Origin of the sequence: Bordetella genomosp. 11 (genome assembly GCF_002261215.1) — a bacterium.
GTDB lineage: Bacteria > Pseudomonadota > Gammaproteobacteria > Burkholderiales > Burkholderiaceae_B > Bordetella_C.
The window spans coordinates 2568443-2795241 of record NZ_NEVS01000004.1 but is presented as its reverse complement, the minus strand read 5'-3'; the positions used below and the strand labels follow the sequence as shown (position 1 = coordinate 2795241).

General features: G+C 65.1%; 223 protein-coding genes, 3 tRNA genes, 1 other RNA gene and 1 pseudogene (1 of these 228 cut by a window edge). 129 read left to right on the top strand and 99 right to left on the bottom strand.

The features are described from left to right. Window positions 1-2883, top strand: the 3' portion of a protein-coding gene (locus CAL28_RS20310) for an NEL-type E3 ubiquitin ligase domain-containing protein (protein ID WP_094843039.1). It extends 1884 nt beyond the left edge of the window; the window shows 2883 of its 4767 coding nt (coding positions 1885-4767); the start codon falls outside the window, past its left edge; the stop codon is at window positions 2881-2883. Window positions 2884-2950: 67 nt separating this feature from the next. On the opposite strand, the gene tex is transcribed toward CAL28_RS20310, so the two are convergent. Then, window positions 2951-5353 (bottom strand): RNA-binding transcriptional accessory protein Tex, encoded by a 2403-nt coding sequence (tex, locus tag CAL28_RS20305; protein WP_094844742.1) that lies wholly within the window; start codon window positions 5351-5353, stop codon window positions 2951-2953. 162 nt (window positions 5354-5515) lie between these two features. Between tex and CAL28_RS20300 the strand changes: the two genes are divergently transcribed. After that, the gene (locus tag CAL28_RS20300) at window positions 5516-7678 is read left to right on the top strand and encodes an ATP-dependent DNA helicase (RefSeq protein ID WP_094843038.1); all 2163 of its coding nucleotides are present in this window, start codon (window positions 5516-5518) and stop codon (window positions 7676-7678) included. A 143-nt stretch (window positions 7679-7821) separates the two neighbouring features. On the opposite strand, the gene CAL28_RS20295 is transcribed toward CAL28_RS20300, so the two are convergent. Continuing rightward, window positions 7822-8679 (bottom strand): outer membrane protein assembly factor BamD, encoded by an 858-nt coding sequence (locus CAL28_RS20295; RefSeq protein WP_094844741.1) that lies wholly within the window; start codon window positions 8677-8679, stop codon window positions 7822-7824. Window positions 8680-8728: 49 nt separating this feature from the next. On the opposite strand from CAL28_RS20295, the gene CAL28_RS20290 reads away from it, so the two are divergent. The 11 genes from CAL28_RS20290 (at window position 8729) to CAL28_RS20240 (ending at window position 19725) form a co-directional block, all read left to right on the top strand. Next, window positions 8729-9688: an RluA family pseudouridine synthase gene (locus CAL28_RS20290; RefSeq protein ID WP_094843037.1), complete on the top strand. Its 960-nt coding sequence runs from the start codon at window positions 8729-8731 to the stop codon at window positions 9686-9688. 56 nt (window positions 9689-9744) lie between these two features. Next, window positions 9745-10485: a peptidoglycan editing factor PgeF gene (pgeF, locus tag CAL28_RS20285; RefSeq protein ID WP_254926307.1), complete on the top strand. Its 741-nt coding sequence runs from the start codon at window positions 9745-9747 to the stop codon at window positions 10483-10485. 125 nt (window positions 10486-10610) lie between these two features. After that, window positions 10611-12251, top strand: a complete 1641-nt coding sequence (gene phaC, locus CAL28_RS20280) for a class I poly(R)-hydroxyalkanoic acid synthase (protein ID WP_094843035.1) — start codon at window positions 10611-10613, stop codon at window positions 12249-12251. A 56-nt stretch (window positions 12252-12307) separates the two neighbouring features. Continuing rightward, on the top strand, window positions 12308-13045 hold the full coding sequence (gene phbB, locus CAL28_RS20275; protein ID WP_094843034.1) for an acetoacetyl-CoA reductase: 738 nt from the start codon (window positions 12308-12310) through the stop codon (window positions 13043-13045). Between the two features lie 151 nt (window positions 13046-13196). Beyond that, window positions 13197-13760 (top strand): polyhydroxyalkanoate synthesis repressor PhaR, encoded by a 564-nt coding sequence (gene phaR / locus CAL28_RS20270; RefSeq protein WP_094843033.1) that lies wholly within the window; start codon window positions 13197-13199, stop codon window positions 13758-13760. Window positions 13761-14219: 459 nt separating this feature from the next. Beyond that, the gene (locus tag CAL28_RS20265; RefSeq protein ID WP_094843032.1) at window positions 14220-14756 is read left to right on the top strand and encodes an iron transporter; all 537 of its coding nucleotides are present in this window, start codon (window positions 14220-14222) and stop codon (window positions 14754-14756) included. Further along, on the top strand, window positions 14756-15106 hold the full coding sequence (locus CAL28_RS20260; protein WP_094843031.1) for a cupredoxin domain-containing protein: 351 nt from the start codon (window positions 14756-14758) through the stop codon (window positions 15104-15106). Before CAL28_RS20265 ends, CAL28_RS20260 begins: the two co-directional genes overlap by 1 nt. A gap of 30 nt (window positions 15107-15136) precedes the next feature. Next, entirely contained in the window at window positions 15137-15994 is an 858-nt protein-coding gene (locus CAL28_RS20255; protein WP_094843030.1) for an FTR1 family iron permease, read from the top strand. A gap of 37 nt (window positions 15995-16031) precedes the next feature. Next, complete coding sequence (locus CAL28_RS20250) at window positions 16032-17417, top strand: 4Fe-4S binding protein (RefSeq protein ID WP_094843029.1); 1386 nt, start codon at window positions 16032-16034, stop codon at window positions 17415-17417. Window positions 17418-17479: 62 nt separating this feature from the next. Then, window positions 17480-18379 carry a PhzF family phenazine biosynthesis protein gene (locus tag CAL28_RS20245; RefSeq protein WP_094843028.1) on the top strand — a complete coding sequence of 300 codons (900 nt, stop codon included), beginning with the start codon at window positions 17480-17482 and terminating at the stop codon, window positions 18377-18379. A gap of 176 nt (window positions 18380-18555) precedes the next feature. Continuing rightward, window positions 18556-19725 (top strand): hypothetical protein, encoded by a 1170-nt coding sequence (locus CAL28_RS20240; RefSeq protein ID WP_094843027.1) that lies wholly within the window; start codon window positions 18556-18558, stop codon window positions 19723-19725. Window positions 19726-19799: 74 nt separating this feature from the next. Here CAL28_RS20240 and CAL28_RS20235 read toward each other — a convergent pair whose 3' ends face one another. The 4 genes from CAL28_RS20235 to cphA (CAL28_RS20220) all read right to left on the bottom strand — a co-directional run bounded on the left by CAL28_RS20235 (window position 19800) and on the right by cphA (CAL28_RS20220) (window position 25844). Further along, complete coding sequence (locus CAL28_RS20235) at window positions 19800-20144, bottom strand: BON domain-containing protein (protein ID WP_094843026.1); 345 nt, start codon at window positions 20142-20144, stop codon at window positions 19800-19802. 45 nt (window positions 20145-20189) lie between these two features. Further along, entirely contained in the window at window positions 20190-20351 is a 162-nt protein-coding gene (locus CAL28_RS20230; RefSeq protein WP_066353213.1) for a DUF1328 domain-containing protein, read from the bottom strand. A gap of 247 nt (window positions 20352-20598) precedes the next feature. Continuing rightward, window positions 20599-23181: a cyanophycin synthetase gene (gene cphA, locus CAL28_RS20225; RefSeq protein WP_094843025.1), complete on the bottom strand. Its 2583-nt coding sequence runs from the start codon at window positions 23179-23181 to the stop codon at window positions 20599-20601. Between the two features lie 47 nt (window positions 23182-23228). After that, on the bottom strand, window positions 23229-25844 hold the full coding sequence (gene cphA, locus CAL28_RS20220; protein ID WP_094843024.1) for a cyanophycin synthetase: 2616 nt from the start codon (window positions 25842-25844) through the stop codon (window positions 23229-23231). A 274-nt stretch (window positions 25845-26118) separates the two neighbouring features. Between cphA (CAL28_RS20220) and CAL28_RS20215 the strand changes: the two genes are divergently transcribed. Next, entirely contained in the window at window positions 26119-28422 is a 2304-nt protein-coding gene (locus CAL28_RS20215; protein WP_094844740.1) for a cyanophycin metabolism-associated ABC transporter, read from the top strand. Next, entirely contained in the window at window positions 28397-28879 is a 483-nt protein-coding gene (locus CAL28_RS20210) for a cyanophycin metabolism-associated DUF1854 family protein (RefSeq protein WP_094843023.1), read from the top strand. The genes CAL28_RS20215 and CAL28_RS20210 overlap by 26 nt, the downstream gene beginning before the upstream one ends. 10 nt (window positions 28880-28889) lie before the next feature. Here CAL28_RS20210 and CAL28_RS20205 read toward each other — a convergent pair whose 3' ends face one another. Next, a complete protein-coding gene (locus CAL28_RS20205) occupies window positions 28890-30356 on the bottom strand; it encodes a mannitol dehydrogenase family protein (RefSeq protein WP_094843022.1) in 1467 nt (488 codons plus the stop codon). 47 nt (window positions 30357-30403) lie between these two features. Here CAL28_RS20205 and manD point away from each other — a divergent pair, with 47 nt between their 5' ends. The 3 genes from manD (at window position 30404) to CAL28_RS20190 (ending at window position 33836) form a co-directional block, all read left to right on the top strand. Then, complete coding sequence (gene manD, locus CAL28_RS20200) at window positions 30404-31612, top strand: D-mannonate dehydratase ManD (RefSeq protein ID WP_094843021.1); 1209 nt, start codon at window positions 30404-30406, stop codon at window positions 31610-31612. A gap of 81 nt (window positions 31613-31693) precedes the next feature. Continuing rightward, on the top strand, window positions 31694-33043 hold the full coding sequence (locus CAL28_RS20195; RefSeq protein ID WP_254926181.1) for an MFS transporter: 1350 nt from the start codon (window positions 31694-31696) through the stop codon (window positions 33041-33043). Between the two features lie 70 nt (window positions 33044-33113). After that, window positions 33114-33836: a GntR family transcriptional regulator gene (locus CAL28_RS20190; protein WP_094843020.1), complete on the top strand. Its 723-nt coding sequence runs from the start codon at window positions 33114-33116 to the stop codon at window positions 33834-33836. Window position 33837: 1 nt separating this feature from the next. Here CAL28_RS20190 and CAL28_RS20185 read toward each other — a convergent pair whose 3' ends face one another. The 8 genes from CAL28_RS20185 to CAL28_RS20150 all read right to left on the bottom strand — a co-directional run bounded on the left by CAL28_RS20185 (window position 33838) and on the right by CAL28_RS20150 (window position 43713). Continuing rightward, window positions 33838-34854: a response regulator gene (locus CAL28_RS20185; RefSeq protein ID WP_254926180.1), complete on the bottom strand. Its 1017-nt coding sequence runs from the start codon at window positions 34852-34854 to the stop codon at window positions 33838-33840. A 17-nt stretch (window positions 34855-34871) separates the two neighbouring features. Continuing rightward, window positions 34872-35894 (bottom strand): chemotaxis response regulator protein-glutamate methylesterase, encoded by a 1023-nt coding sequence (locus tag CAL28_RS20180; protein ID WP_094843019.1) that lies wholly within the window; start codon window positions 35892-35894, stop codon window positions 34872-34874. Beyond that, window positions 35891-38227 carry a hybrid sensor histidine kinase/response regulator gene (locus CAL28_RS20175; RefSeq protein WP_094843018.1) on the bottom strand — a complete coding sequence of 779 codons (2337 nt, stop codon included), beginning with the start codon at window positions 38225-38227 and terminating at the stop codon, window positions 35891-35893. Before CAL28_RS20175 ends, CAL28_RS20180 begins: the two co-directional genes overlap by 4 nt. Then, window positions 38224-38955, bottom strand: coding sequence for a chemotaxis protein CheW (locus CAL28_RS20170; RefSeq protein ID WP_094843017.1), 732 nt, complete (start codon window positions 38953-38955; stop codon window positions 38224-38226). Before CAL28_RS20170 ends, CAL28_RS20175 begins: the two co-directional genes overlap by 4 nt. Then, window positions 38948-40279, bottom strand: coding sequence for a CheR family methyltransferase (locus tag CAL28_RS20165; protein WP_094843016.1), 1332 nt, complete (start codon window positions 40277-40279; stop codon window positions 38948-38950). The genes CAL28_RS20170 and CAL28_RS20165 overlap by 8 nt, the downstream gene beginning before the upstream one ends. Beyond that, on the bottom strand, window positions 40276-40815 hold the full coding sequence (locus CAL28_RS20160) for a chemotaxis protein CheW (RefSeq protein WP_094843015.1): 540 nt from the start codon (window positions 40813-40815) through the stop codon (window positions 40276-40278). The genes CAL28_RS20165 and CAL28_RS20160 overlap by 4 nt, the downstream gene beginning before the upstream one ends. Continuing rightward, on the bottom strand, window positions 40815-42446 hold the full coding sequence (locus CAL28_RS20155; protein ID WP_094843014.1) for a methyl-accepting chemotaxis protein: 1632 nt from the start codon (window positions 42444-42446) through the stop codon (window positions 40815-40817). The genes CAL28_RS20160 and CAL28_RS20155 overlap by 1 nt, the downstream gene beginning before the upstream one ends. A gap of 127 nt (window positions 42447-42573) precedes the next feature. Next, window positions 42574-43713, bottom strand: coding sequence for a GNAT family N-acetyltransferase (locus tag CAL28_RS20150; RefSeq protein ID WP_094844737.1), 1140 nt, complete (start codon window positions 43711-43713; stop codon window positions 42574-42576). A 74-nt stretch (window positions 43714-43787) separates the two neighbouring features. On the opposite strand from CAL28_RS20150, the gene CAL28_RS20145 reads away from it, so the two are divergent. Next, window positions 43788-44627, top strand: a complete 840-nt coding sequence (locus CAL28_RS20145) for a ferritin-like domain-containing protein (protein WP_094843013.1) — start codon at window positions 43788-43790, stop codon at window positions 44625-44627. A gap of 4 nt (window positions 44628-44631) precedes the next feature. On the opposite strand, the gene CAL28_RS20140 is transcribed toward CAL28_RS20145, so the two are convergent. The 8 genes from CAL28_RS20140 to CAL28_RS20105 form a co-directional block, all read right to left on the bottom strand. Then, the gene (locus tag CAL28_RS20140) at window positions 44632-45537 is read right to left on the bottom strand and encodes an NAD(P)-dependent oxidoreductase (protein WP_254926305.1); all 906 of its coding nucleotides are present in this window, start codon (window positions 45535-45537) and stop codon (window positions 44632-44634) included. Between the two features lie 10 nt (window positions 45538-45547). Next, window positions 45548-46555, bottom strand: a complete 1008-nt coding sequence (locus CAL28_RS20135) for an Ldh family oxidoreductase (protein ID WP_094843011.1) — start codon at window positions 46553-46555, stop codon at window positions 45548-45550. 55 nt (window positions 46556-46610) lie between these two features. Continuing rightward, complete coding sequence (locus CAL28_RS20130) at window positions 46611-47540, bottom strand: hydroxyacid dehydrogenase (RefSeq protein WP_094843010.1); 930 nt, start codon at window positions 47538-47540, stop codon at window positions 46611-46613. A 99-nt stretch (window positions 47541-47639) separates the two neighbouring features. Next, window positions 47640-48659, bottom strand: a complete 1020-nt coding sequence (locus tag CAL28_RS20125) for a Bug family tripartite tricarboxylate transporter substrate binding protein (protein WP_094843009.1) — start codon at window positions 48657-48659, stop codon at window positions 47640-47642. A gap of 130 nt (window positions 48660-48789) precedes the next feature. After that, the gene (locus CAL28_RS20120; protein WP_094843008.1) at window positions 48790-49965 is read right to left on the bottom strand and encodes a UxaA family hydrolase; all 1176 of its coding nucleotides are present in this window, start codon (window positions 49963-49965) and stop codon (window positions 48790-48792) included. A gap of 44 nt (window positions 49966-50009) precedes the next feature. Further along, the gene (locus CAL28_RS20115) at window positions 50010-50291 is read right to left on the bottom strand and encodes a UxaA family hydrolase (RefSeq protein ID WP_094843007.1); all 282 of its coding nucleotides are present in this window, start codon (window positions 50289-50291) and stop codon (window positions 50010-50012) included. A 392-nt stretch (window positions 50292-50683) separates the two neighbouring features. Beyond that, on the bottom strand, window positions 50684-51202 hold the full coding sequence (locus CAL28_RS20110) for a DinB family protein (RefSeq protein ID WP_094843006.1): 519 nt from the start codon (window positions 51200-51202) through the stop codon (window positions 50684-50686). Window positions 51203-51380: 178 nt separating this feature from the next. Continuing rightward, entirely contained in the window at window positions 51381-52508 is a 1128-nt protein-coding gene (locus CAL28_RS20105) for a 3-deoxy-7-phosphoheptulonate synthase (protein ID WP_094843005.1), read from the bottom strand. 448 nt (window positions 52509-52956) lie between these two features. On the opposite strand from CAL28_RS20105, the gene aqpZ reads away from it, so the two are divergent. The 3 genes from aqpZ to CAL28_RS20090 all read left to right on the top strand — a co-directional run bounded on the left by aqpZ (window position 52957) and on the right by CAL28_RS20090 (window position 57880). After that, the gene (aqpZ, locus tag CAL28_RS20100; RefSeq protein WP_217906591.1) at window positions 52957-53703 is read left to right on the top strand and encodes an aquaporin Z; all 747 of its coding nucleotides are present in this window, start codon (window positions 52957-52959) and stop codon (window positions 53701-53703) included. Window positions 53704-54151: 448 nt separating this feature from the next. Beyond that, on the top strand, window positions 54152-55843 hold the full coding sequence (gene aspT / locus CAL28_RS20095) for an aspartate-alanine antiporter (RefSeq protein WP_094843003.1): 1692 nt from the start codon (window positions 54152-54154) through the stop codon (window positions 55841-55843). A gap of 63 nt (window positions 55844-55906) precedes the next feature. Then, window positions 55907-57880, top strand: coding sequence for a bifunctional aspartate transaminase/aspartate 4-decarboxylase (locus tag CAL28_RS20090; protein ID WP_094843002.1), 1974 nt, complete (start codon window positions 55907-55909; stop codon window positions 57878-57880). A gap of 291 nt (window positions 57881-58171) precedes the next feature. Here CAL28_RS20090 and CAL28_RS20085 read toward each other — a convergent pair whose 3' ends face one another. Further along, window positions 58172-58744, bottom strand: coding sequence for a peroxiredoxin-like family protein (locus tag CAL28_RS20085; RefSeq protein ID WP_094843001.1), 573 nt, complete (start codon window positions 58742-58744; stop codon window positions 58172-58174). Window positions 58745-58813: 69 nt separating this feature from the next. Here CAL28_RS20085 and CAL28_RS20080 point away from each other — a divergent pair, with 69 nt between their 5' ends. Beyond that, on the top strand, window positions 58814-59434 hold the full coding sequence (locus CAL28_RS20080; RefSeq protein WP_094843000.1) for a TetR/AcrR family transcriptional regulator: 621 nt from the start codon (window positions 58814-58816) through the stop codon (window positions 59432-59434). 223 nt (window positions 59435-59657) lie between these two features. Here CAL28_RS20080 and CAL28_RS20075 read toward each other — a convergent pair whose 3' ends face one another. The 22 genes from CAL28_RS20075 to CAL28_RS19980 form a co-directional block, all read right to left on the bottom strand. Continuing rightward, window positions 59658-60848 carry an Arm DNA-binding domain-containing protein gene (locus CAL28_RS20075; protein ID WP_440588405.1) on the bottom strand — a complete coding sequence of 397 codons (1191 nt, stop codon included), beginning with the start codon at window positions 60846-60848 and terminating at the stop codon, window positions 59658-59660. Window positions 60849-60877: 29 nt separating this feature from the next. Then, the gene (locus CAL28_RS20070; RefSeq protein ID WP_176464046.1) at window positions 60878-61078 is read right to left on the bottom strand and encodes an excisionase; all 201 of its coding nucleotides are present in this window, start codon (window positions 61076-61078) and stop codon (window positions 60878-60880) included. Further along, entirely contained in the window at window positions 61075-61602 is a 528-nt protein-coding gene (locus CAL28_RS20065; RefSeq protein ID WP_254926179.1) for a hypothetical protein, read from the bottom strand. Before CAL28_RS20065 ends, CAL28_RS20070 begins: the two co-directional genes overlap by 4 nt. Next, complete coding sequence (locus CAL28_RS29570; protein WP_141218218.1) at window positions 61586-61843, bottom strand: hypothetical protein; 258 nt, start codon at window positions 61841-61843, stop codon at window positions 61586-61588. Before CAL28_RS29570 ends, CAL28_RS20065 begins: the two co-directional genes overlap by 17 nt. Next, window positions 61840-62304, bottom strand: a complete 465-nt coding sequence (locus CAL28_RS20060; RefSeq protein ID WP_094842997.1) for a hypothetical protein — start codon at window positions 62302-62304, stop codon at window positions 61840-61842. The genes CAL28_RS29570 and CAL28_RS20060 overlap by 4 nt, the downstream gene beginning before the upstream one ends. Beyond that, window positions 62304-62978, bottom strand: a complete 675-nt coding sequence (locus tag CAL28_RS20055) for a hypothetical protein (protein WP_094842996.1) — start codon at window positions 62976-62978, stop codon at window positions 62304-62306. Before CAL28_RS20055 ends, CAL28_RS20060 begins: the two co-directional genes overlap by 1 nt. Further along, window positions 62975-63277: a hypothetical protein gene (locus CAL28_RS20050; RefSeq protein ID WP_094842995.1), complete on the bottom strand. Its 303-nt coding sequence runs from the start codon at window positions 63275-63277 to the stop codon at window positions 62975-62977. The genes CAL28_RS20055 and CAL28_RS20050 overlap by 4 nt, the downstream gene beginning before the upstream one ends. After that, window positions 63270-63413 (bottom strand): hypothetical protein, encoded by a 144-nt coding sequence (locus tag CAL28_RS29815; RefSeq protein WP_176464045.1) that lies wholly within the window; start codon window positions 63411-63413, stop codon window positions 63270-63272. Before CAL28_RS29815 ends, CAL28_RS20050 begins: the two co-directional genes overlap by 8 nt. Next, window positions 63410-63655 carry a hypothetical protein gene (locus CAL28_RS20045; RefSeq protein WP_094842994.1) on the bottom strand — a complete coding sequence of 82 codons (246 nt, stop codon included), beginning with the start codon at window positions 63653-63655 and terminating at the stop codon, window positions 63410-63412. The genes CAL28_RS29815 and CAL28_RS20045 overlap by 4 nt, the downstream gene beginning before the upstream one ends. Then, window positions 63652-63798, bottom strand: coding sequence for a hypothetical protein (locus tag CAL28_RS29810; protein ID WP_176464044.1), 147 nt, complete (start codon window positions 63796-63798; stop codon window positions 63652-63654). Before CAL28_RS29810 ends, CAL28_RS20045 begins: the two co-directional genes overlap by 4 nt. A gap of 1 nt (window position 63799) precedes the next feature. Then, a complete protein-coding gene (locus CAL28_RS20040) occupies window positions 63800-64633 on the bottom strand; it encodes a hypothetical protein (RefSeq protein WP_094842993.1) in 834 nt (277 codons plus the stop codon). Then, window positions 64626-65303 (bottom strand): hypothetical protein, encoded by a 678-nt coding sequence (locus CAL28_RS20035; RefSeq protein WP_094842992.1) that lies wholly within the window; start codon window positions 65301-65303, stop codon window positions 64626-64628. Before CAL28_RS20035 ends, CAL28_RS20040 begins: the two co-directional genes overlap by 8 nt. Continuing rightward, on the bottom strand, window positions 65300-67201 hold the full coding sequence (locus CAL28_RS20030; protein WP_094842991.1) for a DNA cytosine methyltransferase: 1902 nt from the start codon (window positions 67199-67201) through the stop codon (window positions 65300-65302). The genes CAL28_RS20035 and CAL28_RS20030 overlap by 4 nt, the downstream gene beginning before the upstream one ends. 364 nt (window positions 67202-67565) lie before the next feature. Continuing rightward, entirely contained in the window at window positions 67566-68219 is a 654-nt protein-coding gene (locus tag CAL28_RS20020) for a hypothetical protein (RefSeq protein WP_094844736.1), read from the bottom strand. Beyond that, the gene (locus CAL28_RS20015; RefSeq protein WP_094842989.1) at window positions 68212-68646 is read right to left on the bottom strand and encodes a hypothetical protein; all 435 of its coding nucleotides are present in this window, start codon (window positions 68644-68646) and stop codon (window positions 68212-68214) included. The genes CAL28_RS20020 and CAL28_RS20015 overlap by 8 nt, the downstream gene beginning before the upstream one ends. After that, window positions 68643-69461 (bottom strand): ParB/RepB/Spo0J family partition protein, encoded by an 819-nt coding sequence (locus CAL28_RS20010; protein ID WP_094842988.1) that lies wholly within the window; start codon window positions 69459-69461, stop codon window positions 68643-68645. Before CAL28_RS20010 ends, CAL28_RS20015 begins: the two co-directional genes overlap by 4 nt. A gap of 8 nt (window positions 69462-69469) precedes the next feature. Beyond that, entirely contained in the window at window positions 69470-70114 is a 645-nt protein-coding gene (locus CAL28_RS20005) for a hypothetical protein (protein ID WP_094842987.1), read from the bottom strand. A 62-nt stretch (window positions 70115-70176) separates the two neighbouring features. After that, window positions 70177-70389 (bottom strand): hypothetical protein, encoded by a 213-nt coding sequence (locus CAL28_RS20000; protein ID WP_094842986.1) that lies wholly within the window; start codon window positions 70387-70389, stop codon window positions 70177-70179. A 2-nt stretch (window positions 70390-70391) separates the two neighbouring features. Then, window positions 70392-70574: a hypothetical protein gene (locus CAL28_RS19995; RefSeq protein ID WP_094842985.1), complete on the bottom strand. Its 183-nt coding sequence runs from the start codon at window positions 70572-70574 to the stop codon at window positions 70392-70394. A gap of 1 nt (window position 70575) precedes the next feature. Continuing rightward, the gene (locus CAL28_RS19990) at window positions 70576-70842 is read right to left on the bottom strand and encodes a hypothetical protein (RefSeq protein ID WP_094842984.1); all 267 of its coding nucleotides are present in this window, start codon (window positions 70840-70842) and stop codon (window positions 70576-70578) included. A 2-nt stretch (window positions 70843-70844) separates the two neighbouring features. Then, window positions 70845-71156 carry a hypothetical protein gene (locus CAL28_RS19985; protein WP_094842983.1) on the bottom strand — a complete coding sequence of 104 codons (312 nt, stop codon included), beginning with the start codon at window positions 71154-71156 and terminating at the stop codon, window positions 70845-70847. A 112-nt stretch (window positions 71157-71268) separates the two neighbouring features. After that, a complete protein-coding gene (locus CAL28_RS19980; protein WP_094842982.1) occupies window positions 71269-71850 on the bottom strand; it encodes a hypothetical protein in 582 nt (193 codons plus the stop codon). A 175-nt stretch (window positions 71851-72025) separates the two neighbouring features. On the opposite strand from CAL28_RS19980, the gene CAL28_RS19975 reads away from it, so the two are divergent. Next, the gene (locus CAL28_RS19975; RefSeq protein WP_094842981.1) at window positions 72026-72286 is read left to right on the top strand and encodes a hypothetical protein; all 261 of its coding nucleotides are present in this window, start codon (window positions 72026-72028) and stop codon (window positions 72284-72286) included. Here the strand turns inward: CAL28_RS19975 and CAL28_RS19970 are convergent. Further along, window positions 72269-72625 (bottom strand): hypothetical protein, encoded by a 357-nt coding sequence (locus CAL28_RS19970; RefSeq protein ID WP_094842980.1) that lies wholly within the window; start codon window positions 72623-72625, stop codon window positions 72269-72271. The two genes, CAL28_RS19975 and CAL28_RS19970, sit on opposite strands and share 18 nt — an antisense overlap. 65 nt (window positions 72626-72690) lie before the next feature. Between CAL28_RS19970 and CAL28_RS19965 the strand changes: the two genes are divergently transcribed. Beyond that, window positions 72691-73005, top strand: a complete 315-nt coding sequence (locus CAL28_RS19965) for an Arc family DNA-binding protein (RefSeq protein WP_094842979.1) — start codon at window positions 72691-72693, stop codon at window positions 73003-73005. 42 nt (window positions 73006-73047) lie between these two features. Here the strand turns inward: CAL28_RS19965 and CAL28_RS19960 are convergent, their stop codons facing one another. The 3 genes from CAL28_RS19960 to CAL28_RS19950 all read right to left on the bottom strand — a co-directional run bounded on the left by CAL28_RS19960 (window position 73048) and on the right by CAL28_RS19950 (window position 75225). Next, the gene (locus tag CAL28_RS19960; protein WP_094842978.1) at window positions 73048-73599 is read right to left on the bottom strand and encodes a type II toxin-antitoxin system VapC family toxin; all 552 of its coding nucleotides are present in this window, start codon (window positions 73597-73599) and stop codon (window positions 73048-73050) included. Continuing rightward, window positions 73586-74392, bottom strand: a complete 807-nt coding sequence (locus CAL28_RS19955) for a hypothetical protein (protein ID WP_094842977.1) — start codon at window positions 74390-74392, stop codon at window positions 73586-73588. Before CAL28_RS19955 ends, CAL28_RS19960 begins: the two co-directional genes overlap by 14 nt. Before the next feature lie 83 nt (window positions 74393-74475). Beyond that, the gene (locus CAL28_RS19950; protein WP_094842976.1) at window positions 74476-75225 is read right to left on the bottom strand and encodes an XRE family transcriptional regulator; all 750 of its coding nucleotides are present in this window, start codon (window positions 75223-75225) and stop codon (window positions 74476-74478) included. 83 nt (window positions 75226-75308) lie between these two features. On the opposite strand from CAL28_RS19950, the gene CAL28_RS19945 reads away from it, so the two are divergent. Next, on the top strand, window positions 75309-75530 hold the full coding sequence (locus tag CAL28_RS19945; protein WP_094842975.1) for a helix-turn-helix domain-containing protein: 222 nt from the start codon (window positions 75309-75311) through the stop codon (window positions 75528-75530). 71 nt (window positions 75531-75601) lie between these two features. Here the strand turns inward: CAL28_RS19945 and CAL28_RS19940 are convergent, their stop codons facing one another. Further along, window positions 75602-75913, bottom strand: coding sequence for a hypothetical protein (locus CAL28_RS19940; protein WP_094842974.1), 312 nt, complete (start codon window positions 75911-75913; stop codon window positions 75602-75604). A 57-nt stretch (window positions 75914-75970) separates the two neighbouring features. Between CAL28_RS19940 and CAL28_RS19935 the strand changes: the two genes are divergently transcribed. From CAL28_RS19935 to CAL28_RS29805, 29 genes are all read left to right on the top strand, one after another. Next, window positions 75971-76414 (top strand): phage regulatory CII family protein, encoded by a 444-nt coding sequence (locus CAL28_RS19935; RefSeq protein ID WP_094842973.1) that lies wholly within the window; start codon window positions 75971-75973, stop codon window positions 76412-76414. Window positions 76415-76836: 422 nt separating this feature from the next. Continuing rightward, window positions 76837-79206, top strand: a complete 2370-nt coding sequence (locus CAL28_RS19925) for a VapE domain-containing protein (RefSeq protein WP_094842971.1) — start codon at window positions 76837-76839, stop codon at window positions 79204-79206. Window positions 79207-79746: 540 nt separating this feature from the next. Beyond that, entirely contained in the window at window positions 79747-80151 is a 405-nt protein-coding gene (locus tag CAL28_RS19915) for a hypothetical protein (protein ID WP_094842969.1), read from the top strand. A gap of 370 nt (window positions 80152-80521) precedes the next feature. Further along, window positions 80522-80869 (top strand): HNH endonuclease signature motif containing protein, encoded by a 348-nt coding sequence (locus tag CAL28_RS19910; RefSeq protein ID WP_094842968.1) that lies wholly within the window; start codon window positions 80522-80524, stop codon window positions 80867-80869. A gap of 132 nt (window positions 80870-81001) precedes the next feature. Then, window positions 81002-81457, top strand: a complete 456-nt coding sequence (locus CAL28_RS19905) for a terminase small subunit (protein ID WP_094842967.1) — start codon at window positions 81002-81004, stop codon at window positions 81455-81457. A 1-nt stretch (window position 81458) separates the two neighbouring features. Beyond that, the gene (locus tag CAL28_RS19900; protein ID WP_094842966.1) at window positions 81459-83135 is read left to right on the top strand and encodes a terminase large subunit; all 1677 of its coding nucleotides are present in this window, start codon (window positions 81459-81461) and stop codon (window positions 83133-83135) included. 8 nt (window positions 83136-83143) lie between these two features. Then, the gene (locus tag CAL28_RS19895) at window positions 83144-84409 is read left to right on the top strand and encodes a phage portal protein (protein ID WP_094842965.1); all 1266 of its coding nucleotides are present in this window, start codon (window positions 83144-83146) and stop codon (window positions 84407-84409) included. Continuing rightward, window positions 84375-85241, top strand: coding sequence for a head maturation protease, ClpP-related (locus CAL28_RS19890; protein WP_094842964.1), 867 nt, complete (start codon window positions 84375-84377; stop codon window positions 85239-85241). Before CAL28_RS19895 ends, CAL28_RS19890 begins: the two co-directional genes overlap by 35 nt. Window positions 85242-85245: 4 nt before the next feature. Further along, window positions 85246-86523 carry a phage major capsid protein gene (locus CAL28_RS19885; protein ID WP_094842963.1) on the top strand — a complete coding sequence of 426 codons (1278 nt, stop codon included), beginning with the start codon at window positions 85246-85248 and terminating at the stop codon, window positions 86521-86523. Window positions 86524-86599: 76 nt separating this feature from the next. Continuing rightward, window positions 86600-86785: a hypothetical protein gene (locus CAL28_RS19880; RefSeq protein WP_094842962.1), complete on the top strand. Its 186-nt coding sequence runs from the start codon at window positions 86600-86602 to the stop codon at window positions 86783-86785. Between the two features lie 2 nt (window positions 86786-86787). Then, the gene (locus tag CAL28_RS19875; RefSeq protein ID WP_094842961.1) at window positions 86788-87267 is read left to right on the top strand and encodes a head-tail connector protein; all 480 of its coding nucleotides are present in this window, start codon (window positions 86788-86790) and stop codon (window positions 87265-87267) included. Next, a complete protein-coding gene (locus CAL28_RS19870; protein ID WP_094842960.1) occupies window positions 87264-87614 on the top strand; it encodes a phage head closure protein in 351 nt (116 codons plus the stop codon). The genes CAL28_RS19875 and CAL28_RS19870 overlap by 4 nt, the downstream gene beginning before the upstream one ends. Then, complete coding sequence (locus CAL28_RS19865) at window positions 87607-88095, top strand: HK97-gp10 family putative phage morphogenesis protein (protein WP_094842959.1); 489 nt, start codon at window positions 87607-87609, stop codon at window positions 88093-88095. Before CAL28_RS19870 ends, CAL28_RS19865 begins: the two co-directional genes overlap by 8 nt. Then, window positions 88085-88438, top strand: coding sequence for a DUF3168 domain-containing protein (locus CAL28_RS19860; protein ID WP_094842958.1), 354 nt, complete (start codon window positions 88085-88087; stop codon window positions 88436-88438). Before CAL28_RS19865 ends, CAL28_RS19860 begins: the two co-directional genes overlap by 11 nt. 57 nt (window positions 88439-88495) lie before the next feature. Beyond that, a complete protein-coding gene (locus CAL28_RS19855) occupies window positions 88496-89152 on the top strand; it encodes a phage tail protein (RefSeq protein WP_094842957.1) in 657 nt (218 codons plus the stop codon). Further along, window positions 89149-89460 (top strand): phage tail assembly chaperone, encoded by a 312-nt coding sequence (locus CAL28_RS19850; protein WP_094842956.1) that lies wholly within the window; start codon window positions 89149-89151, stop codon window positions 89458-89460. Before CAL28_RS19855 ends, CAL28_RS19850 begins: the two co-directional genes overlap by 4 nt. Window positions 89461-89522: 62 nt before the next feature. Further along, the gene (locus CAL28_RS19845) at window positions 89523-89765 is read left to right on the top strand and encodes a DUF1799 domain-containing protein (RefSeq protein WP_094842955.1); all 243 of its coding nucleotides are present in this window, start codon (window positions 89523-89525) and stop codon (window positions 89763-89765) included. Between the two features lies 1 nt (window position 89766). Further along, a complete protein-coding gene (locus CAL28_RS19840) occupies window positions 89767-92598 on the top strand; it encodes a phage tail tape measure protein (protein ID WP_094842954.1) in 2832 nt (943 codons plus the stop codon). 4 nt (window positions 92599-92602) lie between these two features. Continuing rightward, window positions 92603-92953, top strand: coding sequence for a hypothetical protein (locus CAL28_RS19835; protein WP_094842953.1), 351 nt, complete (start codon window positions 92603-92605; stop codon window positions 92951-92953). Next, a complete protein-coding gene (locus CAL28_RS19830; protein ID WP_094842952.1) occupies window positions 92950-93426 on the top strand; it encodes a DUF1833 family protein in 477 nt (158 codons plus the stop codon). The genes CAL28_RS19835 and CAL28_RS19830 overlap by 4 nt, the downstream gene beginning before the upstream one ends. A 26-nt stretch (window positions 93427-93452) precedes the next feature. Then, window positions 93453-93863 (top strand): hypothetical protein, encoded by a 411-nt coding sequence (locus tag CAL28_RS19825; RefSeq protein WP_094842951.1) that lies wholly within the window; start codon window positions 93453-93455, stop codon window positions 93861-93863. An 82-nt stretch (window positions 93864-93945) separates the two neighbouring features. Beyond that, complete coding sequence (locus tag CAL28_RS19820; protein ID WP_254926177.1) at window positions 93946-94305, top strand: hypothetical protein; 360 nt, start codon at window positions 93946-93948, stop codon at window positions 94303-94305. After that, window positions 94296-98198 carry a host specificity factor TipJ family phage tail protein gene (locus CAL28_RS19815; protein WP_254926176.1) on the top strand — a complete coding sequence of 1301 codons (3903 nt, stop codon included), beginning with the start codon at window positions 94296-94298 and terminating at the stop codon, window positions 98196-98198. The genes CAL28_RS19820 and CAL28_RS19815 overlap by 10 nt, the downstream gene beginning before the upstream one ends. A gap of 1 nt (window position 98199) precedes the next feature. Continuing rightward, the gene (locus CAL28_RS19810; RefSeq protein ID WP_094842949.1) at window positions 98200-99279 is read left to right on the top strand and encodes a hypothetical protein; all 1080 of its coding nucleotides are present in this window, start codon (window positions 98200-98202) and stop codon (window positions 99277-99279) included. Then, complete coding sequence (locus tag CAL28_RS19805; RefSeq protein ID WP_094842948.1) at window positions 99276-99686, top strand: hypothetical protein; 411 nt, start codon at window positions 99276-99278, stop codon at window positions 99684-99686. The genes CAL28_RS19810 and CAL28_RS19805 overlap by 4 nt, the downstream gene beginning before the upstream one ends. Window positions 99687-99751: 65 nt before the next feature. Then, window positions 99752-100018 carry a hypothetical protein gene (locus CAL28_RS19800; protein ID WP_094842947.1) on the top strand — a complete coding sequence of 89 codons (267 nt, stop codon included), beginning with the start codon at window positions 99752-99754 and terminating at the stop codon, window positions 100016-100018. After that, window positions 100006-100302 carry a hypothetical protein gene (locus tag CAL28_RS19795; protein WP_141218215.1) on the top strand — a complete coding sequence of 99 codons (297 nt, stop codon included), beginning with the start codon at window positions 100006-100008 and terminating at the stop codon, window positions 100300-100302. The genes CAL28_RS19800 and CAL28_RS19795 overlap by 13 nt, the downstream gene beginning before the upstream one ends. Beyond that, entirely contained in the window at window positions 100283-100783 is a 501-nt protein-coding gene (locus CAL28_RS19790; RefSeq protein WP_094842945.1) for a glycoside hydrolase family 24 protein, read from the top strand. The genes CAL28_RS19795 and CAL28_RS19790 overlap by 20 nt, the downstream gene beginning before the upstream one ends. Beyond that, window positions 100780-101163: a hypothetical protein gene (locus tag CAL28_RS29805; RefSeq protein WP_176464043.1), complete on the top strand. Its 384-nt coding sequence runs from the start codon at window positions 100780-100782 to the stop codon at window positions 101161-101163. Before CAL28_RS19790 ends, CAL28_RS29805 begins: the two co-directional genes overlap by 4 nt. Before the next feature lie 133 nt (window positions 101164-101296). Here CAL28_RS29805 and CAL28_RS19780 read toward each other — a convergent pair whose 3' ends face one another. The 7 genes from CAL28_RS19780 to ompA all read right to left on the bottom strand — a co-directional run bounded on the left by CAL28_RS19780 (window position 101297) and on the right by ompA (window position 105472). Then, window positions 101297-101572 carry a hypothetical protein gene (locus CAL28_RS19780; protein ID WP_141218214.1) on the bottom strand — a complete coding sequence of 92 codons (276 nt, stop codon included), beginning with the start codon at window positions 101570-101572 and terminating at the stop codon, window positions 101297-101299. 151 nt (window positions 101573-101723) lie between these two features. Next, a complete protein-coding gene (locus tag CAL28_RS19775) occupies window positions 101724-101939 on the bottom strand; it encodes a hypothetical protein (RefSeq protein WP_094842942.1) in 216 nt (71 codons plus the stop codon). 2 nt (window positions 101940-101941) lie between these two features. After that, on the bottom strand, window positions 101942-102643 hold the full coding sequence (locus CAL28_RS19770) for an SOS response-associated peptidase (protein WP_094842941.1): 702 nt from the start codon (window positions 102641-102643) through the stop codon (window positions 101942-101944). Window positions 102644-102766: 123 nt separating this feature from the next. Then, window positions 102767-103158, bottom strand: a transfer-messenger RNA (tmRNA) gene (ssrA, locus tag CAL28_RS19765). A 131-nt stretch (window positions 103159-103289) separates the two neighbouring features. Beyond that, window positions 103290-103973 (bottom strand): HAD-IA family hydrolase, encoded by a 684-nt coding sequence (locus CAL28_RS19760; RefSeq protein ID WP_094842940.1) that lies wholly within the window; start codon window positions 103971-103973, stop codon window positions 103290-103292. Further along, the gene (gene ubiG, locus CAL28_RS19755; RefSeq protein ID WP_094842939.1) at window positions 103970-104692 is read right to left on the bottom strand and encodes a bifunctional 2-polyprenyl-6-hydroxyphenol methylase/3-demethylubiquinol 3-O-methyltransferase UbiG; all 723 of its coding nucleotides are present in this window, start codon (window positions 104690-104692) and stop codon (window positions 103970-103972) included. Before ubiG ends, CAL28_RS19760 begins: the two co-directional genes overlap by 4 nt. Window positions 104693-104854: 162 nt before the next feature. Beyond that, the gene (gene ompA / locus CAL28_RS19750) at window positions 104855-105472 is read right to left on the bottom strand and encodes an outer membrane protein OmpA (RefSeq protein WP_094842938.1); all 618 of its coding nucleotides are present in this window, start codon (window positions 105470-105472) and stop codon (window positions 104855-104857) included. A gap of 488 nt (window positions 105473-105960) precedes the next feature. Here ompA and gyrA point away from each other — a divergent pair, with 488 nt between their 5' ends. The 15 genes and pseudogenes from gyrA to cysM all read left to right on the top strand — a co-directional run bounded on the left by gyrA (window position 105961) and on the right by cysM (window position 122662). Further along, window positions 105961-108618, top strand: a complete 2658-nt coding sequence (gene gyrA / locus CAL28_RS19745; protein ID WP_094842937.1) for a DNA gyrase subunit A — start codon at window positions 105961-105963, stop codon at window positions 108616-108618. Continuing rightward, window positions 108618-109748, top strand: coding sequence for a 3-phosphoserine/phosphohydroxythreonine transaminase (serC, locus tag CAL28_RS19740; protein WP_176464042.1), 1131 nt, complete (start codon window positions 108618-108620; stop codon window positions 109746-109748). The genes gyrA and serC overlap by 1 nt, the downstream gene beginning before the upstream one ends. Continuing rightward, complete coding sequence (pheA, locus tag CAL28_RS19735; RefSeq protein ID WP_094842935.1) at window positions 109741-110826, top strand: prephenate dehydratase; 1086 nt, start codon at window positions 109741-109743, stop codon at window positions 110824-110826. The genes serC and pheA overlap by 8 nt, the downstream gene beginning before the upstream one ends. Window positions 110827-110895: 69 nt before the next feature. Then, window positions 110896-112020, top strand: a complete 1125-nt coding sequence (gene hisC / locus CAL28_RS19730) for a histidinol-phosphate transaminase (RefSeq protein ID WP_094842934.1) — start codon at window positions 110896-110898, stop codon at window positions 112018-112020. Next, on the top strand, window positions 112017-112916 hold the full coding sequence (locus CAL28_RS19725) for a prephenate dehydrogenase (protein ID WP_094842933.1): 900 nt from the start codon (window positions 112017-112019) through the stop codon (window positions 112914-112916). Before hisC ends, CAL28_RS19725 begins: the two co-directional genes overlap by 4 nt. 50 nt (window positions 112917-112966) lie before the next feature. Next, the gene (aroA, locus tag CAL28_RS19720) at window positions 112967-114301 is read left to right on the top strand and encodes a 3-phosphoshikimate 1-carboxyvinyltransferase (protein ID WP_094842932.1); all 1335 of its coding nucleotides are present in this window, start codon (window positions 112967-112969) and stop codon (window positions 114299-114301) included. Beyond that, a pseudogene (gene cmk, locus CAL28_RS19715) lies at window positions 114298-114978 on the top strand ((d)CMP kinase); the annotation flags it as partial. The gene aroA and the pseudogene cmk, both read left to right, overlap by 4 nt. 183 nt (window positions 114979-115161) lie before the next feature. Continuing rightward, the gene (gene rpsA, locus CAL28_RS19710) at window positions 115162-116901 is read left to right on the top strand and encodes a 30S ribosomal protein S1 (protein ID WP_094842930.1); all 1740 of its coding nucleotides are present in this window, start codon (window positions 115162-115164) and stop codon (window positions 116899-116901) included. 6 nt (window positions 116902-116907) lie between these two features. Continuing rightward, complete coding sequence (locus tag CAL28_RS19705) at window positions 116908-117270, top strand: integration host factor subunit beta (RefSeq protein WP_094842929.1); 363 nt, start codon at window positions 116908-116910, stop codon at window positions 117268-117270. A 281-nt stretch (window positions 117271-117551) separates the two neighbouring features. Further along, a complete protein-coding gene (locus CAL28_RS19700; protein ID WP_094842928.1) occupies window positions 117552-117875 on the top strand; it encodes a LapA family protein in 324 nt (107 codons plus the stop codon). 63 nt (window positions 117876-117938) lie between these two features. Continuing rightward, window positions 117939-119159 (top strand): lipopolysaccharide assembly protein LapB, encoded by a 1221-nt coding sequence (gene lapB / locus CAL28_RS19695; protein ID WP_094842927.1) that lies wholly within the window; start codon window positions 117939-117941, stop codon window positions 119157-119159. Beyond that, the gene (gene rfaE1 / locus CAL28_RS19690) at window positions 119156-120094 is read left to right on the top strand and encodes a D-glycero-beta-D-manno-heptose-7-phosphate kinase (RefSeq protein ID WP_094842926.1); all 939 of its coding nucleotides are present in this window, start codon (window positions 119156-119158) and stop codon (window positions 120092-120094) included. Before lapB ends, rfaE1 begins: the two co-directional genes overlap by 4 nt. Continuing rightward, window positions 120091-121086 (top strand): ADP-glyceromanno-heptose 6-epimerase, encoded by a 996-nt coding sequence (rfaD, locus tag CAL28_RS19685; RefSeq protein ID WP_094842925.1) that lies wholly within the window; start codon window positions 120091-120093, stop codon window positions 121084-121086. Before rfaE1 ends, rfaD begins: the two co-directional genes overlap by 4 nt. 118 nt (window positions 121087-121204) lie before the next feature. Beyond that, window positions 121205-121678: a ComEA family DNA-binding protein gene (locus tag CAL28_RS19680; RefSeq protein ID WP_176464040.1), complete on the top strand. Its 474-nt coding sequence runs from the start codon at window positions 121205-121207 to the stop codon at window positions 121676-121678. A gap of 72 nt (window positions 121679-121750) precedes the next feature. Further along, window positions 121751-122662 carry a cysteine synthase CysM gene (cysM, locus tag CAL28_RS19675; RefSeq protein ID WP_094842924.1) on the top strand — a complete coding sequence of 304 codons (912 nt, stop codon included), beginning with the start codon at window positions 121751-121753 and terminating at the stop codon, window positions 122660-122662. On the opposite strand, the gene mltB is transcribed toward cysM, so the two are convergent. Further along, window positions 122635-123888 (bottom strand): lytic murein transglycosylase B, encoded by a 1254-nt coding sequence (gene mltB, locus CAL28_RS19670; RefSeq protein WP_094842923.1) that lies wholly within the window; start codon window positions 123886-123888, stop codon window positions 122635-122637. The genes cysM and mltB overlap by 28 nt on opposite strands. Before the next feature lie 9 nt (window positions 123889-123897). Here mltB and CAL28_RS19665 point away from each other — a divergent pair, with 9 nt between their 5' ends. The 16 genes from CAL28_RS19665 to CAL28_RS19595 all read left to right on the top strand — a co-directional run bounded on the left by CAL28_RS19665 (window position 123898) and on the right by CAL28_RS19595 (window position 139966). After that, window positions 123898-124821 carry a histone deacetylase family protein gene (locus CAL28_RS19665; protein WP_094842922.1) on the top strand — a complete coding sequence of 308 codons (924 nt, stop codon included), beginning with the start codon at window positions 123898-123900 and terminating at the stop codon, window positions 124819-124821. A gap of 86 nt (window positions 124822-124907) precedes the next feature. Then, entirely contained in the window at window positions 124908-125657 is a 750-nt protein-coding gene (locus tag CAL28_RS19660; RefSeq protein WP_094842921.1) for an electron transfer flavoprotein subunit beta/FixA family protein, read from the top strand. Window position 125658: 1 nt separating this feature from the next. Then, the gene (locus CAL28_RS19655) at window positions 125659-126588 is read left to right on the top strand and encodes an electron transfer flavoprotein subunit alpha/FixB family protein (RefSeq protein WP_094842920.1); all 930 of its coding nucleotides are present in this window, start codon (window positions 125659-125661) and stop codon (window positions 126586-126588) included. 182 nt (window positions 126589-126770) lie between these two features. Next, window positions 126771-128612: an acyl-CoA dehydrogenase gene (locus CAL28_RS19650; protein WP_094842919.1), complete on the top strand. Its 1842-nt coding sequence runs from the start codon at window positions 126771-126773 to the stop codon at window positions 128610-128612. 143 nt (window positions 128613-128755) lie between these two features. Continuing rightward, window positions 128756-129397 carry a peroxiredoxin gene (locus tag CAL28_RS19645; RefSeq protein WP_094842918.1) on the top strand — a complete coding sequence of 214 codons (642 nt, stop codon included), beginning with the start codon at window positions 128756-128758 and terminating at the stop codon, window positions 129395-129397. Window positions 129398-129652: 255 nt separating this feature from the next. Further along, entirely contained in the window at window positions 129653-130687 is a 1035-nt protein-coding gene (locus CAL28_RS19640; protein WP_094844733.1) for a sulfate ABC transporter substrate-binding protein, read from the top strand. 10 nt (window positions 130688-130697) lie between these two features. After that, the gene (gene cysT, locus CAL28_RS19635) at window positions 130698-131609 is read left to right on the top strand and encodes a sulfate ABC transporter permease subunit CysT (protein WP_094842917.1); all 912 of its coding nucleotides are present in this window, start codon (window positions 130698-130700) and stop codon (window positions 131607-131609) included. After that, entirely contained in the window at window positions 131606-132529 is a 924-nt protein-coding gene (gene cysW / locus CAL28_RS19630; protein ID WP_094842916.1) for a sulfate ABC transporter permease subunit CysW, read from the top strand. Before cysT ends, cysW begins: the two co-directional genes overlap by 4 nt. Window positions 132530-132556: 27 nt before the next feature. After that, on the top strand, window positions 132557-133618 hold the full coding sequence (locus CAL28_RS19625; RefSeq protein WP_094842915.1) for a sulfate/molybdate ABC transporter ATP-binding protein: 1062 nt from the start codon (window positions 132557-132559) through the stop codon (window positions 133616-133618). A gap of 37 nt (window positions 133619-133655) precedes the next feature. Further along, the gene (locus CAL28_RS30065; RefSeq protein WP_254926175.1) at window positions 133656-134411 is read left to right on the top strand and encodes a phosphoadenylyl-sulfate reductase; all 756 of its coding nucleotides are present in this window, start codon (window positions 133656-133658) and stop codon (window positions 134409-134411) included. Window positions 134412-134444: 33 nt separating this feature from the next. After that, entirely contained in the window at window positions 134445-135353 is a 909-nt protein-coding gene (gene cysD, locus CAL28_RS30060; protein WP_254926174.1) for a sulfate adenylyltransferase subunit CysD, read from the top strand. A gap of 22 nt (window positions 135354-135375) precedes the next feature. Next, entirely contained in the window at window positions 135376-136674 is a 1299-nt protein-coding gene (locus tag CAL28_RS19615) for a sulfate adenylyltransferase subunit 1 (RefSeq protein WP_094842914.1), read from the top strand. Between the two features lie 199 nt (window positions 136675-136873). After that, on the top strand, window positions 136874-138175 hold the full coding sequence (locus CAL28_RS19610) for a PA0069 family radical SAM protein (RefSeq protein ID WP_094844732.1): 1302 nt from the start codon (window positions 136874-136876) through the stop codon (window positions 138173-138175). A 24-nt stretch (window positions 138176-138199) separates the two neighbouring features. Further along, the gene (locus tag CAL28_RS19605) at window positions 138200-138553 is read left to right on the top strand and encodes a hypothetical protein (RefSeq protein WP_094842913.1); all 354 of its coding nucleotides are present in this window, start codon (window positions 138200-138202) and stop codon (window positions 138551-138553) included. 126 nt (window positions 138554-138679) lie between these two features. Continuing rightward, on the top strand, window positions 138680-139090 hold the full coding sequence (gene rplS / locus CAL28_RS19600) for a 50S ribosomal protein L19 (RefSeq protein WP_094842912.1): 411 nt from the start codon (window positions 138680-138682) through the stop codon (window positions 139088-139090). Window positions 139091-139222: 132 nt separating this feature from the next. Next, a complete protein-coding gene (locus tag CAL28_RS19595; RefSeq protein WP_094842911.1) occupies window positions 139223-139966 on the top strand; it encodes a CoA pyrophosphatase in 744 nt (247 codons plus the stop codon). Between the two features lie 33 nt (window positions 139967-139999). Here the strand turns inward: CAL28_RS19595 and rsgA are convergent, their stop codons facing one another. Beyond that, window positions 140000-140836, bottom strand: a complete 837-nt coding sequence (gene rsgA, locus CAL28_RS19590) for a ribosome small subunit-dependent GTPase A (RefSeq protein WP_254926302.1) — start codon at window positions 140834-140836, stop codon at window positions 140000-140002. 188 nt (window positions 140837-141024) lie between these two features. Continuing rightward, on the bottom strand, window positions 141025-142275 hold the full coding sequence (locus tag CAL28_RS19585) for a M48 family metallopeptidase (RefSeq protein WP_094842909.1): 1251 nt from the start codon (window positions 142273-142275) through the stop codon (window positions 141025-141027). Window positions 142276-142333: 58 nt separating this feature from the next. On the opposite strand from CAL28_RS19585, the gene orn reads away from it, so the two are divergent. Beyond that, window positions 142334-142879 (top strand): oligoribonuclease, encoded by a 546-nt coding sequence (orn, locus tag CAL28_RS19580; protein WP_094844731.1) that lies wholly within the window; start codon window positions 142334-142336, stop codon window positions 142877-142879. 48 nt (window positions 142880-142927) lie between these two features. On the opposite strand, the gene paaX is transcribed toward orn, so the two are convergent. Then, a complete protein-coding gene (gene paaX, locus CAL28_RS19575) occupies window positions 142928-143863 on the bottom strand; it encodes a phenylacetic acid degradation operon negative regulatory protein PaaX (RefSeq protein ID WP_094842908.1) in 936 nt (311 codons plus the stop codon). A 145-nt stretch (window positions 143864-144008) separates the two neighbouring features. Between paaX and paaA the strand changes: the two genes are divergently transcribed. The 9 genes from paaA (at window position 144009) to paaK (ending at window position 152105) form a co-directional block, all read left to right on the top strand. Then, window positions 144009-144992 carry a 1,2-phenylacetyl-CoA epoxidase subunit PaaA gene (gene paaA, locus CAL28_RS19570; RefSeq protein ID WP_094842907.1) on the top strand — a complete coding sequence of 328 codons (984 nt, stop codon included), beginning with the start codon at window positions 144009-144011 and terminating at the stop codon, window positions 144990-144992. A gap of 42 nt (window positions 144993-145034) precedes the next feature. Then, the gene (paaB, locus tag CAL28_RS19565; RefSeq protein WP_094842906.1) at window positions 145035-145322 is read left to right on the top strand and encodes a 1,2-phenylacetyl-CoA epoxidase subunit PaaB; all 288 of its coding nucleotides are present in this window, start codon (window positions 145035-145037) and stop codon (window positions 145320-145322) included. 10 nt (window positions 145323-145332) lie between these two features. Next, on the top strand, window positions 145333-146097 hold the full coding sequence (paaC, locus tag CAL28_RS19560; protein ID WP_094842905.1) for a 1,2-phenylacetyl-CoA epoxidase subunit PaaC: 765 nt from the start codon (window positions 145333-145335) through the stop codon (window positions 146095-146097). After that, window positions 146091-146633, top strand: coding sequence for a 1,2-phenylacetyl-CoA epoxidase subunit PaaD (paaD, locus tag CAL28_RS19555; protein WP_094842904.1), 543 nt, complete (start codon window positions 146091-146093; stop codon window positions 146631-146633). Before paaC ends, paaD begins: the two co-directional genes overlap by 7 nt. An 11-nt stretch (window positions 146634-146644) precedes the next feature. Beyond that, window positions 146645-147721, top strand: coding sequence for a 1,2-phenylacetyl-CoA epoxidase subunit PaaE (gene paaE / locus CAL28_RS19550; RefSeq protein WP_094842903.1), 1077 nt, complete (start codon window positions 146645-146647; stop codon window positions 147719-147721). A 31-nt stretch (window positions 147722-147752) separates the two neighbouring features. Continuing rightward, the gene (gene paaN, locus CAL28_RS19545) at window positions 147753-149417 is read left to right on the top strand and encodes a phenylacetic acid degradation protein PaaN (protein ID WP_094842902.1); all 1665 of its coding nucleotides are present in this window, start codon (window positions 147753-147755) and stop codon (window positions 149415-149417) included. A gap of 42 nt (window positions 149418-149459) precedes the next feature. After that, window positions 149460-150254 (top strand): 2-(1,2-epoxy-1,2-dihydrophenyl)acetyl-CoA isomerase PaaG, encoded by a 795-nt coding sequence (paaG, locus tag CAL28_RS19540; RefSeq protein WP_094842901.1) that lies wholly within the window; start codon window positions 149460-149462, stop codon window positions 150252-150254. 17 nt (window positions 150255-150271) lie between these two features. Next, complete coding sequence (gene paaI / locus CAL28_RS19535; protein ID WP_094844730.1) at window positions 150272-150724, top strand: hydroxyphenylacetyl-CoA thioesterase PaaI; 453 nt, start codon at window positions 150272-150274, stop codon at window positions 150722-150724. A 67-nt stretch (window positions 150725-150791) separates the two neighbouring features. Beyond that, a complete protein-coding gene (paaK, locus tag CAL28_RS19530) occupies window positions 150792-152105 on the top strand; it encodes a phenylacetate--CoA ligase PaaK (RefSeq protein ID WP_094844729.1) in 1314 nt (437 codons plus the stop codon). 19 nt (window positions 152106-152124) lie between these two features. On the opposite strand, the gene CAL28_RS19525 is transcribed toward paaK, so the two are convergent. The 4 genes from CAL28_RS19525 to radC all read right to left on the bottom strand — a co-directional run bounded on the left by CAL28_RS19525 (window position 152125) and on the right by radC (window position 156630). Further along, entirely contained in the window at window positions 152125-153525 is a 1401-nt protein-coding gene (locus CAL28_RS19525; protein WP_094842900.1) for an MATE family efflux transporter, read from the bottom strand. Continuing rightward, entirely contained in the window at window positions 153522-155258 is a 1737-nt protein-coding gene (locus CAL28_RS19520; protein ID WP_094842899.1) for an ArnT family glycosyltransferase, read from the bottom strand. Before CAL28_RS19520 ends, CAL28_RS19525 begins: the two co-directional genes overlap by 4 nt. A 151-nt stretch (window positions 155259-155409) precedes the next feature. Further along, window positions 155410-155676 carry a type B 50S ribosomal protein L31 gene (locus tag CAL28_RS19515; protein WP_094842898.1) on the bottom strand — a complete coding sequence of 89 codons (267 nt, stop codon included), beginning with the start codon at window positions 155674-155676 and terminating at the stop codon, window positions 155410-155412. Window positions 155677-155949: 273 nt separating this feature from the next. Next, complete coding sequence (gene radC / locus CAL28_RS19510) at window positions 155950-156630, bottom strand: RadC family protein (protein WP_094842897.1); 681 nt, start codon at window positions 156628-156630, stop codon at window positions 155950-155952. Window positions 156631-156737: 107 nt separating this feature from the next. On the opposite strand from radC, the gene CAL28_RS19505 reads away from it, so the two are divergent. From CAL28_RS19505 to maiA, 3 genes are read left to right on the top strand one after another with little or no spacing between them, the layout of a single operon-like run. Further along, on the top strand, window positions 156738-157202 hold the full coding sequence (locus CAL28_RS19505; RefSeq protein ID WP_176464038.1) for an FKBP-type peptidyl-prolyl cis-trans isomerase: 465 nt from the start codon (window positions 156738-156740) through the stop codon (window positions 157200-157202). Next, the gene (gene ispH, locus CAL28_RS19500) at window positions 157202-158191 is read left to right on the top strand and encodes a 4-hydroxy-3-methylbut-2-enyl diphosphate reductase (RefSeq protein ID WP_094842895.1); all 990 of its coding nucleotides are present in this window, start codon (window positions 157202-157204) and stop codon (window positions 158189-158191) included. Before CAL28_RS19505 ends, ispH begins: the two co-directional genes overlap by 1 nt. Before the next feature lie 24 nt (window positions 158192-158215). After that, window positions 158216-158860: a maleylacetoacetate isomerase gene (gene maiA, locus CAL28_RS19495; RefSeq protein WP_094842894.1), complete on the top strand. Its 645-nt coding sequence runs from the start codon at window positions 158216-158218 to the stop codon at window positions 158858-158860. Between the two features lie 21 nt (window positions 158861-158881). On the opposite strand, the gene garD is transcribed toward maiA, so the two are convergent. Beyond that, window positions 158882-160435, bottom strand: a complete 1554-nt coding sequence (gene garD / locus CAL28_RS19490; RefSeq protein WP_094844728.1) for a galactarate dehydratase — start codon at window positions 160433-160435, stop codon at window positions 158882-158884. Window positions 160436-160642: 207 nt separating this feature from the next. Between garD and kdgD the strand changes: the two genes are divergently transcribed. Beyond that, on the top strand, window positions 160643-161557 hold the full coding sequence (gene kdgD / locus CAL28_RS19485) for a 5-dehydro-4-deoxyglucarate dehydratase (protein WP_094842893.1): 915 nt from the start codon (window positions 160643-160645) through the stop codon (window positions 161555-161557). Between the two features lie 127 nt (window positions 161558-161684). Here the strand turns inward: kdgD and CAL28_RS19480 are convergent, their stop codons facing one another. From CAL28_RS19480 to CAL28_RS19470, 3 genes are all read right to left on the bottom strand, one after another. After that, window positions 161685-162560 (bottom strand): NAD(P)-dependent oxidoreductase, encoded by an 876-nt coding sequence (locus tag CAL28_RS19480; protein WP_094842892.1) that lies wholly within the window; start codon window positions 162558-162560, stop codon window positions 161685-161687. A 30-nt stretch (window positions 162561-162590) separates the two neighbouring features. After that, window positions 162591-163343, bottom strand: coding sequence for a GntR family transcriptional regulator (locus CAL28_RS19475; protein ID WP_094842891.1), 753 nt, complete (start codon window positions 163341-163343; stop codon window positions 162591-162593). A gap of 131 nt (window positions 163344-163474) precedes the next feature. Continuing rightward, window positions 163475-164077, bottom strand: coding sequence for a diguanylate cyclase (locus tag CAL28_RS19470; protein ID WP_217906588.1), 603 nt, complete (start codon window positions 164075-164077; stop codon window positions 163475-163477). Between the two features lie 223 nt (window positions 164078-164300). Between CAL28_RS19470 and CAL28_RS19465 the strand changes: the two genes are divergently transcribed. Next, window positions 164301-165509 carry a zinc-dependent alcohol dehydrogenase gene (locus CAL28_RS19465; protein ID WP_094844726.1) on the top strand — a complete coding sequence of 403 codons (1209 nt, stop codon included), beginning with the start codon at window positions 164301-164303 and terminating at the stop codon, window positions 165507-165509. 17 nt (window positions 165510-165526) lie between these two features. Continuing rightward, on the top strand, window positions 165527-165991 hold the full coding sequence (locus tag CAL28_RS19460; protein ID WP_094842890.1) for a hypothetical protein: 465 nt from the start codon (window positions 165527-165529) through the stop codon (window positions 165989-165991). Window positions 165992-166021: 30 nt separating this feature from the next. On the opposite strand, the gene CAL28_RS19455 is transcribed toward CAL28_RS19460, so the two are convergent. The 4 genes from CAL28_RS19455 to CAL28_RS19440 form a co-directional block, all read right to left on the bottom strand. Beyond that, complete coding sequence (locus tag CAL28_RS19455) at window positions 166022-166897, bottom strand: c-type cytochrome (protein WP_094842889.1); 876 nt, start codon at window positions 166895-166897, stop codon at window positions 166022-166024. Beyond that, window positions 166894-168666 carry a GMC family oxidoreductase gene (locus CAL28_RS19450; RefSeq protein ID WP_094842888.1) on the bottom strand — a complete coding sequence of 591 codons (1773 nt, stop codon included), beginning with the start codon at window positions 168664-168666 and terminating at the stop codon, window positions 166894-166896. Before CAL28_RS19450 ends, CAL28_RS19455 begins: the two co-directional genes overlap by 4 nt. Next, window positions 168663-169499: a gluconate 2-dehydrogenase subunit 3 family protein gene (locus CAL28_RS19445; protein ID WP_094842887.1), complete on the bottom strand. Its 837-nt coding sequence runs from the start codon at window positions 169497-169499 to the stop codon at window positions 168663-168665. Before CAL28_RS19445 ends, CAL28_RS19450 begins: the two co-directional genes overlap by 4 nt. A 213-nt stretch (window positions 169500-169712) precedes the next feature. Beyond that, window positions 169713-170216, bottom strand: a complete 504-nt coding sequence (locus CAL28_RS19440) for a CinA family protein (RefSeq protein WP_094842886.1) — start codon at window positions 170214-170216, stop codon at window positions 169713-169715. A gap of 132 nt (window positions 170217-170348) precedes the next feature. Between CAL28_RS19440 and CAL28_RS19435 the strand changes: the two genes are divergently transcribed. Continuing rightward, on the top strand, window positions 170349-170840 hold the full coding sequence (locus tag CAL28_RS19435; RefSeq protein WP_094842885.1) for a DUF421 domain-containing protein: 492 nt from the start codon (window positions 170349-170351) through the stop codon (window positions 170838-170840). Between the two features lie 79 nt (window positions 170841-170919). Here CAL28_RS19435 and CAL28_RS19430 read toward each other — a convergent pair. Next, a tRNA-Thr gene (locus CAL28_RS19430) sits at window positions 170920-170995 on the bottom strand. A 371-nt stretch (window positions 170996-171366) separates the two neighbouring features. Between CAL28_RS19430 and CAL28_RS19425 the strand changes: the two genes are divergently transcribed. The 5 genes from CAL28_RS19425 (at window position 171367) to CAL28_RS19405 (ending at window position 175689) form a co-directional block, all read left to right on the top strand. Beyond that, the gene (locus tag CAL28_RS19425) at window positions 171367-172071 is read left to right on the top strand and encodes a GntR family transcriptional regulator (RefSeq protein WP_094842884.1); all 705 of its coding nucleotides are present in this window, start codon (window positions 171367-171369) and stop codon (window positions 172069-172071) included. Between the two features lie 62 nt (window positions 172072-172133). After that, a complete protein-coding gene (locus CAL28_RS19420; RefSeq protein WP_094842883.1) occupies window positions 172134-172811 on the top strand; it encodes a DUF2848 domain-containing protein in 678 nt (225 codons plus the stop codon). A 28-nt stretch (window positions 172812-172839) separates the two neighbouring features. Then, the gene (locus CAL28_RS19415; RefSeq protein WP_094842882.1) at window positions 172840-174159 is read left to right on the top strand and encodes an amidase; all 1320 of its coding nucleotides are present in this window, start codon (window positions 172840-172842) and stop codon (window positions 174157-174159) included. Window positions 174160-174219: 60 nt separating this feature from the next. Beyond that, window positions 174220-175548 (top strand): MFS transporter, encoded by a 1329-nt coding sequence (locus tag CAL28_RS19410; protein ID WP_094842881.1) that lies wholly within the window; start codon window positions 174220-174222, stop codon window positions 175546-175548. A 65-nt stretch (window positions 175549-175613) separates the two neighbouring features. Beyond that, window positions 175614-175689 (top strand) — tRNA-Asn (locus CAL28_RS19405). A 991-nt stretch (window positions 175690-176680) separates the two neighbouring features. On the opposite strand, the gene CAL28_RS19400 is transcribed toward CAL28_RS19405, so the two are convergent. Further along, the gene (locus CAL28_RS19400) at window positions 176681-176863 is read right to left on the bottom strand and encodes a hypothetical protein (RefSeq protein ID WP_094842880.1); all 183 of its coding nucleotides are present in this window, start codon (window positions 176861-176863) and stop codon (window positions 176681-176683) included. Window positions 176864-177064: 201 nt separating this feature from the next. Here CAL28_RS19400 and CAL28_RS19395 point away from each other — a divergent pair, with 201 nt between their 5' ends. Continuing rightward, window positions 177065-178276 carry an MFS transporter gene (locus CAL28_RS19395; RefSeq protein WP_094842879.1) on the top strand — a complete coding sequence of 404 codons (1212 nt, stop codon included), beginning with the start codon at window positions 177065-177067 and terminating at the stop codon, window positions 178274-178276. Window positions 178277-178281: 5 nt separating this feature from the next. Here the strand turns inward: CAL28_RS19395 and CAL28_RS19390 are convergent, their stop codons facing one another. Further along, the gene (locus CAL28_RS19390; RefSeq protein WP_094842878.1) at window positions 178282-178533 is read right to left on the bottom strand and encodes a hypothetical protein; all 252 of its coding nucleotides are present in this window, start codon (window positions 178531-178533) and stop codon (window positions 178282-178284) included. 373 nt (window positions 178534-178906) lie between these two features. Between CAL28_RS19390 and CAL28_RS19385 the strand changes: the two genes are divergently transcribed. Then, window positions 178907-179821: a LysR family transcriptional regulator gene (locus CAL28_RS19385; RefSeq protein WP_094842877.1), complete on the top strand. Its 915-nt coding sequence runs from the start codon at window positions 178907-178909 to the stop codon at window positions 179819-179821. Here the strand turns inward: CAL28_RS19385 and CAL28_RS19380 are convergent. The 7 genes from CAL28_RS19380 to CAL28_RS19350 form a co-directional block, all read right to left on the bottom strand. Next, window positions 179812-180750, bottom strand: a complete 939-nt coding sequence (locus CAL28_RS19380; RefSeq protein ID WP_440588404.1) for an SMP-30/gluconolactonase/LRE family protein — start codon at window positions 180748-180750, stop codon at window positions 179812-179814. The genes CAL28_RS19385 and CAL28_RS19380 overlap by 10 nt on opposite strands. Beyond that, on the bottom strand, window positions 180747-181763 hold the full coding sequence (locus CAL28_RS19375; RefSeq protein WP_094844725.1) for an ABC transporter substrate-binding protein: 1017 nt from the start codon (window positions 181761-181763) through the stop codon (window positions 180747-180749). Before CAL28_RS19375 ends, CAL28_RS19380 begins: the two co-directional genes overlap by 4 nt. Before the next feature lie 62 nt (window positions 181764-181825). Continuing rightward, window positions 181826-182668 (bottom strand): fumarylacetoacetate hydrolase family protein, encoded by an 843-nt coding sequence (locus CAL28_RS19370; RefSeq protein WP_094844724.1) that lies wholly within the window; start codon window positions 182666-182668, stop codon window positions 181826-181828. An 80-nt stretch (window positions 182669-182748) separates the two neighbouring features. Further along, window positions 182749-183510, bottom strand: coding sequence for an SDR family NAD(P)-dependent oxidoreductase (locus CAL28_RS19365; RefSeq protein WP_094842875.1), 762 nt, complete (start codon window positions 183508-183510; stop codon window positions 182749-182751). Window positions 183511-183555: 45 nt separating this feature from the next. Continuing rightward, window positions 183556-184362 (bottom strand): ABC transporter permease, encoded by an 807-nt coding sequence (locus CAL28_RS19360; protein WP_094842874.1) that lies wholly within the window; start codon window positions 184360-184362, stop codon window positions 183556-183558. Further along, the gene (locus CAL28_RS19355; RefSeq protein ID WP_094842873.1) at window positions 184343-185203 is read right to left on the bottom strand and encodes an ABC transporter ATP-binding protein; all 861 of its coding nucleotides are present in this window, start codon (window positions 185201-185203) and stop codon (window positions 184343-184345) included. Before CAL28_RS19355 ends, CAL28_RS19360 begins: the two co-directional genes overlap by 20 nt. Before the next feature lie 8 nt (window positions 185204-185211). Next, on the bottom strand, window positions 185212-186234 hold the full coding sequence (locus CAL28_RS19350; RefSeq protein WP_094842872.1) for an ABC transporter substrate-binding protein: 1023 nt from the start codon (window positions 186232-186234) through the stop codon (window positions 185212-185214). Window positions 186235-186397: 163 nt separating this feature from the next. On the opposite strand from CAL28_RS19350, the gene CAL28_RS19345 reads away from it, so the two are divergent. Both CAL28_RS19345 and CAL28_RS19340 read left to right on the top strand, forming a co-directional pair. Beyond that, a complete protein-coding gene (locus CAL28_RS19345; protein WP_440588403.1) occupies window positions 186398-186814 on the top strand; it encodes a RidA family protein in 417 nt (138 codons plus the stop codon). Then, window positions 186814-187866: a CobW family GTP-binding protein gene (locus CAL28_RS19340; protein WP_094842871.1), complete on the top strand. Its 1053-nt coding sequence runs from the start codon at window positions 186814-186816 to the stop codon at window positions 187864-187866. Before CAL28_RS19345 ends, CAL28_RS19340 begins: the two co-directional genes overlap by 1 nt. A gap of 773 nt (window positions 187867-188639) precedes the next feature. On the opposite strand, the gene CAL28_RS19335 is transcribed toward CAL28_RS19340, so the two are convergent. Further along, window positions 188640-188716 (bottom strand) — tRNA-Met (locus CAL28_RS19335). A gap of 80 nt (window positions 188717-188796) precedes the next feature. Between CAL28_RS19335 and scpB the strand changes: the two genes are divergently transcribed. The 12 genes from scpB (at window position 188797) to CAL28_RS19275 (ending at window position 205895) form a co-directional block, all read left to right on the top strand. Continuing rightward, window positions 188797-190083, top strand: coding sequence for an SMC-Scp complex subunit ScpB (scpB, locus tag CAL28_RS19330; protein ID WP_254926172.1), 1287 nt, complete (start codon window positions 188797-188799; stop codon window positions 190081-190083). 593 nt (window positions 190084-190676) lie between these two features. Further along, complete coding sequence (locus CAL28_RS19325; RefSeq protein WP_094844721.1) at window positions 190677-192524, top strand: pseudouridine synthase; 1848 nt, start codon at window positions 190677-190679, stop codon at window positions 192522-192524. 488 nt (window positions 192525-193012) lie between these two features. Then, complete coding sequence (rimP, locus tag CAL28_RS19320) at window positions 193013-193501, top strand: ribosome maturation factor RimP (RefSeq protein WP_094842870.1); 489 nt, start codon at window positions 193013-193015, stop codon at window positions 193499-193501. After that, window positions 193498-194979 carry a transcription termination factor NusA gene (gene nusA, locus CAL28_RS19315; RefSeq protein WP_094842869.1) on the top strand — a complete coding sequence of 494 codons (1482 nt, stop codon included), beginning with the start codon at window positions 193498-193500 and terminating at the stop codon, window positions 194977-194979. The genes rimP and nusA overlap by 4 nt, the downstream gene beginning before the upstream one ends. Before the next feature lie 99 nt (window positions 194980-195078). Next, window positions 195079-198216 carry a translation initiation factor IF-2 gene (gene infB, locus CAL28_RS19310; protein WP_094842868.1) on the top strand — a complete coding sequence of 1046 codons (3138 nt, stop codon included), beginning with the start codon at window positions 195079-195081 and terminating at the stop codon, window positions 198214-198216. 18 nt (window positions 198217-198234) lie between these two features. Continuing rightward, complete coding sequence (rbfA, locus tag CAL28_RS19305) at window positions 198235-198636, top strand: 30S ribosome-binding factor RbfA (protein ID WP_094842867.1); 402 nt, start codon at window positions 198235-198237, stop codon at window positions 198634-198636. Window positions 198637-198672: 36 nt separating this feature from the next. Further along, window positions 198673-199410 (top strand): tRNA pseudouridine(55) synthase TruB, encoded by a 738-nt coding sequence (truB, locus tag CAL28_RS19300; protein ID WP_094842866.1) that lies wholly within the window; start codon window positions 198673-198675, stop codon window positions 199408-199410. A gap of 10 nt (window positions 199411-199420) precedes the next feature. Further along, complete coding sequence (gene typA / locus CAL28_RS19295; RefSeq protein WP_094842865.1) at window positions 199421-201247, top strand: translational GTPase TypA; 1827 nt, start codon at window positions 199421-199423, stop codon at window positions 201245-201247. A 140-nt stretch (window positions 201248-201387) separates the two neighbouring features. Beyond that, complete coding sequence (locus CAL28_RS19290) at window positions 201388-202602, top strand: FAD-dependent oxidoreductase (RefSeq protein ID WP_094842864.1); 1215 nt, start codon at window positions 201388-201390, stop codon at window positions 202600-202602. A 243-nt stretch (window positions 202603-202845) separates the two neighbouring features. After that, window positions 202846-203835, top strand: coding sequence for a tripartite tricarboxylate transporter substrate binding protein (locus tag CAL28_RS19285; RefSeq protein ID WP_094842863.1), 990 nt, complete (start codon window positions 202846-202848; stop codon window positions 203833-203835). Between the two features lie 56 nt (window positions 203836-203891). Continuing rightward, entirely contained in the window at window positions 203892-204854 is a 963-nt protein-coding gene (locus CAL28_RS19280; RefSeq protein ID WP_176464037.1) for a Bug family tripartite tricarboxylate transporter substrate binding protein, read from the top strand. 51 nt (window positions 204855-204905) lie between these two features. Further along, window positions 204906-205895, top strand: a complete 990-nt coding sequence (locus CAL28_RS19275) for a Bug family tripartite tricarboxylate transporter substrate binding protein (protein WP_094842861.1) — start codon at window positions 204906-204908, stop codon at window positions 205893-205895. Window positions 205896-205944: 49 nt separating this feature from the next. Here CAL28_RS19275 and CAL28_RS19270 read toward each other — a convergent pair whose 3' ends face one another. The 10 genes from CAL28_RS19270 to CAL28_RS19225 all read right to left on the bottom strand — a co-directional run bounded on the left by CAL28_RS19270 (window position 205945) and on the right by CAL28_RS19225 (window position 213999). Next, entirely contained in the window at window positions 205945-206544 is a 600-nt protein-coding gene (locus tag CAL28_RS19270; protein ID WP_094842860.1) for a nitroreductase family protein, read from the bottom strand. Window positions 206545-206749: 205 nt separating this feature from the next. Then, window positions 206750-207376 carry an urease accessory protein UreG gene (ureG, locus tag CAL28_RS19265; protein ID WP_094842859.1) on the bottom strand — a complete coding sequence of 209 codons (627 nt, stop codon included), beginning with the start codon at window positions 207374-207376 and terminating at the stop codon, window positions 206750-206752. A 141-nt stretch (window positions 207377-207517) separates the two neighbouring features. Beyond that, window positions 207518-208198 (bottom strand): urease accessory protein UreF, encoded by a 681-nt coding sequence (locus tag CAL28_RS19260; RefSeq protein WP_094842858.1) that lies wholly within the window; start codon window positions 208196-208198, stop codon window positions 207518-207520. Next, on the bottom strand, window positions 208182-209045 hold the full coding sequence (gene ureE / locus CAL28_RS19255) for an urease accessory protein UreE (protein WP_094842857.1): 864 nt from the start codon (window positions 209043-209045) through the stop codon (window positions 208182-208184). The genes CAL28_RS19260 and ureE overlap by 17 nt, the downstream gene beginning before the upstream one ends. Before the next feature lie 28 nt (window positions 209046-209073). Next, window positions 209074-210777 carry an urease subunit alpha gene (ureC, locus tag CAL28_RS19250; RefSeq protein ID WP_094842856.1) on the bottom strand — a complete coding sequence of 568 codons (1704 nt, stop codon included), beginning with the start codon at window positions 210775-210777 and terminating at the stop codon, window positions 209074-209076. A 64-nt stretch (window positions 210778-210841) separates the two neighbouring features. Beyond that, window positions 210842-211147: an urease subunit beta gene (locus CAL28_RS19245; RefSeq protein ID WP_094842855.1), complete on the bottom strand. Its 306-nt coding sequence runs from the start codon at window positions 211145-211147 to the stop codon at window positions 210842-210844. A gap of 14 nt (window positions 211148-211161) precedes the next feature. Then, complete coding sequence (locus CAL28_RS19240; protein WP_094842854.1) at window positions 211162-211761, bottom strand: HupE/UreJ family protein; 600 nt, start codon at window positions 211759-211761, stop codon at window positions 211162-211164. A 66-nt stretch (window positions 211762-211827) separates the two neighbouring features. Beyond that, window positions 211828-212130 (bottom strand): urease subunit gamma, encoded by a 303-nt coding sequence (ureA, locus tag CAL28_RS19235; RefSeq protein WP_094842853.1) that lies wholly within the window; start codon window positions 212128-212130, stop codon window positions 211828-211830. An 18-nt stretch (window positions 212131-212148) separates the two neighbouring features. Beyond that, on the bottom strand, window positions 212149-213021 hold the full coding sequence (locus tag CAL28_RS19230; protein ID WP_094842852.1) for an urease accessory protein UreD: 873 nt from the start codon (window positions 213019-213021) through the stop codon (window positions 212149-212151). 351 nt (window positions 213022-213372) lie between these two features. Further along, the gene (locus tag CAL28_RS19225; protein ID WP_094844720.1) at window positions 213373-213999 is read right to left on the bottom strand and encodes a TIGR00730 family Rossman fold protein; all 627 of its coding nucleotides are present in this window, start codon (window positions 213997-213999) and stop codon (window positions 213373-213375) included. A 55-nt stretch (window positions 214000-214054) separates the two neighbouring features. Here CAL28_RS19225 and polA point away from each other — a divergent pair, with 55 nt between their 5' ends. Continuing rightward, entirely contained in the window at window positions 214055-216772 is a 2718-nt protein-coding gene (gene polA / locus CAL28_RS19220; protein ID WP_094842851.1) for a DNA polymerase I, read from the top strand. A 132-nt stretch (window positions 216773-216904) separates the two neighbouring features. After that, window positions 216905-217696 (top strand): dienelactone hydrolase family protein, encoded by a 792-nt coding sequence (locus CAL28_RS19215; RefSeq protein ID WP_094842850.1) that lies wholly within the window; start codon window positions 216905-216907, stop codon window positions 217694-217696. A 3-nt stretch (window positions 217697-217699) separates the two neighbouring features. Here CAL28_RS19215 and CAL28_RS19210 read toward each other — a convergent pair whose 3' ends face one another. Continuing rightward, a complete protein-coding gene (locus tag CAL28_RS19210; protein WP_094842849.1) occupies window positions 217700-219361 on the bottom strand; it encodes a Na/Pi cotransporter family protein in 1662 nt (553 codons plus the stop codon). A gap of 219 nt (window positions 219362-219580) precedes the next feature. Here CAL28_RS19210 and CAL28_RS19205 point away from each other — a divergent pair, with 219 nt between their 5' ends. After that, window positions 219581-220972 carry an L-serine ammonia-lyase gene (locus CAL28_RS19205; protein WP_094844719.1) on the top strand — a complete coding sequence of 464 codons (1392 nt, stop codon included), beginning with the start codon at window positions 219581-219583 and terminating at the stop codon, window positions 220970-220972. Between the two features lie 72 nt (window positions 220973-221044). Here CAL28_RS19205 and htpX read toward each other — a convergent pair whose 3' ends face one another. Further along, on the bottom strand, window positions 221045-221923 hold the full coding sequence (htpX, locus tag CAL28_RS19200) for a protease HtpX (protein ID WP_094842848.1): 879 nt from the start codon (window positions 221921-221923) through the stop codon (window positions 221045-221047). 181 nt (window positions 221924-222104) lie between these two features. Here htpX and CAL28_RS19195 point away from each other — a divergent pair, with 181 nt between their 5' ends. Together CAL28_RS19195 and CAL28_RS19190 are read left to right on the top strand one after the other, a co-directional pair. Then, window positions 222105-222986 (top strand): DMT family transporter, encoded by an 882-nt coding sequence (locus CAL28_RS19195; RefSeq protein WP_094844718.1) that lies wholly within the window; start codon window positions 222105-222107, stop codon window positions 222984-222986. Beyond that, complete coding sequence (locus tag CAL28_RS19190; RefSeq protein ID WP_094842847.1) at window positions 222983-223834, top strand: sulfurtransferase; 852 nt, start codon at window positions 222983-222985, stop codon at window positions 223832-223834. The genes CAL28_RS19195 and CAL28_RS19190 overlap by 4 nt, the downstream gene beginning before the upstream one ends. A 121-nt stretch (window positions 223835-223955) precedes the next feature. Here CAL28_RS19190 and CAL28_RS19185 read toward each other — a convergent pair whose 3' ends face one another. Further along, window positions 223956-225113, bottom strand: a complete 1158-nt coding sequence (locus CAL28_RS19185; protein ID WP_094842846.1) for an aromatic ring-hydroxylating oxygenase subunit alpha — start codon at window positions 225111-225113, stop codon at window positions 223956-223958. Between the two features lie 574 nt (window positions 225114-225687). After that, a complete protein-coding gene (locus CAL28_RS19180; RefSeq protein WP_094842845.1) occupies window positions 225688-226653 on the bottom strand; it encodes a Bug family tripartite tricarboxylate transporter substrate binding protein in 966 nt (321 codons plus the stop codon). Between the last annotated feature and the right edge of the window lie 146 nt (window positions 226654-226799).

Below are 226799 nucleotides of genomic sequence, written 5' to 3'. Positions count from 1 at the left end.
GCGGTCCGTGCCGTTACCGCGCGCAACACGCGGGGCGGCACGCTGAACCTGCTTCCCTACGGCGAACGTAGCGGTGTCTACACGCAGGTCGACGCGGCGGGACTGCGGACGGGCGCGCTGCTGGTGGCCGACAGCGGCGGCTGGCTGCACCAAACCCTGCCCGTGTCCAGCCTGGAGCGCTATCGCGTCGCCACACCGGCCGATATTCGGATGCTGGAGCACGGGCGCGTCGAGCCGGACGGCACCGTCGGCTTGAATGGCAACCGCTATGCAAGGCTCGGGGCCGATTACGTGCAGGTGATCCCGGACGCCGCAGTGTCCACAGCGGCTCGGCCGATATGGCGCGTTGCCGCTCCGCCGGACGTGGCTCCCGACCTTATCGTGCATCGACTGTTCCACGACGCGCGGGATGGCTTGTGGCGCCGAGCGGACGTGCCCGGCCTGTCCGGCGGCGGCAATCAGTCGTCACGTTACGGCCTGCGCGGCCGCTGGCGGGGCGCCGTCTCGCCCGGGATGGACGTCCGGGTGAGTCCCGACTCCAAGCGGCTGGCGCGGCTACAGGATGCCATGGCGGCCAGCGCGCTGCGCGATGCCCTTCCCGACGAGGTCGATGTATTGCGCGCGCTGTTCGATCGGATCGCGCGCGATCGCCGGGGGCTGGCCATCATGCGTGCCATGACGGCGCACTACGAACTGACGGGGCAGGCACCGGAGATCGTCCTGCGCGCCGCGGGCGATGCGGCGGCGCGGCCGTCGCTGGACCATCCGACGCGTACCCATATCTGGCAGCTGGACCTGGATGCCATCGGGAACGTGGGTGAACAGGCGATCGACGAGTTCGCGGCGGTCTACAACAACATGACGGGGCTGCTGCAGAACGACGACCCCTTGGTGGCCCTGCGGGCCGAGGGCCTGCCCGCGCTGGACCCGCGATTGGAGCAGGCCTGGGACGAATGGCGCCGGCAAGGGGCCGAGGCGGCGCGGTCGGGCGGTCAAGGGTCGACCGCGATCGAGCCGCGGGAATTGGCCTTGCGCAGCCTGCGCCGGCAACTGGAGGAAAGCCGGTGCTATGGCGGCGTCGACAAAGCGACCTTCAAGGCGATCCTGAGGAATGAGCGTACAAGCCGCGGTATGAAGATCGATCTGTCCCACCACGACTTGGACAGCGTGCCGCCCCTGCCGGCCGACGTCAGGGTCCTGATCATGTCCCATAATCCCGTCCGCGACTGGAGCCACCTGCCGGAGAGGCTGAGCGTCCTGCGCGCGGAAGGTACGCGCATGACGCGATTGCCCTCCAACCTTCCCGCAGGCTTGCTGGAGCTCGATGTCTCCGGGAACCTGCTCAGAACGCCGGCGCTAGTGTTCCCGCCAGGGCTCCGCCGGCTGGATATCGGCCGCAATCGGCTGGGTTCGTTGCCGCTCCTGCCGGCATCGCTGCGCGAGCTTATCAGCGACGGCAACCACCTGCGCGATCTGTCGGGCCTTCCCTCTGAGCTGCGCCTGGTCGATGTGTCCGACAACCAGATCGCGCGACTGCCGGCGAACCTGCCGGCGGGCCTGAAAGTGTTGTATGCGAGCCGCAACCGCCTGGCGCAGTTGCCCGGCCGGCTACCCGCGACGCTCGAAGAACTCGACGTCTCTTCCAATCGCCTGCGTGAGCTGACACGATTGCCCGACACACTGCGCATCCTCGACGCGGACACCAATCTGCTGGAGGAATTGCCGGACAATCTGCCGCGCGGAATGCAAATACTCGCCGTTTCCAACAACCGGCTGCGGGGGCTGCCGAGGGACCTGCCGCCGGACCTGCGGATCCTGGCCCTGCAGCGCAATGACATCGTCGAACTCCCGCCTGGCATCGCGACATTGGAGTCGGCGCGGATACACCTGGACGGCAATCCTCTGTCACTGGAGGACATTCCGGTGATTTCCGCCGATCGCGCCGGACCGCGGATTTTCTTTTCGATGCTGAGGACGAGCGACCAGCGGGTGCAGCATGTGCGGACGTTGCTGCAGGCGGTGCAGCAGTGGTGGTCGAAGTCGGCCGGCGAAGACCGGGCGAGGTGGGAAACCGTCGCGCAGGCAATGGGCATGCATGACGGCGCCACGCAGTTTTCGCTGTTCCTGGATCTGCTGCGCACCAGCGTCAGCTACAGCGACGCGGCGTTCCGGGCCCAGGTCGAGGACTGGCTGGTGGAACTGGCGAAGCCGGAGCGCAGCGCGCTGCTGCAGGACACATTGGCGGTATGCGAGGGAGCCGCGGAAAGTTGCGAGGATCGCATCGTCTCGGTCTGGAACGATATGCAGAAGCTGCGGCTGAACGACGACATCCGGCAAGGGCTGTACGACAGCCGCATGGCGGATGTCGTGGCCATCGCACGCCAGATGTTTCGTATCGACGCGCTGACCGACATCGCCCGGCAAAAGGAGCGCACGCTGAGCGTATCCGACGAAGTGGAGGTGTATCTCTCTTACGTGGTGAAGCTGCGCGATTCGCTGGGCCTGACGACCGTGGCGCCCGGAATGCGGTTCTACGACCGCAGGGAGGTCACCGCCGAGGATCTGGAAGTGGCACTGGAACAGGTACGTGCACGCGAACGCGATGGGTTCGAAAAATTCCTCGTCCTGGATTACGAACCGTGGCAAACCTTGCTGAAGCGCCGGGATGCGAAGGCATACGCCGATGCCGAGCAACGGTCGCACGATATGCTGGAGGCCTTCGAACAGCGGTTGCAGCAGGAAATCGATAGGCTCGGCCTGGACCCGCAGGACCAGACCTTGGTGGCCGACGCGCGCAAGGATCTCGGGCCGGGCATCATGCGCCAGATCCGGTATGAAGCGATGGCGGAGCTGACGACCGGTTATCTTGGGGCAGAGGGCTAGCCCGGACGCAGGCGCGCGATGCGCCCGTATCCAGGCCCTACCGCCATGCGGCGGTTCCGCCGCGGTGCTAGCGCTTCAGCTTGGCCAGGGCCTGCGCCATCGCGTCGGCCATGGCGCCACCGGCAGCGGGCGCCGCGCCGCGATTATCCTGGCCGGCGCGCCGCGACCGGTCACCTCCTTGGCGGGATGCGGGGGCGGGGCGGTTATCGCCGCCGCCCGCGCGACGGGCCGGCGCGGCGCTGTCGTTCAAGCGCATGGTCAATGCCACGCGCTTGCGCGCCACGTCGACTTCCAGCACCTTGACCTGGACGGTTTGCCCCACGCGGACCACATCGCGCGGATCCTTGACGAATTTTTCGGACAGGGCCGAGATATGCACGAGGCCATCCTGGTGCACGCCGATATCGACGAAGGCGCCGAAGTTGGCGACGTTGGTGACCACGCCTTCCAGGATCATGCCTTCGTGCAGGTCGTTCAGCGTTTCCACGCCTTCCTTGAACTGCGCGGTCTTGAATTCCGGACGTGGATCGCGGCCCGGCTTTTCCAGTTCGGCGAAGATGTCGCGCACCGTGGGCAGGCCGAAACGTTCATCGGTGAACTCGGCCGGCGACACGCCCTTCAGGGCCTCGCGCTGCCCCATGACGGCGCGCACGTCGGCCTGGATGCGGGCGAGGATACGCTCGACCACGGGATAGGCTTCCGGATGCACCGAGGAGGCGTCCAGCGGGTTTTCACCTTCGCGGATGCGCAGGAAGCCTGCCGCCTGCTCGAACGCCTTGTCGCCGAAGCGCGGTACTTTGCGCAACGCGTCGCGCGAGGGAAAGGCGCCGTTTTCGTCACGCCAGGCGACGATATTCTTGGCGAGCAAGGAATTCAGGCCCGACACGCGCGACAGCAGCGGCGCCGAAGCGGTGTTGACGTCGACACCCACCGCATTCACGCAGTCTTCGATGACGGCATCCAGCGACCGGGCCAGCTCGCGCTGGTTGACGTCGTGCTGATATTGTCCGACGCCGATGGCCTTGGGTTCGATTTTGACGAGTTCCGCCAGCGGGTCCTGCAGGCGGCGGGCGATGGAGACGGCACCGCGCAGGCTGACATCCAGCTCCGGGAATTCCAGTGCAGCCAGTTCCGATGCCGAGTAGACCGAGGCGCCCGCCTCGGAGACGACCACGCGGGTCAGGCTCAGTTCAGGATGGCGTGCCATCAGGTCGCCGACCAGCTTCTCGGTTTCGCGGGAGGCCGTGCCGTTGCCGATGGCCACCAGTTCGATCTTGTGCCGGGCCGCGATGGCGGCCAGCGTCGCGATGGCGCCTTCACGGTCGCGGCGGGGTTCGAAGGGGTAGACGGTCGCCGTCTGCACCACTTTGCCCGTCTGGTCGATGGCCGCGACCTTGACGCCGGTGCGGATGCCGGGATCCAGTCCGAGGACGGCGCGCGGACCGGCCGGCGCGGCCAGCAGCAGATCCTTCATGTTGGCGGAGAAGACCCGGATGGCTTCGGCTTCGGCGCTTTCGCGCAGGCGGCCCACCAGTTCGCTTTCGAAGGCCGATAGCAGCTTGACGCGCCAGGTCCAGCGGCACACTTCGCCCAGCCAGCGGTCGCGCTGCGAGGCGTCGATATCGAACAGCCGCGTGCCCAGCTTGAGCAGGCTGGCGATGCGCGCCACGCAGGGGTGCGGCGTCAGCGCTTCCTGTTCCGCTTCCAGGCCCAGGCGCAGTTCCAGCACGCCCTGCTGGCGGCCACGCAGCAGCGCGAGCACGCGGTGCGAAGGCAGGGTACGCAAGGGCTCGTTGAAGTCGAACCAGTCGCGGAAGTTCGCTCCTTCCGCTTCCTTGCCTTCCGCCACCTTGGAATACAGCAGCCCGGTGGACCAAAGGTGTTCGCGCATGTCGGCCAGCAGGTCGGCGTTTTCCGCGTAGCGTTCGGCCAGGATGTCGCGCGCGCCGTCCAGGGCTGCCTTGGCATCGTTGATCGAAGCTTCGGGATTCAGGTACTGCTGGGCCAGTTGGGCCGGATCGCAGGCCGTATCGGCGAGGATGGCGTCGGCCAGGGGCTCCAGGCCGGCCTCGCGCGCAATCTGCGCACGCGTGCGGCGCTTGGGCTTGTACGGCGTGTAAAGATCTTCCAGGCGCTGCTTGGTATCCGCGGTTTCGATTTCCTTCCGCAATTCGGGCGTGAGCTTGCCTTGCTGGCCGATGGAGTCCAGGATCGCGGCGCGGCGTTCCTCGAGTTCGCGCAGGTAGCCCAGGCGGACTTCGAGATTGCGCAGCACGGTATCGTCCAGGCCGCCGGTTGCTTCCTTGCGGTAGCGTGCGATGAAGGGCACCGTGGCGCCGTCGTCCAGCAGTTCGACCGCGGCGGCGACCTGGTTGGGCCTCGCGCCGAGCTCGGCGGCGAGCTGGGCAACGATGCGGGCTTGGTCGACGGCGGGTGCCGCGGCGGACGTGGTAGCGGAGGTCTCAGGCATCTCTTGGGCGACAAAGAAGGAAAAACTACGAAAAACAAGCGCCGGATTTTGCCACAAGGGCGGACCGCGAAAAAATGCGCCCGGGATGATTTTGTCCCCCATTAGGGTCGGGCACCGCCGCGGACGGTATGATTCCAGCCTGTACCGCCACCTTGTCTTTCCATGTTGCATCTGCAGCTTGCCGAGTATTTCGCCGAAGACGGCCCGCTTGCGAAGGCGTCGCCCGGCTATCGCCTGCGCCAGTCCCAGGTAGAGCTGGCGCAGGCCATCGAACAGACCATTTCACGCCGCTCCACCCTGGTCGCCGAGGCGGGCACCGGCATCGGCAAGACCTGGGCCTATCTGGTGCCGGCCTTCCTGGGCGGCGGCAAGGTGCTGATTTCCACCGGCACCCGCACGCTGCAGGACCAGCTCTTCAATCGCGATCTGCCGCGCGTGCGGGCCGCGCTGGCCGTGCCGGTGACGGCCGCGCTGCTGAAGGGACGGGGCAATTATCTCTGCCATTACCACCTGGACCGCCTGTCCGGCGACGATCGCGCGCTGAAATCCCGCGCGGAAATCAGCCAGCTGCGGCATATCCAGCGCTTTGCCGCGCACACCACCACGGGCGACCGCGCCGACCTGGCCCAGGTGCCGGAAGACGCCGATATCTGGCAGCGCGCGACCTCCACCCGGGAAAACTGCCTGGGCCAGGAATGTCCGCGCATCCGCGATTGCTTTGTGGTGAAGGCCCGCCGGGAAGCGCAGGAGGCCGATGTGGTGGTCATCAATCACGCGCTGTTCATGGCGGACCTGGTGCTGCGCGAAGAGGGGATTACCGACCTCCTGCCGGAAGCCGACACGGTCATTTTCGACGAAGCGCACCAGTTGCCGGACACCGCCACGCGCTTTTTGGGTACCAGCCTGTCCACGCACCAGTTGCTGGACTTCGGCCGCGCTGCCGAAGCCGCCGGCCTGGCCTATGCCCGCGAAGCGATGAACTGGGGCGAAGCGTCGCGCAAGCTGGAGCACGCCGCGCGCGAATTGCGCCTTTCCTGCGGTGCGATCGAGCATATGCCCGGCCGCAAGGCCAACTTCGAGGCCGTACCGGACGCCGATGGTTTTCATGAAGCGCTGCATAACCTGAACGATGCGGTACACGCGGTCACGCGCGGCCTGACCCAGGTGGCGGAAAAGCATCCGGACCTTGCCGCGGCCGCGCGGCAGGGCGCGGACATCCTGCTGCGGCTCAAGCGCTGGGCGCCGCCCGCGCGGCCGGATGCCGCCGGGGCGCCCGGGCCGGAGGAAACCGACGACGCGGTTATCGCCGCCTGGTCGGCCGCGATGGCCGCGGGCGTGTCGGCGGCCATCGCACCGGACGCACCGAACACAGCGGCCGCGCGGCCCGATGCGGCACGCGCGCCGGCGCCTGACGGCACGCGCCCCAGCCACCAGGCGGTCGTGCCTCCACTGGCCGACTGGACCGGCCCTTCCGTGCGCTGGGTCGAACACGGCACGCATCATGTGCGTCTGCATGCGGCGCCCCTGTCCGTTGCGCAGGCTTTCTCCAAGTACCGCAAGCCGGGCCAGGCGTGGGTACTGACATCCGCGACGCTATCGGTGCATGGCGACTTCGGGCATTTCACCCGCCAGCTGGGCCTGGACGATGCCGTGACAGGGCATTGGGAATCCCCCTTCGATTACGGCTCGCAGGGACTGCTTTTCGTGCCCAAGGAGCTGCCGGAACCGCAGGCGCCGGCCTTCGCCGAACGCTTCGTCGCGACGCTGATGCCCCTGCTGCACGCCAGCCCCGGCGGTGCGCTCGTGCTGTGCACGACGCTGCGCGCGGTGGACCGCTTCGCGGGCCTGCTGGCCGACGCCTTCGATGCCGACGGGGTCGAATGGCCCTTGCTGCGGCAGGGCGAGGGAACACGGCGCGACCTGCTGGAACGCTTCCGCACGCTGACCCATCCGGTGCTGGTGGGCAGTGCCAGTTTTTGGGAAGGCATCGACCTGCCAGGCGATGTGCTGACACTCGTGGCGATCGACAAGCTCCCGTTCGCGCCGCCGGACGATCCTGTCATCGAGGCGCGTTTGCGGGAGTGCCGCGCGCGTGGCGGCAATCCCTTCGCCGAATACCAGCTGCCCGAAGCGGCCATCGCCCTGAAGCAGGGCGCCGGGCGGCTGATCCGCACCATGGGCGACTGGGGCGTGCTGATGGTCGGGGATGTCCGGCTGGTGGAAAAAAGCTACGGCAAGCGCCTCTGGCGCGGCCTGCCGCCCTTTGCCCGTACGCGCGAGCTGAACGAGGCCCTGGCGTTTCTGTCGCGCAAGGCGCAGGGTTAAGCCCACCCCCGAAGCGCTTCGCGCTTCCCCCTCAAGGGGGCGACGCTGGCGGACCGGCGGAGCCGGATCCGCTGCGTCCCTGATGGGGCCAGACTGTTTCAGGATACGGTGCGGTGGCGCGTAGCGTCACCGGGCTGGCCGGTTTACATCCAGCCCCAGGGATCCCACCAATTCTTATCCTTTTTGAAGCCCTGGGTGGGGTATGTGCTGTTGGGGAAGTTGGTGTTCAGCACCCGGCGGGCGTCGGCTTCCAGCTTCGGCATTTTCAGCTTTTCGTAGGATTTGTACAGGATGTACAGGGCCTCTTCCGATGCCGGCGCGCCCTGGAAATCCGTGATGACGGTCTGGGCGCGGTTGGCCGCCGCCACGTAGGCGCCGCGTTCGTAGTAGTAGCGTGCGACGTGGACTTCATTCATCGCGATGGCGTTCACCAACCACACCACGCGCAGGCGGGCGTCGGCGGCGTACTTGCTGTCCGGGTAGCGCTTGATCAGTTCGTTGAAGGCGTCATAGGACGCACGCAGCCCCTTCGGGTCCCGTTCGCTGGGATCCTGGCCGGTGATGTTGGTCATGAAGGCGCTGGCCGGCGTGAAATTGATCAGCCCCTTCAGGTACAGCACGTAGTCGGTGCCGGGATGATTCGGATACAACTGCTGGAAACGGTCGATGGCCGCCAGCGCCTGATCGTTTTCGCCGTCCTTCCAGTTGACGTAGGCCAGGTTGATCAGCGCCTGCTGGGCGTAGACACCGAAGGGATAGCGGCTTTCGACGGCCGTCAGACGCTCGCGGGCGTCTTTCCAGTTGCCGGCATCCATTTCCTGCTTGGCGTCGTTGTAGAGCTGTTCCGCGCTCCAGTTGGCGGTTTTGTCGTACTTGGCGCCGCTGGTGCCGCACGCTGCCAGGAGGGCGGTAAAGGCGAGCGCCAGACACAGGCGCGCGACCGACCCGAGGCGGAGGGCGGCAAACGGGGAGGCGGGAACGCGGGGAGTCACGACGGTCATTTCCTTGGTGTTAGCATGGCTGGCTGCGTCGATTATATGATTTGTCTCCATGTCCGAGTTAGCCGCCAGCGCGGATCTCCCTTCCGATGACGAACCGCAAATGCTGCGGGTCCCGGAAACCGTCCAGGCCGACCGGCTGGACAAGGTGTTGTCCGGGCTGCTGCCCGAGCATTCCCGCAGCCGCCTGCAAGGATGGATCGAGGCCGGCTACGTGCAGGTGAATGGCGCGCCCGCCAAGGTCCGCCAGGCGGTCGGCCCCGGCGATCTCATCGCCGTCTGGGAGCAGCCGGCGCCAGATGCAATGGCGTTCGAGCCGGAACCGGTGGATTTCCACGTCATCGCCGACAGCCCGACCTGGGTCGTCGTCGACAAGCCGGCCGGCCTGGTGACGCATCCCGGCGCCGGAAATTGGCGCGGCACGCTGCTCAACGGTTTATTGTTCCGCTACCCGGAGCTGCGCGGCGTGGCGCGCGCGGGCATCGTCCATCGCCTGGACAAGGACACCTCCGGATTGCTCGTCGTGGCGCGCACGGAACAGGCGCAGACCCATCTGGTGCGCCAGCTGCAAGCCCGCACCATGGGGCGCGAATACGTGGCGCTGGTGCATGGCCAGGTGACCGGGCCCGGCACGGTGGACCGGCCGGTGGGCCGCGACGCCCGCGTGCCGGTACGCATGAGCGTGGACCGTCCCATCGCCCCCAAGCATGCCGTGACGCATTACACGCCTGTAGCCCGCGGCCTGGCCGAAGGCGCGCGGGTTTCCCGTGTCGTGTGTCGCCTGGAAACCGGCCGCACACACCAGATCCGCGTCCACCTGGCCAGCCTGGGGCACCCTTTGCTCGGCGATACCCTGTATGGTGGCAAGGCGCTGGCGGGGGCGACGCGCCAGATGCTGCACGCGCGCGCCTTGCGCTTCGACGACCCGGCGGGCAGCGGCCCCCTGTCGTTCGAGGCGCCGGTGCCGGCGGACATGGCAACCGTCTGCCAGGCCATCGCCTGGGACATATGAGAGGGCTACCCGTGAACTTTCCCGCATCCGCATCTTTCGGGGCCGAGTCGGCCGTCCTGCCCGTGGTGACCGGCCCCAGGTGGGCCGGTGTGCGCTATTTCTGCACCACCCGGGCCGGTGGCGTGGGCACGGCGCCGCATGACACCTTGAACCTGGGCCTGCGCGCCGACGACCAGCCGGAAGCGGTGGCGGAAAACCGGCGCCGCGTGCGCGCCATGCTTCCGGCCGATCCCCTCTGGTTGCGGCAAGTGCATGGCACCCGGGTCGTCGATGCCGATGCCCCCCGGGAAGAAGAGCCGGCCGCGGACGCCGCGGTTACCGCGGCCGCGGACCGCCCGCTGGCCATCATGGTGGCCGACTGCCTGCCGGTGCTTATTGCCGATGCCGGCGGCCAGGTCCTGGGCGTGGCGCATGCCGGCTGGCGCGGGCTGGCAGGCGGTGTCCTCGAAAATACCTTGCAGGCCCTGCGGCGCAAGTGCCCTGAGGCCTCGGCATGGCGGGCGTGGATCGGGCCCGGTATCGGTCCGGATGCGTTCGAGGTCGGGGCCGACGTGCTGGACGCCTTCGCCGCCGACGGGCCGGACGCGGCCGCGCTGTTCGTCCCGCGTGCGGGCCTGGCCGGCAAGTGGCTGGCCGATCTGCCGGCGCTGGCCGCGCTGCGCCTGGCCCGCGCCGGTGTTGGCGTGGTGCACCGCAGCGGACTCTGCACGGCGTCGGATCGCGAGCGCTTCTTCTCGTATCGCCGCGATGGCCGCACGGGGCGGATGGCGATGCTGGCCTGGCTGTCACCGCAATGAGCGATCAGCCGGCAGGCCACGTCGTCCGGCACGCGGTGGCGCGCCCCCTTCGAATACCCGCATTGACACTCCATGCACCGCAATGCACCATCCTTTTTGAAAAGCGACCATAACAAGGTGTCGAGTTGACTGCCCATCCATCCGCAGCATGGCCCGTTCCAGTGGGTGTCGCGCCGGATATCCTGGCGCAGATACAGGCCGACTTTTCCCGCGACTGGCAGCGCCTGGCCGACGATGCCCGCGCCGGGCGCCTGGAGCCGCCCGCGGATAAGCGGTTCGCCGGCGAAGCCTGGCGGCGCAGCCCCCATCATCTGGCCATGGCACACGCCTATCTGTTGTCCGCCCGCGCCATGCAGCGCATGGTGGACGCTGCCAGCGTCAGCGAACCGCTGCGCGACCGGCTGCGGTTCTCCATCATGCAGTGGCTGGACGCCATGGCGCCGTCCAACTTCCTGGCCTTCAATCCCGATGCGCAGGAATCCATCTTTGCCTCGGCCGGCAAGGCCCTGAACGAAGGCATGGCCAATCTGCTGAACGACCTGCGCAAGGGCCGCATCACGCAGACCGACGAAAGCCAGTTCGAAATCGGCGTCAACGTTGCCGTGACCCCCGGGCAGGTGGTTTTCGAGAACCCGCTGTTCCAGTTGATCCAGTACTCGCCCTCGACGCCCAAGGTGCACGAGCGGCCCCTGGTTATCGTGCCGCCGAATATCAACAAGTTCTACATCCTGGACTTGCAGCCGGCGAATTCCTTCGTACGTCACGCGGTCGATGCGGGCTTCACTGTTTTCATGATGTCCTGGCGTAATCCCGTATCCGCCGACGGCGACGGGGTCGATCGGGCACAGTGGGACGATTACCTGCTGAACGCCGTCCTTCCCGCCTTGCGCGTGGCGCGCGAGATTGCCGGCGTGGAGCAGGTGAACGCGCTGGGTTTCTGCGTGGGCGGGACGCTGCTGGCGTCGGCGCTGGCCCTGGCGCACGCGCGCGGCGAAAGGCCGGTTGCCGCCTTGACGCTGCTGACCGCCTTGCTGGATTTCCGTGATACCGGTGTACTCGATGTGTTCGTGGACGAAACCCACGCCTTGCTGCGCGAACGCCAGCTGGGCGGCGGCGGCCTGATGTCCGGCCGCGAGCTGGCCACCACGTTTTCCTTCCTGCGTCCCAACGAACTGGTGTGGAATTACGTGGTGGACAACTATCTGAAGGGCCGCACGCCGCCGGCCTTCGACCTGTTGTTCTGGAATGCGGACAGCACCAATCTGCCGGGGCCGTTCTTCGCCTGGTATTTCCGCAATACTTATCTCGAGAACAATCTGAAGGTGCCCGGCCGCTGCGTCGTGGCCGACGTGCCGCTGGACCTGACCAGCCTGGACATGCCGGCCTATATCTTCGGTTCACGGGAAGATCACATCGTGCCGTGGACATCGGCTTATGCTTCCACGCAGTTGTTGCGCGGCACGCAGCGATTCGTGCTGGGAGCTTCCGGACATATCGCGGGCGTCATCAACCCGCCGGCGAAGAAACGGCGCAGCTACTGGACCACCGGCGCAACGGCCGGCGGATCGCCGGCCAAGCTGCCCGGCGATCCGGCGGCATGGCTGGCGAGCGCGCAGGAACATCCGGGCAGCTGGTGGCCCGACTGGACGGAGTGGTTGGCCGGCCAATCGGGCCGCCTGATCCCGGCGCCGGCGCGGGCGGGCAGCGCAGCGTACGCGCCCATCGAGCCCGCGCCAGGACGCTATGTAAAGGTAAGAGCCATGTAGTGGCACGCAGGACCGACAGCAGGACATTGAGTGCGCAAGCACACAGGAGAACATCAATGAGCGGAAAACTGGCATATGTGACGGGCGGCATGGGCGGCATAGGAACTTGTATCTGCCAGCGTCTCGCCAAGGACGGGTTCCGCGTGGTCGCGGGTTGCGGACCCAGCCGCAATTACCAGCAATGGCTGGACGAACAGGCGGCGCAGGGCTATACGTTTTACGCCTCGGTCGGTAACGTCGCCGATTGGGATTCCACCGTACAGGCATTCGAGAAAGTGCGTGCCGACTACGGCACGGTGGATGTGCTGGTGAACAACGCCGGCATTACGCGCGACGGCTTGTTCCGCAAGATGTCCCTGGACGATTGGCGCGCCGTGATCGACACCAATTTGAACGGCGTGTTCAATGTGACCAAGCAGGTGCTGGACCACATGGTCGACCGTCAATGGGGTCGGATCATCAACATCAGCTCGGTCAACGGACAGAAAGGCCAATTCGGCCAGACCAACTATTCCACCGCCAAGGCCGGCATCCATGGATTCACCATGGCTTTGGCCCAGGAAGTGGCGAGCAAGGGCGTCACGGTAAACACGGTATCGCCGGGCTATATCGGCACGGACATGGTGCGTGCCATCCGGCCGGACGTGCTGGAGAAAATCGTCGCGACCATTCCGGTGCGGCGCCTGGGCACGCCCGAGGAAATCGCGTCCATGGTCTCATGGCTCGCATCCGACCAATCGGGCTTTGCCACGGGCGCGGACTTCTCGTTGAACGGCGGCTTGCATATGCATTGAACCCGGCGCCCGCGCCGGGTCCGGGCGGATCCGGCGCTTTCCAGTAGCAAGCAGGACTAAGATATGGCCATCGCTCAGGCGCCGCGGGTGGCCGTATCAACCGGTATCACATCCATAAGTACAACACGATCGACCCGAGCAGGGGACAACCATGACGCAAGCCCAAGCAGGCGCCAGTACGCGCCTGATCAAGAAGTACCCGAACCGCCGTTTGTACGATACGCAGACCAGCACGTACATCACCCTGGCGGATGTCAAGCAACTGGTGCTGGCCAACGAGTCCTTCCAGGTCGTGGATGCCAAGAGCGGCGATGACCTGACGCGCAGTATCCTGCTGCAGATCATTCTGGAAGAAGAGGGCGGCGGCGTGCCGATGTTCTCTTCCAACATGCTGGCGCAGATCATCCGCTTCTACGGGCATGCCATGCAAGGCATCATGGGTTCCTACCTGGAAAAGAATATCCAGGCCTTCATGGAGATCCAGGAACGCATGGCTGAGCAGTCCAAAGGCCTGTATGGCAGCCAGTTCGGTCCGGAGGCCTGGACCCAGTTCATGAACGGCCAGGCCCCCATGATGCAGAACATGATGAACAGCTACATCGAGCAGAGCAAGAACCTGTTCGTGCAGATGCAGGACAAGATGCAGGACCAGACCCGGTCGATGTTTTCCACCTTCCCCTTTCCCGGCGCCACCCCCGGCAATCGCGGCAAATAGGAAGACGAAGCTGTAAACGGCGGCGATGCCCTCGGGGCATGGCCGGCGGGCGGGCTGCCGCGCCGCGGCCGTGCTTGCGCCGCGGCGGTTTACACGCGGCTTCAACGCCCCCGCGGCCGCCCGCGTCCCCCTTTCCCGATCGACTCTCGATGGCGACCCGCGGCATACCCGCGCGGGGTCGCGGCGGGCAACCCGCCTTGCCGGCGCGTCCGGCGCCCCGCCGTCAGGGCGGGTGTAGGCCTTCCCGAGGGAACCCGGCCCCGCAAACGGGGTCTACGGTGCTGGCCCGCGCCGGCGCCACGCCTTGGCAGCAGCCGGGCCGCCGGTAAGCGCGTCCAAAGGTGGGGGCGTTCAGCAGCTAGTATGAAAACAGTTCTTGTTTGCATTCATCCTTACTTTTCCCTATCCTTTTAACTTTACGGTCGCATGACGGCGCGCAGTCGCCGGAAGGAACACTCGATGATCAAACAGGCTCTTGCTCTGGCCGCCGGCCTCGCCCTTTGCGCTGCCGCCCAAGCCGCTGAATATCCCATTGGCAAGCCCGCGGAAAAGGGCGGCATGGAAATCGGCGCCGTCTATTTGCAGCCTATCGAGATGGATCCGCCGGGCGTCATGCGGCCGGCCAAGGATTCGGACATCCACCTGGAAGCCGATATCCATGCCACCGCCCAGAATCCCACGGGGTTTCCGGAAGGCGAATGGATGCCCTATCTGGTCGTCAAGTTCGAATTGCAGAAGGTGGGCAGCAACAATGTTCAGAAGGGCATGCTGATGCCCATGGTTGCGAACGATGGTCCCCACTACGGCGATAACGTCAAGCTGGAGGGGCCGGGCAAGTACAAGCTGAAGTTCCTCATTTCCCCTCCGACCGCGGACTCGCATAGCCACTTCGGCCGCCATATCGACAAGGAAACGGGCGTGGGGCCCTGGTTCGCTCCGTTCGAGCTCGACTATGAATTCGTCTATGCCGGCACCGGCAAGAAGGGTGGCTATTGATGAGGTACCTGGCCCGCGCAGGGTTGCCGGCGCTCGCGCTGGCGCTGATGTTGGCCGCGGGCCCGACCCGCGCCGACGAATTGCCGACGTTCCAGCTGACCTTCAAGGCGGACGGCACCTTCGAACCCGTGCGGCTGGAAGTACCGGCGGGACGCTTCAAGATCGAGCTGATCAACGAAAGCAAAGAGCCGGTGGAATTCGAAAGCATCCCGCTGCGCAAGGAAAAAGTACTGGGGCCCGGCGTGAAATCCTTCGTCGTGATCACCATTTCGCGGCCGGGCGAGTATCCCTTCTTTGACGATTTCCATCAGAACGTCAAAGGCACGCTGGTCGTTAAACCCAAGGATTGAACGGGGCGCGCAAGCGCCCCCGGCGGTGTCATGGAACAGGTCTCTTTTATCGTTTGGCGCGAATCCGTCGAAGCCTTGCTGGTCGTGGGCATCCTGTATTCCTGGCTGCGCGCGTCCCCGGAAGGCCGGCGCGGCCTGCCCTATCTGTGGGGCGGCGTGGCCGCCGGCCTGGGACTGGCTGTCGCGCTGGCGCTGGTATTGCTTGGCGTTTCGTCCTGGCTGTCCGATACCGGGCAGGAGTGGTTCCAGGCGGGTATGGCGCTGGTGGCCTGCGCGCTGGTCGTGCAGATGGTCTTCTGGATGAAGAAGCACGGCCGCACGCTGAAGGGCGAACTGGAAAGCGGCGCGCGCGATTCGGTGCGCGACGACAACTGGTGGGGCCTGCTGATTCTGGTGATGATCGCGGTCGCGCGCGAAGGCAGCGAAACGGTCGTATTCCTGTACGGCACGGTCTCGGCCGGCGCGGAAAACACCAGCAGCTGGATGCTGGGGCTGGCCGGATTGGCGGGCTTCGTGGTGGCGCTGTTGACATTCTGGCTGCTGCAACTGGGCGGCAAGCTGATCACCTGGCGCCGCTTCTTCCGCGTAACGGAAATCCTGCTGCTGCTGCTGGCGGGCTCCCTGCTGGTGGGTGGCCTGGACCACCTGATATCGCTGGGAGTGGTGCCGCCGCTGGTGGACCCGATCTGGGACAGCAGCTGGTTGCTCAACGACAGCAGCGGCATAGGTAAAATCCTGGCCGACTTCGCCGGCTATCGCGCGTATCCGGCGCTGATCACGGTGCTGGTCTGGATTGCCTATTGGATCGTGGTATGGGCGCTGTTGCGGCGTGTCGGTCCGGCGGCGCCGCGCGCGGCCGGTGCCACGGCATCGGCCAACGCGCGTTGAAGGCCGAAGGCGGAGTCTCTGTAAAGGTAATGAACCGATGGCTGTAGCAGTGGCGCGGGCAACCGTCCGCGTGGCCGATTTCCTCCGTGACCATGCCCCTTTGCTGCGCAAGCTGCAATGGGGCATTGTTGCTTTGTATGCATTCCTGCTGATCGTGCCGGCAGCCATGCCCCTGCCGGACAATACCGCGTCGGTGTTCAACAACCTGACGGTGGTCGCGCAGTTCGCCTTCTGGGGCATATGGTGGCCCTTCGTGCTGGTGTCCATGCCCATCATGGGCCGGGCGTGGTGCGGCCTGTTCTGCCCCGAAGGCATGCTGACCGAATGGGCCAGCGAACGCGGCAAGGGCCTGGCGATTCCCCGCTGGATGCGCTGGGGCGGCTGGCCCTTCGTGGCATTCGCCCTGACGACCATCTACGGCCAGCTGGTCAGTGTGTACCAGTATCCGCTGGCGGTCCTGGCGGTGCTGGGCGGCTCGACCGCGGCCGCGATGGTGGTGGGCTGGCGCTACGGCCGCAGCAAGCGCGTCTGGTGCAAATACCTGTGTCCGGTCAACGGCGTCTTCAATCTGCTGGCCAAGCTCGCGCCCTGGCATTTCAAGGTCGACGAACAGGCCTGGCGGCACCCTGTCATCCGGATCCAGGCGGTCAATTGCGCGCCCCTGGTGCCGCTGCGCCACATGAAGGGCGCGGCGGACTGCCATATGTGCGGACGCTGCAGCGGCTATCGCGGCGCCATCGCGCTGACGCCGCGCTCGCCCGAGGCCGAGATCGTCGACGTGGCCGGGGGCGACGCCTGGCAGACCGCGCTGGTGGTCTTCGGCATGATGGGCATCGCCATCGGTGCCTTCCTCTGGAGCGCCAGCCCCTGGTTCGTGACCGTGAAGCAGGCGGCAGCCACCTGGCTGATCGACAAAGACATCATGTGGCCGCTGCTGGACAACGCGCCCTGGTTCATCCTGACGCATTATCCGGACGTCAACGATACGTTCTCCTGGCTGGATGGCGCCTGCATCCTGTTTTTCATCGCCGCCACCACGGCGGTCGTGGGCGGTGCGCTCTACGCCGGGCTGTGGCTGGCCGATCGCGTGTTGCCGGCCGTACAGGGACGTACCGCCTGGGGCGGGGCTGGCCTGCACAAGCTGGCGCAGCCGCTGATACCGGCTGCCGGTATCGGCGTTTTCCTGGGCCTGTCCGCCACCACCATTACGCTGCTCAAGCACGAGGGCGTGCAGGCGCTCTGGGCCAACCCCGTGCGCTTTACGCTGTTGAGCCTGGCGGTGGCCTGGACGCTGCGGCTGGCGTGGCGCGTCATGGGGCAGCGCACGCAGTCCACCGGGCGCAAGCTGGCCGCGTGGCTGCTGTTCGCGGCCGGGCTGGTGCCGTTCTGCATCGCCTGGCTGCTGCTTTTCGTGGCCTGGTAACGTGCCTCGCCCGCGGCGCCGGGCCGGCGCGGCGGGCCTGGGGCCTGCTGTAACATGTACGGATGAGAACGTACCGCTATCGTTTACTGAATGTCTTCGCCGAAAGCACTTTCGGCGGCAATCCCCTGTGCGTATTCGAAGATGGCAGCGGCCTGAGCGATGCCGAAATGCAGGCGCTCGCGCTGCAATTCAACCTGTCCGAAACGACCTTCATCCTGCCTTCGACTTCGGCTACCACCCGCGTGCGGATTTTCACGCCGGACTTCGAAATGCCCTTTGCCGGCCATCCCACCCTGGGTACCTCGCAGGTGGTGCGCGCACTGACCGGCGCGGGCGACAGCCTGACGCTGGAAATGCGGGCGGGGCTCGTGCCGGTACAGGCGCGGGACAATACCTGGACCCTGACCGCGCCCGGCGGCGCCACGCCGGAAGTCCGCCGGCCTGCCTTGCCGGCCGCCGCCATCGCGGCCCAGCTCGGATTGGGCGAGCAGGACCTGCTGTCCGAACCATTGTGGGTGGATACCGGCGCGCACCAATTGATAGTGCCGCTGAAATCGGCCGATGCCGTGCGTCGCGCCAGGCCGGACGGGGCTCGGCTGGCTGAATGGGAGACCAACAAGGCGGGCCGTCGCGCCGCCTATGTGTTCGCGTTCGAGGGCAGCGCCAGCGATGCTGCTGGTGACGCGAACGGTGGGCAGGGTATCCAACGGGTGCTCGCCCGCTATTTTTTCGTCTCATCGACCGGTGGCGTGGTAGAAGACCCGGGCACCGGCTCGGCCTGCGCCAACCTGGGCGGGTGGTGCGCCGCGACCGGCCGTCCCTTGCCGGCGCGGATACGCGTCGCGCAAGGCGAGCAAGTGCGGCGGCCCTGCTTCCTGGGGCTGGAAGTCACCGCCGACAGGCAAGTCCAGGTATCCGGGCAGGTGCTGGAGCTGGGCAGCGGGACCATCGCGCTGCCTTGAGGCCCGGCGTCGGGGCATGGCCCCGCGCTTTCATTCATTTCAAAAGAAAAAGCGCACTTTCAAAGGCCTGTATCGAGCGCGCTTGCTATCTTCGCTGGACCGATATCGCTGGCGTGCCTCGCTGACTCGAATTAGGGCGCGCATTTCGATGTCCACCGAAGCCGCCGGAGGGCACGATGCAGGCCGACACGCGAAGACACGCCCATTTCGAAGAACTCGCGCGTATCGCGATTCCGGACGGCTTGTCCAACGGCGTGCTGCCCGCCTGCTTCCTGGACGGGATCGTGCCGTCGGTGAGTTCCAACTATGTTTCGGCCGCGCTGGTCGGGCAGGTCTGGGGGGCCGGCCTGGGGATCGCCGGGCTTGAAAATTCCGGCGGTTCGAAGAAATTCACGATAATCCAGGCGCCGCCGCTGTCTGAGAATCCATCGACATGGCCCTCCGGCCTGTCGGTGGACGCGGCCTGTGGCGTAAGCGGCGGGCGGGTGGCGTTCGCCACCCGCGACTCGAACGTGACCGTTTTGCTGGTGCACAACAGCCCCGCGGCGGCCAAGCCGGGCTGGGACCTGGACTGCACCATCGTATTCGAGGCTTATGTCGGGATAGTCCAGCAGATGCTGGAGCGCGACGGGGTGATCTACGGTTTCACCAAGGACCCGATCGGCGACCGGAATGCCTTCTTTGCCGTGGCGGCGAAAGATTCGGCGAACCCGGCCGTCTATTACTACGAAGGCATGCCGGCGGAAGTGTTTTTCTATAAAGGCATGGTGGACGGGGATGGGACGGATCCCATGATGCAGCGGCGAATCGGGTTTCATTACGAGAAGGTGTACGCCATCGAGCAAACCGGCGACCACGCCCTCTGCGCCTCTCTGCGTAGCGGTGCCGTAACGCGGGTACCCTTGAGCCCGCAGGGCCAGCCCAGCTGGAGCCTCGCGATCGACGAAACGCTGAACCGGGCTTATTGCGCCTATACGCCGGGCGACGATGGTACCTACGTCATGCCCTACGTCGTCGGCGACAGCGATATGCGGCCAGGCGGCGACCCGATCTATCCGGATTCGTCGACATGTTGCCCGGCGGTGGATGAAAACCTGGGGCTGCTATACCTGTTGGGCCCGGAGCGCTCGTCACCGCCTCGTCCTTCCCCGGTCCTGGCCATCGATGTGGCGACCAATACACCGCTCGCCGTCGACGGCACCCCGCCGCGCGGCAACGAGTTCGCCGCGCTGCCGTCGACATGGGCGGACCGGGTCAATAACCTCTATTACGTGTCCGGATTAAGGTCCACGCCGGGAAGCGGCAGCGCCCTTGCCATCGGCGTGTACCGCGTCTCCGTTGCCTGACCTGGCCCGTCCAGGAACCGGGCGCGATGAACGGGCTGCGGCGACCCCGTTCATCGCGCTCGCGCTCCCGGCATCTACTTCTTGGCCTTCGTCGGATCGACCTTCAGGTTGTTCTTCACCTGCTTGACGCCTTCGACGCCGCGGGCCGCATGCGTGGCCGCGTCGCTTTGCGCGGCGGACGCTACCGTGCCCGTCAGCGTGACGACGCCATTATTGGTTTCGACCGCGATGTCCAGCGCGCTCAGCGACTTGTCGGCGACGATGGCGGCCTTCACCTTGGTGGTGACCACGGTGTCCGAGGCGTATTCACCCACGGATTGCTTGGGCTTGCCGTCGGCGGTGTTGTCCGCGGCGTGGGCGGCGGGCAGGGCGGCGCTCAGGCCCAGGATGGCACCGATGATGAGCTGGCGGGTACGCATAGGCGTTTCTCCTTGTTCAGTTGGGGGGTAAGCCGTATGCCGGCGTTATCGTCGGAATACGCCGCCCAGGACGGACAGAAGCGCCAGGACGAGGAAGACGATGAAAAGGATTTTCGCGATGCCGGCGGCGCCGGCGGCGATGCCGCCAAAGCCCAGTACGGCGGCGATGATGGCGATGACGAAGAAAACAGCGGCGTAGTACAGCATGGTGTGCCTCCCGATTCGGAAAAGCGCCGGGCTCGCGGGGCGGCCCGGACGGTGGCCTCGATGCCGGGCCGGTGTGGCCGGGCGTTCGGGTTAGCACTACGCTACGTGTCCCGCGCAAGCGGGGTCAAACGGGGATGTGGGCAAATGTAAACAGGCTTGCGCTGTTTACGGTATCAGCCGCATGGCGGCACCGCTGTTACAACTGCGCAACCCTTGGCCGGGTTTTGACGGATGCGGGTAACAGCGGTCATGCGGTGGCGGCGGCCTCGGCCACGCGCCTGGCGATGTGCGCCAGCGCCTCTTCAACCTGGTCGACCAGGATCAGGCAGAGGTCGCCGGCCTGCAGGCGCGCCAGCGCCGCGTCGATGGCCACGAATTCACCGTTGATCTCGGTGGAATAGGTCGTCCGGCTGGCATTGCGCAGGCCCTCGCGCAGCAGGGCGATGACTTCGCCATCGGCGCGGCCCCGTTGGCACTGGTCCTCGTACAGCAGCACCTCGTCGAAGGCCTCGCCCAGGATCTCGGTCTGCCGGCGGATATCCTCGTCGCGGCGGTCGCCGGCCCCGCTGATGACCACGGACCGACGCACCGCCGGCATGGCTTCCACGGCCTGCACCAGCGCACTGATGGCGTCGGGATTGTGCCCATAGTCGGCGATGACGGTGGCGCCGCCGTAATCGAATACGTTGAAGCGGCCCGGGGCGGTCGCGGCATCGTTGATGAAGGTCTTCAGGCCGCTGCGAATGTTTGCCCACGGCGTATCCAGGGCCCAGGCCGCGCCGATGGCGGCCATGGCGTTCTCTATCTGGAACGCGATGCTGCCGCCGCGCGTCAGCGGGATATCGGCCAGCGCGATGCTTTCCTCTTGCGAGCCCTGCGCCGCCACCAGGCGGTCGCCGTTGCGGTAAACCACCCGGCCGCCCTGGGCCCGGTGCGTGGTCATGCGCGGATTCTGGTCGTCCAGCGCAAAGAAGACGATGCCGCCCGGACAACTGGCCGCCATCTCCGCGACGATGGGGTCGCCCGCGTTGAGGACGGCGTAGCCGGCGGGTTGCACATACTGCACGATGACCCGCTTGACGACGGCCAGGTCCTCGACGGTGCAGATATAACCCAATCCCAGGTGATCGCCCATGCCGATGTTGGTGACCACCGCGACGTTGCAGCGGTCGAACGCCAGGCCTTCGCGCAGGATGCCACCGCGGGCGGTTTCCAGCACGGCGGCGTCGACATCCGGGTGCGCCAGCACGCTGCGCGCGCTGCGCGGGCCGCTGCAGTCGCCCGTATCGATGCGCCGCGCACCGATGTACACGCCGTCCGAATTCGTCATGCCGACGCGTGTGCCGTCCTGGCCGATCAAGTGGGCGGTCAGGCGTACCGTGGTGGTCTTGCCGTTCGTTCCGGCCACGGCGACCACGGGGATGCGCCCATCGTCGCCGTCCGCGAACATATTGGCGATGATCGCTTCACCCACCGCGCGCCCTTTGCCGAAGGAGGGCGTCAGGTGCATGCGCAGGCCCGGGGCGGCATTGATTTCGACGATGGCGCCGCGCTGTTCCTCCAGCGGCAGGTGCATGGTTTCGGCGACGACGTCCACACCGCACAGATCCAGTCCGATCATCCGCGCGGCGGTCACGGCGCGCGCGGCCAGTTCGGGGTGGACTTCGTCGGTGACGTCGGTGGCCGATCCGCCGGTGCTCAGGTTGGCGTTATTGCGCAGCACCACGCGGGCGCCGGTCGGCGGTATGGCATCCACGTCGTAGCCCTGCTTGGCCAGCGTGGCGATGGCGATGTCATCGATGCGTATTTTGGTCAGCGACGTCGCATGGCCGTCGCCGCGCAGCGGATCCTGGTTGACCTGTTCGATGAGCTGGCGCACGGTATGCACGCCGTCGCCGGACACCTGCGGCGGATCGCGGCGGGCCGCGGCGACCAGGGTATCGCCGACGACAAGCAGGCGGAAATCATGGCCGGGGATATAGCGCTCGACGATGACGTCGCGGCTGATTTCCGCGGCGGCCGCATAGGCGGTCATGACGCGTTCGCGGGTTTCGATGTTGACCGCGACGCCGCGGCCCTGGCTACCGTCGCGCGGCTTGACGACCACCGGGCCGCCCAGTTCCTGCGCGGCGGCCCAGGCGTCTTCGGCGCTGGACACGGTGCGGCCGAACGGCACCGGCACCCCGGCGGCATCCAGCAGCATCTTGGTCAGGTCCTTGTCCTGCGCGATGGCCTCGGAAATGGCATTGGTCCGGTCGGTCTCGGCGGCCTGGATGCGGCGTTGCCGGGATCCCCAGCCGAACTGCACCATGCTGCCCTGCGTCAGGCGCCGGTACGGGATATTGCGTGCGACGGCCGCGTTGACGATGGAGCCGGTACTGGGCCCCAGGCGGATGTCCTCGTCCAGTTCGCGCAGGCGGTGCAGGGCGTCCGCGAGGTCGAAAGGGGTATCCTGGCGCGCGGCCAGGCACAGCTTTTCGGCAAGCTCCAGGGCGAGGCGGCCGACGGGCTCTTCGCTGTATTCGACGACGACCTGGAACACGCCCGGCTCGATGGTGGCGGCGGTACGGCTGAACGTGACGGGGCAGCCGGCATGCGCCTGCAGCAGCAGCGCGACGTGTTCCAGTACATGCGCCAACGCGACGGTGCCCTCGTGGCCTTCCGGGCGCAGCAGGCCCAGTTGCGGGAAGCGCGCGCGCAGGCGCGGTTCCAGCTCGGGCAACAGATCGATCGAGCATTCGACGTCGTCGCAAGCGACGATGGCCTCGATGGCGGTGTTGCGGCTCCACAGGTTGGGGCCGCGCAGGGCGCGTATGCGGGAGACTTCCATGCTGTGTTCCTGTCGGCCGGTACGCCGGGACGGCGGCGGCATAGTCCTCAGTTCTGCTCGATCCAGTGGCGCAGCAAATCGAGCGTGGGTTCGGCGCCGCCCTCGTTGCACTGCAGGATGACGAAATCGCCCGTACGCACGCTGTCCAGTACCGTGCGCACGGCCGTGGCATGGTCGGGCTGGTCCACGATGGCGGTCGCGCGGCCGCCTTGCTGGGCGCCGGCCCGCAACAGGCCGCGCGCCTGCCCGGCCGGACGCTGCGAGGGTACGGTGGTGTCGTCGTAAAGGACCAACTGGTCGAAGGCGTCGCCCAGCAGGGTGCCCTGGTCCAGCAGATCCTGGTCGCGGCGGTCCTTGCCCGCGCCATAGACGATGCGGCGCCGCCGTGCCGGGAAGCGTTCCGCGGCGGCGACCAGGGCCCGCAACGCCGACACGTTGTGCGCGCCGTCCACCACCACCGTCGCGCCCTTGTGTTCGATCGCCGTGAATTGCCAGGGGGCATCGGCGCGATCGACGTCGAAGGTTTCCACGCCGACGCGGATGATGTTGGCCGGCACACCCAGGGCCCACGCGGCACCGACCGCCGCCAGGACGTTCTCGATGTGGAAGGCGACGCGCCCGCCCGCGGTCAGCGGCAGGGCCGCTACCTCGCTGACGCGCTGTTCGCGGTTGCCCTCGGCCAGCACCACGTGGCCGTCGCGCACGAATACCGCGCGCTTGCCCAATGCCACATGCGATGCGATCGCCGGCAGGCGGGGGTCCAGTCCGAAGAACACCACGTCGCCGTCGCACAGGCCGGCCATCTGGACGACGCGCTCGTCGCGGGCATTCAGCACCGCGGTGCCGGTGGGCAGCACCACGTCGATCTGCGTGCGCAGGACGTTGTCCATGCCATCCAGGTCGCGGATATCGTGCTCGCCCAGATGGTCGCCTTCATCGATATTGGTCACGATGCCCACCTGGCAGCGGTCGTAGGCCAGGCCCTGGCGCAGGATGACCGTACTGCTGTTTTCGATGACCGCCGCATCGATGGAGCGGTTCATCAGTATGCGCCGGCCCGAGGCCCAGTCGCCGCGATCGCCGCGTTCGACCTGGCGCTGGTCGAAGTACAGGCCTTCGCTGCAGGCCAGGCCGACATGCCGGCCCCACAGCTGGAGCAGGCGTGCCGTCAGCCGTGCCACGACGGTCTTGCCGTTGGTGCCCGTGACGCCGACGACCGGTATGCGGCCGTCGTCGCCGTCGGGGAACAGGTGGTCGATGATGGCCTTGCCCACCGGCCGGGGCGGGCCGTCGGCGGGTTTCAGGTGCATGAGCAAGCCCGGCCCCGCATTGACTTCCACGATGGCGCCGCGCTGTTCTTCCAGGGGCCGCGAAATGTCCTGCGCCACCAGGTCCACGCCGGCCACGTCCAGGCCGACGATGCGGGCGGCCAGCGTAACCGCGTGGGCCACTTCGGGATGCACCTGGTCCGTGACGTCGAAGGCCACATTGCCGTTGCGCTGGATCAATACTTTTCGTCCCGCGGCGGGCACGCTGTCCGCGGCCAGGCCCTGGCGGGCGATTTCCAGGCGCGCGGCGGAATCCAGCCTGACCTTGTTCAGCGGGCAGTCCTCGCCGCTGCCGCGCCGGGGGTCCGTATTGATCTGCCGTTCGATCAGGTCTTCGACGGTATGCGCGCCGTCGCCGACGATCCAGGCCGGTTCGCCGCGCGCGGCGGCGACCATGCGGTCGCCCACGACCAGCAGGCGATGTTCGTTGCCGGTGACGAAGCGTTCCACCAGCACGCCGCTGCCTTCGTCCTGGGCCACGGCGTAGGCCGCCTTGACCTCTTCGTAGCTGTTCAGGTTGGTAAAGACCCCGCGGCCGTGATTGCCGTCATAGGGTTTGACGACCACGGGCAGGCCGATGTCCTGCGCGGCCTCCCAGGCTTCTTCCTGCGATTCGACCAGCCGTCCCTCGGGCACCGGCACGCCGCATTCGGCGAGCAGGCGCTTGGTCAGGTCCTTGTCGCGCGAGATGCCTTCGGCGATCGCGCTGGTGCGGTCGGTTTCGGCCGTCCAGATGCGGCGCTGGCGCGCGCCGTATCCCATTTGTACGAGATTGCCCTCGAACAGGCGGATATAAGGAATATCGCGGTCGTCCGCGGCGTCGACGATGCAGGCCGTGCTGGGGCCCAGGCAATGGCGGTCCACCATGTCGCGCAGCCGCTCGATCGTGGCCGGGACGTCGAAGGGGCGGTCTTCCATGGCGGCCATGACCAGGTCGCGCGCCTCGCTCAGCGCGGCGCGGGTGACGTCTTCCTGCCAGGCGCGCACGATAACCTTGTAGACCCCGCGCACGGCGGTTTCCCGGGCCTTGCCGAAACCGCCCGGCAGACCCGCCAGATTCTGCAGCTCCAGCGTGACGTGTTCCAGGATATGCGCCGGCCAGGTGCCTTCGCGCAAGCGTTGCAGGAAGCCCCCGCGCACCCCGGGGCTGCATCGGTGTTCGATCAGTGTCGGCAACCACGTCGACAGACGCTCGTAAAAGCCGGGAATCGTATTGGAGGGATAATCCTCCAGTTCGCCGATATCCACCCAGGCTTCCAATACGGGTCGATAGGTCCAGATGTTCGGGCCGCGCAAAGCCACGACATCGAGAAATTCAATGTCTTTCTTTTTCATGTTCTAATTTGCCGAAAATTCCGATGGCGAACGGAAGAAATTCCTGGGCTTTGGGCGGTTCGTGGGTTATCCCGTGTAGGTATACGGTGCGCGTTTCGTCGGTGCCAGGATGCTCTGTATATGCCGCCGATTATAGAAATATCGGTAAGAAGGCGGCGACGCCGATTCTATCCATGACGTCCGGTATGTTGCAAGGAAGGAACACGTTTTCAGCTTCGCGCCGAAATCGGGGTCCCGGTCTGCTGGTTTCGCCGCGGCTGTGAATACGTTTTCCATGAAGAAACCCGTTTTAGACTTCGTCCCGGATGGAGCCGCCCTGCCAGCCGACTGGCACGCCGATATGGTCGCCCAGCTGGGTGAGGGCGAGACTTTGCTTGCCTGGTTGCCGCTAGACCTGGACGCGGCGCTGAAGTTCCGCAACGGCCTCGTTTTCGTCACCGACCGCAACATCGTCGCGCGCGAGCCGGGCGAGGACCAATGGCGCCGCTGGCCTTACGAAGTGACGGACAGCGTAACGGTTTCAGATCATGCCGGCGTCGGCACGCTGGAGTTGCACGGTCCGGACGCACGCCTGGCCGTGTGGCGCTACACGCTGGGGCGGAATCCGGCCGCATTGCGGTTGCGCGACGCTTATGCGCGCCAACGGGATCGCCTGCGCGGCCTGCCGGGCCTGGCCGAATCCCGCGACCGGCTCTGCGCGACCTGCCTGGAGCCCCTTACCGCAGAGCAGGACGTCTGCCCCGTCTGCAATCCGCCGCCGCGGGAACCTCCCGCCACCTGGGCCCTGTTGCGCCTGTGGCGTTTCGCCGTGCCGTACCAGGTGCCGCTGACCATCGGCTTCATATTGACGCTGCTGGCCACGGCAGCCACCCTGGTGGCGCCGTATCTGACCATGCCGCTCATGGACGAGGTGCTGATTCCCTTCCAGAACGGTGCGCCCATCGACAACGAGCGGGTGGTGATGTACCTATCGGGCCTGTTCGCCTCCGCCTTGCTGGCCTGGGGGCTGGGCTGGGGCCGCACCTATATCCTGGCCTGGGTCAGCGAGCGCATCGGGGCGGACCTGCGCACCACCACCTACGAGCACATGCATCATTTGTCGCTGGCGTATTTCGGCGGCAAGCGCACCGGGGACCTGATCGCGCGCATCGGCAGCGAGACCGACCGCATCTGCATCTTCCTGTCCGTGCACCTGCTGGACTTCGCGACCGACGTGCTGATGATCCTGATGACGGCCGTCATCCTGATCACCATCAATCCCTGGCTGGCGCTGGTGACGCTGGTGCCGCTGCCCTTCATCGCCTGGATGATCCACGCCGTCCGCGACCGTCTGCGCCACGGTTTCGAGAAAGTGGACCGGGTGTGGTCGGAAATCACCAATGTGCTCGCCGACACGATCCCGGGCATACGGGTGGTCAAGGCTTTCGCCCAGGAAAAGCGCGAAGTGCGCCGCTTTCGCGAGGCCAACCAGCGCAACCTGGACGTCAACGACAGGGTCAATACGGTGTGGGCGCTTTTCTCGCCCACGGTGACGCTGCTGACGGAGATCGGCCTGCTGGTGGTGTGGATCTACGGTATCTGGCAGGTTTCCCGGCACGAGATCACGGTGGGCGTGCTGGCGGCGTTCCTGGCGTATATCGGCCGCTTCTATACCCGCCTGGATTCGATGAGCCGCATCGTCTCGGTGACGCAAAAGGCGGCGGCGGGGGCCAAGCGCATCTTCGATATCCTGGACCACGTGTCCAGCGTGCCGGAGCCGCGCAATCCGGTGCAGATCGGGCGGGTGAGCGGCCGCATCGAAATGCGCGACGTGGGTTTCCGTTATGGCAACCGGTCCGTCATGCATGGCCTGGACCTGACCATAGAACCCGGCACGATGGTAGGCCTGGTAGGGCATAGCGGTTCGGGCAAGAGCACCCTGATCAACCTGATCTGCCGCTTCTATGACGTGACCGAAGGCGCGATCCTGGTCGATGGCATCGACATCCGCACGATGGGTATCGCGCAGTACCGGCGCAACATCGGCCTGGTGCTGCAGGAGCCATTCCTGTTCTTCGGCACGATCGCCGAAAACATCGCCTACGGCAAGCCGGAGGCCACGCGCGAAGAGATCATCGCGGCGGCGCGCGCGGCGCACGCGCACGAATTCATCCTGCGGCTGCCGCACGGCTACGATTCGCTGGTCGGCGAGCGGGGCCAGGCCTTGTCGGGCGGCGAGCGCCAGCGCATTTCCATCGCCCGCGCGCTGCTGATCGACCCGCGCATCCTGATCCTTGACGAAGCCACATCATCCGTGGATACCGCGACGGAGAAGGAAATCCAGAAGGCCCTGGACAACCTGGTGCGGGGCCGCACGACCATCGCCATCGCGCACCGGCTCAGCACGCTGCGCAAGGCCGACAGGCTGGTGGTCCTGGACCGCGGCCGCATCGTCGAACAGGGCAATCACGAGCAACTGATGGCCGTCGGCGGCGCGTATCACGCGCTGTACCAGGCGCAGGCGCGGCAGGCGGAGGTGGACGCGGAAGTGCGGGGCGACGAGGAGGATGACGATGACGATCTCGTCGCCGAAGCCTGATTTCCGGCTCCAGCGCAATGCCCATGGCCGGCTGGTGTATGTGGGCGCCGATGGCACGACCATCGACGGTATCGTGCCGGTGCGGGCCTTTCCGATATCGGCGCCGGAAGGCGGCTGCTCCCTGGTGGATCCGGCTGGCCACGAGGTGGCCTGGATCGACCGCGTGGACGACCTGCCGCATGGCATGCGGGTGCTGGTGCAGGAGGCGTTGACCGCGCGGGAATTCATGCCGCGCATCCAGCGCATCGTGGCGGTGTCCGGCTACGCGACTCCCTGCACCTGGAACGTCCAGACCGACCGCGGCGCGACCTCGCTGGTGCTGCGTGGCGAGGAAGACATACGGCGGCTGGGCGGCCAGGCGCTGTTGATCGCCGACAGCCACGGAATCCATTACCTGGTCGGCGATATGCGCGCGCTGGACAAGCACAGCCGCAAACTGCTCGATCGCTTCCTGTAGCGCGGCGCCGCTACAGCGCCGCGTAGCGGCGCGCGGTCGCCAGCGCGCCGTGGCTGGCCAGTGCCTCGTAGGCACGCCGCACCGCCGCCGTAAACCGGACGTCCGCCGCCAGCGGAGCGGGGAATATTTCGCGCACGCCGAGCAGGGCGTCGACGCTGGCGCTTGCGCCCGGCATCGCCAGGGCGCGCAGGCGCGCCGCCATGGGGTCGTTCAGCTCCAGCGGCGCGCCGCTTTCGGACTGCCCCGACAGGAAGCGCATCCACGCGGCAATGCCCAGCGCAAGCCGGTCCACCGCATGGCCGTCGCGCAGGCGATCCGATAGGGTGCCCAGCAGCCGAGGCGGCAGTTTCTGGCTGCCGTCCATGGCGATCTGTATGCAGCGGTGCTTCAGCGCGGGGTTGGCGAAGCGCGCCAGCAGTTCGTCGCGATAGCGTGCGCGGTCGAAGCTGGCGGGTACCGTCAGGGTGGGCGCGATGTCGTCGGTCATGGTGCGGTACAGCAGCGCTCGCAGGTCCGGCTGGCCGACGGCCTGGTCCACGGTCTGCAGGCCCGCCAGCAGCGCCAGATAGGCCAGGGTCGAGTGGATCCCATTGAGCATGCGCAGCTTGGCCGTTTCATAGGGCGTGACGTCGTCCACCATGATCGCGCCGGCCCGTTCCCAGGCCGGCCGCCCGCCCGGGAACCGATCTTCGATGACCCATGTCCGGAAGCTTTCCGTCGGTACGGGCCAGGCATCCACGCAGCCCAGCACGCGGGCGGCGTCCTGGCGGTCGGCATCGGTGGTGGCCGGCACGATGCGGTCCACCATGGTCGAGGGGAAGGCCACGGTCCGGGCGATCCAGTCGGCCAGTTCGGGGTCCAGCGCGCGCGCGTAATCCGTTACCGCCCGGCGCAGGGCCGCGCCGTTATGCGCGAGGTTGTCGCAGGACAGCACGGTAAACGGATCGGCGCGGCGCGCGCGCAGGGCCGCCACCAGATAGCCAGGCACGCTTTGGGGGTGCGCCGGATCGTCCAGGTCGCGCGCGATGAGCGGGTGGCGCAGGTCCAGGCCGCCCGTGCCCGGATCGAGGCAATACCCTTTCTCTGTGACGGTCAGCGTCACGATCCGGACGTGCGGATCGCCCAGGGCAGCCAGCACGGCGTCCGGTTCTTCCGATGCCACCAGTATCCGCCGCAGCGAGCGCACCACGCGCACCCGTTCGGCGCGCGCGTCCCGCACCAGCACGCTGTACAGGCAGTCCTGCGGCGCCAGCGCGTCGCGCGTATCCGGGCGACGCAGCGACACGCCGCAGATGCCCCAGTCGCCACCGGCGGCCAGCATCGCGTCCTCGGTGTACATCGCCTGGTGCGCGCGATGGAAGTTGCCCAATCCCAGGTGCACGATGCCGATGCGGGGCTCGGTCCAGGGCGGGGCGGGCAGGTAGGCGCCCAGGCCGGGCAGGCGGTCGGGCGTGAGTCGGGGCAAAGGCGAGGTCATAACTGGTATGGTAGTATCCAAGACTAAGTTCAGCAAGTGGAGCCGCCATGAAAATTACCCATGCCGAGGTGATCGTCACCTGCCCCGGCCGCAACTTCGTCACCCTGAAACTGGTCACGGACCAAGGGGTGCACGGCGTGGGCGACGCCACGCTGAACGGACGCGAACTGGCCGTGGCCTCGTACCTGAAAGACCATGTGTGCCCGGTGCTGATCGGCCGCGATCCCCGCAGGATCGAAGACACCTGGCAGTATTTGTACAAGGGCGCGTACTGGCGCCGTGGGCCGGTAACGATGTCGGCCATCGCCGCGGTCGATATGGCGCTGTGGGACATCAAGGCCAAGATGGCCGGCATGCCGCTGTACCAGTTGCTGGGCGGTGCCTCGCGCGAACGCGTGATGGTGTATGGGCATGCGACCGGGCGCGACCTGCCGGAGGCGCTGGACAAGTACGCGGAGCACGTGGACCAGGGCTACCAGGCCATCCGCGTCCAATGCGGCGTGCCCGGCATGAAATCCGTTTACGGCGTGACCAAGCACGGCGGCGCCTACGAACCCGCCACCAAGGGCTGGCCGGAGGAACAATCCTGGTCCAGCGAAAAGTACCTGGACTTCATCCCCAGGCTATTCGAGGCGGTGCGCGAACGCTTCGGCTTCGACACCCATCTGCTGCATGACGTGCACCACCGCCTGACGCCGATCGAGGCCGCCCGGCTGGGCAAGTCGGTCGAACCCTATCGCTTGTTCTGGATGGAAGATCCCACGCCGGCGGAAAACCAGGAAGCCTTCCGCCTGATCCGGCGCCATACCGTGACGCCCGTCGCCGTCGGCGAAATCTTCAACAGCATCTGGGACTGCAAACAGCTGATCGAGGAACAACTGATCGATTACATCCGCGCCACGCTGACGCATGCGGGCGGTATCACCCACCTGCGCCGTATCGCCGATTTCGCCTCGCTGTACCAGGTGCGCACCGGCTGCCACGGTCCGTCCGACCTTTCGCCGGTGTGCATGGGCGCGGCCTTGCACTTCGATCTTTGGGTACCCAATTTCGGTGTGCAGGAATACATGGGCTACCCGCCGGAAGCCCTGGAGGTATTCCCCCATGCATGGGAATTCAGCAAGGGCACGATGCATCCCGGGGACGCTCCCGGGCTGGGCGTGGATATCGACGAGAAACTGGCCGCCAGGTATCCCTACGACCCGGCCTATTTGCCGGTGGCGCGCCTGGAGGACGGCACCTTGTGGAACTGGTAGGCCGGCCGCGCCGGGACAGCCCGGCGCGGACCCATGCGGCGCCGTTGCCGCGCATGAAAATCAGAAAGCAGTGGAGCAGACATGAGCACCATCACCAGTAGCGCCCATCCCGTCGGCGAGGGCACATCTTCGGCGGGCATGCTGCGGCGCGCCGCCGTTGCCTCGACCATCGGCACCGCCGCGGAATACTACGATTTCTTCGTCTATGCGACAGCGGCGGTGCTGTTTTTCGGCAAGCTGTTTTTTCCGGGTTCGGACCCCATGGCCGGCACCGTGGCGGCATTCGCCACCTATGCGGTGGGCTTCCTGGCACGGCCTATCGGCGGCATCGTGTTCGGCCATTTCGGCGACAAGCTGGGCCGCAAGAAGGCCCTGGTGGTGACCATCCTGATCGTCGGCCTGGGTACGTTCGTCATCGGGTTGATGCCGACCTACGATCGCATCGGCTTCTGGGCGCCGCTGGCCCTGGTGCTGATCCGCATCCTGCAAGGCTTCGGCGTGGGCGGCGAACAGGCCGGGGCGGTGTTGATGACCGCCGAATACGCGCCGCGCGCGCGGCGCGGCTTCTACGCCAGCTGGGTGCAATTGGGCGCGCCCGCGGGCTTCCTGATACCGGCGGGCCTGTTCGCGGTGCTGACGTCGACCCTGACCGAATCCCAGTTGCTGGACTGGGGCTGGCGTATTCCCTTCCTGTTGAGCCTGGTGCTGGTGATCATCGGCCTGTACGTGCGGCTGCGCATAGACGAATCGCCGGTCTTCGACGAAATCCGCAAGACCAAGGCGGTGGAGTCGCGGCCGGTGGCCGAGGTGCTGCGCGCCTATCCGGGCATCATCGCCAAGGGCGTATTCGCCAAACTGGTGGAGGCCTGCGCGTTCGCCATGTACAGCACCATCGTATTGGCCTATGGCAAGGCGAATCACCTGAACGACGCGTGGCTGCTGCAAAGCATCCTGCTGGCGGTCGGTGTGGAGCTGGTCACCATTCCCCTTGCCGGCCTGCTGTCCGACCGCTATGGCCGCCGGCCGGTCTACATGGCCGGCGCGCTCGTGCAGATCGTCATGGTGGTGCCGTTCTTCCTGATGCTGAACAGCGGCGATCGCCTCGTGACGCAGCTGGCCATGATACTGGTGCTGTCGATCGGCCATGCGCTCTGCTATGCGCCGCAGGCCTCCATGTTCCCCGAGCTGTTTCCCACGCGCGTGCGGTGCAGCGGCATCGCGCTTATCTGGCAGATCGGTTCGCTGATCGGCAGCGGCATACTGGGCCTCGTGGCGGTGAAGATCATCCAGGCCAGCGGCGGCCATTTCGGCGGGCTGGCGGCCTATATGCTGGTACTGGGCGTCGCGTCGCTGCTGGCCCTGCGACTGCTTCCCGAAACCGCGCCGGCGAAACGCGGCGACACCGACCTGCACGACTGGGGCCATCGCTAGCAACAGCGCGAAAGCGGCCGGTGCGGACGATATACTCGGGCCTTGCGGGAAGACGAACGAGGACACGCCCATGGGAGTGGCGCGCAACAAGGCGGGCAGTGGGCTGGCGGCGCTGCCGGCCGATACGCGGGGGCCGGTGAACCAGCGGATATACCGGATGCTGCGGGAGGCCATCGTCAAGGGCACGTTCCCGCCGGGGTCGCCGCTCTCGGAGAAAGACGTGTCCGAGCACTTCGGCGTATCGCGCCAGCCGGTGCGGGAGGCCTTCATCAAGCTGGGCGAGGCCGGCCTGGTGCGGGTGCTGCCCCAGCGCGGCACCTTCGTAATGAAAATCTCGCCCAAGCGTGTGGAGGACGGCCGCTTTATCCGCGAAGCCGTCGAAGTGGCCGTGGCCGGGCGCGCCGCGCAGCGTGTCACCGCCGCGCAACTGGCGGCCATGGCCGAGCTGCTCGATCGCCAGCGCCGCGCCGCGCGCGAGAACGATACCGCCGCCTTCCTGGACCTGGACGACGCCTTTCACCAGGCCATCGCCGGCGCCGCGGATTGTCCGGCGGTGTGGCAGACCATCGAGAACATCAAGGCCAATATGGATCGCGTCCGCTATCTCAGCCTGGCCGAAGTATCTCCGCTGGAAATGCTGATCGATCAGCACCAGGCCATTTTCCAGGCTTTGCGCGATGGCGATCCGCAGGCGGCACAGGCCGCCATGGGCCATCACCTTAGGGAATTGACCATGTCGTTCGAGCCCATACGGGCGCGCAATCCGGACTGGTTCGGCGCGGACGAGGATTGACTCACTCGTCCGTGCGCGCCATCACGCGATTGCGTCCTTGCCGCTTGGCGTTGTACAGGCCGCGGTCGGCGGCGTCGATGATCTGGGTGTAGCGGTCGGGCCGGTCCGGCACCAGCGTGGCGATGCCGATGCTGACGGTCAGCCACTCCGACGTGGCGGAGTCCCGGTGCGGGATGTGCAGGCCCTCGATGGAGCGGCGGATCTTCTCGGCCACCAGGCGGGCGCCGGACAGCGGGGTCCCGGGCAGCACCACGGTGAATTCCTCGCCGCCGAAACGCGCGGACAGGTCCGTGGAGCGCTCGCAACAGCTGGCGATGGTGTGCGCCACTTTCTTCAGTACCTCGTCGCCCGCCATGTGGCCGTAGGCATCGTTGTAGCTCTTGAAATGATCGACGTCGATCATCAGCATGCTGATCTCGGTCTGGTCGCGCGACGCGCGTTTCCATTCCGCGCTCAGGTAGCTGTCGAAATACCGCCGGTTGGACAACCCCGTCAGTCCGTCGGAATTGGTCAGGCGGCGCAGCTCCAGGTTGATCTCCATCAACTGCTGCTGGCTCTGTCGCAGGGCCTGGTAGGCTTCGTCGCGCTGTTGCATCGCCAGGTAGGAGCGCGAATGGTAGCGGATGCGCGCCACCAGTTCGATGGTGTCCGGCAGCTTGACAAGGTAATCGTTGGCGCCGGCGCTGAAGGCGGCGCTCTTGACCTCGGGGTCCTCTTTGGACGAGAGCACGATGATAGGGATATCGCGGGTCGCCGGATTGGCGCGATAGGCGCGTACCAGCGTCAGGCCGTCCACGCCGGGAAGCACCAGGTCCTGCAGGATAACGGTCGGCCGCGTCTGGGTGGCCACATTCAGCGCTTCCTGCGCGTCGGGGCAGAAGTGAAAGTCGATGTTGGGTTCGTCGGCCAGCGCGCGGCGCACCGCTTCCCCCACCATGATCTGATCGTCCACCAGCAGGACCATCGCGTTCTGCGGCTTGTTATCGAGGCCGGCCACGTAGTCGATGACAGGTTCCATTGTGATTTCCTTTGCTGTCAGGCCGGCTTGCGCGCGAAGCGCGCGGCGAGGCTTTCGGCGATATGCGGCAGTGGCGTGATTTCCATGGCGGCACCCAGTTCCGCGGCCGCCTTGGGCATGCCGTAGACGGCACTGGTGGCGCGGTCCTGCGCGATGGTCAGGAAGCCATGGTCGCGCATGGCTTTCAGGCCGAGCGCGCCGTCCCGCCCCATGCCGGTCAATAGTACGCCCGCGGCGGCGCCGCGCCAGTGGCGTGCCACGCTGTTGAAAAAGACGTCGATGGAAGGGCGGTACAGGCCCTCCACGGGGTGTTTCGTGTAGTTCAGGGTGCCGTCGCGCAGCAGTACCAGGTGGTCGTTGGTGCCGGCCAGCAGCACCGTGCCCGGCTGCGGCGTATCGCCCGGCAGCGCCAGGCGCACCGGCATGTCGATCTGGTCGTCCAGCCAGCGTGCCATGTCCTGCGCGAACGAAGCATCGACGTGCTGGACCAGGACGATGCCGGCGGGAAAATCCGCCGGCAGGGCCTTCAGCAGCAAGGCCAGCGAAGGCGGCCCGCCCGCGCTCGCGCCGATGGCGACCAGCTGGCCCCGGTCCGCCTGGGGCGCCGCGGCCGGTTCCTGCCTGGCGGGACGCCGGCGGTCGTAGGCGCCGATCAGCCACCCCGCGTTGCGGATCTTGCGCAGCAGCGGCGCCGCCGCGGCGCGCGGGTCGCCGTCCGCCAGATCGGGTATTTCCATGGCGTCCAGCGCGCCGTGCCCCATGGCGTCGAAGACGCGCGCCGTATGGCGGTCGACATCCGTGGCCACGATGATGATGGCGCACGGCGTATCGGCCATGATGCGCCGGGTGGCCTCGCTGCCGTCCATGACCGGCATCGCCAGCTCCATCAGCACGATGTCCGGCCGCACCGCGGCGCATCGCTGCACGGCTTCGGCGCCGTCGAAGGCGACCCACGCGACCTGCAGCTCCGGGTCCATGGCCAGCGCCTGCCTGAGCGTCTCCACGGCCGCGAGTTTGTCGTTGACGATGCCGATCCTCATGAGCGCGCCCGTCCGATGAGATCCTCGACGGCGTCCAGCAGGGCGTCGTCGTGGAAGCTGCTCTTGCCCAGATAATAGTCGGCGCCGGCGTCCAGCCCGCGCCGGCGGTCTTCCTCCCGGTCCTTGTACGACACCACCATCACATGCATCGATTGCAGGCGTGGATCCTTGCGGATCAGCGTAACCAGCTCGATACCGTCCATGCGCGGCATATCGACGTCGGTGACGACCAGGTCGAAGTGCTGCGCCCGGGCCATGTTCCAGCCATCCATGCCGTCGACCGCGACCGCGACGTCATACCCGCGGTTCGACAGCAGTTTGCGTTCCAGCTCGCGCACGGTCAGCGAATCGTCCACCACCAGGATACGCTTGCGGCGCTCCGGCACGCGGGTTGCCGCGTCCGCGTCCACGCGCTGCAGGGTGCCGCTGGCGGCCTGTTTTTCGATTGTCCGCAGCATGTCCTCCACATCGAGGATCAGTACGGGCGCGCCATCCTCCATGACCGCGCCGGCCTGGATGTCCTGCAGTTTGCCGAGGCGCGGATCCAGCGGCTGCACCACCAGGGTCTGTTCCGCGATGAAACGGTCCACCGCCACGCCGTAATGGCGGCCCTGCTGATCGGTCAGCAGGACTACCGACACGACCTCGCCGAGGGCAGGCTGGCGCGCGTATTGCAGGATTTGGCCGGCCCCCACCAGGCCGATCTGCAGGCCGTCGTGGCGAAAATGCTGGCGGCCCTCCAATTGCTCGACGGCATCGCGGGGCAGGCGCAGGGTGCGCGATACGTAGGCCAGCGGAAAGGCATAGCGTTCGCCGGCGATTTCGACGATCAGGCTGCGCACGACGGAAAGCGATAACGGCAACTCCAGGGTAAAGCGGGTGCCTTCGCCGGTGCGCTGGTGCACGCGGGCGGCGCCGCGCAGACGGCGCGCCATGTCGTGGACCACGTCCAGGCCGACGCCGCGCCCGGAGAATTCCGTCACCGAGGATCGGGTCGTGAAGCCTGGCAGGAAGAGGAATGCCAGCGTTTCGCTTTCGCTGAGCGCATCCGCGGTCTGCCGCGTCGCCAGGCCGCGGCGGACGATCTGCTCGCGCAGGGTGGGGACGTCGATCCCCGCACCGTCGTCGGCCACTTCCACCACCAGCATGCCGGCGCTGTGGCGCGCCTGCAGCGTGACGGTGCCTTCCTCGCGCTTGCCCGCCGCGCGGCGCCGCGCCGGCGTCTCGATGCCATGATCGACGGCGTTGCGCAGCAGGTGCGTCAGCGGCGCGTCCAGCCCCTCCAGGATGTCGCGATCCACGCGCGTCGCCACGCCGGCGATCTCCAGGCGCGCCTGTTTGCCCAGCGTGCGGGCCAGGTCGCGGACCATGCGCGGCAGGCCGGCGACGGCATCGCCGAAGGGGCGCATGCGGCACCGCAGCGCGGTGTCGTACAGGCGCTGGCCCAGGTCGCCGATGCGCCAGCCGAACTGGTCCGCCTGCGCCATGCGGTCGCCCAGCATTTGCTGGCAGGTGGCCGCTTGCTGGCGCGCCTGTTCGAGCGTGGCCAGGGCGCCTTCATCGATGTGCTTGCCGACCGCCTGGTGATGTAACGCGTCGAGCAGTTTCGCCAGTCCGTCCTGCATGCGCTTGAGCGGCAGCAGCGAGGCGGCGAACGGCGACAGCCGGTTGGCTTCGACCAGCGTTTCGCTGGACAGTCCCAGCAGTTCGTCCAGCGTGCGGGCGGTTACCCGCAGGGCGCGCTCGTCGGCGGCTTCGCCCGAGGGCGGAGCCGCATCGTTGGCGCCGGCCGCAGGCGCGCGAGCGTGCTGCTCCACGGATGGGGCGGCGGATCCGGCGGAGTCTCCGTGGGCTTCGGTCTGGGATGGGGGATTTTCCACGGCGCTTTCGACCGAAGAGGCGCCGGCGGCGGCCGGCGCCTCTTCGGCCTGGGCGGCCGCGGTCCGCGCGCTGTCCGGCATCGTCAGCGACGCCACGAATGCGCGCGCGGCGGCGATGTCGGCCTGCGTGTCCTCGCCTGGCATGTTGCGCAGCAGGTCGGTCCCGCGCAACAGCAGGTCGATCGCCGCGGCGTCCAGCGGCGCGTGGCCCTTCTGTGCGTCGACCAGTCGGTCTTCCATGGCGTGCGCCACCTGTACCGGGCCGTCCAGCCCGACGATGCGCGCCGCGCCCTTCAGGGAGTGGGCCGCGCGCATGCAGGCGGCCAGGTGTGTCGCTTCCCGCGGCTCGCGCTCCAGCGCCAGCAGACCGGCGTCCAGTACCTGCACCTGCGCGGCCGCTTCCATCTTGTACAGGTCCAGCAGCGAAGCGTCACGCAAGCGGTCCGGGCTCATGCGAGCCTCCCTTCGATGGCACGCCCGAGCCGCGTGCTGTCCAGTACGCCGACGGCACGTTCGCGATAGCGCACCACGCCGCTGGCGTAGCGGGCGCCGGCGAGCGTGTCGGGCAGCGGACCGATGGCCGACGAGGCGAATGACTGTATGCCGGCGACGTCGTCCACCGGCGCAACGACCGTTCCGGTATGCAGGGAAAGCACCAGCATGCGCGGGGTGGCCTTGCCCTCGGGCGTATCCGGCGGCGGCGCGAGGTTCAGCAGCGGGGCCAGCGATATGCAGGGGATCAGGCGCCCACGGACATTGCAGACGCCGGCCACGATGCCCGCGCGCCGGGGCAGGCTGTGGACGGGCCGCATCGGCGTGACTTCGGCCAGTGCCGCCACCGGCAGGGCCAGCCATTCGGCATGCAGGCGGAACAGCAGCAGGGAAGTCGCGCCGTCGGCAAGGGCCGGCCCGGGCAGTGCGGCGCCGGCGATGTCCGAGGCCGGCATCGCGCCGGCCGACATGGCCGCGCTCCGCGTGGCGTCCGCCCGGACCGCGATCGTCGCTTCGGCGGCCGCGTCCACACCCGGCGTGACGCGGTTCAACAGACTTTTCGCGGCGGTCGCATGCACGGGACATTGCCGGCAATGAATGTACTCGTCCAGCCGCGGACAGGAGCGGTCGCCGCGCACGCCGATGCGGTTCCAGCAATCGTCCACCGCGGTGTCGTCCCGTTCATGCATGTCTGTTCTCGCGCCGCGCCGCGCGCGCTCTCAGTTGGAGGGCCGGCGCCGTTTCGCCGCGCGTTTCCAGCAGCGAGGCCAGATGCAGCAGCGCCTGCCGGTGGCCGGGATCGAGGTACAGGGTCTTCCGATAGGCCGTTTCCGCGGCGGCCGTCAGGTTGGCGGCGTCGTCCAGCAGTCCGATCAGGTAATAGGCTTCGGCGGACGGGCCATGCGTTTCGACGTGCACGGCCGCCGCCGCGCGCGCTTCGTCCAGGCGGCCGGCGTCGGCCAGGGCCTGGATGGCCGCCAGCGACGACCGCGCGCGGGTATCGCCCTCGCGGTCCGCCGGCGTTCCTTGTCCCCGGCCTGGGGTGGCGGTTCCGGAGGATGCCGGCACCGGTCCGGCCGCGCGCGCGGGCGCCGGATGCGTTCTGCCTGGCGCGGCCAAGCCGAATGGACGCGCGGGCGGACGCGATCGCGCCGCCGCGTCGCGCACGGCGTGGCCGGGCGCCGATCCTGTCGTCCGCGCGCGCCGGGGTTCTTCGGCCGCCGCGCCGCCTTGCGCGTTGCGGAAGGCGAACGCGCGCGCCGCGTCGATCTGTTTCATGCCCAGGCGGGTAAGCAGGCTGGCTTCCGCCGGGCCGACGAAGATCACGCCATCCTGCCGGCACAACCGGCGCAATACCTCGACGGCCGCCTCCTGGGTCGGGTTGTCGAAGTAGATCAGCAGGTTGCGGCAGAATACGAAGTCGTAGGCGTCCGCCGGCAGGGCCAGCGACGGGTCCAGCAGATTGCCCGGTTGGAAGCGCACGTGCGCGCGTACCCGCGGGTTGACCGAATACCCCTGCGGCGTTTCCGTGAAATGGCGGGCGCGGTAGTCCAGCGCTTCGCCGCGAAAGGCGTTGCGGCCGTAGATGCCTTGCTCGGCGCGCGCTACCAGCCGGTCGCTGATATCCATGCCCAGCACCGCGAAGCGCTCCGCGTCCACACCGGCGTCCAGCAGCGCCATCGCGATCGTGTAGGCTTCCTCGCCGCTGGAACAGGGCAGGCTGAGGATGCGCAGCGCCGCCCCATGCGCCGCGCGCTGGCGCGCCAGCAGGGCCAGCGTGTCCATGGATTCCGCATGCCGGAAGAACGAGGTCTCGGGCACCACGACGGTTTCTATCAGTTCCTGCTGTTCCTGCGCGGATCCCGCCAGCAACTGCCAGTACGCCGCTTCGTCTCCACGGGTGGTGGCCTGCGCGCGCTGGCGCACCGCGCGTTCCACGGCGGCCACGCCGATGGACTCGGCGTCCAGCCCCATGCGGCGCTTGAGCAGCGCGGCGAATCCGTCGATGCTCATGCTTCGGCGCTCCCCGCCGCGGCATCCTGGAACAGCCGTTCCCGAACGGTCGGCGGCAGCAGGTCCTCGACCTTGACCCATTGCACCAGGCCGTGCGTGTCGGGTCGCACGGGGCCCAGGTAGCGGGCTTCGCGATTATCCAGGCCATACGGCACGAAGTCGTCCGAGTCGTAATGCACGGTTTCGGTGGCGTGTTCCAGCAGCAGTCCGAGCAAAGGCGCGGGTGCCCGGGTGGCATGGCGGTAGTGCACCACCGCCACGCGCGTGCTGGCGCGCGCGGTCGATGCCTGGCCCAGCGCCAGGGCGCGGATGTCGATCACCGGCACCGGCGTACCGCCGTACAGCAGAAGGCCGGCGACCCAGGCCGGCATGCCGGGCAGGTTTTTCAGCGGCGTGACCGGGAGCATCCGCACGATCTCCGACGCGGCCAGGACGTAGCGATCGCCGGCGATGTCGAAGCGCAGGAACAGACGGCGCCCACGCTCGCCGGGGCCGGCCGATGCCAGGGAGCCGGAAGCGCGCGTTTGGGCGGTCATCACATCCTGAACCGGGTAACGCTGCCGCGCAATTCGCCCGCGACCGTATTCAGGTCGTCGATCGCCACGCTGGACTGGCGCAGCGACTCCACGGTCTGCTGAGTGGCGTCGGCCAGCTGGCTCAGGGCCTGGTTGATCTGCTCGGCACCGGTTGCCTGCGCCTGCATGCCCTCATTGACCATCTGCACACGAGGCGCCAGCGTTTGCACATGCTGGATGATTTGGGCCAGCTGCTCGCCGACCTGTTGCATCTCGGTCATACCGCGCCGGACTTCTTCGGAGAACTTGTCCATGCCCATGACCCCCGCCGCCACGGAAGATTGGATCTCGCGCACGATCTGCTCGATATCGTAGGTGGCGACCGCGGTCTGGTCGGCCAGGCGGCGGATCTCGGTGGCCACGACGGCGAAGCCGCGCCCGTATTCGCCGGCCTTTTCGGCTTCGATGGCAGCGTTCAGCGACAGGAGGTTGGTCTGGTCGGCCACCTTGTTGATGGTGGTCACGACCTGGTTGATGTTGCCTGCCTTTTCATTCAAGACCGCAAGCTTCGCGTTGACCGAGCCGGCGGCATCCACCACGGTGCGCATCGTCGTCTCCATGCGTACCAGGTCGTGATGGCCCTCGTCGGCCAGCGTCGCGGTCTGGTCGGCCGCGCCCGAGACTTCGTTCATGGTGCGCACCAGGTCGCGGGACGTCGCGGCGATCTCGCGCGAGGTCGCGCCGATCTCTGTCGTGGTCGCCGCCACTTCGGATGCCGTCGCCTGTTGTTCCTTGGCCGTAGCGGCGATCTGGGTGACCGAGGTGGCCACCTGGATGGCGGAACGCTGCGTCTTGCCAACGAGCTCGGTCAATTCGTCGGCCATGCGATTGAAGCCCGTTTCGATGGCGCCGAATTCATCGCGGCGGCCCAGGTTCAAGCGGCTGTTCAGGTCGCCCGCGCCGAACGCCCCCAGGACGGCGACGATACGTTGCATGGGCCTGTCGATCGCCCGCATCAGCAGGATGCCCGCCAGTACGGCCACCAGCAGCGCCAGGATCAGGCCGACCAGCATAATCCCTTCCGCGTGCCGCAGGGCGGTCAGGATTTGCGCGGTGGAGGACTCGGCGCGGGTGCGATTGTCCGTCAGCATTCGGTCGGTCACCGACATGCCGTTGTGGAAAATCGGCTGCAACTGTTCGCGCAGCAGGGCGCGGGCGCGGGCGGGGTCGCCGTTCTGCAGGGCCGCGAACACCGTGTCCTCGATCTTGCGGTAAGCGTCCACGTTACCCTGGAACTCCATGTAAACCGCGCGGTCGTCGTCCACGAATGGCGTGGCCTCGTAGGCGCGCATCGCGGCGTCCAGCTGGGTGCGCTCCCGGGTAAGCGTGGCGCGCAGGGATGCCGTGGCATCGGTGCCGGTTTGTTCGTTCTGACTGCTGACTCCCTCTCGCAGGTCTTCGAACGCATCGCGCCAGCTATCGCGCATGTCGATGCTGTAACGCAGGCCGGGCAGCGAGTCCTGGCCCAATCCCTGCGCGTCTTCATCGATCGCCAGCAGCCGCATGTAGTCCACGACCACCATCAACAGCATCACGGCCAGGATGGCGGCGAAGCTCGCGTATATACGCCGTTTCAAAGATTGATTCTTCATACGGACTTTTCTAGTTTGTTGCGAGGGTTTTTGAATTTTGTCTTGCAGAGCAGACTTGACACAATACGATGCCGATGTGCTGGAACTCAAGCAAGGATCGCTCCAGGGGCGGGTTACAGACCCGAAATTACGCTTCGCCGTTGTTTTTGAACGGCGTATGGGCCGCCAGCTCCTGCCGGTAATCTCCCATGGCGGCGCCTTCCTGGTCGAGGAAGTCGGCGATGGCATCGGCGAAGCGCGGGTCGGCGATCCAATGCGCCGAGCACGTCGGGACGGGCAGCAGCCCCCGGGCCATCTTGTGTTCTCCCTGGGCGCCGCCTTCGAAACGCTCGATGCCGTTCGCCAGGCAGTACTCGATACCTTGCACGTAGCAGGTCTCGAAATGCAGCCCGGGCACGAACGCGCGGGTGCCCCAGTGGCGGCCGTACAAGGCCGTGCCGTCGGTGATATTCAGGGCAGCCGCGATGGGCTCGCCGTCCCGGCGCGCTTCGACCAGGACCAGGACATCCGGCAGGGCGCGGTGCACGCGCCGGAAGAAATCCAGGCTCAGGTACGGCGAAGACCAATGGTTGCGGTAGGTTTCTTCATAGCAGCCATGAAAGAAGCGCAGGGCGTCGTCGTCGATATCGGCGCCGCGCAGCCAGCGGAAGGTGACGCCCGCCGCGGCGACGCGTTTCCTGTCCTGGCGCAGCTTTTTTCGCTTGTCGTGGTTCAGCGACGCCAGGAAGCCGTCGAAGTCGCCATAGCCCTGGTCGCGCCAGTGGAATTGCACGCCCTGGCGCACCATATAGCCCGCCTCGCGCAGCGCGCCGGCATCCTCTTCGGAGGGGAACAGCACGTGCAGCGAAGACAGCTTCAGCCGCGCGGCCAGTTCGATGGCGCCCTTTGCCAGCCGGACCCGATCCTCATGGACGGCCGCCAGCAGCCGCGGTCCCGTGACCGGGGTAAAAGGCACCGCGCACAGCAGTTTCGGGTAGTACCGCAGGCCGTGGCGGGCAAAGGCATCGGCCCACAGCTGGTCGAACACATATTCGCCGCGAGAATGAGACTTCACGTACAGCGGCATGGCGCCCGCCAGGGTGTCGCCGCGCCAGAGGACCAGGTAGAACGGCGCCCATCCGGTGTCGGGCGCGGCACAGCCGGTGTCGTGCAGCGCCGCCAGGAAGGCATGGCGCAGGAACGGCTGCCCGCCCGCCACCGCATCCCATTGGGCCGGGTCCACGTCGCTCAGGGATTCAAGGACTTGAAGGCGTATGTCAATGGTCATGGCGGTCAGCATCGAAGCCCGTGCAGTATATAGGCCAGCCGGCCGGCGGTTCGCTTTTCCGGTACGCTTGCGGGATGAACGACGCCGCACCCGATTTTTCCGTTCCGGCGCCCGCTTCCTCGCCCGGCCCGGAGCTGCGCGTCCAGGCCCTGCACGCCCTGGCGCTGGCGGACTGGGCCGACAAGCTGCGCGCCGTCGACGCCATGTCCACGGACGGGCCGATCGATACCCAGGCGCTGCTGGCCTGCCCGGCCGGCTTGCCCGGCAGGCCGCAGCGCCCCGAACTGGTCGCTCCCGCCCAGCTCAAGCCGCGTCCGGTCGGTACCCCGGGGGGCCGGGCCGCCTTGATCCACGCCCTGGCGCATATCGAATTCAATGCCGTCAACCTGGCCCTGGATATCGTGTGGCGCTTCGCCGCCATGCCGGCGGACTTCTACCGGGACTGGCTGCGCGTCGCCAAAGAGGAGTCCAGCCATTTTCAGCTGCTGAACAGCCACCTGGGCACGCTGGGACATACCTATGGCGATTTCCCCGCGCACAACGGGCTATGGGAGATGGCGGAAAAGACCGGCGCCGACCTGGCGGCACGCCTGACGCTGGTCCCGCGTATCCTCGAGGCGCGCGGCCTGGACGCTTCGCCGCCCATCCGCGACAAGCTGCTCGCGGCCGGAGACACGGCCGGTGCGGCGATCCTGGAAATCATCCTGCGCGACGAAATCGGCCATGTCGCCATCGGCAATCGCTGGTGGCGGCACCTCTGCCTGGCGCATGGCAAGGATAGCGTTGCCTGGCATGCCGAACTGGCGGCGCGCTATGCGGCGCCCCGGCAGCGCGGTCCCTTCAATCTGGCGGCGCGCCGCGCGGCCGGTTTCGACGAGGCGGAGCTCGCCATCCTGGCCGCGCCGCCTTGTTGAACCGTCAGCGCGCGGGGGTGTTGCCGGCCAGGTAGTCGATGATTTCCGGCACCGGCGCCTGGGCGATACCCGCCTTGCTGGCGTCGGCATAGGTATCGCGGATGGCCTGCGCCGTACCGTGGGGCGCGCCGGTTTCCTGGGCCATGGTGGTGTAGTACCCCATGTCCTTCAGCGCATTGGCGATGGAAAAGCGGAAGTTCCCCGTATCGCCGGATTCGATGTAAGGGCGCAGGCGTCCCAGCACCACGCCGTCGCCGCCACCCTTGGCCAGAATCTCCAGCAGCACGCCGGAATCCACATTGGCCCGCTTCGCGCAGGCCGCGGCTTCCGCCAGCACCGCGGAGAAGCCCAGCGATACGTAGTTGTGCAGCAGCTTCAGGCGGTGGCCGGAACCCACCGGTCCGGCATGGACGATATTTTCCGCATAGGCTTGCAGTACCGGCTTGCAACGCTCGAATACCGTCGGATCTCCGCCGACGATCAGGTTCAGCCGGCCTTCGGCGGCCTCTTTGGGCGTGCGCGTCATCGGCGCGTCCAGGAATAGTCCCCCTGCCTTTTCGACCGCCTGCGCGACCTTCAGGGTCGACGAAGGAATGGCGGTGGAGCAGTCGATCACCACCGTCCCCGGCTGCATGCCGGCCAGCACGCCCTCGGCGCGGAAAAGGACATCTTCCACTTCCGGCGTGCCGGTCACGCACAGGATGACCATGTCCACCTGCCGCGCGACCGCCGCCGGCGTGGCGGCCCGGGTCGCGCCTTGCGCGAGCAGGTCGTCCACGGGCTGGTTGCCGGGATGGTCGAGGAACACCAGGGGGTAGCCCGCCTTGGCGATATTGAACGCGATTCCGTGGCCCATCTGGCCCACGCCGATAATGCCGATACGTGTCTTGCCGGCTTGCGTCATGACGATAGTCTCCGGGTTAGGCCCGTCCCGCCAGCTGCTTCATCTCCGCCAGCAAGGCGTCGGGCACATTGATGCCCTGTTCGCGCGCCTTCTGTTCGAGCCCGGCGCGGCGTTGGCCGGGCAGCCGTACGCCTTCGTCCGCGAGCATAGCCGATACCAGCGTCTCGACGCGTTCCAGGTAGGCTTCGCGCCCGGCCAGCGCGCCCGGATCGATGACGAGAAAGGCCTGGCCGATGCGGGCACGGTTGCCTTCCTCGGTGAAGAACGAGTCCGCCTCGAAGCCGAAATGGGCGCCGGTCAGCGCGCAGGCCAGCAGCTCGACGGTCAAGGCCAGCATGGCGCCCTTGGCGCCGCCCATGGGCAGCATGCTGCCTGCCAGTCCCGCCTTGGGATCCGTGGTGGGCTTGCCATCCGCGTCCAGCGCCCAGCCCAAGGGGATCTCCTTGCCCTCGCGCGCCGCCACCATCAGTTTCCCGCGCGCCACTTCCGATAGCGACAGGTCGATCACAAGCGGCAGCGCATCGCGGCGGGGGAAGGCCGCGGCGATGGGATTGGTACCGAACAGCGCGCGCTTGCCGCCCCAGGCCGGCATCGCCGACGGCGAATTGCCCATGGCCAGGCCCACCATCCCGGCGCGGGCGACGGCATCCAGGTGATAGGCCGCGACACCGAAGTGGTGGCTATTGCGGACGCCGGCAAACGCGACACCATGTTCCCGCGCGCGCTTGATTGCCTCTTCGATGGCCAGGCCGCAGGCGGGAAACGCCAGGCCGTCGGCCGCGTCCACCAGCACCGCGCCACCGCGTTCGTGGACGACGCGGGCAACGGCCTGGCCGTCGGCCCGGCCGTTGCGCAGGTGCGTGGCGTAGAACGGTACGCGCGAAACGCCGTGCGAGGCGATGCCCTGGCCCTCGGCGTAGATCAGCGCGCGCGCCGTGTCGGCCGCCATTTTCCCGCTGGCGCCGGCGCCTTGCAGCGCGGCCACGGCCAGTTCATATAAAGCATCGAGTTGCATGGTCGCCATCGTCGTTTCCCGAAATCGTTGTGTTGCTGTGTTGCCTTGTTGCCGCGTTATTGTCTCAGCCTTGCTTCAAAACGTCCGCCACGCGTTGGGCAACCATATCGGAGACCCTGGTATTGGCCTCGACGCTGAGCCCCGCCACATGCGGCGTCAGGATCAGGTTCGGCGCGCCCGCCAGCGGGCTGCCCGCGGGCAGGGGCTCTTCGCCGAACACGTCCATGGCCGCGCCGGCCAGCTTGCCGTCGCGCAAGGCCTGCGCCAGCGCCGCTTCGTCGACGATGCCGCCGCGCGCGGTATTGACCAGCACCGCGCCATCCTTCATCGAAGCGATGCGGGACGCATCGAACAGGTTGCGCGTGCCGTCGGTCAGCGGAATATGCAGCGTGACGGCGTCCGACCGTGCGAGCAGGTCGGCCAGGTCCGCCGGTTCGACGCCGGTTTCCTTCCATACCGGATCATTGCCCTGCAGCATGGGATCGTAAGCCACGACGCGCATATCCAGGCCCCGCGCCAGGCGTGCCGTCAGGCGGCCGATGCCGCCAAACCCCACGATGCCCAGTGTCCGCCCTTCGACTTCCCGGCCGTTGGACATCGCGGTGCGCGGCCAGGCGCCTTGCGCCACCTGGCCGCTGTTGTGATACACCCCGCGTGTCAGGACCAGCACGCTCGTCACCACGTATTCCGCGACGGCCCGCGCGTTGGCGCCCGTGGCGGGCAAGACCTGGATGCCGCGTTCGCGGCAGGCCGCCACATCGATATTGTCCAGGCCCACGCCCAGCCGGCCCACGGCTTTCAAGCCGCTTCCGGCGGCCAGCACCTCGCCGTCCACGCGGGTGCGGTTGCGCACGATCAGGGCATCGGCACCGGCGACCGCCTTCAGCAGATCGGCGCGCCGGTCCACCAGGTCGGGTTCATATCGGACCTGGAAATCCCGGCGCAGCAGATCCACCGCATCGGTGTCCATGAACTCGGAAATAACGATATGCATAGGGTGACTCGCTCGCAAAGTCGACAAGGGAAACAATGACGGAAGCACCGGCGGAAGCGATGGCGCAAGCACCCGCCGGGTTGAAGGCAGCGCGGCGGCTTATCCGACCTGGATATTCGCCTCCTTGATGGTCTTGGCCCAGCGGGCCACTTCGCCGGCCAGGTACTGCTTGAACTCCTCCGGCCCGCGCGGCCGCGGGATGAAACCCAACTGCGTCAGGCTCTTCTGCATCTCCGGCTGACGGATCTGCTTTTCGATGATCCGGCCGACGCGTTCGACCAGTTTCGGATCGGTATGCGCGGGAACCATCACACCGGTGAAGTTCTCCACGACCAGATCGGGCAGCCCCGCTTCGGCCACCGTCGGCACGTCCGGCAGGTCCGCGCTGCGCTCCTTGGTGGTGACCGCCAGCGCCCGCAGCTGGCCGCCTTTCACGTAGGCCAGGGACTCGGGGTAGTTGGAAAAAATCACATCCAGCTGGCCGCCGATCAGGTCGGTCAGCGATGGCGCGCCGCCTTTGTACGGAACGTGCAGCAGCTTGGTGCCGGTCAGTTGCTGGTACAGCGCCAGCGTCAGGTGCGGCGGCGTGCCGTTGCCGCTGGAGCCGGCGGACAGGCTGCCGGGCTTGGCCTTGGCCGCCTTCGTCAGGTCGTCCAGCGTCTTGATGTTGCTCTTGGGATTGACCACGATCATCATCGACGAGGACGCCAGCCCGGCCAGGGGCACCAGGTCCGTCAGCAGGTCATAGCCCGCCTTGCCCTTGAACAGCGTGGCGTTGGCCGCGTGGGACATCGTCATGGCCAGCCACGTACACCCGTCGGGTTCGGCGCGCGCCACATAGGCCGCGCCGATATTCGCGCTGCCGCCGGGCTTGTTTTCGACGACCACATTCCAGCCTTCGGATGACGACACGGCCTTGGCGACCTGCCGGGCGGCGACGTCGGTCAAGCCGCCGGGCGGGAAGGGCACCACATAGTTGATGGGCTTGGGCGGCCACTTGTCGCCTTGCGCCCATGCCTTGGAGAACGGCGTGATCAGGGTCAGGCCGGCGGCGCCGAGCGCGCCCAGGGTTGAACGACGGGTAGCCGAAACCGGCAGATCCGTGGGTACACGTTTCATGGGGGTGTCTCCTCCGATAAGGGGGAACGCCGCCGGACGCAAGGCGTCCGGCGGGCGGGGCGGCGTCCAGCCATCTGCGGGCCGGTACGCTCTTGGGGATGCCGGCTGCTGCACGCCGGCGGACGGAACGTCAGGCGCTTTCGAACAGGCGCGTCAGCACGAACTCGCGGTGGCCCAGCGCTTCGGCGGCGGTCCAGCGGCCGTTGATGGTCGCCAGCATGCATTCCAGCAGCTTGTCGCCCGCCTGGTCCAGGTCCATCTCGCGCTGCAGCAGGCCCGAGGTATCGACGTCGATGTGCTCGGACATCGTGCGCACCGTGCGCGGGTTCGCGCAGATCTTGATGACCGGCAGGATGGGATTGCCGATCACATTGCCCTGGCCGGTGGGGAAGAAGTGGACCGCGTAGCCGGAGGCCGCGCACAGCGTGACCATTTCGGCCGCGGCGGAGGACGAATCCATGAACCACAGGCCCGAATGATCGGGTATTTCGGCCTTGTCCAGCACCCCGTCGACGCGGCACTTCTTGCCGATCTTCTGGATGTTGCCCATCGCCTTTTCCTCGATCGTCGTCAGGCCGCCGGCGATATTCCCCTTGGTGGGCTGCGATTCCGACAGATCGCTGGTCTTCCAGCGATCGATCATGGCCTGGTAGCGGTCGAACATGAACATGAAGCGCTCGCGCACCTTGTCGTTGGCGCAGCGTTCGGCCACGATGTGTTCGCCGCCCGTCAGTTCGGAGGTTTCGCCGAATACCAGCGTGGTGCCGAGCGGGTACAGCTTGTCGAAGGCATTGCCCACGGTGGGGTTGGCGCCACAGCCGGAAGTCGTATCCGATTCGCCGCACTTCGTGGAAACCCACAGGTCGCTGATGGGGCACTCGGTGCGCTGCAGCGAGGTGGCGTAGTGCACGAATTCCTTGGCGGCCTTCGACGCACGCATGATGGTGTCATGGTCGCCGTGCAATTCGATGGAGAAACCCGCCACCGGCTTGCCGGTCTTGGCGATGGCATCGACGATGCGCTTGGTCCAGCCTTCTTCGATACCGATGACGACCACGGCGGCAACGTTGGGGTTGCAGCCCGTACCGATCAGCGTGCGGAAGTGCAGTTCCAGGTCTTCGCCGAACTGCAGGCGGCCATAGGGGTGGGGCAGGGCCATCGTGCCCTTGATGTTATTGGCCACGGCTTCGGCCGCGGCATTGGAAATGTCGTCCACGGGCAGCACGATGACGTGGTTGCGTACGCCGACGCGGCCGTTGTCGCGGCGATAGCCGCGGAAGGTGGTGGATGCGGAAATGACAGCCATGAGTGTTTCCTTGGGCAGGCGTGAATGAGGAGGGACGCGGCGGCTTACCAGCGCTTCGTCTTGATGTTGTGGACGTGCGCGTGCTGGCCTGCCTGGATGTCGGCCACGACCTTGCCGATATCGACGCCATACTTGAAGACCGTGTCGCCGGTCTTCATGTCCTTCATCGCGACCTTGTGCCCAATGGGGATGTCCTGCTTGGCCTTGACCTGGATGACCTTGTCCTCATCCATGATCCAGGCATTGAGATCGGTGCCCGCGGTGATGCCCTCCACCACGGCCACCGCCACCGTGTCCTTGGCGTCGTGCAATACGGCATGAATCATGAGTTTCCTCCTGGTGGCGGCACGGTCGCCTGCGTCCTGGCGCCGTGCCCGCTGTTGATCGTGCCGATGATGTTATTTTCGAATTTCATCCATGTCAACCAAATCATATATATGAATTGTCAGGTCGCGATGGGGACGCAGTGGGGGAAGCGCGCGTTCAGGGGGGCGGAGCGCCGGCGGCGTCTACTGTTGACGATCGGTGCTTAGGTCCGGCAGGACGGTGTCCGGTCCATGGCCGGTCCGGACGAGGAGCCTCGATGCGGGCCAGGCGGGTCGAGCCGGCGGGAAGGGTAGGCCGGCGTCGGTGGAATGTGGCGGGCTTCGCCAACACCGCGGGCGGGCTCCGGCGCCGGGGGGGCATGCCCGTGCCCGGCGCCTGCCCCGGAGGGGCATCAGGAATGGACCACGCGCTCCGCCAGGTTGCGCTTGTATACAGGCAAATCGACACTCGGCCGCGGCGCGGACATTTGCGTCAGCAGGTCCGCGACGAAGCCGCGGTGGTAGCTGTTGTGGTTGACCACGTGCATCAGGATCTCTCCCTGCGACATGCGGCCCGTATTGCCGCCGATCAGCGCGTAGTCTTTCTCGCGGGCCAGCGAGGTTTCGGTCTGCGAGCCCGCCCAGGCGGCGTACCACTCGTCGATTTCCTGCTGCGCCGTCCACAGGTCCTCGATATCCGGATGGGTGACGGTATTGAGTGCCGGAATGCCGTGCTCACGACCCTCGATGTGCGCCTGCCAGATACGGTCGACCACATAGGTATGGTTCAGGGAGTGGGCGAAGCTCTTGAATAGAGAAACGCGCTCTTTGTATATCTCCGTGGCTGGCAACGCCATCACGATCGCGAAGGTTTCGCGGTTGGCCCAGCGCTTGTAATCGGCAAGCATGCGGGCGGATGTCGGGGTAAGCATGTCGGGCTCCTGGCACGGTATCCGATGTCCGCCAGCATACGCCGCCAAGCTGTATGCCAACTGTCAAAGGCAACGTCGCCCGATGCGGGCGCCACGTTGCCGCCCCGAAGTTCCACAGTGTGGAGTCCACCGATTGCCGCCCGCACCCGGGCAGCACCGCGGCGGTGCCGGACCTGGCCTAGCGGGCCGCCCCCGCCCGGCGCTGGCGCACGGCCTGTGCGAGCTGCCGCAGCACGGGTTCGGTTTGCGCCCAGCCCAGGCAGGCGTCCGTAATGGACACGCCTCTGCGCAAGGGGACGCCCGGTTTCAGGTCCTGCCGGCCTTCTTCCAGATGGCTCTCGATCATCACGCCGACGATGCGCCGATCGCCGCCGGCGATCTGCTCGCCAACATCCCGCGCCACATCGACCTGCCGGCTGTGCGACTTGTTCGAATTGGCGTGCGAGCAATCCACCATAACCTGTTCCCGCAAGCCGGCGCGCTTCAGGATATCGCAGCAGGCCGCGATACTGGCGGCGTCATAGTTCGGCCCTTGCTTGCCGCCGCGCAGGATAACGTGCGTATCGTCATTGCCGCGCGTCTCGAATATCGCCGCCATGCCCATTTTCGTCATGCCCATGAAGGCATGGCTGGCGCGCGCGGCGACGATGGCGTCCGCCGCGATTTGCACGCCGCCGTCGGTGCCGTTCTTGAAACCCAGCGGACAGCTCAGGCCCGAGGATAGCTGCCGGTGGCTCTGGCTTTCCGTCGTCCGCGCGCCGATCGCGCCCCAGGCGATCAGGTCGGCGATGAATTGCGGGCTGAGCAGGTCCAGGAATTCCGTACCGGTGGGCAATCCCAGTCCGGCGATATCCAGCAACAGTTCCCGCGCGCGCCGCAGGCCCTCGTTGATGCGGTAGCTGCCGTCCAGCCGCGGATCGTTGATATACCCCTTCCAGCCCACCGTCGTCCGCGGCTTCTCGAAATACACCCGCATCACGACGAGCAGGTCTTCCTTCAATTCATCGGCGGCCGTTTTCAGCAGGCGCGCATAGTCCATTGCCTGGTCATGATCGTGAATCGAACAGGGACCCACCACGACGACCAGCCGATCATCCCGCCCATGCAGCACGTCGGCGATCGACGCGCGGGTACCTTCCACCAGATCCTGTATTCCGGGCGAAACCGGCAGCTCGTCAAGCAGCAGGGCGGGAGAAATCAGCGGGCGTACCGCGCCGATGCGTACATCGTCGATGCGGGTGGTATCCAGGGTGGAGTCGGCGTTGCCGACTTCACGGTCGTGTAAAGGGTCATCCAGGCGGTTCAAGGCATTCTCCAGGGCAAGACTTCGATTATTGCACTCTCGTTCCGCTATAGCGGGCAGCCATGCCTCGGGGTTGAAAACGGGGAGCAGCCCGCGGATTGCGTCGAAAACCGTATGGGGCGGGTTTCGGGGCCGAACCGATGCATACTGGACCAGAAAATCAAAACGCCAGGCAAAAGACGAATAGACGAATAGACAAGGCGGAAGGCCGGGGCGGATTCGAAATAAATATCCGTGGGCGGATCCGACAGCAGATATCGGAAAGCCGGTTCCGTACAAGTTCTCTTACCGTTTATGTACACCCCGCCCGGTTTTCCCGCTGCTATGTTGCCTTATTCCGCCGGATGGACCGGCCATTGACGCCGGCCGTCCGCGGATGGCAATCCTCGATGCCGCCGCGCTCGCTGCGTCCTGCGACCAGACGGCGCGTGGCGGGTCAGTTCTCTAGGAGATGACAATGGGCAAGCGGTGTTTGGCGGAATTCCTGGGTACTTTCTGGCTGGTACTGGGCGGGTGCGGCTCCGCTGTCCTGGCGGCGGCCTATCCCCAATTGGGCATCGGTTTCGCCGGCGTGGCGCTGGCGTTCGGGCTGACTGTGGTTACCATGGCTTATGCGGTCGGCCATATTTCCGGCGGGCATTTCAACCCCGCCGTCACCGTGGGCCTGTGGGCCGGCGGCCGTATTCCCTCCAAGGACATACTGCCTTACGTCGTCTCGCAAGTGGTGGGCGGCATCGCGGCGGCGGCGGTGCTGTACGCCATCGCCAGCGGCAAGACAGGCTTCGATCCCACCGCCGGCTTCGCGTCCAACGGCTATGGCGCGCATTCGCCGGGCGGCTATTCGCTGATCGCCTGCATGGTCGCCGAATTTGTCCTCACGGCCTTCTTTCTGATCGTCATTCACGGCATCACGGACAAGCGCGCTCCCGCCGGCTTCGCCCCGCTGGCCATCGGCTTGTGCCTGACGCTGATCCACCTGATCAGCATCCCCGTGACGAATACCTCTGTCAATCCCGCCCGCAGCACCGGCGTGGCCCTGTTCCAGGGCAGCTGGGCCATAGGCCAGTTGTGGATGTTCTGGCTGGTGCCGCTTTTGGGCGGCATCGTGGGCGGTCTTATTTACCGCTGCCTGGCCGCGGCGGACACCGCGCGCAGCGATGCGGGCGCGTTCCCTTCGGCGCCCGCATCCACGGCGTGAAAGCAGGGATTGCTCATCAGCGCGGCCATTCGGACGAGAATGGCCGACGACCCACTCGGTAAACCGGCCCGCGAAGCCGGTTTACTACCGACGTACCGTCGGCGTGCCATTCCGGCGTGTTCCTGGGGGGGAAACCCTGGTTTTCCACCGGGAAAGCATAAAGCGGGCATGGCACCGCACACGCAGCCATTCACGGATTTCGGAATGCGCGCATCATAGAAAGTTACTAAAAAAGGAATGCCGGCTCCGATCGCGAAGTCGCGGTTATGTCAATATGGCCCAGTTTTGCGTCATGCCTCATCGCACCATCGCAGGTCCACGGTCCGGCTCTTAGTCAGCCTGGCATCATGAGTTAGCCGCCGTCGCCCTGGCTGCCCGCATGTCTTAGCGCGCAGGTCATCCCACGATGTGTTCTTAGCCAATAGTTGTCCTCCCTGGGAGACAGGCAATGCAATGGCTCTTTGAAACGCTGCGCAAATACCCGGAGCTCGCGATTTTCCTGACGCTGGGACTGGGTTATTGGATAGGCGCCAAGAAATTCAAGGGATTCAACCTGGGCGCGGTGACGGGCACACTGCTGGTGGGCGTGCTGATCGGCCAGCTGAATATCCAGATCGCGCCCGTCATCAAGCAGGTCTTCTTCCTGTTGTTCCTTTTCGGCCTTGGTTACGGCGTCGGCCCGCAATTCTTCCGTGGCATGAAAAGCGATGGCCTGCCCCAGGTCCTGTTCGCGGTGGTGCTATGTATCCTGTGCCTATTGGCCACGTGGGGCACAGCCCTGGCATTCGGCTTCGATGCCGGCACGGGTGCCGGCCTGCTTGCCGGCGCGCAAACCATTTCCGCCGTGATGGGCGTGGCCACGGATACGATCAACGGCCTGAGCCGGGTGGACGGCGCGACACGCGCGCAATGGATCAACAACATTCCCGTTGCTTATGCCGTCTGCTATATCTTCGGCACGATCGGCAGTGCCTGGCTGCTGGCCAGTGTCGGTCCCAAGCTGATGCGGGTCGATTTGGTCAAGGTATGCCAGGAGTACGAAGCCCAGATGTCCGGCGGGCAGGACTCCCTGGAATTGTCCGGTTATCGTAAATTCATCGCCCGGGTGTACCGCCTGGACCGGGCCGATCTGATAGGCAAGACCGTGGCCGAGCTCGAAGCGTGCTTCGGCGACGACCGCGTGTTCGTCGAGCGTATCCGCCGCGGCGGCGACATCGTCGATGCGGGGCCCGCGACCGTCCTGCAAGCGGGCGACGTCCTTGGCGTGGCAGGCCGCCATGATGTGCTGGTGCTGCGAGGTGCCGGCAACATCGGGCAGGAAGTCGAAGACCCTGACCTCATCAACCTGCCTGCCGAGATGATAGAAGTCGTCCTGACCAACAAGCATCTGTCCGGCAGGACGCTGCGCGAAATTTCGAAGCTGCCCGAGGCGACGCTCGGTCGTGGCGTTTTCCTTCGCAAGGTGGTGCGCGGTGGCCACGAAATGCCGGTCAACTGGGGATTGAAGCTGGACCGCGGCGATCACCTCTTCGTCGTCGGCGCCAAGCGCGACGTGGAACGCATGGTCGATAAGCTCGGGTACGCGGATCGTCAGACCGAGCAGACGGACATGGTGTTCGTGGGCTTCGGTGTCGTCATCGGCGGCCTGCTGGGATCGCTGGTGTTCACAGTAGCCGGTATTCCCGTCACCTTGTCGACGTCCGGAGGCGCATTGATCTCCGGCCTGGTCTTCGGTTATCTGCGCTCCGTACATCCGACGTTCGGCCGGGTGCCGGGGCCGGTGCACTGGTTTCTCACGTCAGTGGGCCTGACCATGTTTGTCGCCGTGGTGGGCATCTCGGCGGGTCCGGGCTTCGTCGAAGGCTTCCGGCAACTGGGGTTCAAACTGTTCCTGGCCGGCATCGTGGCCACGTCCGTGCCCATGCTCCTGGGCGTTCCGCTCGCGCGCTACGTCTTCAAGTTCCATCCGGCCATCGCCTTGGGGGTATGCGCCGGGGCGCGTACCACCACCGCCGCCATAGGCCAGATCACCGAAAACGCCAAAAGCCAGGTGCCGGCCCTGGGCTACACCATCCCCTACGCGATAGGCAACACGCTGTTGATCATCTGGGGCATCGTCATCGTCATGCTGATGGCCTGAGCGTGCCGAGCCTGGCAGACGCCGCATCCAGTGCATTTCTACGTTCCGTTCTCGGAGACCGACATGACCGTGCATGCGAAATCTCTGTCCACGCCTGTTCGTACCGACCTGGCCTCCGCGCTCAAGACCACGCGCTCGCGCCAGAAAGACCTTGAACAGCTATCGCCCTTCGAATTGAAGGACTTCCTGATCAACCTGGCGAAGGACCGCGAAAAAACCTCCACGGCCATCATGTTGAACGCGGGGCGCGGAAATCCCAACTGGATCGCCACAGCGCCGCGGGATGCGTTCTTCCTGCTGGGGCACTTCGCCATGTCGGAAGCGCGACGCGTCTACGACCGCGGCATCATGGCCGGCATGCCGCAAAAGCCGGGCATTGCCGGGCGACTGCATGGGTTCCTGGACGAAAACCGCAAGGCAGCTGGCGCCGATTTTCTGCGTGGTGTGCACGAATATGGCGTACAGAAGGGATTCGACCCCGACGCGTGGATACACGAACTGGTCGACTCCATCATCGGCGACAATTATCCGGTGCCCGATCGCATGCTGGTGCACGCCGAGCAGGTGGTGCACGACTATCTCATGAAAGAAATGTGCGATGGCCGTCCGCCCCGGGGCAAGTTCGATTTGTTCGCGGTCGAGGGCGGCACCGCCGCCATGTGCTACATCTTCGACAGCCTGCAGCAGAACGGGCTCTTGAAGCAGGGCGACAAGGTCGCGCTTTTCCTGCCCACGTTCACGCCTTATATCGAGATCTCGCACCTGGAGCGTTTTCAATTCAGAATCGTACCGATCAATGCGAGCAGTCTGCGCGCGGACGGCACGCACAATTGGCATTATCCGCCGGAGGAAATCGCCAAGCTCGCCGATCCCAGGATCAAGATGGCAGTGACGGTCAATCCCAGCAATCCACCCTCGGTGGCCTTCAATGCGTTGGAGATGCGCCAGATCGTCGGCATCATCCGCAAGAACCCTGACCTGATCCTGGTCACTGACGACGTCTACGGCACCTTCGTGCCGAACTTCCGTTCTCTTATGGCCGAGGTGCCGGCCAACACGATATGCGTGTATTCGTTTTCGAAGAACTTCGGCTGCACGGGCTGGCGCCTGGGCGTGATCGCCATCCACGAAGACAACCGCATGGACCGGCGTATCGGCAATCTGCCGGGCAAGGAACGAAAGCGCCTGCACGAGCGGTATGGCTCGCTGACGCTGGAACCGGAAAAGCTCAAGCTGATAGACCGCATGGTGGCAGATAGCCGTGATGTGGCGCTTAACCACACCGCGGGCCTGTCGCTGCCGCAGCAAGTGCAGATGGCATTTTTCGCTTTGTCCCATCTACTGGATCCGAAAGACAGCTACAAGCACCTGACCATGAAAATCGTGCGGGACCGCCGCGACGCGTTGTGGCGCGGCCTGGGCATACCGCTGCCGCCCGAAGACAAGGAGCGCGCCTGGTATTACGTCGAGCTGGATTTCATGGTTTGGGCCCAGAACGCCTATGGCGACAAGTTCTGCGACTATATGCGCAAGAACTACGAGCCGGTCGACTTCCTGTTCCGGCTGGCGGAGAAATCCGGCGTGGTCTTGATGGACGGCGGCGGCTTCGGTGGACCGCCGTGGTCCATCCGCGTGTCGCTGGCCAATCTGAACGAAGACGACTACGCCAATATCGGACAGGCCATGGTGGATGCGGCGAAGGAATACGTGGCCGCCTGGCAAGCCGGCGAGAAGGTGCGGTCCGGGCCGCCCCGCGGCATCGTGCCCCAACTCGGGGTCGGTGGCCAGCCGGCGCCTTCGGATCGCAAGGTGGCGTCCAACCAGCCGGTTCCCGAACCTGTTGCGGCCCCCGCGCGGGGCAGGGGTAAGACGGCGGCACGGACGTCCAAGGTAAGAGTCGCGGAAGCGCAACCACCGGCGTCGGCGAAGAAGGCGGTGAAGAAGTCCGCGAAGAAGGCGGCGAAGAAAGCGGCGAAGAAGGCGGCCAAGAAGGCGGCGAAGAAAGCCGCAAAAAAGGCGGTGAAGAAGCGTGCGTAGGAATCTGCAAAGGAAGCGGCCAGGAAGTCGCCGCGCCCCAGGGCAGGACGCCACGAACGTAGACGGCGCTGTCTCCGCCCTTGGCTATCTCGCGGCTATCCAGGCGCCTTTATGCCATGCTCTGCATTCGGAAAATACAGTATCGGTACCCTCAGGCGGCTCTCCCAAGCGGCGCTTGGAGCGAGTATTGGCCTTTCGCAGGGCGCGTCTCCCGGATCGACGCGAACCTGGAAAGTGTGGCGCTCGACCCGTTGCTGACGGTGCCTGCCACCCGGCTGTTGCCGCGGAACTTCAAACTCTCTTTGCCTCGGCCAGCAGATCATCGACGGACCACTGATCGTAGATGTACGCGCCGTACTTGCACGCAAGGATCTGGCCATCGCTGTTGATGAGAAAGTCGGCGGGCAGCCCCAGTTTTCCACCTTCTGCCTGAAGGGACGCCACAGGCTGTCTTCCTTGCAAGATCCTGCCGAGGCTGCGCAGTACCCCGCTCAGGATCGGCAGCCAGGCCCGGGGATCCAGCAAGGCGCGCGGGGAAGCTTCCACTCCGAATTCCCTGTATAGCTTCTTCTCCGGGTCGGCCACGATCTCGAATGGCAGCTCCTGCGTGAAAGGCCGCAGCTCCTCGGCGCTGGAGTGGAACACCGCCACTTCAAGGATGCCGGCCGACGCGATTTCATCGTGCCTTCGAGCGATGGAGCGCAGATGCATGTCGCAGACGGGGCAGCCGGCGAAGCGCCGGAATTGCAGGTGGATGAACCGGTCTGGACCGGGCAGCGAAATGGTGCCGGCTAGCGTGGCCAGTTGGCGGGCAACAATGAAGTGGCCCGGCCTCAGTTTCGATTGCTCCAGCAATGCCGACATGACATTTCTCCTTCGTAGAGGTACAGTGTACGCTTACGAAGCGGCACGCCGCAATCCTGCCCTCGAACCATGCCGCGCCCTCGATCGCTCACTTCTGCCGACATCACCGCCGCCGCGCTCGCGGTCATCGACCGGGAGGGGCTTGCCGCGCTCTCCATGCGCATCGTCGCAGCCGAACTTGGCGTAGGCGCAATGTCGCTGTACCGCTATGTCGAGGATCGCCAGGCGCTGGAGTTACTCGTGGTCGATCAGGTGCTGGGGGCCGTCGATACCAGGCCTCTAACGCACGCCTCGTGGGAGGAGCAGATCACTCGCCTTGCCGAAGGTGTGCGTGAAGCCGTGAATGAACATCCCTCGTGTGTGCCGTTGCTCCTGCTTCACCGCCATGCTTCGAAAGCCGCCAGATGTTGGACAGAAGCGCTTCTGCGTGCCTTGGAGGATGGGGGCTTTGCCGGTGAGAAGCGAGTGATCGCCGTGCGAACCTTGGTCAGCTACATCAATGGCGCCCTGCAGGCCCAGAATCTCGGCCCATTGAAGGGGCAAGGAACGGAGGTCATGGCGGCACTGCCGGAGGACGAATACCCATTGCTGGCAGCAACAGCCCGCATTGCACGCGGAATAGAGCCCGGCACGGAGTTCCGTGATGGGTTGGCCGTCGTGGTACGGGGACTCAGGTCACTCCGGTCATAGTGGCACTGCCGGAAAACGCGTCAGCCAGAGTCCGAGGAAGTGTTCGCCGAGTGATTAAGCAAACACCGGCTCGGGGCCGGTGTCAGGTAAATACAGTATCAGTACAGCCAGCTTGTGCTTAACGGAACATGACAGGTATTGATTTTCTTGCGAATTATGGTGGAGCCGGGGGGAATTGAACCGCCGGTCTTCCCTGTATGGTCGGGGGAATTTGTCCTACGAATCAACGCTTTAGGGTGCCCGTTTCCAGCGCCGCGTCGTCCTGGTGTGAAACCGGTGTGAATGCCCCGGCACGCTGGAAGTTCTTCGGGATGAACTTGCCATAGATCTTGAAGACCATTTCGACGTCGGCGTGCCCCAGCTGGGCAGCAATGTACCAGGGGTTGGCGCCGGCCGTCAGGCGCGTGCTGGCGTAGGTGTGCCGCATCTGGTAGGGATTCCGGTACCGCACGCCGGCGCGTTTGCAGAGGGGTTGCCAGAGCGCTTTCCGGACCTGGGCGTCGTTTTCCCAGGGTTTGCCCTTGCGTGGATCATGCCAGATCCTGCCGCCGGCCAGGAACGTGTACGCCTTCTGGGCCTGTAGGGCCTCCAACGCTCGCGGCGACAGGTCGACGTCGCGGTAGCCCGCCGCCGTCTTCGGCGTCTTGCGCACCTGGGTCACCTTGCCATCCTTGATACCGGTGACCTCATTGTCGGCAATGCGCACGCGCCCGTGCACCCAGTCGGCCGACTCCCAGGCCATGGCGATCATCTCTCCCGGCCGTAGGCCGCACTCAAACCAGAACGCGATCATGGGCCGTTCGTCGGCGCGGGCCGCGCGCAACAGCGCCTCGACCTCGTCCACATCGAACGGGTCCACCTCATAATCCGATTTCTTCGCGGTCTGCTTGATCAGCTTGCCCAGGGCGATGCGATCCAGCGGATTGCTCTCCAGCAGCTCGTCATTGACGGCGTCGTCCAGGACGGACCGCAGCGGCGTCAGGCGGTTGCGGACGGTCTTCCCCGTCACGCCCATGCCGGCGATCCATGCGCGCAGATCTGCGGGCGCCAGTTGCCCCAGGGGAGTTTCGCCCCAGCGCGGCAGCAGGTAGTGCTTGATGGCCTTGGTGTAACCCAGCAGCGTGGAATGCGAGATCGAGCCGTTCTCCGCCTGTTTCTCGTAGAGAGCCAGTTGCGCCCGCAGCAGCTTACCAAGCAGGAGGGGAGCGCCCGCCACCGTCGACGGGTCTGGCTCCATCTTGGCCGCCATAGGGGAATCGGGGAAATACGCCCGGTAGCTGAAAACGCCATCAGTGATCTTGCGCCGGATCTCCGCACGCAGGCCGGCGGCGTATTCAATGTAGGCTTTGGTGATCTTGGCCAGGGGCAGCAATTCTCGGCATTGCTCGCCTTTGTAGCTGAAGGCGATCTGCACGCGGGTACCCTCGGCCGTCTCCCGGTAGGTTACGCCGCGTGGAGTTTCTGGTCTGGCTGACTCGTTTCGGCCCACTTGTCGACTTCCTCGGTATTGATCCAGAGGCAGCCGTCGGCGGCCTTCCGGTAATGGACACCTTCTTTCCAGATGTGTCGCCGATTTTTAGCATAGACGGCGTCCGGTGTGTCGCCGGACATCTCGCAGTATTTTTGCAGTTTCACCCATTTCATTGGGTTTTCTCCTTGGGAACTCCTGCGCCGCCGTCCGCCACACATCCCCCGTGGACCAGCCCTTCCTGGCCGGAGGTGGGATTCTGCCCCGCGGCCTGGGTGGGTCCACCTTCGAATAGATCGCCCACGGCCTTCCTGGCCCGCCGCGTGGCGCGGGCGTTGGTGGCGTGGTGCTGGGCGTCATACCGAAGGTGGCAGCGCTGGCACCAGGCACGCAGGTTGGCGGGATCGCGGTTCTCTGGAGTGTGATCCAGGTGGGCAATGGTCAGGACGATGTCGACCATGCGCGCCACGTCGTAATCGCTCATGCGCTTGCGGCCCAGGTACGCGCCGGTGTCGGCGTCATAGACCTGGGCGTCATCCGTCATGTAGGTGTCGACGTCGTCGCCGGTCCCGCGAGCGATGCGCGTATGGTTCGCTGCCTTGCACTGCTCGCAGCGGTTGCCGGCGCGCTCAAGGATGGCCGCACGGATCGCCGGCCAGTCTTCCGGATACCGGGCGCGGTTCTCAGGCTTGATCGGCATCCCGTTCTCCCATTGCAGCGGCACGCTGCCATTTAGCCTGACGCTCTGCCTGCCGGCGTTGCACTTCCTCGGGCGGAACAACGCGATAGGCTTGTACTTGGGTGTACCGGTTGCCGGAATCCCAATCCCAGCATCCAGCCGGCCCCCAGTTCGAGCCGCGCAGAAACTTCACATCCACGACTACCTCGGGGGCAACGGGACATGGACCGCCCTTCGTGACGTAGATCATCTTCCCAGTCATGCTCCCTCCTTCCCGGCACGCTGTGCGCGGGCGGCGTCGATGGCTTCCCGCAATGTGCGCACGAGATTGCCTGGACGCAGCCCCAGGCCATGCCCCGCCGGATGGTTACCGTCGTGGAGGTGGATAGCGCCGTGCTCGTTGATTTGCGATTCGAGCCAGTCGATACGCTCGGCGTCCTGGGTGGGGGCGAAGCGGGCGAGCAGGGCGCGGCCAGCGGCTATTACATGCTCCTCTGCTGTGTCGCAGGCATATCCACCATCTGCCTCGTCGATGTGCCCGCGCATAGTTTCTAGTATTTCCGCATCCGTCGGCGCGTCCTGCTGCGCGGCACCTATGCGCACGTATTCGACCGCATCATCTGCGTCCATGTCGGTGCCTGGTGCAGGGTCATCGCACCACACAAGCCCATCAGCGCCCATGTCGATCAGGTAGATGCGGTCCGGAGTTTTCGGCTTATCCATCACTCACCCCCTTCCGGCTTGGCGGCGTCAACAATTTGCCTAGCGGTCAACGTCAACGTCGGTTCATCGCCATCTTCCGCGTCATCCAGTAGGCATTGAGCGGCTACTACCCAATCGTCGGGTATCGCTGCATTTCGTACTTCCTGCTTGGCGGCGGCGAGGGCGGCGAGCGCAGCCATGAACTCGTCGTCAGCCAATAGCCCTGCGACCGCATCGGTCAGTAGGAACCGTTCGAACTCGGTCGGGGTGTGGCATGCCTCATCCGTCCGCAGATCGTAGCCGTCAAGGTATTCGTCAACGGCGGCTTGGATTGCAGCCCAGTTCTTCCGCCCCGCTTGCTTCTCGGGTTGAGCGGCATGGGCGGACGGAGGGACGTCGTAGAGCGGCTTGATCGACCAAGTTACGCTGGGCGATCCCTTGTCGATGCACGCTTGCGCGGCTGCTTCACTATCGAATAGCCCGTACAGGGCGTTCCCTTGCATGGCGGCGTAGTATGCCGGCACCGCCCCGGTCTCGCTGGCGGCAGGCTGGCCCAGCTTGGCGATGACGGCGCGCTCGGTATCCTCAATCACGCGACTTATATCCTTTAGATCTGGATTTCCTTTCAAGAAATACCGCCCAAAAAGTTCTTCCTTCTGCGCTTTCGTCAGCACGGTCTTGTTGGTGTCGGTCATTGCTTGCTCCCGATCAGGCGGACGCTCTTGTATTCGATGCTGCGAAATCGCTGACGGCTACGTTCCTTGGCCGTGTCGATCTCGACCACAACGTAGCCCCAGTACCCGTAATGGCCGCCGTCGATAGAAGCGCCGGTTACAGTGGCCGGAGTCCATTTCACCTGGCCGTGCTTGAGCTTCACTTCCACGCGCGAATTTACTGGGAACATTCTCAAAAGACCGGCTCTGACGCGCTCGCGTATGTGCTTCATCTCCGTCAGTTCGGTTTCGAGCATGTCGCGAAAGTTGAGGTCATTCATGATTTTCCTTGGTGGTAACGTTGGGCACGCATTTGCCGACGGGGCCGACGCACACATAGAAATCCAGCGCGCCGAACGACCCCAGCAGCCACATCACAAGGGCAACGCTGCCCAGGCAGGCAAGAGCGGTCTTCATGTCGTCGGTTGCTTATCGATCAGGGCGCGGATGGCGGAGCCGGCTTTGCCGTCCATGCCGCAGGCGCCGCACCGGAATCCGTCAGCGACCTGGGCCGCTTTATCCAGCGTCTTGCGCCGCTCGTCGGCGCGTGCCTCTAGAACCGCCCGGACGTGGTCGGCGTATAGGACGACCATCTCGGCTTCGTTATCGAAACTCGCAACGAGGCGTGGCGGCAGGTCTGGCTTGTCAGCGGTACTCATAGCGCTTGTTCTCCCTGGCATAGCGGGCACGGCAGCAGGTAATCGCACCACGGATCCATGCCATCGCCGTGGCACCGCTCGCATTCCGGTTCGTCGTATTCGTCGGGAGGCATGGACAGGTCTGGCTTGTCAGCGGGGGTCATATCAGTCTCCGCACATGCAGTCGATCAGGGCTTCGTCGTCAAACATTTCGGCTTGACCCTGGCTATAAATGGCAATCTCTTTGATCTCAGCGTAGGTGGGTCGATCACGGCGGAATGTCGCCGCGCGCTTAGCCTCTTCGGCGGCCCACCAGTCAGCCCGCCATGGCTCGGCCTTCACCTGGGCCTGAATCTTCTGCCGACTCTTGAGGTAGCAAAGATCACAGTTGCCGAGATCACTTTGCGGGTCCAATTGAAGATCGAAAGGCTGCCCCTTCCAGAACGCCAGCACATCGGCTTTGGTTATGGATGCATCAGCCAGTGGTAGTACCGGTGTGCCACCACCGTTGTCACGTCCTGGCGTGCGCAGACGGGACACGCGGCGCGGCTCATCGGCTCGAATGCCCATTACGTTGTCCCACTCGTCGTACCCGAGCGCCCGCATGTAAGCGGCTCCTGTCTTAACCTTGAGGTTGGCCGTGCATAGCCGCATCACAGGGTTGGGCAACATGCCGAGGGCTTCGACCATGGCGGAGAACGGCTCACCGGCGCGGCTGGCCATCTCGAACGTCACCGTCTTGAATAGGGGGCGAGATCGGCCTGGAGGGATGAATCCATTCCATTCCAGCCAAGTAATAGGCACGCCCCAGCGGTCGCTGCATTCCTGAATGAATACGAGCGTTTCTTCACGTTCCTTGCCGGTATTCTGGAAAGTGACGTGACAGTCGGACGGCAGGCCGCCATTGGCGTCAAGGATCTGCCTGAGCATATAGCCACTGGTTCGGCCTCCGCTGAAGCAGATTTGGGCAGGCCCGGTGATTTTGTAGGGGTCACCCATTCCCGCCTCCCTGCACTGCATCCCCTTGGGCGGCGGTCATGGCGGCGTCGCGATTTAAGCGCGCCGCGTGCAGTTCGGCATTGGCCCAACCGTCGCCACGCAAAATGTCGTAGCGCTTCACAGTCTTGCCCAGCAGCGTGTCATTGACGTAGGCGTACCGGCTACCGCTCGCCTTGAGCACGACAAAGCGTTGTGCCTCGGGCGCATCCCGTGCATCGTCCTCCTGCTGCGATGGGTGGGCGGTCGGTGCTGCGTTGACCATGGCCCGATAAGCCGGTCCCATCGTTGCGATTGCCGCTGCTATGGTTTCCAGAGTCGAGCCCGGCGCCGCGTCCATCTGCATCAGCACGATGCGTGCGGCTTGACGAGCAAGATTGATGTCGGCGGCAGAGGCGGTCGGCCACGCGGCCAGGGAGGCAGCGGCCAGAATTTCAGGCGTCGGCTCCACCGGCACGAGCCTCCACCCGGCCGGCTGCTGGGGCTGGGCGCTTTCCAGCAACGTGGCAACTTCATCCACCAGCGCAAGGAACTTGGCCCGCGTGTCGTCGGACTTCCGATTCTGGCTGTACGACTCGCTGTCGGCCTGTTGCCAGTACGTCTGGCCTAGGTGCCATGCTCGGTTCATTGCTTTGAGCACTGTTTCGCGCAGGGCTGCGGTATGGTCGGTCATGCTGCGATCCTCCGTTGCTTGGCCTCTTTCGTGGTCCAGGCCGCCAGGTCCGGCACATTGGCGCGCACGAGCGCGGCAGCCAGCGGCGGGCAAACGCTGTTGCCACACATACGCACCTGGGCGTGCTTGGGAAGCCGGCGGCCGTTGACGGTGGGCGCGATGATGTAGTTGGCAGGAAAGCCCTGGGCCGCGTACAACTCATGGGGCTCCAGCATGCGCATGCCGATATCGGCGATGACGTATTCCTGGCCGGCTACGGTGACCAGGCCGATGCGGTCCTTCGTCGGGATGGTGTGCATCGGGTCGCGGCAGTCCTGGTCCTGGCCGCCCTCGCTGTAGTACTTCACCAGGAATGCCCGCACGTCGGCGACATGACCTCCGCCGGCGGTCAGCGTGGGCATGGGCTCTTCGGTGGGCTGGCCGAACTGGTTGTTGCGCAGCTTCGCCAGGTGCGACGTGACGACGCAGGTATCTGCTTTGGATGTCAGGGTCTGCGCCGGCTCGCCGGCATCGCGCGGCCTGCTTTGCCCAGCTCGGCCACCGCATCCGACGAGCTGCGCTGCGACGACGGCGTGGTGCCCTCCAGTCGTGAGAGTCGGAACCGGCGACGACGCTGCTGCGCCGCTGTGCCCGGTGGTGTTCGTCATGAGGCTGGCGGCCACCACTGCGTGGTGATCTACGGTCGTGGCCGTGTGCATGGGGCCGTCGAGCGGAGCGCCTGAGCCGTCATAGTTCCCGCCGTAGTGCTTCGCCAGGAAGGCGGACACCAGGGCGTGCTTGATGCCGCCGGCGACCACCGTGCCGAGCGGCTTGCCCAGGCCCGGCGCACGCGGTGCTTGTCCCGGGGCCTCTCCGTATCCGGCCTGCACCAGCGTGGGCGCCACCATGGCGAAGTGGCCACCTCGGACCTCGGCGCATTGGGTGCGCAGCGGCGTCCCGGTGTCGAAGTTCCGCTGCGTCGATCCGTTGGCGTGCTCAGTCAGGAACGGGGTGACCAACCCCATTCCGTGGCTGGCGGTGATGGTCTTCAAGGGTTCCGCTATCGCGGATCCCCGGAAGCAGTCGTATACCGTCCGGTTCGAGGTGTGGTTGCACTTCACGATGAACGGCTCCGCCGCCTCCAGCACATACCGCCGTATGCCGCGAGCGATACGTTTCAGCGTCGCCTCGGCCAGCGGCCGCTGGCGCTCGAAGATGGACGGGCAGGGGATGGACCAGTCAATGCAGTCCGCCGCGGTCCGCCAGGGCTTGCGGAGGCCGGCCAGCACCTCGGGTGACGTCGGCGCGCCGTGGGTCGGCTCCGGCCACACAATGGGCTGCCCATCGCATCGAGCGATCAGGAACAGGCGTTTCCGGATGGTCGGCGCGCCGTAGTCGCACGCGCGCAGCTCGCGGTGCTCGACCGCGTAGCCCTTCTCCTGCAGCTGGTGGATGAAGGACTGAAAAGTCTTTCCCTTGCGCGCCGGGCATGGTTGTCCGTTTTCCAGCAGGGGCCCCCAGGTGCGGAATTCCTCGACGTTCTCCAGCATGATGACGCGAGGGCGCACCAGGGCCGCCCAGCGCAGCACGATCCAGGCCAGGCCGCGTATGCGTTTGTCGCGCGGTTTGCCGCCCTTCGCCTTGCTGAAGTGCTTGCAGTCGGGGCTGAACCAGGCCAGGCCGACCGGACGCCCCTCGGTGGCCTCCAGCGGATCGACATCCCAAACCGACTCGCAATAGTGCCGCGTCTGCGGGTGATTGATTTCGTGCATCGCCACGGCCTCGGGGTCGTGGTTGATGGCGATATCGACGCAGCGTCCCAACGCCATTTCGATGCCGGTTGAAGCGCCGCCGCCGCCGGCGAAGTTGTCCACGATGATTTCAGGGTGAACGTCCAAAACGAATTGATCGCGGATCATGCGGTCATGTCCTCCTGCCCAGGATACGGAAAGTCCCGGCCCGGCTTCTCGCGCCGGCGGCGGCTGTTGCGGCTCATGGCCGGGGAGCAGTACGATCGGCGCACCACATGGAGAAAGTCATGGTCCAACCGAATGAAAAGCGCGTGACTCTTACTAGCAGGCAGCAGATATCCGTTGATTTGGTAGAGGGGAAGCAAGAGGCAACGGTTTTCATTGGTGGGAGTAACGGAAGCGGATTCCCATCGCGGAATGTAGATCTGACTCCGCTCATAAATGGTGGCCTTTCCGAGCGGGACGCTCTCAAGTACGTGGCCGACATCCTTTGGCATGGCATCGAAGCTGCCACTCGGAAGTAGATCGCCCCTCATGCTTCGACCCTCCTGAATTCCACCACCCACACCCAGGGATTCGCTGCCCAGCTGCCGGCGCCGTTGATGGATTCCCACAACCAGCGGAATTGCTCGGTGGGGTCGGCATCCTGGCTTTCCGGCGACAACGCGCCGCGGGCGAATTCCGCCACGCCTTCGGCGCCCGCGTCATCTTCGTTGATGTCCCGCAACCTCTCCACGCGCACGCCGGTAATCTCCAGAGTGATGCGGCTGGCCCAGCGGGGCATGTGAATGCCAGGGCGAAGCTTCCCGGGCGTCGTGTCCGTGGGCGGCGTATCGAAGCCATGCCAAGATCCAGCGCGGCCGCTGTCGGCCTCAAACTGGGTCGGTGCCCAGGGCCAGCTGTACCCGGCGTCAAGCGCTTTGTGGCCCACGTCGTTGGGCGAAAGGTGGTCCAGGCTTGCGGCGAAGCGGAACGATTCGCGCACCCACAAGCGATCGCCAGACTGGCCGTAGACGCTATTGCAGTACTCGCCGCTGTTGATTTCCCCGGCCAATTCGCAAAGCGCCAGCGGACAGCCGACATAGCGGTCCTTCATCGGCTTCACGATCCGCCGCGTCTGCGTCTTCGTGCTCGCCAGGATGGCGCGCACCATGGGTGCGCTGAATAGGATGGGGTGTTCACGCATCGCCATGGTCTTCTTGGGTCGCTGCTTCCGCCATCTCATCCAGACGGCACATAGCGAGATACAAGTCCGTGACGCTCAACCGCCCGAGTAACCCGTCCATGGTATTGATGCCAACACGAATGGCTGCGGACTCGTGTTGGGCCAGCTTCATGCCAGCGTCGATCTTGCCCATAACCTGGTTGAGGGTCGATGCACCACCCGCGATGAGCCGCGCTTCATGGACATGACGATGGTCGTTTTCCAGCGCGAGCCCAACGATATTGAAGATTCGGGACAGGTTATTGAATGCGTCGGCGCTCGGCCGGTGGTCCAAGCACCACAGCGACGTGTGCAGCACCATGGAAAACTCGTCGCGCAACGCGCCACAAACCGGGATTCGCTTCAGCGCTGCCTTGTGCCGTCTGGCCTGACGATGCCGGCTGCTCATGTCGGTACCTCTGAGGTCTGCGGTTGAACGGTGGTCTCGAGCCCCAACACCCAGCGCAACGCATGCAAGGCATCTCCGTGGGCTTCGGCCGCAGCCGCCGCGATTTCCTTCTTCCTGCGCAGTTGGGGTCTGTCGCCGCTTATCACTTTGGCCTGGCGCCGGGCGCGCTCGTGTGGCGTGGCGCCATTGGCGGCGGCCACCAATTCAGCCACCTTTGAGCGCTGCTCCTGGGGCTCCATCTTGGATAGCGCCTTGGCATGGGTCAGGCTGATGCGGCCCGCATCCACGGCTTCTTGGACGGGCTTCGTGCACTCGAGGAGCGCCAGGACGCTGCGGACCGTCGACACGCTGCACGCAAAGATAACGGCCAGCCGATCGTCCGTATAGCCGCGGTCAATAAAGGATGACATCTTTCGAGCACGCACCATCGGCGGGTCGCTACGGCGCGCCTCGTTCATCGAAATCATGATGTCGCCCATGCGCTGCACGTCTCCGCGCTGCGGCACACCGGGGACCTGTAGAGGCGGTTCACCGCGGGCGATCAGGCGCCGATTGGCCTCCAGCGCATGGGCGACACGCTGCCGGCCGTCCACCACGATGACGTCGCCTGTTTCCGGATCCTTCCAAACTAAGATCGGTTCTCGAACCCCGATCGTCATGATGTTTAAGACCATGGCTTCGTTCAGAGGCAGATGAATACGCTCGTCGTAAAGCGGGTGGGCCGGATCACTGATGATCGTAAGCGCGCCGGGTTCAAACATGAGGACGTTCGACTTACCCTGGGCGCCATAGGCCTCGATTGAGTTCTTTGCCATTGCGGGTCCTAGCCGTAAACGTGGCCCGCGATGCTGTAGGCATTGCGGACGTCGGTCGCGAAGGTTTCGAGGGTTGAATCGTTGTGCAGCGTCACGTCCGGCATGATTGCTGCCAGTTCGCTTTCGCTAACGTGGTCCGCTGGGCGGCTATCAGCCAATGCGCGCCGAAGCCGCCACACTTGGCCGCCATAGGTGCGGATGAACTCCGCTTCGTTCTGGAAGCGAACGTCGGTGAAGACGACACGGCGTGCACCGCGACGGAATGCACTGTCCAACCGGTCTCTGGCGCGTTGCACCCAGTAATGCTCACCGTCGAGTTTCCGTCGATACTCGGTGCCCCACCAGCGCGTTATCTCCCGTGGCGATCTGGGTGAGGAAATGCAGACACCCGTGGATGCCATGATCGCGATGAATCGGCCGTCGTCAGACCGCCCGATGGCAAGAGCGGGATTGCGGATTTCCTTGGTGTCTCGCCGTAGCAGCTCGCGAAGGTCCACGCCGAACGAATGGGAGATCTCCTCCCGCAACGCATCGGCGAATGCGATCCGCTGGAAGTCGTACGCGGCTTGCAGCACATCGGCACAGGTGTCCTTGCCAGCTTCGGCGCGGCCGCAAAGCCCGATCAGGCGATAATCATTGCGGGCGGCGATCATATATTCTGCGTCCTGAACGGCGTAATGAGTGAGATCATGTGATTTCCTTGTGGGCTACAAAGTCAATCGCTGTCACCGGCCGCTGCACGCTTGGCATCGAATATCGGCCGATGCGCAGCCTGCCGCTGATTGATCTGGTCCATCACCAAGGCGGTGTTCTGCAATGCAATGCGGAACGCGGGCCACGCGAGGGCCTTTTCCAGATCACATTCCGCGCTTTTGCAAGCGGCCCACAATGCGATCTGGAGCGATTCGCGGGAGATGTGGGCGGCCATGTTCATATCCCGGCAACGGTCACGAGGCTGCCGTAATCGTCGATGATGGCGAAGCTCATCCCATTCGGTATCCAGGGATGTCCGCGGCCCGATACGACGAAGAGCAGTCGCTTTCCGCGCGTGTACCACCACATCGCAACGTCGCTCAAGGCAGAGCCGGTTTGGTCGGAGAAGGACGGGAACATGTCACCTCCGCGCAGAAAGAACTGGTGCGTCGAACGTGGGTTCGATAAGCGCCTGGCCGTCCCGGTTTACATACAGGCAACCGTATTGACCGTTGGCTGCGTTGCGCCAAAGCGTGGAGTGCGGCCCGCAGTTGCGGGCGATCAGCTTTTCGCGCCGTATGTCGTCTTGCTGCAGAAGGCGCGTATCACGTTGTCCTTGCCACTGTCCGGCAACGGTGCCGACCACAAAAGCGGCGAGGGCGGCGAGAGTTAGCTTTGCGGTCGCCATGGCTAATTTCGTCCCTCGCCGTCGGCCACGTGCTGAGCCATCGTCTTGGCTTCGGCGGCCATTGGGATGTAGTGGGCGGCGGCGCGGGCCAGGTCGGGCACTGGCGTCGTGTAGGCCAGACGGAACTGTTCGAACGTGGCATACGTCTCTTGCGAGTCTCGGCCTCCGTCGTCGCAGAACTGGGCAACGAAGACGGCGCCGTTTTCCTTGAACGAGACAAGGTTGGCATCGGCGCCCTTAAAGGTTAGGGTGCCCGTGCCGCCGGCAGTCATCACGGCCAGCACGACGGCGGACTGGTGTGGGTTGAGGATCATGGGGTTTCTCCTTTCCGCTATCAGCCGATCGAGACCAGGCCGATCACGAACAGCACGGCCAGGCGCGGCAGCCAGTAGCGGAGGGTGGCGAGGATATCGGCGGACATGGCTTCTAGTTGTCGAAGAAGAAGACGATGCGGTGGTTGTCGCCGTCGACGCCGTCAAAGCCGGAGATGATCTCTTTCAGAGCCTCGCCCACGTAAAACATGGCAGGCACATCCATCGTGAATTCGACCCAGTCCTGCTGGCTCGTCCACCCCGCGTAGGGGAATAGAAGGTTCCAGTCCGGCTTGCCGGCGTCGATGGTGGCTTGGAGCTTTGCCAGTTCTTCCTTGTCCTTCATGCCGCTGACCAGGATGGTCTGGCTCTCCAGAAAGGCCAGCATGTCCTTCATCTCGTGCAGGTACAGGTAGCTGTGGCTGTGACCGTCAGAGCCCCAGTTCTCGGCCTGGTCGGCGATTTCTTCGCAGGGGTTAAAAGGAATCCCGCGTGGTTCGAACGAATACGGGTGTTCACTGCGCACTCCCTTGGAGAGCAAGCCGAACAGCTCGTAGTTGCGGCGGGTAAAGCGCTTGTCCCAGGGCACCTCCTTGCCCTTGTCGCCATCGCCGTAGTCGTCGGGGACCCATTCATCAGCGGTCACCCACCGACCGCCGATATGCTTTTCTTTGTAAAGATGGATATCGCAGCCCATCTGCTTTCTCCTTCGCGTCGGGTGACGCGTTGGAGGAATTATCAGTCCGACTGATTTATAAATCAACAGTCGGACTAATTTATTTTGTAACTAAGGTGGATTGCTTACTGGCCCATCAGACTGGTCTGATTCATACTTCCGCATACGGGCATCCGAACCCGAGAAAGGAAGAAGAATGCAGACAGAGCTGATCGTGGCCCACCTGGAGGCGGTGGACGGCGTGTCGATTAAGCCGGCAAAGGACGGGGACGTGCTGCAATTCGCCCTTCGCGGCGACCTCGTGGCGGCCAAGCTGGCAGCGACTGGCCGGCGGATTGGAGACATCAAGTCGGCCGATGTTCTGGCCCACCTACGTCACGGTGGCCAGGTGCGGGGCAGGTTGGAGCGCACCCTATCCGGGCCAATGGCTATCTGTACGCTAGTTGGGCGGCATTAACGCATCGATGATGGCTGGCCAGCGACGGGCCAAGTCTTTGGGCGCCATGACGTGCGGGTCAATCTGTACGCCGGCCTGGCCCGGCCCCTCGAGCCATACGTAATAGCGTATGCCTGAACGTATGTAGGGCCCTTGCCGACTGTCAAGGCTGATCCGTCGCCGCTGACGCTCCAGGGCTGCCGTGAGGCGATACAGCACCGATGCGTACTCGATGGCAGTGAAGCGACGTCCAGCGCGTACCTCCATAGTCACCAGGTACGGCCACCCATCCATGGCACTGATGCACACAGCTCTATCGTCCGCCTCTTGCATCTGCTCTTTGCTCATCAATTGACGCATGGCCCCTCCTAATGTTTATTACGGCCGGCGTCGAATGATTACATCACTGTGATGGTACGGTGGGTATGCGGAATAGCGGCCCGATACCATCACTGTGCGTCTATTTGATCCATCACTGTGCGGGCAGACTGCCGCGCATGGCACGAGCACGAACTAACGGAATCAGGCTTTGGGACCAGGTGACGCTACGCCTGCCGCCTGGCATGCGCGATCAGATCAACGAGATTGCGGCGCAGAATGGGCGGTCGGCCAACGCCGAAATTGTGGCTCGGCTACAGGCCTCTATGGCGTCATCGGAAGCGGTCGGCGTTGAGGCTCTGCGTCAGGCCGTCCGGGAAGAGGTGAGGGCGGCGCTGGTCGAGATGCAGGTGCTGAAATAACGAAGCTACCTAGCAGGAGGCCGGTTACGGAGTGGCCGCGGGCTATTCATCTCTGTCGGCCATCTCCTCTTTGACGTTCTGGAATTGGAACTGAAGTTGTTCAGCCTTGGGGGCACAAATCTTAAGCCTGTGTCCTGCGACGTTGCCATCAAGAGTGAAAAGACCGCCCGGTTGCTTGCCTGGCCGAGCGCCGTCAAACGTATGGAATTCCGTCGCATCGTAGTGAATTGCCGATGCAAGATGGATAGCGTCGGGAACACGGACGTTCTGCATGACGTCTTTCTTCTTTGTTCCCCGCTGGAAGCTTCGGATTTCACCCGCCAATGCCATCACACGACTGTCGATCGCAAGTTCAATGATCGCACGACCATCAAAAGCGGCCTCCAAACGCTTCTTCTGCGTGTCGGATATTGAAGAGTCCAGCACTTCAGCGCGCCAAAGCACCGAAGTCATTAGGATCGCCTTCCCCCTGTCCACCATGTCGACGACCTCGGCCAATCCTGCCATCTCAGCCGGGTCATGTCTTTTTTCGTCTGTAATCCATGCGATGAGTGGGGCTGTATCCCAATAGAAGCGCGGTTTACCAATCGCCATTTCGGACCTTATCGACGTATTCAGCAGAGCTCATGCCGCCATAGGCACCGGTCGCAATGCCTCTCAAATTTGCCAGACGTGGTGCGTCGGACTCCTCGGGCATCACTTCGATAGCACGAACTTTGATGAAGTGCGGAAACTTCTCTGCCTTCTTGAAATGCAGCTGCCCCGAGATCCGAACGAAATGCTTGATGCCAGCGATGGCTTCCGACAACATGCCGCCGGGGAATTGGCACTTTATGCTCGGTGGCCCGACAATCGGGTACACCTTGAAAAAGTTCCTTTGATTGTGGACATCAATCACATCAAGACTTCCGACCACTGAGCCTTCCTCGATCTGGTCCGGACCCAGGATCTCGTCCACCTTTACATCCAGGTTTCTGGGAAGGTCTACCGGCTCCTGATCGTCGAATTGCAAGGAGACTTGGGCGACGTGCTTTCGTAATGGCATTGCCAACGCCCGATACGATTCCATCAGATCCAGGCCAGTCTCTCGCGGGCGCTTGCCGGCAATGACTTTCCGTAGATCACGATCAAGTCGAGAGACTACTTTTCGGCCGTATGATGGACCGGCAGATTTGGAAACAGCCTCCAGCTCAAACGTGGCTGGACTATTCATCGTTATTTTGGTGATGCGGTAGTATAACGATGGAGATTTACCGCCGGATACGGCTAGATCGATCTGGTTGAGCGTCTGCTTCAGGGCATTCAATTGGTCGATGAGGTCACTCAAGCGGAGGCTATCGCCAGCCTCATCGCCTTTCATCGTGATCCTGAATTTGCTCGACTTCATGATGTTCCTCGGCTTTCTGCTCGCCCAGCGGATTGTCCTTGCTATATGAAGAGGGGTCAAGGAAACGCCATAGTAGACGCCGGTCAAATCTCACGGTGCAGGTGTACCACCCGCCCCAGCAGATACGTTCCGTCTCCGCATGGCACTGGCGGGTAATGCTTCTGGTCGGCGTTGTCCGACATGAGCCACCAGCGACGGTGCTCATATTTCAGCCGCTTCACGGTCAGCTCGCCCTCGTGATTAACGGCCACAATGGCGTCCTTTTCCCGGCTTGTGTTCGATGTGTCGACCACGATGACGTCGCCATCGCGAATGCCTGGCGCCATGCTGCTACCGTTGACGCGGGTGGCGTAGAGCTTGGAAGGATCCAGATCGCGGCGCTCCAGCCAACCGCGGGGTAGGAATAGCGGTTCCTCGGTGTCCTCGTCAGTGAATTCCACTGAAAATCCGGCGATGCCGGCAGATATTTTGAAGACGACCTGGCGAATTGGGGCGAGGTTAGGGTCGGCGTGGGGGTCGATTTCGATCGTCTGCTTGGCGTTTGGCAGGACGGCCGCCAGTCGCTGGATCTCGTTGGCCAGGTCGGGGCTTATGTCGTCCGGTTTCACGGAGAGCAGGTCGGCGAATTTCAACAGCGCGCTTACGTTAAGCGGGATCCGACCATTCACATACTGACTGACCGAACTTTGGCTATTGAAGCCGAGCAGGGCGGCCACGGCCTCTTGCGAAGCAGCCTCGCCGGCGGCGCGGCGATCTTGCTTCCATTGTTCGTAGAGCTGGCGCAAGCGCGCGGCGTCTGCGAGTTGAGCGGGCGTCAGGGGCTGGGCTGGCATGGGCGCAACGATATGAGGACGACTGATAATTAGCAATTAGTCGGACTGTTGACTCAATAAGCAGTCCGACTGATAATGGCTGTATGAACGCCATTCGATCGATCAGAAATCGCCTAGGGCTGACGCAGCAAGCACTCGCCCAGGCACTTGGTGTGACCCAGGGAAATGTCTCCCTGTACGAACACGGCCAGGAGATGCCGCCGAAAGTGGCTCGCCGTCTCGTGGCGTTCGCGAATCAAATGGGGACGCGGATCACACTGGATGACGTTTATGCGGTTCGAGAGGCCCAGCAGGAGGCGGCGTGATGTCCAGCACCCAGTTGAACATCGTCGTAGACACCCGGCCACTGGTCCGCCAAATCCAAGACCTCGCGTGGCTACTTCAATATGTCCCGAAACGCCGCGCGCGCGTGTTCTATCGCAAGCTTCTTACCCTCTTCGCGCGCGGCGACTTCGCTCAATTCCTGGGCGACGAACGACTCGCCGCACGCGGCGCAGGTGATTGTGTCCTCAGGCTTCGCGTCAGGGGGCTGGACGAATTGATCGCCGCCGCATTTCGTGCAGCGAAGCTTCGCAGTAATTCTAATCTCGGACATAAGCGTTCCCCCGGCGTAGATGAGGACGGTGTAGGAGCCTCCGATTCTACGTGCGGCGGGAACGGCGTGGGGAATGAAAGTTCTCTCGTTCATGTTGCGTCGCATCGTACCCGCGCAGCTCAACCATAAACACGTTCGGAGGCCCAACCTATGAACAGCGACGATGCAGCCTACGCTACCGTCCATGACTATCCGGGCGGCAGCGAGTCGCTGGGCCCGCGCGTGGGGATTTCTCCGGCAGTCCTGCGCAACAAGGTTAATCCGAACAACGACACGCACCACCTGACATTCAAGGAAGCGCGCCGCGTCGCGGCCGTGGCGGCTGACCATCGAATGCTGCGTGCCTGGGCGCACGAAGAGGGCTTCCTGCTTGTCAAGGCGCCGGACAGTCAGCGCAACGAATCGGATATGTCGGTGCTGGAACAGCTGGTCGGCTTCATGGTCGCCAGTGGTGCCTATGGTCAGGAGATCCATGCGGCTCTAGCCGATGGCAAGGTCGACCACGATGAGCTGCGGCGCGTTGTGCTTGCGGGCCAGGCGGTCATGACTTACGTCGCCGAGACGAACCAGCGCCTCCAAGGGATGGCCGAATGATGTTGCACGGTCTCTCCGCGACTGAGCGTTGGCCCGATTTGCGGCGGGATTCGCGATGGCCGCACGAGGTTTCGCCACGGCTAATCGGCGCCGGTCGGCCCCTCGGACCCGTCGCGCGTGCCGTTCTGGGCCTGTTGGCCCGCCGGACCTTAACTGCTCACGAGGTCGCGCAGCAGCTGATGCTATCCAGAATGGCCGCGAAATACACGTGCAGCCGTTTGGAGGCTGGCGGGTATCTACGCGTGGTCGACAGGATCAAAGTTACCGGCGCCCACAAGCCGGTCAGGTTATATACCGCAGCCGCATTAGCCGCGGACGCGGCCCAGCCGGCCGTCTTCACCCACAGCGCGATCTGACCATGGGCAGAACGAAAGAAGCGCGGCGGCTTGCTGCGATAGGCCAACTGCCCCTACAGGTGACGCATGGCCGATCGCATTGACTTCGCGGCGGTCGCGGACGCGGCTTTATCGCGAGCTGAAATGCTCGTTCCACAATGGCTACCGGGCGGGCGTCGTGAGGGCCATGAATGGCGGTGTGGAAGCCTTAAAGGCGACCCCGGATCATCGTTCTCGGTAAACCTCACCACGGGGCAATGGGCGGATTTCGCGGGTGATAGTGATAGAGGCGGGGATCTGGTTTCGTTGTACGCCGCCATTTTTACCGGAGGGGACCAGGGGCAGGCGGCGCGAGAGTTGCGGTCACAGCTCGCGCTGACACCTTCCCCACGCACGCAACAAACTTCTGTCGCGCGCAAGCCTGAGAAGGGGGCAAAGACACCATGGGTCCCGGTGCTGCCTGTGCCGCTGGGGAGCCCGCCGCCGCCGGTCGCACATTCAGTTCGCGGAAGGCCGGAGGCAAAGTGGGAATACCGCGATGAGAATGGCGCGCTCCTGGGGGTCATCTACCGCTTCCGGACGTCAGATGGCGGCAAAGAGGTGCTGCCTTGCGTGTGGGCTACAGAGCCGGAGCGGCAGATATCCGAATGGCGCTGGATGCATTTCCAGGAACCTCGGCCGCTTTATGGCTTGCACCGCATGCGGCTGGATTACCCGGTGCTGGTGGTCGAGGGAGAGAAATGTGCAGACCGTGCGTTCGAGCATCTGAGCCAGTGGTTCGATGTCGTCTCGTGGCCCGGCGGCGGCAAGGCCGTTGATAAGGCCAACTGGGCGCCCTTGACCGGCAGGCGAGTGATCGTCTGGCCGGATTGTGACTCCAAGCGAGAAAAGGGCGATGCGCCCGAGGCGGACAGGCCGTTCTTGCCAGTTGGAAAGCAGCCGGGGATTCTCGCCGCCGATGCGGTCATTCGCCAGGTCCAGCAAAGAGGGTGTCGCGTCTGGCGTGTGGAGCTGCCGGAGCCGGGCGTGCTGCCCGACGGTTGGGATGTCTACGATGCGACGGAGGAAGGCATTGAAGGGGAGGACCTGTACCGGTGGATGCGTGGCCGCTTACGTGAGATCGGCGGCGATGACTTTGCGCCGGCGCCAGCGAAGACGGGCGCACCTACCCCTGAACCTGCTGCAGCAAGGGAGTGGCATTCCCGGCTTCTCCGTAAACCGCGCGGCGGCTGGGAAGACTGCAAGGAGAACGTGGCGATCGCGCTGGAGGACCATCCGCTGCTCCGCGGCCTCCTGGCGTACAACGACTTCACGGGCCGCATCGAGAAGCGGCGTGAGCCTCCTTGGGCGAGCAGGCCGGGGGAGTGGACCGAGGACGATGACCGCGAACTGAGCATGTGGCTGGGCGTGTCCTGTGAGCTATTGATACGGAGCACGGGTACGGTCGCGGAGGGCGTCATGATTGTTGCCAATCGGAATCGTCACCATCCGGTCAGGGATTGGCTTCAGTCGCTCGAATGGGACGGCGTCGATCGCTGCACGACTTGGCTACACGATTGCTTGGGTGTCGCGGATACAGAGTACGCGAGCCTGGTTGGAACGCTCTGGCTGCGCCAGGCGGTCAACCGCATTTTGCGCCCCGGTACGAAGGGCGACTACGCATTGATCCTTGAAGGGCTGCAGGGCCTGCGAAAGTCCACGGCCATGAAAAGGCTGGGCGGCGAATGGTTCTCCGATGCGCCCCTGGACCTGAACAGCAAGGACGCCTACATGGCCATCGATGGCGTCTGGATCTACGAGATCGCCGAGTTGGACGCATTCAATCGCGCGGAGTCGACGCGCATTAAGGCGTTCATGACGATGGCCGAGGATCGATATCGGCCACCCTACGGGAAGCGCTATATCAGCCGTGCCAGGCAGACCGTCTTCGTCGGCACGACGAACAATGACGAGTATTTCAAGGATCCCACCGGCAATCGTCGCTTCTGGCCGGTGTATTGCACCTGCGTCGACCTGGATAGGGTGGTGGGCATCAGGGAGCAGTTATTCGCCCAGGCCATGGCCGAAGTCGAAGAGGGTAAGCCGTGCTATCCCACGCGCTCGGAGGAAGTGAGCCTGATCGTGCCTGAACAGGAACGACGGGAAATCGTGGACCCCTGGATGGAATACATCATCCGCTGGGTCAACGAGCCTGAGCGGGCGGTTACCAAGGAGTTCAGCACTGCGGAAATACTCAGCGGCGCCATTCGCATGGCTGCGGATCGCATGGATGGCCAGCGAAGCGCCGCCACGCGCGTCGGCAACTGCATGAAGAAGCTGGGCTGGGGTAAGCGCCGCGGTTCGGCTGAAGGATACCGGCCGTGGGTCTATGTGAGACCGGCGGGCTCGACATCGGGATCGGCTCCGCCGGGCGGCAGCCAGGTTGAGGGGGTAGAGGATGCGCCTCTGCCTATTTGAACTCCAATTGGGCCTGCGGGCCGTTCACCTACGTCACTTCCAGGGATGGGTGGGAACTGTGCGCGCCACGGCGCGCCGTCCTGCCCGAAAAGGTTGGGCGAAAGGTTGGACGCCTGGGGACCCGCATGAACACTGGGTTTGTCCAACCGTCCAACCTGTCCAACCACTTCGTTCGTACACGTAGGCGCGCACGCACGCGACACGTGCACCTTCGCTTGGGCCTTTCAACGGCCAAAACTGAACTTAGATAGACAGGTTGGACAGTTGGACAGAGCAAGGAATGGCGCGGCTTTCAGGCGTCCAACCGTTGTCCAACCTAAATTGAGGATAGCCACAATGGGAACTTCGATGCGAGACAAGATGCCCCAGACGGCGGCGGTTATCGATTCGCTCAGGCAAGCATTTGGAAAGGACTCGATAGACCGACAGATCCGCAGGGGATTGAACGGAGAGCCGGTGTTCTATGCCCGGGAAGGGGAACACGAATTGGGCACGCCGATGGACGACTCCAATGCCAGGCCTGGGAAAAACGGATAAGCGATGGACCGAATCAAATGGGTGGATGAGCGCCTGCAAGGCTGGGCGCGGTGGGTGGTTGGGGGTAGTGGTGGGTTCGGCGCATCGACGGTCTATGATCGTGATCGCGTAGACCAGACCGCCGATGTTCGTGCTGGGCTGCGAAATACGGACCCGGCGTTCGACGCGGCCGCGCTGGAAACCGACATGTCCATCGCGCAACTGCCGGCGGACCTCAAACGAGTGGTGAAGGCGGCATATCTCTGGGAAGGTGATCTACGATCTATTGCTCAAACGATCGGAGTGTCACAGCGTACCCTGCATAACCGCTTGTGCAATGCTGACCGCCGTATTGCGGCCTGGATCGAGGCGAAGCGGGAGAGGGCGCAGCAGCTTAGTAACAACTTGAATTATGCAACTTTCCGATAGCCCATCATAATCCGCTACATTCCTGCGGAGCTCGCAACTTAGAAGCCCTGGACGCTGACCCGTTCAGGGCTTTTTGCTTGGATTCTTCTGTCACCAGACGATTTTCTGTTTTCCCCTCCGGCGCGGCAGCGCCACTTAGCGCCCCGCCTGAGCCCCGCTCGGCGGGGCGTTCGTTTTGGTGCATCGACATGGAACAGTTCTACCTCTGCCGGCGTGAGGATGGTCGGATAGTGCTGTCCGACCGTGTGGAAGGCATAGGCTGCACGCCTATGTCTGCCCAGCCCGAAGACGACCGAAGCGCTTGGCAAGCATGCCGCGAGCGGGGGGACATGTACGGGTTGGATCATCGACCCGGCTACGGATGGTTCCGATGCTACGGACGCTGAAGCCCAGGCTGGTCACGGTGAACCGCAATCGACAGCTTGCCCCCACACCCAGCGAACGGCGCACGGCAGGGCGCCAGTTGCAGGCCCGGCGCCTGCGGCTGTGGTCGATGAGTCCGCACTGCGCCTGCTGCGGTCAGCTGGTGTCGCTGGATGGCAGGTCGGCTGTCGGGTTCGAGGTGGATCACGTGGTGCGCCTGGATCAGGGCGGCCCGGACACGGATGACAACTGCCAGGTGCTGTGTGCCTGGCGGGACGAGCAGGGCAGGAAGCAGGGCTGCCACGCGGCGAAGACGGCCGGCGAGCGGCGGCCAGCCGGGCCGGCCAGGCGGTGACGGACCCCAGGGGGGCATCGAAAGTCTGGGCGCGATCTCGTCCGGAAACCGCCAGTTCCCTCACGTAGAAAAAATATCTCCCTTTAACGGAATGCGTTAAGTCCGGTTGTTAATTAACAGTCGCCATCCGCCATGTCTTTAACCACACAGCAGCGCCAGTACGCCGAGGCTCGGTTTGCCGGGCTCGGCAAAAAGGATGCAGCGCTGGCTGCGGGCTGCCCGGAAAAGACCGCTTCGCAAGCCGGCTCACGCCTGGAACGGCATCCGAACGTGGTTGCCCATTTGGCGCGGTTGAAGGCGAATGAGTCGGACAACGTTCCGGGGGCCGGCCGAGATCCGCTGCCGCCTGGGGTGAGCAGGAACGCACCGGTCTATGACGACCCGATGGACCTGTTGAAGGCCGAAATGAACAATCCGCTGGTGGACGTGAAAACGCGCATTCAAGCTGCTAGCGCCCTGCTGCCCTACATGCACCAAAAGCAGGGCGAGGGCGGAAAGAAGGAAAAGTTGGACGAAGGCGCCCGCGAAGCGACGACGGGGCGATTCCAGCCCATGCCGCCGCCGCCCCAGCTAGCGCTGGTCAAATAGCATGATGTGGTCCACCGCGTGCACAGACTGGGCGGATCGCCTGCGCGCGGGCCAATCGATCATCCCGCCGCCGATTTTCCCGGAGCAGGCGGACATTGCGCTGGCGATCTTCAAGCAATTGCGCGTGGTCGACCTGCCTGGCAAGCCGACCTTCGGCGAGTGCAGCGAAGAATGGGTGTTCGACTTCGTGCGGGCCATCTTCGGCGCTTACGATGCCGAGACGGGCAACCAACTGATCCGTGAGTTTTTCCTGCTTATCAGCAAGAAAAACACGAAATCGACCATCGCGGCCGGCATCATGTTGACCGCAGTCATCATATGTTGGCGGCATGAAGAGGAACACCTGATCCTGGCGCCTACCAAGGAAGTCGCCGACAACAGTTTCAGGCCGGCAGCGGGCATGGTGCGCGCGGACCGAGAATTGAGCCAGATATTCCACGTCCAGGATCTCTACCGGACAATCACGCATCGGGTGACGCGGGCGTCGTTGAAGGTCGTGGCGGCCGATACGGATACGGTGTCGGGCAAGAAGTCCGGTCGGATCCTGGTCGACGAGCATTGGGTATTCGGCAAGCGCGCGAACGCCGCGGCGATGTTTATGGAGGCCACAGGCGGCCAGGTGTCGCGCAACGAGGGATGGGTGATCTACCTGTCCACGCAGAGCGACGATCCGCCGGCGGGCGTTTTCAAGGAGAAGTTGGACTATTACCGGGACGTTCGGGACGGCAAGATCGTCGATCCGAAGTCCCTAGGCGTGCTGTACGAGTTCCCCGAAGACATGGTGGCGTCCAAGGCGTACCTGGACCCGGCGAACTTCCACATCACCAATCCGAACCTGGGGCGGTCTGTCAGCCGGGAATGGCTAGAAGATCAGTTGCGCAAGAACCAGGCGAAGCAGGACGGGTCCTTCCAGCAGTTCCTGGCGAAACACCTGAACGTCGAGATAGGGCTAAACCTGCGCTCCGACCGGTGGGCTGGCGCGGACCATTGGGAGGCCCAGGGCGACCGCGCGCTAACGCTGGATGCGCTGCTGGAGCGGTCGGAAGTCGTGACGATCGGCATTGACGGCGGCGGCCTGGATGACCTGTTGGGGCTGGCGGTGATTGGGCGCGAGCGGGAAACCGGACGATGGCTGCATTGGGGCCAGGCCTGGGCGCATCCGTCGGTGCTGCAGCGGCGAATGGAAATCGCGCCGCGACTGCGCGACTTTGAGCGTGATGGCGACCTGGTTCTGGTACGCCAGATTGGCGAGGACGTCGAAGAGCTGGGTGCGATCGCCGAGCGTATCGTGGAAACGGGCCTGCTGCCGGAGAAGAACGCGGTGGGCGCCGACCCCAGCGGCGTCAATTTCGAGGAAGCGCTGGCCTTGGCCGGGGTCACGGAATCGATGCTCGTCGGCGTCTCACAGGGCTGGCGCCTGGGCGGCACGATCAAGACGGTGGAGCGCAAGCTCGCCGAGGGCACTTTTGACCATGGCGGCCGGCCACTGATGGCCTGGTGCGTAAGCAACGCCCGAATTGAGCCGCGAGCAAACTCCATCCTGATTACGAAACAAGCCAGCGGGACGGCCAAAATCGACCCGCTGATGGCACTTTTGAATGCGGCGCACCTGATGGCGCTGAATCCGGAAGCGGTCGGCAACTCGATCTACGAGACGCGCGGTATCCGCTTCATCTAAGGGAACCAATGGGACTTTTTGACCTATTCCGGCGAGCAAGCGCGCCGGAGGCCGAGGCTCGCCCGTCGGTTCTGGCCCAGCAGGCGCCAGGCCAATCCTTCAAAGGCCTGGACGATCCGGCATTGCTCGAATACGTCCGAAGCGGCGACTACGGGCGGCGCATGCACGAGCTGCGTAACATGGCGGCGCTTCGGTGTGTCTCCTTGATCTCGACGTCGATTGGCATGTTGCCGCTGAACCTGCTGCATAACGACGACAGCAAGGCACTGGCCAAGGAACACCCGGGCTACCGCCTCCTGAAGCTGAAACCGAACGGCTGGCAGACGCCATTCGAGTTCAAGTCACAAATGCAGCTGCATGCGCTGGCTGAGGGCAACGCCTATGCGCGGGTGATTTGGTCGGCGGGCAGACCCATAGCGATGATCCCGCTGGAGCGTGGAACGGTTGTGCCAACTCTGTCTTCCGCCTGGAAGATGCAGTACCAGTACACCCGGCCAGATGGCGGCACGATCACGCTTGGTTCGCGTGATGTCTTCCACCTCCGGGACCTGTCGATGGATGGCGTGGAAGGCATCTCGCGGATGCGCCTAGCAAGGGACGCTATACGGTTGGCCCAGGATGCGGAGAGGGCCGCCGGTCGCGTGTTTCGTACTGGCAACATGGCGGGCGGCGCCGTAGAAGTCCCCAAGGCTCTGTCCGACCAGGCTTATAACCGCATGCGCAGCTCCCTGGACGAGGACTACGCCGGCGCGGAGAACGCCGAACGTTGGATGCTGCTGGAGGAAGGCGCCAAAGCCAACAAATTCGCCACGACCTCCGCTCAGGCGCAGCACATCGAGAACCGGAATGCCCAGATCGAGGAGGTGGCGCGGGCGTTTGGGGTGCCGCGTCCGCTCTTGATGATGGACGACACCAGCTGGGGATCCGGGATCGAGCAACTCGGCATTTTCTTCGTGCAGTACGGCCTGCAGTATTGGTTCACCGCCTGGGAGCAGGCGGTCATGCGGGTACTGCTCGATGAAAGCGAACTGGATGACCTGACCGCCAAGTTCAACGAGCGGGCGCTTCTGCGCGGGACCCTGAAAGACCAGGCTGATTTCTTTGCCAAGGCGCTTGGCGCGGGCGGACAGGCGCCCTGGCACACCCAAAACGAAATTCGCGAGCTACAGGACTATCCGCGGTCCAGCGACCCGGAGGCCGACAAGCTGCGCAATCCCATGACCCAAAAAGGACCGACCAATGAGCCTGCTGCAACTGCCCGAAATCAGGGCTGACTTCCGGCTGGGCGCGGCCGATTTCGACCTGCGCCCCGACGCGCTGGAGCGCTGGCAGCCGCAAGTGCGCGCGGCTGCGGCCGACGATGACGCGACGATCTCCATCTACGATTCGATCGGCGAGGCCTGGGACGGCTCCGGCGTCACGGTCAAGCGTATCAGTGCCGCGCTACGCTCCATCGGCGCGCGGGATGTGACTGTGAACGTCAATTCCCCCGGCGGCAACTTCTTCGAGGGCGTGGCGATCTACAACGCCCTGCGTCAGCACAAAGCCAAGGTAACCGTCAAAGTCATAGGGCTGGCGGCCTCGGCGGCCTCGGTCGTCGCGATGGCCGGCGACGAGATCCTGATGGGCGAAGGGTCGTTTCTGATGATCCATAACGCCTGGGCGGTCGCCATCGGCAACCGCCACGACCTGGCGGACGCCGCAGCGATGCTGGCGCCGTTCGACGATGCCATGGCGAGCGTGTATGCAAGCCGCGCTGGCATCAATAAGGCCGACGCCGCCGCTCTGATGGACAAGGAAACCTGGATCGGCGCCGAACAAGCCGTAGAGGACGGTTTCGCTACTGGCCTTCTGGATGCCAGCGCGACGGCGCAGTCCGCCCAGGCCAGTAGCGAATACCGTCGCGCGATGGCGTCGATCGAGGCCTCCATGGCGCGCGCGGGCCATAGCCGCTCGTCGCGGCGCGACGCATTCAAAGCCCTATTTTCCGGCAAGCCGAGCGCTGCCGACCCCGGTACGCCTGGCGCTGCCGGTTCCGCCACGCCGGGCGCTGGCGAAGACGTTGCAGCCCTGCTGCGAAACACTCTCAACACCCTGCGAGGATAGAACCATGCAAAGCAAGACTCTGATGGCCGCGCTCGCGGCCTTTTTCATGCCCGCCGCTGGCTTCGTGCCGCGCGGCCTCATGGCCGTTCGTGCCGAAGGCCCCGGCGATGTCAAGCTGTTGATCGAACAGCTGAACAAGGCGTTCGCCGATTTCAAGGAAGAACACGGCAAGCAGCTGGACGAGGTTAAGAAGGGCACCCATGACGCGCTGCAGGCGCTGAAGGTAGAGAACATCAATGCCGATATCGCTCGCCTGCAGGCCGCAGTCGACGAGGCGAACACCAAGATCGCCGCGGCGGAAATGGGCGCCGGCGATGGCCGCCGCGTGAAGGACCGCGAGTACTCCGAGGCCTTCATGGCGCACTTCAAGAAGGGCGATGTGCAGGCGGCCCTGAACAAGGGCGCGAACGACCAAGGCGGCTTTCTGGCGCCGGTCGAATGGGACCGCACGATCACGGACAAGCTGGTCGAAGTGTCCCCGATGCGCCAATTGGCCCAGGTTCAGCCCGTCACGGGCGCCGGCTTCAGCAAGCTCTTCAACATGGGCGGCACGGCCTCCGGCTGGGTGGGTGAAACGACGGCGCGGCCCAACACCAACACGGGCACCTTCGCCTCCCTGGGCTTCGGTTGGGGCGAAATCTACGCGAATCCGGCCGCCACCCAGCAAATCCTGGACGATGCCGCCATCGATCTGGAAGCCTGGCTGGCCGGCGAGGTCCAGACCGAGTTCTCCAAGCAGGAAGGGAGCGCCTTCGTCGCGGGCGACGGGACGAACAAGCCGTTCGGCATCCTGACGTACGTCACTGGCGGCGCAAACGAAGCCAAGCATCCGTTCGGAGCGATTGCGACGGTCAACTCCGGCGCGGCCGCGGCGATCACCTCCGACGGCATCATCGACATCATCTACGACCTGCCGTCGGCGTTCACCGGCAATGCGCGCTTTGCCATGAATCGCAAAACCCAGGGACAGGTGCGCAAGCTGAAGGATGGGCAGGGCAACTACCTGTGGCAGCCGTCCTTCGTCGCAGGCCAGCCTGCCACGTTGGCCGGTTTCCCGGTGACCGAAGTGCCTGACATGCCGGACGTCGCCGCGAACGCGGTTGCCATCCTGTTCGGTGACTTCAAGCGCACGTACCTGATCCTCGATCGGATCGGCGTTCGCGTGCTGCGCGATCCGTACACCAACAAGCCCTATGTGTCGTTCTACACGACCAAGCGCGTGGGTGGCGGTGTGCAGAACCCGGAGCCGATGCGGGCGATGGTGGTGGCGGCCGACGCGTAAGCCGCGGCGCTGATCGCATTCAGGCAGTGGCAATTCGGGGCGGCCTGTGGGTCGCCCCGTCCTTTTCGGAGCCGAAATGGCGAAATTCACGAAAGCATTCCGAGGCGTCAAGAGGGGCGATATCTATCCGACGCAGTTCAAGGTGGGCGACGATTGTCCGCCGGAACTGGAGTCCGCGGCGAAGTCCCTGGGCGTAGTCGGCAAAGCCGGCAGCAAGCCGGACGACAAGCCGGCCAGCACCGGTGGCGAGAGCCAGGCCTGATCGTGGCTCTGTTGACCCCGGAGCAGTGCCGCGCGCAGTGTCGCGTCAGCGGCGACTACGATGACGCGATCCTAGCCGACAAGCTGGTATCCGCGGAGGATGCGGTCGCTGCACATCTGAATCGGAATCTGTACAACGATCAGAACGCGCTCGATGCTGCTGTGGCCGGTCTGACCGCCGCCGCAGCGCAGGCGCAGGATGCCTATGACGAAGCGGTGGCCGACGCCGCCAGCCTGGCGAGCGACGCCGCGCGGGAGATGGCGCTTCAGGTGGCGGAGAAACGTTTGGCAGACTTCCGTCTCAACGCTCAACGCACCCTCAACGGCATTGTGGCCAACGGCAGCATCCTCGCCGCCGTTCGGTTGACGCTGGGTCACCTGTACGCCAACCGAGAATCGGTCGCGACGGGTGTTACGGTCGCCGAACTGCCGCTCGGTGTCGCAGATCTGCTGCGCCCATACCGGCTGGTGATGATGCCATGAGGGCCGGGGAGCTAAACCGCCAGATCGTCGTCCAACGACGAGAGTCGGGCACCGACGAGACGGGCCAGCCATTGGATGAATGGGTGGACTCAGGCACGATATGGGCGAACATCGCCAACGAGACCGGGATGGGCGCCATCCGTTCGAGCCTGGAAGGTGGCGTGCCGACAAATATTGCTCGGTATAGCTTCAAGGTGAGGTTTGCGGAAGCCAGGGCGCTTGCCGTCGATGCGGGCATGCGGGTATCGCATGACGGCCAGTTTTTCGACATCAAGGGCCTGACCCAGGATCTGAAGGACCGGGAGGCCGCGTACATCCTTTGCGAACAGGGTGGAAGCGATGGCTGACGGCACCAAAGCGACGTTCGACACGTCGGGCTGGACTGCGGCCCTGGACAAGCTAGTCGGGCCGGCGCGCGAGAGCTTGGCACGGTCGATGGCGGTCGCCGGCGGCCAGGAGCTGCGCGACGAGGCAAAAGCGCGCGTGCCAGTGAAGTCGGGCACACTGCGAGACGCGATCTATCTGGCCTTCCAGGATGCTTTATCCACGCCACAAGCGGTCCATTACGCCGTCTCTTGGAACGCCTCCAAGGCACCTCACGGCCATCTGCCAGAATTCGGGCATTGGCAAACGCGTGCGGCATACGAAAAGGACGGCAAGTGGTACTCCGGCGCCTTGCTGCCCAACCCCAAATGGATCCCGGCGCATCCGTTTCTGCGTCCTGCCTACGAGGCAGCGAAGGGTCGCGCTCGGCAAGCCATGATCGAGCGCGGCAGGCAGCGTCTGCCCGAGTTGCTGACGGGTCAGGGAGGCGACGATGAGCTTTGAAGGCGACATCCGTACGCTTTTGGCGCCGCTGGTGGATGGCCGTGTCTATCCCGATGTGTCGCCAGATGTGCCGGCCTATCCGCTCATCATCTACCAGCAGGTAGGCGGCTCTGCCGGCTGGTACGTCGAAAAGGCGCTTCCCGACCAAGAGAATTCCCGGGTGCAGGTCTATGTATGGGACAAAACCCGCAGTAATGCCTCATTAATAGCACGCCAAGTTGAGGCCGCTATCTGCGCGAGCCAATTTCCCGCGCAGCCATACGGAGCCTTTGTGGCCCTGTACGAAGAGGATTTGAAATTGTACGGAACCCGCCAGGACTTCGGTATCTGGCACCCACGCTGATCACCAAGTTTCAACCGCCCGGCGCCGCCGGGCTTTTTTTCGTCAAGAGGAAAGCCAATGTCTTCCATCTTCATCAACGGCACGTTGTATTCCGTGTCAACCGGCCTGGCGGCGGCCGTGGCAGTGACCGCCGTCACCAATGCGAACCCGGCGGTGGCCAGTGCAGCCACGCCGCCGGCCGACGGTTCGATTCTGATCGTCAATTCTGGCTGGAGCGAGCTGGACGAAACCGTGGCGCGTTCGGCCAACGCCGATGCGGACTCCTTCGAACTGGAAGGTGTCGACACGACCAGTACCATGCGATTCCCGCCCGGGCAGGGCGCCGGATCGGTGCGCGCCGTCGATACCTGGGTGCCGCTGGACCAGGTCCGCGACGTGCAGGTTGCGGGCGGCGAGCAGCAGTACTTCCAGTACCAATACGTGGAAGACCGCAGCAGCCGGCAGCGCCAAAAGCCGACCTTCAAGAACGCGATCACGCTGACGTTCAACCTGGACTACGACCCGTCCAAGTCGTGGTATCAGGCGCTGATCGAGGCCGATGCCGCGCGTGATCCGGTGGTGGTGCGTGGCATTCTGCCGAACGGCGCAGTCCTGCTGTATTACGCCTACCCGTCGTTCAACAAGGTTCCTACCGGAACGGTCAACGAGAATTTGCAGAACACGGCGACATTCTCCCTGCTGGCCGATCCCATCCGCTACGAGGCCACGGTATGACGTTCCAGGTGAAAGCCAGTCCCACGATCGATGCGACGATCACGATCGTTGGCCAGGGACGCGAGCAAAAGCTCGCCGTCACCTTCCGGCACAAGACGCGCTCGGAGTACACCGCGATCATCCAAAAGGTGATCGAAGCATCAGGCCCGGACGCTGATATCGCCGTCCAGATCCTGGAAAGCTGGGATGCGGATGTTCCGCTGGATGTGGCAGGCCTGAAGTTGCTGGAAGAGCACCAGCCCGGCGCCGTGCGCGCGATTCTGGAGGCGTACGGCGAGGCAATTTCGGTGGCCCGCCGAAAAAACTGAAGGAGGCGGTGGCGGCTTTCTACTGGACGCCTCCATCCGCCGAAGATAGAGCCAAAGCGGGGATGCGGCTTGAGGACTATCGGCCGCCGCCGCCGGTCGGACTCTGGCCGGACCTGGCCGAACCATTCTCCCTGTTCGTCAGGAACCACACGCAGTGGCGCGTGGGGCCGGGCGGGGTGGTGGGTCTGGATTACCTCGTCTTTTTCCGGGAGCTGGACCGCCTTCCGCAGCAGGACCAGGACGAAACAATGGACGTGATCCGCCTCATTGAGCGGATCGCGCTGGAACATATCTACAAGAGCTGACATGGCAGACGATACGCTAGGTACTGCGAAGCTGTCGATCGTGGTTGACACGTCGAACTTCGACGCGGCCATCAATCAGGCCAAGCGTAGCGTCAGTGGCATGTCCAAAGACGCCCAGGACGCCTACAACAAGCTTTCGGGGGCACAGAAACGCCAGGTCGACGGGTTGATCCGGCAGGCCGATCTCCTTGGTAAGACACGGCAGGAGCAGATCCTCTACAACGCCTCACTGAAAGGCGTGCCTACGTCCATCCTGGACGAACTGAAGACCAAGTTTGCCTCCGTGGGGACCGCCACCGCTGCGGCCCGCAAGGAGCTGAATCAGTATGGAATAAGCGCGGGGCAGGAGGCCGCAGCCCTTCGCGGTGTCCCCGCCCAGCTGACGGACATCATCGTCGGCTTGCAGGGCGGCCAGTCTCCGCTGACGGTCGCCCTGCAGCAGGGTGGGCAGCTGCGCGATATGTTCGGCGGCCTCTCGCCGGCGGTGAAGGCGCTGGGAAGTGCCTTTCTGGGGCTGGTCAATCCGTTGACCCTTACCGCCGGCGGTGTGGCTGCGCTTGCCCTGGCCTACAGCCAGGGTGCCGGCGAGAGCCAGAAATTCAACCAAGCCCTGATTCTGACGGGCAACGTGAGCGGCCAAACAGCCGGCGAACTGTCCGACCTGGCGCGAAGCATCAGCGAGACTGGCGTTACACAGGCGAGCGCAGCCCGCGTGCTGACTGGCGTCGTGTCCAGCGGCAAGATCGCCACGGACGCGTACAAGGAAGTTACCCAGGCGGCACTCGATCTGGAAGAGATTACTGGCACTGCGGCGGATAGAACACTTGCCGTCTTCGAGCGCCTGGCCGATGAGCCGACCAAGGCCTCAGCGGCGCTGAACGAGCAGTACCACTACCTGACGGCGTCCGTCTACGAGCAGATTGCGGCGCTGGAACGCCAGGGGGATAAGGACGAGGCCGCAGCGCTGGCGCAGCGCACCTACGCCAATGCGGTCATCCAGCGCACCCAGGAAGTGAAGGCGAACATGGGTACGCTGGAGCGGGCCTGGGACAGCCTGGCGGGCGCGGCTAAGGGCGCATGGGACGCGATGCTCAATATCGGCAGGCCGACGCCCGTCGCCGATCTTCGTGCCCAGGCCAAGGCCATTCAGGACCAGATCGACCAGCTGCAAGGCGGGAATGGATTCGCATCGAATGGCGGCGGGGCGGCTTTTGGCGGCGGTGGCAATGCGCGCGCTCAGGCGCTCAAGCGCCTTCAGACGCAGTTGGCGCCGATCCTGCAGCAGATCGCGGATGACGAGAAGAAGTCCGCCGATGCACGGGCGACGGCGGAGGTCCAGGCCTCGAATGATTCCAAGATCGCGGCGCAAAGCTGGATCGACACCCTCCGGCAATCATCCCGGAGCCAAAAGCAAATCCGCGACGCCGATATCGCCCAGGTCAAGAAGTACGCGGCTACGTTGGGGCTGTCGGCGCAGGAAACCCAGCAGCTGATTGACCAGGTCAACGCGAAATACAAAGACCCGGCCGGCAAGGCGTTCACGGACAACGCCGCGACGAAGATGCTGGCGAACCTGCGCGAGCAGGCCGCGGCGATGCAGGACCAGCTGGATTCCAGCGTCAAGCTGACCAGCCAGCAGCAGGCCCTGGCAAAGTTCGACCAGCAAATCGCCGACCTCAAGAATAAGTCGGTGCTGACGGCTGACCAGAAAAGCCTGCTGGCCAATGAAGACGCCATCCGCAGCCAGCTGCAGGTGAATGCCGCGTTGGGCGACCAGATCAAGCTGAAAACCGAGTCACTGCAGCTGGACGAGCGTGCGCGGCAGCTGCTTCTGTCCATCCAGTCCGCCCAAAGCAGCCAGGGCGATCAATACGCGAGGCAACTGGCGGGTGCGGGAAGGGGAAGCCAGGAACAGGAGCGCATTCGTTCCGCCCAAACGCTGGTGCGCCAGTATCAGCGATACCAGGACCAGTTGACCAAGGCTACGCCGAAGGATCTCCTGGGTTCGGACCAATATCGGCAGGCCAGCCTGGAGATCTCCGATCAGCTGGACGTCGCGCTCGCGGACCAGCAGGACTACTACCGGCAGTTAGACGAGCTGCAGTCGGATTGGAAGACCGGAGCGTCGTCGGCGCTGGAAGACTATGCCGATAGCGTTCGCAACGCCGCGGCGTCCACGTCGCAGGCATTCTCAGACGGGTTCAAGGGCGCCGAGGATGCGCTGGTGCAGTTTGTCCAGACGGGAAAGCTGAGCGTGACCGACCTGGCGAACAGCATCGTCGCCGATCTGATCCGAATATCGGTGCGCAGTAGCATCACCGGCCCGCTAGCCAGCGCGCTGGGGCAGGGCATTGCCGGACTGTTCGGCGCCGGCGGATCGTCAGGACTGGGGGCCGCGACGGCTGCCGACGTGAGCAGCGCGGGCGATGGCCTCATGTACTTCGACACCGGCGGATACACCGGCGCCGGCGGCAAGTACGATCCTGCCGGCATTGTCCACCGCGGCGAGATTGTGTGGAGCCAGGACGATATTGCGCGCGCCGGTGGTGTGTCCGCTGTCGAGGCCATGCGCCAGGGGTATCGCGGCTACGCTGATGGCGGCCCGGTGGGACGCGCGGCTGTGCCGCTCAGCGCCATGCAGGGAGGACAGCAGGGTGTGGTCGCGCCCCAGGTAGAGGTCAACGTCATCAATCAATCCAGCCAGCCTATCCAGGCGTCCCAAGGCAATCCCCGCTTCGACGGCACCAAGATAGTGACGGACGTGTTCTTAAAGGACGTGAAATCGAACGGACCCATGACGCAGCAGATCAAGACGCTGGTTGGCAAGAGGTAGCGCGATGGCAATTCCGAACTTTCCGGCCTACGCCAGAATGATCCGCGACGGTTTCACCGAGAAGCGTGACTTCGGCGTTATCCGATCTGACATGGACGGCTTGGCCAAGCAGCGGCCCCGGTGGTCAAAGCCTGTCGTCACACGGTCTGTCACGGTCATGGTCCAGGGCCGCGAGGACAAGGCAGCCTTCGACGCCTTCGTGGCAGATGACCTGGACGGCGGTTCCGGCTGGTTCACGTTCAAGGACCCGGTCGACGGCGCGACGAAGCAAGGACGCTTTGTCGCCGCATCCCTGCAATGGTCCGTGCAGGGTGAAGTCTGGTTGCAGCAGGCCCAACTGGAGAGCATTGGATGAGCCGCACATTCTCCGCCAACGGCCGGCGCCAACTGCTGGCCACCAGCGCCGACGAAAACTTGCTTGCCTGCCTGGAGATCACCCATTCCGCCCTGGCCGTGCCGATTCGGGTTGTTCGGGACACGGATGATCTTGTCGCGCAGGGCAATACCTTTATGGCGTGTCCATTCGACATCACGTTGCCCGACGACATCGAGGGGCAGATTCCGCAAGCCACGATCCAGGTCGATAACGTCGGACGAGAAATAACGGAATGGCTGGAAGTCAGCGGCGGCGGGCAGGGGGCGAAGTGTCGGATCATTTTGCTGTATCGGTCGGAGCCCGACATATTCGAGTACGACATGACGATGGATCTGTCGGGCATGAAGATCGACAACTTCAAGGTGTCGTCGAACTTGGGTTTTGCGGATACGTTGGGGCAGGTGGCCGTGGTGAAGACGTTCACTCCCGCGACGGCGCCAGGGTTGTGGTGAAATATGCGTCCTTCTATGGAGGCAATATGAACCGACTTCTCTGCTTCGCTGTCCTGCTAATGATCACGGCGTGCGCTAGCGTGCCCGACGTGAAAACCGCGCCGAAGGTTGCGCCCGCCGCAATATCGGACGAGATGGTCGCATCGCCACACGCCGGCGCTGGAGAGGTGACGTTCAAGCGCGATAGTTGGCCCCTGCATGCTTATCGTCTTCCCATCTATGTGGATGGCAAGCAGATCGCCACAATCGGGAATGGCGAGGTACTTAACGTCTACCTCGCCGCCGGCCGGCGGCTTGTAGGTACTGGCAAGGTAAATGAAAGTAAGCCGGACGCCGAGGTCGCTGTGGACGTGTCCGAAGGAAAGGAAACCTTCGTTCATCTCACATTGTCCGCGTGGGGCTGGGGCGGCTGGAATATATCGCAATCAAGTTATTGATTATCGGAACTCAATGAGGCCACCTTCGGGTGGCCTTTTTTTATGCGCCAAACGAATGCATTGGTCTGATAGATACCTGAACTTGCCCTATATCGTCGAGTCCGGCGACTGCGCAGCGTTGGCGGCAAGGGTGGCAAAGGATGTGTTGGGCATCAGTTGCCAACTCCCGACTTCGCATGCGCTGACGTTGCGCGAGCAGGCCAAGCAGATCATGGATTACCGCGATTCGCTGGCCGTACGGATCGCGCGTCCGTTGGATGCACAACCTGCGCTTTTTATCGGCCGTGGCCGCACGTGCCATATCGGTGTGGCGTGCCTCATCGAATCGCAAGTCTGGATCCTGCATGCAGACCAGGGCGCGAGATTCGTTGTCCGCGAACGCTTGCAGAACATGACCCAGCCACATCGATTTCAATTGGAAGGGTTCTACCAATGGCTGTGAGTCAACTGCCTGCGCTGGTCAGCATTCCGCACCCTCTGGTGGCAGACGACCGCGCGCTGTGCTTTGCCGAATTCCTGCCAAGAGAGACGCTGCGGGCCTATGTGGAGCGTACTGGCGTGGTAGTGGCGCGCGGGCCTGTTGCGGTGTGGCATAACGGACATAGGGTTCCGGACGCCCTATGGGAGCGGCTGATTCCGCGGCGTGGCGATCAGGTCATCATCCGGGCACGTGCTGAAGGTGGGGGTGGCGGCAATAAGGTTTTGCGTACGGTGGCGCTGGTTGTGGTTGCCGTCGTGGCGGCCTATACCGGCGGCGCCGCTGCTGCTGCATACGGTGGCACTGGGACCTTCGCAGGGGCTACCGCAGGAGTCGCCGCGTCAGCCGCCGTTACGATCGCAGGAACATTGATCGTCAACGCCCTTATTCCGCTCCCGAAGCCAAACACGGCGTCGACAGCCAGCGGCACCGACGATTCCCCGTCCTACCAGGTCCAGGCGGCCCGCAACACGTCTCGTCCCTGGGAGCCCATGCTCCTGGTTATGGGCGGGCCGATCAAGGTTGTCCCGGACCTGGGCAGCAATGCGTCCACCCAGTATGTAGGCGACGATCAATACCTGTCCCAGATATTCCACTTCGGCCTACAGCCGGACATGGCGATCACGAGCCTGAAGATCGGCGACACGCCCATCGAAAGCTTCCAGGGCGTCCAGACTCAGAAATCCGGATGGGATGGCGCGATCACGCTGGCGCCCGATAACGTCGATACGATCCAGGGATTCGATCTCAATCAATATGACGGCTGGAATACCCGCACGACGCCGGTCAACACCAACCATTTCGAACTCGAATTCGCGGCCATTCTCTTCAGCCTGGACACGGTAACAGGGGTCTTCAATAACCGCGAAGTGGTGGTGCAGGTCGAATATCGCATCGTGGGTGGCACTACCTGGAATCCGTTCGGCAACTATACCGATCCGGTCTACGCAACCCATTACTGGGCATATGGTGTCTATCAGACCGACAGCGGTGAAAACGTATCGTCAGGAGCACAGTGGGTCCAGATCTCTTACGGATCGCTCAACCCCGCCGACCATGTTAACGGCGAACAGCATAAAGAATGCACGACGTGGGGCGGTGGGGATGCGGGGGATAACTACTCCTGCCAGATTTACGAATGGCGCTGGCTGCCGCATCCGATCCAGCTCGGCCTGCCCTGGCAGGGGATCGCGCCGGATCCGTTGATCGGCTATACGACTAGCGAAGGCATACGCCTTTCGAACAACTCGAACAAGCCGTTGCGATCGACGTGGACCGGCGATCTCCCGCCGGGGCAGTATGAAATCCGGATTCGCAAGGTAACGGCCGACATCAACACGAACACGGATTCCAACGTCATATCGGTGACGCAGATCCGCGCCTTCCAGTACACGCCGACCGACTACAGCAATCAGGCGCGGCTGGCGGTGCGCATCCGGGCCACATCGCAGTTGAACGGGCCGATCGATGAGTTGTCCGGCATGTGTACGCCCTACTGCAATGCCTGGAACGGATCGGCCTGGGTTTACTCGCAAACCCGGAACCCGGCGTGGTGGTTCCTCTGGTTCGCGCTGGGTAAGCGGGACGCGGCGGGCAACAAGCTGTATGGCGCCTGCATTCCTGAAGCGCAGATCGATCTCGAGAGCATCAAGGCGTGGGCGGCCTATTGCGATGCGACGGGCTGGGAGTTCCGGTACGTCCTGGCGCAGCAGATGAGCGCGCACGACGTTTTGACGATGATTGCGCGCGCCGGCCAGGCGTCCTATACCTGGCAGTCTGGAAAGCTGGGTGTCGTCTGGGATGCGGCGAATCTGCCGGTGGTCGCCATGGTGGGCCCCTACAACGTTCGGGCGGGCACGTTCGAAGTTAGCTATGTCGATGCCACGGTCGATGAGATAGTGGGGAACTTCAGCAACCAGGACCGGGACTGGCAGGCCGATCAGGTCCGCGTGCGGGTGCCCGGCGCGCCGCTGCTGAACAACCCGCAGACCTTCGATTTCGAAGGGATCACGGATTCGCGCAACGTCGGGAAGGCGGTCAACCTGCTGGCGGCCAGCCAGCATTTCCATCGCCGCCGGGTGACATGGGAAATGGACATCGAGGGGTACATCGCCACGCGCGGCGACGTGGTCCAACTTTCCCACGACCTGACTGTCTGGGGGTACGCTGGCCGGCTGACCGCGGGCAACCGCAATAATCTTTGGCTGGACAGGAAGGTGCCGACCAGCGGCGCCGGTGCCTGGCTGACGCTGCGCGCGCCTGACGGGCGCATGGTGAATGTGCAGGTCAACTGGGACGCGGGTGAATCTGATGTGCTGAACATCCTGGTGCCATTGCCCGATGACTTCCCGGTGCCAGCGGAGAACACTGATATCGTGGCGCTGGATTGGGCCTGGCAGTACGACCCGCTCCAGACGCCGGGCCGCCGCCTGAAGATCGTATCGGTCAAGCCGACGAATGATGACGGTGTCCAGTTCGAAGCGATCGACGACAACATCGTCTACTACAACTCGATCACCAATCCGTTCGCCTACACGCCGCCGCGTGATGGCGCGCTGCTGCGCGGTGTGGTGCTGGCGCTGTCGTTCGAAGAGACGATTATCAATGTCGCGTCGGATGTGATCGAGGTACGCCTGGACTGGGTTCTGTCAGCCGCGATGCGTGTGCGCATCGACTACAGCATCAATGGCAAGGCGGCGCCGTCGCAAACGGTCCAGGACAAGTATTTCACCATTCAGGCGCATACCGGCGATGTTGTAGCTGTGACGGTCACGCCGGTGGCCGCTACGGGCCTTGGCGTGCCCAAATCGGGAAACTGGGTGGTAAAGGGCCTGCTGACGGCGTTGCCGGCACTCACGGGCCTGACGAGCGTGTTTCGTGACGGATTGACGGTCTTGAAGTGGTCGGCCGTGACAGACATTCGTCAGCCGGGCTATGAGGTGCGGCTGGGTACTAGCTGGCAGGATTCGAAGACCGTTTCGATCACGCCCACGCTTGAATCGTTGGCGGTCGGCGATGGGCTGTATTTTGTGGCCGCCCGATTCGTGACGCCGGCGGGCGTCGTGGTCTATGGGCCAGCGGACAGCCTGTCGATAGCGGGCGCCACGCTGGTTCGGAATGTTCTTGTTGTCGTGGACGAGGCGCCCGGCTGGACCGGGACGCTTTCGGATGACGCATTCGTCTTCAACGACCAACTGACCCTGGTCGCAATCGGTGACATCCTGGATGCCCCAGATGTTCTGGCCGTCAACGACGTGCTGTGGTATGGCGGGGTGGCGGCGCGCGGCATCTACCAGACAGCCGAGTCCGACGCCGTCGATATCGGATATCCCGCTCCAGTGCGCGTGAGCTTCAGCATCGACGCCTACGCGCTGAACTTCGAGGAAAACATCCTGGGCGTGGCCGACGTGCTGGCGATGGCCGATGTGCTGAATGCATCGAACCAGCAGCACTACCGAATCCAGCCGCAGATTCGCAGCGCGGTGACGGAAGGCGAATGGTCCGAGTGGGTGGACTACGTGCCCGGGTTGATCAATGCGCGGTTCTTCGACGTGCGGATCCTGATGGAGACGGACAACCCGCTCATCGTGCCGTTCGTCACCTCGTTCACCTGGGCCATCGATGTCCCGGATCTGGTCCAGCAGGCCGAAGAAGTCGATGTGCCGGAAGCGGGGATGCACATAGATTTCGCGAAGCCCTTCCACGCGAAGCCGAACATCCAGGTCACCCAGCTCGATGCGGTCAATGGCGACCGCTTCACGCTGACGAACGTGACGCTGACCGGCTTCGACATCTATTTTTTCAACGGCACCACGCCCAAAGCGGCGGTAATGAATTACATCGCTCAGAGGTATTGAAATGACGCAAGCATCGATCGCGGTAAGCCAGACTCCGCCGCTGCCTGGACTGAGTCTTGTCCAGACAACGAATGCAGCCCTGCAAACTGTGGCGACGGATTTTTCCGGGGATACGGACCCGGCGGCGTTCGCCGGGCCGTTCATGAAGTGGGCCGACACGGCGAACGGACTGCTGAAGCGGCGCAATGCGGCGGGGACTGCCTGGATAACGGAAGGAACGCTATTCCAGCAGAGCGTCGATACGTTCCCGGACGATTCCATTCCTTCTACAGACCAAGGGCCTATCAACGTATCCGGTCAGGGCCTGATGGAGTGGGACGGCACCGACTACAACAAATACATCAGCGTCCAGCCTGCGCATGGCCAGTGCCGCCTTGTTTACACGTCTGGAACACAATGCACCTTGATGCCATTTAAAGGAAATCACCTTGTCGTCGGTGGGCGAACGTATCGGATCGACAATAGCGGAATTGTGCTTCCTAATACCGGCTTGGCTGCGAGCACGCTGTATTACTTGTATGCCTACATCGACGCCGGGGCCGTTAAGGTTGAGGCATCGACGACGGGCTATGTCAAGGGGCCAGGTGGCGTTGAGGTAAGAAATGGCGATTCATCCCGCACGCTGGTTGGAAAGGTGGTGACCACCTCGGGTTCCATGTTTACGGATACGGATGCGGCGCGTGGTGTCGCAAGCTGGTTCAATCCACGTCAGATCAGTGCAAATGCGTTAGTGCAGGGATCGTCCTTTACATCCACGAGCGACGCCTTGGTGGCCGGAGCAACGATAACTTTCTTGCCTTGGCAGGGAGATTCATTCGCTTGCTCTTTCGACGGATATGGAACGAGCAATACAGGCGTTTCCGGTACGGTGCTCACTCTGTACCTTAACGGTAACAGCAGCGGTCGCATTGCCGCATACACAGTTCCCGGCGCAAATTATTCTTGCGGTTTCTCGCAGTCGTTGAACTTTAAGGCGAATGCAGAGAGCATGGTGACAATGCAGATATATGGTCGAGTCGCCCCGTCGGGTGTGCAATCAACGGTCAACAATATGAGCCTTAACGCATTGGAGATGGCATGAACAAGATGCTCGGACCTACGTTTGCCAGCGAGCTTGCCGAGGCCGGCCTTTCCGCCGTCCCTTTCTCATGGAATGAGGAGTACGCCCTGACGTTCAATCCAGGTGTGTCCGATGCTGATAAGGCAGCAGTTCAAGCTGTGATCGATTCGCATGATCCAACGAAGCAGTTAGTGCCGCAGACCGTCACGCGCTACCAAGCGCGTGTTGCACTCGCGAATGCTGGCCTGTTGGACCAGGTGAACACGTACTTCGTGGCATTGCCGAATTCGGACCTCGGAAAGATGGCATGGCAGGAAGCGCCGACCGTTGAGCGCGACAGCGCTGCACTGATTGCCGCAGGCAATGCGTTGGGTCTCACCGACGCACAGATCGACCAGCTCTTTATCGCCGCCGCTGCCGTTCAGTAGGTGGCGATGTCTATGCGAGTGCTAGGCCCGCTACGGCGGGCTTTTTTTACGCCTGGAGAAATTGAATGGCAGATGACCCGAAAGGCGGGTTGCTCGTGAGCGCAAAGGTGATCGTGTCCATGGTCGCCTCCGCATTCATCATCCTCGGCAGTGTCCTTGGCGGGTGCGGCTGGGTGATCGGCCTCTACAACGGCATGGACAAGCGGCTGACCATCGTCGAGGCCAGTAACGCCCGCATGGGGGACGACATACGGGACATCAAGGCGATGCTCTCGCAATTGATGCTGAATCGCGCCGACAACCGACCGGAAACCAGGGGGTGGACGAAATGAACCTATGGGCGGACCGCTGGAGAAACATGCACCGCTGGTGGTCGGTGCGCATTGGCGTGCTGGGCGCCATCATGCTGGCTGGCATTCCTGAGCTGAGCAATCAGTTTCCGAACCTGGCGCCCACGCTGCTGGCCTGGTTTCCGAACGGCGGGCAGCAGTGGGTTCCCGTGGCTGGCGTCGTGCTGGCAGTGATCGCACGCGTGGTCAGCCAAGCGGCGGTCATCGACGCGGTACGGCGGCTATTAGGTAAGAAAGGGGACGGCGATGCCGCGAATCAGCCCTGACGCCACCGGCGGGGCCAACGTTTGTGCCTTCCTGGACATGCTGTCGGTCAGTGAGGGCACATCCACGATCGAGGACAGCGACGACGGCTACAACGTGGTCGTGGGCGGCGATTTCTTCCAAGGGTATGACGCCCACCCGCGCATCGCCGTGCGCACGCGGTGGGGCTGGAGCGACGCCGCCGGCCGCTACCAGATCATGGCGGCCATCCCAGGCATGATCCGCACGGATACCTGGGACTGGGCCAGCCGCGCCGTCGGCGTGCCCGACTTCTCGCCGCTGTCGCAGGACCGCGTCGCTATCTACCTCATCGGCCGCCGCGGTGCGCTCGCCGATATCCAGGCCGGCCGATTTGCTGCCGCGGTCCAGAAGTGCCGCCAGGAATGGGCCAGCCTGCCCGGCGCGGGCTACGGCCAGCGCGAGAACTCCATGGAACAACTGATCGCCGTGTACCAAGTAGCCGGCGGGGAGATATGCACATGACCACCATTCTCGGATTGCTGGGCTCCGCGTGGCCCTACATCGCTACCGGCCTGGTCGCGCTGGGCAGCCTACTGGTCGCGTTCGTGACGAAAAAGTCTGCCGACGCGAAGGTCGCCCAGGCGAACCAGAAAGTTGCGGAAGCCAACCAGGCGACCGCCGAGGCGAAAGCCCAAACCGCCGCCGTGCGGGATGGCGAATCACAAGCCAATGCCGCGGCGGCCGCCGCAGGCGCCAATTCTGTAAAGGAGCGTGCGAATGTGGAAAACGACGTTGCTTCCCTGCCTGCTGGTGCCGCTGCTAGCCAGCTGCGCGACGACTGGGCAGCCGGTGGCGGAAACGCCGATCCAGCCGGAAGTGCAGGTAAAGACGCGGGTCATTGATACGGGCTGCGACTGGAACAAGCCGATCTACGTTGATCCGGCCGATGTGCTGACGGACGGAACGGCTAAGCAAATCCTGGCCCACAATCTGGCCGGCGCAAAGAACTGCGGGTGGAAACCTCGGAAATAGCGCTCACCGCCGCCTTGGCTTCTGCCGGGCCGCGCCGACCTGTGCCGCACGAACCTGCCAGCGCTCGGGCGGCCCGATGAAGGGTTCGACCATGCTGCAGCCCAAGACTTTGGGAATCTCCAGGTACGAGGGGCGCCGGGGCTCCGCATCCAGATCCCGCTGGAATTCTCCCCAGATCGAGTCCAGGCAGCTGCCTGGCCGCGGGAAGCGGTCGCGCAGGTCTCGCGCGCGCTGGACCATCTCGCGCAGTCGATCGACCTCGGCCAATAGCAAGATCATGTCGCGTTCCACGGTGCGACCATCGAACATGCAGGGCGCACGCTCCGGCGTCACCTCGTAGCGTCGTCGGATGGCGTGCAGGTCATCGTGCGTGAGGGGCTTGGGGGCTGGCATGGTCGGGGGAAATACTGGACGGTCATCCAGTGTATCGTTACGCAAGATCGAAGGCCGCACGGATTTTGTCGCCGGCAGTACCGTCCTCATCCGTGTAGCTGTCACCAATAAATGCGCAGTAACCGACGACCGTTCGCGTGTACTCCAGTAGTTCAGATGTCATTTCGCTGCCCGGTGGCAGAAGGCCGGCGGCCGCGGCGATGGTCGCCAAATCCGCCCGGGAGAGCGCACATGGCTCACTGCGAGGATGCATGGCTATTCCTCCGGGTTGGCGCCGGCGGTCTTCACGACCGGTTCAGCTACCAGCTCATCCGCAGGGTAGGGCAGCAGGTAGTCGCGGATGTCGCCGGCACCGGTCAGCCAGTCGCCGTAGGCGCCGTCCGGCAGGATCACGACCATGCGCTTTTCGTCCTTCGCCTTGTGGTAGTCCCTGAATAGCGGATGCTGGTCGGCGTTGATGGTGAGCATAGTGAAGCTCTCGATCCATTCCCCGGCCGGGGAGCGCCATTTATCCCACAGGCCGGCGATGCCCAGGGGCGCGCCGTCGGCCCTGGTGAACCTAGTAGGCGTTGGGTTCTTGGCCAGGCCTGCATCGACGGCGCGCCAGTCCGGCTCGAACACGTTCTCGGCCGGGATCAGGCACCGCTGGCCGCGGCGCCAGGCATTCCCGAAGGTGAAGGACTTGGCGGCTGTCTCAGATCGCGCGTTGTACGTGGACAGCTTTTGCGCCTTGTCGGTGTTGTCGGGCCTCGTCATGGCCGAAATCAGCCCCCAGCGCCCGACGACCGCCTCCCGGTCCGGCACGGCCTCGTCGCCCGATTCCCATTCCGGTGGCCGGCGCACGAAGACGCCCGGGTACCGCGGCCACATGTCGGCCTTCGGGATCGGGATGCCGCGCGCACGGAAATAGCGCTCGAGCTGTTCGGCCTTTTTCAGGGCGGTGTAGTGGGAGCACATCGTTCTAGACCCCGTGTGAATTCGGTGTGAATCACGTGTGAAACGCTGGACAGTCATGGACAGAAAAGGGCGGTCCGGTGCTACCCGTCCGCCCTGTCTGTCACTGGCTAATGCTGTCTAATCTGGTGGAGCCGGGGGGAATTGAACCCCCGTCCGCAAGCCCTCTGCAGGCAGTTCTACATGCGTAGTCGATCTATTTGGTTTTAACCCCGGACTTAGCCAACCGACAGGCCGGCCCGAAGCGAGTCATGTGATTTAAGCGCGGACCGTCAGACCCCAGTCCATGCCGATTCTTTGTTCGATGACACTGCTGCGGTTCGAGGTTGCCCCCTAGGAAGTTTTACCTTCCTCCGCCTGACCCAAAGACAAGTCAGTGCAGCGGCTCATTAAGCGTTAGCGGCTTGAGCGAAGAACGCGTCGTTGGCGTTTGTAGTGTTCCAGTGGATTTACGAGCTGACTGGTGCTCGGCATGCCCTGCGCTGTTTCGCGACCCACGTCGAATCCGGATCGGCCCCAGTACTTTCATTGTACTCTGATTGCCATCCGCCCGCGCCGCGCTCCCCGTGCCGGTGAGCTCCGGCGCGCACCGGATTTCCATGGTTGTTGGGCCAGCTCGCCGGATTTCAAGGCCCTTCCGGGCGGACGCTCAATCCGCTGCGCGGGCCCGCGCCGGCAGCACGCTTTCGATAGCGTCCCACAGTACGTCCGGCGAGTCTGCCCTGGCGTCGGCCTCCCACAGGGTGATGTCGTGGTCGCCGCCCAGATAGCCATAGCCCGCCGCGACAGCGGGCATGCCGGCGGCGTGGGCGGCCTGTACATCCCGCAGGTCGTCGCCGACATAGACGCATTGCGCGGCGTCATAGCCGGCGTCCCGCGCGGCATGCAGCAGGGGATCCGGATAGGGTTTGGAGCGGGGCGCCGTATCGCCACAGACCAGGGTGGCGGCCGTATCCATCAAGCCCAGGAATTCCACAATAGGCAAGGTCAGGTGCGTCACCTTGTTTGTGACGATGCCCCAGGCATGTCCTTGATTGCGGATATGGCGCAGCAGTTCGGCGATCCCCGGAAACAGGCGCGTGTGCACCGTTGAGCTGGCGGCGTAGTCGGCCAGGAATTGGGTGCGGGTCTCCTCGAATTCCGGGTGGTCCGGCATCATGCCCAGCGCGACGCGCAATAGTCCCCGGGCGCCCTGGGAGGCGACGGGGCGCAACAGCTCGTAGGGCATGGGATCCAGGGCCCGTCGCAGCCGCTGCTTGTTGGCCGCCGCGGCCAGGTCCGGCGCCGTGTCGGCCAGCGTGCCATCGAAGTCGAACAGGATCAGCGCGGTCATTTGCGGGTTGCCATCAGGTAGTTCACGGATGCGTCCGTGGATAGCGCGTAGACCTGGGTCAGTGGGTTATACGTCATCCCGGCGATCTTGACGGGCTCCAATTGCGCCGCGCGGGCCGACGCGGCCAACTCGCTCGGCTTGATGAAGTTCTCGTAGCTATGGGTGCCGCGCGGCAGCAGCCGCAGCACGTACTCGGCGCCCAGGATGGCGTAAAGAAAGGATTTGGGGTTGCGGTTGAGCGTGGAAAAGAAGACCCAGCCTCCCGGCTGCACCAAGGCGGAGCATGCCCGGATGACGGACGCAGGATCGGGCACGTGCTCCAGCATTTCCATGCAGGTGACGATGTCATACCGTCCCGGTTGCTCCTGTGCCAGCTGTTCCACTGGCACGGCCCGGTACTCTACCTTGATGCCGGATTCCAGGCCGTGCAGGCGTGCCACTTTAAGGGACTTTTCGGCCAGGTCGATGCCGGTGACTTCCGCGCCTTCGGCGGCCATGCTTTCGGACAGAATGCCCCCGCCGCATCCCACATCCAGGATGCGTTTGCCCGCCAGACTGCCCACGGTCTGGCGGATCCAATCCAGGCGCAGCGGATTGATGGCATGCAGCGGTTTGAATTCGCTGTCCGGATCCCACCAGCGCGCGGCCAGCGCGCTGAATTTTTCCAGCTCGGCCTGGTCGGCGTTGGCGGGGGGAGCAGAGGAGGGCGTAAGCGTCATGGCGGGAACGGCTGGATGATGGATATCTATATATTAGAGGACGGGGCGGCGCGTCGCGGCTGACGATGGCCGATCCGCCCCCAGGGCAGGGGCCGCCCCTGAAAAAGGACGAAAAAAAAGGCCTCGCTTGCGCGAGGCCCTTCATTGTAGCTTTCGCTACGCTTACTTCGCGGGCTGACCCATGTCGCCAGCGCGACGGGTACCGACGATTTCCAGTTCCACGCGGCGGTTCTTGGCGCGGCCTTCCGCAGTCTTGTTCGACGCGATGGGCTGCGACTCGCCCTTGCCTTCCGTGTAGATACGGTCGGCCGGGATACCCTTGCTGACGAGGTACGCCTTGACCGCCGCGGCGCGACGCTGCGACAGGGCCAGGTTGTACTTCTCGGTACCGATCGAGTCGGTGTGGCCGACGGCGATGATGGTTTCCAGGTTGATGGTCTGGGCTTGCTGAGCAACTTGATCCAGCAGCTTCTTGCCTTCCGGCTTCACGACCGACTTGTCGAAGTCGAAGAACGTGTCGGCGTTGAAGACGACCTTGGACGCCATCGGCGTGGGGGCCGGAGCCTTGGGAGCGGCCTGCGCTACCGGCACGCCGTCACAACCGGGGATGCCAGTGGCGGGGGTCCAGAACGCATCACGCCAGCACAATTCGTTGGTGCCGTTTTTCCACACGTTGCCGAACGGGTTGCGCCAGTTGTCGACGGTCTGGGCCGAGGCTGCACCGGAGGCCGTAACGGCGGCAAACGCGAGCGCCAGAGCGAATTTGGAGGGTTTGTTCATGTTTCTCCTCGTTGAGCTTGAAGCTGGATAAGTGACTCGCAGCGAACCCCCGCCGCTATCAGGAAAACGGGGCCAGTATAGCAACGCCAAGAATAGGTTCAAAGGATTGCGACTGGGTTTCCTGCGTGCTGGAAACAATCTTAAGGCATTTGTCGTGCCCTGACCCGTGCATTCATGCCCGACTGGACCATTTCGCCGCCCAGTCCTTCCCCGGTGTTGGTTTTTGGCAACAGGGCATGCGGGGCCTGGAAAGGCGCCGGATGAGCATGCGCCCGCCGCGCATCCCGGGCGGTCGCGAACGGCGCGTCCCCGTCCTTGGGGGCTCGCAATGATAGAATTTCCTGTTTCCCCGACGGCCATGTCGCGCGGCGCGGCGTGCCGCTCCCTGCCGCGCAAGGTGCCAGTTCCTGGCCGGTCGGGCGGGTCACCAAGTTGCCACGGGTCGCCACGGGCCAGGGCTTCACTCGAGTCGCCACCTACTTATATATATGGATTCCTTCGCCAAGGAGACGCTTCCGGTATCGCTGGAAGAAGAGATGCGCCGCAGCTACCTCGATTACGCCATGAGCGTGATCGTGGGGCGCGCCCTGCCGGACGTCCGGGACGGCCTCAAGCCGGTGCACCGGCGCGTGTTGTTCGCCATGCACGAGTTGAACAACGACTGGAACCGCGCCTACAAGAAATCGGCGCGTATCGTCGGCGACGTGATCGGTAAATACCATCCGCATGGCGACCAGGCCGTCTACGACTCGATCGTCCGCATGGCGCAGGACTTCTCCCTGCGTTACATGCTGGTGGATGGGCAGGGCAACTTCGGCTCCATCGACGGCGATAATGCCGCGGCGATGCGGTACACCGAAATCCGCCTGGCGAAGATCGCGCACGAGCTGCTGGCCGACATCGACCAGGAAACCGTGGACTTCGGCCCCAATTATGACGGCAGCGAAAAAGAACCGCTGTTGCTGCCGTCGCGGCTGCCCAACCTGCTCGTCAACGGCAGCTCCGGCATCGCGGTGGGGATGGCCACCAATATTCCGCCGCATAACCTGCAGGAAGTGATCGACGGTTGCCTGTATTGCCTGCGCAATCCGGACTGCACCGTCGACGAGCTGATCGAACTCATTCCCGCGCCCGATTTCCCCACGGGCGGCATCATCTACGGCCTGTCCGGCGTGCGCGAGGGTTATCGCACCGGCCGGGGCAGGGTCGTGATGCGGGCCAAGACCCATATCGAGGATATGGAGAAGGGCAACCGCCAGGCCATCGTGATCGATGCCATTCCTTTCCAGGTCAATAAGAAGACGCTGCAGGAACGTATCGCGGAGCTGGTCAACGAGAAAAAGATCGAGGGCATCTCCGATATCCGCGACGAGTCGGACAAGGACGGGATGCGCCTGGTCATCGAGCTCAAGCGCGGCGAAGTGCCAGAGGTCGTGCTGAACAACCTCTATAAGAATACGCAGTTGCAGGATACCTTCGGGATGAACCTGGTGGCGCTGGTCGACGGCCAGCCCCGCCTGCTCAACCTGAAGCAGATGGTGGAATACTTCCTGCAGCATCGCCGCGAAGTGGTGACGCGCCGCACGGTATTCCAGTTGCGCAAGGCCCGCGAACGCGGCCATGTGCTGGAAGGCCTCGCGGTGGCGCTGGCCAACATCGACGAATTCATCGCCATCATCAAGGCGGCGCCCACGCCGCCGGTGGCCAGGCAGGAACTGATGGCGCGCTCCTGGGATTCGTCCCTGGTGCGTGAAATGCTCGCGCGCGCGGACGGCGATACCCCCGGCGGCATCGCGGCCTACCGTCCCGACGACCTGCTGCCCAGCTTCGGCATGCAGCAGGATGGCCTGTACCGACTCAGCGATACCCAGGCGCAGGAAATCCTGAACATGCGCCTGCAGCGCCTGACGGGGCTGGAGCAGGACAAGATCGTCGGCGAATACAAGGAAGTGATGGCCACCATCGCCGACCTGCTCGACATCCTGGCCAAGCCCGAGCGCATCACCAGCATCATCAGCGACGAACTGCAGGCGATCAAGGCCGAGTTCGCCACGGCGGCCAAGGATGTGCGTCGTTCGGAAGTCGAGCTCAACGCCACCGAACTCGATACCGAAGACCTGATCACACCCACCGACATGGTCGTGACCCTGTCGCATGGCGGCTATATCAAGAGCCAGCCCTTGTCCGAATACCGCGCGCAGAAGCGCGGCGGCCGCGGCAAGCAGGCCACGGCGATGAAAGACGACGACTGGATCGATCAGCTGTTCATTGCCAATACCCACGATTACCTGCTGTGCTTCTCGAATCGCGGCCGGGTGTACTGGCTCAAGGTCTGGGAAGTGCCGCAGGGTACGCGTACCTCGCGCGGCAAGCCCATCGTCAATATGTTCCCGCTGGTCGATGGCGAGAAAGTCAACGTGGTGCTGCCCGTCAAGGAATTCAGCGACGACCACTATGTCTTCATGGCGACTACGCGCGGCACGGTGAAGAAGACCCCGTTGTCGGATTTCTCCAACCCCCGCAAGGCCGGCATCATCGCGGTCGACCTGGACGAGGGCGACTACCTGATCGGTGCCGACCTGACCGACGGCAAGCATGACGTCATGCTGTTCTCCGACGCCGGCAAGGCCGTGCGCTTCGACGAGAACGACGTGCGTCCGATGGGCCGCAACGCGCGCGGCGTGCGCGGCATGATGCTGGAAGACGGCCAGAGCGTCATCGCCATGCTGGTGGCCGGCGACGAAGAGCAGAGCGTCCTGACCGCTACGGAGAACGGCTTCGGCAAGCGCACCTCCATCACGGAATACACGCGCCACGGCCGCGGCACCAAAGGTATGATCGCCATCCAGACCAGCTCGCGCAACGGTAAGGTTGTCGGTGCCGTGCTGGTCCAGCCCGAACACGAGATCATGCTGATCACGACGGGCGGTGTGCTCGTCCGTACCCGCGTCGCGGAGATCCGCGAAATGGGCCGCGCCACGCAGGGTGTGACGCTGATCAGCGTGGACGATGGCAGCCGCCTGTCCGGCGTGCGCCGTGTGGTGGAAAGCGATGCCGACCTCGATAGCGAGGCGGAAAGCGACGATGCGCAGCCGCCGGCCGACTCGACCGACGGAGACACAGCGACTGAGCCGACGGAGGAATAATGGCGCGTCCCTGGAATTTCTCGGCGGGGCCTTCGGCCCTGCCGGAGCCCGTACTGCGGCAAGCGGCCGAGGAAATGCTCGATTGGCACGGCAGCGGCATGTCCGTCATGGAAATGAGCCATCGCGGCAAGCAATTCGTGCAGATCTGCGATGAGGCCGAACAGGACCTGCGCGATCTGCTGGCGGTGCCGGACGACTACGCGGTCATGTTCATGCAAGGCGGCGCAACGGCGGAAAACGCCATCGTTCCGCTGAACCTGATCGGTCGACGGGGCGCGGCGGCCGCCGATTACGTGCTGACCGGCCAGTGGTCGGTGAAGTCGCACAAGGAAGCTTCCAAGTACGGCGATGTGGCGATCGCGGCCAGCAGCGGGACGGAAGTCCAGCTCGATGGCAAGGCGCAGAAGGCGTGGACCTGGGTACCCCCCGTGGAAAGCTGGAAGGTGCGCAAGAATGCCGCCTACCTGCACTTCTGCAGCAATGAAACCATCGGCGGGGTCGAGTTCACCGACTGGCCCACGGCGGCGCGGCTGGGGGTGGACGACGTTCCGCTCGTGGTGGACGCATCCTCCCATTTCCTTTCGCGTCCCATGGATATCGGCCGCACCGGCATGGTCTATGCCGGCGCGCAGAAGAACGCCGGGCCGGCCGGTGTGACGGTGGTGGTGGTGCGCCGCGACCTGATCGGCCACGCGCTGCCCATTTGTCCGGCGGCCTTCGACTATGCCAACGTGGCGCCGGAGCACTCGCGCTACAACACGCCTCCGACCTACGCCATTTACATCGCCGGCCTGGTCTTCAAGTGGATCAAGGCACAGGGCGGCGTCGCGGCGATGGAACGCGCCAGCATCGCCAAGGCCGAGCTGCTGTACGGCTATCTGGACAGCACCGCTTTCTACCGCAATCCCGTCCACGTCCCCGTGCGTTCCCGCATGAACGTGCCCTTCATCCTCGCCGACGAATCGCTCAACGAGGCTTTCCTGAAAGGGGCCGACGAGGCCGGATTGACCCAGCTCAAGGGCCACAAGAGCGTAGGCGGCATGCGCGCATCGATCTACAACGCCGTGCCGCTGCAGGCCGTTCAGGCGCTGGTGGCCTATATGCAGGATTTCGAGCGACGCCATGGCTGATTCCCTTGCCGAAAAGTTGCGCCCGCTGCGCGAGCGCATCGATGCGCTGGATGCGCAGATCCTGGAGCTGCTGACCTTGCGCGCCCGCACGGCCATCGAGGTCGGCGAGGTCAAGCATGCCGAGAACGCCGATGGCCCGGTGTTGCGCCCGGACCGCGAGGCGGAAGTCATCCGCCGGCTGCAGCTCATGAACGCCGGCCCGATTCCCCGCGAAGCGGTGGCGGCCGTCTGGACTGAAATCATGTCCGCCTGCCGCGGCCTGGAGCGCGGATTGACGCTGGCCTACCTGGGGCCGGAGGGGTCCTATTCCGAACAGGCCGCGCTGGAGCATTTCGGCCATGCGGTGAACCGGTTGCCCTGTCCGTCGTTCGACGAAGTCTTTCGCGCGCTGGAAGCCGGGCAGGCCGATGTGGGCATGGTGCCGGTGGAAAACTCCACCGAAGGCGCCGTCAACCGCACCCTGGATCTGCTGCTGAATACCTCGCTGACGGTCATGGGCGAGCGCTCGCTCGTCATTCGGCATTGCCTGATGTCGCAGAGCGGCTCCCTGGATGGCGTGAAGACCGTAATGGCGCATCCGCAGGCCCTGGCGCAGTGCCAGCTCTGGCTGAGCCGCAATCATCCGGAACTGGCGCGCTCGGCCGCCTCCAGCAATGCCGAAGCCGCGCGCGTCGCGGCGCAGGATCCCACTGTCGCCGCCATCGCCGGCGAATCGGCTGCGTCCAGCTGGGGCCTGCACGTGATCAGCGCCGGTATCCAGGACGACCCGCACAACCGCACGCGCTTTCTGGCGCTGGGGACGATTCCCACCCAGCCGACCGGCAACGACAAGACCAGCCTGATCATGGCGGTGCCCAACCGCGCCGGCGCGGTGTACGAAATGCTGGCACCCCTGGCGGAAAACAAAGTGTCGATGACGCGCTTCGAGTCCCGTCCCGCGCGCACGGGCCAGTGGGAATACTATTTTTACGTGGATGTGCTGGGCCACGCGCAGGATCCGCACGTCGCCCGTGCCTTCGAGGCCCTTCGCTCGCAAGTGGCTTTCTTCAAACTCCTCGGGTCCTATCCCGCGCAATGAAGGGCGGCATCGCCGCACGCGGCGCTCCGGCACGGCCGGGCCCCGCGCGCGGCGCAAGCCCAATCCGCTATGACTGACACGAACAAAACCCTGGCCGCCCCGGCCCACGTAAGCGCCATCGCGCCTTATCAGGCCGGCAAGCCCATCGAAGAACTCGCGCGCGAGTTCGGCCTGGATCCGGCGACCATCGTCAAGCTGGCGTCCAACGAAAATCCCTTGGGCATGCCCCAGTCCGCGCGCACCGCGATGCTGGCCGCCGCGAATGCCCTGGGCCGCTACCCGGACCCCAACGGCTTCGAACTGAAGTCCACGCTATGCCGGCTGTATGGCGTTCCGATGGACTGGATCACGTTGGGCAACGGATCCAACGACATCCTGGAACTTGTCGCCCTGGCGCTCCTGGAAAAGGGCACTTCGGCGGTATACGCGCAGCACGCGTTCATGGTGTACCGGCTGGCCACGCAGGCACGCGGCGCGCGCCACATCATGGTGCCGGCGCGCGATTACGGGCATGACCTGGACGCCATGCTGGACGCCATCGCCGACGATACGCGCGTGGTGTTCATTGCCAACCCGAACAATCCCACCGGTACCTTCCTGCCGGCGCCGCGCGTCCAGGCCTTCCTGGAACAGGTGCGCGAGCGCCACGGCGAGCGTGTCGTGGTGGTGCTGGACGAGGCCTACAACGAATACCTGGACCCGGAATACCGTTTCGACAGCGTGGCCTGGGTGCGCGAGTTTCCCAACCTGATCGTTTCCCGCACGCTGTCCAAGGCCTACGGGCTGGCGGGCCTGCGTGTCGGATTCGGCATATCGCAGCCCGCCCTGACGGACCTTCTGAACCGGGTGCGCCAGCCTTTCAATGTGAATACGCTGGCCCAGGCCGCGGCCGTGGCGGCACTGCAGGACCGCGATTTCCTGGAGCGCTCCTACCGCCTCAACAAGGAAGGCAAGGCGCAGCTGTGCCAGGCTTTCGACACCTTCGGCCTGGAATACGTGCCCAGCTACGGCAATTTCGTATTGGTGCGCGTGGGCGACGCGGCGCGCATCAACCTTGAATTGCTCAAGCGGGGGGTGATCGTGCGGCCGGTCGTCGGCGACGGCCTGCCGGAATGGCTGCGCGTCAGCATCGGATTGCCGCAGGAAAACGCGCGTTTCATCGATGCGCTCGGCGAAGTCCTGAAGTCATCATGACGGCCGGGCCCGCTGACGCACGCGTGCCGGCGCCGCCGATTCCAGTACTGGCCGTGGTGGGCGTCGGCCTGATCGGCGGATCCTTCGCGGCCGCCTTGCGGCGGGCGGGCCATGTGGGGCGGGTCCTGGGCGTGGGCCGCAACGGGCCATCGCTGGAGCGCGCGCGCGAACTGGGCCTGATCGACGAAGCGGTGGACGCCGCCGAAGCCGCGGCGCGGGCCGACCTGATCATGCTGGCGGCCCCGGTGGGCACTTTCGGGGCCATACTGGCCGAAATGCGGGCTGCTTTGAAGCCCGGCGCCATCGTGACCGACGCCGGCAGCACCAAGGTGACCGTCGCGCAGGCGGCGCGGGCGGCGTTGGGCGAGCGCGTCGCCAGTTTCATTCCCGGGCATCCCATTGCCGGCGCCGAGAAAATCGGCCCTGACGCTGCCGATCCAGGTCTTTATACTGGGCGCAGCGTTATCCTGACCCCGCTGCCGGAAAACCTGGCGGCCGACGTCGCGCGTGTGCGGGCCGCCTGGGAAGCCTGCGGCGCCCGCGTGCTGGACATGGATGCCGCCGAGCACGACCAGGTGCTGGCCTCGGTCAGCCATATGCCGCATTTCCTGGCGGCCGTATACGTGGCGCAGGTCGCGCGCAGCGCGGACTGCCGGCGGCGGCTTGCCATCGCCGGAACGGGGTTCCGCGACTTCACCCGCATCGCGGCGGGGTCGGCGGAAATGTGGCGCGATATTTTCCTTTCCAACCGTGCCGCGATGAAGGCGGAACTGGCGCAGGTGCGCGCGGTGCTCGACGAAGCGGAACAGGCGCTGGACGCCGGCGACGGTGCGGCGCTGGAAGCATTGCTGGAAGAGGCGGCGCGGTTCCGGCGGGACTGGAAGCCGGGGCACTAGGCCCGCGCGCCGGGCGACTGACTACGGTTTACGACAGGACACGGGCTTACATGAGCGGAGCTTCTTTTCTCGATCTGCCGCGCGCGGTCCAGGCGCGGGGCACGGTATCCTTGCCGGGGTCCAAGAGTATTTCCAACCGGGTGCTTTTGCTGGCGGCGCTGGCGGAAGGCACCACGGAAATCTCCGGCTTGCTGGATTCCGACGATACCCGCGTGATGCTGGCTGCGTTGCGCGCGCTGCGGGTCACATTGGATGAGCAGGGTGAAGGGCGGGTCACGCTGCGGGGCGCCGCGCGCTTTGCGCAGCCGTCGGCCGATCTTTTCCTCGGCAATGCCGGCACCGCCGTGCGCCCGCTGACGGCCGCCCTGGCCCTGATGGGCGGTGACTACCGCATTTCCGGCGTGCCGCGCATGCATGAGCGGCCCATCGGCGATCTCGTCGATGCCCTGCGCGCGCTGGGCGCGCGCATCGACTACACCGGCCAGGAAGGCTATCCGCCCTTGCATATCGGTAGCGGCACGCTGGGGACGCATGGGCCCGTGCGCATGCCGGGTGCCGTTTCCAGCCAGTTCCTGACCGCCATGCTGCTGGCCGCTCCCATCTATACCAACACCGTGGGCGAGCCCCTGGTGATCGAGATCGTCGGCGAGCTGATTTCCAAGCCTTATATCGAAATCACCCTGAATTTGATGGCGCGCTACGGCGTGACGGTCCAGCGGGACGGCTGGTCGCGCTTCACCGTGCCGGCCAATGCCTGCTACCGCAGCCCCGGCCGCATCGCGGTCGAGGGCGATGCCTCGTCCGCGTCGTATTTCCTGGCGCTGGGCGCCATCGGTGGCGGCCCGGTCCGGGTGCAGGGGGTAGGGCGCGACAGCATACAGGGTGACGTGGCCTTTGCCCGGACCCTGGAGTCCATGGGCGTGCGCATCGAGTTCGGCGCCGACTGGATCGAGTCGAGCGGTGTCCGGGTCGCGCGCGGCGAAACCCTGCGCGCCTTCGACGCGGATTTCAACCTGATTCCCGATGCCGCCATGACGGCGGCCGCGCTGGCCCTGTTCGCCGACGGCCCCTGCCGGCTGCGCAACATCGGCAGTTGGCGCGTCAAAGAAACCGATCGCATCCACGCCATGCAGACCGAGCTGGCCAAGCTCGGCGCCGGCGTGGCGTCGGGGCCCGACTGGCTGGAAGTGACGCCGCCCGCGCCGGATGCCTGGCGCGACGCCGAAATCGAAACCTGGGACGACCACCGGATGGCGATGTCGATGTCCCTGGCCGCCTTCGGGCCGGCCGCCGTCCGCATCCTGGATCCGGGATGCGTCAGCAAGACCTTCCCCACGTATTTCGACGTATATGCCGACCTGGTCGGCGGCGAGGAGCCAGTATGACGCAGGCAGACGATACGACCCGGGACACCGTCGCGGCGCCGCCCCCCGTTATCGCCATCGACGGCCCCACCGCCTCCGGCAAGGGGACGGTGGCGCACGGCGTCGCCCGGCGCCTGGGCTGGACGGTGCTCGACAGCGGGGCCCTCTACCGCCTGACGGCGCTCTCGGCGCTGGAACAGGGCATCGCGCCGGAGGACGAGGCCGCCGTGGCCGAGGCAGCCCGCACGCTGCCGGTGCGTTTCGACGGCCCGCATATCTATCTGGACGGCCGCGAGGTCGGCTATGACATCCGCCAGGAGCGGGTCGGCAATTTCGCCTCGCGGGTGGCGGCTTTCGGATCGGTGCGCCAGGCCCTGCTCGACCGCCAGCGCGCCTTTCGGCGGGCCCCCGGCCTGGTGGCCGACGGCCGCGATATGGGCACGGTGGTCTTCCCCGACGCGGCGCTCAAGGTTTTCCTGGTCGCGGATGTGGAAGCGCGGGCGGAAAGAAGGCGTAAGCAGTTGATGGAAAAGGGTATTTCTGCTAATCTTGAAGACCTTCTGCGAGATATGCGCGAGCGCGACGCCCGCGATACCCAGCGTTCGGTGGCGCCTCTGGCGCCGGCTGCGGACGCCAAGGTATTGGATTCGTCGAAAATGACGGCTCAGGAAACGGTGCAAGCCATACTCGATCTCTGGAACGGCCCGCGTGGCGGTGCGCTCAAGCCCGGCGCCGCGGGTACGGCAGGGAAAGCAAAAGGTTTTTCCGGTGCCGCCGGGAATATCGCTCCCAGATAGCGCTGTTCGCGTCGGTTTTTGTTCCACTCCGCTGGTACGGGCAAGCCGTGCTGGCGTGCACATACAACCAGGCCATCCTGGCCTATGGATTTCAATTCAATGTCTTCCAATCCCTCTACTGCTGTCCTTGACGCCATGGGCAGTGAAAGCTTTGCCGACCTGTTTGCCCAAAGCCTCAAGAACCAGGACATGAAGTCCGGCGAGGTCATCAGTGCCGAAGTCGTGCGTATCGACCACAACTTCGTCGTCGTCAATGCTGGGCTGAAGTCCGAAGCGCTGATTCCGCTGGAAGAATTCCTGAACGATCAGGGCGAAGTCGAAGTCAACCCGGGCGATTTCGTCTCGGTGGCCATCGATTCGCTGGAAAACGGCTACGGTGACACCATCCTGTCGCGCGACCGCGCCAAGCGCCTGTCGGCCTGGCTGCAGCTCGAGCAGGCGCTGGACAACGGCGAACTGGTCACCGGCACCATCACCGGCAAGGTGAAGGGCGGCCTGACCGTCATGACCAATGGCATCCGCGCGTTCCTGCCGGGTTCGCTGGTCGACCTGCGTCCGGTCAAGGACACGACGCCGTACGAAGGCAAGACCCTCGAATTCAAGGTCATCAAGCTGGACCGCAAGCGCAACAACGTCGTGCTGTCGCGCCGCCAGGTGCTGGAAGCCAGCATGGGCGAAGAGCGCCAGAAGCTGCTCGAAACCCTGCACGAAGGTGCGGTGGTCAAGGGCGTGGTCAAGAACATCACCGACTACGGCGCGTTCGTGGACCTGGGCGGTATCGACGGTCTGCTGCACATCACCGACATGGCATGGCGCCGCGTGCGTCACCCCTCCGAGGTCCTGCAGGTGGGCCAGGAAGTGGAAGCCAAGGTCCTCAAGTTCGACCAGGAAAAGAGCCGTGTCTCCCTGGGCGTCAAGCAGCTGGGCGAAGATCCGTGGGTGGGCCTGGCCCGTCGTTATCCGCAGGGTACCCGCCTGTTCGGCAAGGTTACCAACCTGACCGACTACGGCGCGTTCGTCGAAGTCGAAGCCGGTATCGAAGGCCTGGTGCACGTGTCCGAAATGGACTGGACCAACAAGAACGTCGATCCGCGCAAGGTTGTCACCCTGGGCGAAGAAGTCGAAGTCATGGTCCTGGAAATCGACGAGGACCGTCGCCGTATCTCGCTGGGCATGAAGCAGTGCCGCCAGAATCCGTGGGAAGAGTTCGCCACGAACTTCAAGCGCGGCGACAAGGTCCAGGGCGCGATCAAGTCCATCACGGACTTCGGCGTGTTCGTCGGCCTGCCCGGTGGCATCGATGGCCTGGTGCACCTGTCCGACCTGTCCTGGACGGAGTCCGGCGAAGAAGCCGTGCGCAACTTCAAGAAGGGCGACGAGATCGAAGCCGTGGTTCTGGGCATCGACACCGACAAGGAACGCATCTCGCTGGGCATCAAGCAGCTGGAAGGCGATCCGTTCAACAACTTCGTCGCGACCCATGACAAGGGCGCGGTCGTTCCTGGCACGATCAAGTCGGTCGAGCCCAAGGGCGCCGTGGTGACGCTGTCGGTGGACGTCGAAGGCTATCTGCGCGCGTCCGAGATCTCCTCGGGCCGTGTCGAAGACGCCACGACGGTGCTGAACGCCGGCGACAACATCGAAGCCATGATCGTCAACGTCGACCGCAAGACGCGTTCGATCCAGTTGTCCATCAAGGCGCGTGACAACGCCGAAACCGCGGATACGATCCAGCGCATGTCTGAAGCCAGCGCTTCGTCGGGTACCACCAACCTGGGTGCCCTGCTGAAGGCCAAGCTGGACCAGCAGCGCAACGACGGTTAAATCGTTGTGACCAAGTCGGAGCTTATCGCCGCCTTGGCGGCCCGCTATCCACAGCTGGCCGCCCGCGATACCGATTTCGCCGTGAAGACGATTCTCGATGCGATGGCCCAGGCACTTGCCGCGGGCCAGCGTATCGAGATCCGGGGCTTCGGCAGTTTTTCGTTGTCGCGGCGTTCCCCGCGCATCGGCCGCAATCCCAAATCCGGCGAACAGGTATTGGTGCCTGGTAAACAGGTACCGCATTTCAAGGCGGGCAAGGAACTTCGCGAACGTGTCGACCTGGACAGCACCGACGAGGCTTCGTCGAATGCTGCCGGCGACAGCGTGGAAACCGCGGTGTCGGGCGTGGGTGCCCACGCGATGCTCTGATCCGGCCGGCGGCGCATGCCGCCGTGACCGGGCCGGTGTCTTCGCCGTGCCATGCAGCCAGGCCTCCGCCGGCATTCCTCGTTGGGTCTCTCCGTCGGGTCTCTCCGATAGCAGGCAAAAAAGCCACCGTGAACCGGTGGCTTTTTTTTGCCCCGCGCGTGCCGAAAGGCAAAAAGTCGTCCCGGGCCGTCAACGAGACCGCCGGCACATTCGATGAGATTGGGGTGACCGGGACAAAGCGCGCTTACAATCCCGATATCGAACCCTGTGGAGCTCGCGTCATGCGCTATTTCGTCTGGGCGCTGCGATTGATCGTATTCGTCGCGGTGCTGATGTTCGCGCTCAAGAACACCAACCCTGTCCAGGTCAATTTCTACGGCGACTACATCATGCACGATGTGCCGCTGATCGTGGTCATGCTGGTCACTTTCGTGGTCGGTGCCATCTTCGGGCTGTTGTTGACCGTACCCGCGGCGATGCGCCGCCGGCGCGAAGCCGTGCGCCTGCGCAAGGAACTGGACCGCGTGCAGGCTGCCATGAGCAATCAGGCCGGCCAGCCGGCCAATGTGCCGCCGGAAGCCATCGCGCCGATGTCGCCCCTGTGATGCCGATGACCGTTTTCATTGCCGCGCTGCCGCGCGTGTCCCAACCCTGCATGAGCGAGCGCCGTGGATTTTGAACCCTGGTGGTTGATTTTCGTCCCCCTGTTGTTCGCGCTGGGCTGGCTGGCGGCGCGTTTCGATATCCGCCAGATGCTGTCGGAAACCCGGGTCCTGCCGGACTCCTACTTTCGCGGCCTGAACTTCCTGCTGAATGAAGAGCCGGACCGCGCGATCGACGCCTTCGTCGAAGTCGCCAAGCTGGATCCGGAAACCACGGAGCTGCACTTCGCCCTGGGCAGCCTGTTTCGGCGTCGCGGCGAAATGGAGCGCGCCATCCGGGTGCATCAAAGCCTGCTCAACCGCGCGGACCTTCCCGTCGCGCAGCGCGAGCATGCCCAGCACGAACTGGCCCAGGACTTCCTGAAGGCGGGCATGCTGGATCGGGCGGAGGCCGGCTTCAAGCAACTGCGCGATACGCGTTATTCGCTGCCCGCCCTGCGCTCGCTGATACGCATCTACGAATCGGAACACGACTGGCCGCGCGCCATCGATGCCGTCAAGACGCTGCGCGGTCTGGTGGATGAGCCGGTGCCCCAGCTGGTGCACTACCACTGCGAGCTGGCGCAACAGGCCATGTCCACGCAGCCGCCGGACATCGACGCCGCGCTGACCGCCCTGGACGCGGCCGACCACGCGGCCAGCATCGCGGGCGAGGGCAATACGCCCAGTAAAGGCTCGCTGGTGCGGATCTCGATGCTGCGTGCCCGGCTTGCCGTCCTCGAGGGCGACGCCAAGCGCGAGCGCCTGCACCTGGAGTCCGTCCTGACCGACGAACCGGAATACGCGGGCCTGGTGGCAGAGTCCCTGCTCAACAGTTATCGGGCGAATAACAGCGCCGAGGCGGCGCTCGACCTGCTGCAAAAGCAGTACGCCAAGTATCCGTCGCTGGATCTATTCAACGTGGTATTCCGCGAATTGCGCGCGTTGCAGGGGGCGACGCCGGCCTGGGCCTTTGCCCGTGCCGCGCTGCGCCATCATCCCTCGCTGCTCGGCCTGGATCGCCTGCTGGAAGCCGAACTGGCCGCTCCCGGTGGGGACGGCGAAGTCAGCCCGGTGCCTGGAGCCGACCTTACCCTGCTGCGCAGCCTGATCCACAAGCATACCCAGCGCCTGGACCGCTATGCCTGCCGTTCCTGCGGTTTTCAGGCGCGCCGTTATTATTGGCAATGTCCTGGCTGCAACGCATGGGAAACCTATGCGCCGCGCCGTTTGGAAGAACTTGAATGAGTGCATTTCCCGTTGGCGACATTTCGCGTCGCCGCATCCTTGTCGTAGGCGACGTGATGCTGGACCGTTATTGGTTCGGCGAGGTCGATCGCGTGTCGCCGGAGGCGCCGGTACCCATTGTCCGCGTGGCGCGCCGCGAGGATCGCCTGGGCGGGGCTGCCAACGTCGCGCGCAACGTGGTCAGCCTGGGCGGGCAAGCCACCCTGATAGGCGTGGTCGGCGCGGACGAGGCGGGCGAACGGATACACGCCCTTGCGCGCGATGCCGGCATTGTCCCGGCGCTGGTCGCCGACGCCGGCCATCCCACGACGCTGAAAATGCGCGTCCTGGGGCGCCAACAGCAGTTGCTGCGCGTGGATTTCGAGGAGTCCCCCCGTGCTTCCGCCCTGGACGCATTGGGCGCGGAATTCGAACGGCACCTGGCCGGCCACGATGTGGTGGTCCTGTCCGACTATGCCAAGGGCGCATTGACGCGCGTGCCGCAGCTCATCCAGAGCGCCCGGGCCGCCGGCGTCCCTGTGCTGGTGGATCCGAAAGGCGACCACTACGATACCTATCGTGGCGCGACGCTCGTGACGCCCAACCGATCGGAAATGCAGCAGGCCGTGGGGCGATGGACGTCCGAGGAAGACCTGGCCGCGCGTGCCCAGCGCCTGCGGAGCGACCTGGCCCTGGAAGCCCTGCTGGTGACGCGCTCGGAGCAGGGCATGACGCTTTTTACGAACGAGGGCAGCGAGCACGTGGATGCCCAGGCGCACGAAGTTTTCGACGTTTCGGGCGCGGGCGATACCGTCCTGGCCACGCTGGCGGTGACGCGCGCGGTCGGCATGCCGTGGCCGCTGGCCATGCGCTGGGCCAACCGTGCCGGGGGCGTGGTGGTCGGCAAGCTGGGCACGTCCACCGTCAGTGCAAAGGAATTGGGAGACCTATCATGATCGTCGTTACCGGAGCGGCAGGCTTCATCGGCAGCAACCTGGTGCGCGGTCTGAACCGGCGCGGCATCCAGGAAATCATCGCGGTGGACGACCTGAGCGATGGCGACAAATTCGTCAACCTGGCGGATTGCCGTATCGCGGACTACATGGACAAGGACTACTTCCGCCAGTTGGTCACCCGGCGCGCCTTGCCGAACGTCAAGGCCGTGTTCCACCAGGGCGCATGTTCCGATACGACCGAGCGCAACGGCAAGTACATGATGGACAACAATTACCGCGTAACGCTGGAATTGTTCGACTACTGCCAATCGGAATGCGTGCCCTTCCTGTATGCGTCCTCGGCGGCCACCTATGGCGGCTCGTCGGTCTACGCGGAAGACCCGGCCAACGAACATCCCCTGAACGTCTACGGCTACTCCAAGCTGCTGTTCGACCAGGTGCTGCGCACGCGGCTGTCCGGCTTGACGGCACAGGTGGTGGGCCTGCGTTACTTCAACGTCTATGGCCCGCATGAACAGCACAAGGGCCGCATGGCCTCCGTGGCGTTCCACAACATGAACCAGTTCCTGGCCGAGGGCCATGTGCGATTGTTCGCGGGGTGGGACGGGTATCCCGACGGTGGCCAGAGCCGCGACTTCATTTCGGTCGAAGACGTGGTCGCGGTCAACCTGCACTTCCTGGACAACCCGAAGACCTCGGGCATCTTCAATTGCGGCACCGGACGCGCCCAGCCGTTCAACGATGTGGCGATGGCCGTGGTCAACACGCTGCGCGAAGAGCAGGGCGAGCCCGCGCTTGCCCTGGAGCAGCTCGTCAGCCAGGGGTTGATCCGCTACATCCCATTCCCCGATGATCTCAAGGGGCGCTACCAGAGCTACACCCAGGCGGACACCAGCCGCCTGCGCGCGGCCGGCTTCGACCAGCCCATGCGCGACGTGCAGACGGGCGTGGCGGAATACGTGCGCTATTGGCGGGCGCGCAAGCAAGCGTAGATTCCCGGGTGGACCTTTGCGTTCACTCGCGGTCCGCCCCGGACGGCGGCAAGCGATGATGGCCCTGGCGTTCCAGACGCCACCCATCAACGCCTTTCACCCGCTGTCCGGAGGCTACATGAACCCTTTTCTGCATAATCCCGTGGCGACCTTCCAGGCGCCGCCTGCCCGTATCGCGGCGCCGCGCATGGCGGCGCCGCGGCGATCGCGCTGGCAGCGCGCGTTCGGCCGGCTGGCGCTGGCCGCCGGCCTTTCGCTGGCGGTCCTGCCGGCCCAGGCGCTGGATGTGAACAGTGCCACGATCGACCAGTTGCGCGCCATCCGCGGTGTCGGGCCGAAAACGGCCGAAACCATCGTCAAGGAACGCGAACGCGGCGGGCGCTTCGAGTCCATGGAAGACCTCTCCGACCGCGTCCGCGGCATCGGGCCGCGTCGCGTCCAGGCGCTGGAGGCCGCCGGCCTGCGCGTGACGGCCGGCCAGGCTGCTCCCGGCATCCGCCCGTCGACCGGCGCCGCCACGGCCAGCGGCGCAGCCGGCCGCAACAACAAGGCGACGCAGCCCGCCCGCGTGCCACCACGCGGCGCTCACTGAGCTCCCGCGCGTATCCCTGGCGCCGACGCGGCCTTCGCGTCGGCCATCCGGGCACGGGGTTATAGTTGGAGCATGAAAACCGTCACCTATCCCACCGTCGAACAGACAGTCGGCAATACCCCGCTGGTGCGCTTGCAGCGCATCCCCGGGGCCGATAATGCCGCCCGCGGCAATATCATCCTGGCCAAGCTGGAGGGCAACAACCCGGCCGGCTCGGTCAAGGACCGGCCTGCCTTGTCCATGATCCGCCACGCGGAAGCGCGCGGCGAAATCAAGCCGGGCGATACATTGATCGAGGCCACCAGCGGCAATACGGGCATCGCGCTGGCCATGGTGGCTGCGATGCGCGGCTACCGCATGATCCTGATCATGCCTGACAACCTTTCGGTGGAGCGCCGCGCCGCCATGACGGCCTACGGGGCGGAGTTGATCCTGACCCCCGCCGACAAGGGCGGTATGGAATACGCGCGCGATCTCGCCACGGCGATGCAGAGCGAAGGCAAGGGCAAGGTGCTGGACCAGTTCGCCAACCCGGATAATCCGCGGGCCCACATCGAGGGCACCGGGCCGGAGCTCTGGACGCAGACCGAAGGCGGCATCACCCATTTCGTCAGCGCGATGGGTACCACCGGCACCATCATGGGCGTGTCCACATATCTGAAGGCGCGCAATCCGGCGATCCAGGTCATCGGCGCGCAACCGGAGGAAGGCTCGCAGATCCCCGGCATACGCAAATGGCCGGAAGCCTATCTTCCCGCCATTTTCGACCGCGGCCGGGTGGACGCTTACGAAAACATCAAGCAGGCCGACGCGGAAGAGATGTCGCGCCGGCTGGCGGCCGAAGAAGGCATTTTTGCCGGGATCTCCTCAGGCGGCGCCCTGGTCGGCGCGATGCGCGTGGCCGCCCGCGTCGAAAACGCCACCATCGTTTTCATCGTCTGCGATCGGGGCGACCGCTACCTGTCGACCGGCGTATTCAACTGAGCCGACCGGGCCGCCACGGCGGCCATCCGTGCCTGGATGGCCGCGCCCAGGTCCGCCACCGACGTCGCGTAGAAATAGCTGTGGTTGTACTGCGTCAGGGCGAAGAAATTCACCGTCCCCGTACGATATTCAGCGGTGCCGGCGGACTCTTCCGGCAAGTCGATGACGCCCAGCATGCCTTGTTGCCAGCCGTTATCCGCGACCGGTATTCCGTTCGGGTTCAGGGTGGCTCCGGCGGCTTGCAATTGCGGCCATGTGCGAGTCGGTGCCAGGCCGCCGTCCACCAGCCGGCCGGCATCGGGCGGCAGCGCGACGGGCGCGAACACGGGACGGCCTCTTTCCCAGCCATGCTGCACCAGGAAGTTGGCGACCGACAGAATGGCGTCACGGGGATTGTTGGTCAGGTCGATGTGGCCGCTGCCGTCGCCGTCGATCGCATAATTCATGATGCTGCCCGGCATGAATTGCGGCATGCCGATGGCGCCCGCGTATGACCCCTGTGTTTGCAGATCGAGTTTGCCCTGCAGCACCAGCGTCAGGAAATCCGCCAGCTGCGATTGGAACATCTGCGCGCGCTCGGGCTTGGAGGGATCGGGATAGTCGAAGGCCAGGGTCGATAGCGCGTCCAGGACGCGGAAATTTCCCATATTGCGGCCGTACAAGGTCTCCACGCCGATGATGCCGACAATGATGGCCGGCGGAACCCCGAAACGCTGCGCGGCCTGGTTCAGGGTGTCGGCGTTGTCTTGCCAGAACTCCACGCCCCAGCCGATGCGCTTGGGTTCCACCACGCGAGCGCGATACGTCATCCAGCTGCGCGACACCTTGCGGCCGGGCGCCGGCGCGATCAGCCGCGCCACGGTGGGGCTGTAGCGCGCATCCGCCAGCGCGCCGGTCAATTGGGACGCCGGCAAGCCGCGCTCGCCGGCCAGTTGCTGGATGAACGCCTGCACGTCGGCGCGCATGCGCCCGTCGGAAGCCGCCACGGCGGATCGCTGCTCATCCGCCGGCACGGCGCCGCCTTCGCTGCCTATCGTCGATGCGGAGCCTTCGCCGGGCGGCGGGCCGATGCGGATACGCGGGACCGACGCGTCCGGCGCCGCGGGGATCCCGGCCTGGGATGCCGACGACCCGGCGGCGTGGGCAGGGCCATCCTGCGCGGTGGAGCAGCCCGTCAATAGGGCGGTAATCAGTCCGAGTTGCAGTAATTGCCGACAGGTGAACATAATCTTCCCATGGAGACCCTGTATCTTACCCACCCGTCCTGCCGGCTGCACGAAATGGGCGAGTGGCACCCGGAATGCCCGCAGCGGCTGGATGCCATCTCGGATCAGCTGCTGGCCAGCGGCATCATGCCCTATCTGGACGCGCGGGAAGCGCCCGCCGCGCCGCGCGAAGCCCTGCTGCGCGCCCATAGCGCCGCCTATGTGGATGCGCTGGCCGCGGCGGCCCCCAGCCAGGGCTACCGGGCGCTGGACGCGGATACCCAGATGAACCCGCACAGCTACGAAGCCGCCTTGCACGCCGCGGGGGCGGGCGTGCAGGCGGTGGACTGGGTCATGGCCGGCGAGGCTCCCACGGCGTTCTGCGCGGTGCGGCCCCCCGGGCATCACGCCTGCCGCGACCGGGCCATGGGTTTCTGCCTGTTCAACAACGTGGCCATCGCGGCGCATCACGCCATGGCGCGCCATGGCCTGGAGCGCGTTGCCATCGTCGATTTCGACGTGCATCACGGCAACGGGACCGAAGATATTTTCGCCGGCGACCCGCGCGTGCTGATGTGCGGGATCTTCCAGCACCCGTTCTATCCGTTCAGCGGCGCGCAGCCGAGCGCCGACAATATGGTCAATATCCCCGTGCCCGCCTATACGGCCGGCCCGGAGGTGCGCGAGATCGTGACGCGCGAGTGGTTGCCCCGCCTGGAGGCCCATCGGCCTCAGCTCGTCCTGGTATCGGCGGGCTTCGACGCCCACCGCGAGGACGAATTGGGGCAACTGGCCCTGGTCGAGGCGGACTACGCCTGGATCACCCATCAGCTCATGCAGGTGGCCGACCGTCATGCGCAGGGACGCGTTGTCAGCATGCTGGAGGGCGGCTACGACCTCTCCGCGCTGGGCCGCAGCGCCGTGGCCCATATCCGCGAGCTGGCGCGGCTGTAGCCGGCCGCCGTTGTAGAATCGTTCGATTCCCGGAGCGCCGCGGCCCTCGCGCGGCGTTCAATTATTCGATATCTGGAGGCTGTTGGATGAAGGTCTTGGTACCGGTCAAACGCGTGGTTGACTACAACGTCAAGGTACGCGTGAAATCCGATCAAACGGGCGTCGACATCGCCAACGTCAAAATGTCGATGAACCCGTTCGACGAAATCGCCGTGGAAGAGGCCACCCGGCTCAAGGAAAAAGGCACGGCCAGCGAAGTGATCGCCGTGTCGTGCGGTGTGGCGCAGTGCCAGGAAACGCTGCGCACCGCGATGGCGATCGGCGCGGATCGCGGCATCCTGGTCCAGACCGATGCCGAGCTGCAACCGCTGGCCGTCGCCAAGCTGCTGAAGGCCTTGGTCGACAAGGAGCAGCCGCAACTGGTCATCCTGGGCAAGCAGGCCATCGACGATGACGCCAACCAGACGGGGCAGATGCTGGCCGCGCTGCTGGATTGGCCGCAAGCCACTTTCGCCAACAAGGTCGAGATCGCCGACGGCAAGGCGACGGTGACGCGCGAAGTCGACGGCGGCCTGGAAACCGTCGCGCTGAAACTGCCCGCCATCGTGACCACCGACCTGCGCCTGAACGAGCCGCGCTATGTCACGCTGCCCAACATCATGAAGGCGAAGAAAAAGACGCTGGACACCGTCACGCCGCAAGACCTGGGCGTGGATGCGGCACCGCGCCTGAAGACCCTGAAGGTCACCGAACCGCCCGCCCGCAAGGCCGGCATCAAGGTGCCCGATGTGGCGACGCTGGTGGACAAACTGAAGAACGAAGCGAAGGTGGTTTGAGATGACGAGCCTGGTTATTGCGGAACACGATAACGCCCAGTTGAAAGGGGCAACGCTGAATACGGTGGCGGCGGCCGCCAAGCTGGGCGGCGACGTGCATGTGCTGGTGGCCGGCGGCGGCGCGCAGGCCGTGGCGGAAGAAGCCGCGCGGATCGCGGGCGTGTCCAAGGTCCTGCTGGCCGATGCGCCGCATCTGGCCGATGGCCTGGCCGAAAACGTCGCCGCGCAGGTACTGGCGGTGGCGTCGAACTACAGCCACATCCTGTTCCCCGCGACGGCTTCGGGCAAGAACATCGCCCCCCGCGTGGCCGCCAAGCTGGACGTCGCGCAGATTTCCGACATTTCGGCGGTGAATTCGCCGGATACCTTCGAACGGCCGATCTATGCGGGCAACGCCATCGCCACCGTGCAGTCCGGCGATGCGGTCAAGGTCATCACCGTGCGTACCACGGCGTTCGACGCCGTGGCCGCGCAAGGCGGTTCGGCGCAGGTCGAAACGGTGGCGCCCGTGGCCGATACCGGCCTGTCGTCGTTCGTCGGCCGTGAACTGGCCAAGAGCGATCGTCCCGAACTGGCCGGCGCGCGCGCCGTCGTATCGGGTGGCCGCGGCCTGGGCAGCGCGGAAAACTTCAAAATTTTGGATCCGCTGGCGGACAAGCTGGGCGCGGCACTGGGCGCTTCGCGCGCGGCCGTCGATGCCGGCTACGCCCCCAATGACTGGCAGGTCGGCCAGACGGGCAAGATCGTCGCGCCGCAGCTGTATGTGGCCGTCGGGATCTCCGGTGCCATCCAGCATTTGGCGGGCATGAAGGACTCCAAGGTGATCGTCGCCATTAACAAGGACGCGGAAGCGCCGATTTTCGGCGTGGCCGATTACGGCCTGGTCGGAGACCTGTTCACTTTGGTTCCGGAACTGGTCAACGCGCTTTAATTTAATATAGAAGAACCAAGGCGCATCGCGGTCCGCCGCGCGCACGTCAACGGCCGTCCTGGTGGACGGCCGTTTTGCTTTCGGCGGCAAGCGGCCCATCCGCCTTCCGGCATGCATCGCCCGGCCATGGCCGGGGCTTTCCCACAGGGCGCGGGGCGGGCCGCGTCCGACAAGGAGACGACATGAGCTACCACGTACCGATCGCGGATATCCGTTTCACGCTCAAGGAGCTGGCCGGCCTGGACGAAATCCTGGCCTTGCCGGGGTACGAAGAGGCATCCGCCGATGTGGTGGATGCGGTGTTGCGTGAAAACGCGCGCTTCGTGGAAGAGGCCGTGGCGCCGCTGAATCGCATCGGCGATCGCGAACCCGCCGTCTGGCGCGACGGCGCGGTAACGACCCCGCCCGGCTATGCGGCGGCTTACCGCACTTATGCGGAAGGCGGCTGGCAGGGCTTGTTGCATCCGCTTGCCTGGGGCGGACAGGGCCTGCCCAAGGTCGTGGCGGCCACCGCCAACGAGAATATCAATTCGGCCTGCCTGGCTTTTTCGCTCTGCCCCTTGTTGACCGATGGCGTCATCGAAGCTTTGCTCACCGTGGGAAGCCAGACGCTGCGCGACACCTATGTACCCAATCTCGTATCGGGCAAATGGACCGGCACGATGAATCTGACCGAGCCGCAGGCCGGCTCGGACCTGGCCCAGATCGCCACGCGCGCCGTGCCCCAACCGGATGGCAGCTATCGCGTGTCGGGCCAGAAGATCTTCATTACCTACGGCGAGCACGACATGGCGGAGAACATCGTCCACCTGGTGCTGGCGCGCACGCCGGATGCCCCGCGCGGGGTGAAGGGAATATCGCTGTTCGTGGTGCCGAAGTTCCTGCCCGCGGCCGATGGCGCCCCAGGAACACGCAACGATGTGTGGTGCGCGTCGCTGGAACACAAGCTGGGCATCCACGGTAGCCCGACCGCGGTGCTGATATACGGGGGCGGTAAGGGCGAGGTAGGAGAGGGGGCCATCGGCTACCTGGTGGGCGAGGAGAACCGAGGGCTGGAGTACATGTTCATCATGATGAACGCGGCCCGCTACGCCGTGGGGCAGCAGGGCGTGGCCCTGGCCGAACGCGCCACCCAGCAGGCACTGGCCTATGCGCGCGAGCGGGTGCAGGGCCGGGCCGTGGAGGGTTCCAGCGGACCGGTCGCCATCGTCCGCCATCCCGACGTGCAACGCATGCTGTTGACGATGCGGGCGCTGACGGAGGGCGGACGTTCGCTGTCCTATGTGACCGCCGCGGCCCTGGATCTGGCCAATCACCATCCCGACGCGGAAACACGCGACCGCAATCGCGCTTTCTATGAATTCATGGTTCCGGTGGTAAAGGGGTTCTGCACGGAGTCCGCGGTGGAGGTCGCCTCGCTTGGGGTGCAGGTTCATGGCGGCATGGGATACATCGAAGAAACGGGCGCCGCGCAACACTATCGCGATGCCCGCATCCTGCCCATCTATGAGGGAACCACCGCCATCCAGGCGAACGACCTGATCGGCCGCAAGCTGCTGCGCGACGGCGGCGCGACTGCCCGCCGTATCCAGCAGGAAATGCGCGGCACCCTTGACGCGTTGCAGGCCGCCGAGGCGACCGCGGACGCGGAGGCGGCGGCTGGCCTGGCGTTGCTACGGGGGAATCTGGCCCAGGCCATGCAGGCCCAGCAGCAGGCCCTGGAATTCATGGCGCGGACGGCGATGGGTAACGTGCGCGCGGTATTCGCCGGCAGCGTGCCCTTCCTGATGCTCAGCGGGATACTGATGGCGGGCTGGCAGATGGGGCGGGCGGCGGTGGTCTGCCATCGCCGCCTGGAAGGCGCGGACGCCGCGTCCGAATGGCCCCGGGAATTCCTGCGCAACAAGTTGGCGACGGCGTTCTTCTTTGGCGCGCATATCCTGCCGCGTGCCGCCGCGCTGTCGGCCGTCGTCCAGGCGGGCGCCGTTGCGGACACTTGCGCCGCTTACGCCGATATTGCATAAGGTTATATGCATTCTGGCTTTTCGACGTCCGGGTTTGATGCCAGAATCACAAATGGATTGCGTCGGGGCATGGCGCCATTCCGTGTGTCCGCCGGATCGCATCTCGCGCCCGGCGTTTGTTTTCTCTGGATATAGGATCGAGCATGGGACAGCTACGTTTGGGCGATGAAGCGCCCGATTTTGAACAGAAATCCTCCGTCGGCCCCATCCGTTTTCATGACTACCTGGGCAATAGCTGGGGCGTCCTCTTTTCGCACCCGGCCGACTTCACCCCGGTATGCACCACGGAGCTGGGCTACACCGCCAAACTGGCGGACGAGTTCGCCAAGCGCAACGTGAAAGTGCTGGCCCTGTCGGTGGATCCCGTCGATTCGCACACCAAGTGGATCGACGACATCAACGACACGCAGGGCACGAAGGTCAACTTTCCCATCCTGGCGGACGAAGATCGCAAGGTGTCGGAGCTCTATGACATGATTCACCCGAATGCCAGCGCCACGGCTACCGTGCGTTCGGTGTTCATCATCGATCCGGCGAAGAAAGTGCGCCTGATCATTACCTATCCGGCCAGTACCGGACGCAACTTCAACGAGATCCTTCGCGTGATCGATTCTCTGCAGCTGACCGACAGCCATAGCGTGGCCACGCCGGTGAACTGGCAGGATGGGGACGACGTCATCATCGTCCCGTCGCTGAAGGACGAAGAGGTCATCAAGCAGAAGTTCCCCAAAGGCTACAAGGCGGTGCGGCCCTACCTGCGCATCACGCCCCAGCCCAATAAATAATAAGAACGGCAACCCATCGTGCGAAGGCCGCCGTGAACCGGCGGCTTTCTTTTTTTGCGCGGTTGGGGCGTACCGCGCCAGCCCCTTCCGCCGCGCCGCCCCCGGGGCGAAAGCGAATCCGGAAATATGCAAACAAGCACATTTTCGTTTGATGCGCCGCCCATACCCTCCACAATTCCGCTTCATCGTGCAGGCGGCTTCGCCGCTCCATCACATTCGGCGCCACTGGCGCGCGATATCGCGGATACGGACTTCATGACACACGACAGGCAGAAGCGGGATTTCCTGAAAGGGGCGCTGGGTTTGGCCTCTGCCTGCATGGGCCTGACACAACTGCTGCCGGCGGCGCGGGCGCAGGCACGGCCGCTCGAGCTGCTGAATGTCTCATACGACCCCACGCGCGAGCTGTATGCGCAATACAACCCCTTGTTCGCGCGGTATTGGAAAGCCAAAACGGGCCAGGATGTTTTCATCAGGAATTCGCATGGAGGTTCCTCCAAGCAGGCGCGCAGCGTGATCGACGGTGTCGATGCCGACGTGGTGACGCTGGGACTCGCGCCGGATGTCGAAGCCTTGGTTACCCATGGCGGCCTCGTCAAACCGGGGTGGGAAAGCCGGCTGCCCGATAACGCGTCGCCTTACACGTCGACCATCATTCTGGTGGTGCGCAAGGGCAACCCGAAGGGCATCGAGGGCTGGGACGACCTCGTCAAGCCCGGAGTGTCCGTCATTACGCCCAATCCCAAGACATCGGCGGGCGCCCGGTGGAACTATCTCGCGGCATGGGAACATGCGCGGCGCAAGTCAGGCGAAGCGGGTGCGCGTGATTTCGTCGAAAGGCTCTACCGTAATGTGCCGGTGCTGGATTCGGGCGCGCGCGGATCGACCATCACGTTCGCGCAGCGGGGCGTGGGGGATGTGCTGATTTCCTGGGAAAACGATGCCTTCCTGGCGCGGAAGGAATTCGGCGCGGGCGAGCTCGAAATCGTCGTTCCCAGCCTCAGCGTGCTGTGCGAACCCTCCGTGGCGGTCGTGGACCGGAACGTCGATCGCAAGGGCACGCGCGAAGTCGCCGAAGCCTATCTGAAGCATCTGTATTCCGACGAGGCGCAGGACCTGATCGCCCGCAATTACTACCGGCCGATCGGGGCCAAGGCCAAGGCCGCCTACGCCGCGCAATTTCCGGCGCTGGAGCTGTTCACTATCCGCGACCTGGGCGGCTGGCCCGAGGTGGACAAGGCGCATTTCGCGGAGCGCGGCATATTCGACCAGATCTATGTCAAACAGTAGGCGCATGGCGATGGCCGACCTGACACTGCCCGCGGCCGGCATACCCGCGCCGCGCGAGCCCGGGGCGCCCGTGGCGCCGGCCAGGCGCGGTGCGCGCACCCCGCGTGTCATGCCGGGGTTGAACCTGACGCTGGGGATATCGCTGGCGTATCTGGGCATCCTGGTATTGCTGCCGCTGTCGGCATTGCTGATCAAGGCCGCGGGCCTGAGCTGGGAGGCTTTCCTCGCCGCCGTCACGTCGCCGCGTGTGCTTGCCGCCTATCGCGTCACCTTCGGCGCATCGCTGCTTGCCGCACTCGTCAACCTGGTTTTCGGTCTGCTGGTGGCATGGGTGCTGGTGCGCTACCGGTTTCCCGGCAAGGGCCTGCTCGATGCGCTTGTCGACCTGCCGTTTGCCCTGCCGACCGCGGTCGCCGGCATCGCGCTGGCCGCGTTGCTGGGGCCGAACGGCTGGATCGGCGGGCTGCTCGCGCCACTGGGCATCAAGATCGCCTATACGCCCGCGGGCATCGTGGTCGCGTTGATCTTCATCGGCATTCCTTTCGTCGTCCGCACGGTGCAGCCTGTACTGGAAGATATCGAGGGGTCGCTGGAGGAGGCCGCAGCCAGCCTGGGCGCGAGGCCGGTCCAGGTATTCATCCGTGTGCTGCTGCCCACCATCGCGCCCGCGCTGCTGGCCGGATTCGCCATGGCGTTCGCCCGTGCGATCGGCGAGTATGGTTCCGTGATCTTCATCGCCGGCAATATGCCCATGGTGTCCGAGATCGCTCCCCTGCTTATTCTGGTCAAGCTCGAACAGTTCGACTATGCCGGCGCGGCCGCTATCGCTTCGGTGCTGCTGGGCCTGTCCTTCGCGATGTTGCTTGCCATCAATGCGGCGCAGGCATGGCGCCGCCGTGCGTTTGCCGGAGGACGGCCATGACGGGGGCCGCGGCGATTTCGCCGTCGTCCAGGGGGAGCGGGGGACTTGCGCGCGCCTTGCTGGTCATCGTGGCGGCTGCGTTCCTGATGCTGTTCCTCGTGCTGCCCCTGTGCACGGTGTTCCTGGAGGCTTTGCGCAAAGGGGTAGGCGCCTACGTGTCCGCGTTGAACGAACCCGACTCCTGGGCCGCCATCCTGCTGACCTTGCTGACGGCGTGCGTCTGCGTGCCCCTGAATATGGTCTTCGGTATCGTGGTGGCCTGGGCCGTCGCCAAGCACGAGTTCCGTGGCAAAGCCCTGCTCGTCAGCCTGATAGATTTGCCATTTTCCGTATCCCCGGTGGTGGCCGGGCTTTCCTACATGCTGGTGGTGGGCGCGCAGGGCTGGATAGGGCCATGGCTGATGGCTCACGATCTGAAAATTGCCTTCGCCCTGCCGGGCATCGTGCTGGTTACCGCGTTCGTGACGCTGCCGCTGGTGGCACGTGAGCTGATTCCGCTCATGGAGGCGCAGGGCAGCGAGGAGGAAGAGGCCGCCATCGTGCTGGGCGCGCGCGGCTGGCAGACGTTCTTCCATGTAACCCTGCCCAATATCCGCTGGGGCCTGCTGTATGGCGTGATCCTGTGCAATGCGCGCGCAATGGGCGAATTCGGCGCGGTGTCCGTGATATCAGGCCATATTCGCGGCCTGACCAATACCCTCCCGCTGCAGGTGGAAATTCTCTACAACGAATACCAGATCCAGGCCGGGTTCGCCGTCGCCTCGCTGCTGGCGCTGCTGGCCCTCGTCACGCTGGCCATAAAAACCATGGTGCAATGGCGGCACGCGCATGCGTTGGCGCGCCAGGACGATGCCGATGCGGTGGCCGCGGACGGCCGCGCCCCGCGCCTGCCTGTCCTGTACGCGCCCGCGCGCCGTTAAGACCCAGAAAGAATCGAGGAAAGCTATATGGATATCGAGATCAAATCGGTCAATAAGCGCTTCGGCGCTTTCCAGGCCCTGCGCGATGTCAATCTGCACATCGACTCCGGCGAACTCGTCGCGCTGCTCGGACCGTCCGGCTGCGGCAAGACGACCTTGCTGCGCATCATCGCGGGCCTGGAGACACCGGACAGCGGCAGCATTTATTTCTCCGGCGAAGACAGCACGGGGGTGCATGTGCGTGAACGCCAGGTCGGCTTCGTTTTCCAGCACTATGCCTTGTTCCGGCACATGACCGTCTTCGAGAACGTCGCCTTCGGTCTGCGTATCAAGCCGCGCGGCCAGCGGCCCAGCGAGGCGGCCATCAGGCAGAAGGTCCACGCGCTACTCGATCTGGTGCAGCTGGACTGGCTGGGCGACCGCTATCCGGGCCAGTTGTCGGGCGGGCAGAGGCAGCGGATCGCACTGGCGCGCGCGCTGGCCGTCGAGCCGCGCGTCCTGCTGCTGGACGAACCCTTCGGCGCGCTGGACGCGAAGGTGCGCAAGGAATTGCGCCGCTGGCTGCGCCGTCTGCACGACGAGCTGCACGTCGCCAGCGTCTTCGTCACGCACGACCAGGAAGAAGCGCTGGAAGTCGCCGACCGTGTCGTCGTGATGAACGCGGGCCGCATCGAGCAGGTGGGTACGCCGCGCGATGTGTGGACGCATCCAGCGACGCCTTTCGTCTACGGCTTCCTGGGCGACGTCAACCAGATCGAGGGCCACGCGGCCGGCGGTCAGTGGCGCGCCAACGGCGTCGCGCTGCCCGCGCCGGCCTTCGATGGCCTGGACGAGCAGCGCGCCGTGGCGTATGTGCGGCCGCACGAGCTGGACATCGTGCCCTATGCGCCCTCCGGCGAGGGTATCGCGGTCAAGCTGAACCATGCCTATCTGGCCGGGCCCAGCGCCTTCCTGGAACTGCAGCGCGAAGACGGCGCCCTGCTGGAGGCCCAGTTGTCCGAAGACGAATACCACGGCCTGGACCTGCGCGAAGGCGCGATGCTGCTGGCGCGTCCGCGCCGGGGCCGGATTTTTCCCGCCGGCGCTTGAGCGCCGTCCTTGCCATTAGCCTGTGAATGCGCCCACGATGACCCGTACCGTATCCCTTGCACATCCGGACACCGCCATTGCCACGCGGTGGTCCGAGCTGTTGCAGCAGTTGACCGATATCGCGGCGCGCTATCCGGACGCGGCGCTGGCTTCCTCATTGGCGGCCGAGGACATGGTCCTGACGCACGCCATCCATACCGGCGGTTTGCCCATCGAGGTCTTCACGCTGGATACCGGGCGTCTGCACGCGGAAACCCTGGCCATGCTGGACATCATCGAGGGGCGCTATGGCCGCCGGCCGACGGTGTACCGGCCGCTGCCGCACGCCGTCGACGTGCATGTCGCGGAACACGGCATGTTCGCGTTCTATGAAAGCCGGGCGCTGCGCCAGGCCTGTTGCCATATCCGCAAGGTAGAGCCGCTGACGCGCGCGCTGGCGGGGCGGGGCGCCTGGATTACCGGCCAGCGACGCGCCCAGGCGGCCACGCGCGGCAGCCTGCCGGAAGCGGAACGGGATGCGGTTTTCGGCCTGTACAAATTCAATCCGCTGGCTGCCTGGGGCGAGGACGACGTGTGGAATGCGATCCGCGTGCTCGACATTCCCTATAACCCGCTGCACGACCGCGGCTATCCGTCTATCGGCTGCGAGCCCTGCACCCGGGCCATCCGCCCGGGCGAGGACGTCCGCGCGGGGCGGTGGTGGTGGGAGTCCTCCGATAGCAAGGAATGCGGGCTGCATGCAGGCAACCAGGCAGCCGGCCATGTCGGGGATGCCGCCGCGGCCAAGGCTTGATACCCCCGTTCTACCGAAGCAACCGAGAGTCCCATGTCCATCGTCCATACCCGCAGCCATCTGGATTGGCTGGAATCCGAAGCGATTTTCATCATGCGCGAGGTCGCGGCCGAATGCGAAAGGCCGGTCCTGCTGTTTTCCGGCGGCAAGGATTCCTGCGTGCTGCTGCGCCTGGCGGAAAAGGCGTTCCGGCCGGCCCGCTTCCCGTTTCCGCTGATGCACATCGACACGGGGCACAATTTTCCGGAAGTCATCCGGTTTCGCGACGCTCGCGCCGCGGAGCTGGGTGAACGGCTGATCGTGCGCAGCGTGGAAGACTCGATGGCACGCGGCTCGGTGGTGCTGCGCAAGGAAACCGATTCGCGCAATGCCGCGCAGGCGGTCACCCTGCTGGAAGCGATCGCCGAATTCGGCTTCGATGCCTGCATCGGCGGCGCGCGGCGCGACGAGGAAAAGGCGCGCGCGAAGGAGCGCATCTTTTCGTTCCGCGACGAATTCGGCCAGTGGGATCCCAAGAGCCAGCGTCCGGAAGTCTGGAGCCTGTACAACACGCGCGTGCATCGCGGCGAGAACATGCGGGTATTCCCGATCTCCAATTGGACCGAACTGGATGTATGGCAATACATCGCCCGCGAGAACCTGGCGCTGCCATCGATCTACTACAGCCATCGACGGCAGGTGGTGCGCCGGCGCGGCCTGCTGGTGCCGGTCACGCCGCTGACGCCCCCGCAGGCGGACGAGCAGGTGGAAACCCTGTCGGTGCGGTTCCGCACCGTGGGAGACATCTCGTGCACCTGCCCGGTGGCCTCCGATGCCGCGGACAACCAGGCCATCATCGCCGAGACCGCGTTGAGCGACATCACCGAGCGCGGCGCCACGCGGATGGACGACCAGACCTCCGAGGCCTCCATGGAGCGCCGCAAGAAAGAAGGTTATTTCTGAAGCCGGACCGGAGCCACACCGCATGAATGCCATCAACGAATCCTTCCTGCCCGCGGGCGAAACGGCCGTCATCCGGCTCATCACGGCCGGCTCGGTCGACGACGGCAAGTCCACGCTGATCGGACGTTTGCTGTACGACAGCAAAAGCGTCTACGCCGACCAGCTGGATGCCATCGCCCGGGCCAAGTACAAGCGCGTGGCCGGCGACGGCATCGACTTCGCATTGCTGACGGACGGGCTGGAAGCCGAGCGCGAGCAGGGCATCACCATCGACGTCGCGTACCGCTATTTCGCGACGCCGCGCCGCAAGTTCATCATCGCCGACGCGCCGGGGCATGAGCAATACACGCGGAATATGGTGACCGGGGCCTCCACCGCCGATGTGGCGGTCATCCTGATCGATGCGACGCGGGCGGCCGACGGACAGCTGCTGCCGCAGACGAAGCGGCACAGCACCATCGCGCGGCTGCTGGGGATCCGCCACATCGTCGTCGCGGTCAACAAGATGGATCTGGCGGGGTGGGACCGCGCGGTGTTCGAACGTATCCGCGATGCCTATGCCGACCTGGCGCGCCGTATCGGCATCGCGGATTTCCAGGTGCTGCCCGTGTCCGCGCTGAACGGCGACAATGTCGTAACGGCTTCCGCGCACACGCCCTGGTATGACGGGCCCCCGCTGCTGGACCTGCTGCAATCGCTGGATCCATCGGCGGCCGGCGCGCATGCTCCGCTGCGTTTTCCGGTGCAGTGGGTGGTGCGCCACGATGGCAGCAGCGCGCAGGATTTCCGCGGTTATGCGGGGCGCATCGCCAGCGGTACCCTCCGGCCTGGAGACGAGATCACGGTGCAGCCATCCGGGACGACGGCCCGCGTGGTCGAGGTGCGCGCGCACGATCGCATCCTCTCCGGCGCGACGGCGGGCGATTCGGTGATCGCGGTGCTGGATCGTGATGTCGACGTGTCGCGCGGCGATGTGCTGTCGCATGCCTCCGCGCCGGCACGGGTGGGCAAGGAACTGGAAGCGGAACTGTGCTGGCTCGACACGCAGCCGCTCAACCCGGCGCGCCGATATCTGTTGAAGCACGGTACCCGGCTTACGACGGCGAAGATCCGCGAGGTCGTGACACGCCGCGACATTCACGAGTTGCGCGAGATCGATCGCGATGTCGGGACACTCGGGATGAACGACATCGGCAAGGTGCTGATCGCGACGCGCGATCCGCTGATACTCGATCGCTACGACGATGTCGCGGCCACCGGCGCGTTCATTCTGATCGACGAATCGACGCATCAGACCGCGGCGGCCGGCATGCTGCGCTGAAGCGGGTAAAGCGGCCCCCGGGCGGGCGCTTTTACCATGCCATCGGCCGGAAAGCCTTATTTCATGCGGGTTTTGCGACAAAGCCACAGTCCGGGAGTTTGCCCCCAGCGGCCGGCGAAGTTGGGGTAAAGTGGGACGTCGCCGAAAAAAAAGGCGGCAGGTTCTTGCCAGAAGTACTGTATGGATGTACAGTATCTTCATGGCACGTACCGATCATTCCGTTTTTGCCGGTTCTGGGTCCCCGGCTGCCGCCCCCGCCGCCTTGCGCGGTCGGGGTGCGGTTACTAATGTTCGGCATCGCTTCCAGCGCGATGAACGCAGCGCAGCGGATCCGGCAGACGAGCCGGCGCTGGCCGACTCGGTCCCCGGTTCTCCCCCCGGTTCTGCCCCTACTTCAGTCCCTATTTATCAGTTCGCCCCCGGCCAACCCCGGTCCGGACACCCCGGATACCCGGTGTATCCGATCGCTGCCGACGCGGGCGAGGGCGGCGAGCCGAGCCAGCGCGGGCCCACGACGCAGGTCATGGTCGAACAGGCGCGCAAGCTGCTGTCGCGCAACGATTCGCCCGATGTTCCCTTCGACCGGGCGATCAATACCTACCGTGGCTGCGAACATGGCTGTGCATACTGCTATGCCCGGCCCACCCATGCTTACCTGGGGTATTCCCCCGGGCTGGATTTCGAGACCCGGCTCATCGCCAAGGCCAACGCGGTGGACGCCCTGCGTGCGGAACTCGCCCGCCCGGGGTACCGCGCGGAACCGGTCAATATCGGCTCCGCCACGGACGTCTACCAGCCTATCGAACGTACGTGGCGCCTGACACGGGGCGTGCTGGAACTGCTCCTGGAAACCGGGCATCCCCTGACGATCGTTACCAAGAATGCCCTCATCGAACGCGATCTGGATATCCTGAAGGCGCTCGCGCAGCGCAACCTTGTGGCGGTCTACATCAGCATCACATCGCTGGACGCCGATCTTTCGCGTAGCCTGGAGCCACGCGCTTCGGCGCCCTGGCGGCGGCTGCAGGCCGTCAAAACCTTGGCGGATGCCGGCGTTCCGGTGGGCGTGCTGGCTGCACCCATCATTCCCTTCATCAACGACGAATTTCTCGAGCGCATCATCGAAGAGGCCGCCCAGGCGGGCGCCTACTACGCCAGCTATACCGTGATCCGGCTGCCCTGGGAAGTGAAGCCTGTTTTCGAGGAATGGTTACAGGCGCATTTTCCCGATCGCGCCGAACGCGTCCTCCACCGCATCGAAGACATGCGGGAAGGCAAGCGCAACGACGCCCGTTTCGGCACCCGCATGCGCGGTACCGGCATCTGGTCCGATCTGCTGCGCCAGCGCTTTGATGTGGCGGTACGCCGGGCGGGGCTCAACCGTCGGCGCCTGCAACTGGATACCCAACAATTTATTGCTCCGGCCCCTTTTTCCCGTTCCAGGGGGCCGGGCTTTGCTCATGGACCTGCGCCCGCGAGGCAGCTGGGTCTATTCGACTAAGTATGTCTCCCAAGGAGCACTCGCATGAATCTCGCAGCCGAACCGCAATTCCCGACCAAATGGCCGTTTCCGCCCGCACCGCCCGCGCGCCGTGCATGGGGGCACCTGCTGTCGCCGTTCCGCCGGGCACGCCGCGACGGGGCGCTGGGCGTCATGCCTTTGCCTGGCGCTTTTCCGGCCTCGCCTGCATCCTTGCCGCGCGCCGGATCCACATCCGGGGCTGTGCCCGGGGCCATATCAGGGACCATATCCGGGGTTGCATCCGGGGCTGGCCAGGACGTTACGCTGCGTCAGATGGTGGTGGATATCCTGCTGGTCGCCATGTGGGGCGCGATGATTCCCGCATTGATGTGGCTGGGCGCGGCCGCGGGTTTCTGAGGTGGCGGTCGATTTACCTAAGCTACTGATTTGATGTAGAATGCTCGGTTTGCCAAACGTCATCCTCTGCATGCGGCGCAGGTTTTCATCATAACAATCGCATGGCACGATGATTTCGGAGTTCTCATGAACCTTATCGATATCCTGGAACAGGAAGAAATCAAGCGCCTGACCGCCGACAAGACGATGCCGTCTTTCGCGCCCGGCGACACCGTGATCGTCAACGTCAATGTCGTCGAAGGTACGCGCAAGCGCGTGCAGGCGTTCGAAGGCGTCGTTATCGCCAAGCGCAACCGTGGGCTGAATTCCGCCTTCATCGTGCGCAAGATCTCGTCGGGCCAGGCCGTGGAACGGACCTTCCAGTTGTACTCGCCGCAGATCGCCTCTATCGAGGTGAAGCGCCGTGGTGACGTTCGCCGCGCCAAGCTGTACTACCTGCGCGACCGTTCGGGCAAGTCCGCTCGTATCAAGGAAAAGCTGGTCAGCCGTCAGGCTGCCGCGCAATCGGCCAAGGCTGCCGAGACCGCAGCGTCCTGATCGCGATGATGGTGCCGCCCGCCGGCCCCTCATCAGCAAAGGCACCCCCAGCGGGTGCCTTTTTGTTTTCAAGCGGGTATTCTCAATCCGCATCCTATCGTCGTCTTTCGTTCACTCCGCGCTTTACCCCTCATGCCTGACCAGCCCGCTTCGTCGCGTCCTCGCCGTCCCATCGTTCGACCCGCCTTTGACGCCGCTGTGCAGCCCTGGGTTGCGGCCAACGAAGGCTTGCTTCCCGTGCCGCCCCAGGCCCTGGCCGCGGAAGAATTGCGGCGGGTGCTGCAGCATCCGGCCGGCTGGCCGGCGCAACTGCCCCTGAACGGCGATGTGCGCTATCCGGGCCGCGAGGGGCCGCCCGTGCTGGCGGCGGTGCTGATCCCGCTGGTGATGCGGGAGGAAGGCGTAAGCGTCATGCTGACGCAGCGTACCGCCCATCTGCATGATCACGCGGGGCAGATCAGTTTCCCCGGGGGACGGATCGAGGACACGGATGCCAGCCCGATCGCCGCTGCCCTGCGCGAGGCGCAGGAAGAGACCGGCCTGGGGCCGGAATGGGTCGAGGTGCTGGGCACGATGCCCGCGTATCTGACGTCCACCGGGTTTTCCATCACCCCCGCGGTGGGACTGGTTCGGCCGGGCTTCGAGCTCGTGCCCGACCCCTTCGAAGTCGCGGAGATTTTCGAAGTGCCGCTGTCCTTCATCACGGATCCGGCCAATCATCGCCTGCATCGCGTCGAACTCCCGGACGGCCGTGTGCGAAAGTACTACTCGATGCCGTGGGGCAGGTATTTCATCTGGGGCGCCACGGCGGCGATGTTGCGCAACCTTTATCACATGCTGTGCGACCCCGCCGCGCGCGATACCCCGCCCGAATAAAGGCCGGGGCAGGCGGGCGATCGCCCGCCGCCTTCAATAGCGCGGTGCCGCGGCGTTTTCGTTCAGGATGCGCAGGTACAGGGCGTGGCGGGCCGGGTCGATCCGCTTTTCCGCAAGCGCTTGCAGGACACCGCAGCCGGGCTCGTGCTGGTGCGTGCAGTTGTAGAAGCGGCATTGCGCCGCGTAGGGGGCGAACTCCGGAAAACCCCGTTCGATTTCCTCGCGCGACAGATGCTGCAGGCCGAACGCCTGGAAGCCCGGGGAATCGATCAGGTCTCCGCCTTCGGGCAGATGGTAAAGGCGCGTGCTGGTCGTGGTATGCCTGCCCATGTCCAAGGCGATCGAATGTTCGCGCGTGGCGGCATTGGTCCCGGGTATCAGGTCATTGAGCAGCGTCGATTTGCCCATGCCGCTCTGGCCCAGCAGCAGGCTGACATGTCCCTTCATATGCGGGTATAGCGTCTGGCGCGCCGCCTCGGGCTGCAGGGCGCTGACTTCCAGCACGGGTACCCCCAGGCGGGCCAGGGGCGCCAGCCTGGCGCGTGCCTCGTCCAGGCCCTCGTGCAGATCGATCTTGTTCAGGACAATCAATGGCGTGATGCCCGCGCTCCACGCCCCCGCCAGCGCGCGGCCGGCGAGGTCGTCGGAGAAGGTCGGCAGGACGGCCACGACGATGAACAGCCGATCGACATTCGCGGCGAATTGCTTGGCGCGCATCTCGTCGGAGCGGTACAGCAGGTTGCTGCGCGGCAGGATCTGCTCGATGGCGCCTTCGTCGCGGCCCTGCGGAGCGATGCGCACCCGATCGCCCACGGCAGCGCCGGCTTTCTTGCCGCGTGGAAAACACTGCCGCAGCGCGCCGTCGGCCATTTCGACCAGATAATGCCGTCCATGGGCGGCAACGATGCGGCCTTCCAGCAGGCCGGTGGGGGAAACGCCAGCGGGGCCGCCGGGGTCCGCTTCCTCGCCCGTCTCCCGGATCCTGGGTTTGGCCTTGTCCGCTTGCGCGATGGTGGCGGCATCCTGGCGGCCCGGGCGGGAAGGACGATAGGGGCGGTTCATCGAGCGGCCGCGGCCAGATGGCGGATGCGCACCGCCGCCGGAGGATGGCTGTCGTAGAACGCGGAATGCACGGGATCCGGCGTCAACGTGGCTGCGTTGTCGTCATACAGCTTGACCAGCGCCGACACCAGTTGGTCGGCGGAACTCTGGCGTGCCGCGTAGTCGTCGGCCTGGAACTCGTCGCGCCGCGAGTACCAACTGGCGATGGGCGTGAACAGGAACGTGAAGACCGGCACGACCAGGAAGAAGAGCAGCAGCGCCATCGCATCGTTGCGGCCGTCCAGGCGCGGCAGGACGCCCAGTTGCTCGTAGAACCAGGGCTGGCGGGCCAGCCATCCCAATAGCGCGAAGAATCCCAGGGCGAGAGCGAAGCTGAGCGCGATACGGCGGGTGATGTGCCGCCGCGCGAAGTGCCCGAGTTCGTGGGCCAGCACCGCTTCGATCTCGTCGCCGTTCAGGCGCGCCAGCAGGGTGTCGAAGAAAACGATGCGGCGGGACTTGCCGAAGCCGGTGAAATACGCGTTGCCGTGGCCGGAGCGCCGCGATCCGTCCATGACGAATAGCCCGTTGATGGCGAACCCGCAACGCTGCACCAGTTTCCGGATGCGGGCGGACAGGTCCTGGTCGGCCAGCGGCGTGAACTTGTTGAACAGGGGAGCGATGACCATGGGAAACAGTAGCAGCGTCAGCAGGCTGAATCCCACCCATACACCCCAGGCCCAGATCCACCACAGCGAGCCGGCCTTGCCCATCAGCCAGAGGATGGCAGCCACCAGCGGCAGGCCGATCGCGGCGGTCAGCAGTATCCCCTTGAGCATGTCCGAGACGAACAGGGCCGGCGTCATCCGGTTGAACCCGAAGCGCGCTTCCAGCCTGAACTGCCGCCACACGGTGAAGGGCAGTTCCAGCACGCCCAGCAGCAGTCCGGTGATGACCAGCAGCAGCAGCTGGCGCAGGAAGTCGTTGTCCGTCAGCCGCCCGGCAAACAGGTCGATGGCCTGGAGCCCGCCAAGCAAAGTCAGGGCGATCAGCACCGCGGCGTCGAAAACGCGTTCCACGATACCCAGCCGGACGCGCGCGACCGTGTAGTCGGCGGCCCGCTGGTGGCTGGCCAGCCCGATGCGGCTGGAGAATTCGGAGGGCACGCGGTCCCGGTGGCGGGCGACATGGCGGATTTGCCGCGTGGACAGCCAGAGCCTGATGCCGATATCGACGAGCAGGAGTGCAACGAACAGCAGTGTCAGCATGAATGGTCCGGGCTGGGAAACCGATATGAGAAAATCGGATTTTCAAAAGGCAAATTATATGGCTCTGAACGAGAACCGCCTGGTCTGGCTCGACATGGAGATGACGGGCCTGGATCCGGAAAAAGAACGCATTATCGAAGTGGCCGTGGTGGTGACGGAGCCGGACCTGACCATCGTGGCCGAAGGGCCGGCGCTGGCCATACACCAGCCCGACAGCCTGCTGGACGCGATGGACAATTGGAACAAGTCCACTCACGGGAAAAGCGGCCTTATCGACAAGGTGAAGGCGTCCACCATCAGCGAAGCCCAGGCCGAAGACATCCTGATCGCCTTTCTGTCGCAACACGTCCCGGCCGGCAAGTCGCCGCTGTGCGGCAACACCATCAGCCAGGACCGGCGCTTCATGTTCCGCTATATGCCCCGGCTGGAGCAATTCTTCCATTACCGCAACCTGGATGTCAGCACTTTGAAGGAACTGGCGCGCCGCTGGCGGCCGGACGTCTACAAAAGTTTCGAGAAAAAAAGCCGGCATGAAGCCCTGGCCGACATCCACGATTCCATCGACGAGCTGAAGCACTACCGCGAGCATTTCCTCAAGGTGTGACGCCGGCATGGCGAACGCCCGGGACGGCGGCCGCGCCGGCCCGCATCGCTAGCGTCCCCCGAAACGGCGCAGTGCGTCGGCCGCCAGGGGCCGGAAGTGGCCATCGCCGTGCCCAGCGATGGTTTGCAGATGGGCCTCCGAGGCATCGAACAGGCCCCAATACAGGCTGCGGCACAGGGCCCGGGCCGGATGTCCCGGCCAGTCCGGCGCCAGCATGTCCGCGGGCAAGCGCGGATCGTGCAGCACGATGCGCCGCCACCGGTGAAGCAGCAGCATACGGGCGGCGAAAGCGGCCGCCGCCGGCGGCGCGACCCGGTCCTGGCCGTTCAGCGTTTTCTCCAGCGGCGTGAACTGGTGGATGAATTCGCGGTACTGGTCCGCCAGTTCGCCCAGGTTCCAGCATTGCGACGCCAGCGCTGCCAGGGGCAGGGCACCCACGCCGGGCAGATCGCGCCCGGCCAGCACCACCGCCTTGTCCGCTATGCCCAGCGATTCGAGGATGCCTCCGGCGGCATCCGGTTGCCCGCGGGGGTGGGCGAACACGCCGGGCGCGACCATGCCATAGCCTTCCCATTCCAGCGCCCGCCGCAGTTCGGCGCGTTCGGCCAGCCCGTTGTTCGTGCGCGGGATGACGACCAGCGTCCACTCGCCGTTCCAGGCTGGTTCGGACGCCTGGTAAATACGCTGCGCGGCATGCGACGTGTGGCGCGCGCCCTGGGCGGACAGCCGGTACAGGCTGCGGCGGCCATGCCGTTCGGCGTGCAGCCACCCTTCGGCGACCAGGCGGAATACGCTGGTGCGCAACAGTCGTTCATTGATGCCCAGCGGCTGCAGCAAGGCGATCAGGTCGCCCAGCCAGATCGCCCCGCCGTGCGGCTCCATCGCGTCGCCCAGCAGGCTGACGCAGAGCGATTTGGCGCGCGGCGGGTCGGCCGCGATCAGGCGGGCGGTAAGGCGTTCCAGCGCGGACGCGGCAGGGGCCATGGGAAGGAAGACGGGCCTGTATGGACGACCGCGACATGATACATAAAACCAATGTGATACAGAAATACGTTTGACAGACAAATTTCTGTATTAAATAATCGTTGCATCGTCATGACGTCAAAGACGCGGGCAGGAGACAAGCACCATGGACGCGCACGCACCAGAAACCGGGCATTCCCATGCGGTCGCCGATGCGGATCCGGCGGAGCAGGCATTCCAGCAGCGCATCGACGCCGGCGTACGCGTCGAGCCGCGGGACGCCATGCCGGATGCCTACCGCCGGACGCTGATCCGCCAGATCTCGCAGCATGCGCACTCCGAGATCGTCGGCATGCTGCCGGAGGGCAACTGGATATCGCGCGCACCCACCCTCAAGCGCAAGGCCATCCTTCTGGCCAAGGTGCAGGACGAGTGCGGGCACGGGCTATATCTTTACAGCGCCGCCGAAACCCTGGGCACCTCGCGCGACGCGATGATCGCGGACCTGCACAGCGGCAAGGCCAAATATTCGAGCATCTTCAATTACCCCACCTTGTCGTGGGCCGACATCGGCATGATCGGTTGGCTGGTGGACGGTTCGGCCATCATCAACCAGATTCCGCTGTGCCGCTGTTCGTACGGGCCCTATGCCCGCGCAATGGTCCGCATCTGCAAGGAAGAATCCTTCCACCAGCGGCAGGGCTATGACCTGCTCATCCAGATGTGCCTGCACGGCACGCCGGAACAGAAAGCCATGTGCCAGGATGCGCTGGATCGCTGGTGGTGGCCGGCCCTGATGATGTTCGGGCCGCCCGACGCGGAATCGCCGAACAGCGCGCGCTCCACGCGCTGGCGCATCAAGCTTTTCTCCAATGACGAGCTGCGCCAGAAGATGGTCGACCAGTCGGTGCCGCAGGCGGAATACCTGGGCTTGCGGATTCCGGATCCGGCCTTGCGCTGGAACGCGGAACGAGGGCATTACGACTTCGGGGAAATCGACTGGACGGAATTCCGCGTCGTGCTGGATGGCCATGGGCCCTGCAACCGCGAACGCCTGCAGGCGCGCGTGCGCGCACACGAAGAAGGCGCCTGGGTGCGCGACGCCATGGCTGCCCATGCCGAAAAACAGCGGGCGCGCAAGGCCGCCTGACGGCGGCTTCCCGGAACACGCGCGGCCGCAACGGAGGATCGTATGGACGACACACAGTGGCCTCTTTGGGAGGTCTTCATCCGCGGGCAGCACGGCCTGGCCCACAAGCACGTCGGCAGCGTGCATGCACCCGACGCCGAAATGGCGCTGATGAATGCCCGCGATGTCTACACACGCCGCAACGAGGGCATGAGTATCTGGGTGGTGCGCGCCAGCGACATCGTGGCCAGCGATCCATCGGACAAAGCGGCGCTGTTCGATCCCGCCCGCGGCAAGGTCTACCGGCATCCGACCTTTTTCCCGATGCCCGACGAAGTCAAGCACATGTAGGAATCCCACGATGGACCGCTGTCTGTTCGATTTCGCGCTGCGCATGGGCGATACGACGCTGATCCTGTCGCAAAGGCTGTCCGCCTGGTGCGGCCACGGCCCCATCCTGGAAGAAGACCTGGCGCTTACCAATACGGCGCTGGACCTGCTGGGGCAGGCCCGCCTGTGGCTGACGCTGGCCGCCGAGGCGGAAGGGGCGGGGCGCGATGAAGACCAGCTTGCCTATCTGCGCGACGCCCATGAGTTTCGCAATGCGCTGCTGGTGGAAAGGCCCAATGGCGACTATGGCGATACGATGGCGCGCCAGTTCTTTTTCGATACCTGGCACTACTTTCTTTTGGACCGGCTGTCGTCGTCGTCCGAGCCTCGGGTGGCGGCTATCGCGGAAAAAGCGGTAAAGGAGGCGGCATACCATGCGCGCCGTTCCGCCGATATCGTCGTGCGCCTGGGCGATGGCACGCCGGAAAGCCACGGCCGCATGCAGGCGGCCGTGGATGCCGCGTGGCCCTATACGGGCGAACTCTTCGCCGACGACGACACCGACGCGCAAGCCTGCCGGCGCGGTATCGCCTGCCCGCTTGCCGAGCTGCGGGATCCCTGGCTGGCGCAGGTACGCGCGGTGCTGGAAGAAGCCACCCTGGCCTTGCCGGACGAAGCGCTGGCGCGTCACGCCGCCTATCGCGGTGGACGGCAGGGACGGCACACCGAGGCGCTGGGGCCCTTGCTGGCCGAAATGCAGTTCCTGCAACGCGCTTATCCGGGGGCCGCATGGTAGCGCCCGTCCTGCCGCAGGCCCAGGCACCGGCGTCGCGGATCGCGCCGGAATGCATCGCGCGTTGGCTGGATGCCGTGCGGGATCCGGAAATGCCCGCGCTGTCGGTCACCGACCTGGGCATCGTGCGCGACATCGCCTGGGAAGGGCCGGATGCCGCTCCCGTCTGCGTGGTCACCATCACGCCCACGTATTCCGGTTGTCCCGCCATGCGTGAAATCACTCAGGATATCGAATGGGTGTTGCGCGGCCACGGTATCCCGGCGGTATCGGTGCGCACGCGGCTGGCGCCCGCCTGGACGACCGACTGGCTCTCGGAGCGGGGCCGGCGGGCCTTGCTGGCCGAAGGCATCGCGCCGCCGGCGCAACGCGCCATCGACGTCTCCGGCATTGCCCGGCGCGCGGCGCCCGCGGTGGCCTGCCCGCATTGCGGCTCCATGGACACGCGCATGCTCAGCGGCTTCGGCGCCACGTCCTGCCGTGCCCTGTATCGCTGCAACGGCTGCCGCGAGCCGTTCGATTATTTCAAATCCCATTGAGTCGCCCCGCCATGGCCAGTTCCTTCCATTCCTTGAGGGTCGTCGACGTGGCGCGCGATACGCGCGATGCGGTCGTGCTCACTTTCGACCTGCCGCCGGCGCTGGCGCAGGACTTCGCGTTCCGGCCCGGGCAATACCTGACCTTGCGTACCCGCGTGGGCGAGCAAGAGCTGCGGCGGTCCTATTCGATCTGCTCGTCGCCGCAGGATGGCGCGCTGAAGGTCGCGATCAAGCGGGTGGACGACGGGGCATTCTCCAGCTGGGCCAATCGCGAGCTGCGGGCCGGCACCGTGCTGGACGTGATGCCGCCGGACGGCGAATTCACCGTCGACTTCGCGGCCGGCCAGGCCCGCCACTACGTGGCGTTCGCGGTCGGCAGCGGCATCACGCCGGTGTATTCGCTGATCAAGACCGCGCTGGCCACCGAGGCCGACAGCCGCTTCACGCTGTTCTACGGCAATCGAGCCTCGTCTTCGGTGCTCTTCCGCGAGGCGCTGGAAGACTTGAAGAACCGCTACATGACGCGCTTTTCGCTATGTCACGTCATGAGCCGCGAAACGCAGGACGTCGAACTTTTCAACGGACGCCTGGATGGCGCGAAGGTGGAAAGCCTGCTGACGCGATGGCTGCGCGTGCGGGATATCGATTACGTTTTCCTGTGCGGGCCCCAGGCCATGATCGAGGACGTCGTTCCCACGCTGGAGCGCCTGGGTTTCCCGCGCGAGCGCATCAAGTTCGAACTGTTCGGCGCGCCGCGCGCGGCGCGCGGGCCGCGCCAGGGGGGCCTCGTCGCGGGCCAATCCCAGTGCCGCGTGACGGTGGTGCAGGACGGACACCGGCGCAGCTTCACCATCGACAAGAACCTCGACAGTGTGCTGGACGCCGCCCTGGCCCAGGGCATCGAGCTTCCCTATTCCTGCAAGGGCGGAGTCTGTTCCACCTGCCGCTGCAAGGTGGTCGAAGGTGAAGTGGATATGGATGCGAATTTCGCCCTGGAGGACTATGAAGTCGCCCGGGGTTTCGTCTTGAGTTGCCAGAGCTATCCGGTCAGCGACACGCTGGTACTGGATTTCGACCAGGAAAACTGAACGGCGCGGGCCGTTCGCGCAGGAGACTACCGTGACCACAGATTTTTTCGAACGACATCGCGATCTGCTCGAACAGGCCGTGCGGGCCGCCGAGAGCCGTCAATACTGGAGCCCGTTTCCGGAGTCGCCCAGCCCGCGCAATTACGGCGAGACCGCCGGCGATGCCGGGCGCGCGGCTTTCGAAGCGCTGCGGGGGGGCGATTTCCCCCTGCAGGTAGACGGTGCGGCACTGATGGCGGGCGGCGAGCGTTCGCCCTTCGGTTTCGATCTGCATATCAGCTATCCGCGCCTGTCGCCGCAGGCCACGGTGGCGGCGTCGGCGCGCGCGCTGGCGAAGTGGCGCCGCGCGGGACCGCGTGCCTGGACCGGGGTATCCCTGGAAATCCTGCAGCGTCTGAACCGGGCCAGTTTCGAAATCGCCCACGCCGTGCAGCACACGACCGGCCAGGGCTACCTGATGGCTTTCCAGGCGGGCGGTCCGCACGCCCAGGATCGCGGCCTGGAGGCCGTGGCCTATGCCTGGCGCGAGATGGCGCGCATTCCCGAACAGGTCGTCTGGGAGAAGCCGCAGGGCAAACAGGACCCGCTGCGCATGGAAAAGCATTTCACCGTGGTACCGCGCGGTGTCGCGCTGGTGATCGGTTGCTCCACTTTTCCTACCTGGAATAGCTATCCCGGCCTGTTCGCCAGCCTGGCGACCGGCAATACGGTGATCGTCAAGCCGCATCCCACCGCCATTCTGCCGCTCGCGATAACCGTGCGCATCGCCCGCGAGACGCTGGCCGAAGCCGGCTACGACCCGGACGTGGTATTGCTGGCGCCCCATCCCGCGGGCGATGACACGGCACAGGTCCTGGCCACCGATCCCCACGTGAAAATCGTCGATTTCACCGGCAGCAAGGCGAACGGCGAATGGCTGGAACGGCATGTCCGGCAAGCGCAGGTCTACACCGAGAAATCCGGCGTGAACGCCGTCATCGTCGACTCGGTGGACGACCTGAAGGCCATGGCGCGCAATCTGGCGGTTTCGCTTGCGCTCTACAGCGGGCAGATGTGCACGGCGCCGCAGAACATCCATGTGCCGCGCGACGGTATCCGCACGGCGCAGGGGCGTGCCAGTTTCGATGAAGTGGCCGGTGCCATCGCGGCGGCGTTGCAAGCCTTGACGGCGGACGACGCCAAGGCCGCCGACCTATTGGGCGGCATCCAGGCCGATGCCACGCTGGCTCGCCTCGACGAGGCACGCGACCTGGGCCTGCCGGTGCTGGCGCAGAGCCGGTCCGTCACCCATCCGCAGTTCGATGGCGCGCGCATCCGCACGCCGCTGCTGCTGCGGGCCGATGCCGGCCACCCCGCCATTCAGCGGGAATGGTTCGGCCCGATCGCCTTTGTCGTTGAAACCGAGAGCACGGCGCAAAGTATCGCGCTGGCGCGTGACGGCGCGCGCGAGCACGGGGCGTTGACGCTGTCGGCCTATACCACCGATGCGGAGGTCGCCCGGGCCGTGCGCGATGCTTCGGAAGACGCGGGCGTGGCGCTTTCGCTTAATCTGACGGGCGGTGTGTTCGTCAATCAATCGGCGGCATTCAGCGATTTCCATGGCACCGGCGCCAACCCGGCGGCAAATGCATCGCTGTGCGACAGCGCGTATGTGGCGAACCGCTTCAGGGTCGTGCAGGCCCGCTGGCATATCTGATACCGCGGATCCGATTCCGCGAACCCAAGGACCGTCCGCATCATGACGACATCGTACGAAGACATCCAGTTCACGCTGCAGGACGGCATCGCCCGCCTCACCTTGAACCGCCCCGACAAGCTCAATTGCTTCACCGCGCGCATGCATGGCGAGGTGGCCAGCGCGCTGGACCAGGTAGAGAGCGCGTCCGCCCGGGTCCTGCTGATTACCGGGGCGGGGCGCGGCTTCTGCGCCGGCCAGGATCTGAGCGAACGCCGTCCCGCGCCCGGCGCCCCGCAAGTGGACCTGGGCGAGACCGTCGAAAAATACTATGCGCCCCTGGTGCGGCGGCTGCACGCGTTGCCGCTGCCGGTGGTCGTCGGCGTGAACGGTGTCGCGGCGGGCGCCGGCGCCAATCTGGCGCTGGCTGGCGATATCGTCATCGCCAAAGAGTCCGCCAGCTTCATCGAAGTGTTTTGCCGCTTGGGATTGATCCCGGATACCGGCGGCACCTATGTCCTGCCGCGGTTGGTCGGACGGGCGCGGGCCATGGGCATGGCCATGCTGGGCGAACGGATCGACGCGCGCCAGGCGGAGCAATGGGGGCTGATCTGGCAATGTGTCGCCGACGATGCCTTCGACGCCACGCTCGAAACCCTGTGCCGGCATTTCGCCGCCGCCCCCACCAAAGGCCTGGCATATACCAAGCGCGCGCTGCTGGCCAGCATGGACCATACCCTGGACGAACAGCTTGCGCTGGAGGTGCAAATGATGCGCGAACTGGGCCGTAGCCAGGACTACGCCGAGGGCGTGGCGGCCTTCCTGGAAAAACGCGAACCACGCTTCCAGGGACGATGATGGACGACTCGCGCACCATGCCCGCATCCACGCCCGCCGACCCGGCCGATCCCGCCGCGCTGGCACGCGCGGTGGCGGGCGCCATGTACGCGGCCGATGCCGCCAGCCAGGCGCTGGGCATGCGCCTGGCCGATGTCGGCCCCGGCCATGCCAGCCTGACAATGCCCGTGCGGTCGGACATGCTGAATGGACATCGCACCTGCCACGGCGGCTTCATTTTCTCGCTGGCGGACAGTGCCTTCGCCTTCGCCTGCAATTCACGCAATGTCAGTACCGTGGCGTCGGGCTGCACCATCGATTTCCTGGCGCCGGCCCGCGAGGGCGATGTGCTGACCGCGACGGCGCGCGAGCGATCGCTGGCCGGCCGCACGGGCGTCTATGACGTGACCGTCACCAACCAGGATGGCCAGGCGGTGGCGTTGTTCCGCGGCCGCTCGTATCGCATCAAGGGGCAGATCCTCGGCGATTGAGGCGCCGGGGGCAGGACGACGCGGCCGCCGGATACCGGCCGCGCGGCATAAAAGAATCGGAGACATCATCATGGCCACGCCAAGCAAGCCGGGACTGGATCCCATCGAACATGCCAGCCGCGACGAAATCGAGGCGCTGCAGTTGCGGCGCCTGCAATGGACGCTCGCGCATGCGTATGCGAATGTGCCGCACTACCGCCAGGCCTTCGACGCGGCGGGCGTGCACCCCACGGATCTCAGGCAGCTGGCCGACCTGGCCAGGTTTCCCTTCACCTCCAAGCAGGATCTGCGCGACAACTATCCCTTCGGCATGTTCGCCGTGCCACGCGAACAGATAGCGCGCGTGCATGCGTCCAGCGGCACTACCGGCAAGCCGACCGTGGTGGGCTATACCCGCGAGGACCTGGATAACTGGGCCGGCCTGGTGGCACGGTCGATCCACGCATCGGGGGGCAGGCCGGGCGACATCGTGCACATCGCCTATGGCTATGGGTTGTTCACCGGCGGCCTGGGCGCGCATTATGGCGCCGAGCGGCTGGGCTGCACGGTCATCCCGATGTCCGGCGGACAGACGGAAAAACAGGTCCAGCTGATCCAGGATTTCCGGCCGGACATCATCATGGTGACGCCCTCGTACTTCTGCAACATCCTCGAGGAAATGGACCGGCAGGGCATGGACCCGCGCGCATCCTCCTTGCGCATCGGTATCTTTGGCGCGGAGCCGTGGACGGGCAGGCTGCGCGAAGAGCTGGAGGCACGTGCCGGCATCGACGCGGTGGATATCTACGGACTGTCCGAGGTCATGGGGCCGGGCGTGGCCAACGAATGCGTGGAAGCCAAGGATGGACCGGTCATCTGGGAAGATCATTTCTATCCCGAGATCGTCGATCCGGACAGCGGCTTGCCGGTGGCCGATGGCGAGCCCGGCGAGCTGGTTTTCACTTCGCTTACCAAACAGGCCATGCCGGTCATTCGCTACCGCACGCGGGATCTGACGCGATTGCTCCCGCCCACCGCGCGCAGCATGCGGCGCATGGGCAAGATCACGGGCCGCAGCGATGACATGCTTATCGTGCGTGGCGTGAACCTGTTCCCCACCCAGGTAGAGGAGCTTGTGCTGAAAACCGGCCAATTGGCGCCGCACTACCAATTGGTGCTGACACGCGCCGGGGCCCTGGACGAACTGGAGATCCTCGCCGAACCCAGGCCCGAACTGGAAGGCATGGCCGACGAAGCGCGCGCCGCGCTGGCCGGCCAGCTGGCCCAGGCGGTCAAGGCGCACATTGGCGTCAGCGCGGCGGTACGGGTGCTCGAATGCGGTCAGGTCGAGCGGACCCTGACCGGCAAGGCCCGCAGGGTGGTCGACAAGCGGCCGAAGTAGCGGCGCGGCGCCTGCGCGGCTACGCCAGGCTGGCGCGAACGATGCGCCGGTACCAGGCATGCAGCAGCGTGGCCGAAAGGCCCAGGCCGAAGATCGCCATGAGCCACATCGTGCCCGCGCCCACGGGCGAGCCCGGCAGCAGCAGGGTGCGCAGCGCATCCAGATGGCCGCGCGCGGGCCCGAAGCCGAAGAGCCATCCGCCGCCCAGGCCGAACAAACCCAGTGCGGCCACCTGCAGCACCAGCGGGACCACCGCGACCTTGTATGCGCGCAGCAGATAGGAGTTGATGCACTGCATCGCGTCGCACAGGTGGAACAGCGGAATGACCTGCAAAAGGGTCGCGGCCACGGCGGCGACTTCCATATTGTCGGTGTAGGCGCGCAGGATCAGCGGCTTGCCCACCCATAGCAGGCAGGCGGTGAAGGTGGCGCCCAGCAGGCCCAGGGCCAGGCCGGCCATGCCCATGCGGTGAGCCTGTACCGGCCGGCCCGCGCCGATGGCCTGCGCGGTCAGGGAAGCGCTGGCCACGCCGATCGCCATCGGCATCATGTAGCACAGCGCGGCCAGGTTGGACATGATCTGGTGTCCGCCGATCACGAATGTGCCTTCGCGCGCCACCAGCAGCGCCATGAAGGTGAAGGCGCAGACTTCCACCAGGTAGGAGCCGCCCATGGGCAGGCCCAGCCGCAGCAATTCCTTTTGCGCGGTCCAGTCCGGGCGGCCCAGGCGCAGCTTGAAGCGCGCGTAGTACTTGTCGTGGCGCAGGATCCATAGGCCGGCGCCCAGGCTCATCCACGATACGACGGCGCTCGACAGGCCGGCACCGGTCGCGCCCATGGCGGGCAGGCCCAGCTTGCCGTAGATGAACAGCCAGTTGAACACGGCCTTGAACAGCACCGCGACCAGGTTGATTCCCATCACCAGCTTGGGGCGCGATACGGCGGTGCCCAGCGCATAGATCGTGCGGAACACCAGCGCCGCCGGCAATGCCAGCGTCAGCGCCTGCAGGTAGCCGGCCACGCGGGCGCGCACGTCGGGGGCGACGTTGCCCGACATCGACAGCCACGCATCGGGAAACAGCATCAGCGCGCCGCCTATCGCGGACAGGCCGATGGCCAGCCACACGCCCTGGCCCCACATCGCGCCGACATCGCGCATGCGACCCGCGCCGAAGTGCTGGGCAACGATGGGAATCAGCGCATGGATCACGCCCATCAGCCCGACGAACACGGTAATGTAGACGGAAGCCGACAGCGACATGGCGGCCAGGTCGTCCGGGCTGGCGTGGCCCGTCATGGCGGTATCCAGGACGCCGAAGGCGATGCCCGCCCACTGGCTGATGAGGACCGGCCAGGCCTGGCGCGCGATGGCGCGCACGGAGGCCCCGAAAGGGGCTTCGGTGGGCAGCGTTTGCGTCATCGCGGGGTGGTGGGGGGAACGCGCAAGAGGCGGAAGACTTCGCTGCGATCCGACAGGCGTCCGCCCTGCCACAGCACATCCGCGCCATCGCTGTAGGCGGCCGTCCCGTCCCGCAGGCTGCTGCGCGAGGTCTGCTGCAAAATCAGCGTGCAGCGGTTGTCATAGGGGAAGTTCAGGTCGTTGAAGACCAGGAAGGATGCGCGCTGGCCGCTGCCCAGTCCGAGCCCGCGCACGCACTCGCCCGGCCGCATATTCTGCGCCAGCGCCGCGGCCAGTTCGCCGGAGACCTTGCGATAGCTGCGCGCGTAGTCCACGGGCGGCTGCCACAGCAGGACCAGCAGGATCCAGGTGGCGGCGAGTCCGGCCGCCGACATGACCGTGCCGCGCCACAGCGCGGTCGGCCGCACGCGCAGCCGCCATGCCACCAGGACGATCCAGCCCACCGTGACGGCCAGGGCCAGCGCCACGGCGAGCCAGGAGATTTCCGGCACATAGCCGGTGGTCTGGCGCTGGATGTTGCGGGCGATTTTGGCGGGGAAACCGAAATTCAGCGCGATCCATCCCAGCCAGACCGTGGCCGCGGTCAGCGAAAAACACATGACCGCGAACCAGTCCAGCGTATTGACCACGGCCCGCCGCAGGGTGGGCAGCGAAAACGCGGCCAGGCAGGCGCAGGGCAGGACCAGCAGGATGAATTCGCCTTCGGAAGGCTCGTCCGTGAACGCGATTAGGATCAGCGGGCAGACCAGCATGGCCACCGGCAGCCAGACGTGGGGGGCGTAGCGCCATGCCCACCAGCGCGATAGGGCCAGGATGGCAAGCGGCCAGGTGGGCCACAGGTACCAGGGAAGGTCGCGTAGCGTGCGCAGCAGGTCGCCGACTTCCGGCAGCGCGTAGTTATCGATATTCCAGAGCTTCCAGTTGCGGATCCAGTATTCGCTGGTCAACGAGGCAGGTATCCACCACGCCAGCATGATCGCGGCGCACAGCGCGGCGGCCAGCAGCAGCCAGCGGCGCCGGACCCACAGGCCGCTCTTGGGATGGAAGGCCAGCAGGCAGCCCAGCATGATGGGCAGGGCGCCGACCCAGCCGCGCACGAGGAAGCTGGCGGCCAATGCCACGCCCAGGCTGACCGCGCCCACGCGTGGGCGGTCCAGCATGCGCGCCAGCGAATAAAAGGCGGCGGCCTGTGTCGCCATGATGGCGGGAATTTCGGAGGTTTCGTGTACTCGCTGCAGAATGCCCACCGTCGCCAGCAGGAGCAGCAGCGCCGCGTCGGCGAGCATACGCCCGTAGTCGCGCACCGTCGGTTCGCCGCCGAAGGGCAGGGCCAGCGGCTGGGCCTCCGGACGGCGGCCCAGCAGGTAGGTGCCGTACCACAGGGATGCGGTGGTAATGAAGAACCACAGCAGGTTCGGCAGCCGTCCCGCGGTGATATCGCCCATGATCGGGCCGAACAGCCACATCGATGCGGCGCCCACCCACGTGATAAGAGGGCCTTCCTCGGCATGCGCCAGGACGCCGACCTGCGGCAGCATCCAGGTATGGCCGCCGTCGCGCACCGCGGTGAGCATCGTCGCCAGTCCCACCACGTCGTCCGTTTTCCACGGATCCCGCATGAACAGGCCGAACACGATATAGGCGACCGCCAGCCCCAGCAATGCCAGCCGGGGCAGTTTGACGGTTGCCGGCGCGGTCAGCCGGGCGGGGGTAGTGCGGGATAAGGGGGACACGGGGCGTACTGTACCGGATAGATGACCGTCGTTTCTGTCTGGGAATGATCGAGCGTAAGAAAAAAACGCGCGGCGCCGGTCGGGGCGCTTGCTGCCGGCAAAAAAAAGCAGCCCGCAGGCTGCTTTCTTCGTGCGCGCGCTGTGCCGGCGATCAGGAGGCCGACTTGGCGGCACCCGTGGTGCGGGCGAAACGGGCGCGGAATTTTTCCACGCGGCCGGTCTCGACGATGCGGGTCTGCGCACCGGTGTAGAACGGATGCGACTTGGACGTCACGTCGCACTTGAACAGCGGGTAGGTCGTGCCGTCCACATCGATGGTTTCACGCGTATTGATGGTGGAACCGATAATGAACTTGTCGCCCGTCTGGACGTCCATGAACACCACTTGGCGGTATTCAGGATGAGTATTCTGTTTCATGGATTTTCCTAGGAGTGCGGGTCGCCTGTGGCCGCCATTCGTGCATACCTTGGCCGGTCTTGCCTGCGCGGTGTCGCCACCGCGTACTGCCAACCGTTGTTGCCAACGAAACTGCGTTGTTGCCAACCGTTGTTGCCCAAACCTGCCAGGCATGCTTTCGGACTCGTGCTGCCACCACGTATCCAGAAAGAACTCGGCATTCTAGCCCGATCGCCGCCCGTTCGCAAGCCTCGGCCGTATGGCCGGCTGGAGGGGCTTGCCCTGGGCCCGGGGTCACATCCGTCCCTGTTCCGCCATCGACAGCGCGGCGCCCCCGGCGATGATCAGGTGGTCCAGCAGCCGTACATCCACCAGCGCCAGCGCCTGCTTGAGGTGGCGGGTGAGGCGCTCGTCGGCGTCGCTGGGAATCGCCAGGCCGGAGGGGTGGTTATGCGCCAGGATCAGCGCGGCGGCGTGATGGCGCAGGGCATCGCGCACGACTTCACGGGGATAGACCGAAGCCTGGGACAACGTGCCCCGCGCGACTTCGCCGGTGGCGATCAGCCGCAGGCGGTTGTCCAGGTAGAGCGCAATGCAGTACTCGATGTCGTGATGGCCGAGCAGGGCGACGCAGTATTGCTTGACACGGTTGGGCTGGTCCAGCGCGCAGCCTTCCACCAGGTCTTCGCGCATGGCGCGGCGCGCCAGTTCCAGCACGCTCAGCAATTGGCAGATTTTGGCGCTGCCCAGGCCATGGACCTGTTCCAGCGTGTCCGCGCCTGCGCGGAACAGCCCGCGCAGGCCGCCGAAGTGGCCCAGGACGTCGTGCGCCAGGGCAAGCACCGGCCGCCCGGACGTGCCGGTGCGCAGCACGACGGCCAGCAGCTCGGCGTCGGTCAGCACGCAGGCGCCATGGCGCAGCAGCCGTTCGCGGGGGCGTTCCGTGTCCGTATCCGATGGCTTGGGCGTGGGCATGAGGGCAACTCCTGGCATGGTGCGGCGGGGTAATGCGAAGGCACCCGCGCGCCTGGGACTAAAATGGCGGATTCAGCCCGATACGGTGGCATATCTTGAGCACCGCCATGCCCAGCACGAACGTTTTTGTCCGTCCGGATTCCTACCTCACCCTGCACTACCGCATCGTCCTTGCCTCCGGGCCGGGCGAAGGATCCGTTTTCGCCGATACCTTCACCGGCCGTCCCGCCACGCTGCAACTGGGAACGGGCCAGTGGGCGCCCGGCATGGAAGCCGCGCTGCTGGAACAGCCCGAAGGCAGCAGCTTCAGCGTGACGCTGCCGCCGGCACAGGCCTATGGCGATCGCAATCCCGAACTGATCCAGCGCGTCAGCCGCGCCATGCTGGCCGAGCATGCCGGCGCGGACGCCGGCTTCGAGCCGGGCGATCTGGTGGAATTCCAGGCGCCCAACGGTGGCCGCTATTCGGGCGTGCTGAAGTCCCTGGACGATGACGGCGCCTTGTTCGACTTCAATCATCCATTGGCGGGCACGGCGCTGCGGCTGGATGTTCAGATTCTCGGGGTGCTCTGATGACCGCGACCTCCACCTCCGTGACGGCTCCGCAGGCCGAAGTCCTGCTGGCCCAGCCGCGCGGCTTTTGCGCTGGCGTGGACCGCGCCATCGAGATCGTCGAACGCGCCCTCGAACTGCACGGCGCCCCGATCTACGTACGCCACGAAATCGTCCACAACCGCTACGTCGTCGCGGACCTGCGCGGCAAGGGCGCGATCTTCATCGATGAATTGGACGACGCCCCCGCCGGCGCGATCGTGGTGTTTTCGGCGCACGGCGTATCCAAGGCGGTGCGCGCAGAGGCCGAACAGCGCGGCCTGCGCGTCTTCGACGCCACGTGTCCGCTGGTGACCAAGGTTCACGTGGAAGTCGCGCGGATGCGCGCGGCGGGCCGCGAAATCGTCATGATCGGCCACAAGGGACATCCTGAAGTGGAAGGTACGCTGGGGCAGTCCAAGGACGGCATGTACCTGGTCGAGACGGTGGAAGACGTGCACGCCCTGCGGGTCGCCGATCCTGAACAGCTTGCCTTCGTGACCCAGACGACGCTGTCGGTGGACGACGCGGCGGCAGTCGCGGCGGCGCTGCGCTCGCGTTTTCCCACCATCATCGAACCGCGCAAGAGCGACATCTGCTACGCGACGCAGAACCGCCAGGACGCCGTCAAGGTGCTGGCGCCGGAATGCGATCTGGTGCTGGTCGTGGGCAGCACCAACAGTTCGAACTCCAACCGGCTGCGCGAAGTCGCCGAACGCAAGGGCGTGACCGCCTACCTCGTCGACGGCGCTGAGGCCATCGATCCTTCGTGGCTGCAAGGCCGCAAGCGCATCGGCATTACCGCGGGCGCATCGGCCCCGGAGATCCTGGTGCGCCAGGTGATCGATCGCGTCAAGGAGCTGGGCGCCGTGTCGGTCAGGACCATGCCGGGCCTGGAAGAGAACGTGGCGTTTCCGCTGCCCAAGGGACTGGCGCGCAAGCCCGCCGAATCCGACCAGCCGCCGCGCTGAACGGCCATCCCCCAAGGAGCCCGCATGCAGCTATATAGTTACTTCCGCAGTTCGGCCGCCTACCGGGTGCGTATCGCGCTGAACCTGAAGGGGTTGGCGTATGACTATGTGCCGGTGCATTTGCTCAAGGACGGCGGCCAGCAGCTCAAGCCCGAATACCTGCGGCTGAATCCCCAGGCGATGGTGCCGACGCTGGTCGACGGCTCGGCCGTGCTGACGCAATCGATGGCCATCATCGAATACCTGGACGAAACCCACCCGCAGCCGCCGCTACTGCCTTCCACGCCGGTCGCGCGGGCGCGGGTGCGTGCCCTGGCGCAGGGAATTTCCTGCGACATTCATCCGCTGAACAATCTGCGCGTGCTGCGTTACCTGAAGAAAGAGCTGGATGTGCCGGACGCGGCGCGCGACGCCTGGTACCGGCACTGGGTGCAAACCGGCCTGCTCGCGCTGGAGCATATGCTGGCCGATTCGCCCGACACGGGCGTGTATTGCCATGGCGATAGCCCGACGCTGGCCGACGCCTGCCTGGTTCCGCAGCTGTTCAATGCGCGGCGGCTGGATTGCGACTTGTCCGCCATGCCGGTCATCGCGCGCATCGATGCGGCTTGCCGCGCCTTGCCGGCCTTCGAGCAGGCCGCGCCGGAAAACCAGCCCGACGCGGCTTAGGCGGTTCCGTCCCGCGCCGCCTCAGGTCACCGGCGCCGGATTGAACAAGGCCAGCGCATTGTGCAGCCGCAGTGCCTCGGCACGGCTCTTCTTGCGGCCGCTGGCCACGTCCAGCATGGTATGGAACAGTTCCCAGCCGACATCGGCGATTGTTGCCTCGCCCGTCGCGATGCGGCCGGCGTTCACGTCCATCAGGTCATGCCAGCGGCGCGCCAGGTCGTTGCGCGTCGCTACCTTGATGACCGGTACCTCGGCCAGTCCATAGGGGGTGCCGCGACCCGTCGTGAATACGTGCAGGTTCATGCCGGCCGCCAGTTGCAGCGTCCCGCAGATGAAGTCGCTGGCCGGCGTGGCGGTGTACACCAGTCCCTTGGACGCGAGCTTTTCGCCCGGCGCGACCACGCCCGAGATCGCCGAGCGGCCGGATTTCGCGATCGATCCCATGGCTTTCTCGACAATGTTCGACAGGCCGCCTTTCTTGTTGCCGGGCGAGGTATTCGCGCTGCGATCGGCATTGCCGCGCGCAAGATAGGCGTCGTACCAGGCCATCTCGCGGATCAGGGCCTGCGCCACCTCCGGCGTGGCCGCGCGCGCGGTCAATTGCGCAATCCCGTCGCGCACTTCGGTGTTCTCCGAGAACATGACGGTCGCGCCCGCGCGTACCAGCAGGTCGCTGGCATAGCCGACCGCCGGATTCGCGGTGATGCCCGAAAACGCATCGCTGCCGCCGCATTGCACGCCCACCACCAGATCCGAGACGGGGCATTCGACGCGACGTCGCGCGTCCAGCCTGGCCAGGTGGCGCTCGGCGGTCCGCATGATGGACGCCACCATCGATTCGAATCCGACGTGCGCCTCGTCCTGCAGGGTGACCGTATCGACCCGGTTGCCGCCGCCCGCGATGGGGATGCTGCCCGGCGGCATCAGGCGGTCCGGCTGCAGCTTCTCGCATCCCAGGCTGACCATCATGGCGGTGCCGCCGAAGTTCGGATTGAGCGCGATATTGCGCAGCGTGCGGATGGGAATCACGGCATCCGGCGCGTCGATGGCGACGCCGCAGCCATAGGTATGTTCCAGCCCCACCACGTCATCCACGTTCGGATATCGCGGCAGTAGTTCGGCGCGGATGCGCTTGACGGCGTGTTCGACGACGCCGGACACGCATTGGACCGTGGTGGTGATGGCCAGGATATTGCGGGTGCCCACCGAGCCGTCGGCGTTGCGGTAACCCTGGAAGGTGTAGCCTTCCAGGGGTTCGGGCTGGGGCGGGACGCGCGTGGCGATCGGCAATCGGTCCAGCGCGGGCGGCTCCGGCAGGGTGGTGACCCGTTCGTTGACCCAACTGCCGCGCGGCAGGGGCTGGGCGGCGTAGCCGATCACGACGCCGTAGCGCACGATGGCGTCTCCCTCCGCGAGATCGCGCAACGCGACCTTGTGCCCTTGCGGGATGGCCTCCAGCAGGGCCAGTCCATCGGCGAACGCGGCGCCCGCGGGCAAGCCGCCGTCGTTCACGACGATCGCGACATTGTCGTCGTCGTGGATGCGTATATAGAGAGGATTTCGCGGCTCGGACATGGCGTCGGTGTGAAAGTGGCGGCTAAGCGGTGCGATGATGGGATTGATGTTTGTCATCGTACAACGTATTCTGCCAACTTATCAGCCAAGTGGATTCCGCGGCGGACAAGCGTCTGTTCCAAAAACCGCTGGCAGGTCGGGGATGCGTGTTGTACGATAACGTATGACATCCGATCTGCCTCGCAACTCCCCGGTACCGCCCACACAATGACCACGCCGCTAGAACTGAAGCAAATCATCTCGGAAGGCCTGTTGTCCTTCCCCATCACCGACTTCGACGAGCAGGGCGACTTCCGTCCGCGCACCTATATCGAGCGCCTGGAATGGCTCGCGCCGTATGGCGCCAGCGCGCTGTTCGCGGCCGGGGGTACCGGCGAGTACTTTTCCCTGGCGCCCGCCGAATACGCGGATGTCATCCGTACCGCGGTCGATACCTGCGCTGGCAAGGTTCCGATCCTGGCCGGGGCGGGGGGGCCGACCCGCACGGCGATCGCCTACGCGCAGGAAGCCGAGCGGCTGGGCGCAAAGGGCATCCTGCTGATGCCGCATTACCTGACGGAAGCCAGCGCGGACGGCATCGCCGAACACGTCGAGCAGGTGTGCAAGTCGCTGAAGATCGGCGTCATCGTGTACAACCGCGCCAATTCGCGCCTGGGCCCGGACCATCTGCGCCGCGTCGCCGACCGCTGTCCCAACCTGATCGGTTTCAAGGATGGCGTGGGCGATATCGAAAACATGGTGCGCGTGCGCCGCGCCATGGGGGACCGTTTCGCCTACCTGGGCGGCCTGCCCACCGCCGAAGTCTATGCGGCGGCCTATAAGGCGCTGGGCGTGCCGGTGTATTCCTCGGCCGTATTCAACTTCATCCCGAAGACCGCGATGCAGTTCTATCGCGCCATCGCCGCCGACGATCACGCCACGGTCGGCAAATTGCTGGATGAATTCTTCCTGCCGTATCTGGAGATCCGCAACCGGCGCGCCGGCTATGCGGTCAGCATCGTCAAGGCCGGCGCCCGCCTGGTCGGCCGCGACGCGGGCCCCGTGCGCGCGCCGCTGACGGACCTGACGGAAGAGGAAAGCGCCATGCTGGACGCGCTGATCCGCAAGCTCGGACCGCAGTAGGCGCAATCGGCCGGCTATGGCAAAGGGCCTGCTTCCCATGAAGCAGGCCCTTATGCTTTGCACGCGGCTTCGGCAATGTGGGGCCCGGATGGGGACCTATGACCCGCTGGATCACCGGGCCATGGGGTCACTGGCGCTTGTTGCGATTCAGCGCCACCTGGCCCAGGACGGCCAGGTCGTGGTCGCCCAGTCCCTGGTCGATGGCCTCGCGCATGCTCGCCGCGACGACATCCGCCAAGGGTAGGGAGGCACCCGCCTCCCGCGCGGCTTCCTGCGCCAGGGACACGTCCTTCAATCCCAGCCGCGCGCGGAAACTCGCAGGCTCGTAGCTGCCCTTGGTCATCAGGGCGCCATAACCCGTGTGCACCGGGCCTGGCAGGATGGTGCTGGTCAGCAGGTCGACCAGCGTACCGGTACCGATGCCGTAGGCGTTGGCCAGGGCGGCGCCTTCCGCCAAGGCCTCCACGGCGCTCGTCAGGATGAAATTCACCGTCAGTTTCATGGCGTTGGCGGTGTACGGCGCATCGCCCAGCATCACCGTCTTGTGACCGACCAGTCCGAAGAGCGGTTCGGCGATGCGCACCGCGCCGGCTTCGCCCGCGACCAGCAGCGTCAGCTTGGCGGCGGCGGCCGCGTCGGGCCTGCCCATCACGGGCGCGGCGACATAGCCCACGCCCTGTGCCGCGTGGGCATCGGCCAGCCTGCGCGCCGCCGGGATGGAGATGGTCGCCATGTTGACGTGGACGGTACCCTTGCGCATGCGGGACAGCGCGCCGCCGTCCAGGAACACCTGTTCGACGGACCGGTCGTCGGCCAGCATGCTGAACACGACGTCCGCTTCGCAGGCTTGCGCCGCGTTGTCGGCCACGCGCGCGCCAAGTTCCCGTAGCGGCGCGGCGGCTTGCGCCGAGCGGTTCCAGACGGTCAGCGTGTGTCCGCCCTTGATAAGATTGGCCGCGATCGCGCGGCCCATATTGCCCAGACCAATGAATCCGATATGCATGGCGATGCCTCGAAGCAGGAGGGCCGGCGATCAGGCGCCGCCCGTGTATTCCTGCCCGAGATATTCGTAGGCTTCGGTGTTCACGTGGGAAACGCGCCATTCCACCGGCTGGCGGTGATAGGAATAGGCCACGCGGCGAATCTGCAGCAGCGGTTCGCCCTCCGGAACGCCCAGCCACTGCGCGTGGATGGCGCTGGCGCGGCAGGTCCGCAGGCGTTCATCGGTTGCGATGACATTCACGCCGAACATGTCCTGGTAGAGACTATACAAGGTGCTCGGCCGTTCGCGCAGGTGGCGTTCCGTCATGCCGGGAAACAGCGTTTCCGGCAGGCTGACTTCATCGAACATCACGACATCGCCGTGCAGGGACAGCACGTTATTGAATTCGAAGACATGGCCGCCGGCGGGCAGGCCCAGTTTTTCCCGCACCAGCGGCGTCGCCCGGACGCGGCGAAAGCGCGTCAGCTCGGTGGTGGGATAGGATTTATCGCCGTCCTGCCGGACGATGCGGAAGAACTTGAAGAAATGCGAATTGCGGGTGTGGACCGCGACGTAGGTGCCACGGCCCTGGTGGCGCACGAGGATATTCTCCGCGGCCAGCTCGTCGACCGCCTTGCGCAGCGTGCCGATGGATACGCCGAACCGCTCGGCCAGGATTTTTTCTGGCGGAATGGCCTCGCCCTGTTTCCATTCTCCGTGAGCCAGCGCGGTCAGCATTGCCTTTTTGACCTGTTCGTAGAGCGGGCTGCCCAATGGCACTGCCGAGGACGGCTGATGATTCATATCGCTTCCAGAATGATGGCGCGGAATTGTAAGGCGAGGTCCGGATCCGGCTCGTGGCGGATATTATATATATGATTTATATGAATACACCGCAAGCGCGTGACGCGCAACGGCGCCGCGCGTGGCGCCCGTCAGACGTCTGCCTCCGTTTTCCGCGGTGCGCCTCCCGTCGCGCCACGCGCCCGCAGGCCGCGCCACAGCTCCTCGACATAAGGCAGAAATTCCAGCACGACGGCCGCCAGCAGGACGAAAGCCACGTACCCCGCGGGAAGCGGTGGATCCTTCCAGCGTACGTCCCAGCCCGCCGGCTCGGGCCCCAGCCCGAACAGCGCGAGGAATTGCGGCCAATGAAGCACGGCGACCAGCATGCCCGCCGCCAGCGGCAGCAATTCCAGGAAGCTGTGGACGTGCTGTTCGAACGGCCCGATGTGGCGGCGCCGGCTCGCATAGCTCACGTCCCAGAGCGCGGTGGCTTCATGCGCGATGAAGGCCAGGATCATCACCAGGAAGACCAGGGCGTTGACCTGCAGGAACAGGCAGGCAAGCAGGGGGATGCCGATTTCCGCGAACATCAGCAGATGAAGCGCCGATTCCTTGGGCCCGGCCGTGTGCGCGATATCGGTACGGCGGTGGCAAAGGTAATCCGCGACGCCGGCGGCGATCCACAACGGCATGATGAAGTACATCAGGATGCGCAGCGCGGCATCCCCGGTGTCCTGCATTTCGTTTCCCATGTCCGATCCTTGCGTTTGCTCGCCGGGCGGCGAGCGGCCACGGCGGTGGCCGCATTGCCGTTCAGCAGGTCTTATGCCATCGGGCTTGCCGGGCGATGCTCCACGGTGGCGCGCATGCGGCTTGCTGCGGCAGCCGGCAGCCGCATCGCCGATGCGCCGCCCGGCCGGCCCGCGCCGCGTCCGGCGTCCGCGCGCTATCCGCGCCATTCGCAAGGAGTCATTCATGAAAGCTGTCGTATTCCACGGGATCGGGGACATCAGGCTGGACGATGTACCGGATCCTCAGCTGAAAGAAGAAACCGATGCCATCGTCCGGCTGGTGGCCAGTGCCATTTGCGGCACCGACCTGCATTTCATCCGCGGCACGATGGAAGGGGTGAAGCCGGGGACGATCCTGGGCCATGAGGGCGTGGGCATCGTCGAGCAGATCGGCCCCGGCGTCCGTAACCTGGAGGTGGGCGACCGCGTCGTGATTCCGTCCACGATCGCTTGCGGATATTGTTCGTATTGCCGTGCGGGCTATTACGCGCAATGCGATAACGCCAACCCGCATGGGAAATCCGCGGGCACCGCCTTCTACGGAGGGCCCGACCAGACCGGGGGCTTCAACGGCCTGCAGGCCGAGAAGGCGAGAATCCCCTACGCGCACGTCAATCTGCTCAAGCTTCCGGACGAGATCGACGACGAGCAGGCGATCATGCTCTCCGATATTTTCCCCACGGGATATTTCGGGGCCGACCTGGCGCAGATCGAACCCGGCCGCACGGTGGCGGTGTTCGGTTGCGGGCCGGTGGGGCAATTCGCGATTGCGTCGGCCAAGTTGATGCACGCCGGGCGTATTTTCGCCATCGATGCCGTGCCGGACCGCCTGGCCATGGCCCGCGCACAGGGCGCCGAAACCATAGACTTCAATGCGGAAGATCCGGTCGAGACCATCAAGCGCCTGACCGGCGGGATCGGCGTGGATCGTGCCATCGACGCCGTGGGGGTGGATGCGGTCCATCCGCATGACGGCCCCGCGTCCAAGCCGGACGAGAATGCCGCCAAGGAGGCGCAATCGCGCCAGTTGGCGCCGCATGCGCATCCCCATGGAGAAAACTGGGTCCCTGGAGATGCGCCCGCCCAGGCCTTGGACTGGGCCGTCCAGGCGCTGGCCAAGGCCGGAACGCTGGCCATCATCGGCGTGTATCCGCCCTCCGATAACCTATTCCCCATCGGGATGGCGATGAACAAGAACCTGACGGTGCGCATGGGCAACTGCAATCACCGCAAGTACATCCCCCTGCTGATCGAGCTGGTGCGGTCGGGCCGGGTGGATCCCGCGGCGATCCTGACGAAGCGCGAGCCGCTTTCGTCGGTCATCGACGCCTACAAGGCCTTCGACACCCGGCAGCCGGGATGGATGAAGGTAGCGCTGGCACCGGTGGCGTAGCCGATAAGGAGAACCCCATGAACCTACGCACGACTAACACCATTGCCGGCCGCATCGCGATCGTCCTGTCCGGCGCCGCCCTGTGCGCCGCGAGTCCCGCCTGGGCCGCGCCGCACGCGGCCGGAATGTCCGTCGCCCAGGCCGGCCACGGCGCGGGCGGGCAGGGCGGCGGGTCAACCGGCGGCGGCCAATGGAAGCATCCCGAGTCCGGTTCCACCAGCCCGGGGGGCTCCAGCGCGACGGGGCCGGGAGAAGGCCAGGGGCAGGGACGCGACGCCACGCCCGCATCCGGCGGCCGTTCTCCGGCCACCGGCCGCACGAACGACGATATGCAAGGACACCACGGCAACGCTACCCCGCCCGGCAGGGCAGGCGCGTCGTCGCCAGGCGGGGTGGACGGGAGCGATAGCGCGAAGGGCAGCGCGGCCAATAGCGACAAGGGACCCGGCCATCGCGGTCCGGACACCAAGCCCGGGCATTGAAAGCCCGGGCATCGAGTCAGCGCGGCCGCTTCATTGCGGCCGCATTCCGGCGTAGTACTTCGCCAGCGCGGCCGTATCCTGCGCGCTCAACCGCCTGGCGATATCGCGCATGGTCCCCAGGTCGTCGTTGGTACGCTGGCCATTGCGAAACGCTTCCAGTTGTCCGGAGACATACGCTTCTGGCTGCCCGGCCAGGCGAGGCAGACTGGGGCTTTCGCCCTCGCCATTGGCGCCATGGCAATTCGCGCAGGCGGCCAGCGCCAGGCCGTTGTCTCCGAAACCATGCAGGCGCTGGCCTCGGTCGGCCGGATTCGCGGCCGGCGCGGCGATCGCCGGTGCCGGCAGGCTGCCGTAATAGCGCGCCACCGCCGCGATGTCCTGGTCGTTCAATCCTTTGGCGATGCCGGTCATGATGGGGTGCTGGCGCGTGCCGTCGCGATAGTCCAGCAACTGCTTGGCGATATACGCGGGCGGCGCGCCTGCCAGGATGGGAAACACCGTCCCGGCCGCGGGTACGCCTTGCGCCCCATGGCAGGACGCGCAGGCCGCGACGCCGGCCGACGGTTTGCCGGCGTTCGCCAGCGCGGCGTCGATCGGCGCGTTGGCATCCTGCGCCAGCAGTTGTTCCCAGCGTGCCTGCGGGAACGAGAAATCCGTGGCCTTGCGCGGCGGCGGCGTCGGCGGAGCGGCGGCAGCCTGCGGTGCGGGCGCGCCGGGCGCCGCGGCCTGCGGTGGCGCCTGGGGGGCCGGCGCCGATTCGCTGGCGGCTTTCCCGGCGCCGGGCGACGGCGGATTTTCGCGATGCGGCGGAATACGGAACAGCGACGATACGCCGGCGACCAGCACGATGAACGCCGCGCCGACCGTCGCGGCGCCTTTGGCAAGCGCGGCCATATTCGCGTTCATATTTTCACCAGCGGGCCGGGAGCCTTCAGGTAATCGCGCTTGACGGCATCGACGATCCAATACGCGGTGGCGCCGACCGTGCCGGTGGGGTTGTAGCAGGAGTTCTGCGGGAACAGCGAGGCTCCCGTGACGAACACGTTGGGGACGTCCCAGCATTGCCCGTACCGGTTGACCACGCTGGTGCGCGGGTCCGCGCCCATCGCGGCTCCGCCGGTCAGGTGCGTGGACTGGTAGCTGGCCGACGAATAAGGCCGGCTGCGCGGCGCGGGTTCGGTACGAACGACGCCACGCATCGCCTTGCCGATCTCGTCGCCCTTCGCCGTGACGAAGCGCGACATGCGGATGTCGTTGTCCGGGAAGTCGTAGGTGATGCGCAGCAGGGGCTGGCCCCACGCATCCTTGTACGTGGGATCCAGGTCCAGGTAGCTGCCGCGCGTTGGCAGCGCCGATCCCGTAATGGTGATGGGTATGGCGTGGTTGTAGTAGCGCTTGACGGCCTTCTTCCACTCGCCGCCCCAGTTCGGCGTACCCGACGGCACGGGATGGTTGCTGATCGGCGTGCCGCTGACCACCTGGATCTGGATATACGCGCCGCCGACGAAGCCCTGCGGGCCATGGTCGAAGTTATCCGTACAGAAGTCGTCCATCGTCACCGCCACGGCGCCGGCACCCATGAAAGGATTGATCGGCGTCTTCTCGTCGAAGAAGAGCCCCACGCCGGACGTGGTCTGGTGCGTGTAGTTGCGTCCCACCACGCCTTCGTTGGCCTTGGGGTCGTAGGGCTTGCCGATCTTCGAAAGCAACAGCAGCCTGACGTTGTTGATGCTGAACGCGCAAAGGAACACCAGCTCGGCCGGCTGGAATACTTCCTCTCCCGCTTCATCGACGTAGGTCACGCCGGTCGCGCGCTTCCTGTCCTGGTCCAGCTCCACGCGCAGCACGTGCGCGCCGGTGCGCACTTCGAAGTTGCTCAGCTTCATCGCTACCGGCAGAACGCACACCTGCGGGGAAGCCTTGGCGAAATGTTCGCATCCGTAGTTGGAGCAGAAGCCGCAGTACACGCAGGCGTTCATATGCAGCCCTTCGGAATTGACGTACGGGCGTGTGCACAACGCCGAGGGCTGCACGTAGGGGTGGTAGCCCAGCGAGCGCGCCGCTTCGCCGAACAACGCCGGCGCGTAGGGTACTTTCATCGGCGGGTTGGGGTAGGGGTTCGAACGCCAGGGCTCGAACGGGTTTCCGCCTTCCTGCTTCTGGCCCTTCAGGTTGCCCGCGAAACCCGAGGCACCGATCAGGCGGTCGAAGCGATCGTAGAAGGGTTCCAGTTCCTCGTAGCGCACCGGCCAATCCTGCGCGGTGATGTCTTCATCGAAAATCTTGGCGCCGTACTTGCCGGTGTAGTGCGATCGCAGCTGGAACTCGACTTCGTCGAAGCGGTAGTAGGCGCCGGACCAATGGTTGCCGGCGCCGCCCAGATGCGTGCCGGGATAGGCGAATGCCCAGCGCCGCATCGGCAGGGCGGTCTGGTTGATATTGTTCCGGAAGGTGAAGGTCTCCGTGGCGGCGTTCTGGTGCAAGGCATGCCTGCGGACGTACTTGACCTCGTCATGCACCATGGGGCCCTGGAAATCCGGGGAAGGCCAGCGCGGCTGGCCGCGCTCCAGCATGACGACCTTCTGGCCATTGGCCGCCAGTTCCTTGCCGATGATCGAGCCGGTCCAGCCGCCACCCACGATGGCGACGTCCACGGCGGGAAGTGTGCGGGTCATGCGGTCTCCTTCGCGCCGGTGCCCAGATCGCTGCGGGGTCGGGGCACATCGCGCGGGCCATCCCGCTTCATCGGGGCCGCCGGCTGGCCGTCCATTTTCATATCGTGGACGGGGCTGTTGGCGATGGAGACCGGGGGCCGCACGAAGGCCACGCCGTGCCGTTCGATGTCGTTCGAATAACTGGCGTAGGCGCCGGGAAACTGCACCAGCTTCCAGCCCACCATATCGCGGTTGCCGCCGTGGATGGGATCGCAGAAGAATCCCTCGACGGTGGCGTCCATCAGCGCGGCGAAGAAGACCGCCGAGGGCAGCGGCGAAAAGTCCAGCTTGCCGGTTTCCATGAGTGCCAGCGTTTCATCCTGCGCCGCGGCGTCCAGTTCGGCGAAGGACTTGCCGTTCCGGCTTTGCCGCACGGCTTGCGCCAGGTGCGCCAGACCGGTGCGGAACATCTGCGCGGGCGTGTAGGAAAGCTGATACCCCTGTTGCGGCGTGCCCGCCGCGAACGGCCCGGATTGATAGAACTGGTCGCCGGCGCCCCACGCGCCGGCCAACTGCTGATCGATGTATGCCGTCACGCCCGCCTCGCGCGCGCCGGGACCGAGCTCGTCGGTCGGAATCAGCCGCGCGACGACCGCATCCATCAGGGCGGCCTCTTCGGTATTGAAGAATTTCCAGGTGGGGTTGGCTGCCGCCTGCGCCGCAGTCGCGGCAGTATCGTGCGGCTGACCGTCCGCCGCCGATACCTTGCCCGTCAGCGCGGCGGCCGGCAGCCCGACGGTAATCGCCTTCAGCACCTGCCGGCGCGATGCGGGGTCGACGGTCTTCGGTTTCATGCGGCCTCTCCGTGCAAAGAGCCGCTCGGGCTGCAACTGTTATGCCCATGGCTGACGGAAGGGGCGGCCGGGCGGGGCTGCCATGCGAGCGCGCCGGCCGCACGACGGGCCATGCCCGGGCACGGTGGGTCGATACGGCATGGGGGGCAATGTGCGGCAGAGCCGGCGTTGCAAGGAACGTCGACGGATGAGTACGTGCGGGAATGCGGCGGGCTACCTGCCGTCCTTGCGCCATTCCCGGTACAAGGCCGGCATCCGTTCCAGCGCATAGGCCGCGGCGGCTTTCCGGATGCCATGCCGGCCGCCGTCGAAGTTGCGGGTCTCGGTGTACACCGCCGGCGCCGCATCGGCCGGACTGGCCTTGAAGACCCAGGCGTAGCATTGCGTGCCGGCGGGCAATCCGTCATCCGTGCCGTCCGCCAGCCCGGTATTGGCGATCGCCACATTGGCGGGACTGCGGGCGGCGGCGCCCATGGCCATTTCCCGCGCAATTGCTTCGCTGGTCAGGTTATGCGTGTCCAGGATGCGTTGCGAAAGGCCCAGGCAGCGCCGCTTGGCGTCCGGGGAATAGACGACGAAGGCGCAGTCCAGCAGTGCTCCCGCCCCGGGTATATCGGCCAGCATGCTGGCGATCAGGCCCGCCGTGCAGGATTCGGCGGTGACCAGCGTCAGATCGTTGTCGCGCATGAATACGGCGACGCGCTCGATGGCATTCATGATGGTTTCCTCCCGGCCCACGCGCGAGCAACCTCCGGACCCGGGTGCGCAGGTTGCTTACGGATGGGCTGATGGATGCGGCACCGGAGCCGGCACATGGACGGCCCCGCGACCGCACAAGGAGAAAGCCCCATGGATATCCAATGGAAAGACATCATTGCGTTCAGCATGTCGCCCGCCGAACTCGCGATCCGCGGCACGTTGACCTACTGGTTCATTTTTATTCTGCTGCGCGTGGCAGGCCGCCGGGACGTCGGCTCGCTGGGCATGGCGGACCTGCTGGTGGTGGTGCTGATCGCGGACGCCGCGCAGAACGCCATGGCCGGCGAGTACAAATCGGTGCCGGACGGCATGGTGCTGATCGCCACAATCGTCTTCTGGAGCGTGGTCATCGACCGCGTGGCCTATGTATGCCCGGTCCTGCGGCCTTTCCTTATTCCGCCCAAGCTGTGCATCGTGAAGGACGGCCAGATGCAGAAACGCGCGATGCGGCGCGAAAGCATTACCGTCGATGAGCTGAAGAGCGAGCTGCGGCAGAAGGGCATCGAGGACATATCGCAGGTGCGCCATGCGTATATCGAACCGGACGGTTCGGTCAGCGTGATCAAGCGGGCCGGGCAGTAGGGCCGGGCAGTAGGCGCGCCGTAGACGCGCAGGGCAGCAAAGCAAAAGGCCAACCCGTATGGGTTGGCCTTTTTGGATCTGGTGCCGGCAATAGGAGTCGAACCTACGACCTTCGCATTACGAATGCGCTGCTCTACCAACTGAGCTATGCCGGCTGAAAGATATCGCGGCCGGGTTGCCCCTGGCATGCGCACCGTATGCGCAACCGACTGCGCAATTACCGTCCACATCTACCGCCACATCTACTGCTTTACCGCTGGCGATTCGTCGACGTCATACAGACATCTTGAACCGCTTCCAGGATGGCTGTCCCGGAAAAGACCGAGATCATATCAGAGTTTCTGGATACACGGAAAGTGCCTCGGCGCCCCGCTGGCCGCGGGTCGTCTCCGGACGGCGCGGTCGCCGTTCGAGGCGCGCCGCGGCGATATGCGGGCGGTTGTTCGCAGGCGGTCGCGGGTAATCCCTGATACGGGCGGTGTGATATATCAGAGTATTATCACTTGCGTTTTAGTGATCGATATTCATGGCTCGACATTCCATCCAGCTTCCCAGCCAGGACACCGCCGCGCCGCCCGCCGCGGGCAGTCGCGCGTCTTCCGGCGCCGCGCTGCGCGAGCTCGCCTATGCCGAGATCAAGCGGCGCATCATTTCGTGCGAATTCCGCCCCGGCGAGGCCATCAACGAATCCCAGGTGGGCGCCTTGCTTGGCCTGGGCCGCACGCCGGTACACCAGGCGCTGCACCGCCTGGAAAGCGACGGCCTGGTGTCCATCCTGCCGCGCAAGGGCGTGCTGGTCGCGCCGCTCTCGCTCAACGAAGTGCTGGACATGATCGAGGTCCGGCTGAGCAACGAGCTGCTGTGCGTGACGCTGGCCGCCGAACGCGCCCACGGCAGCGACATCCACGCCATGCGCGACATCGTCGAGCGTTCCGCCGCGCTGCTGGAGCACCGTGACATCAACGGGCTGATGCAGCTGGACCTGAAGTTCCATAACGCCATATCGGCTGCGTCGCGCAACCGCGTGCTGGCCGAATTGCTGCGCGGACTGCATGAAAAGCAGGCGCGCTTCTGGTTTTTGTCCTTGCAGGATCCCGAACACCTCGCCAACGTCTACCACGAGCATATGGCCGTGCTGGACGCGCTGGAGCGCCGCGACATCCCGGGCGCGCGCGAGGCCATCCGAGCCCACATCGACGAATTCCGCAAGAACATCATCCGCTCCATCTGAAGCCGGGGCGCGAACTTTCATCGCGGCCCGCGCGGCCGCAGCATCAAACGAGGTTTATCGCCATGCCGCAATTGAATTTCCACGTCGCCGGGCTGGGCGACCGCGCCATCCTTATCGACCGCCTGGTCATCGCCGGCTGGGCTGGCCGCGATGCGGCGGCCGTGCAGCACCATATCCGCGAGTTGCAGGAAATCGGCGTGAAGCCGCCGTCGACCGTGCCCTGCTATTACCCGCTGGCGGCCTCGCTGCTGACCACCGACGAGGAAATTGAAGTCCCGCGCGCGGATTCCTCCGGCGAGGTGGAGGCCGTGCTGTTGTCCACGCCCGACGGCCTGTTGGTCGGCATCGGTTCTGACCACACCGATCGCAAGGTCGAGGCCTACGATGTGACCGTCTCCAAGCAGATGTGCGCCAAGCCGGTCAGCCGGGAGCTGTGGCGTTTCGAGGAGGTGGCGGGCCATTGGGATCAATTGGTGTCGCGTACCTGGCGGGTACGCGACGGCCAGCGGGCGCTGTACCAGGAAGGCCCCATGACCAGCCTGCGCGATCCGCGCGAGCTGGCCGAAAAATACGCGGGCAAGCAGGGGCTGCCGGTGGGCACCGCCATGTACTGCGGTACGCAGACGGTGATCGGCCAGCTCGGCTATGGCGAGCAGTTCGAGGTCGAACTGCATGACCCCGTGTTGAACCGCAGCCTGCGCCACGCGTACCGTGTGCGCGTCCTGCCTGTTACCGACTGAACCGGCGTCGCCGGAAAAGGATCCATCCATGCAGACCATCAAGCAATTGCAGGCCGACCTGCAGGCCGGGCGCACGACCAGCGAGAAATTGGTCGAGCAGTGCCTGGCGGCCATCGAGTCGTATCGCAAGGCGGGCGGGGCGGCGTATCTGCACGTCGACGCCGATGCCGCGCTGCAGGCGGCGCGCGCCAGCGATGCCGCGCGCCGCGCGGGCAATGTCCCTTCGCCCATCGCCGGTCTGCCTGTTTCGATCAAGGATTTGTTCGACGTGCGCGGCCAGGTGACGTCGGCGGGCTCGCGCGCGCTGGCCTCGTCCGCCCCGGCCGCCGATGACGCCGTTGCCGTGGCGCGGCTGCGCACCGCCGGCGCGGTGTTGCTCGGCCGCACCAACATGAGCGAGTTCGCGTTTTCCGGATTGGGCTTGAATCCCCACTACGGCACCCCGCGCGCGCCCCACGACGAATCCCGCGTTGCCGGCGGCTCCACGTCGGGCGGCGCGGTCAGTGTGGCCAAGGGCATGGCCGTCGCTACGCTGGGCACGGATACCGGCGGCTCCATCCGTATTCCGGCCGCCTTCTGCGGCCTGACGGGTTTCAAGCCGACCTCGCGTCGTGTGTCGCTGCAAGGCGGCGTGCCGCTGTCGCGCACCCTGGATTCTGCCGGGCCGCTGGCCAACTCCGTCGACTGCTGCGCCATCCTGGATCGCATCCTGAGCGGCGAAACCCTGGACACGCGCCCGGCGTCCCTGAAGGGATTGCGTCTGTACGTGACGCGCGATTTCGTCTTCGACGGCGTGGATGCCGCCGTGGCGGCCGCTTTCGAATCGGCGGTGTCGCGCCTGTCCGCGCACGGGGCGCAGATCGTGCCCTTCGAATTCCCGGAGCTGCACCAGCTGCCGACCATCAACGGCGGCGGCGGTTTCACGGCGGCCGAAGCCTGGCATTGGCATCGGCAACTGCTGGCGGACAAAGGGCAGGAGTACGACCAGCGGGTGGCCATGCGCATCCGCCGCGGCGAGAAACAGTCCGCGGCCGACTACATCACCGTCTTCGACGAGCGCGCGCGCCTGATGGCGGTGGCCGCGGACCGCCTGCGGGATGCCGATGCATGGCTGATGCCGACCGTCGCCGTGCCGCCGCCGCGCGTCGACGACCTGGGCACGGACGAGGCGTTCTTCGCGACCAATGCACTGGTCCTGCGCAATACCAGCGTGATCAATTTCCTGGATGGCTGCGGGGTATCGCTGCCGACCGGGCAGCCCGGCATCGGCCTGGCGGTTTGCGGACTGCGGGATGCGGACGCGCGCATCCTCCAGGTGGCGGGCGCGATCGAACCTGCCTTGAACTGAATCAACATCATCCCCGCCGCGGGGCGGGGCTATCCACTCGTTCATCCACGGAGCATTTCCATGTCGTCCACCGTTACCCCGGCGCCGGGTGGGGCCTCCCACGCGCCGTTCCCGGCGGAGCGCACGCTCGCGTATCGAAAGATCGCCACGCGCCTGATCCCCTTCCTGGTTTTCCTGTTCGTGCTGGCGTGGATAGACCGCGTCAACATCGGCTTCGCCAAGCTGCAGATGCTGCAGGATCTGCAGTTCAGCGAGACGGTCTATGGCCTGGGCGCCGGCATTTTCTTCATCGGCTACTTCCTGTTCGAAGTGCCCAGCAATCTGCTGCTGGAGAAAATCGGCGCGCGCCGCACCCTGGCGCGCATCACCATCCTGTGGGGGCTGGCTTCCATGGCGATGATCTTCGTCAAGACGCCCATGCAGTTCTACGTGATGCGCTTCCTGCTGGGCGTATTCGAGGCCGGCTTCTTTCCCGGCGTGGTGCTGTACCTGACGTACTGGTTCCCGTCGGATCGCCGCGCCCGGATCAACGGCTATTTCATGACCTCGTTCGCCATCGCGGGCGTGGTCGGCGGCCCGATCGCCGGCTTCATCATGAGCGCCATGTCCAGTGTCGAAGGATTGGCCAACTGGCAATGGCTATTCCTGATCGAAGGCATTCCGTCCGTGCTGGCCGGTTTCGCCGTGCTGGCCTGGTTGCCCGAAAAGCCCGCCGACGCCAAGTGGCTGAATGACAGCGAACGCGCGATCGTGGCGCGCGACCTGGAGGCGGACCGGCGCGACCCGGCCAAGCATTCGTCGCTGCGCGAAGCCTTCAACGGGCGGGTATGGCTGTGCGCGCTGATCTATTTCTGCATCGTCAGCGGCAATGCCACCATCGCGTTCTGGACGCCGTCCATCATCAAGGAACTGGGCGTGCAGGGCAACTTCCACATCGGCCTGGTATCGGCGATTCCCTTCATCCTGGGCACCGTCGCCATGGTGATGAACGGCATCCATTCCGATCGCACCGGCGAACGCCGCATGCATAGCGTGCTGGCCAGCCTGGCCGCCGCCATCGGCCTGGTATTGACGGGCTATTTCCTGGGCAGCCCGGTCGCGGCGATGTATGCGCTCTCGTTCGCCGCCATCGGCATCCTGGCCGCCTTCCCGGTGTTCTGGTCGCTGCCTGCGGCTTTCCTGACCGGCACCGCCGCGGCGGGCGGCATCGCGCTGATCAACTCCGTCGGCAACCTTGCCGGCTTCGCCGCGCCGTACCTGATGGGCTGGCTCAAGGACAAGACCGGCAGCCTCGCTTCGGGCCTGTATAGCGTCGGCCTGATGGAGCTCTGCGCGGCCTTGCTGGTGCTGTTTTTTATCAAGGTCAAGCGCGACGCGCCGCGCGCATAATGACGAGAGAAGCGGGATTTGCACTGCCCAAAAAAATCATGATATAGTCTCGCTTCTCTAACAGATCCCCGATAGCTCAGTCGGTAGAGCGACGGACTGTTAATCCGCAGGTCGCTGGTTCGAGCCCAGCTCGGGGAGCCAAATCTGGTTAGAGAATCAAGCAGTTGATCAGGTAAAACGATCAGGTAAGACCCAGTTAAAACCGCCCTTGCCGGCGGTTTTTTCTTTTTGGGCGTCCTGCTGTGGCCAAACCCGCGAATATGGCTTCGGGTATGGCTTCGGGTGGGGGCGATTCCCGCGCCTACTCGTCTGGGTTAGTTGCGGCCAGAAGCTCACACCGGGTGGCTCCTTGTCGTCGACAGTCCTCCATTGCGGCTTTAATCGCCTCATTTCGGCTCGCCTTGCCCATAGCAACTCCAAGCACAGGTTTATCGATCCCCTCTACGGAGGCGGTCCAACCTTTTGGTAGATCCGTTTTGCGATTGGGGTCTCCCCAGTATTCGGGATCGCGGCGCGGTTTGGGTGCCGCAGCTGGTCCTTGGCTGGCCCAATCACAAAGAGGTGCAGGGGCAACCCCTGGTCCACCTGGATCCATACCGAGAAAAACTTCACCATTTCCCGCGCCGCCAGGACAGACGTGCGGTTCCGCCTGGGCTGCCGTCGTCATTGTCATCAGCGTGAATCCAGCAAATGCCAAGGCGTACAGATGGCTGCTGATACAACGGGGATGGATTTTCATTATGTCGCTCCAATCTGGAATTTCGCTTTTTTATCACTTCGGCATTCGTCGGGGCTGATATTAAGCCCCAGCAGAGGCTACGACAGTCAATTCTGCGAGCTCGATGAGGATCTCTGAAAAGATCCGGCTCAAATAATCGAAATTTTCGGCATGTCCAGGTAGGCCAAGGATATGGACGGACAGGGATAATCCAGCGCAAGGCGCGCTTTGCCGTTACGAGGAACTGATCCACGATGCCCACGTGTGCCGCAAGTCGTGAAAGCGAAGCCACTGGTTCCGACCGCCGCGCATGCCCTCGTCAATACGCACCGGTCGGCCTCCCGCGCTCGATGGCTTAACGATCCGGCGTGGCTGAATTCGGGCACACGTACTTCGAGACGATTTTCGGAATCATCACCTTCCCGTGTCCGGATAATTCGGCCCGGGTCCCCAGCCGCGATCGCTCGCCCAGGGGTCGGCGGCGCCGGGGTGCGGCGGACCGGGATGATCGAAGCGCCCATCGTTGGCGCAGCCCGTCAGCAGCATGCCGAGCATGCATGCGGCTGCCAGGGAAAGAAACCATTTGCGGGGATACATACGCGCCTCCTGACACTGTCCGTATAGCGGGCGAATCCAGCATAGCGCAACAGCGGCGCTTGCACCGCAACGCCAACGGCTCTGCGAGCGCGCGCGATTCGGCACAACCTGGACCAGGCGTCGTTGCCTCGTGGGCATCGGCCGTGCGTACAATAGCGCGCTGCACCGCAGCATTTTCATCATTGCACTTCTGGACACCCCATGACCGACCAGCCCGCCGTGCCTCACCGGCTCGGCCTCGTTCTTCTCGCCCTTGCCGTGGGCAGTTTCGCGATCGGGACGACCGAGTTCGCCACCATGAGCCTGTTGCCGTCGTTCGCCGACAGCCTGCATATCGATGCGCCGACGGCCGGACACGTCATCAGCGCCTATGCCCTGGGCGTCGTGGTCGGCGCGCCCGTGCTCGCGGTGCTGGGCGCCAAATTGCCGCGGCGCACGCTGCTGATCCTGTTGATGGCCCTGTTCGCCATCGGCAACGGCTTGAGCGCCGTGGCGCCCAACTACCATGCGATGCTGGCCGCGCGTTTCCTCAGCGGCTTGCCGCACGGCGCGTATTTCGGCATCGCCTCGCTGGTCGCGAGTTCGCTGGTGCCGGCGAACCGCCGCACGGTGGCGGTCGGGCGGGTCTTCCTGGGACTGACCTTCGCCACCATCGTCGGCGTGCCGCTTGCCAACTGGCTGGGGCAGGCCGTGGGCTGGCGCTGGAGTTTCGCGCTGGTCTCGCTGCTGGCGGTGTTGACCATGACCAGTGTGCGCCTGTTCGCCCCGAACACGCCCGCCGATCCGGCGTCCAGTCCCTTGCGCGAACTCAGCGCGCTACGGCGTTCGCAGGTCTGGCTGACGCTGGGCATCGGTGCGGTCGGCTTCGGCGGTTTGTTCGCCGTGTACACCTATCTGGCCGATACGCTCGCTGCCGTGACCCATGTGTCGGCCGCCGCCGCGCCGCTGGTCCTGAGCGTCTTCGGCGTGGGGCTGACGGTAGGCAACATGGTGATTCCGCTCTATGCCGATCGTGCCATCATGCGCACCGCCGGGCTGTTGCTGTTATGGACCGCCGCGGTGCTGGCGCTGTTTCCGCTGATGGCGGCTAACCTGTGGCTGATCATGCTGAGTGTCTTTCTGATCGGACTCGGCGGCGCGCTGGCGACGGTCTTGCAGACGCGTTTGATGGACGTGGCCGAAGATGCCCAGGGACTGGCGGCCGCCTTGAATCATTCCGCCTTCAATACCGCGAACGCGCTGGGTCCCTTCCTGGGCGGCCTGGCGATCGCGGCGGGCTATGGATGGACATCGACCGGATGGGTGGGCAGCATGCTGGCCATCGCCAGCATGCCCTTGTGGCTGATCGCCGTGACGCTGCAGCGTCGCCGCGCCAGGGCGTTGACCGGTGTGCCGAGCCGGCAGGCCTGCTGAATCCATCATTCCCGCGCGGATCCGTCCGCCATGTGCCGCTGCGTCGCGGCGGCCGCGCGGATCAGCGCGTCGCGATGCAGGCACAGCGCCGATATCTTCTTTTCCATCGCCCGCGCTTGCAGTTTTTCGCGCCACGCCAAAGCGCGTTGCAGCTTCAGGCTGGCGATCAACCGGTACTGGCACTCCAGCTGATGGCGGCATTCGGCTATCAGCAGGTCTGTCTTGCGCAGATCAATGTATAGCTCATGCTGCTCCATGGCGCGACTCCGTGGACGGTAGAAACCGGGTGCGGCAGCAAACCGCGCGCCGCCACTCCCGCTTTCTCCAGGGGGGAATGCACAGGGATGGCGCTCTTATCCGTAGGGTCGTGTCGACGGCCGCGTCTCAGCCGTCCTATGGTCAGCGACTACTCCCGGACGTTGGAATACCATTCCCGCCTCGCGTTGTATAGTGCTGACGCCATGTGGCGGCCGTCGCCGGCCGGTCCGGCGGCCCCCGCGTCCCGGGAAGCCGGGCCCCGCGGCCGCAGGTGCCGCCAGGATTACACGCCCGTGCAAGAACTACCGGCGGGGCCCGGCACCATGCCGGCTATCCGTGGGCGTCGGCGCGTCCCGGCTCTGGAGGAGGCTGATGCGGTTCGACCTGTTGTCGCTCAAACTGTTCGTCGCGGTTTGCGAGCACTTGAATATTTCACGCGCGGCCGATGCCGAGAGCATCGCGCCGTCCGCGGTCAGCAAGCGCATCTCCCAGATGGAGGACATGCTGCATACGCCGCTTTTCCTGCGCAGCAACAAGGGCCTGGAATTGACGCCGGCCGCGCATTCGCTGCTTAACCACGCGCGCGTCATCCTGCGCGACCTGGCGCAGATGGAAAGCGAACTGTTCGACCATGCCGAAGGCCTGCGCGGCCAGATACGGCTGCATGCCAGCCTGTCGACCATCGTCCAGTATCTGGCGAACGATATCCGCGACTTCCTGGCGCTGCATCCTGCCTTGCGTATCGACCTGCAGGAAAGCCTTAGCCCCGAAGTGGTGCGCGCGGTCGCGGAAAACGCGGCCGATATCGGTATTTTCGGCGGCAACGCACTGGTGCCCGGCCTGCGCGTCTATCCGTACCATAGCGACCGACTCGTCGTCATAATGACTTCGGACCACGTGCTGGCCAAGGCGCGCAAGGTGACTTTCCGGCAGGTCGCCGAACATGAGCTGGTAGGGCCGCAACCGGGTAGCTACCTGAATTCCCTGGTGTTGCGCGCCGCCGCCGATCTGGACTTTCCCTTGCGCTTTCGCATCCGCGTCAACGGTTTCGAGCCGGCGCGCAGCATGGTCGAAGCCGGGTTGGGTATCGCGCTGGTATCGGAACACCACGCGGCGCGCTATGTGGCCTCCGGGCCGCTGGTCGCTGTTCCCCTGGACGAGGACTGGGCCATGCGCCACTGGAAGATCTGCGTGCGCGATGCGGAGTCCCTGCCGGCCCCGGTGCAGCTGCTGCTCAAGCACCTGGGCGAACATAGCGAAGGCCAGGCGAAGCGTCGTCAGCCATAAGGCAGGGCCATGCCCTGGTCCGGCCAGGGCATGGAGATCAACTGGCCGGTTCCAGACAGGGTGATGTAGGCCGTCCTGCGGTCTGGCCCGCCGAAGCAGATATTGGTGACCATGGGATCCGGCAGCATCACCTGCCGCAGGATTTCTCCGGATGGCGCGATCACCGTGATGCAGCCGGTAATCAAGGTGCCCACGCAGATGTTGCCGTGCACGTCCACCGCCATGCTGTCCAGCCGCTGGTAGCCCGGCAGCGTGCATATCAGGCGGCCGCCGTTGGGCGAAGGGAAGGGGTGCTTGCGCGGCCTGCCCGGCGCGTCCAGGTCGAAGGCCCAGACGCGGCCGGTTTCGGTTTCGGATACGTACACCACCTTTTCGTCCGGCGACAGGCCGACGCCATTGGCCGTGGTCAGCGGATACGCGACTTCGACGATCATCGATCCGTCCGCCAGGGCGTAGTACAGGCCGGCGTGGTCACGATCCCGCTTGCGGTTCTTGCCGAAGTCGGTGAAATAGAAACCGCCCTGGCTGTCGAAGACCAGATCGTTCGGTCCGCACAGCGGCGCGTCGCCGCAGCGGTCGTACAGCATGCGCAGCTCGCCGGTGCGCGGGTCGTAACGTTCGATGCGGCCGCTGGTGTAGTCCGGATGCATACCGGCGCGCGTGCGGTTGTAGCCGGCGATCGTCTGGAACAGGAAGCCGCCGTTATTGGCCACGTAGAAGGCGCCATCCGGCCCGACGGCCAGGCCGTTGGGTCCGCCGCCTGTTTCGACCAGCACTTCCACGCCGCCGTCCGGCGCGACGCGGCTGATCGTTTCGCGCTGGATCTCCACCAGCACGACCGAGCCGTCGTCGCGCGCCACCGGCCCCTCCGGAAAAAGCAGTCCGGTCGCCAGGACCTTGAAATCCTGCATCGCTGTGTCGGGGTTCATTGCTGTTTGGGTACCTTCTGGACATAACGGTTGTCGTAGGTCGCGTCCAGGTCGATCTTGGCCGCCGCGATCTGCGGGTCGAAGGCGGCCAATACGTTGCGCACGGTCTTGGCGGCCTCGTCGGTCATCACACCGTCGTGCGACAGGCAGGCGCGCATATTGGTGAAGGCCTGCGCGAACACTTCCTTGTCGGCCAGCGCGTACTCCGGCGGCACGGCCGCGGCAACCTGCTCCGGCGTGGCCTGCGCCAGCCATTGCTCCGCATGCACGATGGCGGTGGCGATGGCCTGGACTGTGTTGGGGTACTTGTCGACGAAGGCCTTGGTGGAATACACCGCGGCTTCCGGATAGTTGCCGCCCAAGGCCTGGCGCGTCGCCTCGGGGCTGCGCATCGCCGCCAGCGGGAACAGATCGCCGCTGTCCTGCAGGATGGTCGCCACCGGATCGTTGGACATCATGGCATCCACCTGCCCGCTACGCGCGGCGGCCACCGCGCCGGAAGACGATCCGACGCCGATGATGGACACTTCATCTGGTTTCACACCGGCCCGGCTCAGCAGATAGTTGGTGCCCATATGGAAGCTGGACCCCGGCGAACTGACGCCGATGCGCTTGCCTTTCAGGTCGGCATACGACTTGATCTTGTCATGGCTGGCCTTGGTGACCCCGAACACGAAGCCCGGGCAATTCGCCTGGATGGCGAAGGACACCAGTTTCTGGCCCTTGACCGCCATGGTGATCGTGTTCGAGTAGGCACCGGCGACGAAGTCGGCGCTGCCGCCCAGCAAGGCCTGCAAGGCCTTGGCGCCGCCGCTGTAGACGCCGATTTCGACGTCCAACCCCGCCTGCTTGAAGTAGCCGCGGCTGCTGGCGATGACGAAAGGCAGATAGGGAAAGCCGACACCGGCGGCCGCCAGGTGCAGCTTGGGCTTTTCAGGGGCACCCTGGGCCCGTGCGGCCAGCGGCGCGCCGGCAAGCAATGCAAGGGAAACCGCGGCCGTGGCGTATCGCATCATCATGTTGTTCTCCTCCTGGTATATCCGGCGCGGCGCGTCGAGGCGCAGCGCCGTTCTTCTTATCCTTGGACGACATCCTGGCGCTGCGTGCCCAGGCCTTCTATGCCCAGGGTCACGACATCGCCGCGCTTCAGGTACACCTGCGGGTTCTGGCCCAGGCCGACCCCGGGGGGCGTGCCCGTCGAGATGATGTCCCCCGGCTGCAGCGACATGAACTGCGATAGGTACGACACCAGGTAACGCACGCCGTACACCATGGTCGCGGTGCTGCCGTTCTGGTATCGATGGCCGTTCACTTCCAGCCACATCGACAGGGCCTGCGGGTCGGCGATTTCGTCGGGGGTGACCAGCCATGGACCGATGGGGCCGAAGGTGTCGGCCGATTTGCCCTTGGTCCACTGCCCCTGGCGTTCCGCCTGGAACGCACGCTCCGACACATCGTTGATCAGGCAATAGCCGGCCACGTGTGCCATGGCATCGCTTTCCGCCACGTACTTGGCGGGCTTGCCGATGACCACGCCAAGCTCGACCTCCCAATCGGTCTTTTCCGAACCGCGCGGAATTTCGATAGGATCGTTGGGTCCGGTGATGGCGCTGGTCGCCTTCATGAAGATAATCGGTTCGGGCGGTACCGTCGCGCCGGTCTCGGCGGCGTGGTCGGAGTAGTTCAACCCGATGCAGATGAACTTACCGGTGCCCGTCACGCAGGGGCCCAGGCGCGGCGTGCCGGGAACCAGCGGCAGAGTGGCGGGGTCGATCGTTTTCAGCCGATCCAGCGTTTCCGGCAACAGCGTGGCCGCGTCGACGTCGGCGATATGGCCGGACAGGTCGCGTATGCGGCCCTGCGCATCGAGCAGCCCCGGCTTTTCCTGACCCTTGGCGCCGTAGCGTAGCAACTTCATCTTCAACTTCCTTATGCGTGTGAAATGCCGGATGGCCGGCGCCATTCGGCGGAAAGCCCTGTCCGCGCTTCGTGCCGTTCTCAGTACGTGGCGCGTCCACCGGACAGATCGAAAACCGCGCCCGTCGTGAATGAGTTTTCCTCGCTGACCAGCCAGGCGATCATCGACGCCGCTTCGTGCAATTCAAGGAAACGGCCACGCGGAATCTTGCTGAGCATGTAGGCGATATGCTCGGGCGACTGCTCCATCGCGCCGGGTGTGCGCGCCACCGCCGGCGTCACGCAATTGACGGCGATATCGTGGGTAGCCAGCTCCTTGCCCAGCGACTTGGTCAGCGCGATCACCGCGGCCTTGGCGGAGCTGTACGCCGCCGCGTTGGGGTTGCCTTCCTTGCCGGCGATCGACGCCACGTTGACGATGCGGCCGTACTTCTGCGCGATCATGACGGGCGCGACGGCGCGGCAGCAGTAGAACGTGCCGTTGACGTCGACATCGATGACCTTGCGCCACTGGTCCAGCGGATATTCCGCCACGGTGGTGTTGGGCCCGATAATGGCGGCGTTGTTGATCAGGATATCCAGCTTGCCCATCGCGCGCAGCGTACCCGCCACGCCGGCTTCGACGCTGGCGTAGTCGGCGATATCCACGGATTCGGTATGAATGTCGTGGCCTTCCGCGCCGAGTTCTTTTTTGACTTTCGCCAGCAGGCCGGTGTTCACGTCCCACAGGACGACGCGCGCGCCAGAATCCAGGAAGCGGCGCGCCACCGTCAGGCCGATGCCTTGCGCGCCGCCCGTCACCACCGCGACGCGGTCTTTCAGATTGATTGAATTCGTTTGCAAGATGCAGTTCCTTTTATTGCGGTTTTCAATGCGATGAAGAAGTGGTCAGGCACTGGCCGCGACCGTCTGGCCGGCCACGGGACGCCAGCGCATGAAGTGATCCTCGAACAGCGACACGGCGGTGTCCAATACGAGCGCGAACACGGTCAACAGCAGAATGCCCGCGATCACCGCGTTGATATCGAAGACGCCTTCGGCCAGCAGGATGAGGTAGCCGACGCCTTTCTCGGACCCCAGGTACTCGCCTACGACGCTGCCCACGAATGCGATGCCCACCGCGTTGTGCAGGCTGGAAAACACCCAGCTCATCGCCGACGGCATGTAGACATGCCGCATCAGCTGGCGCGAGCTCGCGCCCAGCATGCGCGTGTTGGACAGCACGGCCGGGCTGACTTCCCGCACGCCCTGGAAGACGTTGAAGAAGACGACGAAGAACACCAGCGTGACGCCCAGGGCGATCTTCGACCAGATGCCCAGCCCGAACCACAGCGCGAAGATGGGCGCGAAGATCAGCCGCGGCATCGAGTTGAAGGCCTTGATGAACGGGTCGGTGACCACGGCCAGGAAGGGATTCAGCGCCAGCCATAGTCCGCAGGCCAGGCCCAGGACGGTGCCGATGATGAAGGCCAGGAGCGTTTCGATCAGCGTGGTGTACAGGTGGATGAAAATCGAACCGCTGGCGAACCAGGTCACGATGCGCTGCGCTACCCCGACGGGATCGCCGAAGAAAAAGGGCGACAGCCATTGCCGGTTGGTACCCAGCCACCAAAGGAAGATCGCGCCCGCGAGCAGCAGCAGGCGGGTGGACAGCACCAGGATGCGATTGCGTGGATCAAGAGCGAGCGCTGGCATAGCTTTTCAATACCTCCCCTCGGAGTACTTCCCAGATTTCGGTGTGCAGCTGCAGGAAGCGCTGGGTCATGCGGATCTCCGCGACTTCGCGCGGTCGCTCCAGGTCGATCTCGAATTCGGCGATGGGGCGGGTGCCCGGACCGGCAGACAGGACGATCACACGGTCCGACAGCGAAATCGCTTCTTCCAGATCATGCGTGACGAAGATCACCGACTTGCGATCGGCGGACCACAGGCGCAGCAGTTCGTCTTCCATCAGGTGGCGCGTCTGGATGTCCAGCGCGCTGAAAGGCTCGTCCATCAGCAGGATGCGCGGATTCAGGACCAGCGCCTGGGCCAGGCCGGCACGCTTGCGCATGCCGCCCGACATCTGGTGCGGATACTTCTTGCCATGCCCGGTCAGGCCGACGCGTTCCAGCCATTCCCGGGCGGATTCCAGGGCCCTGGCCTTGGGCGTGCCGTGGAATATCAGGCCGGCGGCGATGTTGTCCTCCGCCGTCTTCCATGGCATCAGCGCATCCACCTGGAACAGATAGGACGCCTCTTTATTCAAACCCTGCATCAGCGGCTGGCCGAATACGCTCAGCGTGCCCGCCGACGGGCGCATCAATCCGGCCGCCACATTCAGCAGCGTGGATTTCCCGCATCCCGTGGGGCCGACCACCGAGACGAATTCGCCATCGCGGATCGCCAGGTTGACGTCGCGTACCGCGGTGTAGGTCTGCCCGCGGCCCTCGTTGCTGGCAAAGGTGCATGTCACACCGTCGAAATGCAGGGCTTCCCGCGCCGTGGCCGTCTCCTGGCGCGCCCGATGCACGGGGTCGTCGATACTGCGCAGCATGGCTCCTCTCATCGCACGGTTTCTCCAGCCTTCTTGACATAGCGGTTGTCGTAGGTTGCCGCCAGGTCGATATGCGCGGAGGCAATGGATGGATCGAAGGCGGCCAGTACGTCGCGTACCGTGCGCGCGCCGTCGTCCGTGATCACGCCGTCCGGCGACAGGCAGCGGCGGCTGTTCTCGAAGGACTTGGCGTACAAGTCCTTGTTGTCGACCAGGTATTCCGCCGGCACCGTGGCGACCACTTGCTGCGGGGTTGCCTTCGCCAGCCAATGTTCGGCGCGTACGATGGCATCGGCGACCGCCTGCACGGTGCGTGGGTTTTTGTCCACGAAGGCCTTGGTGGCGTAGATGCTGGACTCGGGGTAGTCCGAGCCGAAGACCTGCTTATTGCCATCCGCCGTCCGCATCTCCGCCAAAGGCTTCAGGTCGCCACCATCCACCAGCACGGTGGCGACGGGGTCGTTCACGATCAGCGCATCGATCTGGCCCGCGCGCACCGCCGCGACCGCGCCGGCGGCCTGGCCCACGCCGATGATGGAGACGTCGTCCGGCTTCAGCCCGGCCTTGTGCAGGATGTAGTTGACGACCATGTGCGTGCTCGAACCGGGCGCGCTGACGCCCACCCGCTTGCCTTTGAGGTCGGCGGGCGATTTGACTTTGTCGAAGTTCTTTTTGGATACGCCGAAGACCCATCCGGGGCACACCACCTGCGCCGCGATGGTGACCAGTTTCTGGCCCTTGGTCGCCATGGTCAGCGTGTTGGAGTACGCGCCCGCGGTCATATCGGTGCTTCCGCCCAGCATCGATTCCAGGGCTTTCGATCCGCCGGAAAACGCCGCGATGGTTACGTCCAGTCCTTCGTCGCGGAAGTAGCCCAATTGCTTCGCGATGATGGCGGGCAGGTAGGTGATACCCGTGGACGCCGCGCCGATGTGCACTTCCTTCTTTTCGGGGGGCATTTTCGATTGTGCCGCGGCCGTGCCGCACACGATCGCGGCGGCGCCAAGCGCAGCCGCCAACAGCGTCTTCATGTTTTGTCTCCTTTCTTGGTTTTAGTCGCGATGGCAGGCATCGCGGCGACTAATGATGCATGCGGATGCGCGGCCCCGGCGTGGTTTTTGGGAAAACCACCATCTCGAATCGCGATGGCAGCCCGCGGGGCGACCCGGCACGGTCCGTGTGGACGAAAACGGTATGATGACCATACGACCCATCCCACTCATGGCGACCATGATCGAACGTATCGAAACCGCCGCCGCGCCTTTACCGGCCGGCCATTACTCGCAAGCCATCAAGGCCAACGGCTTTGTCTTCGTCTCGGGGCAGTTGCCGTTCCCGCCGGGTTCGAAGCGCATCCTGCCCGACGGCATCGCGGCGCAGGCCAGGCAGTGCCTGGAGAACCTGCAGGCGATCCTGGATGCGGCCGGGACCACCCTGGAGAACCTGGTCAGCGTGCAAATCTTCATCCCGGACGTGGCGCTATGGGCGGAGGTCAACGCGGTATATGAATCCGTCATGGGCGCCGCGCGGCCCGCACGCACCGTTGTGCCCACTACCGCGTTGCACTATGGCGCCTTGATCGAAGTGAACGCGGTCGCGCTTTGTCCGTGATGTCATCCCAAGGCCCTGCGGACGCCCGTATCGGCGTCACGGTGCTGACCGGTTTCCTCGGCAGCGGCAAAACCACGCTGCTGAACCGCCTGGTGCGCGAGCCGCGTTTCGCGCAATCCGCGGTGGTCATCAACGAGTTCGGCAGCATCGGCATCGACCATCATCTGGTCCGCCATGTGGCGGACAACGTCAGGGTGGTGGAGGGCGGTTGCATCTGCTGCATGGTGCGCGGCGGCCTGGCCGATACCTTGCGCGATCTTTTCCTGCTGGCCCTGCGCCGCGCGATCCAGCCGTTTCGCCATGTGCTCATCGAAACCAGCGGCCTGGCCAGCCCGGCGCCTGTCCTGTTCACCCTGCGCCATGAACACTTCCTGACCGAGCGCTACGTTTATGAAGGCACCATCGCGGTTGCCGATGCTCAGCGCGTGATCGGGCAGATCGCGTCCGAACCCGATGCCGCCCAGCAACTGGCCCTGGCCGACGACATCGTCATCAGCAAGTCCGACCTTGTGTCGCCTGCGCAGGTCAGCGACGCCAGCAACGCGGTGCTGCGCCTGAACCCGGCCGCGCATGTCCATGTGCTGGACCCTCAAGGTCCGCCGCCGGCGGCCTTGCTGGCGCAGCGGCTATATCGCGGCCAGCCGTCCGCCGCGGCGGACGGCACTCCTTGGTTGGGGCGCTATACCCGTGGCGCGTGGCCCGGCGCCCGCGGTGCCGCGCCAGCGGGAGCGCCGCATGATGTCGCCGTGGCCGTCCTGACGCTGCCGGCATCGGTATCGCGCGCCGCATTCCTGCGCGGGATGTCGGCCTTGCAAGCCGAATTGGGGGCATCGCTGCTGCGCATGAAAGGACTGGTCCGTTTCGAAGGCGATGTGGCGCCCAGCGCGGTGCATGCCGTGCACGACCAGCTATATCCCTTCGTGGCGCTATCCGAATGGCCGGAGGATGAGTCCGATGCGCGGCTCGTCTTTATTGCCCGCGGCCTGGCGGCGGAAGAACTGGACAAGCGGGTTCGCTTGCACCTCGGACTAGGGCAATTGGGCGGTGGCTGAGCGGGCCGCTCGAATCCCCGGGGCCCGCCGATAGGGCCGTGTCAATGGCGTGTCGCGTTTTTTCCCCTATGGAACCGTTAATGTGGGTATAATTTGTAGGTTCCTGCAGGCGGTTCGGCTTGATTACAGACGGCCAAAGATGGGCATGCCCCAGGCAGGCCGTTTCGGGTGGTTCGCGTATTTTTCACCCGCCTTCGCCTTTCCGTCATCACGCAGGTTTAATCGGCAATAAAAAGACGCTCCGATAATCCCGGGGTCATGCCGGACGGCTCAGTTCAATCTTTATCGGCGCCGCGCCAGGTATCCCCCGTCAGGGGTGCGCGGATACTGTCCGCCCGTCGTCCATTGCCATATCGTTCCTTTTCGGCATTTGCGGTTCGTGGTTGCTTACGCATGCCCGAGCGCCGCATGGGTATCGCAGACCAGCCTTATTGGCCGAGGTTTTTTTGCAAGCGTTTTTCTGGTTCGAGCCGCAGTCCGCGGCTGCTTTCGCACAGACGTGTGTCGGTGTCGTGCAGGCCTGTGCCGCGCGGCAGAGCCGCGCTTGTCCGGCGCCGGATGGGCGTGGACGCATGCGTGCGCATGTGGCGCGGGCGAGGGTGCGTTCTTCGAGCCCAGGCCGTATGTCTTCGCTTATCTCGTCGCCTGCTTCGGGGGCCCGGTCTTCGGCTATGTCGCCCAGCCAGGTTGTGTCGTCGAGCCAGACTTTGTCGTTTTCATCGGCAAAACAAAAAAGGCTTGGCGAATTCGCCAAGCCTGATCTGTTTGCTGTTTGGTTGCGGGGGCAGGATTTGAACCTACGACCTTCGGGTTATGAGCCCGACGAGCTGCCAGACTGCTCCACCCCGCGTCTGGAGAAAGAGATATTACTTCAGTTTTTCAGCCTTGGCAAGCCAGGGCCTTACTTACCACGATGAATTGAACATATCGATGAACGATAGCGAGGCAACACTGGTGATAGAAACGGCACTGCTGTGCGCGGCGCAGCCCATGCCGCGTGCGGAGCTGCGCAGGCTGTTTTCCGAGGACGACGGCGTGGACAACGCCCGCCTGGATGGCTTGCTCGAAGCGCTGCAGGATGCATGGAAGGATCGCGGACTGGAATTGACATCGCTGGCTGGCGGCTGGCGCTTCCAGAGTCGTCCTGCCATGCAGCGCTACCTGGAACGCCTCAGTCCGGAAAAACCGCCCAAGTATTCCCGCGCGGTGCTCGAAACGCTGGCCATCGTGGCCTGGCGGCAGCCGGTGACGCGCGGTGATATCGAAGACATACGCGGTGTGACCGTTTCCTCGCAGATCGTGAAGACGCTGGAAGACCGGGGCTGGATCGAAGTCATCGGTCATCGGGACGCCCCCGGACGTCCTGCCCTGTTCGGGACCACGCGGCAGTTCCTGGACGACCTGGGCCTGCGGGCGTTGGACGAGTTGCCGCCGCTTGAAGCTGGCGGCGCCATGGCCGCGCTCGAAGGGCTGGATCTTACCGGCGCCAATGCCGGCGACGGCGAGGGGCAGGACGACTCCGCCGCGGCTGCGAGCGGCGTGGCGGCCACCGACCTTCCCGGCACGAGTCATGCGGAACCGGCGGAAACCGATCCGGACGCGCTTCAGAAAGAGCCGGCGGGGGCCGATCTGGCCGGCACGGATCAGGAAGAGCCGGCGGACGCCGATTCCGTCGGTACTAGCCATGCAGAGCCTGTGGATGCCGACCCCGCCGACGCGGGCCATGCGGAACAAGGCATCGACATGCCTGGCGCTGAGGCGCTCGACGGCCGGGACGATGCGTCGGATGCCGTTCATGCGCACGCCGGACAGGAGCAGGACGCGGCGCCCGAGACCGCGCCGTCTGGCCCGGTTGGTGCCGAAGAGTCTGGAACGCCCGATACCGGTTCGCGCGAAAACGGTGTTGAACAGCAATCGGACGATATACGTCGTGACGCTTCCCGCGAGATCCTCGCGGCCACCGGCCCGACACCCCATCAGCCGGAGATCCCGGCGCCGGATCGGGACACCACCGACACCGGAGGCCATCGTCCGGAGATTCTCCCGCCCGGACAGCATCCCGAAATTGTTCCGCCCGGCGGGACCCCTGAGATCGATCCCACGGAGCCGGCGCCCGAAATCGCGCCGCCCGCACCGGGAGAGATGCCAGAGGTGCCTCCCGACCCATCCGATAACGACAATGAACAAGACGCGCCTGGCGCGCCGCGTAAAGAGTGAATTCTGGAGTAGTCCCAGTGAGTATCAATAAGAACGTGCAGGACGATGTCATAGATCCGCGTGAAACGGCGGTCGGCGCGGCGTCGCCGCGCGCAGGCGACGCTACGCCGGCGGAGGGCGCGGACGTGAGCCCTGCGCCGCGCGCACGCGCCCGACGCCCGTCGCGCGCCAAGGCCGAAGCGGCCGGCACGGCTGCGGTGGATCCGCAATCCGCGCCTTCCGGCGTGGCGGGCGAGGCGCAAGCCGTCGAGGCCAAGCCCGCGCGCAAGCCGCGCTCCCCGCGGCCCGCCAAGGCACCTACCGCCGATGCGCAACTGGAGGCTTCCGTACCTGCTCCGGCCAGCGCCGTGCCGGCCGTCGTAGCCGCGCCGCCGTCGGCAGGCGAGGCAGCGGTCGAGCAAACAGCGCCTCGTGCCCGCGGCCGCAGGCCCCGCGCGACCGCTGGAAGCGAGCAAGGTTCGCTGCCCCTGGAAGGGCAGGCTGGCCCCGACGTCCAGGCGGCGCAAGCCGAGCCGTCCGCGCCGGCGAAGCGTTCCGCGCGCAAGCGCAAACCGGTGGAGACAGCCGAAAGCGGGTCGGCCGGTTCTTTCGGCATGGAAGCGGCGATCGGCCAGGAAGGCACGCGCCAAGCTGGCCCGCGTGATACCGCGCCTCGGGATCATCACACTGACGCCGCCGGCGCGCAGGCGGATTTTTCCGCCGATGCCGGCGGGGCGGCGCCGTCCGGCGTATCCGGGGCGGATGCGGATGGTGCCACCGCCAACCGTGGACGCGGCCGCAAACTGCGCACGCCTTTCCGTCGCCGTCGCGGCGATGCCGCGACGGGCACCGAGGCGGGCGGGGACGCCGGCGCGCAAGGTTCTCCGGCGCAGGGTGCCGGCGCGGTCGATCCCGAGGCCATGTCGCCCGGTGGCGAACGGGAAGCGGAACAGGCGCTCGCCTACCTGGAAAAGACCGCCCGCATGGAGCAGCGCCTGAACAAATACCTGAACAGCGAGGCCGTGATGCCCAAGCTGCACAAGGTATTGGCGGATGCGGGCATCGGCTCGCGGCGCGAGATGGAAGAGTTGATCGTCGCGGGCCGTGTTTCCGTGAACGGCGAACCGGCCCATATCGGGCAGCGTGTCGCCAGCGGCGACCAGGTTCGCGTCAACGGCAAACCCATCACCCGCGTCAATACGCGCAAGCCTCCGCGAGTGATCCTGTATCACAAGCCCGCGGGCGAAATCGTCAGCCATGACGATCCGGGCGGCCGGGCCAGCGTATTCGCGCGCCTGCCGAAGCTGCGCACCGGCAAGTGGCTGTCGGTCGGTCGTCTCGACCTGAACACCGAAGGGCTGCTGATTTTTACGACCTCGGGCGATATGGCCAACCGCATCATGCACCCGCGGTATGGCACAGAGCGCGAATACGCCGTTCGCGTGCTGGGGGAAATGGATGCCGCGCAGCGCGCGTCGCTGGTCGAAGGCATCGAACTCGAAGACGGCAAGGCGGCTTTCGGTGCGCTGGACTATCTGGGTGGCGAGGGCAGCAACCGCTGGTATCGCGTCACGCTCCAGGAAGGCCGCAACCGGGAGGTTCGTCGCATGTTCGAGGCCGTCGGCGTCACGGTCAGCCGGCTCATCCGCACGCGTTTCGGCGACGTGGTCCTGCCGCGCAATTTGCGGCGGGGGCGTTGGGAAGAGCTGGATCCCAATCTCGTTACCGCGCTGATGGTGCAGCTTGGCCTGTTGCGTGACGATGACGACGGCGGACGCCGGCCCAAGCAGCCGCAGTCGCACGACAGCGCCTTGCCGCCGGGCTTCGGCACGCTGCAGAACAATGGCATGAACGGCGCGCGGATCGGCCGGCGTGGCAAGTTGCAGGGCGGCCGTCCCGGCAAGAGCGCCGGCACCGGCATGTCGTATCCTTCCGATCCCTTCGGTACCGGCCTGCTGGTCACGGGCGGCTACGCCAACGGCCATCCCTTGGGCAACGATGGCGGCGGCTCGCGCGGCGGCAAGGGACAGCAGCGTCGCGGCCCCGGTAAGCGGCCCGCACAGGGGCAGGGCCAAGGTCAAGGGCAGCCGCAAGGCCAAGGCCAGGCTCCCGGGCAGCACCAGCCGCGTGGCAAATCGGCGCGCAAGGGCAAGCCGGGGGGCGGCGGTGGCGGCAGGCCGGGCGCTGGCGGCTTCAATGCGCAGGGGCAGGGCCAAGGACAGGGACAGGGCCAGGGGCAGGGGCCCGCAGGCGCCCCAGGCAAGGGACCGCAACGCGGCCGTCCCGGCAAGAACGCCGCTCCAGGCAAGAAGCGCGGCAATCCCAACGCCAAAGGCCCACGCACCAGTGGCGGTGGCGGTGGCGGCGGTGGTCGTGGCGACGACTGGCAGCCGCGCGGCGCGGCGGCCCACGAGTCGCGCCTGGGCGTGATCGGCGGCGTTCGCGGACGGGGCTCGCGATAAGTCGATGCCAGCCCGGCCCTGAATACGTAAACCCGCGACGCATCAGGTAATTTTGCCCGTTATGTGGTAAGATTGCTGGTTTTCGTGGGGCATCCCTGTGGGCGGCGAAAGCTGTGCCGATGCGCGACGGTCGTGCTGCGGATTGCAGCGGATCGTGTCGCGGGGGGTGTGGCAGGGTATGCGGCGGGGGCGTGCGGCAGGTTTGGGCATGCCTTTATGCATACCTGGGCGTACCTTTAATGGCTTTAAGGGCAATACCTTAAGGACATAACTTAGGGGCATACCTTAAGGGGCACGCCCAAACTGCGCGGTGTGCGGGACGCCCCTGGCAAGAACCAAATATGGCGCGGACGGCGGTTTCTCCGGCGGGCTTCAGGCACGTTGGGGGTTCCCCGGGGCGTGGTGCGGGGCCGGTTGAACGGCGCCGGGCCGGGCCGGTACCACGTGATAACAATGGGCTGGGCTTACAGCCCATTTTTTTCGAGCATATGGCTGATTTATTCGCATTGACCCAGGAAGCGCTGTCCGGCATGGACGTCGAGCTCGTCGACGTCGAGCGGGCGGCGCTTGGCCTGTTGCGCGTCACGATCGACCGCCCTGAAGGCGTGCGCATCGAAGACTGCGAACAGGTCTCGCGCCAGTTGTCGCGGGTCTACGAGGTCGAGAATATCGACTACAAGCGATTGGAGGTCGGATCGCCCGGCGTGGATCGCCCGCTGCGCACCGAGGGCGATTTCCATCGTTTCGCGGGACAGCGGGTAGAAGTCAAGCTGCGGCAGGCCGTGGAAAACCGCAAGGTCTTTACCGGCACGCTCGTTATAGCGGCCGGGCAAGCGGGACAGGACCAGGGGAAAGCGGTTTTCGGCGTGGAATTTGAGGCAAAGAAGGACGATATTCAGGTGGTGAACTTCACGTTCGACGAAGTGGAGCGCGCCAAGCTGGATCCGGTCCTGGATTTCAAAGGCAAAAAGCGATGAGTCGCGAAATTCTTCTGTTGGTCGACGCCTTGGCGCGCGAAAAGAACGTATCGCGCGAAGTGGTGTTCGGAGCGCTGGAAAGCGCGCTGGCTTCGGCCATGAAAAAGCGCTTCAAGGAAGACGCGGACATCCGTGTTTCCATCGATCGCGAAAGCGGTAGCCATGAAGGGTTCCGCCGTTGGCTGGTCGTGCCCGACGAAGCCGGACTGCAGGAACCTGACAAACAGGAAATGTATTCCGACGCCCGCGAGGCGGTGCCCAATATCCAGATCGGCGAATACATCGAAGAGCCTCTCGAGCCCATCGAATTCGGCCGTATCGGCGCGCAGGCGGCCAAGCAGGCCATCCTGCAGAAGATCCGCGACGCCGAGCGCGAACAGGTGCTGAACGACTTCCTCGAACGCGGGGAAACCATCGTGTCCGGCACCGTCAAGCGCATGGACAAGGGCGACGCGATTATCGAAACGGGCAAGATCGAAGCCCGTTTGCCGCGTTCGGAAATGATCCCCAAGGAAAACCTGCGCGTGGGCGACCGTGTGCGGGCTTTCGTGCTGCGCATCGACCACGCCGCGCGTGGCCAGCAGGTGATCCTGTCGCGCACCTCGCCGGAATTCATCCGCCAGCTGTTCGAAAACGAAGTCCCGGAAATCGAGCAGGGTCTGCTCGAGATCAAGGCGGCGGCCCGTGATCCCGGCGTGCGCGCCAAGATCGCCGTCATCGCCTACGATAAGCGTATCGATCCCATCGGTACCTGCGTCGGCATGCGGGGTTCGCGCGTCACCGCGGTGCGCAATGAACTGGGTGGCGAGCAGGTGGACATCGTGCTGTGGTCGGAAGATCCGGCGCAGTTCGTCATCGGCGCTCTGGCGCCCGCCAACGTCGAATCCATCGTCGTCGATGAAGACAAGCACGCCATGGACGTCGTGGTGGACGAGGAAAACCTGCCCAAGGCCATCGGTGCCAAGGGACAGAACGTCCGCCTGGCCTCCGAGCTGACCGGCTGGCAGATCAACATCATGACGCCGGAGGAAAGCCAGAACCGGCAGGAAGTCGAACGCTCCGCCTTGCGCAACACGTTCATGAGCAAGCTGGACGTGGACGAGGAAGTCGCCGACATCCTGATCGACGAGGGCTTTACGGGGCTGGAGGAAATCGCCTACGTTCCCATGCAGGAACTGCTGGAGATCGAGGCTTTCGACGAAGACACCATCAACGAGCTGCGCACCCGCGCGCGCAATGCGCTCCTGACCGAAGCCATCGCCCAGGAAGAGCGCCTCGAAACCGCGCAGGACCTGCTCGAGCTCGAAGGCATGACGCCCGAACTTGCCGCGCGTCTGTCCGAGCGCAAAGTGCACACCCGCGACGACCTTGCCGAACTGTCCACGGACGAGTTGGCGGAAATCTCGGGTCTCGAGGAAAACCAGGCCAGCGAGCTCATCATGCGGGCTCGCGCGCACTGGTTTGACGAGGAAAAATAGTACCTAGGCGGGGAAGCGCCCAAGCGCGTCTTCCCGAACTTGTTTTATTGGATAGCGCTAGTCATATTGTTATATCGCCGTACACAGGAAGAAAGCCTAATGTCGAGCAATACCGTCGCCCAGTTCGCTACCGAGCTGAAAATGCCTGCCAATGTGCTGCTGGACCAGCTGCGCTCGGCCGGCGTTGACCTCAAATCGGTCGACGACGCCGTCACCGACAGCGACAAGGCGAAACTGCTCGACTCGCTGCGCCGTGCGCATGGCGGGGCTGCCGAGGGCAAGAAGATCACGCTGACGCGTCGCCAGACCTCCGAAATCCGCCAGGCGGATGCCACGGGCCGGTCGCGCACGATTCAGGTCGAAGTGCGCAAGAAACGCGTCTTCGTCAAGCGTGATCCGGCCGAACTGGCCGCCGAAGCGGCCGCCGGCCGCGCCCAGGCCGAGTCCACCGAGCCGCCCGAGGCAACGCTCGCGCCGGTCACGGCAGAGGCCGTCCAGCCTCCCGTTGCCGCGACGCCGGCTGTCCCGCCGACGGCAACGGCCGCGCCGGCTGCCGCGCCGGCCGAGGCTCCGCAACCCGACGCCACGGCCCCGCAGGACGAGGCCGCCCCGGCCGTCGCCGAGCGTGCGCCCGTGCCGCCGGCTGCTGCCGAAGCAACGCCGCCGGCCCCTCAGGCCGAGCCTGTAGTCCAGAAAGCCGCGCAGGAGGCCCCCCAGGAGGCCCATCAGGCGCACGCCGAACCCGAATCTATCCAGCCGGAACCCGAACACGAGGCACCCGTGGCACCCGCCGCCGGCCCCGCCGCCGAGCCGCCGGTCGAAGCTGCCCAGCCAGAGCCCGTGAATACGTCAGATATCAGCGCGGTTTCCGAAAAGCCGGAAACCGGAAGTCCCGTTGCACCGAAGATCCCGACCGCAGCCGTGCCGTCGTCGCCCTCGCAGGACGAGCGTTCGCGCCCCGGCATGCCTGTGCCGCCCAAGCCGGCCGTTTCCAAGGGGCCGCGCGCCGGCGACGCGCGCCGTGGGCCTCCGCCCGCGGCCTCGCCGGCCCAGGTCATGAGCACCGCGCAGCGTGACGAAGCGCGGCGGCAGGCCGAGGCCGAGGCCGCGGCACTGCGTGAAATGCTGAACCGCCCGCGCAAGGTATTGCGCGCGCCGGAACCGGAACAGCCGGCCCCGGCCGCCGCCATTTCCGGGACGCTGCACAAGCCGGCCGCCAAGGCGGGCGGCGCGGTCAAGAAGGACGCCAAGCCGGGTGCCGGCGCCGGCACGAAGAAGACGATCAAGACCGCCGAGGTCTCGTCCACGTGGACCGACGACAGTGCCCGCAAGAAGCCCGCCGACAAGCCGGCCGGCGCACCCAGCCGCGATGGCTGGCGCGCGGGTGGCAAGGCGGGCGGCAAGTCCGGCGGCCGAGGTGGCCGCAACCAGCAGTCCGATCGCCGTGGTGTGGTGGAGCAGGCTCCCCAGGAATTCATCGCGCGTGAAGTCCACGTGCCCGAAACCATCACCGTGGCCGATCTCGCCCACAAGATGTCGGTCAAGGCCGCCGAGGTCATCAAGCAATTGATGAAGCTGGGCCAGATGGTCACCATCAACCAGGTGCTGGACCAGGAAACGGCCATGATCGTGGTCGAGGAACTCGGCCACAAGGCCATCGCCGCGAAGCTGGACGATCCGGAAGCCTTCCTGGACGAGACCGCCGCGCCGGAGGGCGAAGATGCCGAGCTGCTGCCGCGCGCGCCTGTCGTGACCGTCATGGGCCACGTCGACCACGGCAAGACCTCGCTGCTGGACTACATCCGCCGCGCCAAGGTTGCCGCGGGCGAAGCTGGCGGTATTACGCAGCACATCGGTGCCTACCACGTCGAAACCGACCGTGGCATGGTTACCTTCCTGGATACCCCGGGCCACGAGGCCTTCACCGCCATGCGGGCGCGCGGCGCCAAGGCGACCGACATCGTCATCCTGGTGGTGGCGGCGGACGACGGCGTGATGCCGCAAACGCGTGAAGCCATCCACCATGCCAAGGCCGCCGGTGTGCCGCTGGTCGTGGCGGTGAACAAGATCGACAAGCCGGACGCCAATCCGGAACGCGTCAAGCAGGAACTGGTGGCCGAAGAGGTCGTCCCTGAAGAATACGGCGGCGACGTGCCTTTCGTGAGCGTGTCGGCCAAGACCGGCGCGGGCATCGACGACTTGCTGGAAAACGTGTTGCTGCAGGCCGAAATCCTGGAGCTCAAGGCGCCGGTCAACGCGCATGCCAAGGGCCTGGTCATCGAAGCGCGCCTGGACAAGGGCCGCGGTCCGGTGGCGACCATCCTGGTGCAGAGCGGCACGCTCAAGCGCGGCGACGTCGTGCTGGCGGGTGCCAGCTTCGGCCGCGTGCGCGCCATGCTGGACGAGAACGGCAAGCAGGTGCAAAGCGCCGGTCCTTCCATTCCGGTGGAAATCCAGGGCTTGACCGATGTGCCGGCCGCCGGCGACGAACTGATGGTGCTGTCGGATGAACGCAAGGCGCGCGAAATCGCGCTGTTCCGCCAGGGCAAGTTCCGCGACGTCAAGCTGGCCCGCCAGCAGGCCGCCAAGCTGGAGTCCATGTTCGACAACATGGGCGAAGGCACGCAGACTCTCGCGCTCATCGTCAAGACCGATGTGCAGGGTTCGCAGGAAGCCCTGGTTGCCGCGCTGACCAAACTGTCCACGGAAGAAGTCCGCGTGCAGGTCGTGCACGCCGCGGTGGGCGGTATTTCGGAAAGCGACGTCAACCTGGCGATCGCATCCAACGCGGTGGTCATCGGCTTCAACGTGCGTGCCGACCAGAGCGTCAAGAAGCTGGCCGAGTCCAACGGCATCGACCTGCGCTACTACAACATCATCTACGACGCCGTGGATGAGGTTAAGGCAGCCATGTCGGGCATGCTGGCACCGGAAAAGCGCGAGGAAATCATCGGGCTGGTGGAAATCCGCGAGATCTACACCGTCTCCCGCGTCGGCAACATCGCCGGTTGCATGGTGCTCGACGGTATCGTCCGCCGCGATGCGCAGGTACGCTTGTTGCGCAACAACGTGGTCACCTGGACCGGCCATCTGGATTCGCTGCGCCGGTTCAAGGACGATGTCCGCGAGGTCAAGGCCGGCTTCGATTGCGGCCTGACGCTGCGCGGCAACAACGACATCCAGGTGGGCGACCAGCTGGAAGTCTTCGAGATCAAGGAAATCGCGCGGACGCTGTAAGCATCCCGCGCTCAGCGCATGAGCCGTCATAAAACCAAAGCGATCCCCGGCCGCAACCTGCGGCTGGCCGACCAGATCCAGAAGGACCTGGCCGGCCTGATCCAGCGCGAAATGGATGTCGCGCGGGCCGGGCTGATCACGCTGTCGGGTGTCGAACTGTCCGCGGACTACGCGCACGCCAAGGTGTATTTCACCGTGCTGGGCGCCGAACCGGGGGTGGCCGAGGGCCTGCTCAACGACAAGGCGGGCTGGCTGCATTCGCAGCTGTACCGCATGCTGCATATCCATACGGTGCCGACGTTGCGTTTCGTGCATGACGAACAGGTCGCGCGCGGGATAGAGATGTCGCGTCTGATCGATCGTGCCAACCAGCCCGGTTCCTACCGGACGGAACCCGACGAACCGGAAGACCAGTCCTGAGGGGCTGTCGTCACGGCGTTTTTCTCGGATAAGACGATGGCCAAACGACGCGGGCTGATGCTCGACGGTGTCCTGCTGCTGGACAAGCCCGAAGGCTTGTCCAGCAACCATGCCTTGCAGCGCGCGCGGCGTGCGATGGATGCCGCCAAGGCCGGCCATACGGGTACGCTGGATCCGTTCGCCACTGGGCTGCTGGTGTGCTGCATGGGCAAGGGTACCAAGCTGTGCGGCGTCATGCTGGGCGCGGACAAAGGCTATCGCGCCACGCTGCGTTTCGGCGAGGAAACCGATTCCGGCGACCTCACGGGCAACGTCGTGGCGCGCGCGCGCGAAGGTTTCGCCGGTGTGGACGAAGCGGCCCTGCGCGACGTGCTGTCACGTTTTCAGGGCACGATTACCCAGGTTCCGCCGATGTATTCCGCATTGAAGCGTGACGGCAAGCCTTTGTACGAGTACGCACGCGCCGGTGTGGAAGTCGAGCGCGAGCCCCGGCAGGTCACCTTGCATCGCGTCGAACTGCTGTCCTGCGACGGCATGACGGCGGTGATCGATGTGTCGTGCAGCAAAGGTACCTATTTGCGGACGCTGGCCCAGGATATCGGACGCGAGCTGGGCTGTTACGCGCATCTCGTGGCCTTGCGGCGCACGCAGGTCGGCCCTTTCGCGCTGGACCGCGCCGTCACGCTGGACGCGCTGCAGGCGATGCCGGACCCCAAGCTGGCATTACTGCCCCTGAATGAATTGCCGGCGGGCCTCGCGCCCGCCTTACCTTAAAGGATCGTTTATGACTCGCGCCTTGCGCAACGTCGCCATCATCGCCCACGTCGACCACGGCAAGACTACGCTCGTCGACCAATTGCTGCGCCAATCGGGCACCTTCCGTGAAAACCAGGCGGTCACCGAGCGCGTCATGGACTCGAACGACCTGGAAAAGGAACGAGGCATCACCATCCTGGCCAAGAATTGCGCCGTGGAATACGAAGGCACCCACATCAACATCGTCGATACCCCGGGACACGCGGATTTCGGCGGCGAGGTCGAACGGGTGCTGTCCATGGTGGACGGCGTGCTGCTGCTGGTGGACGCCGTTGAAGGGCCGATGCCCCAGACCATTTTCGTGACGCGCAAGGCGCTGGCGCTGGGCCTCAAGCCCATCGTCGTGGTCAACAAGATCGACCGTCCCGGTGCTCGTCCCGATTTCGTCATCAATGCCACCTTCGAATTGTTCGACAAGCTGGGCGCGACGGAAGAACAACTGGACTTTCCGGTCATCTACGCCTCGGGCCTGTCGGGGTATGCGGGCATGACCGCCGACGTCCGCGAAGGCAATATGCGTCCGTTGTTCGAAGCGATCCTGCAGCACGTGCCGCAGCGCAATGACGATCCGAACGGCCCCCTGCAACTGCAGATCATTTCGCTGGACTACAGCAGCTATGTCGGCAAGATCGGCGTGGGCCGCGTCAACCGTGGCCGTATCCGCAGCGGCATGGACGTGCAGTACCGCTTCGGCCCGGATGGCGAAAGCGGCAAGGGGCGCATCAACCAGGTGTTGAAGTTCAAGGGCCTGGAACGGGAAGTGGTCAGCGAGGCCGAAGCCGGCGACATCGTTCTGATCAACGGTATCGAGGGCATCGGTATCGGCTGCACGCTCATGGATGCGGCGTCCCCGGCGGAGGACGCGCTGCCGATGCTGCGTATCGACGAGCCCACCCTGACCATGAACTTCATGGTGAACACGTCGCCGCTGGCCGGCCGGGAAGGCAAGTTCGTGACCAGCCGCCAATTGCGCGACCGCCTGGATCGCGAGCTCAAGTCCAACGTGGCGCTGCGCGTGCGCGATACGGGCGACGACACGGTGTTCGAAGTGTCGGGGCGTGGCGAACTGCACCTGACCATCCTGTTGGAAACCATGCGTCGCGAAGGCTATGAACTGGCCGTGTCGCGGCCGCGCGTGGTGTTCAAGGAAGTCGATGGTGAACGGCACGAACCGTTCGAACTCTTGACGGTGGACGTGGAAGACACCCATCAGGGCGGCGTCATGGAAGAATTGGGCCGCCGCAAGGGCGACCTGCTGGATATGCAGCCGGATGGCCGTGGCCGTACCCGCCTGGAATATCGCATCCCGGCCCGCGGACTGATCGGCTTCCAGAACGAGTTCCTGACGATGACGCGCGGTACCGGCCTGATGAGCCACATCTTCGACGAGTATGCGCCGGCGCGTGAAGGCAGTATCGGCGAACGCCGCAACGGCGTGCTGATCAGCCAGGACAATGGCGAAGCCGTTGCCTATGCACTGTGGAAGTTGCAGGATCGCGGCCGCATGTTCGTCAATCCTGGCGATGCGCTGTACGAAGGCATGATTATCGGTATCCATAGCCGCGACAACGATTTGGTCGTCAACCCCATCAAGGGCAAGCAGCTGACCAACGTCCGCGCGTCGGGTACGGACGAAGCCGTGCGCCTGGTGCCGCCCATCCAGATGTCGCTGGAATACGCGGTGGAATTCATCGACGACGATGAACTGGTTGAAGTCACTCCCAAGTCGATCCGCCTGCGCAAGCGCTACCTGACCGAGAACGAACGCAAGCGGATGTCGCGCGCCAGCGCCTGACGCCCAGCGCTTCGTTTCTGTTGGCCTTTCCTTGGCAGCGATGCCCAGGAAAGGCCAATTTTTTTGCGTGGCGGTAAAGGAACCTGCTGTCTTTGTTCGGCACTGAAGCGGCCCCATCGGACGGCAAGGAAAGTAGCGTTATGCAGCGACGTCGGTTTCTGCGGCAGGCAGCCGCCACGCTGGCGTTATCGTCCGCGCCTGCCCTCGTACTGCCGGCAAGAAACGTGGGAACCGCCAGCCGGGATTCCAGCGCGCCTATGCCTGCATCGGCTTCCTGTTTGGAAAATTATGCGGATGTCGTGCCCATCCAGGCCAGGACGGATCGCATAACGGATGTGCGGGTCGGCCTGCGCCCCTTCCGTCATGCGGGCCCGCGTGTCGAAACGCAAGTGCTGGGCGCCAAGACCATCGTGCACAACTACGGACACGGCGGCGCCGGCTGGTCGCTGTCGTGGGGCTCGAGCACACTGGCGTTGCGGCTTGCGCAGGCGGCGGGCGCTCGTTCGATCGCGGTGATCGGCGGCGGCGCAATGGGACTGACGTCAGCAGTTCTGGCGCGACAAGCGGGCCTGCCAGTTTGCATCTACACCAAGGCTCCGCCCCTGGAGGCCTATTCCATGGCCGCCACGGGACTATGGACCCCCGATTCGCAACTGTGCGACGCGGCGCACGCATCGGCTCTGGCCGAGCGTTGGAAGACGATGGCGGCCACATCGTTTGCCAGATACCAGAACTTGCTGGGCCTGCCGGGTAAGCCCATCGAATGGATTCGTGGCTATTCGCTATCCGATACGCCGTTCGCGCTGCAATCGGACGTTGTAGAGGGTGAGCCGCGTTACGGCAGGCTGAGGGATCGATCGCGCGATTTCATTCCGCGGTTTGTGGATCTCTGCGCGACCGGTCATCCGTTTCCGCAGCCTTACGTGCGCCGTTGGACGACCTTGATGTTCAACATCAGCGCGTACGCACACATGCTTATAACGGGGTTCCTCGGATCGGGAGGGTGCATTAAGGTCGTTGAGTTTGTGCAGGCGGCCGATTTGCTGGATCTACCGGAGGATGTCGTCATCAATGCGACCGGTTACGGTGCCAGGCAGCTGTTCAGTGATGAATCCATCATTCCCATACGCGGGCAGACCGCGCGGCTAGTGCCGCAGCAGGAGGTCACCTATGGCCTTAGCACCCATCAGTTCAATGTCGTGCCGAGAAGCGATGGTCTGGTGGTTCGCAGCAAGGGGCATGGAGGAGACTACAACAATAGTGACGATACTCCTGACGTCGCGGAATCCGAAACCGCCGTGCGGCGGCTAGGCGAGATGTTCGAAAACATGCCGCGAGGTCGGCCTGCGTTCTAGCAGGGGCTCGCATTTGCGCGGATCGTCGTATCCGCGGGCAACATCTTGACCGCGCAGGATGCGCTCGCACCCTCAAATCGTTCGCCTCGATTGTTGCCGCCGGGAAGACGTGGGCGGACTGCCGGATATCTGTGCCCGGCAACAAAGGAAAAGGAACCCGCCTATATAACAGGCCACTGATGCCGTCGCTCCTAACGTGGAGTCAACTTTTCTTTCTGACTGCGAGAGTATATGGAGACGGAAATGAAGTTCTGCAAACGGGAGTTGGCGGCTATTTCCCTGATCGGTGGTCTATTACCTATGGCCGTATTCGCATCCGAACCGGAAGCCGTGTATCCGCAGCGTCCGATCACACTGGTCGTCGGTTTCACGCCGGGGGGAGGATCCGACGGTCTGGCTCGGATTGTGGCCAAGCATCTCGGGGATGAACTGGGCCAAAGGGTAATCATCGATAACCGTCCGGGAGCCGCGAGCAATGTCGCCGCCGAGTTCGTGGCCCGGGCCGTGCCGGACGGCTATACGGTGTATCTCAGTACTCGCTCGAACACGACACACAAGACGATGTATGAACATCTCCGGTTCGACATGAGCAAGGACCTGGTTCCTATCGGGCTCCTCGCCACCGTACCCAACGTCATCGTGACCAGCGCGCAGTCGTCTATCGGGCATGTCCGGGATGTCGTTGCGCTTTCTGAAGCTCATCCTGAATCACTGACTTGCGCTTCATCCGGGGTCGGCTCGACTGGCCATTTGCTATGCGAGCTGTTTCAGCGCGAGACGAAAACAAGCATGCTGCACATCGCGTACAAAGGCAGCGCTCCCGGCTTCGTCGACTTGGCCGGCGGCCGTGTGGATCTGTTGTTTTCCGTCTTGCCGGCGGCGCTGGCACACATTCAAGCCGGCACGGCCCGGCCTATTGCCGTGATGTCGCGGCAAAGGGCAGCAACCATCCCGCAGGTACCTACATTGGATGAGACCGGCTTCCCTGGCCTTAGTGTCGACACGTGGTTTGGCCTAATGGCTCCCGCGGGGACCCCACAGCGCGTGGCCCAGCGATTGAACGAATCCATTAATGCCGTGCTATTGAATCCAGCCTTGCAAGCTGCCTTCATGGCGCAAGGCTATGTTGCACCGCTACAGCCCAATACGGCAGAGACGTTCGGCCAATTGATCGCCGAAGAAACCGAAAGATGGACAGCGATAGCCCGGGAGCGAGGCATCCGACCGGGTTGATACGTTTCGCTGGGCGTATGCCGGGCAATCCGCATTTCTTCCGACGACGAGAGCACATGGATACAAGGGTACAGCACCGCAAAAGACGGTTGGCCGCGTTTGCGGTGCTTGGTGGCTTGCTGCATGCCGGAGCACGGGCGTTCTCTACGGAGCGCCCGTATCCGAAGCGGCCAATTGCTTTGACGGTCGGCTATCCGCCCGGCGGCGGCGCAGACATCCTGGCACGATCGCTGGGCGAATATCTGGCGCGCGAGCTGAAGCAAAAGGTCGTGGTCCACAACAAGCCGGGTGCGGCAAGCAATATCGCGGCAGAAGCCGTGGCGCACGCCAGGCCGGATGGGTACACGCTTTATATCAGTACACGCGCCAATACGATCCACAAGACGATGTATGGAAACTTCGATTTCGATGTCGCGAGCGATTTTGCGCCTGTCGGCGTGCTCGCCAAGGTACCGAATGTCATCGTCACGGCCAGCGGGACCTTCATCGCAACCATCGCGGACCTTATTGCGTTTGCGAGTGCGCATCCGGGCCGGCTGACGTACGCATCCACCGGTGTCGGATCGGATACCCATCTGCTGGGCGAACTGTTCCAGCAGCAAACCGGGATCGAGCTCTTGCATGTGCCTTACCGGGGTGGCGCTGCCGCGATGGCGGACGTCATCAGCGGCCGAGTCGATATGCTGATCTTCTCGTTGCCCGGCTCGCTTCCTTACATCAAGGCAGGGGCGGTTCGCGCGATCGCATTGATGTCCGACGCAAGGCTCCCCGCTATCGAGGACACGCCTACCCTGGCGGAAGCGGGCGTTCCTGGCGTCAATCTCGAAACCTGGTTCGGCCTGATGGCGCCTGCGGGGACGCCGCAGCCTGTGATCGCGAAGCTGAATGAGGCGGTCAATACGGTCTTGATGAATCCCGGCCTGCGAGCCACCTTGGCCGGCCGAGGCTATGTCGTACCCCTGAGCGCAAGCCGCCACGTCGTAGGGGGCGAGCACCGATGCGTGGCAGAGAGCCCGTGACTGCCATCTTTCGAGCGATCGGTACTTCACCACACAATAACGGAGTCAACGATGAAATTCTGCAAGCGGGAACTTGCCATAATCACGCTTATAGGAACCGGCTTTCCTATGGGTGCTCTCGCTTCCGATACCGAAGTGGCTTATCCCGAACGCGCCATCAATCTGATCGTTGGGGCGGCGCCGGGCGGTGGGGCGGATGGCCTGGCGCGTCTGCTCGCCAAGCATATGGCGGACGATCTGGGCCAGAAGGTCCTGGTCAGTAATCGCCCGGGCGCGGCCGGCAATGTCGCGGCGGAGTTCGTCGCGCGCGCAGCCCCCGATGGATACACGCTTTTTATCAGCGTCCGTCCCAACACGATACACAAGATCATGTACGAACATCTGAAGTTCGACATACATAGCGATCTGGTGCCGGTGGGGCTTCTGGCAAGGGTGCCTACGGTCTTCGTGGCCGGCAGCAGTGGGCCGGTGGAAGATATCGAGGATGTTGTAGGACTCGCCCAAGCCTACCCTGGCGCGGTGAGCTGCGCTTCAACAGGCGTGGGCTCCACAGCGCATCTTATGTGCGAACTGTTCCAGCAAGAGACCCACACCAGTATCCTGCATGTGGCGTATCGCGGCAGCGCACCGGCATTCACCGACGTTATCGGTGGCCGTGTGGACTTTTTGATCGCCGCGTTGCCGGCTGCCATACCCCATATCCAGGCAGGTAGCGCGCGTCCGATAGCCGTACTGTCAACGCAACGGGCCGCCATATTGCCCGACGTTCCCACGGTCGAAGAGGCCGGCCTGTCGGGGATAGACCTGGACGCGTGGTTTGGACTGATGGCGCCTGCCGGTACACCGGTGACCGCGATCAAGCGCTTGAACGACTCGATCAATTCGGTATTGTCGAAACCGGAGGTACAGGAGGCCTTCACGTCCCAAGGCTATATCGCGCCTTTACGCCCCAATACTCCGGAGGCGCTGGGCCAGTTGATCGCGGAAGAAACCGAAAGGTGGACGACGATCATCCGGGAAAGGAATATCAAGCCTCGCTGACGCGAGCACAGGGGGAAACGCCCGGCAAGCGAGGCCGGGCGTCACGGTCTTAATGATGCACGCGGAAGCGCTGCGTGTCGTCCATGAAGGCCTTCTCGCCGAAGGGAGCTTCATTGGAGCCGAACGGCATTTGGGCGCGCAGCTTCCAGCTGGCGGGAATGTTCCATTCCTTCGCGACGGCCTCGTCGATCACCGGGTTGTAGTGCTGCAGGCTGGCGCCGATGCCGGCGTTGGCCAGGGTCGACCACACCGACAATTGCGCCATGCCGCCGGCCTGTTCCGACCATACCGGGAAGTTGTCGGCGTAGAGCGGGAATTTCTCCTGCAGGCCCTTGACCACGTCCTGGTCTTCGAAGAAGAGGACAGTCCCCGCACCGGCGGCGAAGCTGTTGAGTTTCTTCTCGGTGTTGACGAAGGCGTCGGCCGGCACGATCTTGCGCAGCGTGTCCTTGGCGATGTCCCATAGTTTGGTGCTCTGCGCGCCGAACAGGATGACGGCTCGCGAGCTTTGGGAGTTGAAGGACGAGGGAGTGTGCTTGATGGCTTCCTGGATCAGCGCCGTGACGGCTTCGTGGGATACGGGAAGTTTGCTGCCTAGCGCGTATTGCGTGCGACGGCGCTTCAGCGCGTCGAGAAAAGCGTTATCCATCCGAAAAATCCTATGTGGGTTGGCGGAAAAAGTGCGAACGTGAATGATCCCATCCTTCCGGCCTGGATCGGTTTCATCCATGCCGCAGATATGGTTTTCAGTGTCATGTCAGATTTTGTGTGGGCCGGGGCTCGTGGACCCGATGGAGAGCACGGCTGCTTTTATTCGTCTCTCCCAAACCCGATGTCGTAACCGTCGCCGCCGTTCAAGCCGCCAGCAGGCCTCGCGTCTCGATGAACCGCACAATGTCGGCCAGCCCCGCGCCTGCTTTCATGTCGCTCATGACGTAAGGGCGCGTGCCGCGCATGCGCTTCGTGTCTTCTTCCATGATTGCCAGCGATGCACCGACCATGGGAGCCAGGTCGGTCTTGTTGATGACAAGCAGATCCGACTTGGTGATGCCCGGTCCGCCTTTGCGCGGGATTTTCTCGCCGCCAGCCACGTCGATGACGTAGATCGTCAGGTCGGACAGTTCCGGGCTGAAGGTGGCGGCCAGGTTATCGCCGCCGGACTCGATGAAGACGATGTCGGCATCGGGAAAGCGTCCCAGCATGCGGTCCACGGCTTCCAGGTTGATGGAGGCATCCTCGCGGATCGCGGTATGCGGGCAGCCCCCGGTTTCGACGCCCATGATCCGTTCCGCCGGAAGGGCGCCGGCCACGGTCAGCAGGCGCTGATCTTCCTTGGTGTAGATGTCGTTGGTGATGACGACCAGGTCATAGCTGTCCCGCATCGCCTTGCACAGCATTTCAGTCAGCGTGGTCTTGCCGGAGCCGACGGGGCCGCCGATGCCGACACGCAAGGGGGGATTTTTCTTGGTGCGTTGGGTCATGGTCGTGGAAGCGGGTTCTGTGGGGAGGGAAGTTATGGAAGCCTGGTTATGCCGGTTTGGGGGTGAATGCGGATGGGTGGCAAGTCGATAGGAATGTGCGGTAAGCCAATGGGGATCTGGCGTGCCAGCGGGTTGTCGGCGTCAGGATCGGAACAGCCGCGAATACTGCGTTTCGTGGCGTGCGGACAGGATGCCCAGCATGGGCGAGAAGGTGGATGCTTCCTCCTCCGGCGTGGCGGCCGCGCGGCGGGCCCCGGCCTGGATCGCGCCGTGCAGACCGAACAGGATGCGCTGTCCCGCGACCTGGCCCAGCGGTACCGCTTTCAGGGCAGCGGCCACCTGGTTTTCGGTCCAGGCGAACAGCCAGGCGGAAAGGCAGTCCTCGAGCGTGGCGCCGGCACGCTGCGCCGCGTAGGCGTAGGCGGTAGGCAGGCTGAGCGGCTGCATCGCGCGCAGCGCGGCGCGGCTTTCGGCATCGCCCCATTCCAGTTCGTCCAGCAGCCGGGACAGCGACCAGCCCATTTGTTCTGTTTCCTGGCGCAGTTCGGCGGATTCCCGCATGGCGAGCAGCCATTCGTTCAAGGCCACCACCGCGCCGATATCGCCATTGCTCCAATTGCGGAATTGCTGGCCCAGCAAGGCCGCCTCGCCATCGGCGGCGATATCGAGTCCATTCGCGATCCAGCGCCGCGCGTCGTCGGCGTTGCCGATCACCCCCGCCTCGATGGCTGCTTCCAGGCCTTGCGAATAGCTGAAGGCGCCGATGGGCAAGGCCGGCGATGCCAGATGCAGCAGCGCGACCAGTTCAATGCTTGTGCCCATGGCGATGCGGGGAGTCGTTGGCGGGCGGGTGGTCGTCGTCATGATCGTGCGCGTGGCCGTGCGCGTGGCCATGGTCGTGATCGTGCGAGTGGCCATGCGAGTGGCCATGGTCGTGATCGTGCGAGTGGCCATGCGCGTGACCATGATTGTGATCATGATCGTGATTGTGATCATGATCATGCGCATGCACGTGGGCGTGACCCTGGCCATGCTCGTGCGAGTGATCATGGCCATGATCGTGCGAGTGCCCGTGCGCGTGATCGCAGCCGTGCGCATGCGCGTGATCATGATCATGACCGTTAGCATGCTGATGGTCGCCGTGGTCGTGCCCATGGCGATCGCGATATGCCTGTTGCGCGAGCGCGTAGTCTTCCTGGAAGGTTGCGTCGTGCCCGTGCTTGTGGCCGCCGCCATAGGCGCCGGCTTCCGGTTCGAACGGGGCTTCGATGGCGACCACCGTCAGCCCCAGGCGCAGCAGCAGATCGCGCAGCACGGGATCGTGTTCCAGTTGCAGGTAATCCTTTCCGACCTCTACCGGCGTGTGGCGATTGCCCAGATGATAGGCGGCGCGCAGCAGGATGTGCGGGTCGACGCAGGTCGCGCGCAGCACGGGCTGCGGGGCGGCGACGATGCGGACCAGTCCGCCGTCTTCGGCCACCAGCGCGTCGCCGTCGCGAAGGACGGTACCGCGCGGCAGGAAAAGCGCCACTTCTTCGCCAGTGTCCAGCGTGGCGGCCAGGCGGCTGCGGCTGCGGGACTCGAAGGGCAGGGTCAGGGTGGGCGCGCGCCGCAGCAGCGCCTTGGCGACAGCCTGGCCGCGGCCGACCACTTTCTCTATACGTCTCATGCGAATCTGAACGGTGATGCGCCGCCCCTTAGAACAGGAAGTAGCGTTGCGCCATGGGAAGCACCCGGGCGGGTTCGCAGATCAGCTCCTGCCCGTCGGCGAGGACGCGATAGGTTTCGGGATCGACATCGATGTGCGGTTGCCAGTCGTTGTGCACCATATCCGACTTGCGCACGCCACGGATGCCGTGGACCGGCACCACGCGCTTGGACAAGCCGTACTTTGCCCCGATTCCGGCCTGATAGGCGGATTGGGAGACGAAGGTCAGGCTGCCCCGTGCGAGCGCGCCCGCGCGCGTGCCGAACATATCCCGGTAGTGTACCGGCTGCGGCGTGGGGATGGAGGCGTTGGGATCGCCCATCAGGGCCGTGGTAATGATCCCGCCCTTCAGCACCATGTCCGGCTTGACGCCGAAGAAGGCAGGGTCCCACACCACCAGATCGGCCCACTTGCCCGGTTCGACGGAGCCGATTTCATGCGCCATGCCGTGCGTGATCGCCGGATTGATGGTGTATTTGGCGATGTAGCGTTTGGCCCGCATGTTGTCGGCGCGCCCATCGCCGGGCAGGGCGCCGCGCTGCAGCTTCATCTTGTGCGCCGTCTGCCACGCCCGCATGATGACCTCGCCGATGCGGCCCATGGCCTGGGAATCGCTTGAAATCATCGAGATGGCGCCCAGGTCCTGCAGGATATCCTCGGCGGCGATGGTTTCGCGGCGGATACGCGATTCCGCGAAGGCGACGTCCTCGGCGATGGCGGCGTCCAGGTGATGGCACACCATCAACATGTCCAGGTGTTCGTCGACCGTGTTGACGGTGTACGGGCGCGTGGGATTGGTGGACGAAGGCAGCACGTTGGGCAGGCCGGCCACCTTCAGGATGTCCGGTGCATGGCCGCCGCCGGCCCCTTCCGTATGGTAGGTGTGGATGGTGCGGTCCTTGAAGGCCGCGACCGTGCTTTCCAGGAAGCCGCTTTCGTTCAGCGTGTCGGTATGGATGGCCACCTGCGTATCGGTGCGCTCGGCCACGTCCAGGCAGCAATCGATGGCGGCCGGCGTGCTGCCCCAGTCCTCGTGCAGCTTCAAACCCACGGCTCCGGCGTCTATCTGCTCCATCAGCGGCGCGGGCTGGCTGGCGTTGCCCTTGCCGAGCAGCCCGATGTTGATGGGCCAGCCGTCCGCGGCGGCCAGCATGGTTTCGATATGCCATGCGCCGGGCGTGCAGGTGGTGGCCGAGGTGCCGGCGGCCGGGCCGGTGCCGCCACCCACCAGCGTCGTCAGCCCCGCGGATAGCGCCTCGTCGATCAATTGCGGGCAAATGAAGTGGATATGCGAGTCGATGCCGCCCGCCGTGACGATCTTTCCTTCGCCGGCGATGATCTCGGTGCCGGCGCCGATGACGATCGTCACTCCCGGCTGGATGTCGGGATTGCCGGCCTTGCCGATGGCCTGGATGCGGCCGTTCTTCAAGGCGATATCGGCCTTGACGATGCCCCAATGGTCGAGGATGACGGCGTTGGTGATGACGGTATCGGCCACCTCGGCGCCGACACGCTGGGACTGCCCCATGCCGTCGCGAATGACCTTGCCGCCGCCGAATTTCACTTCCTCGCCATAGACGGTGTAGTCGCGTTCGATCTCGATGAGAAGCTCGGTGTCCGCCAGCCGGATGCGATCGCCGGTGGTGGGGCCGAACATTTCCGCGTAGGCGCGGCGGCCGATTTTCAGGCTCATGCGAATGCTCCCGTGGCGTTGTCCGCCGGGGTGATGTTGATCATGTCGATTTCCGCCGCGGCCCTCACAGCTTGCCCATCACGCGGCCCGCAAAGCCATAGACCGTGCGGTCGCCCGCCAGGGCCACCAGTTCCACGGTGCGGGTCTGCCCCGGTTCGAAACGGACGGCGGTGCCGGCCGTGATGTTCAGGCGATAGCCGCGCGCTGCCTCGCGGTCGAAAAGCAGCGCGTCGTTGACTTCGTAGAAGTGGAAATGCGAGCCGACCTGGATGGGCCGGTCGCCGGAGTTGGCCACCGTGACGGTGATCGTGGCGCGCCCGGCGTTGAGTTCGATCTCGCCGTCGTCCACCAGCAGTTCGCCGGGAATCATTGTGGTTTCCTTGTTCAGGCGGCCAGCAGCACGACGCCGTACAGGGCCACGCCCAGGCCGGCGATGCGAGGCAGCCAGGCATGCGCCCGGCGCATCGCCACACCCGTGGCGATGCCCGCGCAATGCAGTCCGATCGTGGCCGCCATGAAGCCGGCGATATAGGCTGCCGCGCTGGCGGTTTCGGGCAGTTCGTAGCCATGCGCATGGCCGTGGAAGAAAGCGAACAGGGCAGCGATGGCGACGCCCGCCCACTCCGGCAGGCGGGCGCGCGCCGCTACCAGCAGGCCCAGCACCAGCAGCGAGGCGGCGATCATCGGCTCCACCGCCGGCATGGGTACGCGCGCCAGGCCGAACAGCGCGCCCAGCAGCAGGACAGCGGCGAAGGACAGCGGTGCCACCCAGACGCGGCGCGCCGTCAGGGCGCTCCATAAGCCGACCGCGATCATGGCGCAAAGGTGGTCCGCGCCGGTCAGGGGATGCAGCAGACCGGCCATGGCGCTCGACGCCATGCCCGCGGCCTCGGCAATGTGCTCTTGCAAGGGATGCGCGGCGGCGGCGCCGCCAAACAGCAGGGTGGCGCTTGCGACGATTGCCGCGATACGTGGGCGGTTCATTTTCTGGTCTCCATCGGCAAAGGAGTGTTTATCAGGCAGTGGGGCGAAGGTCATGCGGCTGGGGCGTCAGACGATGGGGTGGTGAACGGTGACCAGCTTGGTGCCGTCGGGAAAAGTCGCTTCGATCTGCACGTCCGGGATCATCTCCGGGACGCCTTCCATGACGTCCTCGCGTGTCAGCAGCGTGGTGCCGTAGTCCATCAGGTCGGCCACGGTACGGCCATCGCGCGCGCCTTCCATCAGCGCGGCGCTGATGTAGGCGACGGCTTCCGGGTAATTCAGTTTCAGGCCGCGTGCCTTGCGCCGTTCGGCCAGCAGGGCGGCCGTGAATATCAGGAGCTTGTCTTTTTCGCGAGGGGTCAGCTTCATTGAAGGATCCAGGGAATGTCAGGTCGCCCAGAGGCGGAGAGGACGGCCGGGGACGCCATGCACCAGCGGGCGCAGCCGCAGCCAAAGGGCGGCGAACAAATGGCGCAGCAGTTCGACATGGGCGCCCGCGGCGCGAACGAGCAGGACGCCGGGCGTGGGGCTGGTGACGCCGGCGCGCAAATCGGCGTGGAAGGGAAGGTCGGGGGCCAGGGTCTCCGCCAGCGCCGGCGTGCAGGACGCGCCGGCCGCCCACAGCGTTCCGTAGGCGGGCAAGCCGGCCAGGCCTTGCGGCGCCTGCCTGAGCGCGGAATCCGCTCGCATGCGTTGCCGCTCGGTCCACAGCAGGCGGCCTGTGCCGTCCATCAGGCGAAAATCCGTCCGCAGCTGGCCGGCGGACCAGGTTTCGCCGGCGGCCTGGCGCCCCAGCAGCGCGGCATCCCAACCCAATGCCGTCGCGCCCGCGGCCAGGCGGATGTCGATGTGCTGGTGGGCGTGGCTGTGGTCGAAATAGATGTTTTCCAGGGGCAGCCAATCGAGGCGCGCGCCCTCGCCGACGCGGATGTCCAGCGTCTGGCGGGACGGATGCAGCGGATTGGCCTTGTACCATTTGGTGGCCCCCGGCGTGGTGAAGACCGCGTGCGCGTCCGCCTCCAGTTCGATGTCCAGGTGCAATGTGTCGCCGCTGGCCAGGCCGCCCGGCGGATGCAGCAGTGTCAGGTGGCAGATGCCATCGCCGGCCTCCGGGTACAGGGGCTTCTGCACGGTGAGCGGGCCGACGTGCTGCCGCCGGGCGAGCACTGTGCGTCCCTGCCGATGGACTAGGCCCAGCCGCAGGCTCGCCAGCCATCCCCCGGTGTGGGGAATGTCCAGGATGGGGGCGAGCGCGTCCATGGGAAGTGGATATCCAGAGCGAGACGGAACGGTGGGCAGGCTGACGGTTCAGCGCCGCCTGAGGCGGGCGACCGTCGTGGTTGCGCAACATTACGCAAAATGTGTGCCATATTGGGGCGGCGCATAGCGTGTGCCGCGGGGGCGCCGTGGGTACCCCGTGTCGCGGGGTGCGGCGGCGGGCCGAGGCCTGGTCCCGGAGGGCATTGAAGAGGGCGCCGGCGCCGCCCCGGTGCGTTCGCCGCTGCCAAACCGACGCATCTTCCAACATTTGCACCATAAAGGTGCGTCAAGATGCACCAAATCGCGCTTTCGTGCACCGGGATGGGGTGCCGCGCGATGTGGCGGTGCGTGTCAGGCGGGCAGGGAGGGCGCGTATTGCTCGGGCGACAGATACCGCATATGGAAATCGATGATGCGGCTGACGACGACCTTGGGATCGTCTTCCACGATGAACAGCTCCAGATCGTGCGCGCCTATCATGCCGTTGCTCAATACGGTCTTGGCCAGCCAGTCGACCGCGCCGTGCCAGTAATCCTTGCCCATGAGCACGATGGGCGCCGGCGGCACCTTCCCAGTCTGGACCAGCGTCAGCGCTTCGAACAGCTCATCCAGTGTGCCGAAGCCGCCGGGCAACGCCACGTAGGCGAAGCTGTGCATGAAGAACGTGGCCTTGCGGGCATAGAAGTATTCGAACATCAGGCTGATGGTCTGGTACTCGTTATTGTTGGCTTCGTGCGGAAGCACGATGTTCAGCCCGACGCTGGTCCCGCCGGTTTCGAATGCGCCCTTGTTGGCGGCCTCCATGATGCCCGGCCCGCCGCCCGCGATGATGGCGAAGCCGGCTTGCGCCAACGCGGCCGACAAGGCCTCGGCCTGCGCGTAATACGGCGATTCCCGGCTGACGCGCGCGCTGCCGAAAATGCTGACGGCCGGACCCAGCTCGCGCAGCTTCTCAGCCGCGGTCAGTATCTCTGACATAATCACCGGTATTTGCTTGCCGGCGGGAGTCTCCCTGCCATCTTCCTTCTTGATCATGAATAAAACCCTGTTGCTGGTTGACGGTTCTAGCTATCTGTACCGCGCCTATCATGCCATGCCTGATTTGCGGAACGCGCAGGGCGAACCGACGGGGGCGTTGTACGGCGTCGTCAATATGCTTCGCAAGCTGAAGCAGGACTATGACGCGCAGTATGCAGCGTGCATTTTCGATGCCCGGGGCAAGACGTTCCGTGACGACCTGTATCCCGAATACAAGTCGCATCGGCCGCCCATGCCGGAAGACCTCGCTGCGCAGATCGAGCCGATACACGAGGTGGTGCGGGCGCTGGGCTGGCCCGTTTTCGCCATCGAGGGGGTGGAAGCCGATGACGTCATAGGCACGCTCGCGCGGATCGCGACCGAGCACGGCATCAAGACCATCGTCTCCACAGGCGACAAGGACCTGGCCCAATTGGTGGATGACCACGTCACGCTGGTCAATACGATGACGGGAGAAACACTGGATCCCGCCGGCGTCGTCAAGAAATTCGGCGTGCCCCCGGAACGCATCGTGGACTACCTGATGTTGATCGGCGATGCGGTGGACAACGTGCCCGGCGTCGATAAGGTCGGCCCCAAGACCGCCGTCAAATGGCTGACGGAGTTCGGTTCCATCGACAAGCTGATGGAAGCGGCGGAAAACATCAAGGGCGTGGCCGGTGCCAACCTGCGGTCGGCCGCGGCGCATTTTCCCTTGACCCGCGAGCTGCTGTCCGTGCGGCGCGATTGCGACCTGAGCCCGACCATGGCCGGACCGGAAGCCCTGGTGCCGCTGGAAGAAGACAAGGAAGCCCTGCTGGCGCTGTACGAACGCTACGGGTTCCGTACCTGGCTGCGCGAGGCCAGCGGCGAAACCGAACGCGTGCCGACGGGCGACGCCCGCGCCGCGCCCGAACGTCCGGAGGCGCCGGAGCAGGTCGATTACCAGATCATCACCGATTGGGCCGCTTTCGACGCGTGGCTGGAAAAGCTGCGGGCCGCGCCGCTGGTGGCCTTCGATACGGAAACCACCTCGCTGGACGAAATGCAGGCGCGCCTGGTCGGCCTGTCGTTCTCCATCGAGCCCGGTGTCGCATGCTACATCCCGGTGGCGCACCGCGGCCCGGAAGCCGGCGAGCAACTGCCCAAGGAAGAAGTGCTGCAACGGCTGCGCGCATGGCTGGAAGACCCGGCCGCGGCCAAGCTGCTGCACAACGCGAAATACGACGCGCACGTGCTGCGCAACGAAGGCATACGGCTGGCGGGCATCGCGGAAGACACGATGCTGCAGGCCTATGTCCTGGAATCGCATCGCAGCGTCAGCCTGGCCGACCTGGCGCAGCGCTGGCTGGGCCGCAGCGGCATCACCTACGAGCAACTGTGCGGCAAGGGCGCCAACCAGATTTGCTTCGACGAAGTGCCGGTGGAGCGGGCCGGCCACTACGCGGCCGAGGACGCCGACTTCACCATCCGCATGCATCGCCTGCTGCGTCCGCGCGTCAGCGCGGACCCCGGCCTGGAACGCATCTACAAGCTGGAACTGCAGGTTTCGGAGGTCCTCACCGATATCGAGCGAACCGGGGTGCGTGTCGACGCCGAGGCGCTGATGCGGCAAAGCAGCGCGCTGGGACAAGAGATGCTGGCCCTGGAGCAGCGTGCCTACGAACTCGCGGGGCAGCCCTTCAACCTGAATTCGCCCAAGCAGCTGGGCGAGATCCTGTTCGGCCGCATGCAGTTCCCGGTGGTGCGCAAAACGGCCAGCGGGGCGCCGTCCACCGACGAGGAAGTGCTGAGCAAGCTGGCCCAGGATTATCCGCTGCCGCAGGTATTGCTGGAATACCGCGGCCTGTCCAAGCTGAAGTCGACGTATACGGACAAGTTGCCGCGCATGATCAACCCGGCCACGGGGCGGGTGCATACCCACTACGCGCAGGCCGCCGTCATCACGGGCCGGCTGGCGTCATCGGATCCCAATCTGCAGAACATCCCGGTGCGTACACCGGCCGGCCGCCGCGTGCGCGAGGCCTTCATCGCCGAGCGCGGCGTGCTGATGTCGGCCGACTATTCGCAGATCGAGCTGCGCATCATGGCGCACGTTTCGGACGATGCGAACCTGCAGCAGGCGTTCGCCGCCGGAGAAGACATCCACCGCGCCACCGCGTCGGAGGTCTTCGGCGTGCCGCTGGACGCGGTCGCGGCCGAACAGCGCCGTGCCGCCAAGGCGATCAACTTCGGCCTGATCTACGGCATGGGCGTATTCGGCCTGGCTTCCAACCTGGGCATCACGCGCGACGCGGCGCAGGCGTATATCGACCGCTATTTCGCGCGTTATCCCGGCGTGGCGCAGTACATGGAATCCACGCGCGTGCTGGCGCGGGAGCAGGGGTACGTGGAAACGGTATTCGGCCGGCGACTGTGGCTGCCGGAGATCCGCGGCGGTTCCGGGCCGCGCCGGCAGGCGGCCGAGCGTGCCGCTATCAATGCCCCCATGCAGGGAACGGCGGCCGATCTGATCAAGATGGCCATGGTTGCCGTGCATCGCTGGATAGAGGCCGAGGGCATGCTGACCCGCATGATCATGCAGGTCCATGACGAACTGGTACTGGAAGTACCGGACGCGGAAGTGGAACGGGTGCGCGCCGAACTGCCGGGCCTGATGTGCGATGTGGCGACCTTGCGCGTGCCGCTGGTGGCGGAGGTCGGCGTGGGCAGGAACTGGGAGCAGGCGCACTAGGGCGCGGGGACCTGGGGGTTTCCAGCACGCATTAAGGGAATGCGCGGCATAATCGCCCGGAAGGCGCCGGGCGGCGCGCGCCGTGCGTTATGTCCGCTCCACGTGCCCAACCCCAAGAGTGAGGATACCGCCATGAGTTTTTCGCCCGCTGCAGGAACCGTCCAGAACACGGCCATTCACACCAGCCCGCAGGGCCTGACGCACGGCCTGATCGATTTGCCCGTGAAGGACGGCACGATTCCCGCCTACTACGCCGCCCCGGAAGGCAAGACCGACCTGCCCATCGTTTGCGTGGTGCAGGAAATCTTCGGCATACACGAGCATATCCAGGACGTGTGCCGGCGCCTGGCCAAGGAAGGCTACTTTGCCATCGCGGTCAATTTGTACGAGCGCCAGGGCGATGCATCCACCTATACCGACATTCCCAAGCTCATCCAGGATATCGTCGCCAAGGTGCCGGACGAACAGGTCATGGCTGACCTGGACGCCAGCGTGGCGTGGGCCGCCCAGCATGGCGGCGACGGCGAACGCATCGGTATCACCGGCTTTTGCTGGGGCGGACGCATTACGTGGATGTACACGGCCTACAGCCCCAAGGTAAAGGCGGGCGTGGCCTGGTACGGCAAGCTGACGCAAGGCCATGGCCCGCTGATCAAGCGCAACGCCGTGGACGTGACCAAGGAGCTGCACGGCCCCGTGCTGGGCCTGTACGGCGCCAAGGACACCAGCATCCCGCTGGAAGATGTCGAGACCATGAAAGCGCGCCTGGCCGAAGGCAACGAGCACGCGAAGGCGTCCAGGTTCGTGGTATATCCCGATTCCGGCCATGCCTTCCTGGCCGACTATCGTCCCAGCTACAACGAACAGGATGCCAAGGACGGCTGGCAGAAGATGCGCGACTGGTTCGCCCGCTACCTGAAGTAAGCGTCAGTTGGCCGATTCGCGCAGGCGGCTGGGCAGCAGTTCGCCCTCTTTGGCCAGCACCGGATAGGCTGCCGCCCCGACCAGGTAGGAGTTCACACCCTTCACATCGCGCAGGATGTCCAGGTACATCTGGCCGATCTCCGCTTCCTCGACCTGGCCGGATTTGATCTTCTGCAAGTGGGCTTCCGCGGCCTGGACCTCCAGGGCGCGGAAGCTTTCCTTTTCGCCGGCCAGGGCCCGCGCCTGCCGCAGATCGGCGTTGACGAACAGCGCCGCCGCGCGCCGCTCGTTGGTCAGCAGATGTCCCATCGATTCATCCAGCTGTTCGCGCTGTTCCGGCGCCAGCGTCCATCCCAGCTTGCGCAGGCGCGTCGCGTGGTTGAGCAGGCCGCCGTGGACGATGTCGGCGGCGTGGCCGATATTGCTGGCGAAGGCCAGGATTTCCTCCATGCGCTGGACGTCGTCGCTGGTCATGCTTTCGCGATCCAGCGTGGCCAGGTATAGCGTGATCGCCGTTTCCAGCTTGTCCATCGCGGCGTCCAGTTGCTTGGCCTGGGGCAGCCGATGCCGGTTGTCGCGCTTGAAGCCGGCGCGCGCCAGAGCCAGCAGGGTCTGCAGCATATCGGCCATGCGCAGGGCCTCGCGAGAGGCATTGCCCAGTGCCACCGCGGGGATGTCGTGTGCCGATTCGTCCAGGTATTGGGGACGCGCGGGATCGTCCGGATCGATCCGCTTGGGCAGCCAGCGCGTCAGCAAGGCGGCATAGGGCACCAGCAGCGGCAGGAAGGCCAGCGCGACGACGGCATTGAAAAGGGTATGGAAATTGGCGACCGCGCGGGCCGGGTCGTCCGACAAGGCTTTCATCCACGTGCCGACCCAGGGCAGCAGCAGCAGGCCCAGCACGACGCCGACGACGCGGGTCAGCAGGTTGCCCAGCGGTAGCCGGCGGGCGGCGGGGTCGTCGCCCGTGACGCCCTCGATCATGGGATTGATGGCCGTGCCCAGGTTGGCGCCCAGCACCATGGCGTAGGCCGCGTCCGGCGTGACCAGGCCGTGCGAGGCCATGGACATCAGCAGCACCACCACGGCCACGCTGGAATGCGCCGCCCATGTCAGGGCGGCGGCCATCAGCATCGCGGCGACGGGCTGGGTGGCCAGGGCCTGCAGCACGATGCGCAGCAGCGGTGCGGTCTGGAACGGCGCGAACAAGTCCACCAGGGAATGCAGCGAAATCAGCAGCAAACCCAGCCCGATGAAGACGCGCCCCAGGTCGCGCGTGCGGCCCGGCGGGTAGCGCCGGAACATCCACACGCCGAACAGGATCAGGATGGGAGCGAGTGCCGTCAGGTCGAAGGACAGGACCTGAACGATCAGCGTCGTGCCCACATTGGCGCCCAGCATGGCGGACAGCGCGGGTACCAGGCTGACCACACCGCCGGCGGCGAAGCCGGTAATCATCAGTCCCGTGGCGGTACTGCTTTGCAAGGCGGCGGTGATGCCAAGCCCGGCGGCGAAGGCGCGCAACCGCGTGCCCAGCGCCCTGCCCAGCACAGCCCCGAGCGCGGCGCCGAATGCCCGCTGCACGCCCGTCTGCACCATGTGGACGCCCCACAGCAGCAGGGCGACATAGCCGGCAAAGTCGAGCAGCGTCAGGATTCCGGACATACGTTCGTATTCAGGGGTAGGGGTTGGAAGACCGCGGTGCGCCGCGGACCAGAGGCAATGATCGCATGATTGTCCGCCTTGGGGACAGAGACGTTGAAAACGTTCTCATGCGATGTTGCGGTAGCTCCTTGCCGCCCCGCGATACCGCCGCGGCACCGCGGCTATCATAGCGGTGTGCCGGGACGCGGGGTTCCGGACGCTTGGTCTGTGGGAGCCATCGTGGCAGTTTCTGTCTTTGATCTGTTCAAGATCGGTATCGGTCCTTCCAGTTCCCACACGGTGGGGCCCATGCGCGCGGCATTGCTCTTCGCCCAGGGCCTGCAGCGTGACGGCCTGCTGGCCTCGGTAGCCAGCGTTCGGGCGGAGCTGTATGGCTCGCTGGGCGCCACCGGCAAGGGCCACGGAACAGACAAGGGCGTCATGCTGGGCTTGATGGGAGAAGCGCCGGATACCGTCGACCCCTCCGCCATCGGCGGCATGCTGCAGGCAGTCCGCGCCAGCCGCGAATTGCCCTTGCTGGGCCAGCATCGCGTGCCGTTCGTCGAAAAGGAGCATCTGCTTTTCTATCGCCGCGAAGCCATGGCGGAACATCCGAACGGCATGAAATTCCATGCCTTCGATGCCGCCGGCGCCTCCCTGCGCGAAGCACGCTATCTTTCCGTCGGCGGCGGCTTCGTCGTGACCGCCGGGGCGCCGAATAGCCAGGTCATCGCCGCGCACGACCAATTGCCGTTTCCCTTCCGCACCGGCCGCCAGCTCGTCGAGATGGCCGCTTCATCGGGCCTGAGCGTCGCCCAGCTGATGATGCGCAACGAACTCGCGTGGCGTAGCGAAGACGACGTCCGCGCCGGCCTGGACCGTATCTGGGATGTCATGCAGCGCTGCGTGGCGCGCGGTTGCGGCATCGACAATCCGGCGGCGGACGGCGAATTGCCAGGTCCGCTGCGCGTGCGCCGGCGCGCGCCCGAACTCTATCGCAGCCTGACCCAACGCGCCGAGCGCACGCTGTCGGATCCGCTGTCGGTCATGGACTGGGTCAACCTGTACGCCATTGCCGTCAACGAGGAAAACGCCGCCGGCGGTCGCGTCGTGACGGCGCCCACCAATGGCGCGGCCGGCATTATTCCGGCGGTGCTGCATTACTACGATCGCTTTGTTCCCGGTGCCACGCGCGAAGGCGTGCACGATTTCCTGCTGACCGCCGCGGCGATCGGCTTGCTCTATAAATTCAATGCTTCGATTTCCGGTGCCGAAGTCGGTTGCCAGGGCGAAGTCGGCGTGGCCTGTTCGATGGCGGCCGGTGCCCTGGCCGCCGTGCTGGGTGGGCGCGTATCCCAGGTGGAAAACGCCGCCGAGATCGGCATGGAGCACAACCTGGGCCTGACCTGCGACCCGGTGGGCGGATTGGTGCAGATACCCTGTATCGAACGCAATGCCATGGCATCGATCAAGGCGGTGAACGCCGCGCGCATGGCCTTGCGCGGCGACGGCCATCACTACGTCTCGCTGGACTCCGTCATCAAGACCATGCGCGAAACCGGCGCCGACATGAAGATCAAGTACAAGGAAACGGCGCGCGGCGGCCTGGCGGTGAACATCGTCGAATGCTAGGGCCCGTCGGCCTTGCAAGCCGCCTGGCGTCAATACGCCGACCGGGCCCGGTCCGCATGCCGCGGACGATGGCTATAGCGGCACGCGTTGCAGGGCGGCGATGCGCGACTGGATGGGCGGGTGCGAGGCGAACAGGGCGCTGATGGCGCCGCCGCCCGTAATGCCGGCCGCCTCGAAGGATTTCGGCAGCGCGCCCGGTTCCAGGCCACCCAACCGCGCCAGGGCCCGGATCATGGGGTCGCGCGAACTGAGCAAATGGGCCGAGCCGGCATCGGCGCGGTATTCCCGCTGGCGCGAAAACCACGCAACGATGATCGTGGCGACCACGCCGAACAGGATTTCGCAGACGATGACCGTGATGTAGTAGCCGGCACCCACGCCGCGTTCGTTGCGGAACACCGCCTTGTCGACGAAATAGCCGACGACGCGCGCCAGGAACACCACGAAGGTATTCACAACGCCCTGGATCAGGGTCAGCGTCACCATGTCGCCGTTGGCGATGTGGGCGATTTCGTGTCCGAGGACCGCCGTCACTTCTTCTTCCGTCATGCTTTCCAGCAGACCTGTGCTGACGGCCACCAGCGAATCGTTCTTGAACGCGCCCGTGGCGAATGCATTGGGGGCGCCTTCGTAGATGGCGACTTCCGGACGGCCGATGCCGGCGCGGTCGGCCAACTGGTGTACGGTATCCAGCAGCCAGGCCTCGCGCTGGTCGCGCGGCGCGTTCGGGTCGATGACGTGGGCGCCGGTGCTCCACTTGGCCATCGGCTTGCTGATCAGCAGCGAGATGATGGCGCCGGTGAATCCCACCACCAGCGAAAAGATCAGCAGGGCATTGATGTTCAGCCCGTTCGCCGTCAGAAAGCGGTCGACGCCCAGAATGCGCAGCGTGGCCGATAGCACGATCATGACGGCCAGATTGGTGAGCACGAACAAAACGATACGTTTCATGGTTTTTATGGTCCCTTTGCGAGCGATGTAGCTTTGACGGCCCCGGTGCGTCCAGGTTCCAAGGCGCGCGAGCCGGGCCGCTGCGGCGGACAATATGGCCGAAGCGGATGGACGCGGGGCAGGGGCCATCGCGGAGTATAGTAGCGCTTCCCATCAACCCTACGGTCCGCCGCTTTTTTCCATGCAGGCTCTCTGGATGTTGTTGGCGTCTCTTATGTTCGCCATCATGGGTTCCTGCGTGAAGCTGGCCACGGAACACAATTCGTCGCTGTCGCAGGTCGTGCTGTTTCGCGGGCTGCCCTCCGTGATCCTGCTGCTGGTGTGGGCCCGTGCCGGACGCCAGTCCATCATCCCGACCAGCTGGAAGCTTCACTTTTGGCGCAATCTGTCCGGCGTCAGCTCGATGTGGTTGGGATTCTTCGCCTTGTCGCATCTGCCGCTGGCGACGGCCACCAGCCTGACCTACACCTCGCCCTTGTTCATCGCCGCCTGGATGCTGGGCTGGGGTGGCGCGCGGCGCGATGTGGTCCGGGTTGTCTCGGTGGCGCTGGGGTTTCTTGGCGTTATCGCCGTCCTGCGTCCCAGTATCGGCCACGACCAATGGCTGGCGGCCTTGCTGGGCCTGGCCTCGGGGGCCTCGGCCGCGGTGGCCATGATGCAGATACGCCAGCTCGGCCGCATCGGCGAACCCGAATGGCGGACCGTCCTGTTCTTTTCGTGCGCCGTTTGCGTAAGCAGCGTGGCCGGCCTGGCGTCCGAGGGCTGGGGCGATACCGATCTGGCTGGCTACACCGCGTTAAGCGGCATCGGGCTGTCGGGGCTGTTCGGACAGTTGGCGGTGACGCGCGCCTTTGGGCTGGGCTCGGCCCTGTTGACGGCGGCGCTGCAGTACACCACCATCATTTTTGCCGCCATCCTTGGGATGGCGTTCTGGCACGACCATCTGGACGATATGGCGTGGCTGGGCATGGGATTGATTATCGCCGCCGGCTTGATGTCGATCTGGCGCACGATGCGCGAATCGCGGACAGCGGCGACGTCCAACCGGGAGAAACAGGCATGACTTCGATGAGCTTGATGTCCGTCTCGCAATTGGCGAGCCGGCTGAATGACGCCGACGTGCGCGTATTCGACGTGCGCCACGATCTGGGCGATTTTTCGGCGGGACGACGCCAGTTCGAGGAATCGCACATCGCGGGCGCGCATTTCCTGGACAACGAACGCGAACTGGCCGGCGCGCATACCGGCCGCAACGGCCGTCATCCGCTGCCGGATCGCGCCGCCCTGGCCAGCCTGATGGCCGCACACGGCGTGGGGCCGGAAACCCTGGTGGTGGGCTACGACGCCAGCGGCGGCCAATTCGCGGCGCACCTGTGGTGGCTGCTGCGCTGGATCGGCCACGGCCGCGTCGCGGTGTTGGATGGCGGTTGGCAGGCTTGGAAGGCGGCGGGGTTGCCCATGGCCAGCGGGGCCGTGCCGGCGCCGGCCGCGGGTGCCGCCGCCGCGCCGCGTCCGCCGCTGGTCGAGGCCGTGGACGCCGACGCCGTCTTGGCTAATCTGGGCAGCCATGCCTTCACCGTGGTCGACGCCCGCGCCGCGGCCCGCTGGCGCGGAGAAGTAGAACCCATCGATCCTGAGGCCGGTCGTATACCCGGCGCGCTGAATCGTCCGTACACCGACAATCTGAAAGAAGACGGCTCCTTCAAGTCGCCCGACCAGCTGCGCCAGGAATTCCAGGCCGTGCTGGGTAACCGCGCGCCTTCGTCCATCGTGCACCAGTGCGGCTCCGGCATTACCGCGTCGGCCAATCTGTTCGCCATGGAGGTCGCCGGCATGCGCGGATCGCGTCTGTATCCCGGATCCTGGAGCGAGTGGATCAGCGATCCGTCCCGTCCACGCGAAAAGGGCTGAGGCAAGTCGGCCCCGGGGGGCTTTTTGCCTTGGGGCGGCCCGGCGGCAAAAAACAAAGCAAGTAAACAAACGGCGCCATGAAGTCATGGCGCCGTTTGTCCGATTGCCGGGTGGCGTGTCGTCAGGGGTGGGGGTCGGTTTCCGCCATGATGCGGCGGTACCACTCATGGAAGTGCTGCATGCCGTCTTCCATCGGAGATTGGTATGGTCCGGCTTCGGTGACGCCGCGGTCGTGCAGCGCCTTGCGGCCGGCATCCATCCGTTCGGCGATTTCGTCGTCTTCCACGGCGGTTTCCATGTACGCCGCTTGTTGTGCTTCGACGAATTCGCGTTCGAATGCGACAATTTCCTCCGGGTAATAAAACTCCACCACGTTCAAGGTGTCCTGCGGGCCGCGGGGATGCAGCGTGGACAGCACCAGCACATGCGGGTAGACCTCGATCATGTGGGTGGGGAAGTAGGTCGCCCAGATGGCACCGAAGTCCGGCGTTTCGCCCTGGCGGAAGTCCAGCACCCGATCGTGCCAGGCGCGGTAGACATCCGAGCCCGGATTGGCCAGGGCCTGGTGCACCCCGACCCGCTGCACGCTGTGCCAGGACCCGAAGTCCCAGGTGAGGTCGTCGCAGGTAACGAAGCGGCCCAGGCCGGGGTGGAAGGGGCCGACGTGATAGTCCTCCAGATAGACCTCGATGAAGGTCTTCCAGTTGTAGTTGCACTGGTGGATCTGGACGCGATCGAGCACATAGTCGCCGAAATCGAATTCCGGTCGCGCGAACAGGCCGCCGATGTCCTGCAGCGGATCGCGCGGACCTTCGAACAACAGGCCGTGGCAGTCACGCAGGCGGAAGCGGTCCAGCCTGGCGCACGGTGTGCTGTCGAACTGTGGAGCGCCCAGCAGTTCGCCCTGGGCGCTGTAGGTCCAGCGGTGCAGGGGGCAGACGATATTGCCCCCCGTGGCCCGGAGATTGCCGGCCGTATTGGCATTGCCCGCGACATTGCCCGCCACGCCGCCCAGCATCAAGGCTTGGCGGTGGCGGCAGACATTTGAGATGAGTTCTATCCCCTGGGGGGTATGGACAAGGGCACGTCCACCTTTTTCCTGGACCAGCGTGCGCCAATCGCCGACTTCCGGCACCATTTTGCGGTGGCCGACGTAGAGCGCGGATTGTTTGAAAATGAGTTCTTGCTCGCGCTTGAAGCGGGCTTCGTCAAAGTATGCGCTGACGGGTAGCTGGGTGCGAGCTGGCACGAACTGCGCCATCCGACCAATGTCGGTCATGATTCCCTCCGCCCGGATAAAAAAGCCAGGACGGCACGAATCCGTTCTGGCGCGAAGAAAAATCGGTCTGGCCGATCGAAAATTACATCCGCATTGTACCCCAGGCGCTACAAGCGCGCCCGCGCGGCCGCCCGGAGGGCGCGTGGCCCTCCCTTGGGGAGGGGTCGCGCAGCGACAGGAGGGCTAACTCCCACGCGCCCGCGCGGCCGTCCGGAGGGCGCGTGGCCCTCCCTTGGGGAGGGGTCGCGCAGCGACAGGAGGGCTAACTCCCACGCGCCCGCGCGGCCGTCCGGAGGGCGCGCGGGCCTCCCTTGGGGAGGGGTCGCGTAGCGACAGGAGGGCTAACTCCCGCGCGCCCGCGCGGCCGCCCGGAGGGCGCGCGGCCCTCCCTTGGGGAGGGGTCGCGTAGCGACAGGAGGGCTAATTCCCGCGCGCCCGCGCGGCCGCCCGGAGGGCGCGCGGCCCTCCCTTGGGGAGGGGTCGCGCAGCGACAGGAGGGCTAATTCCCACGCGCCCGCGCGGCCGCCCGGAGGGCGCGCGGCCCTCCCTTGGGGAGGGGTCGCGCAGTGCTTCTTTACTGCAGAACCACGTGGGCTTGCTGCACGAGTTTCTGGACGACCGGCTGTTCGGCCTTGATCTGGGCGGTCAATGCTTCCGGGGTGCCCGAGGCGGGCTGTATCCCCATATCCAGCATTTTTTTCCGGACGGTTTCGTCCTTCAACGCATCGGCCAGCGCGGCGCGCAGCTTGGCCAGGGCTTCCGGGGACGTATGCCGGGGGGCGACGAAGCTGAACCAGGCGGTGATGTCGAACTTCGGATAGCCTTGTTCGGCCAGGGTGGCCAGCTTGGGCTCGGTGTCCAGGCGTTGCGGACTGGTGATGCCGAAGACGTTGACCTTGCCCGCGTTGGCCTGCGGCATCCCGGTCGCGACCATGTCGAAGAAGATGTCCACGTCGCCGGCGATCAGGGCCGGCAGCGCCTGCGTGGCGCCCTTGAAGGGAACGTGCAGCATGTCCGTCCCGGTCAGGCTCTTGAACTCTTCGGCGGCCAGGTGCGACGAGGTGCCCGGACCGAAGGTGGCGAAGGTGACCTTGCCGGGATGCTGGCTCGCGTACTGGACCAGCTCCTTCGTGTTTTTGAACGGCGCCTTGGGGCTGGCCAGCAGCACCAGCGGCCCGATGCCGACCATGCCGATGGGGTCGAAGCCGTCCGGATCGTACGGCAGTTCCTTGTAGAGATAGCGATTCGTCACCAGCGTGGAGTTGGTGGCCATGAGGATGGTGTAGCCGTCGGCGGGCTCGCGCTGGACGAACGACGCACCGATGCTTGTGCCGGCGCCCGCGCGGTTTTCCACCACCATGGCGACGCCCAGGTCCTTGCCCATGCGTTCGGCCAGCAGCCGCGTCAGGACATCGGTGGCCCCTCCGGCGGGGAAGGGCGACACGACCTTGATGGGCCGGGCCGGATAGGTTTGTGCCTGCACGGCGGTGCAGGTGGCGGCCAGCAGGGCCGCGGCGATGACTTTGCCCCAGGAAGGCATTGGTATTCCCCTTTGTTTTATCTACGCCGGGCGTGCCCCGGCCAACGTGTTGCCCATCGGTCGGCGCGCCGCGATCCCGAACGACGCGCTGCCGGCCGCCGGGTCGATGTAACGCCAGGCGCACGACTATAAGAAGCGCCCGGCGG

Coding starts and splice junctions, on each gene's coding strand:
- tex (WP_094844742.1), bottom strand. CDS start 5,353: ATGCCTGAGACCTCCGCTACCACGTCCGCCGCGGCACCCGCCGTCGAC.
- CAL28_RS20300 (WP_094843038.1), top strand. CDS start 5,516: ATGTTGCATCTGCAGCTTGCCGAGTATTTCGCCGAAGACGGCCCGCTT.
- CAL28_RS20295 (WP_094844741.1), bottom strand. CDS start 8,679: ATGACCGTCGTGACTCCCCGCGTTCCCGCCTCCCCGTTTGCCGCCCTC.
- CAL28_RS20290 (WP_094843037.1), top strand. CDS start 8,729: ATGTCCGAGTTAGCCGCCAGCGCGGATCTCCCTTCCGATGACGAACCG.
- phbB (WP_094843034.1), top strand. CDS start 12,308: ATGAGCGGAAAACTGGCATATGTGACGGGCGGCATGGGCGGCATAGGA.
- phaR (WP_094843033.1), top strand. CDS start 13,197: ATGACGCAAGCCCAAGCAGGCGCCAGTACGCGCCTGATCAAGAAGTAC.
- CAL28_RS20265 (WP_094843032.1), top strand. CDS start 14,220: ATGATCAAACAGGCTCTTGCTCTGGCCGCCGGCCTCGCCCTTTGCGCT.
- CAL28_RS20260 (WP_094843031.1), top strand. CDS start 14,756: ATGAGGTACCTGGCCCGCGCAGGGTTGCCGGCGCTCGCGCTGGCGCTG.
- CAL28_RS20255 (WP_094843030.1), top strand. CDS start 15,137: ATGGAACAGGTCTCTTTTATCGTTTGGCGCGAATCCGTCGAAGCCTTG.
- CAL28_RS20250 (WP_094843029.1), top strand. CDS start 16,032: ATGGCTGTAGCAGTGGCGCGGGCAACCGTCCGCGTGGCCGATTTCCTC.
- CAL28_RS20245 (WP_094843028.1), top strand. CDS start 17,480: ATGAGAACGTACCGCTATCGTTTACTGAATGTCTTCGCCGAAAGCACT.
- CAL28_RS20240 (WP_094843027.1), top strand. CDS start 18,556: ATGCAGGCCGACACGCGAAGACACGCCCATTTCGAAGAACTCGCGCGT.
- CAL28_RS20235 (WP_094843026.1), bottom strand. CDS start 20,144: ATGCGTACCCGCCAGCTCATCATCGGTGCCATCCTGGGCCTGAGCGCC.
- CAL28_RS20230 (WP_066353213.1), bottom strand. CDS start 20,351: ATGCTGTACTACGCCGCTGTTTTCTTCGTCATCGCCATCATCGCCGCC.
- cphA (WP_094843025.1), bottom strand. CDS start 23,181: ATGGAAGTCTCCCGCATACGCGCCCTGCGCGGCCCCAACCTGTGGAGC.
- cphA (WP_094843024.1), bottom strand. CDS start 25,844: ATGAAAAAGAAAGACATTGAATTTCTCGATGTCGTGGCTTTGCGCGGC.
- CAL28_RS20215 (WP_094844740.1), top strand. CDS start 26,119: ATGAAGAAACCCGTTTTAGACTTCGTCCCGGATGGAGCCGCCCTGCCA.
- CAL28_RS20210 (WP_094843023.1), top strand. CDS start 28,397: ATGACGATCTCGTCGCCGAAGCCTGATTTCCGGCTCCAGCGCAATGCC.
- CAL28_RS20205 (WP_094843022.1), bottom strand. CDS start 30,356: ATGACCTCGCCTTTGCCCCGACTCACGCCCGACCGCCTGCCCGGCCTG.
- manD (WP_094843021.1), top strand. CDS start 30,404: ATGAAAATTACCCATGCCGAGGTGATCGTCACCTGCCCCGGCCGCAAC.
- CAL28_RS20195 (WP_254926181.1), top strand. CDS start 31,694: ATGAGCACCATCACCAGTAGCGCCCATCCCGTCGGCGAGGGCACATCT.
- CAL28_RS20190 (WP_094843020.1), top strand. CDS start 33,114: ATGGGAGTGGCGCGCAACAAGGCGGGCAGTGGGCTGGCGGCGCTGCCG.
- CAL28_RS20185 (WP_254926180.1), bottom strand. CDS start 34,854: ATGGAACCTGTCATCGACTACGTGGCCGGCCTCGATAACAAGCCGCAG.
- CAL28_RS20180 (WP_094843019.1), bottom strand. CDS start 35,894: ATGAGGATCGGCATCGTCAACGACAAACTCGCGGCCGTGGAGACGCTC.
- CAL28_RS20175 (WP_094843018.1), bottom strand. CDS start 38,227: ATGAGCCCGGACCGCTTGCGTGACGCTTCGCTGCTGGACCTGTACAAG.
- CAL28_RS20170 (WP_094843017.1), bottom strand. CDS start 38,955: ATGCATGAACGGGACGACACCGCGGTGGACGATTGCTGGAACCGCATC.
- CAL28_RS20165 (WP_094843016.1), bottom strand. CDS start 40,279: ATGAGCATCGACGGATTCGCCGCGCTGCTCAAGCGCCGCATGGGGCTG.
- CAL28_RS20160 (WP_094843015.1), bottom strand. CDS start 40,815: ATGACCGCCCAAACGCGCGCTTCCGGCTCCCTGGCATCGGCCGGCCCC.
- CAL28_RS20155 (WP_094843014.1), bottom strand. CDS start 42,446: ATGAAGAATCAATCTTTGAAACGGCGTATATACGCGAGCTTCGCCGCC.
- CAL28_RS20150 (WP_094844737.1), bottom strand. CDS start 43,713: ATGACCATTGACATACGCCTTCAAGTCCTTGAATCCCTGAGCGACGTG.
- CAL28_RS20145 (WP_094843013.1), top strand. CDS start 43,788: ATGAACGACGCCGCACCCGATTTTTCCGTTCCGGCGCCCGCTTCCTCG.
- CAL28_RS20135 (WP_094843011.1), bottom strand. CDS start 46,555: ATGGCGACCATGCAACTCGATGCTTTATATGAACTGGCCGTGGCCGCG.
- CAL28_RS20130 (WP_094843010.1), bottom strand. CDS start 47,540: ATGCATATCGTTATTTCCGAGTTCATGGACACCGATGCGGTGGATCTG.
- CAL28_RS20125 (WP_094843009.1), bottom strand. CDS start 48,659: ATGAAACGTGTACCCACGGATCTGCCGGTTTCGGCTACCCGTCGTTCA.
- CAL28_RS20120 (WP_094843008.1), bottom strand. CDS start 49,965: ATGGCTGTCATTTCCGCATCCACCACCTTCCGCGGCTATCGCCGCGAC.
- CAL28_RS20115 (WP_094843007.1), bottom strand. CDS start 50,291: ATGATTCATGCCGTATTGCACGACGCCAAGGACACGGTGGCGGTGGCC.
- CAL28_RS20110 (WP_094843006.1), bottom strand. CDS start 51,202: ATGCTTACCCCGACATCCGCCCGCATGCTTGCCGATTACAAGCGCTGG.
- aqpZ (WP_217906591.1), top strand. CDS start 52,957: ATGACAATGGGCAAGCGGTGTTTGGCGGAATTCCTGGGTACTTTCTGG.
- aspT (WP_094843003.1), top strand. CDS start 54,152: ATGCAATGGCTCTTTGAAACGCTGCGCAAATACCCGGAGCTCGCGATT.
- CAL28_RS20090 (WP_094843002.1), top strand. CDS start 55,907: ATGACCGTGCATGCGAAATCTCTGTCCACGCCTGTTCGTACCGACCTG.
- CAL28_RS20085 (WP_094843001.1), bottom strand. CDS start 58,744: ATGTCGGCATTGCTGGAGCAATCGAAACTGAGGCCGGGCCACTTCATT.
- CAL28_RS20080 (WP_094843000.1), top strand. CDS start 58,814: ATGCCGCGCCCTCGATCGCTCACTTCTGCCGACATCACCGCCGCCGCG.
- CAL28_RS20070 (WP_176464046.1), bottom strand. CDS start 61,078: ATGAAATGGGTGAAACTGCAAAAATACTGCGAGATGTCCGGCGACACA.
- CAL28_RS20065 (WP_254926179.1), bottom strand. CDS start 61,602: ATGCCGATCAAGCCTGAGAACCGCGCCCGGTATCCGGAAGACTGGCCG.
- CAL28_RS29570 (WP_141218218.1), bottom strand. CDS start 61,843: ATGACTGGGAAGATGATCTACGTCACGAAGGGCGGTCCATGTCCCGTT.
- CAL28_RS20060 (WP_094842997.1), bottom strand. CDS start 62,304: ATGGATAAGCCGAAAACTCCGGACCGCATCTACCTGATCGACATGGGC.
- CAL28_RS20055 (WP_094842996.1), bottom strand. CDS start 62,978: ATGACCGACACCAACAAGACCGTGCTGACGAAAGCGCAGAAGGAAGAA.
- CAL28_RS20050 (WP_094842995.1), bottom strand. CDS start 63,277: ATGAATGACCTCAACTTTCGCGACATGCTCGAAACCGAACTGACGGAG.
- CAL28_RS29815 (WP_176464045.1), bottom strand. CDS start 63,413: ATGAAGACCGCTCTTGCCTGCCTGGGCAGCGTTGCCCTTGTGATGTGG.
- CAL28_RS20045 (WP_094842994.1), bottom strand. CDS start 63,655: ATGAGTACCGCTGACAAGCCAGACCTGCCGCCACGCCTCGTTGCGAGT.
- CAL28_RS29810 (WP_176464044.1), bottom strand. CDS start 63,798: ATGACCCCCGCTGACAAGCCAGACCTGTCCATGCCTCCCGACGAATAC.
- CAL28_RS20040 (WP_094842993.1), bottom strand. CDS start 64,633: ATGGGTGACCCCTACAAAATCACCGGGCCTGCCCAAATCTGCTTCAGC.
- CAL28_RS20035 (WP_094842992.1), bottom strand. CDS start 65,303: ATGACCGACCATACCGCAGCCCTGCGCGAAACAGTGCTCAAAGCAATG.
- CAL28_RS20030 (WP_094842991.1), bottom strand. CDS start 67,201: ATGATCCGCGATCAATTCGTTTTGGACGTTCACCCTGAAATCATCGTG.
- CAL28_RS20020 (WP_094844736.1), bottom strand. CDS start 68,219: ATGCGTGAACACCCCATCCTATTCAGCGCACCCATGGTGCGCGCCATC.
- CAL28_RS20015 (WP_094842989.1), bottom strand. CDS start 68,646: ATGAGCAGCCGGCATCGTCAGGCCAGACGGCACAAGGCAGCGCTGAAG.
- CAL28_RS20010 (WP_094842988.1), bottom strand. CDS start 69,461: ATGGCAAAGAACTCAATCGAGGCCTATGGCGCCCAGGGTAAGTCGAAC.
- CAL28_RS20005 (WP_094842987.1), bottom strand. CDS start 70,114: ATGATCGCCGCCCGCAATGATTATCGCCTGATCGGGCTTTGCGGCCGC.
- CAL28_RS20000 (WP_094842986.1), bottom strand. CDS start 70,389: ATGGCCGCCCACATCTCCCGCGAATCGCTCCAGATCGCATTGTGGGCC.
- CAL28_RS19995 (WP_094842985.1), bottom strand. CDS start 70,574: ATGTTCCCGTCCTTCTCCGACCAAACCGGCTCTGCCTTGAGCGACGTT.
- CAL28_RS19990 (WP_094842984.1), bottom strand. CDS start 70,842: ATGGCGACCGCAAAGCTAACTCTCGCCGCCCTCGCCGCTTTTGTGGTC.
- CAL28_RS19985 (WP_094842983.1), bottom strand. CDS start 71,156: ATGATCCTCAACCCACACCAGTCCGCCGTCGTGCTGGCCGTGATGACT.
- CAL28_RS19980 (WP_094842982.1), bottom strand. CDS start 71,850: ATGGGCTGCGATATCCATCTTTACAAAGAAAAGCATATCGGCGGTCGG.
- CAL28_RS19975 (WP_094842981.1), top strand. CDS start 72,026: ATGCAGACAGAGCTGATCGTGGCCCACCTGGAGGCGGTGGACGGCGTG.
- CAL28_RS19970 (WP_094842980.1), bottom strand. CDS start 72,625: ATGCGTCAATTGATGAGCAAAGAGCAGATGCAAGAGGCGGACGATAGA.
- CAL28_RS19965 (WP_094842979.1), top strand. CDS start 72,691: ATGCGGAATAGCGGCCCGATACCATCACTGTGCGTCTATTTGATCCAT.
- CAL28_RS19960 (WP_094842978.1), bottom strand. CDS start 73,599: ATGGCGATTGGTAAACCGCGCTTCTATTGGGATACAGCCCCACTCATC.
- CAL28_RS19955 (WP_094842977.1), bottom strand. CDS start 74,392: ATGAAGTCGAGCAAATTCAGGATCACGATGAAAGGCGATGAGGCTGGC.
- CAL28_RS19950 (WP_094842976.1), bottom strand. CDS start 75,225: ATGCCAGCCCAGCCCCTGACGCCCGCTCAACTCGCAGACGCCGCGCGC.
- CAL28_RS19945 (WP_094842975.1), top strand. CDS start 75,309: ATGAACGCCATTCGATCGATCAGAAATCGCCTAGGGCTGACGCAGCAA.
- CAL28_RS19940 (WP_094842974.1), bottom strand. CDS start 75,913: ATGAACGAGAGAACTTTCATTCCCCACGCCGTTCCCGCCGCACGTAGA.
- CAL28_RS19935 (WP_094842973.1), top strand. CDS start 75,971: ATGAACAGCGACGATGCAGCCTACGCTACCGTCCATGACTATCCGGGC.
- CAL28_RS19925 (WP_094842971.1), top strand. CDS start 76,837: ATGGCCGATCGCATTGACTTCGCGGCGGTCGCGGACGCGGCTTTATCG.
- CAL28_RS19915 (WP_094842969.1), top strand. CDS start 79,747: ATGGACCGAATCAAATGGGTGGATGAGCGCCTGCAAGGCTGGGCGCGG.
- CAL28_RS19910 (WP_094842968.1), top strand. CDS start 80,522: ATGCTACGGACGCTGAAGCCCAGGCTGGTCACGGTGAACCGCAATCGA.
- CAL28_RS19905 (WP_094842967.1), top strand. CDS start 81,002: ATGTCTTTAACCACACAGCAGCGCCAGTACGCCGAGGCTCGGTTTGCC.
- CAL28_RS19900 (WP_094842966.1), top strand. CDS start 81,459: ATGATGTGGTCCACCGCGTGCACAGACTGGGCGGATCGCCTGCGCGCG.
- CAL28_RS19895 (WP_094842965.1), top strand. CDS start 83,144: ATGGGACTTTTTGACCTATTCCGGCGAGCAAGCGCGCCGGAGGCCGAG.
- CAL28_RS19890 (WP_094842964.1), top strand. CDS start 84,375: ATGAGCCTGCTGCAACTGCCCGAAATCAGGGCTGACTTCCGGCTGGGC.
- CAL28_RS19885 (WP_094842963.1), top strand. CDS start 85,246: ATGCAAAGCAAGACTCTGATGGCCGCGCTCGCGGCCTTTTTCATGCCC.
- CAL28_RS19880 (WP_094842962.1), top strand. CDS start 86,600: ATGGCGAAATTCACGAAAGCATTCCGAGGCGTCAAGAGGGGCGATATC.
- CAL28_RS19870 (WP_094842960.1), top strand. CDS start 87,264: ATGAGGGCCGGGGAGCTAAACCGCCAGATCGTCGTCCAACGACGAGAG.
- CAL28_RS19865 (WP_094842959.1), top strand. CDS start 87,607: ATGGCTGACGGCACCAAAGCGACGTTCGACACGTCGGGCTGGACTGCG.
- CAL28_RS19860 (WP_094842958.1), top strand. CDS start 88,085: ATGAGCTTTGAAGGCGACATCCGTACGCTTTTGGCGCCGCTGGTGGAT.
- CAL28_RS19855 (WP_094842957.1), top strand. CDS start 88,496: ATGTCTTCCATCTTCATCAACGGCACGTTGTATTCCGTGTCAACCGGC.
- CAL28_RS19850 (WP_094842956.1), top strand. CDS start 89,149: ATGACGTTCCAGGTGAAAGCCAGTCCCACGATCGATGCGACGATCACG.
- CAL28_RS19845 (WP_094842955.1), top strand. CDS start 89,523: ATGCGGCTTGAGGACTATCGGCCGCCGCCGCCGGTCGGACTCTGGCCG.
- CAL28_RS19840 (WP_094842954.1), top strand. CDS start 89,767: ATGGCAGACGATACGCTAGGTACTGCGAAGCTGTCGATCGTGGTTGAC.
- CAL28_RS19835 (WP_094842953.1), top strand. CDS start 92,603: ATGGCAATTCCGAACTTTCCGGCCTACGCCAGAATGATCCGCGACGGT.
- CAL28_RS19830 (WP_094842952.1), top strand. CDS start 92,950: ATGAGCCGCACATTCTCCGCCAACGGCCGGCGCCAACTGCTGGCCACC.
- CAL28_RS19825 (WP_094842951.1), top strand. CDS start 93,453: ATGAACCGACTTCTCTGCTTCGCTGTCCTGCTAATGATCACGGCGTGC.
- CAL28_RS19815 (WP_254926176.1), top strand. CDS start 94,296: ATGGCTGTGAGTCAACTGCCTGCGCTGGTCAGCATTCCGCACCCTCTG.
- CAL28_RS19810 (WP_094842949.1), top strand. CDS start 98,200: ATGACGCAAGCATCGATCGCGGTAAGCCAGACTCCGCCGCTGCCTGGA.
- CAL28_RS19805 (WP_094842948.1), top strand. CDS start 99,276: ATGAACAAGATGCTCGGACCTACGTTTGCCAGCGAGCTTGCCGAGGCC.
- CAL28_RS19800 (WP_094842947.1), top strand. CDS start 99,752: ATGGCAGATGACCCGAAAGGCGGGTTGCTCGTGAGCGCAAAGGTGATC.
- CAL28_RS19790 (WP_094842945.1), top strand. CDS start 100,283: ATGCCGCGAATCAGCCCTGACGCCACCGGCGGGGCCAACGTTTGTGCC.
- CAL28_RS29805 (WP_176464043.1), top strand. CDS start 100,780: ATGACCACCATTCTCGGATTGCTGGGCTCCGCGTGGCCCTACATCGCT.
- CAL28_RS19780 (WP_141218214.1), bottom strand. CDS start 101,572: ATGATCTTGCTATTGGCCGAGGTCGATCGACTGCGCGAGATGGTCCAG.
- CAL28_RS19775 (WP_094842942.1), bottom strand. CDS start 101,939: ATGCATCCTCGCAGTGAGCCATGTGCGCTCTCCCGGGCGGATTTGGCG.
- CAL28_RS19770 (WP_094842941.1), bottom strand. CDS start 102,643: ATGTGCTCCCACTACACCGCCCTGAAAAAGGCCGAACAGCTCGAGCGC.
- CAL28_RS19760 (WP_094842940.1), bottom strand. CDS start 103,973: ATGACCGCGCTGATCCTGTTCGACTTCGATGGCACGCTGGCCGACACG.
- ubiG (WP_094842939.1), bottom strand. CDS start 104,692: ATGACGCTTACGCCCTCCTCTGCTCCCCCCGCCAACGCCGACCAGGCC.
- ompA (WP_094842938.1), bottom strand. CDS start 105,472: ATGAACAAACCCTCCAAATTCGCTCTGGCGCTCGCGTTTGCCGCCGTT.
- gyrA (WP_094842937.1), top strand. CDS start 105,961: ATGGATTCCTTCGCCAAGGAGACGCTTCCGGTATCGCTGGAAGAAGAG.
- serC (WP_176464042.1), top strand. CDS start 108,618: ATGGCGCGTCCCTGGAATTTCTCGGCGGGGCCTTCGGCCCTGCCGGAG.
- pheA (WP_094842935.1), top strand. CDS start 109,741: ATGGCTGATTCCCTTGCCGAAAAGTTGCGCCCGCTGCGCGAGCGCATC.
- hisC (WP_094842934.1), top strand. CDS start 110,896: ATGACTGACACGAACAAAACCCTGGCCGCCCCGGCCCACGTAAGCGCC.
- CAL28_RS19725 (WP_094842933.1), top strand. CDS start 112,017: ATGACGGCCGGGCCCGCTGACGCACGCGTGCCGGCGCCGCCGATTCCA.
- aroA (WP_094842932.1), top strand. CDS start 112,967: ATGAGCGGAGCTTCTTTTCTCGATCTGCCGCGCGCGGTCCAGGCGCGG.
- rpsA (WP_094842930.1), top strand. CDS start 115,162: ATGGATTTCAATTCAATGTCTTCCAATCCCTCTACTGCTGTCCTTGAC.
- CAL28_RS19700 (WP_094842928.1), top strand. CDS start 117,552: ATGCGCTATTTCGTCTGGGCGCTGCGATTGATCGTATTCGTCGCGGTG.
- rfaE1 (WP_094842926.1), top strand. CDS start 119,156: ATGAGTGCATTTCCCGTTGGCGACATTTCGCGTCGCCGCATCCTTGTC.
- rfaD (WP_094842925.1), top strand. CDS start 120,091: ATGATCGTCGTTACCGGAGCGGCAGGCTTCATCGGCAGCAACCTGGTG.
- CAL28_RS19680 (WP_176464040.1), top strand. CDS start 121,205: ATGAACCCTTTTCTGCATAATCCCGTGGCGACCTTCCAGGCGCCGCCT.
- cysM (WP_094842924.1), top strand. CDS start 121,751: ATGAAAACCGTCACCTATCCCACCGTCGAACAGACAGTCGGCAATACC.
- mltB (WP_094842923.1), bottom strand. CDS start 123,888: ATGTTCACCTGTCGGCAATTACTGCAACTCGGACTGATTACCGCCCTA.
- CAL28_RS19665 (WP_094842922.1), top strand. CDS start 123,898: ATGGAGACCCTGTATCTTACCCACCCGTCCTGCCGGCTGCACGAAATG.
- CAL28_RS19660 (WP_094842921.1), top strand. CDS start 124,908: ATGAAGGTCTTGGTACCGGTCAAACGCGTGGTTGACTACAACGTCAAG.
- CAL28_RS19655 (WP_094842920.1), top strand. CDS start 125,659: ATGACGAGCCTGGTTATTGCGGAACACGATAACGCCCAGTTGAAAGGG.
- CAL28_RS19650 (WP_094842919.1), top strand. CDS start 126,771: ATGAGCTACCACGTACCGATCGCGGATATCCGTTTCACGCTCAAGGAG.
- CAL28_RS19645 (WP_094842918.1), top strand. CDS start 128,756: ATGGGACAGCTACGTTTGGGCGATGAAGCGCCCGATTTTGAACAGAAA.
- CAL28_RS19640 (WP_094844733.1), top strand. CDS start 129,653: ATGACACACGACAGGCAGAAGCGGGATTTCCTGAAAGGGGCGCTGGGT.
- cysT (WP_094842917.1), top strand. CDS start 130,698: ATGGCCGACCTGACACTGCCCGCGGCCGGCATACCCGCGCCGCGCGAG.
- cysW (WP_094842916.1), top strand. CDS start 131,606: ATGACGGGGGCCGCGGCGATTTCGCCGTCGTCCAGGGGGAGCGGGGGA.
- CAL28_RS19625 (WP_094842915.1), top strand. CDS start 132,557: ATGGATATCGAGATCAAATCGGTCAATAAGCGCTTCGGCGCTTTCCAG.
- CAL28_RS30065 (WP_254926175.1), top strand. CDS start 133,656: ATGACCCGTACCGTATCCCTTGCACATCCGGACACCGCCATTGCCACG.
- cysD (WP_254926174.1), top strand. CDS start 134,445: ATGTCCATCGTCCATACCCGCAGCCATCTGGATTGGCTGGAATCCGAA.
- CAL28_RS19615 (WP_094842914.1), top strand. CDS start 135,376: ATGAATGCCATCAACGAATCCTTCCTGCCCGCGGGCGAAACGGCCGTC.
- CAL28_RS19610 (WP_094844732.1), top strand. CDS start 136,874: ATGGCACGTACCGATCATTCCGTTTTTGCCGGTTCTGGGTCCCCGGCT.
- CAL28_RS19605 (WP_094842913.1), top strand. CDS start 138,200: ATGAATCTCGCAGCCGAACCGCAATTCCCGACCAAATGGCCGTTTCCG.
- rplS (WP_094842912.1), top strand. CDS start 138,680: ATGAACCTTATCGATATCCTGGAACAGGAAGAAATCAAGCGCCTGACC.
- CAL28_RS19595 (WP_094842911.1), top strand. CDS start 139,223: ATGCCTGACCAGCCCGCTTCGTCGCGTCCTCGCCGTCCCATCGTTCGA.
- rsgA (WP_254926302.1), bottom strand. CDS start 140,836: ATGGCCGACGGCGCGCTGCGGCAGTGTTTTCCACGCGGCAAGAAAGCC.
- CAL28_RS19585 (WP_094842909.1), bottom strand. CDS start 142,275: ATGCTGACACTGCTGTTCGTTGCACTCCTGCTCGTCGATATCGGCATC.
- orn (WP_094844731.1), top strand. CDS start 142,334: ATGGCTCTGAACGAGAACCGCCTGGTCTGGCTCGACATGGAGATGACG.
- paaX (WP_094842908.1), bottom strand. CDS start 143,863: ATGGCCCCTGCCGCGTCCGCGCTGGAACGCCTTACCGCCCGCCTGATC.
- paaA (WP_094842907.1), top strand. CDS start 144,009: ATGGACGCGCACGCACCAGAAACCGGGCATTCCCATGCGGTCGCCGAT.
- paaB (WP_094842906.1), top strand. CDS start 145,035: ATGGACGACACACAGTGGCCTCTTTGGGAGGTCTTCATCCGCGGGCAG.
- paaC (WP_094842905.1), top strand. CDS start 145,333: ATGGACCGCTGTCTGTTCGATTTCGCGCTGCGCATGGGCGATACGACG.
- paaD (WP_094842904.1), top strand. CDS start 146,091: ATGGTAGCGCCCGTCCTGCCGCAGGCCCAGGCACCGGCGTCGCGGATC.
- paaE (WP_094842903.1), top strand. CDS start 146,645: ATGGCCAGTTCCTTCCATTCCTTGAGGGTCGTCGACGTGGCGCGCGAT.
- paaG (WP_094842901.1), top strand. CDS start 149,460: ATGACGACATCGTACGAAGACATCCAGTTCACGCTGCAGGACGGCATC.
- paaI (WP_094844730.1), top strand. CDS start 150,272: ATGCCCGCATCCACGCCCGCCGACCCGGCCGATCCCGCCGCGCTGGCA.
- CAL28_RS19525 (WP_094842900.1), bottom strand. CDS start 153,525: ATGACGCAAACGCTGCCCACCGAAGCCCCTTTCGGGGCCTCCGTGCGC.
- CAL28_RS19515 (WP_094842898.1), bottom strand. CDS start 155,676: ATGAAACAGAATACTCATCCTGAATACCGCCAAGTGGTGTTCATGGAC.
- radC (WP_094842897.1), bottom strand. CDS start 156,630: ATGCCCACGCCCAAGCCATCGGATACGGACACGGAACGCCCCCGCGAA.
- CAL28_RS19505 (WP_176464038.1), top strand. CDS start 156,738: ATGCCCAGCACGAACGTTTTTGTCCGTCCGGATTCCTACCTCACCCTG.
- ispH (WP_094842895.1), top strand. CDS start 157,202: ATGACCGCGACCTCCACCTCCGTGACGGCTCCGCAGGCCGAAGTCCTG.
- maiA (WP_094842894.1), top strand. CDS start 158,216: ATGCAGCTATATAGTTACTTCCGCAGTTCGGCCGCCTACCGGGTGCGT.
- garD (WP_094844728.1), bottom strand. CDS start 160,435: ATGTCCGAGCCGCGAAATCCTCTCTATATACGCATCCACGACGACGAC.
- kdgD (WP_094842893.1), top strand. CDS start 160,643: ATGACCACGCCGCTAGAACTGAAGCAAATCATCTCGGAAGGCCTGTTG.
- CAL28_RS19480 (WP_094842892.1), bottom strand. CDS start 162,560: ATGCATATCGGATTCATTGGTCTGGGCAATATGGGCCGCGCGATCGCG.
- CAL28_RS19475 (WP_094842891.1), bottom strand. CDS start 163,343: ATGAATCATCAGCCGTCCTCGGCAGTGCCATTGGGCAGCCCGCTCTAC.
- CAL28_RS19470 (WP_217906588.1), bottom strand. CDS start 164,077: ATGGGAAACGAAATGCAGGACACCGGGGATGCCGCGCTGCGCATCCTG.
- CAL28_RS19465 (WP_094844726.1), top strand. CDS start 164,301: ATGAAAGCTGTCGTATTCCACGGGATCGGGGACATCAGGCTGGACGAT.
- CAL28_RS19460 (WP_094842890.1), top strand. CDS start 165,527: ATGAACCTACGCACGACTAACACCATTGCCGGCCGCATCGCGATCGTC.
- CAL28_RS19455 (WP_094842889.1), bottom strand. CDS start 166,897: ATGAACGCGAATATGGCCGCGCTTGCCAAAGGCGCCGCGACGGTCGGC.
- CAL28_RS19450 (WP_094842888.1), bottom strand. CDS start 168,666: ATGACCCGCACACTTCCCGCCGTGGACGTCGCCATCGTGGGTGGCGGC.
- CAL28_RS19445 (WP_094842887.1), bottom strand. CDS start 169,499: ATGAAACCGAAGACCGTCGACCCCGCATCGCGCCGGCAGGTGCTGAAG.
- CAL28_RS19440 (WP_094842886.1), bottom strand. CDS start 170,216: ATGAATGCCATCGAGCGCGTCGCCGTATTCATGCGCGACAACGATCTG.
- CAL28_RS19435 (WP_094842885.1), top strand. CDS start 170,349: ATGGATATCCAATGGAAAGACATCATTGCGTTCAGCATGTCGCCCGCC.
- CAL28_RS19425 (WP_094842884.1), top strand. CDS start 171,367: ATGGCTCGACATTCCATCCAGCTTCCCAGCCAGGACACCGCCGCGCCG.
- CAL28_RS19420 (WP_094842883.1), top strand. CDS start 172,134: ATGCCGCAATTGAATTTCCACGTCGCCGGGCTGGGCGACCGCGCCATC.
- CAL28_RS19415 (WP_094842882.1), top strand. CDS start 172,840: ATGCAGACCATCAAGCAATTGCAGGCCGACCTGCAGGCCGGGCGCACG.
- CAL28_RS19410 (WP_094842881.1), top strand. CDS start 174,220: ATGTCGTCCACCGTTACCCCGGCGCCGGGTGGGGCCTCCCACGCGCCG.
- CAL28_RS19400 (WP_094842880.1), bottom strand. CDS start 176,863: ATGTATCCCCGCAAATGGTTTCTTTCCCTGGCAGCCGCATGCATGCTC.
- CAL28_RS19395 (WP_094842879.1), top strand. CDS start 177,065: ATGACCGACCAGCCCGCCGTGCCTCACCGGCTCGGCCTCGTTCTTCTC.
- CAL28_RS19390 (WP_094842878.1), bottom strand. CDS start 178,533: ATGGAGCAGCATGAGCTATACATTGATCTGCGCAAGACAGACCTGCTG.
- CAL28_RS19385 (WP_094842877.1), top strand. CDS start 178,907: ATGCGGTTCGACCTGTTGTCGCTCAAACTGTTCGTCGCGGTTTGCGAG.
- CAL28_RS19380 (WP_440588404.1), bottom strand. CDS start 180,750: ATGAACCCCGACACAGCGATGCAGGATTTCAAGGTCCTGGCGACCGGA.
- CAL28_RS19375 (WP_094844725.1), bottom strand. CDS start 181,763: ATGCGATACGCCACGGCCGCGGTTTCCCTTGCATTGCTTGCCGGCGCG.
- CAL28_RS19370 (WP_094844724.1), bottom strand. CDS start 182,668: ATGAAGTTGCTACGCTACGGCGCCAAGGGTCAGGAAAAGCCGGGGCTG.
- CAL28_RS19360 (WP_094842874.1), bottom strand. CDS start 184,362: ATGCCAGCGCTCGCTCTTGATCCACGCAATCGCATCCTGGTGCTGTCC.
- CAL28_RS19355 (WP_094842873.1), bottom strand. CDS start 185,203: ATGCTGCGCAGTATCGACGACCCCGTGCATCGGGCGCGCCAGGAGACG.
- CAL28_RS19350 (WP_094842872.1), bottom strand. CDS start 186,234: ATGAAGACGCTGTTGGCGGCTGCGCTTGGCGCCGCCGCGATCGTGTGC.
- CAL28_RS19345 (WP_440588403.1), top strand. CDS start 186,398: ATGATGACCATACGACCCATCCCACTCATGGCGACCATGATCGAACGT.
- CAL28_RS19340 (WP_094842871.1), top strand. CDS start 186,814: ATGTCATCCCAAGGCCCTGCGGACGCCCGTATCGGCGTCACGGTGCTG.
- scpB (WP_254926172.1), top strand. CDS start 188,797: ATGAACGATAGCGAGGCAACACTGGTGATAGAAACGGCACTGCTGTGC.
- CAL28_RS19325 (WP_094844721.1), top strand. CDS start 190,677: ATGGAAGCGGCGATCGGCCAGGAAGGCACGCGCCAAGCTGGCCCGCGT.
- rimP (WP_094842870.1), top strand. CDS start 193,013: ATGGCTGATTTATTCGCATTGACCCAGGAAGCGCTGTCCGGCATGGAC.
- nusA (WP_094842869.1), top strand. CDS start 193,498: ATGAGTCGCGAAATTCTTCTGTTGGTCGACGCCTTGGCGCGCGAAAAG.
- infB (WP_094842868.1), top strand. CDS start 195,079: ATGTCGAGCAATACCGTCGCCCAGTTCGCTACCGAGCTGAAAATGCCT.
- rbfA (WP_094842867.1), top strand. CDS start 198,235: ATGAGCCGTCATAAAACCAAAGCGATCCCCGGCCGCAACCTGCGGCTG.
- truB (WP_094842866.1), top strand. CDS start 198,673: ATGGCCAAACGACGCGGGCTGATGCTCGACGGTGTCCTGCTGCTGGAC.
- typA (WP_094842865.1), top strand. CDS start 199,421: ATGACTCGCGCCTTGCGCAACGTCGCCATCATCGCCCACGTCGACCAC.
- CAL28_RS19290 (WP_094842864.1), top strand. CDS start 201,388: ATGCAGCGACGTCGGTTTCTGCGGCAGGCAGCCGCCACGCTGGCGTTA.
- CAL28_RS19285 (WP_094842863.1), top strand. CDS start 202,846: ATGAAGTTCTGCAAACGGGAGTTGGCGGCTATTTCCCTGATCGGTGGT.
- CAL28_RS19280 (WP_176464037.1), top strand. CDS start 203,892: ATGGATACAAGGGTACAGCACCGCAAAAGACGGTTGGCCGCGTTTGCG.
- CAL28_RS19275 (WP_094842861.1), top strand. CDS start 204,906: ATGAAATTCTGCAAGCGGGAACTTGCCATAATCACGCTTATAGGAACC.
- CAL28_RS19270 (WP_094842860.1), bottom strand. CDS start 206,544: ATGGATAACGCTTTTCTCGACGCGCTGAAGCGCCGTCGCACGCAATAC.
- ureG (WP_094842859.1), bottom strand. CDS start 207,376: ATGACCCAACGCACCAAGAAAAATCCCCCCTTGCGTGTCGGCATCGGC.
- CAL28_RS19260 (WP_094842858.1), bottom strand. CDS start 208,198: ATGGGCACAAGCATTGAACTGGTCGCGCTGCTGCATCTGGCATCGCCG.
- ureE (WP_094842857.1), bottom strand. CDS start 209,045: ATGAGACGTATAGAGAAAGTGGTCGGCCGCGGCCAGGCTGTCGCCAAG.
- ureC (WP_094842856.1), bottom strand. CDS start 210,777: ATGAGCCTGAAAATCGGCCGCCGCGCCTACGCGGAAATGTTCGGCCCC.
- CAL28_RS19245 (WP_094842855.1), bottom strand. CDS start 211,147: ATGATTCCCGGCGAACTGCTGGTGGACGACGGCGAGATCGAACTCAAC.
- CAL28_RS19240 (WP_094842854.1), bottom strand. CDS start 211,761: ATGAACCGCCCACGTATCGCGGCAATCGTCGCAAGCGCCACCCTGCTG.
- ureA (WP_094842853.1), bottom strand. CDS start 212,130: ATGAAGCTGACCCCTCGCGAAAAAGACAAGCTCCTGATATTCACGGCC.
- CAL28_RS19230 (WP_094842852.1), bottom strand. CDS start 213,021: ATGGACGCGCTCGCCCCCATCCTGGACATTCCCCACACCGGGGGATGG.
- CAL28_RS19225 (WP_094844720.1), bottom strand. CDS start 213,999: ATGTCAGAGATACTGACCGCGGCTGAGAAGCTGCGCGAGCTGGGTCCG.
- polA (WP_094842851.1), top strand. CDS start 214,055: ATGAATAAAACCCTGTTGCTGGTTGACGGTTCTAGCTATCTGTACCGC.
- CAL28_RS19215 (WP_094842850.1), top strand. CDS start 216,905: ATGAGTTTTTCGCCCGCTGCAGGAACCGTCCAGAACACGGCCATTCAC.
- CAL28_RS19210 (WP_094842849.1), bottom strand. CDS start 219,361: ATGTCCGGAATCCTGACGCTGCTCGACTTTGCCGGCTATGTCGCCCTG.
- htpX (WP_094842848.1), bottom strand. CDS start 221,923: ATGAAACGTATCGTTTTGTTCGTGCTCACCAATCTGGCCGTCATGATC.
- CAL28_RS19195 (WP_094844718.1), top strand. CDS start 222,105: ATGCAGGCTCTCTGGATGTTGTTGGCGTCTCTTATGTTCGCCATCATG.
- CAL28_RS19190 (WP_094842847.1), top strand. CDS start 222,983: ATGACTTCGATGAGCTTGATGTCCGTCTCGCAATTGGCGAGCCGGCTG.
- CAL28_RS19185 (WP_094842846.1), bottom strand. CDS start 225,113: ATGACCGACATTGGTCGGATGGCGCAGTTCGTGCCAGCTCGCACCCAG.
- CAL28_RS19180 (WP_094842845.1), bottom strand. CDS start 226,653: ATGCCTTCCTGGGGCAAAGTCATCGCCGCGGCCCTGCTGGCCGCCACC.